Origin of the sequence: Bifidobacterium sp. (assembly GCF_022647885.1) — a bacterium.
GTDB lineage: Bacteria > Actinomycetota > Actinomycetes > Actinomycetales > Bifidobacteriaceae > Bombiscardovia.
Genome location: NZ_JALCLM010000001.1, coordinates 576,715 through 807,400, shown reverse-complemented (window position 1 = coordinate 807,400; position 230,686 = coordinate 576,715). Strand labels below are relative to the sequence as shown.

Sequence of the window (230,686 nt, the reverse complement as noted above, 5' to 3'; positions counted from 1 at the left end):
ACATCGATTTACTATTATCTGGAACATCCAGACGTCGAACATTATCTGCCGCAATGGGGCGCATCGGCTTTCTACCGATTTCAATACTCTGGCCAGGCGATACACGGATTTCCTCGGCACCGCTGACTTTGACGATCCATTGCTGCGACGGTCGCTGCTCACCACTCACTGCTGTCGTCCTCCCTGAAAGATGTCCAAGACTCCACACTACCTGTCATTGTGTCATGAAAACTCTTGATTGTGAGGGATATGGGCGGCATTCTCCCATAATCATTGAATTCTTGACCCTAGTTTCACCGTATTACCGCTGAGAACGGCTTCGCTAGCCGTGAAATAGCTGCTGTATGGCAAATTTGAAGGATTTCGAGACTGAAAACATACCTAAGTTGCATTTGTGTAGGGATTTGTCTGGTGATACTGCATCTCTCAGCGGCAAGAACGGCATGATTCCGCCATTCTACAAATCAGATACACCATGATCTCGTGAAGAATCCCTACACAAACGACAAACATCGACATATATTGACATCGTCAGCTCTCAAACTGTGCATATGAATGCCAAAACCCCGCATACATTCACCATTCGCAAGGAAGAGTGAGTATATGCGGGGTTTAGAGTAGTTGAAACTACTTGAGTTCGACAGTTGCGCCGGCTTCTTCGAGAGCAGCCTTAGCCTTGTCGGCATCTTCCTTCTTGGCCTTCTCAAGAACAGCCTTAGGAGCTGCATCAACGAGACCCTTGGCCTCAGCAAGACCGAGGTTGGTCAGGGCGCGGACGGCCTTGATTACCTGGATCTTCTTGTCACCGACGGAAGACAGGATGACATCGAACTCATCCTTCTCTTCTTCAACGGCAGCAGCAGCGCCAGGAGCAGCGGCGACAGCAGCTACAGGAGCAGCAGCTTCGACGTCAAATTCGTCCTCAAACTTCTTGACGAAGTCAGAGAGCTCAACCAGGGTCATTTCCTTGAACGCATCAAGGAGTTCATCAGCAGAGAGCTTAGCCATTATGGCTTCCTTTCATTCATACGATTACTCACCTTGCGGTGTGTAATCGCCACATCTTATTGTCGTTACCAGCGAGACGGCCAAACCTACGGCATACACCGTGGGAATTATCAGGCAGCCTGCTCTTGCTTCTCGCGCAGTGCATCGATTGTGCGAACAGCCTTGGTAGGCAGTGCGACGAATGCGAATGCGGCTTTGGCCATCGTGCCCTTGAGCGCGCCAGCCATCTTGGAAAGCAGAACCTCGCGGGATTCAAGATCCGCAAGCTTGGTTACACCCTCAGCGTCATAGATGGTTCCATCTGCGAAACCGCCCTTGACGACGAGCTGTTTGTTTGCCTTGTTGAAGTCACGCAGCGTTTTTGCGGCCTGGACGTAATCGCCCTTAACGAAGGTGATGGCGGTGGGTCCGGCGAGTAATTCGTCGAGTCCGTCTACACCAGCCTCCTTGGCTGCAATGCGCGCAAGCGTGTTCTTCGCCACGGCATAGGAAGTATCGCGGCCTAGTTTGTCACGCAGGTCTGCGATCTGCGGGACACTGAGCCCGCGGTACTCGGTGAGCAGGATTGCATCGGCTTCGCGGAATTTACCCGTAAGCTCTGCAACCACCTCTTCCTTTTCGGGCCTTTTCATGGCGTTCCTTCCTAAAACGGCCGTCAATCAGATTCAATACATACTTATATGATTTGCACGAAGTTAATAAGCACTCGTCGAGGCAATAAAAAAGCCCCGCACGCAAGCGGAGCATCAATCTCTGTTCGTTTTGTGCTTTCGCACCACGAACGCCCTAAGGGCAATTAATCTCAACCTGCGATGGCTTGGCGAACCAAACTTCGTGAACCAAAAAAGTTCCGACCAACGGTCTGTGGTTTACAGGTGGCGACTATACACGCTATATCGCACTTGCGCAAACTCTGTGATTTGTCGTCACACTCGAGTGTGCGATATGCGATGTTTGGCGTCAAACAGTCAAAGTCCCTCATCTGCATATGCACACTCTGAAAATCATGAAATCAGTAGTCTAGAGCTTAGAGCTGAGCGAGAATACGTATAACTAGGCGTGCTGCAGTATTGGCATATTCGCTAATGTCGAATTCCTTGAACACCTCGTAATCAGTATCAGCATTGTCACTGAGTGCTCGAATAACTAAAGCAGGAACGTGATTACGCGCTGCCACATGAGCCACTGCTGCACCCTCCATCTCTACGGCGTCGGCACCTGTCTCACGAATTACTTGTTGTGTTTTTTCAACAGTATCTACGAAATAGTCACCGGAGGCGATAATTCCTACGATGTGCTTGATGTCCATCTGTGAGAGCGCGTGGTCCGCCACATCGAGCAAATGCTCATCCGAGTGGAATTCTTCCGTTTGAGGAGCGAATTGCCCTATAAGACGCATATCAGAATCTAAGTATCGCAGCGTCCCACCTAATACCACATCATTGATGTGCAGTGCTGGATTCAAATTACCTGCGATACCAGAGAATATGAGCGCATCAGGGGCATACACATCAATCAAATGCTGCGAGGTTGCTGCTGCATTCACCGTACCCATACCGCCGACCGTCGCCACAACTCTTACGCTACTTCCATCATCTTTCCGTAAAGTCCCGCTCACTACGTCAAGGCTAGCTTGACTAGAGCGCGCCATATGTTCCACCCCGTCAAGTGAGTGTGCAATGAGCTCGACTTCTTCATCCAAAGCTCCGATAATCGCCACTGTTGGCATGGAATCATCGGAATACTGCTCGTCGGTCATAGGATTGCCTTTCAATATTTGTGCCCTAGTACAGGAACACTAACTGTGCTAATTGGCATGTTAAGGGTCAATATTTCTCTGGTATGTATGCTTATGTGCACAGTGTTCATCACGTATCTACACGGTAGCTATCTACACCATGTTTATCTACACCATGCCCAGCAAAGTTCGAGCTTTAGTTCCACCTGCGAGTGCTGACTGCATTCGCCAGTTCATGCAGCAGAAGTTCGGTATCGGACCAAGAAATACAACGATCCGTGATGGATTTGCCATATACCAATTGCTTTAATGGTGCCGCAGGTTGATTGCCACCTTCGATGAAACTTTCCATCATCAAGCCGGTTATTCCTTCTTCCCCTGCGGCGATTCTCGAAGCGATGTTGCGCACCACTTGAATTTGGCGCAATTCATCTTTCCCAGAATTCCCGTGTGAAGCGTCAATGACTAGACCATGCGCTGCTGCAGACTTCTCGGGCAATTCTTGCCGCACACTCTGCATAGCGGATTTGACCGAGTCCTGATCATAATTCGGCCCTTGTGAAGAGCCTCGCAACACCACATGGCAATCAGGATTGCCCAAGGTTTCAACAGCGGCAGCCCGTCCCTCGTGATCTATACCGAAGAAGGTGTGCTGCTGTGCTGCTGTGAAACAGCCGTCTACTGCGGCTTTAACACTGCCGTCAGTAGCATTCTTGAACCCCACTGGCATAGATAATCCGCTGGCAAGCTGTCGATGAATTTGACTCTCAGTATTGCGAGCGCCAATCGCACCCCAAGTAATTGCATCAGATATAAATTGTGGTGAGGTCGGTTCCAGAAATTCAGTGGCTGCAGGCAAACCTGTGCTCAATACATCGAGGAGAATTTTTCGCGCTAGCAACAAGCCTTTTCGAATATGGTGGCTACCGTCAATATCAGGATCATTAATCAGACCCTTCCAACCAACAGTAGTCCGCGGTTTTTCGAAATACACACGCATAATTATCAGTAATTCACCCTCCAACTCACGCTTGAGTTGGGCCAATCTTTGAGCATAATCTAATGCAGCTCGGGGATCGTGTACCGAGCACGGCCCGACAATAACCAATAGACGGTCATCTTGGCCATACAAACACGCACGTAACTCATCACGCGAATACGCCACAACGTCACGCGACGAAGCCGTCAAAGGCAAATCACTGAGCACACGAGCTGGGGTAGGTAAGGGGTCAAGCTCCAACACACGACGATTCACGATGGGGTCAATGCCAACTTCATCCTCCCAACGCGCGACACCATCTATTGACAGAGGGTTCTCCCCTGCTGCTATGGCTTTACGCACAGCATCACGCTGTTCAGATTCATCTTTGGCTTGATTGGCGTCCATCAGCTCCTCCGTTTCTCGTCCTATAGTACCCATGCGGATATAGTGCGATCTTTCACCATGACATACAAGCAACAGAGAACTCTACGCATACCATCTTAGGGATAGGAGCATTCTTTAAGCCCTTCATCGCGCGCATATGTGGAATCTCAGGCCTGCCCTAGCGGATATTAGTACGACGGGTGTGCATGGCATCAGCCAATGTGTGTAACAGTTCCTCTGTGCGATCCCATGGAATACACGGATCAGTCACCGATTTACCATATACCAATTGCTCTAAAGGAGCTGGTGGCTGATTTCCTGACTCGATGAAACTCTCCATCATAATGCCTGAAATTCCAGTCTCTCCTGCTGCCAATCTCGCCGCTATCTGCTCAACAACCTCAGCTTCGACCATCTCGTCTTTCCCGGAGTTACCGTGTGCAGCATCAATAATCAAACCATGCAAGCTCGGGCCACTTGCCTGAGAATGTGCCAGAGCCTCAATCGCATCGCGTACTGATGCCGCATCATAATTTGGCCCATGCGATGAACCACGCAAAATCAGATGGCAATCCGGATTACCTCGTGTCTCGGCAGCGATAACGTGTCCATCTAAGTTAATAGACAAAAAGTGATGCTCAGAAGCCGCCGCAAAGCACGAATCGGCCGCAGCCTTGATATTACCGTCAGTAGAGTTTTTGAATCCAACGGGCATAGATAATCCGCTCGCTAATTCACGATGCACCTGACTTTCGGTGTTGCGAGCGCCAATAGCTCCCCAACTAACCGCATCAGAAAGGTATTGCGGGGTAATCGGGTCGAGCCATTCGGTTGCCGCTGGGACTCCTGCTGTCAGTACATCGAGCAAAGTTCTGCGCGCAAGCCACATTCCCTTGCGTATGTCGTACGTTCCATCCAGATCAGGATCGTTGATGAGGCCTTTCCAACCGACTGTGGTACGAGGTTTCTCAAAATAAACCCGCATAACTATGACCAAACGATCTGAAAGTTTGTTGGCAATTGCAGCCAAGCGTTGAGCATAGTCTTTTGCTGCTTTGGGATCATGTATTGAACATGGGCCCACAACGACCAGTAAACGATCATCTTGACCGTTGAGCACATCGCGTACAGCTTGACGCGATTTCAACACTAGATTCGCCTGCTGGACGCCCAGAGGTAGTTCTTTAATAAATGAACGAGGAGCAGGAATTGGGTCGAGCTGTCGGATGTTCACATCGACCGTCTCGGGGAACACCGCTTCATCGCCCAAACGACGACGTTTCATATCTTCCGAACTGTCGGGCCCACGCAGCTCCGCCATTACATCTCCTCATAGAGCGAATCATTATCCTCAGTGTTTCGGCCTCAACCTTTCGAGTTTACGGTCGACATACTGCGACTCCCCACAATAGCGGATACTGTACAGATGCGAATCCACTCCGTCCATAACCGTGTTGGTAGATATGAGTTCCACATGCCTTTTTATGTCGAAATCTAGATATCGATGAATTCCACAACGCTAATGATTACTACACCGCCCTTAACAACGAGCTATTATTTCAACGTTGTTAAGGGCGGTGCACTCAACACAGTGCTCTCAACACAGTGCTCGGAGAATCTACATAGAATCTCCGAGCACTCATATGCTCAATGCGATATACAGTGAGCGGCATTGCTTATCAGACAGTGCTTATGCAAGAGCACCCATGGGATCCCATGCAGGGAGCTTGATAGCTGGCTCTTGCAAGGCTTTGAGATATTCTTCTGGGAGCATTGACTTTGGTATAGCAACCTCATAAACAAACTCGCTGAACCAAGGATCATCCATGGTGAAATATCCCTTGTCAGCTATCTTGCATCCCCAAGAGTTCTCGACACGCCAACGACGAGTGCTGGTGCCATCTTCTGCAACATCCACTCCGACAAAAGCCATAGCATGGTTCATTGCTGAATCAGCAAAGCGCACACGTTGCTCTTTATCTAGATCGAAGTCAACGTCATACACGCGACCATATTCAAACAAATCGGTCGCCCAAGCGCCATTCTTGCGATCCATCATCGGATGGCAGTCAGCTCCGAACCACACCGGAATGCCCTCTTCGCTGAGAATCTTGCGCGCACAATCCTTCATGAATTGGCCAGGAACATTCAGATATTCGGTTGGTGAGCCACCAACAACATTACCTAAATGCTCAATGCCGATTTTATGTCCCTTTGGATGCTCAGCACGAGGATCATCAACTAGGCAAACATAGTCTTCAAGACCTGCGTTCACATACTTATGCCAGAACTCCTGTGGCGTAATCTCACCATCTCTGTGGAACTCGCCATCAGCATCAGTCCACTCCCAGTCAAAGCTGGTGGGAGGAGTGCCAAGATGAATGGTCAGCATACGATGGCCAGCTTCAACGGTATCTTTGATGATCTGTTCTATATCTGCGCCATCAGCATACATGTGTGCAACTGCCTGATGCAGCAGCGCTCTAAGCTGATGATTCATTTCAGTAGTATTTTTTGACGAGGCAGTTTCAGGGAACAAATCCTTTGGCACTGCACCGTACTTGGTATAAACGTTCATGGCCATCGTCCACTGACCACCATCACCCATAACGTCCTGCAACAGATGCTGAATCAGCCGTGAATCGCTGGCCTCTCCCTGACGAATTAATGCGGCAACATCCTGTACGAAATAATTGACGCGCTCCAACTTGTCAAAATACATCGCATAGTTCTGGGAAAACTCAAACTCTTTGAGATTCAGCGCACGCTTAGCAATAAAACGAGCAACATTCAGCGAGCTGAACAGCCAGCAGCGGCCAGAGCGCTCCTGAGAGGTTACTTCACCATTGTCAACCGTTACCGAGAATCTGCGCTGCAACAGTCGCGAACGATCATAGTTACGTGATACTTCATCTATGCCCGCAGCAGTTACTGCATTCATTGCCACTCTATTGGCTGATTTCGATGCGAATTGTGCATCCAACTCGGTCAACGTCTCTTGATCTAGAGCCTTGAGAGTATCTGTCATGTTGTGATAATCCTTCATCTACACATTGTCTGTTGACAGATGGTGTTTACACTGCTTGCTTACACAGTGTTCCTCCACGCTGTCTACCAACACACTGTACCTACCCATTACTTATCTGCTCAATGTTGATCTACACATTGCCTATCTACACATTGCCTATCTACACATTGCCTATCTACACATTGCTCAGATAATCCGTGTGCAATCCTATAACAATGAATCGCCGCTCCCTGTTACAGGACGGCGATTCATGGAGTTTCCATTTTTACAACAAACTACATCAAGAGCACCTATTGAGGTCAACAAGCGCTTTAGAGCAGGTACGAAGTCATCGAGACTCGGATTCCTGCTGTTCTTCGTCAGGAACTGTGTTCACTACGGGCACATCAGGTCCTTCTTGTTGATTACCATCTTCAGACTCCTTAACGGGAGTGTCTGAATCTGTATCAAGTGCGAAAGATCCAAAGGACTTTGTGAAAATGGAGCGGAGCTCGTCAACGCGAGCAGTAATGGTCGCTTCACGCTGTTGCAACTTAGTAATCCTAGCGTTGAGCCCTTCAAGCTCCTCCTGAGCAGCTGTTCGGCGCTCTTCGACTAGAGATTGTGCCTTTTTCTCTGCTGCATGCAGCATATCAGTCGATTCATGCTCAGCCTGAGCGCGCTTCTGTGCAGCATACGCATCTGCCTCTTCACGCGCAGCTTTGGCTTGTCCAAGTAAATCCTCAGTCTCAGCTGCTGTCTGTACTCTGCGTTCTTCAAGATGCTTGAGCAACTCATTGACCTTTGCCGTTGCCTCGTCCTGCTGGGCAGAAATATCCGCACGAATCTGCTGAACCTCAGCAGAAACTTTAGACATGGTATCTGCCCGTGTCACTACAGCTTCGTCAACGATTTGTTGAGCCTTCGTCCTCGCGTCATCAGTAATTTCACTGGCCTTACGCTTGGCATCGGTTAAGGTCTTTGAGACTTGTTCACGCACGTCACCTAAACGCTTATTAGCTTCTGCAAGAGCCTGCTGGATCTGGTCGTTAGCTTCACCCTTGAGCCGAGTAATCTCAGCATCAGCTTGCTGACGCTGCTCAGCAATTTTGCGTGCTGACGCTGCTTGAGCCACAGAAATCTCATGCTCTTGAGAAGCCTTTTGAGCAGACAGACGCTTACTGTGCTCTTCACGCGAATTCTGGAGTTCCAAGTCCAGCGCCTGACGCTGCTCTGCGACTGTTTTAGACGCACTAGCCTTCTGCTGTTCAGCCTGTTGCTGTGCTGCTGTGGTGATAGTTTTCGCCTGATCCTGAGCATTGCTAATGATGGATTTGGCCTTTGCCTGAGTTTCGTCCATCAAGCGACGCGAATCAATCTTGGCATTGTTAACGAGAGTGTCTGCTTCTTCTTGTGCGGAGCGGCGAGTTGTTGAAGCATCTTGCTTGGCTCTGTTCAGCAGCTCGGTGCTGGTCTGCTCAGCTGAAGCCAACAACTGCTGTGCATTTGCACCAAGCGACGCAAAAGAGTCCTTAGATCCTTTGGTTTTACGAGCCTTCTCTTCTTGCAACTCAGCTTCCAATTTGAGTACTCGCTCGTCATACGCACGAATTTGCTCTCTCAGCCGTGCAATATTTTCACGCGTACCTGCAAGTGCGGCATCTACCCGTTCCTTGTCATATCCGCGCAATGCAATCGGAAAATTGTCCGCCATATTTACTCCTGTTCACCATCACTGTGCTTGCGCTAATCGCCCATTAATCAGCGTGCTTGCATGTCTGAACTGTAGCTCAAAAGCTCTAGAAAAAACCTGAATGATTTCTATCCGACACATTCTCAGCGCAACACGCCGTGCACTGTCAGGTCATGATTACACATGGGCTCTGCAACATCTCATACCAGCAAGATATCAGAGGATGTGGGCTGCTTAAAATAACGGACACTTCTTTTGATCACTGCCTGGCCTGCTGCAATTTGTTGTTGCAGTGGCAAACCATATTCATGACTAGCTGATTCGTTCACTAAAGGGAAACTGACAAAGCCTGAAAGCACATGCTGCTGTTGTGAAGTCCAGTTCAAGAGGTTATAGAACAAACTGTTACATACGTACGTTCCTGCATCTGAACTCAGGGTAGCTGGGATGCCGTGAGCACTGAAATCTGTAAGAATTGAACGCAACGGTAGTCTCGTCCAATATGCTGCTGGGCCATCAGCTCTGATGGGAATCAATTCTCCGGTTTTTCCATCTTGCTCAGCGTTTGAAGCATCACGCTGATTAGTAGCGCAACGTTCAAGTGCGATGCCTCGAGCTGCATGTTTCAAACCAGTTGCGATGACAATATCGGGGTGCACACGATTGAGCACTGTTTTCAGTTGTGGCCAAGCTTGCGAGAAACTCACCGGCAGCATCACTGCGGTGATATTGACTTCAACACCATCTAGCGCATCATCATCACCAGAGTGTGGCACCAAACCCTGCTGCTCAATAGCTTTGGGCACCTCATATGAAGGGTTGACCTCAACATCCTCATATCGGTCAAACCCGGAAACCACGACGTTGAACTTCTCCATGCCCCAAGTCTATATCGAATCCCTCAATTCGGCTCGCATCATGACATCTGTGAGGCTTTGCTTGCCTTCAGCATTGAGCACACACGCTTGTGTAGGGATTTATGAAGCAAAGGAATGTATATAGTAATCAGAAAGGTTGAAATTCCGCCAATATCAGAGAACAGTGATACGCAGTACCGACGGAAAACCCTACACAAAACTGTGTTCGCTCTATGCAACCGATCTTAAAGAGGCGTGGAAGCGTCTCCAAAGGCATTGGCCAACATACGATGCACACTTTCCTTGGCTTTTGCGCGTTTACGCGACTCAGCTATGTGCACTGCGCGGGGCACATCACTAGGACGCGTAATTTTGATATTGCTTTCATCGCCAGCAACAATTGCCACGCTCACATCAGGTAAATACTCCACCACTGCACGGGTATCATCACTTGGATGAAAGTCTGGATCTTCTCGGGCCAACTCATAAGCCTCACAAATGGTGTGGAATCTGAAACACTGAGGAGTCTGAGCACAAAAAGTATTTGTACGTTCAGGGACAGCACGTATTGTTTTATGCCCTCCTTGCTGTTCCCCGCTGTCTTCAGTGAGCAACACTGTGTCAGTAGATTGAACTGCAAGAGTAGCCGCATCGAAGCAATCTAATGTTGCAATGCATGCAGTAATGGCATCCGAGCTCACAAATGGTCTCGCGGCATCATGAATCAGGATCTTCGCTTCACTAGGGATTCCAGCATCGGCCAGTGCGCGCAAAGCAGCTGCAGTGCTATCTGAACGTTCTGCACCACCTGAAATCACCATGCGCAGCTTGCCACACTTCGAGAGAGCAGACTCTGCACTCTCTCGAACCGTTGGGTTCACAACAGCCACGATATCTGTTACTTGAGTATGACTGTCAAATGTCTCGAGTGACCAAGCAATCATCGCCTTGCCATCAATTTCCAACAGTTGTTTTGGTGTTTCAGCGTCAAAACGTTTCCCCAAGCCTGCCGCTAGCACCACTGCAACCACCGGCACTGTTGCCGGTGTCTTGATGGATTCATCCTGATGATTCTGCGAAATTGGCTGTTGAGAACCTTCCCTGCCAACTGTATCGGATTCATACGCGTTATTGACTACCACATTGCTCATAGGCATTAGAGTAAAAAACTCAGAACGCCGAGGAAGCCCATCAACACTCATCTGCACTGAACTTGCATGTGTTGAAGCTTCGTTTGTGTAGGGATTTGCATCAATATCATGATACAAAGATGCGAGAAATGGCGAAATTCCGCCCCTTTTGAAACATGCATACTTGCGATTACATACGAAATCCCTACACAAACGAAATCAAGTGCGCATAATCAGCGCCAACATGCGTCCTTCATGCTCTTTGTGGTGCAATGCCGATGCGCGATGTGAAAACCACAAGGGATTTTCGAGTGTGCACAGGCTATGTTTCATTTGAGCAAGGCGTTCGTCCAGTTGTTCCCCACCATCTGCATCACATATCGTTCGCAATTCTTCATCAGCGTTCAGATATTGAGTTGCGGCATCCACACGAGGCTGTGATGAGACAATATTGTTCACACCCGATCGCTGCAGCTCTTGTAGCGCTGCACCAGCGATATCAACGCCTGGGCCGCCAAAGCGCGTAATTGTCCTAGTACCTGGGAAGTGCTTCTCGAAATCTGTGGCAATCTCATCACCAACTTCATAACAGTCTCCGCAAATACAAGGGCCACACGTGGCGACAATCCTCTGACGATCAGCTCCTCGAGCCACCATCAAATCCACAGTTTCTCCGATAATTCCGCGGAGCAAACCCATCCGACCACAATGTGCTGCAGCGATCACACCAGTGGCTGGATCAGCTAGCAACACTGGTAAACAGTCTGCAGCAAACATGCCTATCGCCAGCTGTTGGCTCAAAGAAACCTGACCATCAGCTGCTATCGCAAAGACCTGTACATCTTGCGCCACATTATCTGCGTGTGCTTGCGACTGTGAAGAAGCAGTAGATCCACTAGCGTCAAAGCCATAGGGGGTATTGCGAGTCCAAACTTTATCAATATCAATGGCTGTACCGGAATGCACCTGACTGATAATGGATAACTCGCGCCCGAGCTCTTGGGATAGGGCTGTACGATTCGCTACCACATCTAGCAAATCATCGCCACCTTTGCCGCCAAGATTCAACGAAGCAAAATCACCATGAGAACTACCACCCAAACGGGTGGTATACACCACCGAGACACCAGGAGCTAAGGCAATCGGGATCGTTACAGGAACCGGTGATCCATCGTTGTAATGGCTCGGTACCAAACTTTCGTCGAGTATCTCAGCATTCGTAGAATCATCTGGGGATATAGCCGCGTTGGCTGCGTTGGCAACATTGACTCCACCGTCTACTGCCCGATCAGGAACATCAACCACCCAAGGCTCAATGGTGATACCTTCAGCGAGCATCTCATGACAAGCTTCAACACCCAACTCTTCACTTACCGGAACAGTAAGATTGCTCAGCACACGTACCTGGTAACCAAGTTTATTGGCATCTAATGCTGTTTCTTTAACGCAGTGCGATAAAGCAATACCCACCACATCCACGTCGCTGATCTGCCGCGATTGTAAGGCAGATGCTAAAGTGCGATGTTGCTGCCAAGCTTGTGTAACTTGTTCTCGGGTGGGCACATCAAGATCCTCAGCTAGTTCCACACCTTCAAAACCAGAGTATGCGGCTGCATATTGGCCTTTTTTGAAGTGGTGTTGAATATCTAGAGCCGCGATAGCTGGGTGCAGCTGTGCATGTGAGCTTCCTGCCAAACCGTGAGATGGCCAAGTATCAACAAAATCAGGTGTTGATGAAAAATGGTCACCTGGCTCTATATGCCAATCCTGTGTTGTTGCTATGAAGTCGTAACAACCACCTTTCGCAGTAACATAGTCAGCGATCCGTTGGGCTGTGTCATTGCCTCCTTCAACTGCCAGCTCACCACCTTCACAGAATGTGGGCTGTACATCGACAATTATCAGTGCTCGGGAAAGATTCGAGGTCATCATTCCTCCTGCTTATACCTGTTATCTGCATATCTCTATGAACTGTAAGTATGCCGCCGTATCAGTATGAATTGCGCTACTACTGAGTAACGCAATTGCTAAGAACAGCTCTGCTGTGGATGACTCGCGGAGCGGTCCACTAGCCCAACATTGTCAATTCTTCAGTGCTGAGTTGAAGTTCGCCAGCGTGCAACGAATCAAGTATTGTTGCCGGACGATGTGCTCCTGGAATAACAAATACGTGCCTACCTTTGCTCAATTCCCAAGCGAGCACTACTTGTTGATAACTGACACTACGTTGCTGAGCTACCTGCTTAAATGGGTCGAAGAGCGTCTCATCCTTGGATTTACGAAATCCTCCTAGAGGACTCCAGCAGACAAAGGCAAGACCTTTCTCGGCCGTGTATGACAATGTATCTTCCGTCTGTCGATACACCGGAGAATATTGATTCTGCACAGCTACCAGATCATCGCCCAGAATTTCCAAAGCAATATCTATCTGATCGATACTCGCATTGGAAATACCTACCGAACGAGCGATACCTTCGTCGACGAGTTGCTTCATCGCTCCAATGGAGTCAGCATATGGCACTTTAGGATCAGGACGGTGAAAATATAACAAGTCGATACTAGGCACGCCTAGTGCCTGAGCAGATTGCTTGCCTCGCCGAATAAGATTGGCCGGACTACCATCAACATCCCATGTTGGCCGGCCATCGGTGAAATTCCTAAAATGGCCAACTTTGGTTGCTACAAGAACCTCATCGCTGGGACCACTCCATGATTCCAGTGCTTGACGCACCAACTTCTCACCAGTCTGTTCCTCACCGCCTGACTCGTAATACGCCCACGCGGTATCAATATGGCGGCACCCTGCATCAAGAGCAGCATGAATAGTTTCAACCGCCTGCTCCAAATCCGGTTTGCCCTCTATGGTCAGCGGCATTTCTCCCAAACCTACAGCCGTGGTGCTATGTTGTCCAAGATTTCTGGTGAGCAGCGACATCAGCATTCCTTTCGACATGACGATTACCTGTCAACAATAACGGTGAACCTAGTGCTTGCATACTCCTATGCAGTCGCTCGGCGCAAACCCTGCGCATATGACTAGCTGTGTTGTTGACCTTATATTGTCAAGAGTCTTAACACCGTGCTTGCATCAACTCTGCTTCAGATTTGAGCTATAACGCTTCACAACAGTAGTGGAAAGAACACCCTCAGGATACACGTCAACACTGTTGATCATCTACCGCCGAAGGAGCCACCGCCAGAACCTCCACCACCACCTGCGAAGCCTCCACCTCCGAAGGAACCTCCGGAAGACGAGGACGGCGCAGCCGCTTGGATCGTTGAATGGATGGATGAGAAACTTGAAGTCAACTGACTACCTATATCACCGAAACCTGCACCAATATTAGGGGTTTGTGTAGCTCCTGGAACGCCAGCCGAGGTGTTCATTCTCGCGCCCATTCCATAGCCATATGCAGCACCTGCAAATGCCCACGGTCTATAAGTCCAATACAATAACGATCCCGAAGCATGCTCATCCAACCATTGCGGATCACTGAGTTGTGGATATGCAAGCGCAAGCTGTTTCAACGCCTGATTGCTGATACCAAATGCTGCTGCATAGACCAAATAACGATCCCAGAGTACTAAATCGTTCACTCCTCGGTCTTGGAAAGCGCTGAAATCAAGCAGATAGCGCCGTAATCCATGGACTTGACCAGCGTAGTGCTGTCCTTTTTGGGTTAGGACTGTAAATTTGCCATATGTTAAAGCGAAAATCGAAGTTGTTAGTAGCACGAATCCAACAATCAACCCCACGGCTAGGCCGGAGCCCGAAGAACTGAGTGCAGCAACAACCAGCGCTACAACTGCAAGAATCACACCTAATGTGCCCCATCCCGAGGAACTGCCTCGTATAGCCGTGGCTTTCAACACGGCAAATTCTCTAGCTACAGCACTGGTGAATCGTTCCTGTTCCTTATATCCTGATTCCCATTTTTTGAAGTTTTGCTGCATCTGCTTGAGATCAAACACTGGCGTCTGCAAACGGCTCGCGGCAACTTCTAAAATATGTAGAGCCGCATCCTCTGAAGCGCTCAAATGTAAAGATTCACGATTCTCAGTGCATACAGGGCGAATGACTATTGTCGAAGTTGAGTTGAATGCTTTCTGCGAACGTTGATCTTGATTAGCTAGCATCCCAGAGATATTTACAGGAGAGGTTTGGAGTAAATCAACGCCATAGTATGACGAGACTGGACCAGGATAGATGGAAATTGCCTGCTTTGATGCCAAAGAGAGCACACTTGAAGCCATTTGTCTCGATGACTGATTGGTACTGGCTCCTTCTAGGAAATCGTTGAGTTCTGCTGCCGCAGCTGGACTCATCTCTGGCGGATCACGCCAGTACTCAACATCGCCGCTATATCGTGATTCGCCATATGTTGAAAAAGCAGAACGTATTGCTTTATAACTCACCAATACAGCGAGTATGGCGGCGACGATCCAAGCAGCAATAGCTAATCGTGCTTTCAACCGCGCACTATCACGAGCTTTGCTTTCTTGCTGAGTTTCGTCATCCATAATGCGCTGCTTCGCATTCGTATTACTACTCCGCACCACCTGATCACTCGCTGAGGAATCAAACATAGCCACCACATCAAGGTGTTGTCCAGGATTCACATTGTGTGCGGTAAGTTTTAGAGTTCCGTCATCTGCTCGCGAGGTTTCGGAGACGCCTGAATAGTGCAACCAAGCCCATGAGTTGGTGCTGGTGATTCCTTCAGGGAAGCGAAGAGAGGCAGTCACAGTTTCGATGGGCACCTGGTTACTAGCTCCAAATGGTTCCCACTGGAAATTAGTAACATCTGGGTGCGCTGTGCTCACACCATGGAAAGTCATCGAAATCTCAAACACCACGCTGTCGGCCTGATTGGTCTGAGGAATATTCCAACCAATCTCAACCGGATACTTGCCAGTGCTGCTTGTTGTGTCAGCTTGGTACTCACTGGGATTATCTGCGTCACTCACATTGGCGACATACCAATGACCTGCTTGCTCCTGATCCCAATTCGCAGTACTTTGCACTTGGCTAGGAGGTATGGGACTACCTTGCGTATACGTTTGATCATCGCTGATGTTTCGTACCGATATATCAGAGATTGAGGTCAGATTATCTGGGTTGATGGTGTATTGCTGATACAGCTGACGCCAGGGCTTCGTATCGCCCTCATCATCCTCGCGGTGGGCGAGTCTGATGTTAATACGTTGCTTAATCCGCAGATCGCCATTCTTAAGAACTTGTGTGTCGTAGTGTAAGGAGTTATAGCTCAAGTCCGCGGTACTGACACCGCCGGCACTTATTCCTATCGCTACCAGCGACAACACTGCTGCCACGATTATGGCAATCAGCATACAGCCAATAAACCTGCCAGTTTTCCATGACAAAGCGCGTGTAGATTTCTTCTGCACACTCTGAGTGTCTGAATCTTGCGTTGTTGGCATCCCACAATCCCTCGTTATATCGTTATCCCATCAGGCATTTATTCAACAGCCTGTTTCCCTATCGGATAATTTTGCTAGCAGATAGTGAAGTCTCTCAATTCCCCAACCAAGCTGCTTAACAGCCTTATTATCGACGCTGCTCATCATCTCGATGACAAGATATTTATGAGCAGCGCGGCGACTCACAACTAGACTCCTACGGTTTCTATAGGGTTGAATTACTTCGAGAAATTCACTTGTGGAACCACACGATCCTGCTCAACAGCCTCAAAGAATTGAGCTTCTGTAAAGTGGAAGAGACCTGCAATGATGTTGCTGGGCACGCTTTGAATCTTGGTGTTGAACTTCTGCACAACGTCGTTATAAAACTGACGAGCGTAAGCGATTTTTTGTTCCAACTGATTCAGCTGCTTCTGTAAATCCATGAAGTTCTGATTAGCTTGCAGCTGTGGATAAGCTTCGGCAGTCGCCTGCAGATTAACTAACGCATTGCTCAATTGACCTTCAGCTTCAGCGCGCTGTGCTGGTGTGCCACTTTGCGCGGTCTGTACTGCATGCGCTCGAGCTTCAGTGACTTTCTGGAAAACTTCCGACTCGTGACTTGCATAGCCTTTAACGGTCTGTACAAGGTTAGGTACCAAATCAGCTCGCTGTTTGAGCTGAACATCAATCTGCGACCAGCCATTTGCAACGCGGTTGCGCAAATCTACGAGTGAGTTATAGGCTCCTACGCCCCAAAGCACCAGTAGGACAATCAGAACCACAATGACGATGAGTGTAATGGTTAATCCGTTCATGGCACCATTGTCTCACAGCACATTCAGCTTGGCAGCTTTGCCAGAAATGCGAAAGTGTGCAAGTCCGCACATAACGCGCCAAAAATATCGGCGGTAACGTGCGGAATTGCACACTTTCAGGAACTATCTCCGCGTGAGGTATTCAACCTCACGGTTCAGCTCAGTCCTTGTCGAAAGGATCGAAATCATGACGCACGCGACGGCGAGGACGCTCACTACGCTCTTCGCGATCTGCACGATACTCGTCATAGTGCTCATCTGCTGCATAATGAACATTCTCACGACGACCACGGTAGCCACCGCGATCTGAACCACGACGGTCATCACGATCACGTGAGCCACGACGGTCGTCACGATCGCTGTGCTCGCTGCGATCAGAACGGTCGTTACGATCTCGGCGGTCGTAGCCATCGGAACGATCAAAATCACGATCGTCACGGCGACGACGAGGACGCTCATCGCGGCCACGGTCATCGTAACGGCTTGAACGCTCATTACGGCCCGAGCGGTGTTCGTCACGTCCGCGTCCACCACGGCGATCATCACGACGGTCGTCACGACGATCATCACGGTCACGTAAGCCACGACCTGAAGCATGTGAGCTTTCTTGATCTTCGAAACCTGGAATAGCCAAGGAAATCTTGCCACGGTCGTCTACGCCCTGAACGACTACCTCAACCGCGTCGCCTTCCTTGAGCACATCTTCAACAGCATCCACGCGCTCACCGTTGGTGAGATTGCGAATCTGCGAAATATGCAGCAAACCATCGGTACCTGGAGTCAAGTTGACAAAAGCTCCGAAGCTTGTGGTCTTAACAACCTTGCCGTTATAGTTTTCTCCTGCTGCAGGAACATGCGGATTGGCTATCTGGTCAATGATTTCCTTAGCCTTTGCAGCAGCTTCGCCACCCTCAGAAGAGATGAAGACAGTGCCGTCATCCTCGATGCTGACATCTGCACCGGTATCTTCTTGAATTTGGTTAATCATCTTGCCCTTGGGCCCAATGACCTCGCCAATCTTGTCAACAGGAACATTGGTGGTGATGATGCGTGGAGCTGTTGAATTCATTTCCGCTGGCTCATTAATGCACTCGTCAATAACCTCGAGGATTGTGGTGCGAGCTTCCTTTGCTTGCTGCAGTGCAGCTGCAAGGATATCGGCAGGAATGCCATCAAGCTTGGTGTCAAGCTGCAAAGCAGTGATGAATTCAGAAGTACCTGCAACTTTGAAGTCCATGTCGCCGAAAGCATCTTCAGCACCAAGAATATCGGTAAGAGTCTTGAAAATGTGTTGACCGTCGACGTCACCTGAAACCAGGCCCATGGCAATACCGGCCACAGGAGCCTTCAGCGGCACGCCTGAAGCGAGTAGTGACAAAGTTGAAGCGCAGACAGAACCCATTGATGTGGAACCGTTCGAGCCAATAGCTTCTGAGACCTGACGAATAGCGTATGGGAATTCTTCGCGGCTAGGAAGCACTGGGACTAGAGCGCGCTCAGCAAGAGCTCCGTGACCAATTTCACGACGCTTCGGTGAACCAACGCGACCAGTCTCGCCAGTTGAATATGGAGGCATTTCGTAATTGTGCATATAACGCTTAGAGGTCGGACCGGAAAGCGCGTCAATCTGCTGCTCCATTTTCAGCATATTGAGAGTAGTAATACCCAGAATTTGGGTTTCACCACGCTGGAAGAGTGCAGAACCGTGAACACGAGGAACGATATCTACCTCGGCGGAAAGCGTACGAATATCGCGAAGTCCGCGACCATCGATGCGGTAATCCTGCGTCAGGATGCGACGACGAACAATCTGACGCTGCAGTTCCTTGAAGGCATTGCCGATTTCCTTTTCCTTCTCAGCATCATCCATATCGGTGAACTCTGAAGCAAGGCTTTCCTTGACACTCTTCTTGATTTCGCTGATGCGCTCTTGGCGGGGCAACTTCTCTGCCATGGAAAGGGCCTCATCGAGATCACCGTGAGCAATCTGTTCAATGCGGTTGTACAAGTCTTCGGTGAACTCGGGGAAGAGCTGGAAATCCTTGGTGTCTTTAGCTGCTTTGGACTTCAGTTCATCCTGAGCCTCACAAATAACCTTGATGAACGGCTTAGCAGCCTCAAGGCCCTGAGCAACAACATCTTCATCAGGCTTGATCTGACCTTCGTCATAAATCAAGGTCCAAGCGTTCTTGCCAGCACCAGCTTCAATCATAGCGATGGCGACATCTCCGCCTTCGACTACACGACCAGCTACAACAATTTCGAATACTGCGCGCTCACGCTCGCTCCAACGTGGGAAAGCAACCCACTGGCCATCGATAAGTGCGAGACGGACGCCAGACACAGGACCGCTGAATGGCAAACCAGAAATCAGTGTGGATGCTGATGCGGCATTCAAAGCCACCATGTCGTATGAATCTTCAGGATCCAAAGCGAGAATAGTCTCTACAACCTGAACCTCGTTGCGCAGTGTGTGCGGGAACAGAGGACGAAGCGGGCGGTCAATAATGCGGCACGCCAGAATGGCCTCAGTAGAAGGACGTCCTTCACGACGGAAGAACGACCCTGGAATCTTTCCTGCGGCATACATCTTCTCTTCCACATCGACAGTCAGCGGGAAGAAGTCGTAATTCGCCTTCGGGCTGGACCCTGCTGTAGTGGTAGACAACACCATGGAATCATCATCGAGATACGCGGCAACTGCCCCATCCGCTTGCTGGGCGAGACGACCCGTCTCGAAGCGCAAAGTGCGCGTGCCAAATGAACCATTGTCAATAACGGCCTCAACGGCCTTGATTTCGGGACCCTCCACGGGTTCCTCCTTCTATAACTGTTCAATCATCTGTTCCATCGTTTATGAACCCCATGCTCATAAACTGCTCTTGCAACGAGCGGAATAACTGTCTACCACTCAACGGGCATATTCACCGAATGTGCCCGACATGCTGGACGCGGCATACCTGGCCGCGTAATCCTCGCCGGAGATTCCTCGTGAATCTGTTGTAATTCGTCGTTGGCCGTCATGACCTGTATTCACCTGTCTGAATGCCAGCATGCAAAAGCGCCCGAGCACAAGGCCCGGGCGGAAGAATTCAATTATCGGCGCAAGCCGAGACGCTCAATCAGGGAGCGGTAACGTTCGATGTCAACACGCTTGAGGTAATCAAGCAGACGACGACGATCGCCAACCATGAGCAGCAGACCACGACGTGAATGGTGATCGTGCTTGTGCTCCTTGAGATGCTCAGTGAGATCCGTGATGCGCTTGCTAATCAGTGCAACCTGAACCTCGGGAGAACCCGTGTCGCCTTCATGCGTCGCATACTTGGTGACGATCTCTTGTTTTTCTTCAGTCGTAAGTGCCACGACTCCTCCTTATTATCTGCTGCGCGGTGCCACGACCTTATGCCGAAACGCTCTGTATCCGCGGGCGGAAACACGCCACCCGCCAGTATACACATAACCCCTCACCATATTTCCAGCCAATGTGATTCTTCAGATTTTGGCATGTGTGGGCACAAGTGAGTGTGCACACTGCGGCATTACACGCTACAAACCACAACCTCGGTACAAGGACATGCACACATTGAATACTTATATAGAGAAATGCACGCCGTCACACGACGGTTAATAAGCCGCCAAAGAGAACGATAATCAAGGCAAGGACCTCGATAATGGCGAATAAAGACATAGCTGCCCAACTTCTGGTAAGTACATTGAGTGGTGAATCTTTTTTCACCAAGACCAATATCGCAACAAAGAGCACAGCAAACACCACTACACCTAAACCTGCAGCGATAATACCGAGATTCGCAGCGTTTGCTAGATAGGCTTTACTGCCGAAGACTACATACGTGCTATACCAGAACGACATTTTTAATAGGCACAGGCCTGCAATGAATTGTTCTGCAGCAACGCTGAGTAACAAGACAATTCGCCATGCCCAAGAGCGTGCCTCAATAATGCACATAGCTATGCTCACAATGGCCACAAAAGCCGCTGTCCAAGAAATGAACGCAATACCTCGCGGCTCGAATACATCAAGATAGCTCACCAGACTATGTGTATGGCGCACCGCCAGTGTACGGCCGATGCCATATGGAGCAGTAATGGCAATCAGCAAAGCAGCAATAAAGAACGCCCAACCGAGTGGTTTGGAACGTTTACGCTCAATATCCGCAAGAGAAAGCTTGCGATCGGTCATGTGTTCAGTCGATGAAGAATAATCGTTGTCTACAACGTTGTTGCTCTCATTCGTGCCGTCTTCGATATGCTTTGAGGTAGTACTCAAGCTGGCACCCTCCTGCTGCATCATATCTTCTCACCAACTTGGTCGTTCGTAACCTTACACATGTCACATTCGCAGATAGGTTATCACGAAAGCATGCAGATAGTGCGATAGATTACTAGAGCACAGCTACGGTAAAAGTGTTACCTCACCCTTTCTCACCACAACAACAGCAAAGCTCCCGATCTCACAGGAGTTCGGGAGCCAATTACTCATCGTTAGCCTCGCACATTGGGCTTATATCAGTATGTGAATGGCTGCAAATCAAAAATACCAATCACTAACGTCGCTATAAGCGCCAATATTGAGATGATGATGCCTACGACTGAGAAGATATATGTTGCTCTGTTTCGATCCTCTCCCTTTTCAGGAATCAGCAAACCAACGACAGACATAACCAATCCGACTGTTCCAAAAGGACTGAGATATTTGTTGTATTGCCAAACAACTACAAACAAACCGATAACCGCCAAGATGAAACCAGCTATAGCAAAGCCTTTAGCTGCACTGCTCTTAGCTTTCTCATATTGTCCTGGCATTGCAACTGGCTGAGCCGGTGCCGGCATCTGGGCATACATAGGTCGTGGTGCATACCCATACGTAGGTGCTGCGCCATGGTTGCCATTGCCTGGGTTGATGTTGCCAGGATTGGCACCATTTTGGTTAGTGCCGTTCGGATTAACGCCAGACTGTGGTCCATTGGGGCGGTACCCCGAAGCATTAGCATTGTTGTGATTGGTCCCTGTGACCGTATCCCCCGCATTGTTCTGAGGAACAGGCGTTTGCCCTTCAGTCATCTTGCACCTCTCTTATCTTGACTCGTTCCTGCCGGCACTTCAATCCATCACACAGCGAGTAGCAGGCAGGCTTGGTGTCTTCCATCGTAGCGGAAGGCACTCGTGAATACTGGACAATCTCCGTTCACCACTGAGTAAGTAAAAGCACAGAAGGCACTCAGCTTATCCTCAAGAATGACCGTTAGGGTCTGATAAAACGCAAGGAGGCGTGTACACATGAATACTCGAATAGCCCGCAGCAATGCTCCTCGCGGCAAAGACTCAGTACTGAATTGTTCACCGCCAGGCAGCGCAACAACAATCCGCTCCCTACACCACCATGCTCAACGCAATCACGCGGATTCAACCGAGGAATTAACAGTAGTGTCACCATTGGCATGTCACCACACGCACCACAACAATGATTATGCCAAGAACGATACTGACAACGACAATACGGACTGGGGGAAAGTCTTGAGCGGTTTCAGCTCATAAACATCACCTACATGCAATAGCTACTCTATTTGTGTCGCGGTTATTGAGGGAACAATCGTGCATGCACATACTCCTCTGCATGGTGCTGTCCTCCACAGTGCTGTCCTCCACAGTGCCTGGAGCTATATCATCAGTGAAATTTCAGCGAGTCATGTCATAGTGGTGTCGCTATGACGATTGCCAAATCATCATAAATTCGTCAGTATTGATTTGCAGCGATTCTGCTGTCAAGGAGCACATGTGTCAACACCATTCCTATCATCCGTAGGCAACGGCATATCAACAATCTTCAGTGATATATGGAGTTCTTCAACCACTGCGCTTGAAGGACCTGATTCACGGATGATACTGAGCTCGGTGCTCATCAGTTTGATGCTGGTATTAATAAGGCCAGTGTGGCGTATCGCCAGAAACGCTATCACTATTGCACACGAGGGCGGCCACGCCGTTGCTGCGCTACTCACCGGCAGAAAACTTTCAGGTATCCAACTCCATTCCGATACCTCTGGTGTAACCGTCAGCTATGGAAAAACTCACGGTTTTGGCTACTGGCTCACCTGCTTCGCTGGGTACTTAGCGCCCGCACTGTGGGGATTGGGATGCGCTGCACTAGTCGCGGCAGGCTACGCGACGGGGGCACTATGGTTATTTGTCATTCTGTTGGTCCTCATGCTCACCCGTATCAATAACGGATATGGCGCTGTTAGTGTTGTTGTCTCACTTCTTATAGTTATAGGGGTGTCTTGGTGGGGTTCAGCGAATCTACGCCTCTTTGCGGCCACAATTCTTGCAGCATTCTTGCTACTCGGTTCAATACGTCCCCTGATAGAACTACAGGTGCAACGATCACAAGGACGAGCTCAACAATCAGACGCAGATCAACTAGCACAACTCACACATATCTCTGCATTAGTGTGGATTCTCCTGTGGCTACTGATTGCTATGTTCTCACTCTGGTACTCCGCTCAATGGGTGACTGAGTCAGCAGGCGGAATTCACGCCGTATTCTCCCTGCAAACACTGCAATCAGTGCTGAGTAATTGGCAACGGTAGAGTTTAAGCGTTGCTGTGAAACAGCAGGGTGCAGCATTCTACACAGCGTCTAACACTCATCCTCTAGCACTCCCTGTGAGGGCCATGAGACATTGCCCTCACTGTCACCATTCATAACTCACTATCGAACAATTATTTACTATTGCCTCGGCGAAGAGGAAGTGTCGCACACCGGAATCCACCAGGGAACTTGGTCACCTCAGAGAAATCGAGTGGGACCGGCTCAACATGATGGGCGCGCAAAGCATCTGCCAAACGAGTTGCTCGAGAATCGATGATTATACGGTCAGGAGCAAGAGCAACGGTGTTAACCATCAACGCTCTGGCTTCACTATCGTCAGCCTCAATGAGATCAAAACGTGATGCAATCAGGCTACGTGAATAAGGGGTTAATGATGCCGAATGGATATACCCAAGTTTTGGCCCGACCATCGTGAACTTCGTATCCAAGTGCACTACTCCCCTACCGGAAAATTCAATCGGGACTATCTCCCTATCAACACCGGCATGGGCAAAACATTCTCTGAGCGCGCTGATTCCTTTAAGGTTTGTAGCCTCACTGAGCCCTACAAATACCACGTCATCGGTGACCATAACATCACCGCCCTCGATATGACCGAAGCTAATTTTTTCCACTTGAGAAAATTGCGAAAGGTACGGTTCTAGAGCCCGCTGCTCTTTTTGTCTAATGGGATCGCGGGAACGTGACAGAAAAATGGTGTTATCTACAGCAAAAGCGATGTCTCTTGGATAGAGCTGAATATCAACATCAGGCTGCGAGGAGAGTGTATGAACTTGAACCCCGGCATCTATTAAAGTTTGAACAAGTTGCTCGTGCTGACGTCGAGCAATATGGTGGTCAGGCACGCGTACAGTGTTATTTTCTACATATCGCAAACTTGCAAAATCGGGGTAGCGTATTGAACCCCAGATAAGGTTCCACCAATTAAAGGTCTTATACGGACCGACGATAACCTCGTGAAGTTCGGCTATGTCGTTCGGATTTGAAATCTGAATCATTATGCTTCCTTACTGTCCTTGGCATCGCTGTTGGTATCGTCACAACGCCTATATCACTTTCGTCGTTACCGGTAGTGTCACCATTGATGAAAGTCTCTAGATGGCAAATACATACAGGAGTGACAATGCTATGTTTATATTGGCCACTTGTTCAATATAAACATAGCATTGTTTCACGTCAACTATTGGCGTTTGATTCGGGGCGCATGCTCGCTATGCTTAACTTCCATGAGTAAGATTGTGAACCACAGCGAACGCCGAATCGAAATCGCTGATGCTTGTCTTAGAGTGGTATCAAGAGCAGGACTATCAGGGGCAACCACACGAGAAATTGCCAAGGAAGCGGGAGTATCCCACGGAGTTATCGCCCATTATTTCAACGGGAAAAATGATATCCTCCGTGCAGCCCTACAACGCTCGTACCAACAACTTGCTGCACGCATTGACACTAATCTCAGCGGGCTTTCAGGCACCCAAGCGCTGCGTCGCGCGGTATATGACGCTCTGCCAATTGACCAAGAAGACAAAATCGGCGAACAAATCGAATTAGCATTTTGGGCATATGCATTGGGTAATGCCGAATTAGCAGAAGAGCGGTGGCGTTCATATAGCGAATGGCGTCGAGCTCTCGAACTACTGATTCGAAGCGCACAAGCACAAGAACACATCAGCGAACCTGAGCCTTCATTGGTTGCTGAAACTATTATCTGCACACTCGACGGACTCGGTGCACAAGTAGCGCTGTACCCTGATCGAATAACAGCAGAACGTATGTACGCCATTATGGATGCCACCCTGGCGGGTTTCGGCTTCGTTACGAACGTCAACACATGAAGTAAATTCCCATCTCAGGCGTAGCATATCTTCGAATTTATGATTTATATTGACCATATGGCCAATATAAACTGTGACACAACCTCACTGTCCTCAAGTCCTATGCAGGCAATCTCTGACGCTGTCACCATTGATGAGACATCTTCAAAACCCACTATTGGTCGCGGATATTATCCGGCACTTATCGCAGCTAGTACCAGCATGTGGGCAATTCTCTTAGGGCCCGTGCTGAGCACCATCCCTAACCAGGTCAACACTCTTGCACCTCACAACAAAGTTGCCGCTTTAGCCATGGTGACCGGCATTGCCGGAGTGGTTGGCATCATCACCAATCCACTTATTGGACATCTTAGTGACATCACAAACACTCGTCTGGGCAGACGAATTCCCTGGCTACTGGGAGGATTAGTAGTCATTTTCCCAGTATCGCTCTTGATTGGTCACTCCCGTTCAATCGGCGAATTAGCTTGTTGGTGGGGACTGTTGCAGATTGGCGCAAATATGCTCATGGCGCCTACCTCGGCAACTATTCCTGATGTCGTCCCAGAGCATCGTCGAGGCATGGCATCTGCCTGCTTGGGCATTGCTGCAGCGGCCGCGCCCGTACTCGGAACTGGTATACAAACGCTACTATCATCTCCACATCTGGTGTATTCCTTCTTGGGAAGTCTGACAGTACTAGCAGAGATAATCTTTATATTTACATTAAGACACGATCGCGGGCACGAACCAACAGCTCCCAAAGTACGACGTGGCATACAGTGGCAACAACTCTTGCCTCACAGCACTGACTTCTGGCTAGTGTGTGGACACAGATTCCTATTTGGCCTCGGCCAAAATATGGCATTAGCATATCTGTTCTTTTACCTGCAAGATATCATCCACTATGCAACGGTGCATCCTGGTCAGTCCACAGACGACGGAGTGCTGATACTCACTGCAATATATGCCCCCTGCGTCATGGTCGCCGCACTCATCTCAGGGTCTATAACGGATCACACACAGCGCTTCAAATGGTGCCTCACCATAGCAACACTAACCTTCGCACTTGGAGCAGTCTTAGGTGCCATTACCGGTAGTTGGTCGGGAGTAATTGTGCTGGCTGTACTCACTGGCGTTGGATATGGTGTTTATGCATCAACCAGTATGTCCATGGCAGTTCATTTACTTCCAGATGATAATCGCCGCGCACGAGATCTTAGCCTCATTAATGTCGCCGACCTCAGTTCGATTGCGCTAGGCCCAGTTGTTGCAGCAATTGGAATCGCAGCATCCGGCTACTCGTCAGTATTTATTGCTGCCGGAATATTAGTCCTCATTAGCGGAGCACTTGTCCTACGTACTAGGAGCGCTCATTAGCTTATTAGTGCATTAGCGCATTCGGTTAGGATCTCATAAGGTTTGAATCTCAGCGTCACAGCGGTTAATCCGACAGAGTTTATCGTTGAGAATAATCACATACTATCGTTGGCATTCCAACGTTTCTGAACTCCGTGAGTGGAGCGGGCGACGGGAATCGAACCCGCGTAATCAGTTTGGAAGACTGATTACAATGTCAACTCAGAACTACTCTATCTTAACACGAACTTTTCAAGTGGGGACTAAGTGGGGACTATCGCCAATCATCTCCACTTCCGATCAAGCGCTCGCAGCACACGTATAGGTGCGCCGTATTTGATGGTGCGTATATCGTCCTTGACTTCGCGATGCTGGGCCTCGAGGAGCTTACGTTCTCCCCTGCTGAGATCAGGGTCTGCCAATGCGTCGAGGATGGCGTCTTTGCGTTTCTCGAGGAGTGTGCGGGTGCGCTGGTTGCGTTCCTGGTCGGTGTTGCCATGCTGCTCAGCCTGTACCTTTGGACGGGTGGTCACATCGTCGTAATCATCGAAATCGGGCATATTCCAGATGCTAGTGAATCACGTTCCGTTCTGCTGTCGTCCTAAAACAGTTTGGGCTTCAACGTGGCAATGGGCGAACATACATAGACATACTTGTGTACCCCGTTTGTGCTGTTCGCCAGCTCTAGCATAAACTGCTCTGAAAATATGAACAGGCCAGAACGATAAGAGAGCTATCATATATCTGTTGTTCACTGAGAAGCGATGAAGGGTTTCAGATGGAAGCAACCGATTGTAGATGTTGTAAACATGGTCCAGTGAATTACAGATGGGCCGGTGAAGATATAGAACGACAGGACGGGGAAACACTTTCTCGCGCTATTGCAAGGTGGTTTGCTTCGAAGTGTGCAAATTCAGAACTTGGCTGGGGTAACCTCGACTTCAACCGCTTTGACAAGTACAAGCAGCGTACTGAAGCGTACATAGAAGAAAAAATCAATCGCATCGAGCAGGGGAAACTTACTCCTGGGAGCGAAATAGTAGTATCTGAGAGTGCGCGCAAACTGGGAATTGTAATGTTTGAATTCAAGTGGGAACGCAATGAATTTCAGCTAAAGCAGAATAAAACAGAGCATATTAGACACTATGATGCAGAGCCTGAAGAGCTTGCGGGATATGTATTCGGACTGCATATGCATCTGAAGGATGTCCGAATCGAAGACGATGTTGTTGTGAATCAAAAGCAGGACCATGAAATGGCCGTCGCAATAAAATTCCACCGACAACACGAAAATGATGGCTGGACTGAGTGATATAGTCGAACCACCAGTAATATTACAAATAGTTATATAAAAATAGCGGGAGAAGAGCATGACTAGCGAAGCCGGATACGACTATCGTGAATTGGCATATGATCTCTACAAAGAGGGTAACGACCTCCTCAACAAACTGGTAGAGATTCGCACATCTCGAAACATGACACAAGAGCAGCTGGCTGATGATATGAACGTCTCTCAAGCTTACATATCCAAAATAGAAAATGGGCAGGCGCAGCTTGTGACGCTCCTGACGAACTACGCTTTGGAAGTCGGTGCACGGATACGATATACAGTCGAGCCTGCACAACAGCATCCAAGTGGTTTACGCGCAATTCATGAAAGCTCACAAGATTCCCAATTCCCTTATTGCGTAACGAAGCCGGATGGAAGCATGTCTATGTCTACCGGATTAATACATATAGGTTATGAAATTGACCAGGAAGATGCAGATTCAAAGATTCAACCTATGATTCAGAATGGCTTGATCTCTGATACCAGTTCTGATATGACTGAACTTACATTTAGCCGCAGTGCTGCACTGGAAAGTATTCTTGATTAAGGATTTCAATGGTACAGATTAACAGGCTGGTTAAGTTGTCTGAGCAGAGCGGATATACTCAGAACTTCACTCCTAATAAAGTGCAAGAAGGAGATTTTTCTCTAAACGTTAAGGTCAACAAAGTGAATAACCAAGACTGGCCTCTTTCTCTCGAGATTAGTCTTTCACTAAATACTCCTAGCGAAAATAACAAGGAAGTTCCAATATTTATCTGTAAAATTTCATATGCTGTGTGGCTGGATGAAAAAGTTGATACGACTTCTTCGAATTTTAAAGAAGTATTGGGAACGGTACAGATTCTATCTTGGCCGTATAGCAGAATGACGATCCTTAACACACTTCAGTCTTATGGTTTACCCAAACTTACGCTCCCATTGGGAGTTAGGGAACCACCACAGGAGCCACAGCAGCCTCATACAAATTAAGAGACGCCTATTCGCACTCTAAAATGAAATTAATATTTTCCCCTATTCAATGTCAAGCGTCGTATTGAAGACATATCAGTGAGTTTACGCTCTGAAACGCAAAAAGCCCCGCCCTCGGCATGATGCCGTGAGCGGGGCTGAGTGTAAACATGTACGAATTCGTACAGATTAAATGTTGACCAACAGGTCTCTACTCAGGCTGTGGTGCTCGCCTGGGTAGCGTCCAATGCCTTCTCGGCAACGGTTACATGCGCGATGCCTTCTTCCACTATTGCCGGTTGCGGAGCGGCAGTGACGCTGACTGGTGTGGTGTCGAGATCAACGTAAGCTTTGGCGATGATCGCATACACGGTCTGTGCCACGCCCATGATGGCTGCGATGATGACTGCCGCACTGGTTGGGCTGGTGAATCCTCCGGTCAGCCAGATGGCGGCCACGGAGACCACCGCGCTCAGAGCGAGGGAGAACGGCAGTCTCCATTCCGAGGTGATGTATCGCTTGACGAGCTGGACGATGACGCTGGAGGTCACACCTCCGGCGATGATGGTGGCGAGTTGAATCGCTGATGCTGTATCCATGAAGATGCTCCTTAGAATTTGCCTGTGTTGAGTCTGGTTTGCAATGTTTTGACGGTCGCGTGTCCGAAATGGCCGTCAGCGGTCACACCGATATGACGTTGGATAGCTTTGATAGTGGTAGGTCCGAGTAGCCCATCCTGTTTCAAGCCCAATTTTTTCTGGACGGCTTTAATGAGCTGGCTGCCAGTACCACCGTAGGTAACAGATTCCAACCCAACTCGGGTATAGCCTCGCGGTACGTATTGGCCGGAAACTACACCGTCAGTGGTGGTGCCCATGATCTTCTGCCAGAGTCCGATAGTACCTGAACCTGCTGCACCGTCAACTGCAATCCGTGATGTGGAATGGGTGCCTGTTAAAGATGCTTGAGTAGCTGGGCCAGCATAACCGTCTACCTGCAGTCCGTGTTTCGACTGGTAGTCACGCACTGCTGCTTTGGTACCTGGCCCGTAATAGTCATCTACAGCGAGTGTGTATCCCTTGGCGTTAAGGAGTCGTTGTGTTTGAGCGACTGAATATCCTAGGTATGTGCCGTGTGGAACTGTGCTCACGGTCGTAACAGTGACCGGCACAGTGGTTGTTGTGGTGCCGTTGCCGAATGCTCCTGAACGGGCGAGATTCGTGTCTAGGGAACCGTTATAGCCGGATACCCGTCCGACCGAGGTGTACTGGTGAATCAACCATTTATCCCAGTACGCCACAGAAGGTGAACCATGATAGGCACCATTATTTGAACCGTAGTTCGCTACCCACAGTTTCACGCCTGACGCGGCTACACTGGACCAGTTGTAGGCTCTAGTCACTGAGGAGCTCATATACACGTACACATTCGCAGTAGCACCAAGACGTGCGCGTACTTGTTGTACCCATGCCATGACCTTGGCTGGGCTCACGAATCGGGATTCCTCAGCGTCATACACCAGCGGATCACCGGCCTGGTAACCCACCAGACTGTTGACGAAACTATTCGCTGCAGCAGTCGGATTCGCATACCCGTTGTAGTAATAATGACCGAGCTGTTTACCTGCTGCTCGTACGGCTTGAGCATTACGTGCGTACATGGGGTCGGTGTAGTAGTAGCCAATATCCGAGCCGCCCGCTTTGACGATGACGAATGAGCCGAGCGCACTAATATTGATGGACCCTTGCCAGCGACTAATATCATGGCCCACTGTGTCTGCTGATGCTAACGGGGTTAACCCCATGCACAGGATTGCTGACACGAAACCCGCAGTAAGCAGTCGTTTCATGTTCCTTGGTTCAGGTTTACGTTCATGAGGGCTGCGATGTTTCCGGCTCATTTGGCCTCCTTACTAGTAGCAGCAACGGCAGTGTTTGCTCCGCTCCCGCTCTGTATAGTGGTTTCCCCATCCAGGGTGATAGTCACGGTGATAGTAGAATCGGCAGTACCGTTCTGGGCCGCCACCGTGAGCTTCTGGCCAGTAATCAACTCGTAGGATTCCGTGAACGGGAGAACAACATTCGGGTTACTGTCCGTTTGCGCTGTGCTATCTCCTACGGTTTGATCACCATCGCTCGGAGTCGCAGAAGCCCCTTCCAACCCTTCAGATCCTTGAGTGGGATGTAATCCTGTATCAGGATCGATAATGCTGACCGTCACATCAGTAGCCGTCCCAGTACCCTCAACCCTGACCGTCGCCGTATGCGTCTTGACTTTTTGACTAGACGACGGTAATGGCTTCGTAGTATCCGGTACGGGCGTGCTGGTGCCGCACGCGGCAAACGAGCCGAGCATGACCAGCACGGCCAACACTCCCAGTAATCGTTTATACATAGTTATCTCCTTAAATTGGGCATAAAAAAACCTCCGAATATTCGGAGGTTTGAATAATTGAGTATGAGGTTATGGGCGGTTATGGGTGTAATCCCAGTCGTCAGCGGCGACGCGTTGCGCGTAGTTGTCCTCGAGCTGGCTCAGGCGTTTATGCCCGACACCATTCCCGCCGAGGCGAATGTATTCCTCGCCGCTCTCGATCGCCGACTGGTGACTGTTCTGGTCATACGGGTGAGCGAACAGGCATTGCCGCAACTGCGTCAATCTGAACTCACGGAGCTCACGGTCAATATGCTCCATATGCGCAAAATCACGGTTGAGCTTCTCCCCCATACCAGTGATGGTCGGTGAGGCAGAGAGAGCCGACTCCAACTCCGAGGCGAGATCGCCCCTACGAACCACTGCATGATCACGCGCCAGCCACCGGTCGGCCAACCTGCCCGCGAACGCCATAAAACCGCTACTACTCAAAGCCGTCACCAATATCCACGCCCAGACAGGCATCGAATCAGGCATCACGCCTCCTAATATGTATAAACTGTGAGAGTAAGCTGAACGACATGAGAGAGCAAGGTCAGGCAAAACCACGAAACAGCAGCATCGAACTATTGCGTATACTGGCCATGTTCGGCATAGTCTTCCATCATTTCGTTTGGTTCAACGCGTTGGATATCGATAGTCGGCCTTGGTCGTTCAACCGTGTCCTTCTGGAGTTCGTAGCTAATCCCATGGGGAAAGTAGGCGCCGCACTGTTTTTTCTGATAAGCGCCTGGTTCCTGTGCGAGGCCGGTCTGGGTGTCCGCGATTGCCTTAAGCGCATATGGTTGATGGAGCGGGAGGTGCTGTTCTGGTCGTTTACGCTTGTCATCCTCTCAGTGCTGTTCCGCTTACCGGGTTCTTCGATGAAACTGGTCCTCAAATCGATGCTGCCGACGCTGACGGGTGCATGGTGGTATGTGACGGCCTATGCCATGTTCCTCGTGCTGGCGCCGTTCCTGCTCGTCGGGCTCAAAGCGCTCGGGCAGCGTCAGCACCAGATGCTGTGCATCATGACGATCGTATTGTGGGCCGTCTTGGCCGGGGTGGTCCCGTCGATCAGCCTCGGCATGAGCCTCAACTTCGTTCCGTTCTGCTTCATATTTGTCCTGGTCTCCTATTGGCGTTGGCATGGACGTCCGGCGAGCCGTCGGGAAGGTCTCATCGCTTTCCTCACCGGTTTCCTGCTGACCGTCGCCATGGGTCTCGGAGCCTCGTTGCTGCAAACGACCACAGGCCTTGGGCCCGCAATAGTCGCGGTCACCAAGGGGGAAATGTGGTATCTTCGTGACCTCCTCATGGCGTTCGGTCTGTTCATTTGGTTTGAACGGTCGCACTTCTCCAATCGGGCGATCGATTTTCTCGCCCGTTCGGCGTTCGCCATATACCTGATCACCGAATTCCCGACCATCCGCACGCTCTTGTGGACCAAGCTGTTTGATATGACCCCGTACTGGACTTCTCCATGGCTGTTCATATCCGCGGCGGCCGGGATTGCGCTCTTATCCGGCGCATGCGTATTGGCCGACCTCGCCCGGCGTGGATTGTTCGCTCTGACCGTGGACCGTCATCGCGGTGCGTGGTTCGATCGGATTTGGGACTCTGCCGTCACTTTGTGGGTATCGCATGAATCATCAATCACTAGCGTTCATTAGTAACGAAATTTTAAAATTTACTACTTCTATGAAATACAGAACGCCTCTACTCGTCAGCAGAAGAGACGTTTTTACAGACTGATCTCGATCTTCTACACCTGAGATCAAAGCACAGAAAATGCGGGTAAAATTATCGGCTGAACCTCCAATGTGATGGAATCTCCCTTTCTGAGGGAATAACTTTGTCGCACGGTGGTACCGTCAGTAATGCACGCAAAAGTCATATCAAGCCGGTAGAACAGGTCGATTGTATTATCAGCGTTATTGACTGCATACAATGCGGCACATCCTACATACTGTTGGTTGACCATCGGAGTGACTGGGTAGTGAGAAACGATATCAATTAACAATCTATAGTATGTGGCAGGGATTGTGCACAGCTTCACTTCAATTTTTTTGCTCCCAATCCAATCTGATTCGTCTGCAACATTAATTGTTTGCGTACCGGTAAACATAAGTAGATTCTCGCCGATCCGATTTAGAGAATAGTATCGTGTGGGAGTATTCACAACGTACTTCGGATCGTCAGCAAGCTGAAACTTCAAAGGTAATGATATGTTCGAACCAGCTGCAGATGCAGTGCCACCGTTATAAAGCGATTCGATATTCGAAGCAATGAATCTGTGTCCCATCTCATTCGGATGCAGATTATCTTGCTGCGCCATACTGTCAGTACCTACCAACCAAGTCATTGCGCCCTTCGCTACAAAATCAGCACCATTCTGTGCTGCAGCACGGCAAATCATCTCGTTAACACCAGTCTTCTGTATGACCGTCTGGTCATTATACTTATTACAAACAAGACACGGCACGACCATAAGTTTTGCCACTGGAAACTCCATACGGATCACTCCGAAATCCTTGGAAGCTTCTAAAGTGATGTCATTTGTGCTCACATCGTTGATACCGCCACTTACTATCACTAGTCCAACCCGATCATTATCGAACGAAGTATCATCTATTGCCTGATCGATCTGATTGGCGAATGGTATTTTATTTAAATATCCAGTGCCTGACACCGCATAATTTTTTTCAGTCAGCCCCATTTCCGAACAGAATAGACTTGTCCATCGTTTCGTTGGCTCGACATTTAATCCGACTGCAATAGAGTCACCAATTACCACGCAAACATCATTTGTAACAAAATCTACTGCATCCACGCGTTCCCGCAGGTTCTTGATCGCTGTTAAATCCGACGCTGTCGCATTTAGCGCAGATCTTGTTTTCGCATCGACATCGGTAATATATTCAGCAACTGCTTCGTCAGTAGGCAAAGCGTTCACACCTGGCAAGCCTTGCCTTCCATGATTGCCTATCAGCCCCGCGTTTACGCAATCGATGATCTGATCCACCATAATTGTCTCCTAAAAATCGTTTTGTTAGTCTGTCAGATACCAATAGCCCCATGCGAGCGTGCTAACCACATTCGCAGGACTCGTTACCACGCATTTCCACTGGCCGGTACTTCGACCATGCCACACGGCGGCAGTAAGCGTGTCAGAAGACATGTCAGTCACTGCATACCCGTCGTTCGTCATGTCGCATTGACCGCTCCACCACAGCACGCCAGACATCGAGCGCAGTTCAACAAAGCCCGACCATCCGGTTAGATTCACTGGTATCAGTTTGCCCGCAGCATCATACGTTTGGCAGATAGCTCCCAGCCGATGTGAGTCGCCGCGGATTAGTCTTATGTCCTGGCGTGCAACTTTGTAGCCATTAACGTTCATTTAATGGCCTCCATTTTTATTAACACTAACGAGTCCTTGTTGTATTGTGTGATCGTCGTCGTAAACACCTGACATGTTGGGTGCCTTTCTATGCGATACTCATGATGGACAAGCTCATTGAGACTCCACTTACTGGGCTCGCATCAGCAGTTGTTGATTTACCACGTAGCACCACTGGCTGATCTGTAGTGATGGTCGCGCCGGCAGTGCCGCCGAAACTGTCACCATTAGCGGTAACGCCAGGAAAACTGGCTACCCTGGTACCGCCCACCAAGCATTCCAATAATGGCAATCCATCTCCTGGTTTCACGGCTGTAACTGTGATGGTCACTTGTGCTCGTGTTTTCCCGTTCGACGTGTCACGTTTAGCAGTCAACGAGATCAGATTCGTCCAACCAGAACCGAGCGAGCCTCCTGCTGAAGTTCCTGGCACAGTACTAATAGTGGGAGTAACTCGTTTAATCTCATCTTGTGCATCCTCGAGTTTCTTCTGCTGCGACTGTAATTCTTGTTGCGCGACCTGTAACTGTTGCTGATTTTGTGACAGTTGAGCAGTCAAACTCGTAGTTAACCGTTGTTGAGTGGCTAACTCTTTGGTTAACGCATCCAATTTGATAGTGGTCTGAGGGATTTCTGAACCAGATGCACTATTCGCCTGATTCTTCTCCTGATTACGCACTCGTTCGGCTCGTAATGAATCTTTCGTCCAATCCGCACGCCCAGGAGCATATTTACGTACCCCTAATGGTTCAACAGGATTCAGGTCAGGAGGATCAGGAACATTAATATCAGGGATCAACGGTTGCATTTGCGTGGCTATCAGCGTATGACCCGCCTCGTTAGGATGCACGCCGTCTGACTGCACATCATCCACATGGTTAAACAGCCAATCCCACATGTCCACAACACTGTCCGCACTCACCGTTCGAGCAGCAGCAGACAAGCCTAAATAAAACGGCTCAAATGTAGTATTGAAATCATCCTGTTTAACACCTTGCGGACCAATCATGACCACGATTTTCGCATTCGTGTACCGTTTACGTAGCGTCGTGGTAATCGTAAACAATTGACTAGCTGTATCACCAACATCACCACCGAGTATGGCATCGTTATACCCTGCAGCGATACACACTAACCCCACGGCATCCGACATCACGCTAGTATCTGCAGCAGCAACCGTCAGCTGCGAGAGCACACTCCCACCCCCAACGGTGTATCCTGCTCCCTCCACCGCATACACATGTGGAGTCAACGAGAGCGCAGCAGCCAACAATTGCGGCCACCGATTCGATTCAACAGCCACACCAGTACCAGCCGGACTACCATCACCAAACATCAACATATGCGTATCTGTCATCAGCCACGCTCCCTCGCCTGAACAGTCAACCAATCCGAATCCGAAGACCCATCAACATCAGTGATTTTGAGCTGTAACATCATGTCACCCAGGAAATCGTCCTCAACCCACACATCCGCATAATCACCAGGACGAACAGGAAACTCTTCACCAACCTCAAGCGAAAACGTTTCATCCGGATACGCACCATACGCAACACCAGCCTGCGCATAAGCTCTCAACGTTGCTAACTCTGTCGCCGTGGTATGCGTCGTATCAGCCGACTGAATCAACAGGGGAAGCACACTCGAATTATCAGTGACACGAGCCATGACGGTCTTATCACCATGCTTGCCACCAATCACATACACCTGGTTCGTCATACCCGAACCACTACCAACAACAGTTTTTAACTTCACCCGCTGTCCAGGAACATCCGCATGCCAAGCGCCAAAATCAGTATCTTCCAACCACGAGTGGTCAATAATCTCAGCTTCATGACCAACAATGTTTGAACCACTACGCAAATCAAACGTGAGCGTACCATCAGATTTCAGCCTAGGATCGAAACGTATCTCGTTACCATCAGCCAACTTCGCTAACTCATCCAAACGGTCAGACACTTTCGCCACGTCATAACCGTTATACGTACGTGTACGCGAACCACCCTGAACACTAGGCAGCGTAATCGGCAGCGCTCCCCATTTCATCGCCTCCGCGACCAAACCACGAGCAATATCGGAATAACTCCCAGTCAACGTCAACACCCACGCGCCAGCAGGATGCTCCTCATCCACCAGCACATCACCATCAACCCAACCCGACTCCAACGTGTGATTCAACACCAAACGAGTAGACGTTAAACTCCAACCACCACCACACGTTAACTGCAATTTGCGCGACTGATGATCCCACGTGTAATCCGTCAATGGGCCAGCATGCTTCACCACATCAACCCCAGACACCAGGTCAAACCGGTGCGCAGCAATAATCACACCCCACAATTTCAACAACTCACGCAAACCCCGTGGAATACGCAACACCTCACGCGAATAATCCACATCCAGTTGCAAACTCCCAGTCTCAGAAATCGAATCCGACCAAGAAGCCTTCGAATACGGCAAACGAAACATCGGATCACCCAACGGGCCAAACACATCAACAACCAACGGTTCCAACATGACTACCTCCAAGCGGATGGAATAAACAAAGGATTATGATTTTCATATGAAAGCTTCAGAACTGCTGCAACGAATCAACGGATGTGACGTCAAAGGCTGCCAGGAAAAGGCACGCCGCGTATTCAGACCTGCAGGGAAACAACCGTTCCAGGTTTGCGAATTCCACTATCTCGAACTGAAAACAGAGAACGCGTTCATGACCGATAATCAAGGCCGGATCGTCGTCGGAGACGAAGTACCGCCACTGCTCAAAGCAATGAGCATCAAGATCAGCTCCGCAGCGCCGATAGTCAACATGACCCTCACGAAACCGGACGGCAAGGAACAGACCGTACAATTTCGCGTTCCAGCGGAAGACGAGGACAAGTGGCTACGCTTCCTCGATTTCCCCTTCGCAGATGAAGAGCCTGCCGTCGGTTGACAATCCAACCCCGATGCCGTCGTCACTGGCTGGAATCCTGCAGAACGCCCGCGTATAAGGGCAGTTCATAATGTCTTCGCAGCTCTCGTCATGCTTCAGAAACAGTCCGGCTTTCGTCATTTCAATCATGTGAGCCATGAGTCACCTCCACGCAGGGCTAACAGTCAATATCAACGAACCATTACCAGACCAAGAAACAGGAACTGCACTCACACCAGGAGGAATCTTGAACGCCTGACCAGAAACCACACCAGAACTGGGAATCATGTCGCGTAAATCAAGATCAAGCCCATTAGCATTGCCTGTCCACTGAACAGTTCGAGAACCCAACATCAACAACATTGCAGACACCGAACCATTCACACGAACACTCGGATACACAGCAACCCTGCCCGCATTCTCAACACGCACCACCGAACCCGACGACACAAACGACACCGCAGGCCCATACTTCAACGGATCAGGACAATAGAAAATGATGGTGAAATACACTCGGTCACGACTCCACCAAATGGACGGTTCGAAATCATCAGCGATAAAACCGGAGAGTGTTTTCACTCCGCTCTCATCCTCTACACGCAACCTGAGGGTTTTGGTCATTAACGCGCTCAACCGTTCCAGCACGTTCGCTGTTTCAACACTCGTTCGACATAGCGCGCCGCATTTCAGGGTTATGGTGCGCCCCCCCTGCGTGAGTCGTGACGGCCAGTACTGTCCGTCCATTTGGGGAATGTCAACAGGAGTTTCCCGGATCCCCGGAGAACCATACAATCCGTCAATCCCGCCCGCCACAATCCAAAACCCGGTGTAATCCGGGTACATGCCGTTAGCGAACGGGATGACATCATCGTCGGAAACAATACTGATTCTCATCACATGCCTCCCGTAGATACCAGAGCATCTCTCATTGCCTGATCCGTTTTGACCTTGACTTTCGCCGCCAACACATCAAGGCTCTGGGGGAACGGGCTGCTAATGGTCTGGTGGAGTTCCACACGCACTGGCCTCTGGGACTTCCCCACCGGTACGCTCTCCGGCAACGGTGTCGCCTGATACTGCTGCACCAGCCCGCCGGTTGCATAGCGTTGGTAATTCAACTGGTCGAACAATCCCACGCCATAATGATCGACCGCGGATGCTCGAATGACATACTCTCCATTGGATAAGCGTGCGGGTATCGAATCTGATGTGGCAGTACCCGGGCCGGAAATATAACCACCGGAAGCTTTGACCAGGGTTCCACCATTGCCACCAACTGCTACATGCAAGCCTTGGGTATTCCCAGTTGTGACATAGTTCATGGTTACCCGTACTGTTTTGTCATTGATTTGCAGCAAATCGTTCTTGATAACCCCGATTTTTGCCTGGGCATCGCTGATGTCACCATTGATTTTTACTATCTTCAACGCCGGCACATTGTTGACGGACTGGGTGAGTCGGTTCACGGCATCCTTGGTGAGACCGGACTGGTCAGCCAGTGCGTTTGCCTCGGTTGTGCCCATGCCCATTCTCACGGCGAAATCAACGAATCGGTTCCTGGCATTATCAATGGTCGGCAGGATCTGGTCTACACTCTGTCCGTTACGGGCCTGCGCCTCAGCCGCATCCAACGCTGATTTAGCCACGTCGTTCAACGCTGACTGATTCGCACGGCCCTTCTCCGTGTTGAGATCCAAGGTTTTACCGTTATCGCTTATTGCCTTATCAGCATTATCGAAGGAATCATGCAATGCAATAGTGGCATCTGAAGCATCGAGTGAGAAACCGTAGTAGGTTTTCAGTGCATCCAACGCCTCTCCCAAGGCTGATGCCTGATCGTCAATGCCCTTGCTGGAGGCCCCGAAGGATTCCGCGAGGATATCGTTCGCATCGGCTGCTTCTGATGTAGCATCCGTGTTGGTGGCGGTCGCATCGGTGAGCCCAGCCGTCGCCAAGGTGTTGTTCACCTTTTCGGCAGTGGCTTGCTTGTCTGCCTCGGCTTGCTCCTTCATGGCCTCCTTGGAACCGGAAACAGCTTTGGTCTGCTGCTCCAAATGCGCACGCAACTCATCCGTTACGGTTCCGGCACCGCCATGTTTGTTGATGTAATCATCCAACTCTTGGTTGAACGAGGCTATTGCGGTTTTATCACCCATCGCCGCGTCAACGAAGGTCTTCTGACTGACACCAGCCTTATCCAGCGCCTGGGCGAGGCTATCGGCTCCCGTGCGTGTCTTCTGGAACCAACCCCAATCAGTGTCGTTCCCACTCTGCAGATTCTGTGTGAGTTTCTGAACCGCGGTCTGACCAGATTTGAGCGCACTGGTCATATTGTCCGTGCGCGTTTTCGCATCAGCAGTCTTCTGCGACCAGATGGCAAGAGCTGCTCCAGCGGCAGCGAACGCTACCCCCCAAGGCCCGCCCATCATGGACATGAGTCCGGAACCGACGCTTTTGAAACCATTGGAAATAGCCTTCCCACGGCTCATGGTCGTGCCGAACAATTCCATTTGCCTAGTCGGGCTTTGAAATGCCGTGGCCATAGTTTGCGCCCCGGTACTCAACCCACTCCACAACCCCTGCAACCGTTGCATGGGGTCAAGCGCGAGTCCCATACTCCGCCCAAACCCACTGGAAGAAGTGGAAAGATTTCCGAACATCTTATGAAGTCCAGCGGTTGCACCAGCCGCAACACCCAGCAGAACTACGGTCTGCTGGATATGCGGGTCTAACGTACTGAAAGCAGTAACAAGATCGGTCGCACCATGCACCATCGTACGTAACGGGCCGTTCGCGCCACCGCCAATCTTGATGAGCATTGTTTCAATGGAGCCGGTGAACTGTTCGATGTCACCCTTGAGGTTGTTGGTACGTGCGGCAGCCTGCTCGGAAGCATAACCAGAGTCCGAAACAGTTTTTGTCCACTTATCAATCCCACTAGCACCCTCTTTGTAAAGGACGCCAGCAGACCGCACCGCGTCAGTGCCGAAAATGGTAGCCATCGCTTGCTGACGTTGCTGATCAGTCAGCCCCGCCATCTTAGTCTGCAACTGTCCTGCAAGGCCGGAGAGACCAATGAAATTACCCTGCGAGTCCCAAGCGCTGATTCCTAGATCGTCAAGTGCCTGTTGAGCTTTCTTGCTCGGATTAGCAAGGGCAATCAGCATGGATTTAAGCGAGGTACCGGCATCGGAGCCGATCATGCCCGCGTTCGCGAACGCGGCGAGCGTGCCCGTGGTCTCCTGCATGCTCACATCATACTGATTCGCCACCAAGCCAGCTTGCGAAAGAGCATTGCCTAAATCACTGGCTGAGCCTTGAGCATTTCCTGCACCTGCTGCGAGCGCGTCCGCTACCTTTGTGGCGTCCGTGCCTTTGAGGTTGAATTGTGCGAGTGTGGATGCCATGAGTTCAGCGGCGTCACTGACAGCCATGCCGTCCGATGCCGCGAGATCGAGTGCTCCGTTGAGCCCGCCGTTGAGAATGTTGGCGGTGCTCATACCTGCTTTGGCTAGCTCGTTAATTGCGTCAGCGGATTCTGTAGCGCTGTATATTGTGCGTTGCCCCGCGTCTAGTGCGGCGTCACGCAGCTTGCTCATTTCGCTAGCGCTGGCTTTGGTGTTTGCCTGTACGGTGCTCATGGATGCGTCGAAGTCCATGAAGCTCTTCACTGCTGCCACGCCCACAGCTGCGGAGAGCGCTCCTACCGCGATGCCTGCGGTCATGAAACCGCTTTTGAGCTTGTCCGAGGTGCTGCGCGGTTTCTCCATCGATGTTGCGAGTTTTTCGGATTGCGCGCCCGCCGCCTGCATCTTGGTCGTGTAGTTCGACGTATCCGCCATGAGGCGGATGATGATGTTCTCATTAAGCGCCAAGACGCACCTCTATTCGGTTGTTGTGACGAGTTTCGTGGTCTGGGAGTTTGGAGCGATCACGTCGCCCGACTCGGCGAACGCGCGCATGCTTTTCTCACGCATCTCACCGACGAAACATGTGGTGACATCGCTGCGTTTGAAAACGCTTCGCACCTGGTGTTCGTCATGGCAGAAATCGATGTCCATGCCGCATACTGGGCAGACGTGCGCGTTCTCGTAGGTTTGCAGGGCTAGCATCCACTCGCGTTCTGTGGAGTCCCATTCCACCGAATCGTCAGGTGTCGGCTCCCATCCGAGAAACCGCTTGTAGCTCACGCCGAGGCTCTTCGCGCATCTGAGCTCCGAGAGGATTTGCGGGTTATCTGCCAGCAGGTCAGCTAGAGACGGTCCCGCAATTCTTTTGGGACCGAGGCCACAGGAGTGTTCAACGTCTGAATTTGCACCATCAGCTCCTGCGCCTGCGAGTCTGTCAACGATTCGAGCAGTTCATGCAACTCATCGTTCGTCAAAGCCACGTCCTGCACGCCGTCATGCGGGAGCTTCCAGCGCACCCCGTCCAGCATGCCGGGGATCGCATCCATAATCAGAGCGGGCCAATCCTTGACGACCACATTGCCCTTAGCGGATGAGTGTTTTACGACCAAGAGGTTCCATGCACTGGAATTCAACCCGTGCAAAACGAAGATCAGCGTGGATTCATCCACCTGTTTCATGATTTTACGGGTCTTGGTTTTCTGCGCCTGCACGGTCTTGGCGGGCTTGTTCGCCTCTTGCAGCTGGTTGAGAACGTTGAACGCTTCGATCAAGTCCCTCAGCACATTCACATCGGTGATGACCTCCACCTTCGCGGTGGGTTTGGTAATGGTGATAGTCAATTTGTCGCTCCTAAAGATATGCGGCCGCTACCAGAGGAAGAAGTAAAAAGCTTGCCTGAATGCGGGAGCGACCCAGCGCACACAGGCAAGGGAATCAAAGGTCAGGCTCCGGCAGAAACCGTGGCGGTCTCATCCTGCGAGCTGGGGTCCGCCGAATAGCTGATGGTGCTCATCTGACGTGCGTTCGCAGCATGGGCTACAGGGGTCTTGATGCCGATGGTGACCGCGTACACGGATACGATGTCGCCAGCGGCGAAGGGTTCCTTGTTGTCCCTGCCGCGACGGCGCACGATATATCCCTTCATCCCCTTGGTGAGTTTCTCGACCGCCACATTCTCCTCATCTGAGATGTTGGTGTTGTCGATCACCTGCAGGGAGCCGTCCGTGTATTTCTCCTGGCCTGGAATCTGGCCGACAGCAGGTGATGCCTCGCGGTCATCATCGGCGAAATCCTGCGAGTGGGTGATTTTGAAACCGTCGGCTACCAGGTAATCCGACAACGCCACCAGTGGGGTTGTGAGTTCGGCCACGGTGGGTGTGGTGATGTCGGCGATAGTCGGCACGAACACGGTGAGGAACTTGCCATCTTCGAGGGATGCCTTGGGCAATGCCATGTGTTACTCCTTAATTTGGGTATGAAAAAAGCCCTGGCGTGATACCAAGGCTTGAAATTGTTGATTGTGTTGTGTCAGGCGGGCCATCCGGTGCGCCAGGTGAGCACGCGCATCAGGAACGGTACGGAGGTGTCCGGGTCGATGAGTTCGGACGCATACACCCCTGAGTCGATGTCAGGGACCAGAGACCCCACACCGCCGCCGGGCGAGGCCCCATCCAGCGCTGAGGTCAGCTTGTCGCAGATGACGCCGATGCTGGTCTCCGACGTACTCACCACGCGCACGTCCAGCGTGGCGAGATGATTCGTGGTCGCCAGCCCCTCGGTATGCTCACGCCCGTTCTCCGAGAGGCTGACCACAATCCATGGGGGTTTCTTCCCCGTGGCTATGCCATCCATATACACGGTCCATCCTGTGAGCGCGGGGATAAGCGAGATAATTGCGGCACGGGCTTGGGAGTACGAGGTCATAGGCCTTCAGCCGCCTTGCGCACGTAATCGGCGGCTGTCGGAAGCTCGTCCTCACCATGCCCGTAGAACTTGTGCGTGCCACCGCCGCGTTCGGTGCCGAAGAAGGCGATGTTGGCGAGATTGCCGGCACCTTCCTTGCGGGGTCCGATGTCAGCCTCGATGCGCGTGCTCTCGGCTTTCATCTCATAGGCGATGGGAATGCGGCGGATGGCCTTGTTGGATGACCCCTGCACATCCTCTTGGATCGCTTCCTTGATGTTCTGCGCGCCCTTCTTCACCGCCGCCGCGACCAAAGCCTGCTTCTTCAACGGGGCCGCCGCGAGCTTTTGAGCGAGCGCGTTCACTTGGGATACGTCAATCATGGCCATGTCAATCTCCTTCCGGCATCTCCTGGACGTTCCACCGTCTGGCAGTGGCATGCGATTTCTCAGATTGCAGATTTACTAGCCGAAATTTCCTGCCTATCAGGTCGGGATCGTCCGAGGCGGTGCATACCGCCACGTCCTTCTCCTTGAGTCCGGTGAGAGATGCGGGGAAATGCAGGTACAGGCTCCATACGGGCACGTTGCCGCCCACGTTGCTGCTGTCACCGGACGCGGTGACCACCTGGGAGGCGATGCCCCCCGAGGTCTGCACCTTGCCGATGGTCTCGGCCACCGGCAGCACTTCCGGCGTATCCACCCCCGTATCAGGGTCGGTGACCGTTTTGCCGGTGTATCTCTGGATGCTGAAGCGATCGGTCATGAGCCGATCAGCCTGTTCACGAAGTCGCGGCAACGCAGTCTGCACCATGCTCAGCACATCCATGATGACCTCCTAATAGCCGTAGGGGTATGAGGGCAAGGGGAAGGCGTCCGGTTGAGCCTGCGCGATGACACTGAACGCCGTGGTGGAAGCGCTTTTCAACAGTATGGACCACTCGGAGTCGAGTATGACGATCTCACCAGTAGATCGTGAGTTATCCACGGTTTGCTGGAAGTTGCCGTCATCGATCTGTGTCATCATGGATCGCATACCATCGGGGTTCCGCGCTTTACGTTCCACTGCCGAAACTTCCACGTCGTTCACAGACGCCTTGTAATCAGCATCGGCAGCAGCCCAATTATCCAATTCGGTCACTCGGGCACGGATATTGCGCTCAGCCCTGTTGAGCCACCGTTGAATCTGTTTCCCCCGTGCGCTTTCTTCGACGATATCTTCGCCTAATTCATCGGCAACATCGGAGATCGTCGCGTATTTGGCCACCTGTGAATCGTCAGGCATGGCTACCTCACTTTTTCGCTGTGGCTGTTGACTTTGGCTTTGCTGGCTTGTCTTCCGTAATCTCGTATCCATGACGTTGGAAGTACGAGATGTCGGAATCGCAGGTGCCGATACCGTTGTGGAAATCAACACCTGCGACGTCACCGGTGAAGCCCTTGACCGGGGTCTTCACTGTCCAGCTCATTGCACCTTCACCCCGCGAAGGACGGCTGCTGCCTTGGTGGCCTTCAGCGCGACGGCGATGGGGCCAAGTTCGACCTCGCCCTTCTTCACCGCATCGGCGGTGGTGAAGTCCGGGAGCCATGTCTGTACAAGCTGACCGCCAGAAACGGAGACGCCATGGAAGCCGTCAAGTCCGACACGGTATGCGTACACGTCCGACGTACCGGTAGTGGAGTCCACTGGAATGATCGGATCGTTGGTGCCTGCCTTAGCACCTGCATCCACGAGCAGAATGTTGCCGTAGGTCTCACGGGTGATAGGGCGGCCGTTCGCGCCGAGGAGATCCTCGATGGGATCCTTCACATACTGGCTGGTGCGACGTGCTGCCGCACGAATCTTCGCCAACGCCTTCGCATTGCCAACGAGAACTGTTGGGTCACCGTCGAGCAGACTCAAGAACGAATCAAGTGAATCAAGGATCTTGAACCCATTGTCGGAAACGTCTGTCCAGTCAGGCATGGAAGTTGCATCCTCGGTGCTTGAACCGGTCAGCGCCTTGTCCAGACCATCGAACGCGTTCGCATCAGTGGCGGTGTCACCGTTGATGATAGTGTCCTGGAACAAGGTGGTTGCAGCCTTGACCTTCTGGGTGATGTTCAAGGCGATGGAGCCGGAAGCCTCCGGTCCAAGGTTTGCGAGCACGCGGTCAACTTCGAAGCTGCCACCGAGAACCGCCAGATCGACGGAAAACTTCTGCGTGGTGACTTCCTGCGGGGTGTACTCGCTGTTGATCGCACGGAAAGCGGCGGTCGGCTGGGTTGCGAGACGGCGGTATGAGTAGGTGAGCGTCGCACCGCCGCCAGCGGGATTCACCACATCGTCGAAGATGAGGGAGTCGAGGATTTCCGAGTTCTTGCGGAACTCGTCGATGACCATCGGGTCATAGTCTTCCAACGCATTGTTTTTGGCTTCCGCCAGTGTTACTGCCATGTTTACCCTCCTTAAGGGTTATTTCAGATGTCCAGCAATCGCCGCAGACAGTGACGCAGGCTTTGGCTTGCCGCCTCTGCCCTGGCTCTTGTCGGGCTTGGGAATGTTCGGCTTGGTTTGCTGAATCAACGGGAGAAGTTCATCTGCATCAGCGAGCATGGCATCCTTGTCCGCACCATGAAGTCGTGCGGCGAGCTTCAAGGGGATACCTTTCTCCGCCGCAACCTCATATTGCAAGGCCTTTCGAGCGTTCTCGGAATTGGATTTCTCCAATGCCTGCAACCGTTCGGCTTCCTTCTCGGATTCGGTCTTGTCTTTGTCCTTGAACGCTTGGATCTGAGCCTCGTATTCGGCAAGCTTGGCTTTCGCGGCCTTGTTCGCCTCACGTTCGGCCTTCAAAGCCCTAAGACCGTTCTCGCCAAGTTTCTCGGACTCGACGCCCTGCTGTTCTGCGTGGTTTTCATCCGGCTTTGGTTCAGGATCGCCCTGACCGCTGTCTGTTCCGCTGCCTTCGCCGCCATCAGCGACGATCATGCGAACATGCCGAAGAAAGTTCCAACGTGTATGCATAGTTTCTCCTTGTTGATTGCGCCACATCGCATGGCAAAAGCCACTCGCATCGCACGAGCGGTAAAAATTAGATAAGAGAGGCTGTTTACAGCCACCCGTAATTGTCGAGCAGTCTCATCGCTTTGGCATGGTCACTGCCTGCGATCTGGTAGATGCTTTCAGGCATCAATCTGGGCCGGTCCGCTCGCCAGTATTTCGACCCGTATTTCACATGCCCTTTGACATATCCGGCCTGTTTCATACGGGAATACGCCCAGCCTCGCTTCGTGGTTCCATCAGACGTGTATTTGATGGTTCTGCCGTACAACTGCGCGGGCCGCACACTGCCGCTCCTGCGGTAAGCGTTCACCAGTTGGTTGAGGTCCGCTCCGTCTTTCCACGCTTGGGCGTTGGCTTGAGACCCCAGGGTCTTTGCCAGGTCTTGCGAACTCAGCGAGTTCAGATAGTCCGTGGCATTCGCATAATGCTTGGCCAGAGAACGTTCATCAGTGCTCCACGCCGCCACGCAATCGCAATGCGGATGCCGTTCGAACGCTTTCCTGCCTGAGGGCATCCCCGCGAGAATCGCACAACGTCCGCAGGACGGGGGTGTCAGCATGCGCACATAATGTGCGGCGAAACTGTGAGACTTCGCAGACAGCAGCGAAGATGCCCGCGCCGTATCCGCGAGGATCGTGCGAGATCGGAGCGCCAGACTGTTCTCTATTATGGTGAGCGCCATGTTCGTCGATACGCCGTCTGCTATCGACTGTTTGCCGAGCAGAACACTGCTCCACAGGTTATCGAAAGTGTTCTGCCCGTTACCGGCCCACCCGACCAGCTGAGTGGTGTTGACGGTGAATTCCGGGGAGTCAAGGTTGCGGCTTCCCAGGCTTCGCATCACGTCGGGCGTGGTTTCCGCCATGTAGTCGGCCACGTCCCGTTGCGCTGAATCCAGTGCGGATAGCATGGGCGCATAGGCATCCGCGTAAGCCTGGTCGAAGTCATCGGACCGGTTTTGCCGCCAGGCTTGTATGACTTGCATCACTGCCCTGTTGCTGACCGTCCGCAGGTGTTTGCCCTGTATTACCGCCAGCTTGGGCATTTCCTGTCCCGCCATCGTCTGCATTCGTGGCCTCCGGTTTCAACAGGCTTTCCCATTGAGCTGCATCGGTTTCATCGAATCGCTGCCGTTCCAGATCTTTGCGGGCCTGAGACCAGCCCATCTCGTCCCAAGCACCCTCACGGCTGAGAATCCCTGATGCTACGAGTTTCTGTATGGCATCAGCCTTCTGCGAGAACGTGGGGGTGTTCGGATCGTCCCAATCGGTGCGGATACGATTGCCATCAAGCCACTCGCCTTTGCCGAACCGGTATGCCAGTGCCATCACGTCTGCCCAACAGTCTCCATCGGTCATGTTCTTCAACTCGACGTTCTTCACCAACCGCACCTCATCGGCACGAATCGCACCCTCGGCTGCCGGGTTGGCTGTATTCTGCCCGAAATATCGCATAGGCAGACCGGTCACGGAGCTCACCTGCTCAGCAAGCATGTCAATCACCGTCTTGAAGTTCGTAAGCTCAGAAGCCTGGAACTGACCGAATTTTGCAGTTTGACTCTGTGTCACGGTCATCGCCGTGTAATACGCCTGCCATGAAGCCGCCATCTTGCCGGTCTCTGCATCGATGAAGTCATCCTTGTTCACGCCTGTGGCCCACTTACCGGGCACTGCGTGGGTTTCCATCGCAACCTGCAAATCCATGAGCGCTCGAGCAGCCATGTCCGTGGGCTTGAGCACATCCTTCATCTCCGATTCGCCCACAAAGTTGCCAACCCGAGGCCGATTCAGGAACTGCACGACCGGGACACGATGCAAACCGTGATCATCGCGATCACTGATTGCCCATTGCCATCCCTTGACACGCTCCAGGTAAATAGTCGAATCAGGTAGGTACAGCGTCGCTTCGGTGGGTGCGGCACGTTGCAGCGGATCATAGTAGATTCTGAGCGCAGCAGTGATCCTGCGTGTGCGAGGGTCGATTTCTGCAATCATGGACCGCGACGATTCAACCGTGATTAGAGGGTGCTCTTTATCGTCCTCATTGGTTCCCACAGAAACGAAGCCATGCCCTTGCACGCGCGTTTCGAGGTGGTTCAGCACACTCTGGGAATCCATGTTGTTCGATTCCCACACCTCGGAAAGGTAATTATTGGAATCGGGATCATCAGGAAGGCTGAAAGAGCGTACACGCTGGCGTTGCACTACGGTATCCACCGTCACCCGAGGCCAATTCAATGGGAATTCGAACACGCGAAGCTCGGGAGGAACGGCGAGCCCTATCGTCTGGATACGCTGCTCGCCGCGATAGTAGTGATCGAGATCCTCGTGGATCTTACGTAAACGCTGCAAGCGAGTGTACAGGTGACGCACCATTGCGGATTCATCCGAAGACAACTCCATTACTGCCGCCATAGGATCCTCCTAACGTATTCGTTTGTCCGAGTAAGAAAACTTTGCTGCTATTCATTCCCCAACCAAGTGCGCGCATGTCACATGCGGCCTCGTGGGCAAGAATGTCAGCCATAGAAATATCAATCTTCTGATTCTCAGAAGGTTTACCAAGCACAAACCGGTCACCGGGTTTAGCCACCATTCGAGCCGCCATCATGTGTAGTTTGGCGGTCAAATCTGGACTATGGGATGTGGTCTTATCTGCTGTATCCTCACGGAAACGGACGAGAGCGTTATACATGCGACCAGGCTGGTTGGTAGGCCATTGCACGACCACATCCTCCCCATAACGTTCGCTCCATGCGTCCACCTGCGTCTCCCAAGGGTGCGGATCGCAGTAGAATCTCTGCACTTTGTAGTGGTCGAACAGCTCGGAAACGCAAGCATCCACCTCGCTGCGAGGAATACGGCCTTCCCACTCCTTCGGATTCCAGAACGCGGGCCGTTTCGCAGGCCCATACGTCGGCGTCCACCGGTAGCCATCCACGCTCTCCGCGCGAAGCGCCGTCCAATCACCGGACTGCGAGCCATCGAAGCCCAGACAAATCTCAACGCCGGACGACGGCGGCACGCGGTCGCTCGCGGTCGCGTCATACAACGCCTCGGGCATGTAGGAGCCGAGGCCCTGCACCAGCTCGCAGCCGAAAAACCTTCGCGCCTGCGCCGGATCGCGCTGAAGCAGCTCCGAACAGGTCTTCTCGATCTGATCGATATTCACCCACGGGCTGCCGTCGTACACGAATTCGAGAATCTTGCGCCGGTCGGCGTCATCCATGAAATCCAGTTCCGGATCATGCCTAGGGAAGTACTTCATGATGTCGTCCGAGCGCGACTCGTAGGTGGCCTGCCCGAACGTGGCGTCCATGGGGTCCCACGGGTTCGTCAGCTCGAGCATCCGCCCGTCCATGCCGGAGACGCCGCGAAGCACCGTGTCGGCGACCTCGAACATTCCCGAACGCTTCGTGTACACGCCCGACTCGTCCAGCAATGCGAAGTTCACCGGGTTGCCCAGCTTCGACTTCGCCGAAGACGTCACCGGGTCGATGCGCCCCCCGTTCGGCAGCCGGATGAACCCCTCGCGCACCGCCATCAGGTCATCCAGATTCCCGTTGCGTATCATCGTCTGCAACGGCCTGTACACGTTCGCCGTCTGCTCCTCAGAATTCGCGAACAATTGGACGAGCGCGGTGCGCCTCGGCATGCCCATCGGCTCGCCCGCGCGATACTCGTACTCGAAGCCGCACGAGCAGCCCCAATCCTCGCACCGGAACGTCTCACCGCCCTTCGCATACCCGGCGAACACGCACGGGCCAACCGCCTCGAAACACACCACGGCAGCGCCGAACGGCGACTTGCCGAGCTTCTGCCCGCCCACGATCTGCCCGCGCCGCCATTTGAAAGCCGCCGCCTGCGCCGGACGCGACGCATTGAACGCCACATCCGGCTTCACGCGGTAGAAGTCAATCGCATTCCTCGCCTGCCATCCCGTCATGACGAACGGCGCATTGAGATCGAAGCCAGCAGGCACCACGCAGTGCGCGGCAACCCAGTCGATCAGCAGGAAGCCCAGCGAGGAAATCATCACAGCTCCAAATCAGCATACCGGTCGCGCGACGACGGAAACGCCACGATCTTCGAATCAGCCTTGCGCCCCTTCGGACGCTTCGGCTTCGCCGCATCGTCCAGAATTGTCCAGCCATTGATACGCAGCCCTTGAGGGGTAAGGCCCACAGTATCCGCGAATCGACACAACGCCGTCCGGTCAGCGGCCTTAGCCTCGCCGGACTCGCAAAGCACATACTGCCGCACATACTGCGCCAACGTCACCTGCAAGTACGCATATTTAGGACGCGACCACGCGAAGCCTTGAGGAAGACGCCACAACGTGTCCCATACCTGCTTCTCGCGGTCATTCCACGCATCGCTGCCGGAGTCGTCATGCTCCTTGTGCGTTCCCTCTTCATCCTTCCAGACGTCCCAAACCACGTATTTCGGCAAGGGGAACTTCGGATGATTCCGCTTATATCCGCTCGCAGGCAAGGCGAACAAGCCCTGCGCCCTCGACTGAAAACGCTCCGACGAAGGGTCAGGCATGCGACCGCCCGCAGGCCGAGGGCTACCAACAGGCATCACGCACCCCACAATCTACACAGCGATATCCAGAAGAGAACGCTGCGGGTTTAATATCTTGTCACCTTTGGACACATTGCAACGCAAATGCGCCAATTGAACATTCTTGCGAGTATGCATACCGCCTTTTGACAACGGAACGATATGGTCAAGGCTCGCGGACATCGGGTCGGGATAGGCAAGGTCTTCATCTACCTTCAGGCCACAGATACCGCAATGCCACTTATCGCGCTCGTAGATATCCAAGTTAGTGAAATCTTCGACAGGTCCATTCGAATTCTTGCGTGCCCGGCGCTTCTCGTAGTTCTTGCGCCTCCGCTCGTCCCAAGGATCCCGCAATTTTCCTTCAGCGCGAAGAAGACGCTTGTAATGCATATTGCACATGCCACGCGCACGAACGTGACGGCAGCATCCGCCCTCGGAGCAAATCTTCGTCTTGCTGTCTTTGCCATTATGCTTTTCCATGCACCAGGAAGAGCAATATTTCTGCTTGGTGGTATTCTTCGCAATGAACTCGATTCCGCATTCAGGGCAAACCTTTGTACTGGAGTCCCTTCTAGCCTTCGCTCTCGCAGAGCGCCTAGCAGTACATTCGTCTATCCGGCATTTTCTAGAGCAAAACTTCTGATGACTGCAACTCAAGGTTGTAAACTCAACGCCACAAAAAGCGCAAACACGAATAATTGAAACTTTCCTGATCGGCTTGTAATGCTTGGCGTTATATGCCTTCATATACGAAATCTGATGCTTTTTATTGCACGGTTTACATCTTTTACAATACCATTCAGAAATAATCTGACAACCACAATCAATACAGATAGACTTAACCATATCAACTCCCTTACTGAGTTGGTCAAGCCCCCGGAAGCGCCAACTTCGCGGGGGCATTCACTTACCCTCCATCATACTGGAAAAATTACGAAAACCTCGGAAAACTCAAATCCCTAGTTATGATTTTCTTGCGAGCCAGCTCACCAGCGGTCTTTCACCCCACCTTGAGGGACCCTCCCCCGGGGGTGTGTCGGGACCGTTCGAATCGGTTCAGGTTTGACGAAACGTTTTGTTTTAGTCGTTTGTCTTTACGTCTGATCTCGTTGTCGCTGTCATTTCCATCGCTCGCGCATGCGGATGCTGTTGGCTTGCCCTGCGCTCCTGTTGCAGTGTGCGTGTTCGGGTCCGGTCCATCGGGTGCGGTCGTCACTGTGCCCCAAGTCCCAAGCTTGATTCGGTTTGACAATCTGTCCGCATCGTTTGCACACGGGATGCGCGCCCTGGGCTAGTAGGTGTTGCCACCGGGTCCGCTCCATCTGGTGCGCCCTGCCGTATCCGCGACGTGCGGCACTGCCCCGCTTCCGCTCATGCGCAACTGTATGTTGCTTGCAATATCGAGTGCCAAACGGAACAAGCTGCGGGCAGTTCACCCACGCACATCTACGCATAGGCATGGGGTATCACCTATGCCATGCGGGGATGTTCCCTGCATGGTTGGGGTAGAGGGGTTCATGTGTGTCTTCGATCTGATATGTAGGCAGGTATTCGACATGTGCCGACCCCTCGCAGCGACTGCGGCAAAGAGACGGTATCCGCACCTGCGTGAAGTACGACACCAGTCTTTTCGTGGCATCGTCTATGATTTGTCGGCCTTCGCCGTCAAGGGCGACAACATACCCGTAGAGGTACTCACCATCGGTGAACACCGTGTTGCCGCGCTCGAAGTCGAGGGAAGGTTCGTAACTACTGCTCACCGCTTTGAAGAATGACTCGCGTTCAGAACCATAGAGTTCCACTCGTTGTACCTTCACGGTCAAGGGAGACGAGACGCGCTGCACATTCCAAGGCCATTGCAGTTTGGCGGTTGCCTTTCCTCTTGTCAACATGTCTTCCACCACCCGTTTCGGTTATGCGTTCGTTCGGAAATGTGAATGCCCTGCTCTCGTCTGCCTTGTTGGGCTCTGAATGTTGTGGCGAGGCAGGGCAAGTGTTTATTCTTCGATGGTGAAGCAGTCTGCACCCATGCTGAATAGTCCGACGGTGACGTATGGTGCTTGGGCTGGTGGTGATACCCAGCTGATGCGTCCGTTGCCGCCGCTGTTGATTTCCTCGAGTGGTGTGGTGTCGCATACGAAGGCGAATGGTGTGCCGTATGGCAGGACGGGTTCGAGGGCTTTGCGGATCTTCTCGCGGAAGGCTTCGGCTTCCTCTTCGCTCATCGTGTGCCTCCGTGTGAAGTGTGGTGCCCGGTGGTGAAAGGTGTAAATGCCACCAGGCAAGTATGTGTGGTTTCCACTTGGGCACTTGGGAATTCTCGGCTTTCGCCTGCTCCCATTCGGGAACCCAGTGCGTGTCCCTATCACGCAGAAACCACAAGAATATGTAGGCAGAGGCTTGGACGCTGCTTTCGGAGTAATCCATTTGAGCTTGCCTGACCTCTGGTGAGGATTATGGTGGTGCCCACCAATGGTGGGCAGTCGCATAGCGATCAACCTATACGGGATGCACTCGGATCCATTGACCTTGCATCCATCGTTCCTCTGGCGGGAGTCGAACCCGCTCTCTTAAGTTCATGGAGTTGCCGTCTCGATCAGAGGATGCTCATGAACCTAGATCCGTGAGCCCATGGGTTGCAATGGCGAACCACCGCATCCCTACGTGTTGCCGCCCGCTATTTGACGGCAAGAATGTGTTTAGCGGTAGTGAGGTTCGCTATTATCCCTAACTGGCGAATCGATTGAGTGCGCAGGTAGATACGTGTAGTAGCGGATTCCTGAATAGGTTTCTGTTGCTGTGAAGGTCACGTGATGTTCCCAAATTGGGTTCCCTACGTGATCTAGCTCGTTGGTTGGGGTGCCTTGTATCCATTCGCCTTCATGGTAAAAGTGCAAGGAGTTGTCATCGATGTGGATGGTTTCTGGGATGCCATCTACTGCTATGTCATGCACGCGAATCTGGACATCAATCATGTTTCACGACCTTTGATAGCACTCGTAACGCGGAGGGCCCGGTGTTCCCGAGCCCCACATATGAAAATAATCAATCTAGATAACTTTACGTCCACAGTTTGTGAATGCAAATAACGTCCACAGTTAGCGGGTGACCGCCGCCCACACGTCCCAGAGCAGGAATACCGGTTTACCGTCTTGAGTGCTGACGCTGTTGATGATGCCGCGTCGTTTCCATTCGCTGATGGTCTGCCTGCGTACTGTGATTCCGCAGTTTTTCAACAGTTTGCTGAGTGCTGCTGCAGTGCCTTGTGCGTCGGATATGGCTAACTTGAATATTCGTTGTTCTTGGACTGATGGGATGTTGATGGTTTGTCCGCAGTTGCATGGTTGCCAGCCTACGGCTAGGTCGTCTTCGCTGCTCCATACGTCGTCTCCACAGTAGGGGCATTGTCCGATGAGGATGCGGCTTTGTGGTGGCTCCAATTGTCGGTCGAGGCGTCTGCTGGCGATGGTGGCGAGGGTGTGGATGCTGGCCGCGTCCCTGCGTTGCATCAATGCTGGCGTGCGTGATGCTGCGCCTTTCAACAGGCTTTCGGCGGGGAGTTTCCGGTATGGGAGCGTGAGCACGCCGGCGAGGGTGACGGCGTATTTTTCGATGCTTTGCTGCAACTGCCATGCTCCCGCGTTCAAGGGGATCGGGGCGACTGTGCGTGCCCCGTGGCCTTGTTCACGCGCCATGACGGTAGCTTTCTTCGCGGCGACAATACGCAGGTCGGGCAGGCGCGCGGCCAGGTGACGCAAAGTGTGCGCCAGCTCGCTCGTGCAATTGCCGCACACCCTGCCTCCGCTGGTTTCCGCGCCGCATACTTGGCAGCCGACGATAACGCTTACCATGTTGGCCCCTTGTCTGCGAGTGATTGCCTCAATCCGTTGATGACGTTCTGGTTGTAGCCGAATTCGCGGCGAATCCGTTCATCGTCGGCTCCTTCGCGGATGAGTTGGATCGCGTGCTCGTACTGTTTCTCACGACTCATCTGTTTTCTCGCTTTCGTAGGGGTTGACTGGTATTTGGTCTGGGTGACGTATAGCGAACGCGTATCCAGCGTCACTGCCTTCCTCCCACGCTGCGGCTTTCACTTGGTTAATGAATCGTTGCCAGCGGAGTTCGCTCATGCCCCAGCTAACATCCTCGCCACGCTGGTACGCGGTTTTCACTTCACTCTCGGTTGGCGTGAACGTACCTAAAACCATTTCTTTCGTGGTCTGAGCGTCTTGGGAACGGTAATGGCTATCCTTATCGGTCTTGATGTCTACCGGGCCGCTCTGAGGGCTGATATAGCGTTCAGTCATGTTGTTTCTCCTAAAACGTCGTGTAGGTTCATGTGGTCGATGCGTCCTGCGAAGTGGTGGCCGATGTGTTTGCGGGGTTTGCATTCTGGTGGTTCGAGTATGTGTCCGCGTGACTGTTCGGCGGCTTGCGCCACGGCTTGCAGGAACGAGATGCCTTGGTTGACGAGTTTTGGTACTTGCTGTGCTGCTAGCCATAACGCGTCACCGTCCAATCCCACGTCGATGAGCGCGGTGTCGATCTCGTTCTTAGTGAGTTTCGCGGCGGGACGGTTGGCTTTCACTAGGTCGGCAATATCGCCTGGTTGGATCATGCCGAAATCGTGGTGCGTGCCGAACCATCGCGCCACCGCAGCCAGACACTCCTTGAGGGTCGGGTCGCATGCGTCGTTGATGATCTGGGCGAACAGGATCGCGTCGTCCTTCGTGGCGCTGCGATGGTCGATGTGCTTGACGGCGGTCATCAGATCCCAGGCATCAATCGGTGAGAGCAAGACGACCACCTCCCCTCTGCTCCGATTCAAGTTCGGCACGGATGCGCCGATCCTCGTCCCATTCGGCCTGAGCCTTCTGCGCCTTCGTGACATAGCCGTTGAAGCGTGGCGACTCCGGTTCGTTGCCCCATGCGCCTGCGTTGAGCCATGACGCCGGATACTTCGTGTAGCGTTCCTCGCGGTTGGGATCGTCGCGGTATCGTCGGGCTCCATCGCACAGTTCCTCGAAGGTTGTCTGCTTCAATGCCTTCACGAACGCTTTGCGTGCGTTCTTCGGATCCTTCTTCTTCGGATAGATCGCATACCATTGGTCGAACATGTCGCTCTCGGTTTTTGTCGTTTCGCGACGGTTAATGGTTGTAGGTTGTAGGTTATGGTTAATGGTTAAAGGATGTGGATACTCTGGCGATACGGTATCCGATACCCTATCGGATACCCTATTTTCAATCAGTTCGATAGGGTTTATTTCCGGCTCTGAAAACAGGTTCTCCACCTTGCTGAAACCACTCCAATCGGGACGGTCCTCATGCAGTCTCTTGACCTCGTGGACGATGACGCCACGGAGTTTGGGAGACACCACGGCGGCGTAATTGTTCGCCACCGCGACCGCGACCTTTGGGCTTTTCAACGTCTCATCGTTACGCAGGAACGAACGAATCAGCACCTCCTCCGTGTCCTCGTCCGTCACGATATACAGGCCGTCCTCAAGCTCCCTGCTTGCCTCCGTTACCCGACGTGCCGACTGCCCCTTGGACAGAGCAGCCAGACGCTTGGGACGCCAGTCAGCCACCCCACACAGACTCAACGTGGGATGCGTGAGCAACTTGAAATATAACGCCTGAGCCTGCTCCGAAAGACCAATGAAATCACTGTCCCCCCAAATCTGAACCGCCACCTTCGCGTACTGTCGAGTCATCACCACCACCTCCTTTCATCCATACGATCCAATGTGTCCCGGTCTGCTTGGGTTGCTTGTTGCCGAACAACGGAGCTGCATCAGTGCAGGCCAGGATGCGACTCAACGGGATCTGCGTCTCGTTCCACTTGAAGATCAGCACCCCGTAAGGCATCAGCACCCGGAAGCATTCGAGGAACATGCGCCGCAAATCGTCCTGCCATGTCTCCCTGTCAAGCGCCCGTATTTTTTAGCCATGTACGAGGTGGCACCCACGTTCTCCAAATGCGGCGGGTCCAGCACCACCATGCGGAACGAAGCATCAGGGAACGGCAGTTCCCGGTAGTCCATCAACTGGTCGGGTTTCACATCGAAGCGACGCCCATCACACAACTCCCACGACTCGTCACGCACATCACCGAACAGCACACGGTCATCACGTTTGTCGAACCAGAACATGCGCCCACCGGACGCCGGATCAAGCACCGGCTGCAATGCCACCATCACCGCCTCCTTTCCAATGCTTGTATTGCGCCCTGTACCGCGTATGAAGGGCGAGCCAGCCGACATGTTCCCAACTGCTGTAGCAGCAGTCGATGCAGGCTGATCCGTGCCATTTCTCACGCCACCACTGGCCGCAGTCAGGGCAGCGGGCCACGTGCCCGCCAAGCTTTGAAGCACGAGGCAGGGAACACTGCTGAATAGCATGCTCACTCATCGGTGGCTCCTTCTCCTATGTCGTAGTGGTGTCGTGCGGTCATAATCTGCCAAAGCATCTCCGAAGATTGTCGCTTTCTATACGACTGGTCCTCACCCATTCCCAGAAATGCACTAATAAGCGCAGTCCGTGGCTTGTTTGGCACCAAAACCCCATTGACTCCCCTAGGCAGCATTATCTTCTGATGAAGCTCTTCGGCGAATTCCCTGGTGGTCACCAAATAATTCAAATCCCCATAGAACGTGAGACCATTACCGCTTTTGAAATCAGCCATGCACGACTTAACCTCGTAAAACTCGAATCTCCCAAGCTCCACACTCGCCGGTTCAACCACATAATTCGGCGTGAAAGGCTTGAACCCCACGAAATCAACCCTCCGATTCCTAGGGGTACCCTTGTCAAAATTCACCTCTGGAGCCCAGAACATTCCACTGCTACGCAACCGCTTCTCCACCAAAGCAGACAGCATCTCAGTCGTCTCTCGTCTATTACTCATGAGACACCGGCTTATAACGATCGGGATACCCCACACCAAGCTTGTTGCACAACGCTTCCCAATCAGACTCAGTAGCGAGATCGTCCGGATCGAGATACTCTTCGTAGCTGATGGACCAACCGTGCCCATGACGGAGCCAAGCAAGGACAGTCTCATTCGGACATTCATCCTCAAACCCGCCCAGATCGAACGGATCAAGGTAAGGAACTCGCTGCACCCGAACATCAGTGAATTCCATACCGAACAGGCCCGCGGCATCAGCTTTCGCTTCTCCAGCCGACCTGTAACTGCCGCAGTAGTAGATTCCCTCACCGTTATCAACCTCAAATGCCTTCAAATCACTCATCGACTTCTCCCTCCTGTTCCTTGACCTCCTTGTACCAACTGCAGCATTCAGCCTTCTTCTCTTCGCAATCGGCACATACGAAATGACCGCAGTATTCGCAATCGAAACGAACATCACCGGTCCTATGACAGATGGAGCATTGATAATCCTCGGGGATACCAAACACTTCGGCCCGCGTGGATGACGGCTTGGTGGTGGAGTATGAAACGATGATGTTCCGCGTGAATTCAATGACGCGGCCGCATTCATCGCATTCAGTCCAGCCGTTCTCGTCATTCGGACTGCACTCCCAAGATTCACCAAACACGTTGCCGCAATACGGGCAAACAATCTCATCGGTATATTCATGATCAATATCACTCATCGACGCTCACCGCCTTACGTGCAGCAGCAAGAGCGATACGAGCGTATTCTCGATACTTCTTCTGAAGTGAGTTTTTTGCTTCATCCCAATGCGGCATTCTCTCTATGTGTCCACCGCGATTTCGGTCTTCCTCGCACATTGCTACGGCCGCCGCCTCAATCTCCGCTTCAGTAGGCTCACGCTGGGCCTGCCATTCAGCACCATCAATGAACGCAGATTGCATATATCCACGAACAGCAAAACGCGGATACGACAGGTCTATGTACACCTCGTCACGTGGCCAGCGACGTTCTGCTTCCTGTTCAGTAATACTCATTGCTGCTCCTTGCGATGTTTTGCGATCATTGGGAATAATCCGAGGCTCAATTCGTTATTAATTCTTCGAAATTCTGCCTGGCGGCGGGCATAATCAGTAATTGTGTTAGCCGAACAGACTTTGTCTCGATAAGATTCGCTATACAAAGCATCAACAACAAGCTTCTGCTCATCCTCGGTAAGCGTGAGTGCTTCCGCGCGTATCTGAGCATCATGAGCAGCCAGCCAACGGTCAAAATTCTCTTCGTTCCGCGCGATCGCCTCAACAGGGATCTCCGTATATAACCCCAGCCTTCCTTGCACGAAAGCGTCATTAATGTTCTGCGTCGAAAGCAGATGTTCCTGTGTCATGATTCTTGTTCCGTTCCTAGTGTGATGCCGTGGTTCAAGATGAGTGCCAGGCTTTTGAGACTGAGTGAAATGAATCCCGATCGTTCTAACGGTCCGAAATTCATCGTGTTGTTCAGAAAGAGATCCTGTGGTGCTTCCCGTCGCATCATATGGATCACTTCTGGTGTCGTGTAGGCGAGCTGCTGTCCTAAAGTGTCGATGCTCCTAATACCGATGCCCGGCACTTTCTGCACCACGAAGTAGAAGGGGGCATCCAGATTCCCCGCCTCTACCGCCGCCTCGCGCAGATGCTGTTTGTAGGCTTTCGCCGCAGTGTTCTTACACTCAATACAGACCTTCTTCCCCATGAAGCACACGTTCGCAATATCGCCCATATCCTTGCTGCCGTGGAGTCTGGGACGCATGATGCGTTCATCCTGCAACGCCCAAGCCAGATAGTCACGCACCGCGGTCTCGAACCTCGTGCCCGCCGTCTTCGCGCTCTTCCTGTTCCTGCTCATGCCTGCTCCCAGTACTCGTCGAGATAATGATTCACGCCACTCATGCACTGATGCTGAGCGTTGAGATCGTCCCCGCAGTACGGGCAATGCTTCGACTCGGGAGGCGTCTCAGCCGGATACACGTACGCGCTAAAACTCAGGGTCGCCATTATTGCCTCCCCAAGGGTCGGATTGCGCCTGCGAAGTGCGCGGCTGGGCTTGTGGTGACCCGTATTGCGGTTGCTGTCCGGTGCCTGTCTGCTGTCTGGGGATGATGGTCACGTCATTGCGGTCCAGGGGGATGAACACGATGTCCGCGCTCATGTCCAGGTTCGTTTTGCCCTGGTACTCGTCGGACGTGACCAGACCGTACGCACCCACCCGATCACCTTTGTGCAGGCTGTTGAGCACGTGCTCCGCCTGGAACGTGTCCCACACCGTGACCCGATACCACAGCACCGGCGCATCCTGCCACTGGCCCTGCTTCTTGACTCTCGGTGTGACACCGATACTGATACGTGCTATCTGCTTGCCATTGACCTGCTGGAATTCGGGGTCTCGCCCCAGATTGCCGATCACCAGGCTTGGAATACCATTAAGCATTGTTCATTCTCTTTCTACGATTCACATACGGGTTATTGCCCTTGACCGGGCGAGGCTTACGGTTTTTGCACGGGTATTTGTCGCCCATCGCGTGAGGACAGCGATCCTGGCCGACATCCGGGTGATGACAGAATTCACATTCATGCACCGCACCATGCAGCAAAGGAACATCCACGGTCATAGCTCCACCTGCCTAGCAGCAACCCACACACCTATCAATGACAGTGGGAACAAGACGATCCAGGGCATGAGCCCCACACCGGAAGCAGCGGCGCATGCCAGCCAGACGAAACTCAGGAACGCCATAGCGCTGGAAACGATCAGCAGCAGGAACATGAGCGTGAACCAGACCGTGTTGATAGTGGTATCACTCATGGCGTGCCCCCAATGCCTGCTGAGTGCGGGAGACGACTAGTTCAGGTGCTGAGAGCAACTGTTCGGCTTCCACCATCGTCAGTTCGCTGGTGCTGGTGATGTCCCTGCCGGTCAACGCGTGGAACGCTACTCGTGCCGACTCTGTGTCGGTGACACCGCCCTGTTCCATGAGCTCGGCAACATGCTTGCAGTCCTCTTTCGACGGGGACGGCTCCAAGGGAGCACTCTGCACGGGTTCCGTGTCCGGTTCGACGTGAGCGTGCACGTCGTCAGGGATATCCTGCAACTCGTCGGGCGTGTAACCGGCACCGTAGAGCGCTTCAGGGCATGCTTCACGAGCCACCGCGGTAATGGCACGCCAGGTGAGCATCGTCATGGGCTGCTTCTGATAGTTCTGATTGCCCGCCAATCCCATGCTTTTCGCCCACGCTAGGTCACGGGTCACGCTGATCGGATAATCAGGATCATCAGAACGGAGCACTGTCGCGGTGACGCTCTGACTGGCCGAATCCTTCTGGATGCGTAGCTTGTGGCCAGCACGACGCACCTGCGAGGCGATCAGCTCCGCACTCATCGTCGGTTTGCCCTTAATAACTGAGATGCGGTACAGGCTCTCCGCCGGTGATAATCCCATCGACGCGCCAAACCCTACGGCCACAAGAATGTTCGCGGGCTTACCCCGATACGAGTCGGGGATAATGTCGGACGCTTCGGCGAGTTTTGCCCACTGCATCTGCGACTGCAAACCAGACTGGCTTTGCGTGGCTAGATCCTGTCCCATTCCGACACCTCCTTCTTCTTACTGCCACTGTCGATACCAAGCAGTGCGCCCGCCTGACGTTGCGCGGTCAGGTCATTCATGACCTCGTTCCACGCTTTGACCTTCGATGTGGCCACCGAGTCGGCCCTGCCGCCCGACAGCTCCACACCATCGGGCTGTTCGCCAAGATGATCGCGCACCAGTTTCTCGATCGCATCCGGTTTCGTAATGAACTCCACCGGATACAACACCTCCTCCACGCTCGACTCCTCACCATTACGTGCAAGCCACTGGCCAAACGCAACCGGATCCTTCACCCGCCATTTCGCTTCACCGCCACGCTTATAACTCACCACGCCCAACGCCGTAGTCAGATGCTCCTTCGGGTCCAAGTGGTCGGTCAGATAGCCACGCAACGCACTCTCCGAATCCTTCAATTGGTGCAGCATCGCCGTCACCAACGCCAACTGTTGCGCAGCCTCGATGGGGGTGATCTCACCCGCCTCAATTAACTCCGCCACACTCGTGCTCTCACTCATTTCAATGTCCTTCCAAAGTTTTCAATCAACCCGTTCTCATGTGCTTGCAGCGTGGGAATCACCAGGTCATCCAGTAACGCGTCAACCTCGTCCGCGTCATACAAGTCCGCACCAAACAATCCGAACCGTTTCACCGTCCGCAACCTGTGAATACGCACCTCACTGCTCGTGATCAACGACATGAGACACCTCCCACCGGCGAATCAACTGCAACGTGCGCGGATCCAAACGCTCAAAATCAAGAGGCAAACTGTGATCAGTCAATCCACTCACCCCCAGCACTCTCAGGAGCACGCCTAGCCCAGGCACGCACATCCTCAGCGGCAGCCTTCGCCAGCTGAGTATCGAAAAATTTGATAGGAAACTGGCGCGTCCGATACGCGGCCGACACGTTCTTATAAGGGATGTTCAACACGTAATGGGCCTGCAACGCAGTCCAATACTCACGATCCTTCAACGGGACAGGGTTCTTCTCAGCCATGCTCACGCCGCCTTCCCGATGCTGTTGTTGAGGATTGCCCAGATTTGTTCGAACAGCGGGCGGTCGAACTCCGTGTATGCGTACACTTTGCGAATCTGCCCTGAACCCGTGGTGATATCGGCGCGGCCTGGCTCCACGCCACGACGGGTCTTGTAGAGCTTTTTCAACTGTTTGCCGAACATGCCGGACCTGTGCTTGAGCTCTCTACTGTTCAACCCGCGTTCGCGTAGGAAGTCCTGCACGTACAAGGGGCGCTTCAATGGGTCGATCTCCGGCACCTCTCCTGTTTCACGGCCTAGGATGATGCGTGCCTTCGCCTCCAGGAAATCAGGGTGGATCAGACCCTCGGCTGCTTTCAACAGTTCGATGTTTTGCATGCGGCGCAAGTGCTGGGCGTTCAACAGGTGCTCGTTTATGGCCACACCGGTGTTGAAATACCTGTCCAAAGCGTCCGCAGCCTCACGCTGATAGGAAACCACCACATCCTTGGCGGCCTCGTTCTTCAAACGGTTCGTGTCGATGGTGGCCAGCCACATCGTGAACGTACGACGATCAATCATCGTCATGTCACGTTGCCTACCGTCTGCACCAACTGTTCGTGTGACACGAACAGTTGCCCAAGGTTGTCGTTGCAGTCTCTCGAACTGCCCAGTGAAAGAGACTCCGAGGTTTTCGCAGAGAGGCTTCAAAGCGACGAGAACCGTGTCCCCGTCTTTCTGCGCTTCGATCACCTGCCCGTTGAATGGAATCTGCGATATGCTGTTAGTACTCATAGTTATTTTTTCTTTCTGTGATGAGCCCCGGTGCAACGGGGCTCTATTTATTTGTGGAAGTAGATACCGTGCGGGTTAGGAGTTCCGCACGGCCCCTCCTAAAGTGGTTGCTAGCCGCGCATTACCAGTACGTGACCTCACAATTAGGAGAAGAATCATGAGTGCTTTAGACCCGCAGTCTTTTAACCAGGGACTGGAATTTTCGGAAGACCTTGCCAAAAACATCGGCGAATACGGTAAAGCGTTGAAAGCATGTCTCGATGTGATCATCAAGATAAAGGAACTGTTCGGCAAGAAGAAAACCAGCAGCGAGCAGACGGAAACCCCACTTGAGGCGTCCGGGGTGTCGACGTCTTCTCACAGTGTCGCTGGCAACAGCACAACCGAAACGGGAAATAACGAGACATCCACGAATACTCTTGAGTCGAGGATCTCTGACTGCGAGAATGCGATCTATGAGATAGCCAATGTGCTCGAGGAGATCACCAAAACGCTCAGCATGCACACCGATGCCGGAGGCGAGATCACCAAGACCATTTCTCAACAGACCAACCTCAGTGGACAGAGCGTCAAACAGCTCGGTGATGTCTCGAGAATCATCATCGATCAGGACCAACGAATCAAGAGTTTGGAGTCTCGACTGAATACCAAGTAGTTGCCCTCGTTGACGTTGCAATTCCAGTTGGCAGGCATTCAGTGCGATGAGTTGCAAGTGTAAACGTTCGACTATTGTTGCTGATCCGTTCACTCTGTTCATACCGCCCTTCTTTCTCGTTCCTTGAGGACTCTGCTCAACTCGTCCGGGTTGTTCGGATGTATTTCAAATGGGATTGAGTGCACCTTGGTTGGTGATTGCTGAAGAATCTGTTTAATTGCGCGCAATTCGCGTATCAGTCTCGGCTGCCCTTGAACGAGAACCAAGCCGATAACGGCGAGCCCCATTAGTTGAAAAGAAACCCCACTCATGACTGCTCCTCACTGTTGAGGATGCGATCCACGAGCAACAAAATCAGTAGTACTGGCGCACCAACTATCCAGGCAAACGCCACGATATTCACCAGCACATGCACACTCACCGTCTGAGAAAGCATCCAAATCAACGCCAACACCCACAACAACGCATGCACCGACAGTGCCACACTCAACAGCACATACTTCAAAACATGACGATTAATGTTCCTCATGATTCCTGCCCCTTGCTGGTTTTCATCAGTGCGACAATGAGAGCACCCAACCAAAGAAGGGAGGTAAGAAAATGGCGTGGAAAATTCACTTCAACGGACAAGAATTCGGGCCGCTTAGCGACGCTGATACCGAGAACATCAAGGACAGCATCGTGACGGCCGCGAGGGACGGAGAAGTAGTCGTGTTCGGCTCTGTTCTGCACGACACCCAAATCGACGGAATATGGACCACAGGTGCTCCGATTAGTTTTGAACACCTCACAGAAGACTGACGATTCCCCATCTTTCCCCTGCGCTCGCACCGTGGGGGTTTTCTTCTGTCTGCTCATGCCGTCAGCTCCTGAGACGAAACGGGTTGGGGTGCCAACAAAGGGTTGGGTGATATTTTCATTGCGTCCGCTATTGCATAGATCTCAGCAACAGTGAATGAGCTGTAAGCTCTGAGCTTCGAGTTCAATGTTGAATACGGCATCCCGGTTTTTTCGCACAGAAACTTTTTCTTAATTCCTGATTGGTCGATAGCAGAGTTGACCGCCTGAGCGATCTCATGGTCAATATCTGTGTTGGTCATATTCATAACAGTATTGGTCATAACGCTATTTGTCAACTTGAAAAGTTATGGGTTTTGCTAACAATGTTGTTTATATCTGTAGTATGATGGCGTTATGGCTAATAACATACAGAAACGATCAGAGCGGTTTGCTCAACTCTTCGGAGCAGAATTAAAAGGCACCATCGCCTCTCATGGGTATTCGCAAGGACAAGTGGCGGACGAGCTCGGGCACGCTCGCTCCACGATGTCAAAATGGCTGAACGCGAAGCCTCCCATAGACGTAGCAGTCGCAAGAAAGATATGCGATTACATCGGTGCCGATATATCTGATGTCACAAACTCCGCGAACAAACGCCTTCATGATGAGCTCGGTCCCTGGCCTCCGATCACCGTGAACCCCGATGCTCTGAGCGAAGAAGAGAAGAAGCGCCTGATAATGGAGAAGGTACGCAGAGGCGACATGAGCCTCGCGGCGAACTACGATCCAGACAAGGAAGCGGAGAGGGATTACTACCCAGATGCCGGAGCGTGATTTTCACATCGACTGCTCAATGACCTATGGCGACATGCGACGCTACGCGGAAGCGTTGGATGTCGCCATCAGCAGCGAGCTGCTTCCCGCTGGCGTCAAGGGCATCTACGACGAGAACCTCAGAATGATCATCATCGACCGTTCACTCGATTACACGCAGAAACGATGCACACTGGTGCACGAACTATTCCACTGGTCGTACTTCGACAACTCCTGCGACCCAGTGTTGCACGCGAAAGCAGAGAAACGGACGCGACGGCTCACCGCCGAACTCCTGGTGCCAACCAAAAGATTCGAATGCGTGGACCCCGAATACGAAGGTGACGCAGCATTGATCGCCAACGACATGAACGTAACCATGCAGGTGCTCAAAGACTACAAGGATCTTGTCCTTGACCGCCGGCAATATGCTTGAGCATTTTTGTGTGCGCCGTCGTTTTCGTGAGAAAACGATGCTGTCATAGTTATGTATAACGTTATGTATTAGTTATGTATACATGCGCCACTTAATAAGTAGTCTAATGGTCATAATATAAACTGTTTCCACGCCACACTATTTAGTGTTACACTGATACTATATTAAGTGTCACGTTATGAGAAGTCCCCGCTTCTCGGCAAAGAAAACACGGGGAATTCGAGGATAATACCTCACTAGCGATTATACGCCATGTGAGGGGGAAGTGTGGACTTCGTGGGATTCAGAAACACAACGATAGCCATAAAGAAAGCAGGCGATGGTGGCACGCTCAAGCTGCGCAAGGATGATGTCTTCGGCATCGACAGCTTCGCCACGCTCGTGCTGCTCTACATGGCAGCAAAAACATATGACTATCCCAAAGACGAGAATCAAAACCCTTCGATACCTGCCAGATACTACGACCAAGGCTGGAAGACAATAGCCGAAGGTCTCGGACTCTTATATGCATCGGTAAACAAAAACACCACTGATTCTGAAGAAGCAGCCTTGATAAAGAAACGTAAGGCAACCGCGAAGAACCGTATAAGCAGGGCATGGACATTCCTAGCAAAGAAGAATCTCCTCATCCAGTTGAAACCGCCATCCCTTGGTGAGAACGCGGGCTACGTGCTCCTACTCGGCGACGACGAGGAGAATGCCGAAGTCATCGAAAACGCCAAGGAAATCATCCAATAACCAGAACCATCGAGGATCGAGGAATCATGAAGTTTGGTATGCGGACGCCGAGTCTGAAACGATCGTTAAAAGCCATGACCACGTCGAAGTGGAAACGCCAGGCGAAGAAGGCCATCATCCCGGGATACGGGAGGAAAGGCGCGGGATGGGTGAAGAACCCGCGCAAAGCCGCATACAACAAGGTCTACAGGAAAACCAGCTTCAGCTTCTGGGACCTATTCAAGTAAACACCCAGCCCCGATTCCGCGGGGCTTTCTTTATTTAGTGGGCTCGACGGTCAGCGCGGTTTTACCGGTGATGTCGGCCAGCGCCTTGGTGTTCCAATGGGTGTAGTTGGCGGTGGTCGCTATGTCAACATGGCCCATGATGCTTTTGCGCGCATCCTCGGACGCTCCGGCTATGGCGAGCTGTGTGGCGAAATAATGCCGTGCGCTGCGTATCGTCACCTGCGGCAATCCCGCTGATTCCAACGCCCGGTACCAGCGGCGTCGTTCGACCGTGTTGGTTAATGGTTGTCCCTTGCGCGTGAAGATCAGATCGCCCTTCTTAAGGTCACGGTCGGAAGCCCACGCGGAGAGGTCATCCCAGAGGGCTTTGCTGACGGGCACGATGCGCTCGCCCTTCTTCGATTTCGGCGGCACCATCCATATTCCCCCGGCGACCGGTTCCGCCTTGAGCCATGAGGGTATGACCGCGCCCTTCGCATAGCGCTGCAGCTCGTGGCACACGTGGATCGCTGGCGTGCCATCGACCTGCACCAGGTCGGCCGAGGTCAGGGCGAACCGCTCCCCCTGTCTCATGCCGGTCTCGAAAGCGAGCCGCCACATGAGGCCCCACATCGCGTCATCCTCGGCACTGTCCGGCCACTTGTTCTGCCCGCGCCTGCGTTTCACCTCACCAGAACCACTTGAAGCGGCCTGTATGAGCTTCACCGGCTGCCCGGCATCAAGTATCACAGTCGGGTTCGCCTCGACCCTGGGCGGGTCGCAATGGTCGCACACATTCGATTCCAAGAGTCCCTCACCAATGGCGTCATCAAGAGCGTTGCTCAGACGACGATACGCATTGAGCGCGGTCTTGCTGCTGCGGGTCGAGGTGATGTCCTTCTCCAGTTTGCGCACATGCGCCGCAGTGAGATCACCAATGCGGACGGCCCCAATACTGTTCATGATGTTCCGGCAGTCCGAACGGTACGACTCCCAAACTCTAGGCTTGACGTTGGGGCGTTTGAATTCCTCGAGCCACCGATCCAGCCAATCCGCCAGTTTCGGTGTTTTCACGGAGGGCAACACACCTGTGGCTATGAGCCGGTCTCGTTCCTTCTCATATTTTGCCTTCGCCACGGCGGCTGTTTTACTGGTGAAGCGTTTATGTCGTCGTTTTCCTGTTGCTGGGTCTGGTGGTAGTTCGAGTTGGTAAATGGTGTATCCGCGTGTGTCGGTGGTGACGCTTCCTGATCCTTTAGTTCGTCTTCGGTCTTTTTTCCTGACCATGATCTGCCTCCGTGCCCTACCATTTTAGTGGGGACTATAGTGGGGACTATGGGAGCCGAATGTGGCGCAATGTGACGCAAAAGGCGCGTTTTTGGCGTTTAGTCACCCTGATTGTTCTATATGGATTATAGCGGTTCATCGTTGAAATTCCGCCGTTTCTGAACTCCGTCAGTGGAGCGGGCGACGGGAATCGAACCCGCGTAATCAGTTTGGAAGACTGAGGCTCTACCATTGAGCTACGCCCGCAAGCGTGTTGTTTCTAAACAACCTGAGTCATTATACACAACGCAGCGACCAAGCGCAGACTCCGTGCCGTTTTCTGTATACAGCAGTCATACACTCCGCGCAGTTACTCCGCACATCACCCCTTGCGCAATAACTCTGACACATAAGCGGTATCACTCAAACGTGCTCATCCGCTATGCATGGATTTATTGGAGAACTAAGTGTGCTGCAAGCAATACCATCACAATGCCTATAGTGGTGTCAAGCGCAATCCAAGCAATCCGATTATTGAACAGTCGCGCCATCTTACTGGAGACAAAACCCAGCAACAAGAACCACACCACACTGCACAGCATCGCCCCCGTAGCGAAAGACCACCTCATATCAGTCCCGTAAGTTGCAGCAATACTACCAAGCAACACAATCGAATCAAGGTACACGCTTGGATTAAGGAATGTGAATCCAAGACACGACAATATGCTTTTTTTCAACGAAGTCTGGGCTGGTTTAACCATCGCCGGAGGTGCTATTTCAGATGATGTAGTGCCAAGATTGGCACTGTTGCTATTGTCGGAGCGTTGGTTTGGCCATTCTTCCGATATATGGCGTTGCATTCTCATAGCTCGAAATTGGATCCAGGCTCTTCTAAAACCGAATATGCCATATAACAAGAGCACTACTGCCCCAGCCCACGTCAATCCTTTGATGACTAAAGGATGACTTTGCACCACCTGTCCCATACCTTGAGTTCCCAGAGTAATCATCAGCAGGTCAGCAGCGATACAAATTGCCAAAATCTGTGGCACATGTGATCGAGCAATGCCCTGACGAATGATGAAAGTATTCTGCGCGCCTACAGCCACGATGAGACCTGCCTGGCTGAGAAAACCAGAGAGCAGTATGGGAAGGAAAATCGAGTTCATACTTGGAGATTAGCTGTACTAATGAAGTAAGTCCAAGTAATTATATTTATAATATATTAGAATTTCTTATATGAGAGAATATCCTGGAACGCCTCGAATTGACAGGTCAGCCGCTTCGCAGAAGCTAACCGACGTTAGCGATACCGCTTCGCAGCTACAGACGCATGACTTATCGGCAAACATCAGAGCTATACCACTCGATCAATTACTCGCTTTGCAAAGTATCGTAGAGGAGGGCAGTTTTGACGCTGCAGCTGACACACTGCACATTTCACAATCAGCAATCAGTCAGCGTATCAAATCGTTGGAATCGCAGGTCGGCCACATCGTTATACAACGCAGCAAACCTGTGCAAGCAACAGCCATGGGGCAATTTCTACTTCGTCTAGCCAGACAAATCACTTTGGCACAAGAAGAGGCCGCCCAACGTATTGACAGCGAGCAACGCAACAGCACAGTAAACATTCGTATCGTTGTTAATGCTGACTCATTAGAGGGGTGGGTATTACCTGCTCTGGCACCGATAGCAAAGCAATCTATAGCGCTGGATATCAAACGTCAAGATGAACATATCTCTACACGAATGCTGCGCTCAGGCGAAGCTATGGCTGCTATCACGGCCGAGGAAACACCCGTCCAAGGTTGCACCATGACCAAACTCGGGTCCATGGCCTATTTCGCTGCCGCCACACCAGAATTTGCAGCCCGATGGTTCCCAAATGGACTCAGCAAGGAATCACTGGAAAATGCTCCATTGGTGCAATACGACCGCGATGACCAGTTGCAATATCACTTTATTCGCAGAATCACTCGAGCCAAAGTACATCCGCCCATGCATTTCGTCCCGACATCGATAGGCTATAACGATGCCGTCTCATTAGGCTTCGGATGGGGTCTCATCCCCTCCACAAGCTACGCCACATATCCGAAAAACACTTTGGTCCAGCTGTCACCACAAGAGCCCTTATTACTCCCTCTATTCTGGCAACAGTGGAAACTCTCATCTCCTGCTCTTGACACGGTGGCAGAGGCAATCATCCGTGCCAGCAGTAATGCCTTAGTTCAAGATTGATCTTTTATGCACAGAGTTAGACGATAACTGCGATAATAGTAGAGATATCTCGAGCAATATTCAGAAAAAAACTCCACTATTATCGCAGTTATCAACGTAATGAGTTCACTATGAACCCAGATAATCAGATTCCTCTGTCGGGCTCGAAGGAACTGCACGCCCATGAGTGACGATGCCTAAACCAGCGAGATATGCTTCTCTACCTGCTTGCACGGCATGTTTAAATGCACGAGCCATTACTGGAATGTTCTGAGCACTAGCAATCGCCGTGTAGGCCATTATGGCGTCCGCTCCCATTTCCATAGCCTCTGCAGCTTGGCTAGGACGTCCTATCCCTGCGTCAATAATTACCGGAACCTTAGCATTGTCAATAATGACTTCTATTAGATCACGTGTCCCCAAGCCCTTATTTGAGCCGATTAATGAGCCCAAAGGCATCACGCAAGCTGCACCAGCATTCTCAAGCTGTTTGGCAGCCAGAGGATCAGGCATCATATATGGCATAACAACGAAACCTTCATTCGCCAATTGTTCCGTAGCCTTGATTGTCTCCGTATTATCTGGCAACAAATATTTCGTCTCATGCTCGATCTCGACTTTGATAAAATCAGTGCCGCAGACTTCTCGAGCAAGTCTGGCAATACGCACAGCCTCTTGCGCATTACGTGCCCCTGAAGTGTTGGGAAGCATAGTAACTCCATCAGGAATGAAATCGAGAAGATTATTCTCAGGCGTTCTGCACCTACGCAACGCCATGGTGACAATCTGTGTTCCTGCATTTTCAATGGCCGCTTTTATGAGCGATACATCATATCGACCAGAGCCAAGGATGAATCGACTAGTGAATTGGTGCCCACCAAGAACTAGCGGATCGCTTCCTCCTGTCGCTAAGTTGTCAAAGGCATGTTCACCAGGAACTGGTAACAGAGCAACATTGTGCGCTGTGCCGATTAATTCATCGAGCTCTTGAGCACTCAGCGTCTGCACATTCTCAGCAGGCGAAGATCCACCAGACTGTTGTGCAATATCTATCGGGTCTATCGGGTTACTACCACTCATCATCGTACTTTCTTTGTATTGACAAATTCAATTGCACTTAAGAATTCAAATACCGATCACTGCATCATTCAGGCAACATTTTGACCAAGGATAAGTCGGGTAATCATATTGGCCTCGTGACATGCAACAACGCCAACTCGAGGAGCCATAAGCCCCTCTCCTGGCACAGGGGCAGTCACGCCGTCGCCACAGAAATAGAAATGCTCCGAGATACGTTTAGTTTCGATGGTGTTTGAACTTCCAAACCCCGCCATTCCAGAGGCAGTCAGCAGTTGAGCATGAGGCAGATATTCGAGAACCGCATTCACTAAAATACTTTTGTTCTCGGGCACATCAAAAGCTTCCGCGATAATCTCATCGTCCGCAAATAATGAAGCTACATTCTGCTCATTGACTGCTACAGAATCAATACGAACCTCAACATAGGGGTTAATTTGAGCAAGGTTCGATCTCAGTGCCTCAGTTTTCAGCTGCCCAAGATCTTTGAGGAAGTACTGTTGCCGATTGAGATTCGACATATCTACACGATCAAAGTCCACCAGGTGTAAATGACCGACTCCTATGCGTGTTAACGCTACAGCTATGGTCGAGCCTAAGCCTCCCAGACCAGCAATAGCAACATGGGCGGCATCTAGCTGACGTTGTACCTGTTGAGTGTGACGCTCAAATAGAGCGTTCTGAAGCTCTTGTTTACTCACCAAACTTTTTGGATCACCACAGCGATTAAATGCTGCGCGACGAGCCTCGATCTGTTCGGTGCTAGCTGATATAGATTGTTCTTGAGAAATCATCACTCAGCCTCCCTGAACGAAAGTTACGATTTCGACGGTATCGTCATCACTCAGCATCGTTTCAGCGTGCTTGCGCAACGGTATGATGCCACCGTTGACTTCAACCTGCCACTCGTTGAGCCTGTAAGCCTCGCTCTTTGAGCAAGTCAGACACACTAAGCGCAACGCTTCGCGCGTATTGCTCCCCATTAATAATCACTGCACAATCCCCCTTGTTGCCACAAGTTGCGCATCCAGTACGCACGAGTACCCCCCCAACATCCATGGGACGAATCTCGCGACACCATCATTCGTTGGTGCACTACTGCATACGCAACATTGAGTTATCGGGAACGGAATCCCATACAGCAATACCGCCACACCATTGAGGGGAATGACAATACCTTGCCCATGCTTCTTCATCAGGGTGGGTACTTCTTATCACCTACAACGGGTGACGGGAATAAAGAGTCAACGTCATTTGACGTTAGATAACCATTTCCTTACGGCGGCATTACCCGCATCAAGTTCTCGGTCGAAGTCTAGGACTTCCTCTCAGCCTTTTCAGGCTCCCGTTCGATTACGATTATGATATTCGCCTCAACCATCGACATTCTTGTATGTTCAGATTCTCAATGACATCAACACTGAGATAGCAATGTCTTGCTACTTGGCATGATGTAAGCATGACAGCAGCACACGAATCTGGTATCGATATCCCCGAGGGCAGCGCTCCACAGCGCAAAACCGTTGAGCATCAGCGCGCTCAGAACTACACGGTTATTGAGCGTTATCTTCACTCAGGTCATGGCGAAGCGCTACTACAACGACATAAGCTCTTTTGCGAAGATGGTATTTCAGGCTTGTGGACTTCTGACAGCGGCTCCCCAGTCTTTGCGCAGGGCCGTGACAGTATCGCACAATACGATATCTGGTCTGCAGAGCACTTCCCTGACTGGCAATGGCACAACATCCGTATATGGCAAACTGACGATATTAACCAGCTGTGGGCTGAGTGCGACGGCGAAGGTACCCTCATACTCCCCAGCCATCCACCCGTGCATTACCGGAATCATTTCATTTATTCCTTCGAAATGCGTAACGGTCAGATTCTGCGCGAGCGTGAATTCATGAATCCGATTACTGAGATGAAAGCCCTAGGTATGCAAACACCAACCATAGATCTGGGTGACTTTCCAGAAACTCATTAATTCCGCTTACACGCCACTCGAAAGAAGAACAGCAGCGATGACATCAACCACAACAATCAGCGCCATAGATTTTGCCGGTTATACTATCCCGCGCTTAGGCCTCGGATGTATGGCTCTGTCTATTGAAGGTCGCCCAGCGTATTCCACAGCTGTTGCTACCATCCATAGTGCACTCGACGCTGGGGTGCGTTACCTTGACACGGCATGGTCATACTACCTACCGCGATACTCGCCTCAATCTCACAACAACGCCTCAAGATTGGAACAATCTGACTATGGAGAACGCTTGGTCCATGAGGCAGTAACAACTTGGGATGGCCCACAACAAGATGTGCTGATAGCAAGCAAAATCGGATGGTCTCGCACCGTAGATCAATATGGAACATATGGATGGCAGGCTGACGCACGGCCAGAGACCATTATTGCTCAAGCAAAAGAATCAGCACAGCGATTAGGGGTTGAAAGCTTGGGACTGCTGTACTCACATTGCGATGACCCCAATGTGCCTTACGAAGATCAGATGGGAGCTTTCCGTCAGCTAGTTGATGAGGGGGTTGCTCGCACTATTGGAATCTCTAGGGTTGATAACCACAATATCGACGTTGCACATCACATTCTTGGCAAAGCTTTGGTAGCCGTGCAGAATCAGTTCTCACCCTCATACCCAGATCCGCTGCACACCATGGACCATTGCAAGGCCTTAAACCTAGCTTTTGTGTGCTGGTCACCGCTGGGAGGATTTCTTGATCCTGTTGATGCAGGCGCTTATGATGCTTTCAAAAAAGTAGCCCAACGACGCGGCATCTCCTATCAACGAGTAGTACTCGCTTGGGAATTATCTCGCTGCGAGACACTTATCACCATTCCCAGTGCCCGTAATCCACATGAAATTCAAGACTCGTTCGCAGCCACACAATTGCTACTCACTGAGGAAGAATTGTCGCAACTGCCGTAATGCTGGTGTCTATATGAGATGACAGCTGCTCTCATTCAACAGGTGGTAAAGCACATATGGCTACTGCGGACGCCACAGTCCCGTCATGGCTGAGCGAGAGATGCCATGTAATCTCATCATGTTGTGTATCTGCTTCGCGTCTACTGGCGCGTCCTACAGATTCACGCAAACACTGTTCTACAGCTACGGCAAGCACCACATGTGGTCGTCCACGCGAATCATCAAGTATTTCAATTTGAGCCCACGGGATAGATTCCACTGAATATGGAGATGGTCTATTCCCCAGCGCTTCTTCCCATGCCTTGATCACTGCTTCTTTACCTGCCCAGCGTGCTGCGAGGTGCACATTCTCACCATCGCCTTTGAGCTGAGCTCGTATCTCACTCTGCCTACGCTCTCGCACTGAAAACAACGATTTGAAAGTGGAACCTGGCATGTTGAGTTGCTCAACAAAGGCAGGCACATCCACCACATCGTGCCCAAGGCCAAGAACTGCCCCTACTGCCGCATGTTCAATCACCATATCTTCATTCTCTCGCTCTTTACCCGAATATACATACTGCGCAGAAGCACTAAACAGCACGCCATGGAGTCATTATTCAGCTCCAATCAGACGTAGCGATTATTGTGTAGGGATTCCAAAGTGCAAATCACTGCACATGGCTCAACAATGGCGGAATAACAACAACCGGTTTATTCAAAGTGTCAAGATAACGCAAAAATCCCTACACAAACGAATTCGCCCCCTTTGTCAAAGCAAAAACTGTGCATTTGGACACGCGCAGCAGACCAACAATCGATGTCTAGCGTGCCCAAATGCACAGTTTCAACGAGAACTCATGAGATCAGCGCTCGTAGTATCCACTCTCACCGAGACGAGCTGCTGGATTAAGCAGCATAGCCTTCTCAACCTCGTGACCGTCATAGCCATGACCATCTTCATGGAAGCGACGGTTATCAATTGGCGTATACAGTTCAGCGCGGCCCATCATGCCTTCGATGAAGTGACGCTGACCTGCTGCCAAACGAGCATTAGCCTTCTCACGCCATTCCTCCAAAGCCTTCTTACCAGCCGTATTTGCCACAGCAGCTTCAAACGCACCCGGGTTAACGATTGCACCGAAGCCAGAGACATGACCGAAGCCCAGTGAAGTTACCAAACCTGCCTTGACTGTGCCAACAGGCAAAGGCTTGGTCAGCCATACCATATGGTCATCATGGCGAAGTTTAGGATCAACACAATCTAGAGAAGCATTCGCTGGGACTACACCTGACTTGAAGAGCTGAGTCAAACCATTGATCTGGAAGATGCAAGCACCACCCTTGGCATGACCAGTCAAACTCTTCTGTGAAATCACATACAAGGGATTACCATCTGCACGGCCAATAGCATGGGCCAAGGTGTTGTGCAGCTCAGATTCGTTCGGATCATTGGCATTAGTTGACGTGTCATGCTTGGATACCACACCGATTTCATCTGGAGAAACACCCAAGACATCAAGGTCGTGAACCAGCTTAGAATCCTTGCCGCCGAGTCCGGCCGCAAGCGCGCCCAGACCTGGTGCTGGAATCGAAGTGTGTCCACCATCCGCAAAGGAATGGATGTATCCAACGACACCGGCCACTGGCAATCCCATTCGCAATGCAATGTCACCGCGTGTTACCAGAATCGTGCCGCCGCCCTGTGATTCAAGGAATCCGCCACGTCGACGATCGTTAGCTCTCGAGAAGAAGCGAGGACTGATACCTTTTGCAGACATCTCAGCAGAATTGGCAGTGGCATTCATGTTGCCGAAACCAATCACTGATTCCACACCAATGTCATCAATCGCACCAGTGACTACGAAGTCAGCCTTACCCAGAGCAATCTTATCGACACCCTCTTCAAGGGAGACGGCTGCTGTGGCGCAAGCCGATACTGGCTGAATCATGCTGCCATAACCGCCGATGTAGGACTGCATCACGTGTGCAGCGACCACGTTTGGTAGCGCTTCTTGCAGGATATCGGTCGGTACTTCCTTATTCAGGTAGCGATCCAGATACAGCTTACGCATCGAGGACATACCACCGAAACCGGTACCCTGTGTGCTGGCCACCATCGAGGGGTGCACGGCTTGCAAAATCTCGACTGGTGAGAAACCAGCTGAGATATATGCATCCACGGCTGTGACGATATTCCACAGAGCAATCTCATCAACTGCGCCAACCATAGAAGCAGGGATACCCCACTTCAACGGGTCAAAGCCCTTCGGGAACTGTCCGCCAACTGTTCTACTCATCGTCGCACGACGAGGTACGCGCACTACTGAACCTTGATGTCGGGTAACTATCCACTCTCCTGATTCTTCATCAGGTCGGATAGAAGTATGAGAATCATCCAACTTCACATACTCTCTAGCAACGTCTTCTGTTGGTACTGAGAACTCAACATCGTGGTCGAGGAATACGTCAGCCGTTTCCTCATCAGTATTATCTTTGTAGTCGTTGCCCATACCTTCGTCGAATGGGCGAATACCAGAACGAGCCACAACTTCATCGTGATATCGCTCAGCAATATCTTCTTCAGGGACCAGATTGCCCTCGACGTCATACCAGCCAGCCTTCGGACTATCCTGCCAAACGAGTAGACCCATATTCCAAGCGAGCTCGAGCACACCTGCAGCTGTGAGTTCAACTTGGCCGTCAGAGTGGATACCTAACTCAGCTTCAAAACGTGTACGTCCTGAACCCCAAGGACCAAGCTCACCTACCGACACAATGACAATCTCATCCTCTGGTTTGGCACTCACGCGCTTCCACTCAGAAAGATTGACATGTGGCTGGCTAGGTACATGAGGAGTAGGCAAGGCCTTAATCACGGCTGCAGCAGAGCCTGTGTCTGCACGACTTCCCTCATTTGCGCTGTTAGCAGCTTGCTCCGTTTCATTTCTAGCAGCATCAGCCATTGCTTCTGCTCGAAGCGCCTTGATATCGATAGGCGAATCACCAAGCCCACCAGTCAGATCAACATCGAGAGGCGCACTAATAGCCTTAATCCGAGCATCCACCGTGCACAGTGCGAGCAACTCGGTCGAGATTTTCTCTGTCGAGTAAGTCTTAAGACCGTGACGTTCAACAACTTCCACTAGAGGATCATTGCCACCCATCAGTCCAGTGCCGCGAACCCATCCAATTCTAGGATGTGCAAAGGTGACACGATCGGACCAGTTCTTTTCTGCACGAGCGCGGTTGACAATGGCGTCGAAGGCAGATTTGACCTCACCATAAGCTCCATCTCCGCCGAAAATACCGCGATTCGGAGAACCAGGTAGCACCACGTGCATCTTATGCTGAACATCAATACTTGATCCGAGAGCCGCAAAACCTCCGATTGCACGTTCCACACCCCAGAGCATCAACCTAGCCTGAGACTCAAACAGTTCACCTGAATCAGCCAAAGTACCGTGCACAGGAGGAGCAGCGAACGGGAAGAAGAGACTTGGCTCGTAAGCAGGCTTAAGAATCGTAGTAGTCGCGCCTGTTGTTTTCTTCTGTTCATTACCAACCCAAGACACCAAGGCATCCACGTCACGATAGCTGGAAAGATTGGCCGGAACCAGCCAGAGTTTTGCCCCACCAACTGCGTGTTCGCGATAAGTGCGCTTGGCCCATTCAACGATGGAAGGCTTGAAACTGTGCGAAGTTGCCACGACTGTGGCGCCTCCTGCAAGCAAACCAGCCACAACTTGAGCTGCTATGGAATTAGGCGCAACACCAGTAACAACTGCCACGTCTTTGGCAAAACGCGATGCCGTAGCATCCTGCAAGGTAGACTGACCTGCCTCTTGCGCTATACGCATGAAGGTCTGCGCCAGTTCATCGTCACCAGACTTACGAGACTTGGTGGCATACCATGCAGCCTGCTCTTGCACTTGTTGGCCTGCACCAAGGAAGCTCAATGACATCAGTGCCTTGTCGCGGGTGTAGAAGATACGAGCAAGATCTTCTCTTGCTGTGGCCCATCGATCGTCAAACAGTATCGCCTTGCGATCGTCAAATCGAGGAGCAACCTGTTGAGGCCAATCGGCACCAAGCTCAGCCTGTACAGCTTCGACAACGGCTGCACTCTCATCCTCTTCCTGTTCAGGAAGAGCTTCCTGAACGCCAAGTTGGTTGAGAACAAAGCGAGCAGTTGAGGCCAGTACACCCTTCGAACCAGTCACTTGTTGCGCGAAGGCATCGAGAGCTGCTGAATCCACAACTGCACCGCCTGCGGCACCACCAGCACTGGGCAGCCCAACGCTCACTGAATGTGCCTGAGCTACTTTCTGAACCGCCTGATCGATGAGATCATTTGCTGCGGCTGCTGTAGAAACTGGATCAGATGCAAGTGTGGCTAAATCTCCACCTCGAGAGGATGCACCTTCCCGAGTGTCTAGTAGCAAGGCAGCAACAGTGAAGTATGACCAACCGGCACCAAGTTGCCACGTATCGGTAACTCGCTTTTCGATTTGTTGTAGTTTCACACCGGCAGCGCCAAACAGCGCACGGAGACGGTCGCGCACAATATCAGCTAAGACCGGGCCGAAAGGCTTGTAATTCGGAGCAACCTTGTTAACTAGAGCATTCAAGGCTGCAATATCAGCCTCGGCAGCTCCATCAACGCTAGCGACTCCCAACTCGGAACTGATATCCATCAGCAGCTGATTACGACGTGACGATACACCGTTGGTCAGAGTGTCGGTGGTGTCATGCTCTCCTATTTGATCCAAACGTACTTTCGCGGAATATGCCAACAATGTTGCAATCGCATCGGAAGCTTTGAACGGAATGTCAGCAGGGCGTTCACCACTTGTTGCAACTGGCACAGCCGCAGGAGCTGGGGCGGATGTGCTTGTTGCTGCAGCAGGTGCACTTGGTGCTGTTTGCACAGTTTGTGTAGCAGCTGCAGCTTGTGCAGGTGCTGAATCTTCGACAACATCGTCATCGAAGTCCTGTGCCAGTGAATCGGAGTCAGTCATATAGACACGGCCCTCATCACGTCCAACGTTATAGACCGTTACGTGACGTCCAGAGAATTCGGGAAGAGCCAAAGTTTTGGCACCTAAATTAGCTAAAGTCGGAGCATTCCCTAGACCAACTTCAACATATTCTTCGACACCAAGACCTCCCTGTGTGCTGGATGCAAAGAGCAGCGCTTGAGTCTCAATCCAGCGTACAGGAGAAGCAAACTGCCAAGACAGCAGCTCTGTCAATAACAGACGACCGAGCTTCTGGTCATCAGCGGCATACTCATTCCATACCGCATCGTCATCAAGGGCACGTTGGATGCGTTCGGATGGCACTACTTCGAGGATTCTACGTGCAAAATCCTTCGTCATCGCGAATGGCACCGCCACCAAATTAGGAATGTACCTACCTACAAGACGGTTGTAATCGATATATTGCGGCAGCAGCGCATCGAGCTTGTCGCGGAATTCAGGCACACCCTTGCGCAACAGCGTTGAGTGGAATGGCACATCAATGCCTGGCACCATCATAAACGGTGGTTTTCCGCCGTACTCCTTGGCACGATGGGCAGCATCAGCTTGCAAATATTTCAGACCTGCAATAGTACCGGCAATAGCATATTGCTGACCGGCAAGATTGTAATTCACAATCTCGAGGAATTCACCTGAAGCATCGGAGACGCTCTTGATGTAATCCTTAATGCCGTCATCACCTAAACCGAACTGGTTCGGACGCAAAGCTCCCATACGATAGTTAGAACGGCCACGCTCATCACGCTCAATAAGGTGATGCATGGTGGAGCCACGGTGGAATACTAACTCCAGCTCCGTTTCCAAAGGAATAATACCTGCGAAAGAGCTCAACGCATTGTATTCACCAAGGGAGTGCCCCGCGAAGTATGCAGGCCAAATATCCGAGCCAACTTCACTCAGGCGGGCAGTCTGAGCGAAAGCAACTGTTGCTAATGCAACCTGAGTAAACTGCGTCAGATTGAGCAGTCCTTCAGGATGGCGATACGTCACACCATTTGCTGTGAGTTCCTTCGGGTTATCACGCACAACAGCGAGTATTGAGAACCCGAGCTTCTCACGGGTCAGCGCATCCGCGCGTTCCCATGTTTCACGAGCAGCTGCAGATTTCGCACGCTCATCCAGCACCATGCCTTGCTTCTGAATACCCTGTCCTGGGTACACAAAAGCAGACCTAGGCGCCAAAGCAATTGCCGTTCCTCGAGATACCAGCTGACCGTCAATACGGCTGGTTACTTCGAGCACCAAACCGCCGTGATTTACTTTGCCTACACGTTCAACCGAAATCTCGACTTGATCGTCCAACTGCACCATGCCGTACATGTTGTACGTCCAGCCAGCGATTTCATAATGTGTGCCGGAATCATCAAAAGCCTGTGCGATATGTTGTGCTGTTGCAGAGAGCCACATTCCATGCACCAAAGGCGCACTCAGACCAGATACGCCAGCGCCACGCTTCGACGTGTGAATCGGGTTGAAATCGCCAGATGTTCTAGCAAAAGCTGTCATGTCATGAGGTGCAGTGACCTTGACGCGACGCAGCAGACGACGAGGCGTACCTAAGGTCTCTTCCTCAATACCACCGTAATCAGGTGCTTCAGGAGGCAAGGCGTCGCTGTAAGCGCGTCCACGAATAGCGAAACGTTCGACTTCTTGAGCGAGCACTGTACCGTCAGCAGCACTGTGCGTGACATGAATCGTCACAACACGACCGGACGCTGATTCTAGATAGTCCTCAGCCCAGCTGGTTAAGGTAATTTGTTCGCCAACATGCTGCAGTAATTCATTCTCAGTGACACTCAAGCGGATGAGGTGGTCGAGATGCACTGCATTGAGCAGACCCTCAATAACAGGGAAACCATCGACATATACCGAACCTAGTGCTGCATAGATAGCAGGCCACGCAGGTCCGACCAGAGCGTCGGGTGCAATACGTGAAGGCACTAGTCCAGCAGTGAGCGCGCCACCCGTGGCTGCTTCATGGTCGAAACCAAGATTCGCAGAGAAAGTATATGATCCATGAGCTTTACCAAATGGATAAGTTTGAGTGTCCTCAACCATATCAATTTGGGGCATCTGAGTCAGTACATCACCGGTGATAGAAGTGTTACCAATACCTGCCGTAGCTGCCAACATCGCATAAACGTGTTCAGGAAGTCGATTACGGTCAACTACTGGGAACAACCCTGCTTGCGAGCCGTCAACCACTAGCGGAATCACAATGTGGCGCACTGCATGCTTGCTCACACCATGATCGGGGTCATTGTCCCAATAAGTATCGAGATGCAGATCAAGGTCAAACAGTTCTCCTGACTCATCTTCACCAATCTTAGTGATCTGGTAGAAAGGATCCCCATCTGCTGTGCCAAAGGCTGGATTTGCCATCAAATGGCCCACCCACGAAATGTGTGGGCTCTGACGAATAAATTCTTCCGCAGTTGCAGCACTAGAGAGCTCAGAAAACGCAGTTGTGGTATGTGCGGTTGAAGCGTCAGTAAGCTCCTGACGAGATGCGTTGTTGTCGCGTACACGTTCCAACGCTGCTTGCTCGAATCGACCGAGAATACTCGCAACAGGCTCATCAACCGTGGTGATACCACCGACGGAAATTGGACCTGGAATAATTCGTACTGAATCGGCAGAATAGCGAGGATCTTCAGACTGCCAGAGCTGATCCTGTCCCCACCAACGCAACAAATCATTGTCAATAACTGGCACGAACGGCATCGGCTTAGGATATTCGCGGACCAGAGTTGGGAACCAAGCGACATCAGTAGGTGTAATCAGCAGATGTGCAATCTGCGGATAGGTTTTCTCCAAGCGATCCAAAGCTTGATTTGGTTCACTGACATCAGCACGGTCAGCAAAAAGCGAAGTAAATTCGCCGCTTTCTTGGTCGCATACACGAGCTTCAATGCGATGGAGTAAGTGCAAGAAGCGGTCTACGTATGTACCATCGGCCCACGGATAAGCAAGCTCAGCAAAACGCTGTGCCCACTGCAAGTAGGTCATGCTCTCCAAGTCACCGAAGTACGGTTTCGCCGTCTTGCTCAGCGCTTCAATAACCTCATCACGTCGAGTGTCGATTTCCTCTGGATGCTTCATCATACGAACCAACAAACGACCGCATTGCGCAGAAGCGTTTTCGAGCTCATAAATATCTGCGTGAAGATGACTTAGTCCGGAAGTCACGCCTCCCACTGAGCGTCCACTCGGCACCCACTTCTCGCCCAAAGGCGCGAATGGATCAGCATCAGGAGTGTTGTCGCTGATTCCTGGCGTATCCACCAGCATCTGCTTGACCTGTGGGCTAGTGTGAGCTTCTTTAGCTGTCATCGCTGCGGTACCAACCAACACGCCATCAACAGGCATATTTGGTAAGCCGTAGCACTGTGACCAGTCACCGGAAATATAATCAGCGGCACGCTCAGGGGTTCCTATACCTCCACCGACTACCAGTACGAGGTTTTCGCAAGAACGCATCTCGGCATAGGTGCTGACTAACAAATCATCCAAGGATTCCCAAGAGTGGTGACCTCCCGCAGCTCCACCTTCAACTTCGATAAGAATTTTGGTAGGTGCTACTGCCTTGGCGATTCGTACAACCTGACGAATTTGATCGATCGTACCTGGTTTAAAGGAAACATAGGGGAAACCATCTGCCTGCAAAGAAGCGATAAGTTCCTTGGCTTCATCGAGTTCAGGAATTCCTGCAGAAATCACCACACCATCAATTGGCGTTCCCGAGGAACGTTTCTTAGGAACAATACGCTGGGTACCGAATTGAAGATTCCACAGGTAACGGTCCATGAACATGGCATTGAACTGCACCGTGCGACCCTCATCAAGCTCCTGTTCAAGGCGCTCAACGTGCTGGTCAAAAACTTCTGCAGTCACCTGACCGCCACCGGCAAGCTCAGCCCAATATCCTGCGTTTGCTGCGGCAGCAACAATTTCTGGTTCCACGGTGGTAGGGGTCATACCTGCAAGCAGTACTGGTGCTTTACCTGTAAGCTCGCTAAACCTCGTGCGAATCTTGTCACCGGCAGGAGTATCAATCACACTAGGAGTGAAGCGCTTCCAATCCTGTGTACGAGATGGTTCGCCTTCCAGCGTGGACAGCTTTGCACGGTCTGCAGTGGATGACGCTTCGATAATTCCTACTCCACTACCCTGCACCAATGCGCCCACAAGCTTGCCCAAAGTAACACCAGGGCCCATATCAACGATCCACAACTGCGTTGGGTCGCTGTCATCAAGCAACTGCTTGATTTGCCCAACCCAATCCACATCGTTGAGTAATACTTCGGAAGCCAACAGACGCGCACGCTGCGAATCCAAACCACACGACGTTGCCCATGTCACTGTTTGCTCCACTGCATCGCGCATTAATGGCGAATGGAACGGCAGTGTTACCTCAAGGTATTCCAGGACTGGTGCGAATACTGCCCCACCGCGAATTTTCTCTTCACGCAGCTTAGCTTGGCGACGATGTTCCTTATCAACTTCAACCCAGAAAGCTGCGAGATCCTCTGGATAACCCGACAACACATGATGACTTGGCGCGTTCCTCACTGCAATAGAGATTGGTCCTCTCGGGTCGCTGACGCGCGCAATAAGTTGGTCAACCTGGGCACGGTTCGCACCCTTTACCGAGAGCATTGGTGTTGCTCCACCCTGTGTGATAATCCCAAGCTGTCTGCTCTGACGTGTACCGGCAGCGCCAATCAATGTAGCTACAGCAAGAATTTCATCAATTCCAGCAGCGGCTTTTGAGAAGGAACCTGCTGCAGTTATTTCTTGAACCATATGTGCTGCAAGGACGCCCTGTGAATGGCCAAGTACAGCCTTTGGTTTGACTGTAGCGATATCGTAACCAAGGTTTGCTGCATCGAGCAAGGCACCAAGCTGTGAAAGCGCAATGCCAGGCACGCTTACCGTTGCTGCTGCAGCGGCACCCAAGGTTGCAGGATTCGGGGTAAAGCCAAATAAATCACTTGGCTTTCCTGTGGTTGCCAAAAGATCAGCTGCAACCGGTGAGAGCAAGCGTGAAGCAGCATCGACATGACCTTTCAGTGACGCTTCAATCGTTGGGTCTGATATCAGTTCCGAGATCGCCACAGTCCATGGCGTGGATTGCCCAGCGAAAACTAGGGCATGTGGCTCGGAAGCCAGGCGGTTCAGGAAAAAGGTGCTACTCATAATGTTCCTTTTGCTATTCGGTTGCTCTTGCGAGAAGTTCTTGTTATCTACTGTGTTGAATGCGGATGGTGAAGACAAAGATGTGGTGATGGTATTACTCACAAAGGCTGATTTCCGTGATGTTTATCGGTACGTGTAATCCGACGTTTACTGGCAAGCATTGTCAAAGACTCTTCAATAACTTCTCGGGTCTGTTCTGGATCAATCATCGCGTCAATCTCACCCATTTCGAGAGAGAGATTCGCATTAACAGTACTTGCCTCATACTCTGCAGCAAGCTTGTTTCGCAGAGCATCGACATCTTGACCTGCTTCTTTGGCTTTTTGCATATCCTTGCGATGAATGATATTGACTGCTCCAGTTGCGCCGAGCACAGCAATCTGCGAAGTCGGCCAAGCAAAATTCATGTCTGCCCCAATCGCCTTGGAACCCATAACGATGTATGCGCCTCCAAAAGCTTTTCTCAAAATCACGGTGACCATGGGCACCTGAGCATTGGCGTATGCATAAATTACTTTGGCTCCGCGTCGAATGATTCCTGCGTGCTCCTGATCGCTTCCAGGCTTATACCCTGGAACATCAACCAGAGTGACCACAGGAAGGTTGAAGGCATCGCATAGTCTGACAAAACGTGCGACTTTTTCGGAGGCGTCGACGTCAAGAATGCCTGCGCTCACAGCGGGCTGATTAGCGACGATGCCGACAGGCTTTCCAGCGATGCAAGCAAAACCTACAACGGCCGATTGCGCGAACAACTCATGGACTTGTACGAATTCGCCATAATCTACAATGCCACGAATAACGTCTAACACATCATATGGTTGACGGTCATTCTCTGGAACAATGGTCTTCAACCGTTTCGCTGCTTCTCGTTCTGCATGACCCGACGCATATGCATATGTTGGGGCCTGCTGATCACTGCTAGAAGGCAAGTATGCCAGCACACTTCTGGCATAGTCAATCGCATCAGCCTCATCCTCACCGAGATAATGAGCGACACCGGATTTAGTGCTATGCACATATCCCCCGCCAAGTTCGTCCATACTAATGGTCTCTCCAGTAGCGGCTTTCACTACATCAGGTCCAGTGACGAACATATTGGAGTTCTCTTTAGTCATCACAATGAGATCAGTCAGTGCAGGGCAATATACGGCACCACCAGCACAAGGGCCTAAAATAATGGAAATCTGTGGAATGAAACCGCTGGCCTCACAAGTTTTACGGAAGATTCGACCATATTGTGTCAGCGCAGCCACGCCTTCTTGAATGCGAGCGCCGCCCGAATCAATAAGAGAGACGACAGGGACCTTCATATCCAAAGCCATATCCATCAAATGACAGATTTTGATGCCTTCGGCTGTACCGAGCGTTCCACCACGAACCGAGAAATCCTGCGCATATACACCCACTTTGCGGCCATATATTTCACCGAAACCTGTAATAACAGCCGATCCGGCCTTCCCCTTGGCAATATCGCCTCCTGCGAAGCGGCCTATTTCTTGGAAGGTATCAGTATCGAATAGCAGATCTAGGCGTTCACGAGCAGTATGCTTTCCTTTCGCGTGTTGCCTGGTGCGAGCATGCTCTTCTGCACCTCGAGCCAACTCAGCAGCCCTAATAATGGCTTCGCGTACAGGTTGCTTATTAACGTTCTCAGGTGTCTCGTCTGCCGCTGAGTTTCGTTGTGGAGCGATAGAAACTGAGAGGTCTGCTGGCTTCGAATTCGCCATATCGATGATATCGGTCATGCTTTCGCCTCCTGCTCATTGTCAGCGTCGTCGTTGCTCGGTGATGAATCATGGTCCGTTTCGGATGCTTCCTGTGTTGGATTCTTCTTCGAAGCAGCAACGTCTAATTTGACTAGAGTTTCACCGGGATCGACGCCATCGGCAACAGAAATCATGACGTCACTGACCACACCAGCGCAAGGTGCGTATACGTAATTTTCCATCTTCATGGATTCAAGTACAACCAGCAAATCACCTTTTTCCACATCTTGGCCTTCAGCGACATTGATGCGCGTAACCACTGCCTGCATTGTGGCAACGATGATTCCAGAACGACCGGAATCAACGTGTGAAGTTTGTTTAGCAACATCATGCAAACCATGTCCTCGTAATGGCTGAGTTGGCCTTCGCGCACCTCTCAGCGTTCCTGCGCCGGATCCCATACCAGCGAACATCGTTTGCGGAACAGCCAATTTCACTCGTTTATCGTCTACTTCAATGGTGAAGGTTTCTACGGTATCTTTACTACGGCTGTCTGCTTCCCCACTAACTGAAGCTGGCTGCCCTGTAGTGGTAGTTTTGGGCTCAACATTGAGGTAGTTACGTTCCAACCATTTGGTTGACACGTCAAAACTATGATCTTCTGCTGTGAATTCCGGATTGGTGAATATTTTTTGGAAGAGGCTCGCAGGAGTAGGTACGCCTTCAATACTCATCTCTCTGAGAGCACGGCGAACTCTCGCCACTGCCGCAAGACGATTCTGAGCGGTGATAATTACCTTACCCATCATTGAGTCATCTTTAGGCGAGACCGTATCTCCAACTTCAACACCTGAATCCACACGGATACCAGGACCAGTGGGCCATTGGATACCTTCCAGTGTGCCCGCACTAGGAGTGAGATTAGTGGCAGGATCCTCACTGGTGATACGCAACTCGAAACTGTGCCCGCGCGGAGCAGGAGCAGATGTCAGGATTCCACCGTCGGCAATGGTTAACTGTTCACGAACCAAATCCAGTCCACACACTTCTTCACTGACTGTGTGCTCAACCTGAAGTCGTGGGTTAACCTCCATGAAGTAGACCTTGTTTGCTGGTGTCACTAGGAACTCACAGGTACCAAGCCCCTCGTATCCCACTGTGTCAAACAGTCTGTGTGAGAAACCCTCGAGTTGTGCGATGGTATCTTTCGGCAAGAATGGGGCCGGTGCCTCTTCAACCAGCTTCTGATTTCTACGCTGCACTGAGCAATCACGAGTCGAATACACAGTGAAGTTACCATGTGAATCTCGACCGGATTGTGTTTCGACATGTCGAGCGCGATCGACGAATTTCTCGATGAAGTAGTCACCCAGATCACCGCCCTGCAAGGCATCGTGATTCATGTAAAAGGCACGCAACTCATCATCATTACGAATTAAAGTGATACCGCGACCACCACCGCCATCGGCCTTCTTCATCATCACTGGGTATCCACTGGTATTAGCAAAATCCAACAGGGTACGCATATCGCTGACGGGCTCAGCTATACCCGGAACTACAGGTACCTTCGCTCGTTCAGCCACCTTGCAAGCCGTAATTTTATCGCCTAAATCATCCAACACTTGTGGGCTCGGACCAACCCAAGCAATACCAGCATCTTTCACCTTGGCAGCGAATGAGGAAAATTCCGATAGAAAACCGTATCCTGGATGCAGAGCATCGGCCCCCGCACGATTGGCAACCTCGACAATCAGATCCTCATTGAGGTAGGTCTGGATGTTAGTATCTCCAGGCAACAAATAGGCTTCATCAGCCATCTGAGTGTATGGCGCATTGCGATCCTGCTCAGCATAGACTGCAACAGTGGCGATACCCATCTCCTGTGCAGTACGCACCACGCGCAACGCTATTTCTCCTCGATTGGCAATCAGCAGCTTCTTCATACAATCCTTTCCGAATTCCGCTTGTTGTAACAACCCAACTTGTGTCCACCGTGTGATATCGCTGAGTATCGGCTAATGACGACACTCTCGAATTAAGCGCTCATCTCATCAATGTCATCCAGGTAACACCCCAACGTCACCCGTGGTTACCGTGCGCTCAACACCGTCGTGGCATTGAATAACTAAAGACGCATCGTGCTCAATACGCAAAGCTCTGCCGACCACACTTTCTCCTGAAGCTAGGTTTGCTCGGACTTGACGACCAATGGTCCAGCTGTGTGCACGTACCTCGGTAAGCGCCTGTTCGGAGTAAGTATCAGGGTCAGCATAAAAGCTCGTAAGCCGCTCACGTAGATTGACACTGATGGCGGCAGCAAGTCGATCTCGGAATTCTTCATAGCTCGGCAGCGGTCCATATTCCAGCTGCAAAGAAGTTGCAAGGTCAATGGGTGAATCCGACTGAGACATGAACATATTGATACCAACACCGAAAATAACCGCTGAACTATCTTCATTAACCGGCACCAGTTCGCTGAGAATTCCGCCAAGCTTACGTCCATTAACAAAAATGTCATTGGGCCACTTCAAAGCTAAGACTGATTGTTCTCGAAGAGCTGTGGCACCACACGCAGTCAATACTGATTTCAAACCCTCATACACACACAAGCCAGCAATCATAGTTAGCCAGCCAGCATGCTGAGCTTGTAGCATCCTTTGTGGAACAGGCAACACCCAGGAAGCCATAAAAGACTCGCCTGGTTTGTTCGACCATTTGCGCCCCAAACGTCCTCGGCATTGTGTCTGCACATCAGAAGTTGCCACACTAACTGGAAGGGTATTGAGCTCTTGGGACTGCACCGTTGATTGCTCAGACATCGGACTATCTTGGTTAAACAACTCTTGGTTAAACAGCTCTCTTACCAAGGTGTATGCATCGTGATGATTGCCTAGCATCAGTGCTCTAGATAGCAATGAATTCGTCGAATCTACGCTATCCATGACCTTGATCGACGACACTGCTGCTGCAGTACGTGGCGCAGCAGCAGCCGAAATTTGATCATGGTAAGACATAGATTCAAAGGTATCAAGCACAGAATCCACGCAACAGTCAGCAGTATACAAATCCGGCATCGTCATTTTGTACAATCCCACAAAAAGCATCTCACGACCAACTTCTAGGATTGGGGCGATCGCTTACAAGTACCCTTGCAAGCTCGTCAACTCACAGAAAGCCAGCATTCATGACTGCTCATCGTTTCGACAACCGAGATCTCGCTCGAATAGCCATGTTTACCGCCATTCTTGCGGTATTCAGCTTTATTCGCATACCTGTTGGCCCCGTGCCTGTGACCATGCAAACACTTGCTGTGATGCTTGCTGGAACTGTTCTCGGACCATGGCTCGGAGCATTGTCGGTGTTACTGCTACTAGCTTTAGTATTGATTGGACTTCCTCTGTTAGGCGGTAACGGAGGCTTTGCAGTTTTCGTGGGTCCAACTGCAGGGTACTTGCTCGGCTTCGTCATAGGTGCATTAATAGTTGGGCTCATTGCTCATTCCGGTCATCATATGACCTGGTGGAAGACTGCCATAGCCTGCATCTGCGGAGGCATGCTGATCCCTTATATTTGTGGAGTACCTGTCACAGCTGTAATACTCGGACAAAGCCTGTCTAACACTGCGTGGAGCGTACTCGCCTTTGTCCCGGGCGATCTCGCAAAAATAGTTCTCGCCACATTAATCACTAGCGCACTGTGGAAAGCTTATCCAGCAGCATTCCCCGCTTCGCTGCGTGAACACCGGATTCAGCAAGCGTAAAAGTGTTGCCACAACAAGCACTATCAGTTTCACCTGCAGCAACGGAGAAATGATGAATTCAGTTGAAATCTCGTTTACCGACGTCAACTTTTGTATTGACGGCAACACCATTATTCATGATGTAAGTTGCCTGTTGCAGGTCCAACGACTAGCTGTGTTGGGTACTAACGGCTCAGGAAAATCAACGTTTCTCAGACTGCTTGATGGGCTCGAAAAAGCTAGCTCAGGAACAATCTCGATTATGGGTATGAATCCTGATCGCGATGGGAAACAACTACATAAACGTGTTGGCTTTGTTTTCACGAATCCGGACACGCAAATCATCATGCCTACGGTCCATGAGGATGTCGCCTTTTCATTGCGGGGCATGAAACTCAGCAAACAAGATGTCGAACAGCGAGTAAACGATTGTCTGGAATCGTTTGGATTGTCGTCGCACTCATCAACGCCAGCGCATAGCCTTTCGGGAGGGCAAAAACAAATGCTCGCTCTAGCCGCGGTGCTGGTTCGAGGTCCGGAACTCGTCATCGCCGATGAGCCAACTACGATGTTGGATCTTCCAAACGCACGTCTTATTGGAGATTACCTTGTCGAGTATTTGCAACGCCCAGTAATCATTGCCACCCACGATCTGGAGCTCGCATCTCGCTGTGATTATGCGCTACGCTTTGCCGATGGTCAGCTCGTTGAGCAAGGCTCACCAGAACTGGTCATCGAACATTACCGGCAGGATTGTTCGCAACGCTACAGCAAGCTCTCACCGCCTTCACTGAGGTTCGCTCAATGATTACTTCCCTATACCGTCCAGGAGATAGTCTGCTTCATCGCTGTCCAGCACTTTGGAAGCTGCTGGTGCTCATGGTGAGCGGCATATGCCTAGCACTCCCCTTCGCACGTTGGTGGTTCCTTGCCGCAATCACAACCTTATGCATTTCAGCGTTCATTGTTGGTAAGTTCGGTTTGAGTGAGCTCTGTCGCCAACTGTGGAGTGCGCGGTGGATTCTCGCATTTACTGTTATTGCCCAAGTACTATTCCAACCATGGGAACGTATGGCAGCAAACACCATACGCGTTCTTGACGTAGTATTGCTTGCCTCATTGATAACCTTAAGCACGCCTGTATCAGCCTTGTTGGATGGAGTGTTATCTCTGCTTAAACCGTTTTCGTTTCTGGGCGTGAACACAGACGGCATTGCTCTAGTAATCTCATTAGCACTGAGTGCGATTCCTCTAGTAAGCAGCAATATGCGAGCCGTCAAAGAGGCGCACATCGCGCGTGGTGGGCATGGTGGCGTAATGGCCTGGGCTGTGCCCTTACTGGTCATCAGTCTCAAACAAGCTGATGAACTTGCTGAAGCTATGGATGCCCGAGGGAATTAGATGAGCTAAACTCCCACTCTCAAGATGCTCGTCTCATATAAGATTCATATTCCATAGTCAATAGGAACAAGGAACCTTCCATGACCAGATTGTACTGGTGCTTAGGCAGTAGAATCAGATTCGATGATCAAGACAGCACGAGCAACAACCGCCGAAACTCAGATTGAGACAGCCATCAGCAAGCCAGGTAGGAAACACTTACAACACGTATCTGGTTGGGGCATAATCCGCTGGACAGTTGTAGTGATAGTTTGCGCATGGATTGCATTGTGCACAGCAGTTGGTCCTATATACCGTGCTGATGCGTCATTGACTAATTTTTCATGGCACAATGGGCTGTTGTTTGCGTTCAGTTTCTCTCTATGCTTTGCAGCAATCCTTGTGCTATATCAGTGGTCTCAACATTTTGGCAGTCGACGCAGTAGCATCTTGGGATCACCGTTCACAGTAATTTCTCAACACTTCGCTAGTTATATGGCGAAGCATACGAAGCTCAAGACCGTCGCTGAACGTTGCATCACAGTGATCATCCGTTGCACCGACCGATGGTGGAAAATAGCCATTATTCTGTTGATTGGTTGGCTGTGGGCCTATGTCACACTGCTCGTAGCGTTTGGGGCTGACGTGCGGTCACAAATCAACGAATTCAACCTTTGGTGGGCGAATATTCAAGGGATTCAACTCCCTTATAAACAGGGCTTCACACCGATGGATGTGTATCCTACAGCACACTATTTATGGCCCGACCACCCCACATATCTGACGAACCAACACAATATTGTGTTGACGATGGTATATGGAAGCATCGTTGCTCTGATGCGTGCTCTCACTGCTTCGGATGATGCTGGTTTGGTTGTGCTTGCGGGTACACAATACGTATTCGCCGCATTTTGCTTTTCTGCAACCGCCCATCGTATATTCACTTGTGGCAACCCCTATCAGCGACAGGAATATGCTGGCAAGAGTGACGTTTCTCATCACCACCGCAGTATGCAACCCGCTCCGGCAGGTGTGCTCCCACGAGTACTAGTTGTGGTTTTCCTGCTCTGCTGCCCGCTCGTGGTGTTCAGCACCATCTCGATTACTAAATCACCGCTATTCGCTTTTGCTTTCGTATGGTGGCTCGGCATTTGGTACCAACTGCAGCAGATGAAACGTCAAGGCTGCCGCAACCGCATTCCCCGACGACTTACTGTCGCGATGATTATCTCAACAATCGTCATGCTGATTTCAGTAAAATATGCTCTGTACATCGTCGCTTTCCAACTGGTCGTGTGTCTCATCGCTGACCGAAAACGTTGGAAATTTACTGTGACTGCTTTGGCACTACCACTCATTATTTTCCAAATAGCGATTACAACATTGGTTAGTACCGGAACAATCATCACCGGTGATCCAATAGAAAGCAAAGGTGTGCAACTTCAACAAATTGCACGCGTTGCGCAGCGCAACCCACAAGGGATTCCAGAGGATGCACGCAAAGCACTAGAACCAATTTTGGATCTCTCTGCTATGGGACAACAATATTTTCCAAATGATGCTGATCGTGTGAAATCTTCGGGAACCATCGAGAAAGTAACCACATATAAATGGCGCACAGTTAGCGCCGAAGATATGAAAGCTTTCAACAGCGCTTGGCTAGAAATAGGATTACGTAATCCGGTGCTGTACCTCGACGCTTTCCTCGCGAAATCTTATGGATATTTCGACGTGAACGATCCACCATATGTTTCCATGGGGTATTACGTCAATAATCACTATGTGCAAGAGAGCACCACCTGGATTAAGTATTGGTTGCACGACTGGCGTAACAATGTGGCTCAACATGCCACTAACTGGGGCAATACGCCCATTTTAGGTTGGGTCACCCACGGTAATTTCTGGGTAGTACTCACTCTGCTGCTAATGTGCACACAGCTACTTCTCAAACGTTGGGACTCACTCGCTTATCAATTCCCGCTGATATTAATTATGGGAGTTATGACCATAGCGCCAGCAAATAATTTCGAAAGACATATGTTGCCAATCGCATTTTCTTTCTTGTTTATCGCAATTGCTTTCTACCAAGAAACTTGCTTAAGAACAAAGCAAGTCGTAGACACAGCACGCAAGGATAAGCTAGGTATATGAGTCGCAGCAAATCATCTAAGTCAAAGGAACGTTCTAGCGCAGGAACGTTGGCGAAAGTTGCCCATGACGCTGTGGCACTGTTTAACCCTGAATTGCGTCGCTCGGCAGAAGGCAAGGACGACGCGCACAACGATCATAATGCCGTCGCTGACAAGTCCGACAAGGCTGACAAGGCCAACAAGCAAACTAGCTCGCATTCTTCAAGCGAACATTCAAATACCAAACGACGTCGAAGCAAACGGAATACTGAATCAGCAGAGCGAAGTACTGCAAGTACAGAAACCGTCGAATCTGAACTCGACAAAGTCGTGTCTCTGAGCGACACACAACAAGTTGCTGAGAAGATGAGCTTACAAACTCAGCATCATTCATCAGTGTCGTTACCTGATGGGGTTCAACAGGCAGTAGACAAAGCTTTGCAGCACCTTGACCGCGATTTGGCGTGGCATAGCAATCTCAGCGAGCAGGATAAGCAACTGCTCAACCTCATTATTGAAACAGCCGTTGCAGATTTTCTTGCGTGGATGAAGGAATATCGGCATAGCGCAGATGCCTCACAAGGTCCACGACCTTCGACCGATCACATTTTTTTTGTTGCTCCTCTGGAATTCACCAAAGCTATTAGTCTGAAGCAGGCTCTTGAAGTCACCAGACTTATTGTGGATATTCTCGAGCGCAACATTTCAGGCTTCAGCGATCCCGAAAATGAGCAGGAAATTCGTAATGGCATGTTGTATTATGCGCGAGAAGTCGCATTCTCAGCAGCATCCGTCTATGCAACCTCCGCAGAGGCTCGCGGAGACTGGGATACACGCATTGAAACTCTGACCATCGAGGATCTTATTGACAATGTGACTGATCACCATGTCACCTCACGCATGGGAATGCTCGGTTGGACCAGTGACTACCACTGTTTCGCAGTAGTTGGCAAACTAGCCGATGGCAGAGAGTTGGAGTCAGGCTTAGTCCAGAGACGTATCCGCGGCACAATTCGCGCTCAAGGTGGAGAGTGCCTACTGTCTAACCATGACGGTCTGCTGGTCATATTGGTTGATCCGCGAGCTAAAGGTTCACCAGAAGAATTTTTAGAACCACTAATACGATATTTTGACGATGGCCCACTCTGTCTTGGACCTTTGCGGCATCAAGTTGCAGGAGCCGCAGATACTATTCGAGCTGCCTTAATCACCTATCAAACTGCCCCTGCTATGTCTGTGTTAAGTGAAGCAACTGGAATTCCACGACCACTTCGCGCTGATGATGTATTACCCGAACGTGCACTGTTCGGCGATGTGACAGCTCGGCAGGAACTATATACGTCTGTATATGCAAGTCTGCGAGGAGACGATCCAGAAAATTCTTTGCTAAAAACTCTGAGCACTTTTTTACTCTCTGGAAGTTCCTTGGAGATAACCGCCCGAGAGTTGAACGTCCATCCTAATACGGTGCGTTATCGCTTAAAACGTTCAATTGAAATCACCGGTTGGGATCCTATGAATCCGCGCGAAGCTTATGTACTGCTGACCGCAGTAAAGATTGGTTTGATTGAAGATTCACACGAATAGCTGCACTGTTCACCCTTAGCAGGATGTGTAGTTGAGCGATCGTGGGCAGATATTGCCATACAAGGTCTGCCAATATAGTAAGGGCCCAGACGAAATATCGTCTGGGTCCTTACTATATTTCAGCGTTTCGATACTAGCCGAGAATTGAAGGATCGAGAGGAACTCCTGGTCCCATCGTTGAAGTGATGGTCGCCTTGGTAATGTAGCGGCCCTTCACCGTGCTTGGCTTGAGACGCTTAACTTCGTCGGCTACGGCCTTGAAGTTTTCGTCCAAAGAACTCTCCTCGAAAGAGAGCTTGCCGATGAGGAAGCTCAAGTTACCGTGCTTATCAACGCGGAACTCAATCTTTCCACCCTTGATTTCAGTCACAGCCTTCGCAACATCCATAGTGACGGTACCAGTCTTAGGGTTTGGCATCAGACCACGAGGTCCGAGCACACGACCCAAACGACCGACCTTACCCATCATGTCAGGTGTTGCAACCACTGCGTCAAAATCAGTGTAACCAGCAGCAACCTTGGCAATGAGATCGTCATCTCCAACCTCATCAGCACCAGCTTCGAGAGCTGCTGTTGCCTGAGGTCCACGAGCGAAAACCACTACGCGAGCGGTCTTGCCTGTTCCGTGAGGAAGGTTGACGGTACCACGTACGAGCTGGTCAGCCTTACGAGGATCAACATTAAGGCGATATACAGCCTCAACGGTCTCATCAAAGCCACGCTTTGGCAGACCCTTGAGCAGTGCAATTGCCTCATTTGCCGTGTACAGGTTGTTGCGATCGACCTTCTCGGCCGCCTCGCGATATTTCTTGGAACGCTTTGCCATCTGCTTCTCCTATTCAGCAGTCGCGGTGCGGGCAAGCGTTTGCCCTTCCGCTCATTACGAATAAATTCAGTCGGTTACGGTGATTCCCATCGAGCGGGCTGAGCCCTCGATGATCTTCATTCCGGCTTCTACGTCGCGCGCAGACAAATCAGGCATCTTGATCTCTGCGATCTCTCTGACCTGTGCCTTGGTAACGGAACCGACCTTAGTGGTCAGCGGATTTCCCGCGCCCTTGGAAACGCCTGCAGCTTTACGAAGCAAATCAGCTGCTGGAGGAGTCTTGAGGATAAAGGTGAAGGAACGATCTTCAAAAACGGTGATCTCAACAGGCACAACCTGGCCCATCTTGTCCTTCGTGGCATCGTTGTATGCCTTGCAGAAGTCCATGATGTTTACGCCATGTGAACCCAAAGCAGGACCCAGTGGCGGGGCCGGATTGGCCTTACCTGCCTGAATCTCGAGCTTGATCAGCGCTGAGACTTTCTTCTTAGGAGCCATATTCTGGTTCTTCTTTCTGTGAAGCGGTGCGAACGGAAGCGCTGCTTCCTCCCGCAACTGATAGTTCTTCTGCGACGGCGAAAACTCCGCCAGTCACAAGCTTTCTTATTATGCCAAATACGCGAGACAAGGCACACCGGCACCATCGCCGTGTCTACACAATACCTATCGCCGTCGTTTGTGTAGGGAATTTCAATTAGCCCTCGTATACGGGCAAGCTCAGAATGGCGGAATATCAAGCTTCCTAAATACGCAGTAGTAGGGGTTATCTCAATAATCCCTACACAAACGCAAGTCGCACCTACAACGCACGCCAAAGGAAGGTGTACTTCAAGTACATCGACTGCTGCATACGACGGACAACGCACCTCGGAAGGTGTTTAAGAGAGTTTCTCTACTTGCTCGAAGCCTAACTCCACTGGCGTATCCCTGCCAAAAATTGACACGAGAACTGTGAGCTTCTGAGTTTGTGCTTCAACGTCGGAAACCACGGCTGGCATAGTAGCAAATGGGCCGTCGATAACGGTGACCTGATCGCCAATGACAAAGGAAACCTCAACTTGACGCTTCTTCGCCGCAGCAGGCTTATCCCCTGCCTCTTTGAGTGCTTCGGAAGCAATCATAGGAGCCATCATCTGAACGACTTCTTTACGGCTAAGAGGAGCCGGCTCTTTGGACGGACCAACAAAACCGGTGACACCTTCTGTTTCACGAACAATGCGTCGGGCATCTTCGTCAGGCCACATGCGAATTAACACATATCCTGGGACACGCACGCGGGTAACGATCTTTTTACCCTTGTCAGTGTGCTTTTCGACTTCTTCCATCGGAATTTCAACCTGAAATATCTTGTCTTCAAGACCGAAAGAGGCAACACGGGAATCGACGTTTGCCTTGACACGCTTCTCATAACCAGAGTATGTGTGCAGAACGTACCATTTACCTTCGAGGGTGCGTAATTGCTTAGAAAAAGCTTTTACTGCAACCTGTCCTGCGTCTTCAGCTTCATCAGAAGCCTCATCATCTGCCGAATCTTCAGATGTCTCGCCCTCGGATTGTGCAGAGGATGATGCATCTTCATCACTCTCACTGAGAGATGCCTCGCTTGAAGCAGAATCACTGAGCTCACCTAATGCATCTTGATCTGGTGTCGGTTCCTCAGACAGCGCTAACCCCGCTTCAACCTGTGTGGCATCATTAAGTTCTTCATCAGCGACTGGCGCAGCGTTTTCTACATCTGTTGTATCTACCTCTACGCTGCCTACAACTGCATCATCAACAGCTGCACTATCGACAGCCGAGCCGTCAATATCGGCGCTGTCTACAGCCGTATCGTCTACATTCTGATCATCAGTCATTATCTAAATCCCTTTGCACAAATCGCATATCATCCGAACAGCCACAGGACTAGCTTGCCTAATCCAAAGTCCATGCCGGTAACAAATAACATCAGCAGAACCACAAAGATGAACACAGCGACAGACCAGAGCAGCAGCTCTTTACGGGTCGGAGTAACCACCTTACGAAGCTCATCAATAATCTGCTTAATGAACAGACCGATGCGCATAAAGAAGTTCGGCTTGAGTGACTTATCATCGGACCCAGTTGCCTTCGCCATATCTGTCCTTTGCTTGCTGGTGGCCAATCCATTGGCAGGGAAGGCGGGACTCGAACCCACAACCTACGGTTTTGGAGACCGTTGCGCTACCAATTGCGCCACTTCCCTAGGAGAACTTTGCCCATGTTACTCGCATCTCACGAAATCGGCTTCACAACTCTGGGCAAAACCGCCAAGTGAACAGTCTAGCGTGACAGAGTGAATTCGTCCACTCAGTCGCATACGCGAGTTGTATATTGCTCTCACTATGGACGATTGCTCTATAAAATACGAGCATCTACTGGCAACACCCACGGGCACAACACGCCATAGCTCAGCACTACACCGCTAAACAATGGCCTAACCAACTCAAACTGATTATTGCTGAGCGAGCACCCAATCATGCATCCGCTGCATTCCCTTTGCCAAATCCTCATCAGCCAAGGCATAGGAGAAACGCAGGTATCCTGGAGCGCCGAATGCTTCACCGGGCACTGCAGCAATATGTGCTTCAGTAAGCAGTAGCGCCGCTAACTCAGCAGATGACGTAGCGACGCTCCCTTGTGGACCCAGTGGCTTATTCAGTAAGGCTTCAACGTTAGGGAATGCATAGAACGCCCCTTGCGGAACGGGACATGACACCCCTGGAATGGCGTTCAATGCCGATGAAATTGCTTTTCTACGAATATCAAAAGCTTCTCGCATATGAGCTACTTCATCCAAAGGACCTGCAACTGCGCAGAGTGCCGCGCGCTGGGAAACATTGGATACGTTCGACGTCATATGACCTTGTAGCTTCGAAGCCGCTTTAGCAAGCTCGTGTGGAGCAACCATCCAGCCAACTCGCCAGCCGGTCATTGCATAAGTCTTGGCAACACCGTTTAACACAATGAGCTGCTCACGGATTGCTGGGAGTAATGCACCCACATATGAGGTATGCACCCCGTCATAGGTTAAATGTTCATATATTTCATCGGAAATCACCCACAGGTGATTCTCAAGCGCCCATTGACCGACCTCTCGCACCAATTCTTCGCTCCATACAGCACCTGTCGGGTTAGAAGGTGAATTGAGAATAATAGCCTTAGTACGGTTGGTGCGTGCCCGTTCCAACTGTTCCACAGTAGGCACGAATCCTTGCTCGTGGCCAGAGAATACTTCGACTGGATTCCCTCCGGCCAACTTCACTACTTCTGGGTAACTAGTCCAGAACGGCGCTGGAATAATGACTTCATCGCCATCGTTGAGGAGAATCTGAAATACTTCGTACACGGCTTGTTTGCCGCCATTAGTAACAACAACTTGATCAGCATCAACCTGATATCCCGAATCACGCAGGGTTTTAGTAGCGATTGCTTCTCGTAGTTCCGGTAACCCAGCAGTCGGTGTATACCGATGATTTTTCGGATCGAGACATGCTGCAGCTGCAACATTCACAATATTTTGAGGAGTTGGGAAATTCGGTTCGCCTGCGCCAAAACCAATCACATCAACCCCAGATGCCTTCATTGCTTTTGCCTTCGAATCGACGGCCAAAGTAGCGCTAGGGGAAACAATGTTGATACGGTCACTAAGGTTTTGCCATGATGCCATGCTCATGGCTAACACTCTAACGCCAGCATGGGAAAACAGCCTCAGCGTGTTCGATACATCGCATAAGAGTGTTACACCAACTACACCAATACCAAATCATCCCTGTGTACCAATGGATGGGCATACACATCACCTAATGCTTTACGCAATTGTGAGCTGTTAGCACCGAGCATCTGCGGTATTTCCTCTGAGTCGAATCCCGACAATCCTTTAGCGAGATGGTCTCCCTGCTCGTTGCTAATCCACACCGGATCACCTGCAGAAAACTCTCCATCCACACCGACTACACCTGCGGCAAGGAGGCTGGCACGGCCAGCCTGAATCGCCTGTGCAGCTCCCTCATCAACTATGAGGTCCCCTCGTGGTGCTGCAGCGAAGGCAATCCATAGTCGCCTTGATGAACCACGTCGCTTTACGGGAGCAAATACTGTGCCGACTGGATCGCCTGACATGGCAGGACCAGCATTATCTGCACACGTTAATACGGCAGGGATACCAGATGCTGTCGCCACGTGGACTGCTTCGAGCTTAGTAATCATGCCACCAGTGCCCACATGCGAGCCCGAGCCGCCAACTTCTATGTTGTCAAGCGCACTGAGCACATCAGGAACATAAGATATGTGCTGAGCATCCGCACGAGAGGGTGGCGCAGTGTACAGCCCATCTACATCTGTGAGGAGTACCAGAGCATCTGCACGAACAATATTGGCTACCAATGCGGAAAGTCTATCGTTGTCACCAAAGCGAATCTCATTGCTCGCAAGCGCATCATTCTCGTTGACAATCGGCACTACTGACAACTCAAGCAAACGTTCCAAGGTGCGTTGAGCATTGCGGTATTGCGCTGCTCGTATAGTGTCTTGCGCAGTAATTAATATCTGTCCGACGCGAATCCCGAAGCGACCGAAAGCAGCCTCATAGTGCGCCATGAGCAACCCCTGTCCCACAGAAGCTGCTGCCTGTTGAGTAGCCACGTCACTTGGTCGAGAATCGAAGCCCAATGGACCAAAGCCTGCAGCGATAGCACCTGAAGAAACTAGTACTATACGAGCGCCCATCGCTGACATCTGAGATAAAGCTCCGACCAACTTGCTGAGACGTTGCACATCCAGATGTCCGCTTGATGTAGTCAACGAGCTAGAACCAACCTTAACCACCACGGTACGAGCCTGAGCTATGCGCGAACGCACCTGCTGCTGTGATGGTGTTGACATGACGCATCCCTTCCTAAATACACCAATCTTTCAATACTTGGCTAAGTATTGCTGTCAGTTGAGTCAGTCTTCAGTGTTCCCCGACTCTGACTCTGACTCTTCCTGATTGGCATCTTCTGGTGTATGTGAGACTCGTTTAAGACCGAAGTGCTTGCCTTCTGGATCGTCAACCACAGTTGGATCGGCCCAATGCCCTGCTTTACGCTCAACCATCATCGCATCGCGAACTGCTTGTCGGGCATCCATCATCTCGTGATATTGCTCACGACGCTCAGTATTGCTACGTCTGCGTGCTCGTCCATCTTGATCAAGCAAACGCAGATCTTTGCCGCGTGAAACCATTGGCTCACCATCCAGCATCTCCGCGCCCGCAATAATAGTGGGATCCCAATCAAACTCAACAGCATTCTTACCGCGTCCGATATGTACTTCGTCTCCTGGATGAGCGCCAGCTCGACGCAAAGCATCCTCGACTCCCAGCTTCGCTAGACGGTCGCCAAGATATCCGACAGCCTCATCATTGTCGAAGTTAGTCTGCATCACCCAACGCTCTGGTTTCGTGCCTGTGACGATGAACCAGTGATTGCCATTGCGATCCTGTTCACGTTCCACCGAAAACTCTGAAGCAAAACCACTTTCGTCATTCCGACGTCGTGGACGCCCAGTCTCAAGTGGCCGAATAACCACACGCTCTTGATCCTGTTCACTTTCTTGCTCAGCAAGCTTGAAACGCAGCTGCGAAACCAACTCAGCCAAAGCATAACGGAGTTCTTTAAGTCCTTCATGTGAAGCTGTTGAGACTTCAAATACACGCAAACCTAGCGACTCAAATTCTGGGCGAACAAATTCAGCCAATTCCTTGGCCTCGGGAATATCACATTTGTTCAGCACCACAATACGTGGACGCTCAGCAATAGGGATAACTCCTAGTGGCAAATCCAACGCTTCGGCGTAAGCAGCCAATTCCTGCTCCAACGCATGGTAATCAGCTATGGGGTCACGATCTGGCTCAAGCGTGGCACAGTCGATCACATGCGCAATAATTTCGGTACGCTCAATGTGCCTGAGGAATTCGAGCCCTAGACCCTTACCTTGTGAAGCGCCAGGAATCAGCCCAGGCACATCAGCTATGGTGAAACGTCCATCGCCTGCTTCGACTACGCCGAGATTAGGTACCAAAGTGGTAAAAGGATAATCTGCGATTTTAGGTTTCGCAGAGCTCATGGCAGCGATCAAACTCGATTTTCCGGCACTCGGGAAGCCTACTAGTGCGACATCCGCAATAGATTTGAGTTCAAGTAGTACGTCACGTTCCTCCCCTGGCTCGCCAAGCAGAGCAAATCCAGGAGCTCTTCTGGTGCGATTTGCTAAAGCTCTATTGCCAAGGCCACCATTGCCACCATGTGCTGCTATGAATTGCTCGCCGGGGTGTCGCAAATCAACCAATGGTTTTGCAGCTTTATCACCCTTGCCACGTTTCGCTTCCTGAGCATCAAAAATGACAGTCCCAACCGGCACTGGTAGTAATACATCTTCCCCTTTACTACCATCTTTATCTCCGCCAAGTCCCATCGTGCCAGAATCTGCTGAACGATGAGGTAAGAAACGGTAGTCCAACAGGCTTGTGGCATTAGAGTCAGCGACGAATATTATGGAACCACCGTCGCCACCGTTACCGCCGTCGGGACCTGCTAGGGGCTTGTATTTTTCACGACGAATCGAGGATGCGCCATTACCACCGTCGCCACCACGAACATGGACCGTCACCCGGTCAACAAATGCACTCATATTTATGTACCTTACTGAAACAATGCGTGACAGTTATGAGAAGTGTGCCGTTCCTCACGCAAAGCGTGTTCTTTCAGCGTGTCGCGTCTGACTTTGCACACTTACGACTATCTGAGAAACAAACAAGCCGCGTCCTTTGCGGGCGCGGCTTGCCAAGCTAAAACTGTGATTCAGGCGGAAACGACATCCACAACCTTGCGGTCGCGACGTACGCCGAATTGCACGCTACCATCAGTCAAAGCAAAAAGTGTGTGGTCTTTGCCGATGCCGACATTCTGACCTGGGTGGAAGTTGGTTCCACGCTGACGCACGATGATGTTGCCGGCCACAACAGACTCGCCGCCGAACTTCTTCACACCGAGGTACTGAGCATTTGAATCGCGACCGTTACGAGAAGCGGAAGCGCCCTTCTTATGTGCCATGTCTGTTCCTTTCCGGAAAGTCTGTTATCAGGCAATCGCCGTGATCTTGACGACTGTCAGCTTCTGGCGATGACCCTGCTTACGAGCAACACCAGTCTTGTTCTTAAACTTTTGAATGTGAATCTTGGGACCCTTGGCCTCATCATCCACAACCTCTGCCTTGACTGAAATCTTGGCGAGATCTTTCGCGGCAACCGTCACCTTGGCACCGTCAACTACCAGCGCGACCGGGAATTCGACGGTCTCACCGTTCTTGTTGTCGAGACGATTGACGCTGATAACGTCCCCGACCTCAACCTTTTCCTGATGGCCACCGGCCTTCACAATCGCGTACATAGCCCTACCTTGCCTGTGTTCTTAAAGCTGCTTCTTGGTCTAGCATCCTGACATGATGAAAGACATGGCTAGACACCGACTATCCAACATACACGCATGCATAGAATTTCGTCAAGTCCATGCATATTCGGTGAGCCTAAATCCACTCACTGTGAGAAAGCTGCTTCACCTGGATAGTTGTGTTGGAGCAGCAATCTCATAAACTCGTCTGACTACGGTTCAGTCGGTATCCTCTGATGCTGACTGAACGGTGGCTGCACCAGCGGCAGCAGCAATCTTCGCTAACTTGGCCTTAACATCGGGGGATGAACCCTTTGGTGCTGCGCTCTCCTTCGGCTGTGCATGATGCTTAGGCACAGATTTAACGAAGGGATCACCACCCTTAACTGCATAAGGATCGTCATATGACGCTGAAATCGTCGGTTCATCATGAAGAATGAAACCACGTCCCTTACATGTTGGGCATTCCTCTGAGAAAGCTTCAACCAGCCCTTGCCCAACGCGCTTACGAGTCATCTGTACTAACCCCAGAGAGGTCACTTCAGCAACTTGATGCTTCGTTCGATCTCTGGCAAGACATTCCACCAAACGCCGCAACACCAGATCGCGGTTGGCTTGCATCACCATATCAACATAATCGATCATGACCATGCCACCGATGTCTCTCAACCTGAGTTGTCGAGCGATTTCCTCTGAGGCTTCGAGATTGCAACGTGTAACTGTTTCCTCTAGCGATTTACCCTTACCAATAAAGCGACCTGTGTTGACATCAATTGTGGTCATAGCCTCAGTACGATCAATCACCAAAGAGCCTCCGCTTGGCAGATATACCTGGCGTTCCATGCCCTTGCGTAGCTGCCCGTCAATTTGCCAGCGGTCAAACACGTCTGAACCCTCGTGATCGGCAGGATCCCATTTGTTGAGCTTTTGCCGTAGATCAGGAGCCATTGAATCTAGATATTCACTGATACGCTCGTAGACTTGCTCACCTTCGACAATCAACTCGTTAAAATCATCGTTGAAGATGTCACGCACCACGCGGATTGCTACATCAGGTTCACCCTTAAGAAGTTTGGGTTTCTTATGATGCTTCGCCGAATCGCGCTTCTTCTCAACGTTTTCCCACTGCCGAACGAGATTCTCAAGATCCTTGGTAATGGCTTCCTCACTGGCGTGATCTGCTGCCGTGCGAATAATCACACCCATATCTTTCGGCGCGATCTTGGTGACGATGCCTTTAAGGCGAGAACGCTCATGCTCAGACAACTTTCGGCTAACACCAGTCATTCCACCGGATGGCACCAATACCAGAAAACGCCCAGCCAGAGTTACCTGAGAAGTCAGTCGCGCACCTTTATGACCGATGGGGTCTTTGGTGACTTGGACCAGCACAGGATCCCCTGACTTGAATGCGAGTTCGATACGCCTAGGTTGGCCATCAAGTCTGGCACTATCCCAGTTCACCTCTCCGGCGTACAACACACCGTTACGTGCTTGACCAATATCTACGAATGCTGCTTCCATACTTGGCAGCACATTCTGCACGCGACCGAGATAGATGTTGCCTACTGTGGCCACTTCTTGGATATCAGAAACGTAGTGCTCCACCAGAATGTCATCTTCAACAACGGAAATCTGTGTGTGCTGTTCTTTTTCACGCACTACCATGATGCGATTGACGTTTTCGCGACGTGCTAAGAAATCCTGCTCAATAAGTTGCGTCTGACGCGAACGATCTCTGCGGTTATCCCGACGACGCTGTCTCTTCGCTTCTAGTCGAGTGGATCCTTCGATGTTGGTAATTTCATCAATGTATTGCTGTTTACGCGAACGCTTAGAACTGCTTTGCTCAGAGACTTCTTCTTCCGAAGCCTTCGCCCCTCCACGACGACGACGGCGACGACGAGTTACTGTCGAATCATTGTCATCATCATCGTTCTCTCGAATGATTGAGCGATGTCTTCTGCCCTCAGCATGCTCCTCTTCCGGCTCTGAGTCTTCAACTCGCTCACGGCGGTTGGTTGATTCTTCGGAATCTGATATCCGTGAGCGTGATCGCCGAGAGCTCTTCATGCTCTGAACGTCATCATCTATCGGATCATAGGGAATTTCATCGAATTCGAGGTCGTCTTCAATCTGTCCGACCTCAGCAGCAGCACGACGTTCTAGTGCATTCATTCTGCGAGACCGACGTGAACGACCTGCGTGATCATCATCCGAACTCCGCGTGGAATCGGCATCTCGAGAATCATTCGAATCATGATTGCGTTGATTACCGTGCTCAATGAGTTCAATAACCGTTTCCTGACGACGCTGGTTCTTGCCGCGCTTGGTCGTTGAACGTCGAGAGTTGTCTTCATCACCAGACTCCTCGTCATGGCTGGTATTTGAAGGTTTCGACGTAACGGGCAGCACTGGTTCCTGGAACAGCAAGGAAGTCATAGGTTTGTTATGCAGGGGCTGCTGCGTTGTCGCCGGCGCTGCATGCGTGGTATCCACCTGCAAGAAGCGAATTGAATCTACAGCCTTGGCAGCCCGTTCACTACGCTCTTGCTTAACACTGGCGCGGCGCTGATCGTCTTCACCTGCTGTGCTGAGAGTACGAGTAGTCGTTTTCCGGCTCTTCACCTTAGGCTCTTCAAATTCGACGGTGTCATTAACAACAGGGGCAGTTATTGCGCTGGATTTAGCAGCTCGCTGGCGCGAATTTGTACCTGTTGCAGAGTGCTCACGACGATTGTTATGGCGACTAGGCGCAGACGAGACATTCTCAGATTGCTGTGACGCTGCGTCGACAATCTCCTGGTTGGACTGCCGTGCATGTGCAATATGCTCAGCATGCGAATCATGATTCGTCTCAGGAGTTTGGCTATTTTCAATTTTGACGGGCACGTCAGCGCCGGCAGCACCAGCGACTCGCACCACTCGACGTCCTGTGCGGCGTCGCTTGGGACTAGCTTCGTGTTGCTCAGCGCCGTCTGCATGGGAAACGCTCTGGTCAGCCCTTGAAATCTGCTCACCTACGAGCTGACTACTGCTTGTGGTTTCGACCTCAGTCTTACTCAGGCCGTTATTCTGTTCTGTGGGCACAATGCTCCTCGCGGCACGCTGCAACGTGTCGTCATCCTGGCCTCCGACATATTCTCACACCACGCTTTCACCGTGGCCGCGCATACACGCAACATCTTCAGGCTACAAAAAGTCATCTAAGGCGAAAGCGGACACCATCGTTTGCAAACGCTCATTGCGGCTCATGCAAGGGGATCGACGCGATCGCTAGTGGCGGCTTTGCAGTTCCGCCGTCTCCTAGTATGTCACACTCCTGACCCGATTGTGTACAGTCAGTTAGCGCAACGTAACCATTGTTCGAGAATATCAGCCATGAGCATCAGATCAGACTCTGGAATCTGCTCATCATGTTTGTGCGCTAGCAATGGATCTCCTGCTCCGAAATTCACTGCTGGAACGCCTAACTGGGAGAATCGCGCGACATCGGTCCAGCCTAATTTTGCCTGTGGTTGGTGTCCCGTTCGTTCAAACACCAACTGAGCTAAAGATTGCGTTAGCTCTGCATCCATACCGGGCCGAGCTGCTGGCGATTCATCCTTCATTTCAATGTCAAAACCTTTGAATACACCACCTATGGCCGTAGCTGCCCCCGCCTCAAGCGCAATACCTGAATGTTCGCCAAACATCAAACTTTTAGCTTCTTCAAGTGTTTTATTGGGTGCGAAGCGATAATTGACATGCACTCGACACTCATCAGGAATCACGTTGCTTCCTTTGCCGCCAGAAATCAATGTGGCATTCAAACCTTCGACATAATCCAGACCGTCAACATTTACGGTTGCAGGAGCATACGCATTGAGACGGTTAAGTATATCTGCTGCTTTATGAATAGCGTTCTCGCCCATCCAAGCGCGCGCTGAATGTGCGGCGATACCGTGAGTGATTACATCAAAACGGATTGTGCCGTTGCAACCTCCCTCAATCGCGCATGAGGTTGGCTCCCCTATGATGGCGAAATCGCCCTGAATCCAATCAGCATGAGATTCAGCAACTTTTCTGAGGCCGTTAAACTGAGCAGCTACTTCCTCGTGGTCATAGAACACATATGTCAGGTCGTAGGCAGATTCGTTTAGTGTGGCCGCCAGATACAGTAACACGGCATCTGAAGCCTTCATATCCGTAGCTCCTCTGCCCCACATCACACGTTCGTCAGGATGTGCTTGCGCAATCTCATCACGTATCAGCGGATCGCCAGCTTCAAGCCACTTAGGGGGAAAATTGTTTATGACAGGCACAGTATCGATATGGCCCGCCAACAGTACCCGTGATTCACGTTGCCAATGAGTAGAGGCCACTACGGTATCGCCATGCCGTCTGACCTGCAAATGAGATTGTTTGGAAAGAAAATCTTCTACGGCATCGGCAAGTGCATGCTCCTGGTCACTGACTGAGTAACAATCCATGATTTGTGTGAACAGTGATGCTAATGCTTGTTGCCGTGGTGCACGAGAGTCAATGTCGAATATCGCCCCACTACCTTTAACATCTGTGTGGTTTACAGAGTTGTCTGGTGAAACTGCTGCTTCTGAGGTATTCGCTTCGGGTTGCATGCGACTATCTTAACTGTGTATGCGCCACTGCGGGTGCTGGTTTTCCAAACGCCCATCTGCTGAGATATGCAACCATCTGTTGGCTAGCTGTGGCAGTATGGATATCAGCAATACACCACCGGAAGAGTCATAATGCCACGTTTGATTAGTGCCATGGAGGGCTTCGGTGTCATCGGAGTTGTCATGCTTGCGGGTTATATCGCTGCGCGATATCGCATAGGCGGGCCTACAGCGCAAATGGTGCTCAACAGGTTCAGCTTCTTCATTTCTAGCCCGTGCCTGATGTTCGCAATACTCTCCAAACAACCAATACGAGATATCTTTCACCCAAGCATTGTGGTTGCTTTTGCCTCCGCAATGGCTGTTGGAGTGCTATTCCTGATACTCAATTCCTTGTTTTTCCACATGAAGGCCGCTGACGCCATTATTGGTTCGTTGAACTCTCTGTATTTGAACTCCAATAACATCGGCTTGCCAGTAGCGACCTATATTTTGGGTAACCCTGCCCTAGTAGCACCAATCCTCGTCATGCAACAGGCGTTGTTTACGCCGATTGGTCTGACAGCTTTAGACGTCACCACCACCGGCAGATTCTCGCTGAAAGAGGTACTGAAACAACCGCTGCATCAGCCGCTGCTCCTCGGCTCAATCGGCGGAATCATCGTATCAGCGATTGCCTCACAAACAGGGCAGTTCATCGTGCCAGACGTATTATTCAAACCCGTCAGCATGATTGGTGACTCTGCAGTTCCGATGATTCTTATGGCCTTTGGTATGTCATTACGTGGCAGCACACCGCTACGTAAGGGCACAAACCGTCGCGCTACGGCAACTGTGGTGATGCTTAAGAACGTCATCATGCCAATTGTCGCGTTCCTCATTGCATACTTTGTACTCGGATTTAGAGGAACTGAACTCTACGGATGCGTCGTACTCGCAGCTTTGCCTACCGGTCAGAACGTCTACAACTATGCAGCCCGATATAACGTCGGTCTCACCTTTGCGAGAGATGGCATACTGTTGAGTACCATCACCTCACCCATCATCATTGCTTTCATCGCAGCAACTCTGACCTGAGCAAAGATTACGTGCCGCACGACACTGCTTTCGCAACCACATTCACGAATTCAAACGCACGTATTCAGCTCTTAATCGTCGCTTCGGGCACCCACTAGAGAAATGCTTGCCGAGACTCGGTTAGCTGCCGCTACACCTACACCAACCAATACAAAGCACAGAATAATGCCCGCCAAGAACGCCACAAGAGTCCAAGGTTGAGCCATAGCTGAGCCAAAAATAGGCAGCATCAGCACCATGCTGCTACCGGCAGAAACTGCCACTACCACTCTGAGCGGAGTCATGACCTCAATGCGGCGAGCCGAGGACATAGTCTGTCTGTCCGCACCTTCCAACATCAACATCCGATACTGCTCTGACTGATCATAAACGTTCCCCGCCTGCATCACTCCACACGAAACAGCTGCTAATACCGCAGAAAAGACAAGAGTGACAATTCCACCTGTTCCGATGTCTTTCAATAGCATCGCATCTTGCGCTGAGGCCTGCTGCACTGACGATCCTATATACGCGCAGATTGAGGTAATCCCCGATATAAATACTGCGAGTGCGATACCTGAGACATTTCTCCATGCACGTTTCGGATTATCCAAAATCCGTCGCATTGCCAGTAATGTAGCTACGTTACGTGGCCGTCGAACTTTCATTCTTGCACGCATCGCAATCACCCATGGTCCTATAAGATTAATTAAGGCGAAGCACAGAGCAATCACAGCGAAGAATATTGCGATAGCAACCGCTTGTGAGAAATATTTCGACAATGGCGTTTTCATCAAGGCAACTGCGCCAATCATCACTCCCAAGAAGACCAGCAGACGCCATTTTCGTAACGCTGGTGGAGTCACGCGAGCGCTCACTCCCAAGGGTGTCACTACCACTCTCATCAATGCCGATAATGCAGAAATTAAGGCCAAACTGGTCATTGCCACGGCAACAATCAGCAATATCGTAGGGCCTACCCACAGTTCTTGAAAACTGAACAAACTGTTTTGAAATGGAATCAGCATTATGGCAGGAATTAATGCGACGTACCCAACCATACCGAGTACTGATCCGAGTAAAGCTTGCCCTGCTGCCTCAAGAGCAGTCAGTCGAGAAACCTGTCCAGATGTTGCTCCTGCCAACCGTAACGCAGACAGACGTGCATCCCTGCGCGCGGCGGCGAGTCGTGCAGCTGACGCTGACAGTGAAGCGAAAGGTATGAGCAACAGCATGCTGGCAAATAAAGAGAGCACAACATAGATGAAGTATTCTCCGCCTTGTGCTGACTGATTAGAGAAAGCATCGACAATCCTGTGCGAGGTCGAGGCTCTCCAAACGAATGCATGGACTCCCCCAAGAACCGTCAAAAATAATGCACTAGCGACTGCAAATGCGATCACTGCCAGCACTGAAGTGGCGCTAAAGTTGCGATTTCTGCCTCGATGAAAGAGTTTCCACAATGCGACGCTACTCATACTTCACGCCCCTGCGCTGTGCCATGCATATCTGCACTATGGTGATTCACCAGCAGTCCGTCGCTCATGGTGATTGTTCTGCTGCAAAAAGCCGCCACACTAGGATCATGTGTCACTACGATCAGTGATGCACCGTTTTGTTTACACGCTTGAGTAAGTATGGTCATCACACCAGCACCCGTTTTGCGGTCTAACGCACCTGTTGGCTCATCTGCGAAAACAACACTCGGTCGGATGCATAGTGCGCGCGCAATGGCGATACGCTGCATTTGGCCACCACTCATTTCTCCAGGTCTGCGTTGTGCTAACTCTCCAATACCCAAAGCATCAAGCCAAGAAAACGCCATACTGATCGCCTGCTTATATTCCATCCCTCCAAGCATTACCGGCAAAGCGATGTTTTCCAATGCAGGTAGTTCCGGCAGCAACTGTCCTGATTGAAAAACAAAACCGAATTGCGATCGACGCAGCTTAGTACGTTCGCTCTCACTTAGTCGACCTAAATCAGTGCCCTCGAAATACACATTTCCTGAAGTCGGTTTGACTATTCCAGCCAGCACATGCAGCAAAGTGGATTTCCCCGATCCACTGGGCCCCATCACCGCCAAAGATTCGCCCTCACCTAAGGTCATCGAAACGTGGCTTAATGCCAGTTGATGAGGTGTGGCTGACAACAACTTCTGAGTGTTGCGTTCCTGGAAGTAATCCATCACCACATCCTGCGCCTGGAGCACAGGACGCTGGGCACCCTTGCCAATCTGTTGTTCATCAGGAGCATTGCTAGCGTTGGTATCTTGAAAAACTCTAATATCACCTTCGGCGGCGGCTTCGAATTCACTGGTTCTTGTTTGCATACCAATCATGCTATGAGCAATCGTTCGCGCCAAACATCATGTGTAAGAACGATATGTGGCTGATGTTCTAGCCCCGATTATCATCCTCGGGAATGAGAATGTGTAAAAGATAACTGCTCTAAGAAGGCAGCTTTTGAGTGAAAAATCGCTAAAAGAGCTGCCTTCTTAGAGCAGTTATCTATGTATTACGCAGAAGCTATGCGTGGTGGGTAGGGTACTGAGCCTCAAGCTCGTGTAAACGCTGCTCAAACTCTGGCCAATCACGCTGCAATGGAGAAATCAACTTATATTCCCCTATCTTGCTTATTGGCACCCATTGCACCGACATACTCTCATCGTCATTGGCCTGCGGATTCACCTGATGGCCTGGCTTCTCAAATGCAAATACGGTGGCGTATCCCCAAGGCCCATGATCCTCACGGTAAGAACCGACTACTTGTATATCTTCAGGGCGAATATTTGCCTCTTCAAAACTTTCACGCAATGCACCTTCGAGAGGACTCTCTCCATCTGCGGTAGCTCCCCCAGGAGCACCCCATGTTCCACCTTCAGCACTCCACAACGCTCTGTGCTGCAGCAAAATATCCGTAATTTTGCCGCTGTGCTCATCTCGCCTCGCCAGAAGAACTCCTGAAGCTCCATTAAGACCCCAATGACGATGCCCACAAGCACAATCAACCCAACCATCGCCTGGCTGATGCACGTTTTCGCTGGGTGCGTTGGGATTATCCGGATTAACTCCTCGCTTCTGTTCACGCGATAGATTCCATAATTCAGTCCAGTGAATGCCCAAGGACTCCACAAGACCGCGCAATGTAGGAATGCTCAGCCCTATAACACCACTGGGGTCACCTTGGATATTGTCAATGAATGCGGAGCCAAATCCTTCAAGGGTGAATGATCCTGCTACTTCCAGCGGTTCCTTCGTAGCAATATAGTCCTCGATATCCTGATCGCTGAAGTCGCCAAAGCTCACTTGAGCGTGGCTGACGGCGTGTAGCTCACGACCGGATGCGACATCGATCAGGCAGTGTCCAGTCCACAGAGTGCCGGTGTTCTTACGCATCGAGCGCAAGCGCTCTCGGGCATTCTCTTTGCTGTGGGGTTTGCCATACACCACACCGTCAAGCGTAAACATCGAATCACAACCGATGACCAAAGGACCTAAAGTCGCTGAGGTCAACCCTTGATGAGCATTAATAGCATCTTGGATAGGAGTAACTTTGGCGATACTTCCATAACCGTCTTGGAGTGGTAGTGAGATTCGCAAATCGCCTTGAGCTTCACGCGCCGTTTGAGCAACTTCAGCGAAGGACTGTGCGACGGCTAGTGCCTTGGCTCGGGCTAATGTCGCTACACGATCCTCAGCAGGCATACTTTGAGGATCAATCCCACGTTCTTCAGCTGTTTGGGCGAGAGCGGCAGGTTCATCCACATGTGATTCACGTATGGTCGGACATATACCTGCGCTGTACAAAAGATCCCTGCGTGGCCTCGATTTTGAAGCCAGAATTAACGGCATTGCCATGCCTATCCTCTCCACCCAATGTGTTCATTCGCGTTGCTATGCCCAAGATAGTCATAGACAAAGCTGCCTAAAATCAGCACCTGCTCTATAGTGACTGTTCTACCTGCACTCCAGCAAGGTCTATTGCCAGAGGCAGAAGTCTCCAATGTCCTGATTCCAGTTGTGATGAGCTCAACGAGCGTAACTCGTCTTCAATGTCGGTGCTATGCAACACCAGCACACATGGTCCAGCGCCAGAAATTGTGGCGGCTAGCCCCTTACTCCGTAAGATTCTCAATAACTGTGCTGATTCAGGCATCAGAGCACTTCTATACTGCTGATGCAGAGCATCTTGCGTGGCACAGAACAACAATTGGTTACGGTTCAAACCACTACCTTGTATAGCGGTTTGCCCCTGTGAATCACCATAAAATGCAGGACATAATGCAGCCGGAAGTAGCCCAACACGAGAAACGTTTGCAACTGCATCGTGATATGGCACTTGGCTTGGTAAGGCGTTGCGAGCGTCTTGGGTTGATAAAGCGAAATCTGGTACGAATACATATGCGCAGATATCTGTTGAAACTGGATATCTCACAGTATGGTAACCAGATGATGGCACAGCGCCACTGTGTGATTCGCTGCTGGACGATTCACCACTGAACGATTCACTGTCGGCATCAAGCTTCCACGAAAAAGTGAGACCTCCGTATACTGCGGGGGCAACGTTATCTGGATGACCTTCAACCGCAGCAGCAGCTGCAAACACATAGTCTCTGTCTATCTTGCCGTCGTGAGCGAAAGCATATGCAGCACTGATTCCAGCTACAATCGCCTCCGCACTTGAACCCATTCCTCTTGCCTGCGGTATGCGATTTCGTGCTTGAAGATGCAGTTGGCGTAGTGGCAGTCCCAGATCGCTGGCTGCCTCACGGAAAGATTTCACCACAAGGTGTGAAGCATCTCTGGGTAGAGTGTTTGCTCCCTCACCCTCGATATCAACATCAACTGCGTCGCTACCTAACTCGCCAAGCGTAAAGCTTAGAGTGTCATGGAAATCCAAAGCGAGTCCAACCGCATCAAAGCCTGAGCCTAGATTGGCAGTCGTCGCAGGCACATAGACGTGGATACTCTCCTGCATCATGTTCATCCTTGTATCAATCAGTCCAAAACGCGAAGTATTGAAGCATCACCAGTCACCGCGTCAAGCTTAGAGACTTCATCAACCACTTCACGCAATGTCACCTCGTCACACAAATGAGTTACCAGACGCAGCTGCTGAATCTCACCGCTGTAGCCCGGATCGTGCAAAGTTGGCTTAATGTCCTGATTAACTCCATTAATCGAAATCCCATGCTGTGAGAAAGCCTGAGCTATAGCAGCAAGCACTCCTGGTTTGTCGTGGATTAGGAAGCGCACAGCGAACGCCGCTTTTGAAGCGTCGAGAGGAGCTTTGGGCAACGTGGCATAAATAGGGATGGCCGGCCCTACTGAACCTTGTGCTATATGGCGCGCTTCGGTGACTACATCGCCGACAACTGCAGAGGCTGTTGGTGCACCGCCTGCGCCTCGCCCATAAAACATGAGGTCATCAGCGGCCTCAGCTTTGACGAACACCGCGTTAAAGCTTCCATGAACTGAGGCCAGAGGATGTTCTAGAGACATCAGAGCAGGATATACCCTTGCAGAAATACCCGCCTGAGATTGGTCGACAACAGCGAGGAGTTTAATAACTTTATCTTCAGCAGTTGCTGCCGCAATATCATCCGCTGTGATCTTAGTGATGCCCTCAACCGGAACATCCTCAATCCGCACATCAGTATGGAAAGCCAACAAAGCCATAATTGCAGCTTTCGCTGCCGCATCAAGACCTTCAATGTCTGCAGTAGGGTCGGCTTCAGCAAAGCCCTTGCGCTGCGCATCTTGTAACGCCTCATCAAAATCAAGGCCTTTAGTAGTCATTTCATCAAGAATGTAATTTGTGGTGCCGTTGACAATACCCATAACACTCAGCACACGATCACCCACCAAGGATTCGCGTAGAGGGCGCACAATAGGGATAGCACCTCCGACTGCTGCCTCGAAGTAGATATCCACACCGCGCTCAGCGGCTGCCTGATACAGCTCAGGCCCATGCTTCGCAAGCAGAGCCTTATTCGCGGTAACCACGCTGGCACCCGATTCTATAGCCTTCATCAGGAAGGTACGTGCCGGTTCAATACCGCCAATGAGTTCAATGACAATATCAGCTCGTGTAACCAGCTCAGCTGCATCCGTAGTCAGGAGTGACTTGTCAATCCACGGGTCGCTCACAGCGGCAGGATCAAGTACGGCGACACCAACGAGCTCCATAGGGCGACCAATACGATTTGCCAACTCTTCTTGCTGCTCAACGAGTAGACGTGCGGTCTGCGAGCCGACGGTTCCTGCTCCGAGCAAAGCGACTCGGATAGGGGCATTGTTGTTCTCAGACAATCGTCTGTCCTTCCTATAGGCGTTTGTGGTGCTCAAACCCCATCATCCTACGTCAGCTTGACTAACGAAACATGATGGAGCTCATTCCATCTTCTACTGTGGTTCCGAACATCCACTGAAAATTAGTTGCTTGAACTCTGATGTGAAGCCATATCGACATCAAGATCTAGTAAATCTGTAATACTCTGGCGACGAAGCATCAGATGAGCATCTTCGGATGAAACGGCTGCAACAGCAGGAATGGGGACTTGGTTGTAATTGCTAGCCATGGTACGTCCATAAGCACCGGTAACAGGTATAGCAAGCAAATCACCACGATGTATGTCTGCGGGCAACTCGATATCTTGCACTAAGATATCTCCCGATTCGCAGTGTAAACCCACTACTCTTGCGGCAATATGTTCCTCTGCACCGCGTCTGTTGACCAGTTCAGCAGTGTATTGAGCACCATAGAGTGCCGGCCTGATATTGTCGCTCATGCCGCCATCAACTGAGACATAGGTACGCGTAATACCGTTGGGCAGATGAATAGGCTTGACTGTACCGACTTGATAAACGGTGACGCCGCAAGGGGCAATAATCCACCTGCCAGGTTCGAAGGACAGAACAGGCATGGGCAAACCCAGCCGATGATTTATTGCGTCCACAGCCGCAGACATATGTGCAAATGTATGCTCAATATCCATAGATTCGTCGTCGTCGGTATACGCCACTGAATAGCCACCACCAAGATCAGTTTCAGGTAGCAGGAATCCATCAGTTGCCCAGAAGGTTTTACGTAGCACCATCAGACGCCGTGCAGATTCGATGAAGGCATTAGCATCGTGGATTTGTGAACCAATATGGGCATGGACCCCTATGAGCTCCAACTCCGGTTGACGCGACAGTATGTCTTTGAGTACCTCAATTGCTGGCCCATCTGCCACAGCTGTCATAGCGGACGCTACTTGAGGATCGTCATCAGGGCGTTTGCCTGAAGGCACATACAGAGATGAGAGCTGTTGCATATCAGGATGCGTGTGAGTTGGTTCAGACGAATTTAGACCACTAGGTACCTGAACGCTTTGCTCAATAGCCTCAAAAAGATGTGTATCTGCGCCAACAGGGAGCAAAGGAACACCGAATTTCTGGTCCTCGTGAGCAGTGGATATGAATTCATGTCCTCCGGCATGTACTCCGACAGTGACTCTGAGCATCACTTTTGCTGTTTTGCCTACAGAACGAGCAATGGCAGCTATTCGCTCTGGTTCATCAGGAGAATCCACCACAATTTTTGCAAAGCCCTGCTCTATGGCAAGACGAATCTCGGCATCAGATTTATTGTTGCCATGCAACACTAGCCTACGACCTGGTGCTCCAGCCGCGAGCGCAATGCGCATCTCGCCCATGCTGCAGGTATCTACCAGCATGCCTTGAGCAAGAACTAAGCGGACAACCTCTTTGCTCAAGAATGCTTTGCCTGCGTAGCTGACATGAGTATTGGTGTATGGGAATGCTTCTCGCACTGCTGTGGTGAAGCGACGTGCTCTATCCACCAATTCCTGTGTGTCTACCACATATACAGGCGTGCCAAAACGTGCAGCCAAGTCTGTGACACTGTTGCCATGCAGCTGCAAACAACCTTCACTATCTCGTTGCGCGCTGTCTGGCCAAATTGCTGACATCGGAGTGGATTGCTGATCTGTGGTACTGGCTGTCGCTTCGCTCATACTTCACATCTTATCCGGAGCGCTCACACCCAACAGATCCAGACCACCAGCGATAACACGCTGGACCGCATCGTTGAGTTTAAGACGGGCAGCCGCTCGTGGAGCTTCAGGGTTTTTAGCAATTGACACAACAGACCGTTGATCCTGCTCGAGGCGATTCTCGGGATCTGTGAGATCCATAGGAACCACGCGCTCCGCGTTATACCACTTGTGATATGCAGAAGCGAGATCTTCAAGGTAGTGAGCAATTCTGTGGGGGGCGCGATGATCGCCAGCCATCTGCAGCACATTAGGATATTGCGCAAGGGCAGCAAGCACCTCACCATCAGCGGGAGTATCCAACAGAGCCAAATTAGCATCCGCGATATTGATACCAGCCAGTTGTGCATTGCGATCCACATTGCATGAACGCGCGTGGGCATATTGTACGTAATACACAGGATTCTCGTTGGTGTGAGAGGCTAACAAATTTAAGTCGATATCAACGCTCTGGTGATAATCAGTACGCGCCAATGAATACCTTGAAGCATCCACACCTATAGCCTCTAAGAGATCATCAATGGTAACGACATTACCTGCACGCTTACTCATACGCACAGCTTTGCCGTCCTTCATAACATTGACCATCTGACCAATCAAAATTTGCATATTAACTTCTGGCTTATCACCGAAGGCAGCGCAAACAGCCATCATTCTGCCAATGTATCCGTGATGATCTGCACCAAGCATGTAAATTGCCACATCACAAGGGTGGTCTGAGCGACGGCGCTTATTAAGGTAATACGCAATATCACCCGCTATATAGGCTGCATGACCATCTGATTTAATAATCACACGGTCTTTGTCGTCGCCATATTTGGTCGATGCGAACCACGTGGCTCCGTCCTTCTCAAAGATGTCTCCTTGATCTTTCAACTCGGCTATTGCTCGCTCAACCTCACCTGATTCATACAGGCTGTTTTCGTGGAACCACACATCGAAATCAACCCTGAACTCTTTCATCGAGTCTTGAATCTCGGCGAACATCATCGGCACTGCGCGTTTTCTGAACTCCTCGCGCTGTTCACTTGCACCTTCATCACCATTGTCATCTCGTACCCGAGGCAGAGCGAGAGCATCAACGCCGTCAGCTGCAGCCTCATTGATTACCCGAGTGGCAATCTCGTCGATATACCCGCCTTTGTAACCGTCTGCGGGCACATCTTCATGATGAGCTGCCGCAACCAGAGACTTAGCGAAACGGTCAATTTGCTCGCCGTGATCATTGAAATAGTATTCACGAACCACCTGCGCACCATTGGCTTGTAATATGCGGGCCATTGAGTCTCCAACAGCAGCCCAACGCGTTCCACCAATGTGGATAGGTCCCGTCGGATTTGCTGAAACGAATTCAAGGTTCAGTGTATGACCACTGAGATGATCGTTATGTCCATAAGTACTCCCCTGCTCAAGCACCGTATCAACCACAGCCGCAGCGGACGCTGAATCCAACACAATATTGATGAATCCAGGTCCAGCAACTTCTACGGAAGAGATACCATTCGAGGATTCAAGCTCGCTAGCAAGAGCAGCTGCAAGTTCACGGGGTGCTACACCAGCCTTTTTGGCTAGTTGCATCGCCACATTGGTGGCCCAATCGCCATGAGAGCGATCTTTGGGGCGGACCACTCCTATGGATGTTGCCAAAGGAATTTGTTCCTGCGTTAAGGTACCGGCCTTACCGGTTTCTAACAGGTGGTTAATACTGTGTGCAATCAAATCAGCTAATGCTTCAGGGCTCATTCTCACAAGTCTAATGTTTGCCAAGACAGAGTTCTCTCGCTTCAACGAATTCCGGAGTTTTTAGTGAATCTCAGCGGATGCTTTAGAAAGCTTGTTCGTCGAGATTACTCATCACAGACCACACCAGAGCATTCATCGCATATTCAGTGGTTTCTGCTAACTCAACATGTTCACCATCGAGTAGCCATTGCAGCTGTAAACCGTCCATCACCGCAAGTATCGCCGAAGATGCCTTATCAGCCTTAGCCATATCGATGGTGGCTTTACGCTCCTTTGCCATGTCGATAAGAGCTTGGGTAATTTCCTCACGGAGATTGGTGTATCTGTTAAGAAAATAATCATGTCCAGCATTGTGGTCAGTAATGGATTCTGAAGACAAGGTAACAAAGGTACGGGTAATGCCTGGTCGTGAAGCGTTACGCCTCGCCGTTTCAATCAGATGACGAAATAGAGCTGCTCCGCTAGGAATATGATGTTCTTCAAGATTTTCGACTTCACTAGTGTCCCTATATTGCAACACTGCGAGTAACAATCCTCGTTTAGACCCGAAGTGATGCAGTATGCCTGCTCTAGTCATCCCCACCCGATCGGCAATCTCTTCAAGAGTGCCATTTGACGTGCCTTTAAGCCCAAATACTTCTGAGGCAGCCTTGAGTATCTCACGACGCTTCTGAGATGTTTCAGGTCTATGCTTCGTGGATTTTCTGACGTGCTGTTCGTCTGCCATTGTCGCTCCAAACCTAGTTGCGATCACCATGACTGATCGGCATTATATGTATCATAACCATCACTCGATTACTGGCTGTTTTCTCACTGTTTTCGTACTAATTTTGTTGTCGTGCCGTCCCCAACATCTTCAATCCAAGGGATACAGCACCTACTACAGCTATCACTGTTGCCAAGCGGCTTCACAATCGTGTCAGCACGCGGCTCGACTATTGAGCCTGGGCATGCTGATTAAATACTCGTAGCAATAACCAGCTCTGTAAATATGCAGTCAAACTGAATGCAAACAACACCCATAGCAATAGCAATCTCGGGGCAAATAGCGGAATCACCACTACAAACACCAGCATCAATACAAACGCCAGTGCGGTAACGAGTACATGCTGCATTGACAGCGACAACGCTGATCGAATTATTGCCTGAACCGACATATCAAAACGTCCAGCAATGGGGAATATCAGCATCGCAGCAAGTATCAGTACGGCGATAATTACACAAATCGGTATCAGCACGACAACGCTGCCATGAGTAACATTCGATATCAGCCAATACACCAGCACCATCGCAGCACCAGCGCTAACAACAATCATCCACAGCACTGTACCTTTACGCAGATTCTCACGGAATGCCTTCCAGAATCTGGAGTAGACACGAACCGCGCCCTCGCTACGTATTTGGAAAACGACCTCATACAGTGAAGCGACACTTGCCCCAATGGTTATTATCGGCAGACACCCAATAATAACGAGGAGGTTTAATTCGAGGAGCTCGACCATAACATTCAGCGCACCATAAACTTTGCCGTCTATCGAAAAGAACTCTTTCATCACTCCCCCTTCGACCAGGTTGAAGTGTGTGCCACAATCGTGAGTGCAGCTTGAGATGGTAATTTGTATACCACATTGAGCTCAGCGTCACGTATGCCGATATTACGATCCTCATGCCCGTCATTGAAAAGCACAAATGCAGTTGTGCCATCGGGATTGTCGCAAACAAGACTTCGAACCCCTTTGTTTTGGCTGCTGTCGATTCGTACAGCACCTTTTGCTATGGCTGAACTAAAATGTGCAAGACCATAGTAATCAAGGGTGTATTCGACTGCTGTGCTCTTGGATATTTTTAGTAAGCCTCGGCATGTGCTTCGTCCAAAACCAGGAACTGTAGGACCATTGTGGTGATCTAAAGCGATATTCCATAAGATGAGCGAACGCGAGCAATTGCGCAATATCTCAATACCTGTACGCATGAGATTACTGAAGGCAGGTCTAAAAGCAGGTATCCATTCCCCTCCCGAGCCTTCTGTGAAATAGCTTGGGAAGTCTTGGTATCGCTGCGCTACTTCGCTTTGTCGCTCCGCCTCACCGCCATACCAATGCCATGCGATTCCATCAAACGCATCATGAGCATGTGTGAGAAGATATTCAGGATATTCAGGATGATCCCAGTTATGATCGTAGCCATATATTTCAGGAGACAGTCCAGATCGTTCCAGAGCAGGACGCAAATAGCTCACCACAAACTCCAGCTCCTCACGAGCAGATACAAGCATCCCCGGGTAATGCGGCGGTTCAAACAGTGGTTCATTCTGCACAGTCAGCGCGTGGACTTGTACACCTTCGCGTTCATAAGCCTGAATAAATTTAACGAAATACTCAGCATATGCTGAGTACCAACGTTTCATCAGCGAACCGGTAATCATTGTTCCGCTGTCTTTCATCCATCCTGGCGCACTCCATGGTGAGGCAATAAGCTGTACCTCAGGATTGATCTGCATCGCCATTTTTGTCAATGGCAAGATATCGGCGAGATCATGCTTGATTGAAAAATGCTTCAGCGTTGCGTCGCTCTCACCGCTGGGCATATCGTCGTAGCTGTACACCCATCTGGAATAGTCGCAAGCCCCCATGGGATTTCGCAATAGTGATAGACCGATACCCCGCTGTCGATCGAAAAGACGTTGCATGACTTGCTGCCGTACCGAGGTATCAAGACTGTTGATTAGGGATGCTGATGAATCCGTAAAGGAAGCACCAAAACCCATAATGCTTTGAAAACGCTTGGTGTGATCAACGTCGAGCACAACATCTGGCACAGTATCTTTATCTGCGCATGTATCCACTGTCTGTAACATATGCGTGGCGTCTGTGGTTAACCACGCTTTTACCAATTCTGATTGTGCATCTGTTGCTTCAATAGTATTGAGACCAGTGATACTCACTATTGCGTCCCTCCGTTACACTCCCGCTGACACTGCACTGTGGCAGCCACTGATGATATGCCTGCATCATGGCATTCACTCAGTGGCTGATATCACAGTGTGTCAGTGCGATGTTAGTCCGCTAGCTTCTTGACATTAGCCTTAATCTTCTGGCTTCGTATCGAGTTGACCTGCTCGATATTATTATCCTTCTGGAACTGCTTGTACTTCTTGAGGATGCTGTCAAAATCAGATTGGCTTCCAGCACGAATCATACTGACCATGGTTGTTGACCAGTTTGTTTGAATTGCAGAAAGTGAACGAGCTTCTGCACTACCAGTGTCTGGCGCGATATTCTCAATTTTGAACTGTGGCGTTAAATATTGCTGTCCCCAATCCTGCATCTGCCAGATTGCATCAACGTAGGATGCTTTGTTCAGCGCTTTGTACCGATCATGACCGAAGAGCACAAATTCACCCATACGGTATTCCTTTTGCCACTTCTCAGTCTCGTTAAGTCGCACCTGATTGGCCTGTTCTGTCCAAGCAACGGTACCATCAGAATTTTTGGTATATGTCTGGCCTTCGATACCGAAATTCGTGAGCATCTGGCCATAATCACTTAAGAGATATTCGAATGCTTGAATGGCTTTAGCAGGATTCTTGGTCTGCTTAGTGATGTAGTTAATTGACCATCCACTGAGGCCTGACTGGCTAAGCGTAGGCTTGCGACCTTCAGTGCTACTAATAGCGTCAACTGCTTGATAGGCAGAGTTAGGATTTTTTGAAGCAAAGGTCTGCAGCTGCGTTCCAGTGGAGACGAAGTTCTGCATCATGATCGCACCATATTGCCCAGTTGACACCTTCTCCTTGAAGGTATCTGCATCATCAGCGAAACTGTCATCAGAAACGTTTCCGGCAGCATGTACTTCGCGGAAAGCCTCTAACCATTTGACATAGTCCGCATCAAGATCTCGATCGTAATACCCATCACTCTTGGTAGTAATAGGTACACCTAACATGTCTTGAACCGTAGATTGCAAAGAACTGTTGTTATCGGTGAAATCGTTGAAACCAAAGGGAGTGAGATTCGGGAACTTCTCTTTAATTGCCTGCATACCCTTCACGAAACCTTCCGGCGTGGTGAAGTCCTGTTTGCCAATGGCGCTCAATACATCCTTTCTGACAATGAAGGCACTCGTCGGGTGAATCATGCCTGACTTGTAGTCAGCGGATGTGTTGGAATACGAAGGATAGCCATACACTTTGCCGTCTTTAAGCCTGTACCAGTCCAGCGTTTCCTTCTTAGCTACCTTTGAAAAGTACGGATCATATTTTTTCGCCAACTGTTCCAGAGGTAATGCCCACTGATTGGCTGTTTGAGCTACTTTTGAAGTTGAATCAAAAGTGGTGATGATGTCCGGTAACTTTCCACTGGCAAAGTATGTATTGAGTTTGGTGTCATCACCAGTAACGAAGGTAATATCCAGATTAAGATCCTTCTTGATTTGTGCGGTAATCAAATCTTTGCCGAACGATTTGTTCCACCAGTCAGCGTTGACATACCAGGTAAGGGTGTTGTCCTTACTCTTATCACTTTTCCACGCTGGAGTACTCGCCGATACTTTATACGTTGGGTCAGGAAGCGAGGCCGTCGCATCTTTGGCATCTCCTGATCCGCAAGCTGCGAGTGCAGTCAACGACAGTACTGCAGAAACAGCAGCCGCCACAACTTTCCCAGCCTTGTTAATACTTCTCATATTATGAGCTCCTTTGCTCTATTGTTCATTCCCCTAGGCATTGCCAAACTGCTTACCCACATCGACTACTCGTGTTGAAATCTTGAGAACAGCAATTACTCATTTCTTAGCTGTTCCCAGCACCCCCTTCCGCTGCCGCTGAACAACATGGTTCAGCCTTTCACCGCACCAAGCATGGTCCCGCCGACGAAATACCGTTGAACGAATGGGTAGAGCACCAAAATTGGTGCAATGGTAATCATGATGGTCGCCAGTCGCACACCTCTCGAGGTGGTGTCGAGCACTATCTGACCAACATTGCCCATATCTGATGCAGCTTGCGAGCGCACAATGATGTCGTAGAGTCTCATCTGCAAGGGATAGAGATTCTCATTGGTGATATACAACTTGGTGGTCATAAAGTCATTCCACTGAGCAACGCCGTGGAAGAGCGCGATAGTTGCCAATGCAGGCTTCGACAACGGCAGAATCACTGAGCGGAAGATTCTCCATTCACTCGCACCATCGATTTTGGCTGATTCTTCAAGTGAGGCTGGAACCTGTCTGAAGAAGTTCATCAGGATAATCACGTCGTAGTAGCTAAAGAGTGCCGGAATGATATATACCCAGAAGGAATCCAACAATCCGAGTGACTTAATCAACAGATAAGTCGGAATCATACCGCCGCTGAAAAACATCGTGATGATACCCATTGCTGAATATAATTTGCGTCCCTTGAGGTATGCCTTGCTTAGCGGGTACGCGAAAATTGCGCAGAATAAGGTGTGGGCCACCACACCGATCGCAGTTTTCAAGACCGAGATTAACAACGCGCGCCACAACTGGTTATCTTGAAGCACCGAGCGATAGTTATCCAAAGACAATGCCTTTGGCCAAAACACGAAACCACCCTCACTGAGTGATTGGGTTGATGCAAAGGAAGAAATCACGATATTCCATACGGGAATCACAATAATCAGAGTAAATATCACCAAGAGCACAGTGTTCACGACGTTAAATGTCATCGATCCGTGTCGCAGCGATTTCCCTGCATGCATGGCCTGCGGATTATCCAATTGAACTTTAGTCGTTCGTTTCATTGCTTCCTCCTACAGAACCGACTGATTGTCATTAATCTTCTTGCTCACCACATTGGTGATAACGAGAAGAACAACCGAAACGATAGAAACACCCAACCCGACTGCTGTTGCATATGAGAAGTCTCCCTGAGTAAGACCTATTCGATAGACATAGGAGTTGATGACTTCTGATTTCGGTTGGTTCTGTGTATTCATCAAAATCAAGGTCTGATCGAGGTTTGAGCCAAACAGTGCTGAGATTGAAAGCACCATATTTAAAGTAATCATCGTTCCCAACTCAGGAATGGTGATATGCCATATACGTCGAATCTTTGAAGCTCCGTCCATCTCGGCCGCTTCATATAGGGATGGATCGATACCAGCCATAACTGCTAAGTACAGAATCGTTCCCCAGCCTGCTTCTTTCCATACATCTGATAGCGCCGCTATACCCCAGTATTTATCTGCGTCGAGTAAATAATTTGAAGAAGCATTAACACCCACAAAGTTCAAGATTTCATTGAGCAAGCCATTTGTTGATAACCAATTGATAAGCATGCCGCCAAGAATGATCCATGAGAAGAAATGAGGCAGATAGGTCAGTGTTTGCACAATGCGCTTGAACGGGCCCCATGGAACTTCATAAATCATCACCGCCAGTATTATTGGCAACACAAATCCCAGCGAAAGTTTGATTGCACTAATCCCAAGCGTGTTCCACACCGAATCCCAAAAATACTTATCGCTGAGAATAATACGGAAATTCTCCCAGCCAACCCACGGCGCTCCTGAGATCGTGTCCACAACGGTATAGTTCTTGAAAGCCAAAACAAGGCCATAAATCGGGATGAAATTGAAGATAATCATGAACACGATGCCTGGTGCGATCATTGCTTGCAACTGCCACTGATAGATGAACTGACTCCACCATTGACGAACTCGCGCCACTACACCAGCTTTACGATGCTTGGCATGCGGAGTGTCCTGTGCTGAGGCCTGCATGCATACCCCCTTCTGTAATGCTCTCCGGCAGTTTTCTGATGTCATCGGACACACACCGCGCTTCACTGCGGCAATATGCGTATCCTGTGCGACGGAGAACATGTATCAGCGGCTATGAGCTGCCGGCTACCGGTTCTTCGCTCGTCTATCCAATATCGTGGTCACGAACATGTTGAAAAGCTTTCATTCTTGATGCACCGACACCTCAGGCGGCATATCAAAACTGTTAACTTCGCATGTGGACTGTAATCGGAACGTCATCGTTCTGCTCTGTACGACCATAAATATACTGACTGGTCAGTTACAAGTCAAATCTCCTTATGGTCTCTGAATATTTTCCTTTAATTTCAACAGTTTATTGAGAATATACTGGCGTTTCGCGTGCTAATAAATTTGATTTTTTACTAACTCATGAGTAATCTAAATGCTGTCTGTATACGTATTGATAACCACAACTGGCGACGGAGACGGGCATGACTCGCATGGTCGCGGGTCATGAAACAATCACGTTATGCAATACAGGTGCAAGAGGCTCGCACCGTAAGACACACGCGTAACAGCGCAAACACACGCTCCAGGAAAGCACAGGGATAGCTATGACCGACCACGGTACAACAACACCTCAGTACCTTGATTCCCAAGCCAATATCGAGGTAAGAATCAGTGATCTGCTTTCACGCATGACCGTTGAAGAAAAGGTTGGACAGCTAATGCAGCTGGACGCCCAGCACGACTTAGCACACAACATACTCAACACCCATGTTGGCTCTATCCTCCATGCTTCGCCGCAAAACCTAGTTGAAGCAGCGGCATTGGTCAAGCAAACACGTCTACAGATACCACTCATCGTGGGGGAAGACTGCATTCATGGCTATTCATTCTGGCCAGGAGCGACTATATTCCCTACCCAACTCACCATGGCTGCATCATGGAACACCGAACTTCTTGAACGTGCAGCACGGATAACAGCTATTGAGGCCTCAGCGACCGGCGTACATTGGACCTTCTCCCCCGTACTGTGCATTGCCCGCGACCTACGATGGGGTCGAGTTGATGAAACATTTGGAGAAGACCCATTACTTATTGGCACGTTGGCCTCAGCAATGGTTCGTGGATATCAAGGCAACGGTCTAGATGACCCAAGCAGTATTTTGGCGACAGCCAAGCACTTCGCCGCTTACTCCGAAACACAAGGGGGAAGAGACGCTTCAGAGGCAGATATATCACACCGCAAGATGCGCTCTTGGTTCCTGCCTCCTTTTGAACGCGTTGCCAAAGCGGGTTGTAGTACTTTCATGCTGGGATATCAGAGCACTGATGGTATCCCCATCACTCTCAACAGGTGGCTACTCAACGACGTTCTCAGAGGAGAATGGGGCTACCAAGGCATGCTGGTTACCGATTGGGACAACGTCGGTCGAATGGTGTGGGAACAGAATATCCAGCCGGATTATATGCATGCGGCAGCAGCCGCAATCAAGGCCGGAAACGACATGATTATGAGCACTGCTGGATTCTACGAAGGTGCTCTCCAAGCCCTTAAACAAGGCATGATTGATGAATCTGAATTGGATGCTCCTGTTAGCCGCATCTTGCGTCTGAAATTCAAGCTTGGATTGTTTGAAAATCCTCGCATCCCTGATCAAGCTAGAATCACCAGAGATATTGGTACACCAGAGCACACTGCGGTAAATCTCGAAGCCGCACGAGCTTCACTCGTACTATTACGCAACAATGGCGCCTTGCCACTTATCCCGCAGCAACCCGAATCTCACACTCTCAATACTCCCACTACGGGGGCGAAAATCGATGAAAAACTACCACCGAAAACCATTGCTCTTGTAGGACCGCTGGCAGATGATCCAAACAATCAGCTTGGGGACTGGGCAGGAGGTTCTGGTCAAGTCGGTTGGATACATGAAGAGCCTCGTGAGACAGTGGTTACAGCACTTGACGGTTTACGCCAAGAAGTTCCAGATGATTGGAAGATACTGTATAGCAAAGGTGCTGATGTCTTAACCCTAGAAACTGACCCTGCGGGTGCATACTTCCCAGACGGGCAGCCAAGACCCCCTATTCAACAGGCCTGTCCACCAGATCCTGCGATGATTGACGAGGCAGTGGCGGCCAGTCAACAGGCAGATATCACTATCGCCGTGGTTGGCGATGTCATAGAACTTGTTGGAGAAGGAAGATCCACTGCCACACTAGAACTTTTTGGAGCTCAGAACGCTCTGTTAGAAGCTGTCAGTGCATCATGTAAACAACAGGGCAAGCCGCTGGTCATCGTGCTTATGGCTTCAAAGCCATTGATTCTGCCTCCCTGCTCAAAGGATGCAGCAGCAATCATCTGGGCAGGAAATCCTGGAATGCAGGGTGGTCGCGCACTAGCAGAACTGTTATTGGGAAACATTGAACCACAGGGCAGACTCCCCATATCATTTGCTAGGCACAGTGGACAACAACCGACCTACTACAATCAAATTCGTGGCCAACATGGCCTTCGCTATGCAGATCTTACACAAGAACCCGCATATTGTTTCGGTGAAGGCTTGTCATATTCAAAGGTTGAATATAGTGAGGCGCAACTAAGCGTCTTAGATGCCAATGGCAACATAGACGCGAGCCGCTCGCTTGATGATATTCATATCGATGACACCCTACGAGCTCAGGTACTGCTGCACAACACCGGCGAGCGTACAGCTTTCGAGACCGTACAACTCTATATCCATGATGTGGTGACTTCAGTCAGCTGGGCTGAAAAAGAACTCAAGGGTTTTACGCGCATCGCAGTGAATCCTGGAGAGCAGGTGCTGGCATTCATCGACCTCAACGTGTCAGATTGCACACTGGTTGATGCACAAGAACATCGTGTGGTCGAAAACGGCGATTTTGACATCCTCATTGGGTCATCATCGAAGAATTCAGACTGTCAAATGCTCAAATTCACGGTACGGTAACCCTAATATTCCAGTTGTGTAGTGATTTTCGCAGAAGCAGTTATTTTTTCTTAAGTAATTCCGCCATTTTCTGCGGCTGCTAGTCCTGGTACTTAAGAAAATCACTACACAAACGGATATAGCTAGTACTTGACTACTCGTTATCTACAGCGATGGCATCAATCTCAACAAGAGCACCCTTAGGGATCATGTTATTGCCAAAAGCTACACGTGCAGGTTTCACCGAGGCAATAAATACTTTCGCATATTCCTCATTTACCGCTGCAAAATCATCAACATCTTTTAGATAGATTGTGGCGCGCACGATATTTTCCATACCGCTACCGGCGGCATCGAGAATATTCTTGATATTCTTCAAGGCTTGAGTTGCCTGCTCGGCTGCAGACTTTCCAGCAAGTTCACCCGTTTGCGGATCTATACCAAGTTGACCTGAAACAAATACGAATCCATTCGCTTTTACAGCCTGGCTGTACGCTCCTAAAGCGGTTGGGGCATACGCGGTCGCGACTTCCTGAATGGTTGTGCTCATTGCAACTCCTCGGTTGAAAGTGATCTGCTGGATATGAAACTCAAGATACCGCCGTTTACACAGACCATCAAACCTGCATCATGCGATGCAGGTTTGATGTCATTGCTTAGCGCCTACGTAACGGCCGATAGTCCCAATCCTATCGCTGCAACGAGTAATTGAACATTGATTGTCTTATCCTACAGATCGCAACATCACCTCTTGGATAGCAGCCATAACCGAATCTGGAAGGTACGACCAACGTAAATCACCAGTTCGGCGTGGCCCACGATTCAAAGATTTCAACCCAGATAGGCATTGGACTCCTTCCGTCTCCACCATGGTCAAAACTTTCTCCTTGGTCAGATATGGCATTTGTGCGTCAAAAAGAATATCGAATACTTCGTCACGCACATGCTGCGAGCGCATATTGACACTATTGTGCTCAGTGTTTGAGAATGAGATTTCAACGTGTGATGATTGCTGCACTTGTTGAATACTTACACACACACTCGAAGTGGCATCATCATATGACAGATCACATGGAATCTCAGTCCCGTCCACCCAAACGCGAGCTCCTGTTTGCTCAACACCGCGTAGGATGATTTTCCAATCGCGGTAATTCGGTAAATATTGCAAGTTCTTGGTGCCTGGCAGGATGTTTAGCCTCGCCTCGTCGACAAGCCAATCGAAGGATATGGTGGTCTCAACAAGTCCAGCTTGTTCAGCAGCCGTATCGAAATCAGAGGAATCTGGGAATTTACCGGCATCTTCACGTAACACAAACTTTCCACTATCACCAGGGAACACCACCAATTCCAAACTTTCTGGATTCGATATATCGTTAATGCTCTGCACCCCCTCTTCGCATTTGGAGCTGACACTCTGCATCGGCACAATACTTCCCGCCTTAGCAAACACTGGAATACCCTCCAAAGGACGCCAGACCTGAATAGTACGACCGCTACTACTACTGGATACATACCGTCTGCCATCAAAGAAATCGAAATATTCTCCTTGCGGTAGCCACACGTCTGCATGACTTAATCGTGATTCCGTATCGATAGGCTCGGTGATAGGTGCCACAAGCAGCTGCGTACCAAAATAGAACTGATTTGGCACGTCATACGATTCTTCATTGTCAGGATGCTGCCAATACATCGGTTCAACCAGCGGTGCGCCTTCGTATGCAGCGCGCCAATTCATCGTATATAGGTAGGGAATCAAACGATGTCTGAGTTTGAGCGCTTCATCCATAACCGATCTCACCTCGGCATGGAAATTCCACGGTTCTTTGGTATTAAATGATGAGGCAGAAGAATGCAAACGATTGATCGGACTAAAGGTACCAAGCTGATACCAGCGTGCTTCAAGCTCCTCATCCCGTGAGCCAAACATATGCCCGCCAATATCGTGGCTCCACCATCCATAGCCAATATTGCTCGCTGTGGATGTGAAATAAGGCTGGAATTTCAACGAATCCCAAGAAACCAGAGTGTCCCCTGAGAAACCAATCGGATACCGTTGAGAGCCAGGCCCAGCATAGCGAGAAAATGTGAGTGGCCAACGACCGTCGCGCCCGGAATCAAGATAGTGCAGATGGTTGAGCATCCACAGCGGATCCAAACCTCGCATGCGAGTCACACCGCCCTGCTGCCAATCTAACCACCAGAAATCTACCCCTTGGTGCTCCAAGTCATGATGGAGGTCAAAATACGTTTGCACAAAGCGAGGGCGAGTCAAATCAAAATCTACTGTTTGACCTGTGCTTGCATCCATTCCTAGGCTGTTCGCCGCTTTCTCGTAGCCATCCTCAAAGGCTCGAATACCGTCTCTTGGATGCACATTTAACGTTACTTTCATTCCACGTTGATGCAGAGAAGACAAGAAACGTTCAGGGTCTGGGAACAATTCACGATTCCATGTATATCCAGTCCAACCTGAGCCATATTGAGGATCCACATCGACAATATGCCAATCCATATCTATAACTGCAGTAGTAAACGGCAGCCCCTCCTTGACAAAGCGATCCATCAGAGCAGAGTATTCAGAAGCGTCATACTTATAGAAGCGGCTCCACCAATTGCCGAACACAAAACGCGGCAGCAGTGGGGTATGCCCTGTTAACTGATAAAAAGCCTGTATGGCTTCACTATATCGATGCCCGAAACCGAAAAAATACAAGTCTTGCTGCTGGTGAGCTCTTGGGAAAATCCAGGAACCATACGGGTTGTCTTCGCCCCCCACCTGTTTCGCTGGAGCCAGCACATTCGACGCTGAGTCATCAATAACAGCCCAACCATCTTTGGAGCACAAACCATCTTCTAGCGGTATTGCACCGTCTGCTTCATCCAAAGTGCGTGCAGTACCCTTGAGATTATTTCGAGGCTGCTCGCCATAGTGCCAAGTGTTGAATTGTGAATCAACTCCCTTGACCACGACACTCAAACCTTCTTTTGAGAATGGCTTGCCGTCATAAATCACATGCAGTGATTCAGTGTCGATGATAGTCAAATCGCCATGCTGTACAACGTGAAATTGCGGCGTCGCATCGAATGATCTATTCAGCACAATCTGTGTTGGCAGATCCTCAAAAATCCCCTCGTCAGACCATTCGAATCGCAATAATGACTCGGTGATGACGCCAATGCGCCAATGCTCGCCCTGAACAATTGCATCGGGGTTCATGCCAGCCTTTGTGCTGGGTGTGAAAGCCATTACGGCTTGGGATTCCTTCATACTCGTATCGTTCCTTTTGAATGGAGTTTCGTCATAATTCGACGGAATATCACTTTCCGCTACCGGAAGCTATACCTGCTATGAATTGCTTCTGGAAGATCATGTAAACAATGATCACCGGAATAATGGCTATAGATGTTGCTGCGAATAGCCCACCGTAGTCTGTGCCATATTGACCATTGAACATTTTCAACCCTACGGAGAGTAACTGTTTCTTATCGTCCGTAATCATCAAGAATGGCCAAAGGTAATCCTCCCAGTTCCACAAGAAGGTGAAAATAGCTAAGGCTGCAATGGTGTTGTGGCTTATTGGCAAGATGATGCGGTGGAAAATGCGTGAATCACTGGCACCATCCAACTTCGCTGCCTCGATGAGTTCATCTGAAATTCCGCCAATTGACTGCTTGAAAAGAAAGACACCAAAACCGCTTACTAGACCTGGCACAATGAGTGATTTATATGAGTCGAGCCACCCAAAATCTACCATCATCTCGTACTGAGGAATAATGGTGACAGCCCACGGGATCATCATGGTGCTCAGCACCACACCGAATAATACGTTGCGTCCGCGGAAGTGCATCTTGGAAAATACGTATCCCAACACAGCACTGGTATAGATAATAATGACCGTTTTCACAGTCGCCACGAAGAGTGAATTAGCAAATAAGCGCAGGAAGTCAAATTTTTGTTGGATGCCTGAGTAATTAGATAGTGTCGTAGGCGTAGGGAATATGGAACCGGTGATTTTGACAATATCGCTATTAGTTGCGAAGGATGAGATAAGCATCCATAAGAACGGGACGATGGTGATGAATGCCAAGGCAAACAACAGGATCGTCAGCAAAACTGAGGCTGCTTTTTTCATGATTGCTCCATATCTCCGGAAGCTCTGAACATCAGTATGGTCAGCACTCCGGTGATGGCGAATAGGATAACGCTCATAGCCGAGGCTGTACCGAAATCATATTTTTGGAATGCCTGATCGAAAATCAAATAGCTAATGGTGTAAGTCTGAGTGCCGGGTCCACCTTCAGTCATAACAAGAATCTGAACATAGGCCTGCACATACGTGATGAGCGAAGTAATCACGATAAACAGCGTCGTAGGTTTGAGCAAGGGAAGAGTAATACGCCAGAAAGTCTGCCATGAATTAGCGCCATCAATCTGTGCAGCCTCATAAACATCTCTGGGCAGGTTCATCAGCCCAGCAAGATACAGCACAGTGGCATAGCCAAAATCTTTCCAAATGGTCATGATAATAATTGCAGGCAATGCCCAATGAGAATCATTCAACCAATTGATATCTAGACCAGTGACCTTATTAATCATCCCAAATTGGGGATCGAACATCCACATCCACACAAAGGAAACCGCCACCAATGGGGTGATTGTTGGCATGTAAAAGAGTCCGCGCAGCGAATCTTTGGCTTTCACCAATCGAGAGCTCAACAGGAGTGCCAGTCCCAAACCTAGAATGATCCTGAACACAATCGAAAACACCGAAAAATATGCGGTATTCCACAGTGATTTCCAAAAGAGACCATCACTCAACACTGATTTGAAATTGTCCAAACCTACCCAGTTATACGTACCTACCAGCGGGTTCCATTCATGAAGACTTCCCGCGAAAGCCTTGTAGATTGGATAGACCATAAAGATACTGAAATATACGATTAATGCAGTGACTGCGATATTGCGCATATTAAAGATACGCTGCAATATAGTGTCATTCCCGTCCTTGATCCGACGCCGCTTCCCACGAACGCCAGGATCAACCTTTGATGCTGTCATTTCCGCCCATTTCCACACACTCGATTTCCTGCAATGTCACGACTTGTTTCAGGGTCTGCGCCTCCAATAGATACGCCTTCAACAGATATCCAGCTCCTCTTGAAGGCGCAGACCTTACTCACGTATTTCAGACTGCTGCTTATTGCTTTGCTGCCGCCTCGTCATAGAAGGCATACTTGCTCTCCAAGGATGTGAAACTGCCACTCTTCATATCCTTTTCGATCTGAGCTTGTGCGTCGCTCACAGCTTTCGAAATCGATGTTCCATTCTGGAACACATTTTGGAAGGCTTGCTTTGGACTGGTCTCCATAGTTGAAGGTGCCGGGCCTGGCCAGATAAGCCGGTCAATACGTGGCTTAATGGCAGCCATCACTGGATTGGACAAGATTGTTGCATCATCTTGCATGCTTTTCTTAGCTGGGAAGGAGTTCAACGCCTTAACTGCATAACGCTGATAGTCATCGTTGGCCAACATATACTTGATGAAATCCTGCGCAACCTTCTGTTGTTCTTCGCTTTGGTTCTTATTGATACCAGCAGTCGATTCACCGTTGTACCGGTCATAAGCGAACGGGGTTTCTTCGGTGAATGTCGGCGTAGGGAATACGCCATAATCTACGTCAGGATACTTTTCCTTCATGGTCCCTTCCATCCAACCCCAGCGATAGACCATAGCAGTTTGAGCATTGCCAAAACTCTGAGTGGCATCGTCACCAAAATTGGTTGCCCCAACTTTATCTTTGTCGTATAGGTCCTTCAAGAATTGAAGGTTCTCTTTGGTCACGGCATTGTCATAGTTGCCTTTGGTACCAGCCTTGTTGAACATCAATTCGCCCTTTTGATAGTTCAACCCCTGCCATAGTGCATCGTAAGTGCTGTCACCGTTGATATTGAAGCCTGCTTGCACCATCTTTGAACCATTGAATTTTGTAAGCTTCTTCGCCACAGCCACCAGCTGATCCCAGGTCTTGGGAATATCGCTGTCACTTAAGCCTGCTTCCTTCCACATGGTTTTGTTGTAATAAATATTGCCTGTGTTGATAACCGAATCGATGTATGCCACCTTGCCATCAACTTCATGGGTGTTGACGTTGGTGTAGTCAGCTTCCAAATCTTTAATCGGAATGTCATAGTTGGCGAGATATGGACGCAGCAGTGCATCTTGCGAGTTGTGAACATTGAACAACGCTGGGCCATTCTTACCCTTGAGTGCTAGTGGAAGCTTCGTCCAATAATCATCCCAAGTGACCGTAACCACGTTAATCTTGACATTCGGATAAATCTTCTCATAATCCTTAATCAAAGAGAACACAGGATCCGTGCTCTTATCACCCCATGTCCAGTAATCCACACTTATCGGCTTGCCATCATTGACTAAATGATTTGGATCGTATGTGACATTCTGTCCGAGAACTTTCAAGCCTTTATCGGTTTTTGTATCCGTAACCCCAGAGGATGTACCGGAACCTCCACCACAAGCTGCCAATGAAATAATGCTAAGCGTTGCAATGCATGCAGCGACACAGCGTTTTAGATTCATTTTCCCCTCACTTCGTTGTAAGTATTGAAGAACAACATAACTGTACAACTCTTGAGTTTGACTTGTCAAAATATTAATTGATGTAATTATTTACATTTTATGCAAAGCTTTGCAGTACGATATTCCTGTATTCATATTGAGGTCTTATGCTCGGTTCTGCGCCTTGTGGGATGGTTACATAGCAGCCTTCGTGAAGCAACGTGAATTCTTCAACTCGAAGGATAGGATTACTACAGCTTGTAGATAAGGAGATAGCGATGAGAGCCAGTATCAGTGACGTCGCGAAAAAATCAGGTGTTTCGGTAGCAACAGTATCGCGCTCCTTTACTCGACCAGAACTAGTTTCGCAGATCACCAGAGCGAAAGTGCTTAAAGCTGCGGAATCTCTCAATTTTGCGGTGTCCCGCGCACCCGGGACATTGAAATCAGGCCAATCGCTAAGAATCGCACTACTCATCGGCAGTGCCGATATTGAGTGGTTCACCGCTGGAATTATGTCTGGTCTCAATGCAGTACTGCGCAAAGAGGGATACGATCTTGTGCTCTATCCAATAGATAGCCTCGAAACACGTAAGGATTTTTTTACAGATCTCCCTCTACGCCGCAATGCAGATGCCGTCATAGTGTCTTCATTCGATATTCTGCCGGAAGAAGTTGCCAGACTAAAAACGATGAACATTCCCATTGTTGGTATTAATGTCTCTTCGCCATCAGGATTTAGTGCATCTGTGAGCATCGATGACAACACCGGCATTGGGCTGGCGGTCCGGCATCTATATACACTCGGTCACACCAATATTATGTATATTCTCGAGTCCTTCGGCTCCTCATTGAGTTTCAGTTCACAACACCGCGTAACCGGATTCATAAAAGCTTGTCAGGATCTTGGAATACAACACCGAGTGTTGCAGGTCGACGACGGCGACACTTGTATCAATGTTGCGATGACTGCGTTATTGGAACAGCAGCGCAAACCAACAGCATTATGCTTCCATCAAGATTCACTTGCTGTGCCTTTCCTATATCAGATGAGAAAGTATGGAATGGGTGTTCCATCTGACATATCAATTACAGGCTTTGATGACAGCACGTTCGCTGAGGAAGTCGGGTTAACCACAGTCCGTCAAGACCCAAAAGCTTTGGGAACCATTACTGCGGGGAAAACTTTGGCGCTAATTCGCGGGGAGCACATAGACAAAGCTCACGAAACTATCCCTGTCGAGCTGATGCTCAGACACACCACAGCACAGGCATAACACCGAGAGGCAATTACCAGCTATCGAGGAAAGCCCAATATTACAGCCTTAAGGATAGATAACTATGTGGGCTTAATGGGATTCGAACCCACGACCTTCTGCTCCGGAGGCAGACGCTCTATCCACTGAGCTACAAGCCCGTGCGCCAAACGCGCAACCCGACCATACTATGCCATTGCCCCGTCATTTGCACAAAGTAGCTAGCCAAAGAAGCTGATCTAACCCCATAGCTGCCAAGAATCATCAACCATGAACAGCGGCGGTGGTTCACACATCACCGCCAAACCCTACAATGGTGGCATGAGAGACGATCTGAGCGACTTCGAATACGAACGGCGATTCTTCTGCCATACTTTCCCTGCAGAGTTGGATGATGGAGATGCGCCGATTCTCATCGTTCAGAGCTATTACGTTCATCAAGATAATTTTGCACTCCGCGTGCGCTTACAAGCCCATAATGTGCGAGCAAACATGGATGAGCACACCGAAGCATTATCAACGCTCAAAAAATACCGCGACGCTTTCACGGATGCTTTTGTTACGGTGAAAGGTCCCGCTATTGGTGGCACTCGTTATGAGGCTGAGCGAGATATCGACCCTGATGTGGCCGTTGAGCTTGTGCTGAGAGGAGGCTCGCCAATTGTTAAAAACCGTTATAGTGCATGGCTCGGCGAAGACGGTTGGGATATCGATGTATTTGGAGCTCACAATGCCCCGCTGATTGTTGCGGAAGCAGAGCGCCGTGGACCAGTCACGGATTTAGTCATACCTGATTTCTGCGTCACCGAGATTACCGACGATATTCGTTTTTCCAACGACGGTCTTGCACAACGTCCCTACACTGAGTGGCGCGACAGTTACGAATACGAATTACTCGCTAACGGCCCACATTTTCTTGAAGGTTTTGGCACTAATCGCAGAGAACAGCACTAACGATACACAGTATTGAGTACGGCAAAGCTGCGCTATGTTGTGCGAGAAATACACCACATAGCGTGATTGTCACAAATCTTGGTCTTTCACCAGAATTTACAATACATATTGGCAATAAACGAGTCATCTACTTGGATATGACTGTACGTTGTTGGCACGATCACACCCAAGCACCATCATCAGTACATCAATGTCGCCAGCTGCTGTCTAGCAGATTTTAAGCGTGGATCTGTAGCTTCAGGGATCAAAAAGAATTCCAACAGACGTTGACGTACTACCTCCATCTGATCTCTATGTCCTGCTACATATTCAAGAAGTCTTCCAAAGGCATCACCAATCTGACCGCCTATCATATCAATATCAGCAACGGCTAGCTGTGCTTCAACATCGTCCGGATGCTCAGCTGCCTCTTGCCTCACAACACGTACATCAAGTGCAGCAGAGCGGGCAAGCAGCAGCGCCTTGACCCTCTCTCTAGCGGCTAACGTATCGGTAGGATCATCCTTAAGCACCTGCTCGTAAGCTGCTGCAGCACCTGCGAAATCCCCTTCTTCTGCGAGACGATGAGCTTGTTCATGCGCAGCAGGTAGCGCAGGCTCATTCGCAGCAGCTTCAGTGTCTTCGTCGGATTGCTGAATGTCTTGATAAGGAGCGCTTCCAGAAACTCCTGACTGTTGTGCCAAAGTAATCACTTGCGGTATCAGTTCATCGCTAAGCTGCTTGAGTTCCTCTTCTGAAGGCATGCCCTGCAACACTGGCATCGGCCTGCCACCAATTAGCGCAAACAACGCAGGAGCACCTTGGACGCGAAAAGCCTGTGCAATTTCAGGCTCAGTAGCAATATCAATTCGTGCGAGCTGAACTTTACCCTCTTGAGCATTAACCACGTCGCCCAGTGTTTGTGCCAGGGGGAATAACCGTTTATCCGTTGGAACCCAAAGCAACAGCAAAATTGGAAAAGTTGCGGAAGTCTGCATCAGCGCTTGGAAACCCGCTGAGCTGCTATCAATGACATACCCACCAGCAGCCGGGGCCCCACCTACTTCCCCTGGTTGGGCCTTCGCTTGATGTTTCAGCGATTCCAAATCGACTGCGCCTGCCAGAGATACCCCTGGTTGAAACTGCTGATTATTCGTTGCCATATAACCCTCCCGCATGCTTATGCACTTATGCTACGCATTCCTTAGCACCTTGTCTGTTAAAAAATGCCTCTGCTATACCCAACTGTACTGATCTGTACGGTAATAATCCCTTGGCAAAGAAGCTTCACTGAGCCTCAACGGTGATAGGCTGACGCTCTGCTCCAACAGCCTGAATCTTGGCATCGGAACCTGCTGATGGAATATACATCGCAATAACATTCACATAGCTGGCTTTAATAGTGCTAGTTGCCTTGGTGCTGCCAAATAGAGCTTTTTCTGCATCCGAAGCCGGAAGAGACTCACGTCCTTCACCAGCGGCTCTAGTCCAAACTGAGTTGATCTGAGCAACCACCAAATCACCACCGTCAGAAGAACGCATCACTTTGATGCCGTCGGCTTGAACGCTGAATGTCTGCTGTTGAGTACCGTTATTCGCAGCCATGCCCTCCTGCACAGTTTCAGTTAACTTGGCAAGATCTTGCCGGAAGTAATCAGCAGCGAACTGGTCAATATACTTGCTCGAGCTTCCGTTCTGCAACACGTCTGCGTAATGCTGCACTGCTTGTTCGGGCGTAGCTTCCAAACCGCTATCATCGGTCTGACCCATTTGAGAACCAATACTGGGCACTTGGAATTTAGGTAGCTGTGCCCCAGGGAAGAGTCGTGCAACACCCCACAACTTAAAGTTTTCCTGCGCGGAATTCTGATCGAGTACCAACAATCTTTTGGACTGCTGATCATCAGTCGTCGTGGTAATAGTAAACACTGAGCGAGGCCAGCCACTATCGGTTGGTATTACCGTTTGCATAATATCGCTAGGAATAGTGGTCTTTGCATCCAAAGTGCCCGTTGCCTTGGCAACTTTCAACTCGCTGGTTCTGATCTGAAGCTGCGGACCTGTAACCCTCGATTCCAATCCAGAGGAATCTTTTGCCGCATTTGCTTTATTCAAAACATCGAGAATCTTTTCCCGAATTTCTTTCTCTTGCTTCTGCGTAAGATCGGGGGCTTGTGAAGATGAAGTTGAGGTGGCAACTTGAGGGACTTGCCCTTCGCATGCTGCCAACGAGAAGGCCAAAGAGGAAGCTAGTACTGCGCAGCATATTGTTTTCATACTGTTGCTGATATTCATTGATCATCCTCCTCAGCTTGCCGTTCTGCTGCATCTGCATGGGTATCACTATTGTTCGCAGATGCTTCTGCCTGTGGTTCTACTCCGCTCGGAACAGCATCTTCTGCTGAGAGTCGAGCAAAGAACGAAGCCAGATCGTCGTTACTGATAACCGTGGTGTTATCTGTTGCAGAATCCGTTTGAGCGGTGTGTGCACGAAGTGCTCGGCGTGAAGTGCGATCATCGCGTTGTGTGCGACGACCAGTATGCTCAGCACGCCCATGGGTACTCGCGTCACCATCGTTGTGCTGGTCCCCTTCAACCTGCTCCACGCTTTCAACAGCCGTAGAAACCGATGGCAAGTGACGACGGCTATGAGCGTGCTGTTGGTCAGCGACCATATTTCTTGATCCTGCATCAATAATTTTTGGAGTCCCTAATGTTTCGCTGGCTTCGCTTGGCTCCACTTCAACACTCTGAGTATCTGGCGTTCTCTGCCTGCGATGCCTGGTGTCTTTCGGCTTTGGTGTAACTGCAGACCGTATGCTGCGCCCTATTGGTGAAAGCGTACCGGTGAAGGCTTGGAGCACGGTAATCTCAGGCTCCTTCTCCTCACGTTCTTCAACTTGACGTTTGCGTCTACGCTCCGGTTCCATTGCAAATACCGAAGCGGTTATCACGGCAAGAACAGCGAGCAAACCACCGGAGAAGTACAGCGGCATAGCAAAATTAGGTAAGTCAGTTCGCACCCAACTCATAGTCAGCTGCTGTGTTCCTTGCGATTGAGCATCTCGGGTAGAGCTGGCATCAGTGTCTGCTATCAACACGGTATTTGCGCTGGAATTGGTAATCCTCATACTTACCGAACCAGTAGCGCATTCGGTTCTAGTCCACATATCGGAATCCTGGAAGGCAACCGCATTTTCAGAGGATCCATCAGCCCCAGCGGAGCTCGTTCGTTTCGCTAATGTGCTCCAACTGTCAAGACCAGTGATACGAGCGTAACTACTTCCAGCCAACCAGCCAGAAACATCCTGCGCATAACCGAGTGCCATACAGACCATTGCCTGAGCATTAGACGTTCTCAAGGTCACATTCACGCTGTTGTCCACAAGGTTTAATACGCCAGGGTCTGTAGTTATATAGCGAGATGACACTTGTGTATTCGCAGAAATATTGCTGCTTGGCTTCCATACGGTTGCATTCATAATCCCCAACACAATGCATGCAACAGCCAGCAGTCCGAGCACAGGGGTAACTACGCCCCTCATCAGCCTGCTGCGACGCGAAGGTGCTCCCCGTGTAGAGTCTTCGATCTTTTCTTGTGCTTTTCCATCCATAACACCGCTATTCTACAGGTTCCCCAATCCCTTGGCTGAATATCAAAATCAGGACAAGGCATTAGAGTTAGCCAGTATGCGACATACACTTAGTAAACACAAGCTCGGCAAAGTACTCTCAGTGTGTTGTGCACTGACAATGAGCCTTGGTCTGGCGGCATGTGGGAGTAGTTCTAGCACCGCCTCGGACAGCTCTTCTGCAAGCAGTTCCTCCACTTCCTCCACTAGTTCCAGTGTCAAGCTCTCGAAGATGACAGGTGTGAGTGCCAAAGGTGAACTTGGCAAGAAGCCCACAGTAACTTTCTCCAAACCTTTTGATGTCCAAAACAACACCTATTCCATACTGCAAGAGGGCAATGGCGAAACTCTTGAAGATGGTGACCGTGTCTGCGCACAAAGCATCGCTATCAGCGCAGTCAATGGTTCTGAACTTGATTCCACTTGGACAAAAAATACGCCAGATTGCTCAATGGTGTTGAGCACCAGCTCAATGAACGCCGCGTATTACAACCTACTTAAAGGGCAAAAAATCAATACCACGATTGCCTTCGGTATCAAAGACACTTCTACTAGCACGGCGACCACTTCTTCCAATGCCACCACATATCTGATGGTTATGACCCTCGTTTCCAAAACAAAAGCGCTCACGCGGGCTGAGGGTACTACGGTAAAAGATATTCCATCCAATCTACCTAAGATTACGCTGGACAAAACGGGTAAGCCTTCTCTGAATATGAATGGGTACAAACCAGGCAGTGACCTTGTGGTCCAGACTCTTATAAAAGGCAATGGCGCAAAAGTTACTGATTCACAAACCGTTAGCGCGAACTACACCGGATGGTTGGCCAGCACTGGCAAGCAATTCGATTCTTCTTGGGACAACGGTACAGCGACAGACTTCAGCCTCAGCCAAGTCATATCTGGTTGGAAAAAGGGACTTGCGGGTCAAACTGTTGGTTCCCAAGTGCTGTTAATCATCCCGCCAAGTTTGGGGTATGGTACCGAAGCGCAATCCAGCATACCTGCGAATTCAACCTTGGTATTCGTGGTAGATATTCTGGCCGCGTACTAATCTCCCAGCACCAGCTGCGCACATACAACAAGTGTGCACACCCACAAGAAACATTGATGACTCAACGTTTAATTGTGGGTGTGCACACTTGTTGTATTTCTGGCTAATAGCCAGAACGATTCCTCTTATAACGTTTAAGCGTTGATAAACTCGGCAACCTTGTTAATCATGTCTGGACGAAAACCAGTCCAAGTGTCTTCACCAGCAACCACAACAGGTGCTTGGCGGTAACCGGCTGCACGGAACTCTTCGAGGGCTGCAGCATCTTGCGTCAAATCGACAATGTCATACTCCACACCCAGCTTATTGAACTGACGCTTGGTAGCATCGCACTGCGGGCAATGTGGCTTCGCAAAGACGGTTATCGACATCGTGATCACTCCCAAAAAACATTCGTGTAATTCTCGTGTTCTTGGAGATTACACTCGTGTAGTCTGAAAACCAAACCACTGCTTATTGTGGCGTGTTGAGCCTATCACCACTATATCTAGTGTCAGGGCCCAAATTCCTTGATATTTCAAGCAATTCCTACACCTGCATTCCTCAGCACCAATATCTGCCTCAACACAGATGTGATAAAGGCAACATTTCTCAGAATGTTCCACCCTCCACGGTTGTGTAGGGATTGCTAAGTAGCTAGACGGAAAATAGCTTACAGGAATGTTGCAATTCCAACCCTCCCAGCTAAGCCGCTCGCTGTGATAGTTGCGATAACACAGAAGATCCCTACACAAACGAATCTGCATCAGAAAATGCACGATTCTGTGCTGACTTCTATGCTGAAATCGCCAGAATTAGCGCCCAGTGAGAGCAATAAGATTAAAAAAGGGTCAGTTCGTCGCTGTGTTTGCCCTTCATATCCTCATAGTCAAGAATTAAACAGGAGAATCCTCTGTCCTCAGCCAGAGTTTTAGCCTGAGCTGTAATGGTTTGGGCAGCGAACACTCCGCGAACAGGTGATAGTAGTGGGTCTCGATTCAGCAACTCACAATAACGGGTCAATTGTTCCACCCCATCAATACCACCGTGTCTTTTGATTTCCACGGCCACGTGCTTCCCCTCAGCATCGACTGCCATGATATCCACTGGCCCGATTGCCGTCGGAAATTCTCGTCGTATTAGCGTCATTCCTGGTCCTAGACGCTCTATCTGCTGTGCTAGGAACCGTTGCAAATGATCTTCTACACCATCTTTTATCAACCCAGGATCAGCGCCAAGCTCGAAATATTCGTCACTAGCTATACTCATCAAACTCACCGTGAGTACATCATCAGATTTCGTGGCAGCCACCCGAATAATCTTCTCCGGTAAAGGCTCGAGTGCCGGTTCAGCATCCACCATGCTGTTCACCGCGTTGGTTGAGACATCATCTTCTGCACTCACGGTATCAAGAGAGTTTGTCTGCTCCTCGTTATTCGGTGAATATTCTCGCAGGGTACAAGGTGCAACCATCCAGTTGAGTGGTTTATATGAACCAAGTTCCGAAAAGATAAGACAACTTGAGTCCTCTTTGATAAGGAGAACTCGTCTGGCGAGAGGCAGTGATGCATTCAGACGCCCCGAATACACAGCAGTACAGTCAGCAACGATTATGCGCATACGTGACACCATAGCGCGGGGTCTGTCTTTGCTACAACTAGGACCATGCGAGGAGCCACGGAGATATACACAATGACGGGTGTTGAAACACCATAATATTCGCCAAATATGGCAATTATGGTGTTTCAACACCCGTCATCACATCTCGTGAGTTCTATGGCTGGTAGAAACTACAGAACTCTCAATACTTGTTAGGCTTGCTGACCACTCTTAAGCTGCGATCCACGTTCTACAGCGACCGTCAACTTATTTGAATCGAAAGCGATAAAACCATCGTTGACTTGGAAAACGTGTTGTGTACCTTCGGCTTCCGTCACAGTAACAACGCCTTCTCGAATAACGGTCAACACTGGTTCATGGTCAGGAAGTATGCCCATACCACCCTCAGAGGCTGGTATGGTCACGGATCTCGCAGTCCCTGACCATACTGGACGATCGGAGGCTACGATGTTTACCTGCATCGTGGACTTCTCTTCGCCGGCCATTATGCGTTATATTCCTTCTGCATATCGTGCCATTTCTTCTCTAGATCGTCGATTCCGCCGATTCCAGTGAAGGCCTGTTCTGGGACATCGTCATATACACCGTCGCAAATACGCGTAAATGCTTCGATGGTCTCGTCAGCAGCAACATATGAACCAGGACGACCGGTGAACTTTTCAGCCACATAGAAGTTCTGACCGAGGAACTGTTCAATACGACGGGCACGGTTGACAGTAGTTTTATCTTCTTCAGACAACTCGTCAATACCGATCAATGCGATGATGTCTTGAAGCTCCTTGTTGCGCTGCAGAATCGCTTTGACACGGTTCGCGCAGTCATAATGAGCTTGGCCAACATACCTAGGATCAAGAATTCGCGAGTTAGATGACAACGGGTCTACAGCTGGGTAAATACCCTTTGATGCAATATCTCGAGAAAGCTCAGTCGTAGCGTCCAAATGGGCGAAGGTCGTCGCGGGGGCAGGATCGGTGTAATCGTCAGCGGGCACATAAATAGCCTGAAGCGAGGTAATCGAATGTCCTCGTGTGGAGGTGATGCGCTCCTGAAGAGCACCCATCTCATCAGCAAGGTTGGGCTGATAACCCACTGCAGAAGGCATACGCCCAAGCAATGTGGAAACCTCAGAACCTGCCTGTGTGAATCGGAAGATATTGTCGATAAAGAGCAACACATCCTGATTCTGCACGTCGCGGAAGTACTCCGCCATCGTCAGTGCAGTCAGCGGCACGCGAAGTCGAGTCCCCGGGGGCTCATCCATCTGTCCGAAGACCAAGGCGGTCTTCTCGAGCACGCCAGCCTCGGCCATTTCGCCGATCAAATCATTACCCTCACGGGTGCGCTCACCAACGCCTGCGAACACAGATACACCACCGTGATTCTGTGCCACACGTTGAATCATTTCCTGAATCAACACGGTTTTGCCAACTCCGGCGCCACCGAACAGACCAATCTTGCCACCCTGCACATATGGGGTCAGCAAATCGATAACCTTGATGCCCGTTTCGAACATCTGGGTTTTGGACTCCAACTGATCGAATGCCGGTGGATTCCTGTGGATTGGCCAACGCTCGGAAACGGTGATCTGCTCATCATCCTTGGCGTTAAGTATGTGACCTGCAACGTCAAAAACGTGGCCTTTGGTCACATCTCCGACTGGAACCTCAATTGGCCCGCCCGTATTGGTGACAAGAGCACCACGGATTAAGCCATCAGTAGGCTTCAAAGCCACAGCTCTGACAATCGAGTCACCCAGATGCTGCTCCACCTCAAGGGTGATTTCATGCAGGGTTTCACCTTCGGTATTTCCTACCGAATTGATCTTGACAGTCAAGGCGTTGTAGATGTCCGGCAGATGACCCACCGGGAACTCAATGTCGATGACGGAGCCCTGGACGCGTGTAATACGACCCTGAGTCGGTTCTGCAACCTCGTCAGGTGCCGCTGTGGTCTGAGTGCTTTGCTCTTCAACCATTGGCGTTCCTACCCTTCCTCTTTGTTCAACGCATCAGCGCTGCCGATAATTTCGGTAAGTTCCTGAGTTATCGAAGACTGACGCGAAGCGTTCAGCTTGCGTGTTAAATCGTCGATGAGATTTCGTGCATTGTCCGTAGCTGTGTGCATAGCATTTTGTCGACTTGCTGTCTCTGAAGCAGCAGCAGTCAACAGACATTCGTGAATTCTTGACTGAATGTACTTCGGCAGAATCGCGTCGAGTACTTCATCAACACCAGGCTCAAAAGCGTAGAGAGGAGCGGCTTTATCGTTCTTCTCTTGTGGTATCGGTTTGTTGTCGACGTGAATTTCCTTCGGTGTGTGAACCAACTCCACCGGAAGCATTCTCAGTACACGAACTTTCTGTGTCACCATGTTTTCAAACTCGGTGAACACCACGTACAGCTCAGCTACACCACCCTTGGCGGCAGGCGTCATGTAGGCATCCAGCAAAGCCTTGGAGATTTCCTCCGCAACTTCTACGCCTGGCTGATCGCTGTCACCTTCCCAAGTACCTGCAATATCACGATTGCGATACTTGTAATAGGAAACGCCTCTGCGCCCATAAACATACAGTTCAGGCTGTTTACCGGACTTATCAAGACCTGCAAGCAAACCTTCCGTTTCGCGGATAATCGATGAGGTGTAGGCGCCTGCCATACCTCTATCGGCTGTCAAAGCGAGAACCGCGACTCTGTCGTTGTCCTCTTTCTTTTCCACGATTGGATGAGTGATATGTGTGTGAGCAACCAGAGACTGAACTGCATCGAAAATCGCATCAGTATACGGCTTCGCATCCAAAGCCACGTTACGGGCTCTGGAAATATGCGAGGACGCGATCATCTCCTGCGCGTTGAAGATCTTCTCCAGCGACGCAGTTGAGGCGATCCTTGACTTGAATGCGAGTTGGGAGCCCATAGCTTACTTCGCCCCCGCAACGATCTGTTCCTGCTCGATAGGAGCTGGACCCGCTTCCTTGTTCTTCTTCGCACCTTCGAGCGTAGTACCGGACTTGGTAACAAATGTTCCGCGGAACTCAGTTACTGCAGCGTCCAAAGCCTGCTCGGTGTCACTAGTGAAGTCTTCAGTATCGCGAATCGTCTTGAGGATGGTGGTGTTGTGGTCGAGATAGTCCATAAGACCCTTCTCGAATGGCAACACATCCTTGATATCCAAGTCGTCGATTTTGCCGTGCGTACCAATCCATACTGAAACGACTTCCTGCTCCATTGGATATGGCGTGAACTGCGGCTGCTTGAGCAACTCAGTCAGACGTGCTCCTCGTGTCAACTGTGCCTTTGATGCTGCATCCAAATCTGACGCGAACATAGCGAAGGATTCCAGCGAGCGGTACTGAGCCAAAGAAATCTTCAGCGTACCCGAAACCTTTTTCAAAGCCTTAGTCTGTGCGGCACCACCGACTCGAGACACCGAAATACCGACATCCACTGCAGGACGCTGATTGGCGTTAAACAAGTCGGACTGAAGGAAGATCTGTCCATCAGTGATGGAAATAACGTTGGTCGGGATGTATGCAGATACATCGTTGGCCTTCGTCTCGATAATCGGCAAACCGGTCATCGAACCGCCACCCAATCCGTCAGAAAGCTTTGCGCAACGCTCCAGAAGACGGGAATGCAAGTAGAACACATCACCTGGGTATGCTTCGCGCCCCGGCGGACGACGCAGCAGTAAGGAAATTGATCGATACGCTTCTGCCTGCTTGCTTAAATCATCAAACACAATCAGAACATGCTTGCCGTTGTACATCCAGTGCTGACCAATAGCCGAGCCGGTGTACGGTGCGATGTACTTAAAACCTGCTGAATCAGAAGCTGGAGAAGCCACGATTGTGGTGTATTCCATAGCTCCGGCATCTTCTAGTGACGCACGAACAGAGGCAATAGTCGAACCTTTTTGCCCAATAGCAACATAGATGCAACGCACTTGTTTCTTGGGATCGCCTGACTCCCAATTTTGCTTTTGATTGATTATGGTATCGATCGCAAGTGCTGTCTTACCAGTCTGGCGATCACCAATGATGAGCTGACGCTGTCCACGACCGATTGGGGTCATAGCATCAATAGCCTTGATTCCAGTTGACATAGGTTCATCGACCGGATGACGGTGCATCACATCAGGAGCCTGAGCTTCCAAAATGCGTCGACCTTCACTCTTGATATCCCCAAGTCCGTCAATTGGTGCGCCAAGAGGGTTAACCGTGCGACCCAAATAACCATCACCGACTGGAACAGAAAGCACCTCACCTGTTCGTTTTACTTCTTGGCCTTCTTCGATACCTGCAAAATCACCGAGGATAACCACACCGATTTCGCGAGCATCAAGGTTGAATGCCAATCCAAGAGTGCCATTTTCAAAAGTCAGCAACTCATTGGCCATGCATCCAGGCAGCCCCTCCACATGCGCAATGCCGTCGCCTGCAGTCCGCACATACCCGACCTCCTGGGTGGGTGTCTCGGACGGCTCGTACGACTCGACGAAATCATCGAGCGCCTTGCGTATCGTGGCAGGATCAATGGTAAGTTCCGCCATGATCACTCCTTTTTCTTGTACTGTTGATAAGTCTTTCGCACGCACATCATGCGCTTACCCCAACTTTGCGACGCAACTGTTGTAGCTGAGCTACAACCGTGTTGTCATGCACTTCAGCTCCAAACTGGATTCGTAAACCTCCAAGAACCTTGGGGTCTACAACTGAGTTGATATGCACCGGCCTGCCAAGTTTTGCAGAATACGCCGAAATAATGCCGCTAAACTGATCGCGAGTAAGTGGGACAGCTGAAACAACCGTAACCACTTGCTCTCCCATATGACGTGAAATCTCATTGATTAGCCACGAGAGTGTCGAGAGGAATCTACGATTACGCAAATCCCTAGTCGCATGCTCAGCGAGAACTATAGTTAGTGGATTAAGACGTTGACCTGCAAGCAATTGCTTAAGGAACTTGATCCTAGTATCTGCACTTACTTGTGTATCCGAAAGACGCGAACGTACCTGCGGCATATTCAGGAAGGCGGAATGAATCTTCGCCAACTCAATCGCTACAGTCGCAGTTACCGATTTCACATCTGCGTAATAGAGCGTGGCGTCAACTGCAAGATCCTCAACTGCATTGGCAATGTGGTCCACCTTGCTCCAACCGCGTTGAGCGAGATCTTCAAGAATCTCTCTGGTCAGGGGCAAAGCTCCTGAAGCATCCAGAAGCTGATCGACCAAAGCCTTCTTGTCCTTCGCAGGACGTGAAGGATCAGTAAGCGCTCGTTCCAGACGCGGATTTAAGTCCAGCAAGTTGGCGAAATCAAACAATTCGCTTGACACGACACCGGCCTGCACGTTTGCTTCGCGCAGTGCTGGTGCAAACTTCTCCCGGGCGCACCGGTCGGAGTTCAGCGATGTCTCTCCGCGCATGTCACCTCCTCTTGCAATGTGTGACGAACCTGAATCTGTTCGTCAGCGCTCTTTCTTTCCGTCATTGAGTTGCTCAATCATCGAATCAATCATCGATTTCTGCACGTCTTCGCTTTCAAGCTTCGACCCGAGAATCTTGCCAGCAAGCGCAGTGGCCAAAGCACCAACTTCACCACGAAGGCTGACTAGAGCTTGCTGCTGCTGGGACTCAATCGAACGCTGAGCATTCGCAGTAATCTGCGTGGCATCGGTTTCGGCGCGACTACGGGCGTCAGCGATAATGTGCGAGGCTTCAGCCCTGGCATCATCTCGAATTTTCGAAGCTGCGACACGGGCCTCACTAAGTCGGTCCTCATACTTCTTCTTCGCAACCTCAGCTTCTTGCTGAGCCTTGTCTGCCTTGGCCATACCACCTTCGATTTTGGCGGCACGTTCATCGAAAATCGCCTGGAACTTGGGCAGGAAGAACTTGTAGAAGAACACTGCAATAATCACTAGGATTAACAACGACCATACGATGTCGTATGTCTTTGGCAGGAACAGATTAATTCCGCCTTCTGCTGCTATCGTCACTTCGTTACCCTCCTTTCACCTATCCAATTGCTGACCATACGTCTGTCGTTTAGCTGAAAAGGAAGCCGCAGACAATGCCGAGCAGTGCGAGGAACTCAATAAGACCCACGCCAATCCACATCAGTGTCTGCAAACGGCCACCGAGCTCAGGCTGACGAGCGGTACCTTCAATGGTTTTGCCAATAACAATACCTAGACCAATTCCTGGTCCAATTGCTGCAAGACCGTAGCCAACAGCACTCAGGTTGCCAGCGACCTGTGCAAGAGTAACCATATCCATAGTTGATTCCTTTCTGGTGGTTTATTCGAACTCGATACGTCGAAAAACCGGTGACTGCCCGAAGTCTAGTCGTTCTCCGGGTAGCTGAGGTTGATATATACAGTGGAAAGAATTGAGAAAATGAATGCCTGTAGGCAAGCGATGAACATTTCAAACAGTGTCATAGCGAAGCCAGCGACAAACATCAGACCTCCGAGCGGCACCATCGCTTTGTTTGCAACCTCAAAGAGGAAGAATTGCGTGGTGGCCAAGCACAATGCGAGCACGATGTGCCCTGCCATCATGTTGGCGAAGAGTCGGATAGTAAGTGACAGTGGCCGAATAATAAGAATCTCCAAGAGATTCATAGGTGCTACAAGAATCAGCACCGGTGCCGGCACACCTTCAGGAATTAATTCTTCTTTGAGATAGGTGCCAAGACCCTTCTCGCGAATAGCCGCACCCCAGTATTGGCAAAATGTCCAAATAGCGAACACCAAGGGCATCGTAATGGTTGCTGTAGCTGCAATGTTCAATCCTGATATCTCACCACAAAGATTGAATACCGCGATCGACAGGAACACCGTGGTGATCATCGGCACGTAGCGTTTACCGCGCAACTCCCCCATGACCTCATATACGATGTTGTTTTTCACGAAGTCCAAAACCCATTCAACGGCTGATTGCCATCTACCGGGGATAAGCTTCGCACGCGAAGCCGTGATACCAAGGACAAGCAATAACACCACAGTTGCAATAATGCGTACCAGAATGATGCGATTGATCGCGAAAGGAGTTCCTTGAAAGAGGATCTCTGGAGGAAGGAAGTCTTGGATAGTCGGATAATCCGGCTCATTCGACGCGGCTACCAGCGTTTGTGCACTGTACAAACCCGTCATCTAACGCCTCCTGCTTTTCCCGACCAGCATTAAATATAACGCCAGTAATCGATGACTTTGTGACGCGAAGGTTTCTTCACATCACCCATCAAGCAGTCCGCCAGCACCTTCGGGAAGCAAATCCCGTAGACGCGGACATTCTGCTCCGAATGGCTAGTGAATGGTCTACTTGCGAATGTGGACATGACCCCGAATCCCTTGAGCTGCAAGGCTTTTGCGGCGTTTTGCGCCTCTTTCTGCCTTAAAGCTTGGAATCATGCCGTTTCGTTCGTACCCCGCACGTTCTGAATCACACCATACCCGTCTTTTGCGAATATGGCGTATCCATCTTGCCGCGGACTACCAGGTTGGTGGCGAATTGAACGATCTGTACCTAAACGTTTATTGGCTCTGAGCTCTGGAACCTCTCGTAAATCGTACGGTGTGGTTTGATATACCCAGTTCAGCCAGTTACGCCACAGTAGGTTGGCATGAGCTCTCCATGCAAAGAGAGGCTCCTGTGTTGGATCGTCATGCGGATAATAATTTTTAGGGAAGGGCACATTGGTCATGCCTTTGCTCATATCTCGCGCATATTCATTGGCAAGCGTGTATTTCCCGTATTCCCAGTGCCCCAGCGCAAATATCTCAGAAAAATCTCGAGTCGCAATCAGACCAGGACCTGACTCCTCTCCCCAAGTAAGCACTTGCAGATCAGGGTTAGCAGCAATATCGTCCTCGTCCATTGAAGCAAGACGAGAATGAGGTTGAAGCGTGATTTCATCAAAACCGTTAGTAATAAAGCAGTATTCGTCTTGCAAATATTGGGGGAACACACCAAAGATTTTCTTGTCAAGAACATGTTTGCGCACACCATAGCGGTAGTTCAAAGCACCCATGGCACCCCAGCACAGGTATAGCGTGGAAAAAGCGTGAGACGACGCCCAATCGAGGATTTCTTTGAACTCATCCCAATAATCCACATCGTCAAAAGCTAGATGTTCGACCGGCGCGCCAGTCACTACAAAACCATCGTAGTAATTGTTTTTTACTTCGCTCAAGGGTTCATAGAACTTCAGTAGATGGTCACGACTGGTGTGTGTGGCCTCGTGACTAGCTATTTTCATAAAATCAACCTCGACTTGTAGAGGTGATTTAGAAATCAACCGCAATAATTCAGTCTCTGTTTCAATCTTTTTCGGCATGAGGTTCAATATCAGCAGTCTCAGCGGGCGTAAATCCTGTTGTTCGGCTTCTGGGCGCTCCAAAGCAAAGATTCTCTCCGAGTCGAGAATCGCCCGTGCTGGCAAACCACTGGGAATATTGATAGGCATACTCACCATTATTGCAAGCTTCGCTGTGAGGTACAGGCCTCTCGCTATTAGCTGTGTTTATGAGCTGCTGCAGATATGAGTAATAGCTCGATTTGAGAAGAAGGTTCAAGTCTAGGAGTGGCTGGCATTGGGCGCGAGAAATCAAGTAGAGAGGTGAAATGAATCCGGATAGGAGAAAACCCTAACAGTTAGAAATATGCGCTGACATTCTTGTAGGAGCTTCTTAATCGCGCACTATGCTGAGCACAAAACTGAGCACAGATCATTTGTTCCTGTACCACTTATATGTAGGAGTCTTATGTATCTTCAGCTTTTTCTATCTGTGCGAAAACTCATATGACTATTGCAACAATCTGCAAAGAATTACATATCTTGCTGATTGTTTCCAGCACGACTCCTCTTCCTCTACCAGCAAAGTGCGCCACACCGGTTTGACATTCTCAGCTTCACCCCTAAAGTAGATAGAGCTGTCGCAAGGCAGCCGACGCGGGGTGGAGCAGTTCGGTAGCTCGCTGGGCTCATAACCCAGAGGTCTCAGGTTCAAATCCTGACCCCGCTACTGGTTAAGGCTGAGGCTCTATGGAGTCTCAGCCTTTTTTAGATTATAGGTAATCAGAGATGCTTGTTATTGGGCCCGGCTCTTCTTACGCTCGTATGCTCTGGTATAAATTCGTTCAGTGGCAATACACACTCAGTCAGAGGACAACAGAAGCTCGAGAACTTCTTCGATGCGCAGAGTCTCCATATTTAATATTTAATATTTAATATAGTTATGAGATCACCACTTCTCGGATTCTTTTCCGTTGACTCCCAAACGATCATCTCCGCGATCGACTCAGATTAAAACACAGGCACACCATATGTCCCTCGTGTTTGAGCAGCCAGTTGTAATAGTCATCAATATCTCTGCCCGCCATATTTATGTATAGCTTTGCCCGAGACGATACCGCAAGGTTCCTAAATCATTCAACAAGGCACATGAGACTGCGATAACACCTCCGTTGAACACCTTGTTAACAACCCTTTTGCCAATAAGCAATGGTTAAACGTTTATCATTGCCCAGAAGGGACTCTATGAAATGAGGCATCTAGTTGCTCAATCAGCAGCTCGAAACTCTCATCGATTGAATTAGGCAGTGCAAAGCCTCCATCAAGTTCCAGCGACACAAAGCCATGTAATACTGACCTGGCAAATCGAATGTGACTGATGTCTTGCTCATTGATGCCATAGCTATGAAGCGCCGCGACCACGACCGCAATCACTTCATTGGCTGCTTCTTTCCAAGGCTCATAATCGCGTGATTGCTGAGTCAGCTGATAACAACCAGGACGCGTACTGGCAAATGATCGATATGAATTGCACAGAGCAACAAGCGCTTGTTTTCCATACAGGCCTCGTATAGCTAGGTTGATGCGTGCAGCTAAATCACTAGTCGCCTGCGTCGCGACCAGGTTTAGTAGGTCAGAGCTTCCTTTCACGTGCTTATACAAGCTCGGAGGCGCAACATGAAAATCAGATGCGAGCCGCGCCAAAGTAAGGTGCTCAATCCCTTCAGCATCGATTATCTCGCTCGCTCTTTCAACAATGACCGTTGTGTTAAGACCTGCGCGTGGCATTTGACAATCCTTTGAGAAATCCGACGATTCGTGGAGACACTATCTCAGGGGACTCCAGCATCGGGGCATGACCAGCTCCTGGGACCAACAGTATCTGACTATTCAGTTTTTCTGCGGCCCACCGTGCTTCATCGCTGGGACTTTTCCAATCAGGGTCCGCAGTACCCATGACAATCAGTGAAGGTGAGTTAATCCGTGAGAACCAAGGCTCAACAACACTATGATCGGTTTTCGTAGTGCGCGTAAACGCCCTCCAATATCTTGACCTAGTAAGCAGCCTAGTGGCATGAGCCGCGCGTACCTTAGCTTCATCCCCGAGCCCAGGCCAGAGTTTGCTCGAATATGCTTGCCAAACATACGGGCCCCATGGGCGGGCAAGCGCGCAGCTCGATGCCACCCTCGAGATAGCTCCATCACCACGTAAAAATGGCGTAACGAGAACCATTCCTGCAATTGCGTCAGGTCTTTTTCCTGCAGCGATAACCGCAGCTGCTGCGCTCATCGACGCACCAACTACATAAGCATGTCCATCACCATATTGGTCTATTACGGCAAGCAAATCATTAGCGGTAGCTTCGTCTCCGTACTTCGGAAAATCAGCATCACTATCGCCATGTCCACGCAGATCAATCTGTGCAACGCGAAATCCATGCGCAGTCAAATATTGAGCTAGTGGATCGAATGCATCACGCGTGTCTCCCATCGCTGGTGAGCATACGACAAGCGGCCCACTGCCGTGAATTTCCACAGCGAGAGATCTGTTATTCATTGACATAAAGCTAATAGTCATAGCTTATAAGATACGGATATTAGCTTTTGCTGTCAAGCTCGAATTTTCTCGTGTAAGTCAGCATTCATACACACGAAATTGCGTCAAAAGAATCGCCGTTGACGTTTACTGCCACAACAAAAATGAGTAAAAAAATCAACATGTCTTAACAGTGATATTATATTAACGAGGTTAACGTAGTACGGACAATGGAGACGTCATGAATCTAACCGAATACATCACAGGCATCCAACACGTTGGTATTCCAACCACCAAACTGGATGAAACAATTGCTTATTACCAAACTTTGGGGTTCGAGGTAGCCGGCAAATTCCCCAATGGCAGCAGCACATGTGCATTTCTGAGATTTGGGAATCTTACTCTTGAAGTTTGGACAGTGGATTCGACGCCCAATGCAGCAGGCGCAATTAACCATTTTGCATTAAATACCACCGATATCGACAAGGCATTTGAAGCTGCCAAAGAATTGAATCTCAACTTTGTCGAAGGTTCAATCCAACACATTCCTTCATTCTGGGATAATGGCATTGCCTACTTCAACGTGCTTGGGCCAAACGGAGAAACTATCGAGTTCTGCCAGATTCTGTAATGTATCGAGATTCTGTAGTTCACCGTTATTAGAGCATCATCAAGACACCGAAAACTTTGGGGGAAGTAGTGTCAACAAAACAACGCTGGGTAGAGCAGTCAGACGGCTATCTCAACCGCACACCAATTCTGCAATTCGTCCTCGTCTCAATACTATTTGCCATTTGGGCAGTTTCATCGAGTCTTAATGACATACTGATCACTCAGTTCAAAGCCGTCTTTGACCTCAGCGATCTAGCAACTGCATTCGTGCAGAGCGCCTTCTACGGTGGTTATTTCATCATTGCTATTCCTGCTTCTTTGTTTATCAAGAAAACTAGTTACAAAGCAGGCATCATCGCTGGTCTGTCACTGTTTGCACTCGGATGCTTGATGTTCTTCCCAGCATCCCAATTCGCGACCTACGGCATATTCCTCTTCGCCATTTTCATTGAGGCAATAGGTTTAAGTTTCTTGGAAACATCAGGTGACACTTATGCCACTCTGCTTGGCCCGAAACGTTTAGGAACCTTACGACTCAATATTTCACAGACCATGAACGCTCTCGGCCTGATCGTTGGCATACTGCTAGGCAAATATCTCGTTTTCCAAGATACAAATCTGAAAACTGAAATGTCTGGTCTGTCACAGGCCGCAGCCAAAGCTTACGGAACCGCGCAGCTGAGTAGAACGCTATCACCGTACAAGTATGTACTAATTGCACTTGGTGTGCTCATCATCCTGTTCGTAGTCACCAAATTCCCAACCGGACGGCCAAAAACTACCGAAGGCAAAGTTGCCTCAGCAAGCTTGAAAGAAACCCTCATCTATCTAGCAAAGAACAACAGATATAAACGAGGTATCCTTACACAGTTCATCTATATTGGTGCGCAAACGGGCATATGGTCATTCACGATGCGACTCGCACTGAATATGTTCCCATCCTTCAGCGACCGTGATGCCTCGAACTTCATGTTGTGGAGTTATGGATTCTTCTTTGTTGGCCGTTTCTTCGGCAGCTATTTACTATCCAAGTTCAGGGAAACACGAGTGCTGGCAACATACCTAGTTTTAGGTACCCTGATGCTGCTTGGAACGGTGTTCATTCATAACATTATTGCCGTGTGGCTCGCAGTTGGAGTTAGCTTCTTCCTCGGACCTGGCTGGCCAACAATCTATTCGCGCACTTTGGAAACAGTCAAAGATAGGCGCTACACCGAAACTGCAGGAGCGATTATCGTGATGGCCATTGTGGGTGGTGCAGTTTTGCCAGCTCTTCAGGGGGCACTGTCAGATGCAAGCTCAATGCAATTCTCCTTCATTCTTCCCGCGATTGAATTACTAGCGGTCTCTTGGTACTTCTGGACAGAAATGAAGCACGATACCTTAACCCCGCAGCAGAAAAAAGAAGCTGCGTTGGCAAAGTAGTAGACAATCCGACAAGTACTGTTACTAGATGCAGCGAATGCCGCAAACCTAGAGTTTCTCACTCAAGGCTTGCGGCATTCGTTGTTCTCAGTCACTACACTGCCCTATTCTTCTTCGTCGCAATTAATGAAGCATGATTGCCAGTAAAGTCTATTCCAACAACGGTGAGATACTCCATCGAGCTTTGTCGGTTGCTGTGGGATGCTGAATTATTACCAGTAACCTGACACACTTAGCTGTTTGTACCATTCGCGATATTACAAGTTGTGAGTTACACAATGAAGGAGAACAATTGAGAATCGCCTTATGCCAACTCGGTAGTTCCACCACAAATCTGAACCACAATATTGAGATGGTGATACGAGCTGCCAATCAGTGCAAGAGCAAGAATTGCGATGTGCTGGTCTTCCCCGAAGCCACGCAATTAGCATTTGGAGGTGATCTTCAAGAGGCCTGCGCACAATCGACAGCCTTTGTACACGGATTGCAACAGGCCGCACTAATCTCCCACGCTGTAGTTATAGCGGGAGGATTCCGACCGGCTGACGGCAATGATGCGCGCGTAAAGAACACCCTGTTTTTTGTTAATGAACATGGACTTGTGCACTGCTATGACAAGATTCATGGCTTCAATGCTCTCGGCTATAGGGAAATCGACACAATACAACCAGGGACTACTGTGCCAAAACCATACATGGGTATTGGTTGTGCGATTTGCTATGATTTGCGTTTCCCTTCAATGTTCTGCACACAAGCGCGAAATGGTGCAGATATTATTGTGGTTGCTGCATCATGGGCCGATGGTGATTTGAAGGCTGAACAGTGGGAAACACTCAGCAGAGCCCGCGCTTTAGATTCGTGTTGCTTTATCGTCGCAGTAGGACAGCCTGATCCTTCAACAATAGGGAATACGGTTCCCAGCAATCAGCCGAGTGGCATAGGGAGCAGTCTGGTTTGGGCGCCGGACGGTAAGTGTTTATCGCGTCTGGGACGCGGCAACGCCATAGAGCTTGTAGACATACCCACATCAGATATCACACGATACCGCTCAATTTTTAGAGTTCTTGAGAACGAAGTTCCTGGAATTGATCTGTGACAATCCGCATAAAGCGTCAACACCATGGGGAGCAGTAGCGTCACACTCCACCCCATGGCGGGTCACCGATTACTCACTTGCTAGATCTCACACAGTCGCTCGTTGGTTGACAATATATCCAACTGTTGCCATAACTACGCACACCACAGCAAGTACTGCAGCTATCGCCCAATAGCCTTTAGGCGCGAAAAAGCTTATGAACGCTGTACTCTGCCATATAAACACGGCAAGAAGTCCCAAAAGAACCACCACAGTGGCAATAATGGCAATAGTCAGAATTTTTGCACCAAAAGAACGCAATACCGTGCCATAAGTCGCTCCTATGAGGAGGGCTATCAGCGACAAAATAAACATCGTAACGAACGCGATAGCATAATTGCCTGATCCCAACACTGTCACATCAAACGCGTGAACCCCGAACCACCAGTGATTGGTCAATTGTTCCAATGCAAGTCCAAACATGGTAAATACTCCAATAGTTGCGGAAGTAGTAAGGAATCCAAGCATTGTTCCGAGCCAGAAATCTCGACGGGTTGATCCAAAGGCTAAAGCTGCATTAAATTGCCGATTGACACACAATGCACCAGCAACAATCAGGAAAGCGGGAAAGCAAATGATACCCCCCATATTCCCACTCGCATTATCACTTTGCATACCCGCTGGTAGTGGCAGCCCTGCTTTAATTCCTAACAGCAATACGATAATGGCACTGATCACCCAATACAGAGTGAGTATCTCAATAGGTATCAGCAAAGAATACTGTTTTTCAGTCAGATATTGCCCAAGAATCGCAAGAATATTATGACGCTTACGTTGTCCATCGCGATCGTAGTGGCGCACTGAGGCAAATGTATTAGTCATCGTGATCCTCCTAATAATTCTTGTGCGTCATGCTGCACATTGTTCTCCGTTTCAACCGCGCCAACCGCCGAAACCAGCTCCTGTAACGTTGCATGCCGCAATTCGGCCATACTGACAGCTTGAAGTATGTGACGGCGATCTTCGTCTAACTGCCCTCGAAATACCATTGAACTTACTGCCCCCATTGTGGAGGTAGACAGAATTTCCATCTCTCTGAGATGGTGTTCTGCAAGCTCTGTTGGCCCCGTAAATACCCAAGAGTTAGTGGTAGCCTCGTCGACATCAGCAGCTTCGACCACACAACCGTGATGCAGGATTGTCACCTTTTCCAACAGATTCGCGCACTCATCAATCAGGTGGCTCGACATCAGAAATGTTCGCGGATTTTCTGCCTGCGTCACTGCTAATTCCTCATATAGCACCCCACGCGCCGTCGCATCCATACCGAGATACGGTTCATCCAAAAAGGTGTATGGCGCACCAGAAGAAAGTGCAATGGTCACTGCCAGAGCAGAACGCTGCCCTCGAGATAGCTTGCCCGCTCTGACAGTCAAAGGAAGGTCAAGTCTGCGTACCAACCTTTGGCAGAGCAACACATCCCAATCGGGGTAGAAGCGCTGCGCCGAGCGAAGAATCATACCAGCGGTATAGACATCATGCCATCGCTGATTCTCATGAACAAAGCAGGTTGTAGAGAGGATATTGGCATTTTCAGCTGGATTTTGCCCGTCTATATACACATTGCCTGATGAAGCAAAGCTGTGGTTACAAATAATTGACATCAACGTTGTCTTCCCTGCACCATTGCGTCCCAGAAGACCATGAATTCTCCCTGGTTCAAAATTCACTGTGACATGCTGCAAGGCTGTTTGCTTATCAAAACGTTTAGTCAAGTCATAGACCATTATTCCACGAGCATCCGTGCTGTTGTCGTCCTTAGTCATGATGATTCCTCTCCTGTGTCACGATAGCGGTGGGATTGGTTTGTACAATCGCATCCCGTTCGCGAATAGTCGCAATAAGATCTTCAAGGGAAATGCCCAACAGTCTTGAATCCTGAATAAGTGGATCAATCAGAGTGCTATTGAGCTCCTGAATACGCTCAGCTCGCAATATGGCAACTGCGTCTGTGGTAGCAAACGTGCCTATGCCTCTACGTTTTTCAAGAACCCCCCTGTCTGTTAACTCGCTCAATGCTCGCCCAGCAGTGATTGGATTGATTTTGAAGAATGCTGCCAACTCTGTGGTTGAGGGAACCTGGCTCCCAGCAGGGTATGTCCCCGTTAATATCCCGTTGGCAATAATTCGGGCGACAGCCATAAATATCGGCTCTGAGATATCCGAAAATGCTTCCACAGCACCTCCATTCACGATTCTTATAATACTTATATGGTTATATACTTAGGTAGTTAACCATATAGATATAGTGATGTCAATTTTCTCGGGATTAAAGCTTGAGAATTCAGGATTTTCACTGTTTATTACAGTGCAGAACCATCAGATAGATATTCGCTTTGAACTTCGGCAATTCGTCGCAATCACTATTCCCTTCCAGCCCTTCAATGACTTACACTCGATGAGCTCATAAGCCTCCGCCTGCATCCCAAGCGTTAACCGAAACGAAACGGGCAGATATGAACGCGAAATGTTCAATGTGGAGGATGACTCTCACATCGTGGGGATGAGAACACACAACAGCTTCGTTATGCAGAGCTTTTGCTCAGGCATAAATCATTGCACCAAGCCGGATTCGATATCAATTGATTCGCCACGACGTGCGAGGGAATAACACTGATTCGGGGAAACAATACATCAGCGCGATATCTCGCAAAACACAGCGGGCACATAGCATTCGCTTCAACTTCAGCGACTTTTGCTTGGCATAGATCAATAGGAGGCATCGACATGACAGCGTCACTCAGCGAAATTGACGATTTTAGCATCGAAGATTTCACCAAAGCATACAGTGAAGGGACTCTGTCACCCGTTGAAGTGTTACGTCATAAAAGTGAACTTATGGATGAAGCAGAGCCAGTACTTCACGCCATGGCGAAACGCTACGACAGGGACGACTCAACTATTCAAGTTGCTCGAGATTCAGAGTCACGTTGGCACCGCGGAGAAGCTATAAGTGATTTGGATGGCGTCCCACTGACCATCAAAGAAAATGTCAATGTTGTGGGCGAAGTCACCACTTGGGGTTCGAAAGCCTTCGCTGACTCCCAGCCTGCAACACTCAACTCCCCTGTTTATGATCTGCTCAACGCCACCGGATGTATTACTTTAGGCAAAACAGCAATGCCAGAATGGGGCATGCTGTCATCGGGCGTTTCAACAGACCACCCAACTACCTGCAATGCCTGGAATGCCGACTGGAATCCAGGAGGCTCAAGCGCAGGTGCTGGAACTGCTTCAGCCGCAGGCTATTCTCCAGTCAATTTTGGCAGCGACATCGGCGGATCTGTGCGGCTACCAGCAAGTTGGAATGGTGCAGTTGGCCTCAAACCAACATTTGGTCGTATCCCCGTTGACCCACCGTACTACGGCCGTTCAATCGGTGTGATGGGACGCAGATTCGATGACATCAGCACCACCCTGTCTCTAACGTCAGCACCAGATTGGCGCGACCCATACAGCTTGCCACTCGCCAACAAGGGCTGGCTCAGTACCGAGCGCAATCTCAACAACATCCGCATCGGCCTATTACTTGATGCTGGGGCGGGAGCACCAGTCACCGCTGAAGTTCGTCAAGCTGTGAGCGATGCCGCAACACTGTTCGAACAAGCCGGTGCACAGGTAGAAATATTGTCACCTTTTGTTGGCAACAGTATTGATCTTATCGATATGTTTTGGCGAGCAGTTCATTACAAGGATTATGTCAATCTCCCTGAGAGCAGCAAAGCGCTGATGCTTCCCTTCATATCTCAATGGTGTCTGGCCGGATCAGATATCACCAGCGCAGAAGCCGTCAGAGGTAGCGACGAACAATTAGCTTTGGCTAAACGCACCCTTACCGCCACAAAAGATGTCGACTTCATTATCTCTCCCGTATCCCCCGATGCAACCTACCCAGTCGATTGGCCAATGCCCAGCAATGATGTCGAACATGCTATGGCGCACATTGCATTCTGTTTGCCCTACAACATGTCAGGTCAACCAGCAGCAAGCTTGAATTGCGGTTTTACTGCCGATGGCAGGCCAATCGGACTACAAATTGCCGGGCAACGATTTGACGAAGCCGGAGTGATTTGGATGAGCAAACTGTTCGAAGACATTAAACCTGCTTCAGCAACGATCACCTCATGGCCTCGTATATGGGAGCACTCAAACAATTAACTTGCTGCATATCAATAGCAACAACAGCATCAACGACATCCGCACAACAACACTTCCCAAGAACTATCTACCCATGACCACCTCTACCCAAAGACTTCTACCCAGAGACTTCTACCCAGAGACCAAAGCGATTTCGCTCAACAATACCGAAATCGGACACAACCACTGAAGGGGACACTATGAAACAACACAGGAAAGGCATCGGACGCATTGTCGCTGCCACTCTTGCTGCAGCAAGTTTGCTATTCACGGCTGCTTGTGCAGGAGGCACCGGTTCATCCAGTTCTTCCTCAACCTCAACCGACCTTAAAGTAGGGTTGACTGCGTCGCCCGCCAACCTAGACATGACGCAAACTTCCGGTGCTGCTATTCCGCAAGCACTGATGTACAACGTCTATGAAGGCCTCGTAAAGCTCAAAGACGACGGCAAGACCATAGAACCTCTTCTGGCAAAAAGCTGGACAGTGAGCGACGACGGCCTAACGTACACCTTCAAATTGCAGTCAGGAGTGAAATTCTCTAACGGTGACAGTTTCGACTCCAGTACGGTGAAATATAACCTGGAACGCTTGAGCACATGGAAAGCCAACACCCCCACTAACCTCTCTGCTATCGACCACGTAAATACACCTTCATCAGACGAAGCACAAGTGGTGCTGAAATCACCGGATCGCAATGTGCTGTTCTGGCTCACAGGCCCACTAGGTGCGATGTTCGATCCCAACGCAGTAGATTCTCTGAAAACTGAAGCTATAGGAACTGGTCCTTTCACTGTTAAGAGCTATGCAGTAGGAAGCAAACTATCCTTGGCTCAAAACAGTACATATTGGGGAACAAAACCAAGCCTGAAAACTGTAGAACTGATGTATTACACCGATACCACATCCTGTTCGAATGCACTACTCAGCGGTGATATCGACACCATTTATAACTTCACCGCATACGATCAGCTTGATCAATTCAAAAATAATGACAATTACCGAATTGATGTCGGTAACGCCCAAGGCATTCTGGTATTAGCTATGAATTCCAAAAAAGCTCCATTTGATAACGCTGATCTTCGACAAGCTGTGATGTATGCAGTTGATAGAAGCAAAGTCGTAGACACAGTCCTCAACGGTTATGGCAACGTGTTATCTTCACCCTCAATCCCGACTGATGCTTGGTATAAGAAATCCAACGCATACGCCTATAACCAGTCAAAAGCGAAGGAGCTGGTGAAGTCATCTGGAGTTAGTAACCCGACGATTACTTTCACAGTGCCAAGCCTCAGCTACGCACAATCCATCTCTCAGGTAGTGAAGACACAACTCGAAGCTGTAGGTTTCACCGTCAACCTTGAAACACAGGAATTCCCAGCCGTGTGGCTTCAAAACACCTTGACGGATAAAAACTACGATATGACAGCGATTCTGCACGTCGAGCCACGAAATGTTGTCAACTATGGTAATTCAGACTACTACTGGAATTACTCAAATGGCACAGTTCAGGAAGCCTTTGCCAACGCCAAGAAGAGTGGCAGCGACGAAGAATTCAATACCTTCATGAACCAAGCCATCACACAAATTCAGAAGGATGCTCCAGCTGATTGGCTGTACAACCCGAAGCTTCTCGTTGTCACCAAGAACGATGTCAGTGGCATCAATAAGAACGATGTCGGCATCGCACTCGATCTCAGTGGAGTAAAACGCTCCTGAGCATGAACTGAAATAATCTCTCCCCCAAGTAGGTGCGCATCCGCGTGGGTGCGCACCTCTTTATATATCCCACCTGTCAAGCAACTGCATGCTGTTCGCACGCCATACGCTTGAGCACACTTGCATCAACACAAGGAATCTCCATGCAACATATAGATATCACCGCGGTTGGCGGTTTCTCATTCGCCAATTACACCGACATTCAGGGAGCCACTGGTGCTACCATCTTTCTATTCGACGAACTCAGCCCCACCGGTGTATCCATTCGTGGCGGAGGCCCAGCTAGCAGAGAAACTCCTTTACTTGCTCCTGTCGCCTCTTCGACAGGAATACATGCCCTAGTACTCTCAGGAGGCTCAGCATACGGTCTCGATGCCGCAGGCGGAGTCATGCGTTATTTAGAGGAACACGGTCAAGGCTTGCACATTCGTCAGGCATGCGTGCCTTTGGTTTGCCAATCATGTCTGTTTGACCTACCTGTAGGTGACCAATACGCTCGCCCTAATGCTCAGCAGGCTTACGAGGCGTGCGCACACACCAGTCGTGAGAACTTTCTCAACGGCAATATCGGAGCTGGAACCGGATGCTCGGTCGGTAAGTATCACGGCATGGAACACGCCATGAAGGGTGGTCTCGGATCCTACGCTGTGCAAGTAGGCAATGTCGCTATTGGTGCCGTCGTAGCTGTTAATGCCATGGGTGATGTATTCGAAGCTGGCTCAGGTAAAGAGCTTGCTGGCATGCTCGATGATGCCAATACCACATTTGAATCATCGTTTGAGAGCATGGTTGAGGATATGGAATCTGAGCGTCACGCACCAGAAGGTAACACCACAATAGGTGCTGTTTTTACCAACGTGCAGCTCGACAAATCCGCACTTAGCAAAGTCGCAGCAATGGCTCATAACGGATACGCACGTACCATACGACCAGTTCATACCAGCGTAGATGGCGACTCTATTTACGCCGTTTCCACCGGAAACATCTCAGCCAATGCAGATAGTGTAGGCACACTGGCCGCGTATGTGATGGAAAAGGCTGTGGAAACTGCAGTGCTCAGCGCTGAAGCAGCCTACGGCTTACCATCGGCATCTAATTTTCAAGGATAACGTCGACCACACATTTTCAAACTGGCCGACCACGGAATATTGAGCTGCACGTGTACCTCGTGCAGCACAATAATGAATACACAATGATTAATACACACAACAACCACAGCGTCAATTGCTATAGACGGTAATAGCACCCATTGCTATCAGTCATACCGAGAGTCAGACAGCAACAGAGTGTAGTGGTGAGCAATACGCTTCTCACCACTACCATCATTTATTCCTTTGTACCGATGCTGGGCATCGCAGCTAGCAGAGTCTTGGTGTAAGTATGCAGCGGATTCTTATATATTTCTTCACTAGGACCGCACTCCACTATCTCGCCTTTTCTCATCACAGCTACCACATCGCATTGGTTACGAACTACATGCAAACCATGAGAGACAAATACCAAGGTGAAGGAATGCGATTGCGACAAGTCAGCCAATAGATTCAATACCTGTGCCCTCACAGAAACATCAAGCGCAGAGACCGCTTCATCTGCAATCAGTATTTGTGGCTTGGTAATCAAAGCTCTAGCAATAGCTATACGTTGACGTTGACCACCAGAAAACTGATGCGGGTAGCGTTGGGCAGATGCCGCATCAAGACCGACGGATTCAAGCATACTTTCCGATCTTGCAATACGCTCTTTCTTTGATGTGTTTACCAATGGTTCTGAAATAATTTGCCATATGCGCATCCTGGGATCCAGAGAGCCCATAGGGTCTTGGAACACTACTTGTACTTTTTGATGTACCCAAGCATTCGCTCTCATACTCTGCTCAACAATTTCTGTTCCGAATACTTTAATTGATCCTGAAGTGGCTTGGTCTAGAGCTGAAATCATACGAAGCGTCGTCGATTTTCCGCAACCTGATTCCCCTACAATGCCGAACTTCTCACCTTTATGAACGTCAAAAGAAATTCCATTTACTGCCGTAAATGTTGTTGTTGAACCGAGGCTTCTAGTTTTATAACTTTTGAACAGCTCACTGACTTCAATAGCTTCCTCATGAGGATGTGAGAGATTTGATTCACGACGATTAAATACCAAAGTACCGTGAGGCTCCTCGGGGAGAACGTCATGAGGAGCAGCAGCAAATGATGACACCTGTGGGTGGTCTATAACCATTGCCTCGTCCTGCACTAGGTAATCTTCTGAGTTCTCACTGTTCGCAGATTGGGCACCTACTTGACCCTGTTTATGCTCTCGAAACTCAAGGTCGGATAAGGTTACTAGACGGTTGTTGTGCTTATTTTTTTCCAGTTTGGATGCTGCTAATAATGCTTTGGTGTATGGGTGTTGAGGACGGGCAAACACTTCATCTAGATTGCCGCGTTCTATTATCCGCCCATGTCTCATGATGGCGACCGAATCGCACAGGCCTGCCACTACACCCAGATCGTGAGTGATGAACAATAATGAAGAACCAGACGATTGAACTTGCTGAGACATCAATTGTGTTACTTGTTGTTGCACAGTGACATCAAGCGCTGTGGTGGGCTCGTCAGCTAATAATAATTGTGGAGCATTAATCATTGCCATAGCAAGCATCACACGCTGTCTCTGCCCTCCTGACAATTGGAAAGGATACGAATCAGCTACCCTTTTCACCTCACCAAGTCCAACGCTCTGCAGCATATCGTTTACTGTGGTATCTCGTTGATTTTTCGATAGTTTTGAGTGGTGAATTTGAACTACTTCGCCAACTTGTTTACCAACTTTCATCAATGGATTCAACGCTGTCATAGGCTCCTGGAATACCATAGACATCGTTGAACCACGTAGTGTTCTCAGCTCTTCATCCATACTGGCAATCACGTCGACACCAGCAGAAGGCAACATGATACTTCCCCGTGCGGTTAATCCTGATGGGAGCAGACCCATCGCAGCTAAACACGTCAAAGATTTACCAGAACCAGATTCGCCGATAAGCCCTAATCTTTCCCCTGCTGCAACAGTGATGTCTATTCCATGAATGATCTCTTTATCTCCGGAAGACACCGTTAGACCTGAAATCTCCAGCACGTTATTTGAGCTTGCGGCTGCCCTTGGCTGAGCTCCTGCAGAACTTAATACTTTTGCTGCTGTGTTATTCGTCATGACTGTTCCTCCAAACGCGGATCAAGGAAGTCCCTCAATCCGTCTCCAAGCAGATTGAATGCCAAAACTGTCCAAGCGATAGCAATTCCTGGAATCAACACCAATAACCAATTTGAGTAAATAACTGCTGAGGAATCTCTTAAGAGTCGTCCCCATGACGCTTGAGGTGCGGGAGTGCCAAGGCCAAGATATGACAATCCAGCTTCAGCTAATACAGCGACGGCGAAGTTGACTGAGAGTTGGACGATGATAGTTCCACGAATGTTGGGTAACACATGTCTGCAGGCGATGAACATATTGCCGCGTCCTGCTGCACGCGACGCCATGACGTATTCACGTCCCATGATTTGTTTCGTCACGCTCCGTGTTACACGAGCAAAAGCTGGAGAAGCACCTAAACCGAGTGCTAAAGCAGCGGTCACTGAACTCTGTCCGAAGGCCGCTGTGAACACAATAGCCAACAGCAACGGTGGAAATGCCTGCATAACATCATTCCATCTCATCAGCCAACGCCCCATACCACTGGCTGACATACCGCAGAGGATTCCATAAGGGACTCCGATGATTGCAGCAACCACTACAGCAATACAACCAACGGTGAGTGTGGTTCGTGATCCGGCCATAATCACGGACATCACATCGTATCCCAGGCGATCAGTCCCGAGCCAATGTTGGGCGCTCGGACGCAGCAGTTTGGAATCCACCACATTCATCGCATCGTATGGAGTCCACAATAGAGATATCAAAGCCATAGCAACTATCAGCAGCAACATGCACCCGCCAATGACCATGCTTGAATTCATATTGCGGGTAGCGGCTTTCAGTTGGCCACGCTCGCGAGGTTTCTTGATGTCAGCATTTGCACTCATTACGCTCATCGTTCTCCTCCAAATCTTGGATCCACCGCAGCGGACAGCAGGTCAACCACAAGATTGACGAATAGGACCATGACCACTAGCACCATGACGATTGCCTGTACTTCGGGCAAATCTCTATTTTCAACTGAGGAAACCAACAAACTCCCCAAACCGCGTATCTCGAAAACGCGCTCGACAACCACTGCGCCGATAAGTATCGATGCCGTTTCAACACCCGCAATATTCATAATCGGCACCAAAGCATTGCGAATGCCATGTTTACGTAAAGCCTGCGGAAAACTTAAGCCTTTCGCCCGAGCAGTTCTCATGAAATCCTCAGTAGTTACTTCCAGCACTGCGGACCTCACATAACGGCTGAGAATCGCGCCTTGTACTAGGCCTAAAGAAAGTGCAGGTAAAGCAACGTGACGAAAGAATTGCACCGGATCATCGGGCGAAGACCACCCTGTCGCTGGGAACATACCCAGGCCAACAGCAAAAATGATTACTAAAATTAACCCAGCTAAGAATGCTGGAACCGAGACACCTATTTGGCTAACCACACTCAACACTGTTCCTAGTGCACGATCCCGATAAACTGCCGCCAGCGTGCCAAAAATAAAAGCAATCAGTAGCGCAATAATCATGGCGATAACGACTAGTAGCAAGGTGACTTGAAGTCCCTGTATCACATCTGATGCGATGCTTACTCCAGAGTTGGCAGAGATTCCCATATCTCCTCGAATCATTCCTCCCGCCCAGGAGAAGTATCGCAGATACATAGGTCGATCCAGACCAAGCTCATGACGCATCTGTTCCAAGGCTTGTGGCGATGCCTCCGTGCCCAACTTTATAGCTGCGGCATCTCCAGGAAGCGCGGACAGTAGCAGAAATACCGCCACTGATGCCACCGCAACAGTAACTAGGAATACCCCGATTCGAGTTAAAACTTTTTTCATACCAGCCCCTTAAGCAATCCCACCTGACTTACAGACGCCCAACACTTCGCACTCAAGCAGATTCTTATGGTCACGATTGAACATTTCGTGCACATAACTTTGCGTTACCAAGCAGTTACCGAGATGGAATAATCGCTTTCGGAATAAGCAACAGTACTGGTACTGAATACACCATGACTTCGTGGTGATATTTCGCGATGTTGGAATAATGCCAATGATGTGTGGTGGAATAGTCAGATATAGGATTCCCAAGAGATTTGCTGTGCGCAGAAAACCGTTCGCAGCAGCAACAATAAGGGACAAGACTTACTAGCGCTGATGATATTTTGTAGTGCTCTGAATGAAATTTCCGGAAAGGTGCGTGAATCGCCAGTATGGATAGCATGAATGTCGATACATCTGAGGACGACAACAGTTATGAAGACAACCGTGCACTGGAAACCATACTCACTGCATTGCAAGATTCCGGTAAAGCTGTCACCTCCGATGCTATTAAAACAACGTTGATTGAATTGTTGGAGCGACAATCTCTGCAAACGAATCAGCGGATGCCGACTGTACGCTTGCTGTCATCTCGTCTAGATGTGAGCTATGGCATGATTTCGAGCATCTACCATCAACTCGCAGTTGCCGGATATTTGATGATGCGAGGTCGCAGAGGAACCTATGTGTTGTCTCGCAACGATGATTGGACGAATCTCAGGCATTCCTCATCCGATACCGCCGATCACACCATTCTTCACGACTTATCCCTTGGTACGCCTGATATATCGTTGCTCCCAGGGATTAATCGCTTCCTGATTATGCAAGGTCAACGCACTGCATATATCGGTTCATATGACGAATCATCGATTCTCTCGCCACTTGCAGATCTCTTCCGTTCAACTTGGCCTTATCCGGTCCAAGCACTCACCGTGGTTTCAGGAGCCATGGACGGTATCGAACGAGTCTTGCGTATTTGCAAAGCCAACGGCAGTGTAATCCTGCTGGAGAATCCGACCTACCCTCCCATTATCCATCTGGTTCGCCAGTGTGGCGCTACTGCTATCGGTATAGATATGGACGACTTGGGCATATCACCACATTCCCTGCAACAAGCAATCGACAACTGTAGGCGTCATCACCAACGAGTAAGCGCAATCATTACTCAACCAAGGGCACAAAATCCAACAGGGATAACCACTACCCCTGAAAGAATCCAGTTGCTTGCCAATATATTGAATAACAGTTATGCATCCATCCCTCAAGATGAGCGCCCTCTGATTATCGAAGACGACCACAGTGGCAGCATCTCAACAGCTATGGCAATGAGTATGGGAACATACTTGCCAGAACGTACGGTTCGAATACAGAGTTTCTCTAAAACACATGGACCCGATCTGCGTCTAGCTGCGTTATCAGGGCCCAATCCTATCGTCGAGATGCTGATTCGCGAGCGCAAACTCGGGGTTGGTTGGGTCAGCAAACTACTTCAGGAACTGCTCTATATGATGCTTGCAGACTCTAAAACAAATGCACAAATTCTTCGAGCTCGTAAAGAGTACGAGTATCGAAGGTCGGTTCTGAAAAGTTTGCTGCTTGAATCCAATATCAGCATCAGTGCTGGCGACGGCCTTAATGTGTGGATGGCTGTGCGCAGCGAAGAACAAGCCATCAACTTCTTACTCTCAAAAGGCATCAAGGTCAGAAGAGGATCAGATTTCAACGTGCAAGCTACTTTCCCTGATTATTCAGATCACAGGGTAGCACCGGAGCACATCCGCATAACCATCGCTGGTATCAAAGCTGAGCAAATATCGGACATCGTTCCACTTCTCAAACAAGCGGCAGAAAAACAATAATTGCTTCAACAGGACAGTTTAAACGCCACCCACTTTGGCTAGTGTTGTCCTGTTGAAACAGTTATCGCAGTTGGTAATCTCTACGGATATCAACATCGCTCATATAATCTGGCAAAACTCGATAATCTCTCGGTTTGGGCCATAAATATTGAAGTAACGGATACCGTTGTCCCAGAAGGATGGAATTGATTGCACCTCGCTGTCTTTGAAATCCAACCCAAGCTCTTGTGCGTTGGCGAAAGCCGCATCAATGTCGGTGCAATCCAGAGCCATATGATTCCATGCACCGTCAGACATGGCAGATTGCTCAACTTCCCATGTCTCTATGGTGATATGTCCATAACGGAGAAAAGCACAACGCGCATCGCCGTTCTTGAATATTCCTGCTAGCTCAAAACCTATGGTTTTGGTGTAAAAATCTATGGTCCCGTCGAGATCTGTTGTCGGCAGACCCACATGTTGAACGTCGCTGGTATACGTGGTCATCGTATTCATCATGTTCCTCCTGTATGTGGTGCTCACTGGTAAAGCAGGCATATCATCATCGAGCAAGTTATGCACACGTCGATGGAATAACTGCCACCGTAATGGTTGCTTGTCCCAGTTGCCATTGATTTACTGAGCAAGTTTAACGACAGCTTTTGAAACTCCTGTGATCGCTCCATCGAGGAAATCCTGAACTTGCTCAAGTGCAAATTCACGACTAATCAATGTGTCTACATCCACTTTGCCACTCGATAAGAGCGCAATGGCATCGCAGAAGGTCAAAGGGTTGATAAATGAGCCTTGTATGGTCAACTGTTTCTTATAAATATCGTAGGTATTCATTTCGAACACTGCCTCTTGAGGACCAACACCAAACATCAGCACTTGGGCTCCCTTATTTGCAGCAGCGATAGCCTGTGCTTGGGTCGATGGTAGGCCTACTGCTTCGACGATAATATCGTATGCCTCTTGAGGAATACTTTCACGCATGGTGTTGAAGGTATGCACCACGTTGAAGCGTTCCGCATTGAGTTTGAGCTTTTCGTCAACGATGCCCGCCAAGTCGACCTGATGCACACCGTAGGCTTGAAGAACTTGAACGAAGAGCTGTCCCATAAAGCCATCGCCAATGACCAAGGCCTTTTGGTACGGATGGAGTTTCAATAGATCGACTGCGTGGACTGCGCACGAAACTGGTTCTACTGCAGCTGCTGATTTCAACGAAACATTATCTGGCAAGGGATACACCACACTTGCTGGAGCGCTGAACTGCTCTGCTAAACCACCATCTCGTGTAACTCCAACTGCACTGAGATTATCGCATAACTCCGGTCTCTGAGTCAGACAGAACTCGCACTGACCACAATAAATATTCGGGTCAACGGCTACCCTATCCCCCGGTTTTACTCGTGTTACCTGTTCTCCAACAGCTGCCACAACACCTGAGTTCTCGTGACCAAGCACAATGGGTGGGACTGCAGCTGCTGATCCTGGACGGCCAGCATACAAATCATGATCAGTACCGCATACCCCCGCAAAAGCAGTATTAATCAGTACGTCATGTGGGCCTATCTCAGGTGTTGGAAGATCTTCTATCGCAAATTGTTGCGTTCCGGTAAGCACTAAGGCTTTCATACCAAATCCTTTCGATACGGGAATCTCAATCAGCAGTAACATCCTTGTAGTGCATCAGAGAAACTGAGCCAGCCCCATCGCTGGTTCTCTCAAGTGAAGAATAGTCCACTGCGAGGGCTGAAACAACTACACAGTTGGATGTATGAGCGTGTCCAACTCACTCGTATTTTGGACACGCTTAGTGCTGGTGAATCGATACATATCTGCAAGCGCTATGAGCTCGCTAGAGTCGCTAGTTTTAGCGTGTACGAGACTGCTGTTTCTTATTCTGATCTTTCTCCATCGGCTCTATGTCATGGACATCCATACCGGGGAGTTTGCCCCAAGAATACAAGGTCATCATCGTTGCAAATATGGGGATTGAAACACCGAACGCAATCATCAGTCCTGGCCACTGGTAATAAGCGAACGCTACTACCAGTAGAAGGACCACAATAATGACAGAACACAACGGTCTGACGATAATTAACGTGAGAGAGGTACGCACCATCCACCAAGCGCCTTCGTTAAAGTTAGAGCGGACACCCCAACTCACTAATACAAAAAGCGCATAGAAAATATTGACAACTAGCAGCACACCAGACACGGCAAAGCCTTGAGTGCCGAGGTTGTTGTGCTGAACAAACCAATATTCCCAGAGCAGTAAGAACCATACAGCGAATTGTGGCCATCCGAAGAGGTTAGCGGATCGTAATTCCGATTTCCACGCACGATGAAATACTGACCATGTTTGGCGTACGGTCCAGGAGCGATCCTCGACGGAGAGCGTCCACGCTCGGTAAGTGGTATATGATGCAGCTAACGAGGGGAAAAATCCTCCTAGCACAAGACCCATTACGGTATGAACGATGAATGCAATATTGACCATCACCACCATCATGATGATGCGTGCAAAAAATTCATATCCGACCGCGAATCGCTTCATAACCTTCACCCTGTCTTAAGCCATTGTTGCATCGTCGATGTCAACATCCAATGCCACTGCTTCCGCACAGCCCACGCATACCCTGAGATTCTTAGCTACGAAGCAATACCTCTTCTAGAGCAGCAATAACACTTTCCGGAAGATATTGGGTTTGTGCTTGGCCCTTGTCATCCTTCGACTCATACGACATGGTGCGTAATGCTGTAAGCGCTCTGATACCACTGCCTTCTAGAGCCCAGTTTGCACCTTCCTTCAATGAGTACGCTATCTGAGCGTCATTGCAAATATTGAACAAATCATTATCAATTGGATTCTCAGCAAGGTGGAGACCTTGAGGGAAGCTGAGCACAATATCGCGATCAGTTTCTGTAACGCCTACTTGCACTTTCAGACTTAGGGTGTCTGGGTCGTAAGACGTGTGCTCACTGTGCACTCCGTCAACGAGCACTGTACTTCTGGCAACACCTCTGAATACGACTGTCCACGTTCGTTGTTTCGGCACGATACCTTCATCACCGCGAACATGTGAAATAGTGAGCGTACTAGAGTGCGAGTCAAAGATAATTGACGTATCAGCAGTATGCATACGCGAAATATCTCCGCCAGGAGCATACTGACCATCATCTTCACGTAGTGTAAAGCTGCCATCCGCTCCTGGGAACACCAATACGTCCATAGCTGCTGGGTTCTCGGTGCTGTTGCTCGTGCAATCGCTTTGCATCGGCACAATCCCGCCTGCCTTAGCGAATAGTGGTAGTGTTTCGATACCTCGCCAAGCATAGAAATTCATACCTGACTTCGCATCGCTGTGATAGCGCCTTCCGCTAAAGAAATCAAACCACTCACCCTGCGGCAACCAGACCTTCGCTTTTGCACGCATGGACGCCTTATCCATTGCCTCAGTAATTGGTGCTGCAATAAGTTCAGATCCGAAGAAATATTCATTCGGCACGTTGTACGCCTCTCCCATTTCGGGATACTGCCAATACATCGGCTCTATGAGTTCCTTACCCTCTGCGGCATTACGCCAATTCATCGTATACAGGTATGGCAATAAGGCTTGACGAAGGCGCAACACATCCACCATTGCCGAACGCACGGGTTCATGGAAGTTCCACGGCTCCTTGCCATTAAATGGCGACGCACTGGAATGAAGACGATTAATTGGGCTGAAGACACCAAGCTGATACCAGCGAGCCTCTAACTCTTCATCACGAATGCCCGACACATGGCCACCAATATCATGGCTCCACCAACCATAACCGATGTTAGATGCGGTAGCAGTGAAATACGGTTGGAATCGTAACGAGCTCCAACTGACAATCGTATCTCCTGAGAAACCTACCGGATAGCGATGGGAACCCGGGCCAGCATAACGTGAGAAGGTCAGCGGCCAGCGGCCTTCACGTGCGGAATCCAAATAGTGCAAATGGTTGAGCATCCACAATGGATCCAGTCCAACTTGTTTGGTGACTCCACCTTGCTGCCAATCAATCCACCAGAAGTCGACGCCCTGATCCTCAAGATCGTGGTGCATGTCGAAATATGCGTCAACAAACTTAGGATTGGTCAAATCGAATTCAACAGCTTCTCCACTGTCGGGATTAATCCCCAGCGTCTTGGCCATTTTTTGATACGCGTCCTCAAATGCACGCACACCATCGCGAGGATGGACATTTAAGGTGATATGCAAACCGCGCTCATGGAGTTGCTCAAGAAAATGCTTCGGGTTAGGGAACAACTCTGTGTTCCAAGAATACCCCGTCCACCCAGAACCATATGAGGGATCAAGCTCAGTTAAGTGCCAATCCATATCGATTACTGAAGTCGTAAAAGGAAGTCCTTCACGATCAAAACGATCCATCAAATCAATATATTCATCAGCACTATATCGGTAGTATCGGCTCCACCAATTACCAAGAGCGAATCTAGGCAACAGCGGTGTAGGCCCCGTTAATTGATAAAAGTCTTGAACTGCCTCTGCATAACGATGTCCGTAGCCGAAGAAATACAAATCAATTTCACTGTGTGAACGCGACTGAACTGCCACACCACCTACGCCATCTGTGAGGCTCCCATCTGCAGCATTGGCGTTCTCCACCAGCACGTTTGAAGCCGAATCATCAATAATCGCCCAGCCGTCAGGAGAATTCAGGCCAACACCAAGTTCTGTTGTACCGTCAACCCCATCTAGGGTGCGCGCAGTACCGTGAAGATTTGCGTGCTGGTCATCGCCATAATGCCAAGTGTCGCAGAATCCATTCATGCCCTTGACATGAATTTGCAGCCCCTCTTTAGTAAAAGGCTTTCGGTCATACATCAGATGAATCGTCGGTGTATCAACCACCAAGTATCCATCCTCTTCATACTGACGAATATGAATCTGTGTGGCTTCCTTGAAATTCCTATTCAGGGTCATCTGTGTGCAGTGATCCTCGAAAATTCCTGATTCTGACCATTCCACACGAACCAAAGAATCGGTGATAAAGGCGATTCTCCATCGGTCACCCTGCATAACATATTCCTGACGCATCAGTGGGTTTGCACCTTCCGGAAAAGCCTTACGGGGGTTCTGCGTAGCAGAAGAAACACTCATGGGATTAGATTCACTTTCTGGTTGGTATGGACTTATAGGTTCAGGGGAGCAACAGCCTGAGGATTGGCATTCACAGGAAGGCTCTTCAGACTGTTGCTTTCCTCAACGAAGGTGTCAGCCCTTGACGGCACCAATCATGACGCCCTTGTTGAAGTACTTCTGAAGGAATGGATAAATAATCAGCAACGGCAAACTGGAAACGATAATAATGCCGAACTTAATCTGATCAGCAAAATTCTGAGCTTGCGATGCGGATAGACCAGCATTGCTACTGCCTTGGTTGGTTTGATTGGTGAGCAGAATCATCTGCAGCACATTCTGAAGAGGATATTTATCCTGATCTCTGATGTAAATCAAACCAGTGAAGTAATCATTCCAATGCCCCACAAAGCAATACAAACCGATAACAGCAAGTATGGCACTAGAAAGCGGCAACACAATTTTGAAGAAGAAGCCGAAATACGATACACCGTCTACTCGCGCAGAATCACGTAATTCTTCAGGGATAGAACTTTCAAAGAATGATCGAGCAATAATCATGTTATACACGCTGAACGCACTGGGAAGAATAAATACCCACATGCTATTCAGCAATCCCAGCTGTTTCATCAAGAGGTAGTTAGGAATTAAACCACCGCTAAAGAACATGGTAAAAGTGAACAGGAACATGATAATACGTCTTGGCTTAAATTCTCTTCGAGACAATGCATAGGCGGCAGGAATGGTGACCAGCAGATTTACAGCGGTACCAAGAACGCTGTAGACGATGGTGTTGCGGTAACCAATCCAAATTCTGGTATCAGTAAGTATCTTGGCATAGCCGGTCAGGCCAATACCTTTAGGCCATAACAGAACTTCACCTAAGGACACTGCCCCTGGGTCCGAGAATGATGCAATGACGATAAACCACAGAGGGTAAATAATGGCGACGAGAATCACCACAATGATCAGAGCAATCACGCCATCGACGACCCAATCAGAGACTGTCTTGTCTTGACGTGAGTGCTTATTCCAGGTTCCTTTATCGCCCTTATTGGTTTCAGACAAAGTCGCCAATGCGGTTGACTTAGCTTGTTGAGAGATTGACATAATCGCTGCTTTCCTAGAAGATGCTCGTGTCACTGGTGCGCTTGGCTATGAAGTTAGCCATGATGAGGAAGAAGAAGTTCACCACCGAATTAAACAGGCCTATTGCTGTCGAATATGAGAATTGACTGTTGAGCAGACCTATTCGGTAAGTAAATGTCGATATAACCTCTGATGCATTGATATTCAAGGTATTTTGCATCAGCCAAACCTTCTCGAAGCCAACACCAAGAACAGAACCCATATTGAGAATGAGCATGACACCAACGGTTGGCATGATAGTCGGAATATCAACGTAACGAATCAGCTGCAAACGACCGGCACCATCAATTCTCGCTGCCTCATACAATGCCAGATCCACGGATGAAAGGGCTGCAAGGTAGATAATGCAGTTCCAGCCTGCATGCTGCCAGACTTCTGAAATCCAGTAAATAGGTGTGAAGGCGTTCGGATCTCCCATGATGCTGGTTCTACCTAAGAAACGACCCAACAGACCGGTTCCTGGAGCGAGGAAGATTTGGATGATAGAAACCATGACCACAGTAGAGATGAAGTGTGGCATATAGGTAATCGTTTGGACGAAACCTTTGATCTTTGAGTTGCCTATCTGATTAATAAGTAAGGCGAGAAAGATTGGTGCAATAAATCCCATCACCAAGGTCCACAAGCTGATTCTAAAAGTGTTGCCGATAATTTGCGAAAACATCGGATCAACAAAGAACTGGTGGAAGTATTTCCACCCAACCCATTTTCCTCCGGTAAGCCCTTTGGTGAAATCAAACTCTCTGAATGCTAGTTGCACACCGTACATTGGTATATAGGCAAACAGTACAACGAAGAAAATTGCTGGAATGGTAAACACCCACAACTGCCAGTACAGACGGAAGTGTCCTGTAAACCTCATCCACAACGAAGGGCGAGCGTGCGAATCACGCCGCGTCGGTATCGCTGCAGAACTACTTGTATTATTGTCCATCGGATTCTCTCCAATCCTAGATTTCATAAACGAATGCGGACCAAGGGGCTAACTCTCCGCCAGCAACTTCTTTGTTGAGGATTTCAACACTTTCATTGGAAAGCAGTACCTTCTGCGGATCGAGACCAGAGGCCAAAATCAGGTACGTTTGCTCAGGAAGGGGAACAGTATGCGAAGAGGTATTGATAACTACTAGCGCACTGTCGTTACCCAAGGATCGCTTGAAGGCGTAGACGTGTTCGTCATCAATATCCAGAGCTTCAAAGGAGCCAGCCGCAATCAAATCGCTGGTATGTCTCAATTCGATGAGTTGTCTATAGAAAGCAAAGACCGAATCTGAATCTTGCAACTCTTCGTTGGCGTTGATTGAAGCCTTATTATCATTTACGGGCAGCCACGGAGCTTTCAAAGACTGAGTTGAAGTAAAGCCCCCGTAACGGCTATCATCCCATTGCATTGGTGTGCGTGAGTTGTCTCTACTGACTTTTGCTAAGGACTCCAACATCGAATCAGCACTCTGCACTTGAGCTTCATCAACTCTCTGATGGAATGCATTAATCGATTCAAGATCCTGATACTGATCCAATGAGGTGAACCCTGCATTGGTCATACCAAGTTCTTCGCCTTGATACACGTATGGCGTCCCTTTATGCATATGCAAGAGGAGGCCTAAAGCCTTTGCCGATTTAATTCGCAACTCTGGCGTAGAAGTATCTCCCCAACGCGAGAGAGCACGAGGTTGATCATGATTATTGAAATACAGGCTGGCCCATCCACGAGATGCAACCGCTTCCTGCTGTTCAATCATCGCGCGCTTGAGCTTCGGGAGCTCCAACGCTTCCATATCCCATTTGACATCACCCTGATCGACTCCAACATGATCAAAAAGGAAGAGCATATCCAGCTCGCTATTGGCTGGATCGGTGATGTGTTCATTGCGACGTGGAGAAATACCTTGCCCCTCACCAACTGTGAGGTAAGCATCTCGTCCTTCGAAAACTTCATGGCGCATTTCTTTAAGGAACTCATCGAGACGTGGACCGTCCATACTAAAGGGCCACGGACTTGAGTAACCTTCCTCGCCTGGTGCTTCATCAGCTATGAGGCTATGGCTCTCACCTGGCAACTTACCATTGTGGTCAATGCGTTTGGAAATCAGTGTGATGACATCCATACGGAAACCATCAATGCCCCGATCGAGCCACCAATTCATCATGTCATATACGGCATGTCGCACAGCCGGGTTTTCCCAGTTCAAATCAGGTTGTTTTTTCGAGAAGGTATGGAGGTAGTATTCGCCCCGTTCTTCGTCGTACTGCCAAGCCGAACCACCGAAGGTGCCTCCCCACAGATTTGGTTCCGCGCCTGGAGTGCCAGGGATTGAACCTTCGCGCGCTGGACGCCACCAGTACCAATCGTTAAACTCGGGGTCTTTGCGTCGTGACGCTTGGAACCATGCATGTTCGTCAGAAGTGTGGTTTACTACGAGATCCATGACAATCTTGATGCCATATTCATGAGCTTTGGCTATGAGTGTGTCCATATCCGCGAGCGTGCCAAACATCGGATCTATATCGCGATAGTCAGCAATGTCATATCCATTGTCATCCTGTGGAGAGCGGTATACAGGACTGAGCCAGATAGCATCAATCCCTAGCTCAGCAAGGTAACCCAAGCGGGAAGTAATACCGTTCAAATCACCGTAGCCATCATTATTACTATCTTGAAATGATCTCGGGTAAATCTGATATACCACCGCATTGGCCCACCAAGGATTAATGGCCGCACCATTGGTATGAATCTCATCAGGCACGTGATGACGCTGCCTAGTAGTCATAGTCTCGCTTCATTCTTTGTTACGCATGAGGGCATGCGAGTTAATCACGACGTCAGTGATCCGACCGGAGCGCACTCATATCTGGCGCTACCGGTCGGATGAGCATTACAGCTCAGTCACTGAGGTTTATTCATTGAAATTGTTAAGGTTCACGCCGAGCTTGTTCATACGCTTGACGTAAGTGTCGTAGATCTTTTGCTCAGTGGCGACATTGTCTTGGAGCTTGTTCTGCTTAAGCTTCGCGACATACTCGTCCCATTCGTTATCCACGCCACCCTTGGTGACCCATTGAGCGAACTTGCTCATTGCGTACTGGTTGATACCAGTGTTATTGGCGCTCATTGCATCGTTCTGCTCTTTAGTTGCTGGCATGTTTTGATACAGAATGTCCTTATTGAAGTTGACATTCTTGTAGTCATTGTCATATACCTTGTCAACCGTCTTGACCTCACTATGAATCTGAGGCAGCTCGAGCTTCATGTCGCTGTTGATCCAACCAGGTGCTGCATCACCCAAAGCTTGATAGAACATCCAATCAGCTTCCTCATGACCAGCAGGAGCGTTCAATACCTTGTAATGGTTAGTGCCGAGCTTCTTGACTGCAGTACCGAAGGCGCCATAACGAGCCTGAACTGACATATCTGCAGAGTAGAACGCATCAACGAACTTCAACGCAGCTTCCTTGTTCTTCACACTCGATGAAATAACAGCGCTGTCAACCTTGTAAGCCAAATCATCACCGTTGTATGACCAGACTGGATCTTCCTTCTGATCTGCGCTCTGCTTGAGAGAAGGAATAGTGACATATTGATCAGCGTTTTCCTGTCCGAAGGTACCGGACGGAGTCCACATCCATTCGAAACCAACTGTTGCAGTCTTGCCATTGCCCTTTGCTGTGCTGGTGAACTTAGACCAATCGTGAGTAAATGCTTCTGGAGATACCACGCCGTCAGCCCAGAGTTGATGCATGAACTGAATCAACGTCTTATACCTTGAATCAGTGAGATAGTTCTTGACCTTGCCATTGTCTACGTACATGCCCAAAGGACCGTTAGGAACAACGATTCCCATGCTGGAAAGCAACACATTCGGCTGGAAAAGCCAGAATCCATCGGTTCCTGGAGTGTAGAAGTCCATAGGGATTTCGTCTGCTTTGCCGTTACCGTTTGGATCTTGGGTCTTAAAGGCTTTAAGCACAGTTGCCAACTCATCCCAGGTGGTAGGCACCTTAAGACCTAACTTGTCCAGCCACTGTTTGTTGATGAACATGTGGTTGCTGGTACGTGCCGTAACAGGTCGTGCCACAACAGGAGTTCCGTAAATCTTACCGTCATATGTGGTGGAAACCACCTCTGAATATGGGTCTTCCTTGAACATCTTGGAGACGTTTGGCATACTCTTTAATTCAGGTTTCAGGTTCATGAACAGGCTGCCATAGTCGCTCATATCTCCCGATCCATATCCACCGATAGTCACATCTGCAACTTCACCGGCAGCTAGGGATGTCTTCTTCTGCTGGTCCCATGAAGCACTTCCCGTGTTGGTCCAGTTAATATAGCAATCACAGGCAGTTTCTAGACCTTTTGTCCAACCCATTTTTTGCATTTTTTCTGCACGAGCATCCAAAATTACCTGAACGTTAATAACGGGCTTGCCGTCTTTTGTGGTTGCAGAATCATTACCACTTCCACAAGCTGAAAGTGCCAGTGCGCTGATACATGCCATCGCACCTACCTTCCAAACCACACTCTTTTTCACCATGCGAAGTCTCCTCCTTGACCTTCAACTGTGTGCAACACCCTCGTTGCCGCCTATCGATCCTTCGCTCTCAAGGCAATTTAGAGTGTAAGACAATAGAATTTCTTTCGCAAGTTTTCAAGCATTTTTCATCAGGAAATAGCCGTTGTACTATTTGTGGGGCAGAATGAGTGCAACTAGTTATCTTGAACGGAGCACTGTATCGTGGCAAAAACACTCGCAGACATAGCAGCCAAGGCAGGAGTCAGCCAAGCAACGGTCTCCCGCGTGATGAACGCCAAGCCAGGTGTGTCAGACGATCTTCGCGACACGGTTATGGATGCCATAAGCGCTCTCGGCATGCCTCTTGAAAGGATGCAACGCAACGGGGCACGACTTGTCGCTATCTTTACGCCCGACCTATCCAATCCGATTTTTCCTAAATATTTGACGGCGCTTACCACTCTTCTAGCACAACAAGGGTTCCTCGTGCTTACCTGCACATGCACACCAACAGGTACCTCAGAAGAGGGTTATCTCAGCATGCTCCAGAATCAACCAATTGCTGCCGCAATATTTTTATGCGGTAAATATGACACCAAAGGCGCACCGCTGTCCGTATACCGCACACTCAGCGAGCACAATATCCCCGCAGCATTTCTCAATGGCGCAGCACGGGACATGGATGGGCTTTTTGCTGGCACCGATGATGCCAAGGCTATGGCTATGGCCCTGCGCCACCTTCGCGATTTGGGGCATCGACACATCGGACTGCTGCTTGGTGATGTGAACCATTACCCGTCAATTGCCAAATACGAAACAGCTATGAAGTTCTTTGCAGATGAAGGCATCAAGCACCAGAAGAATTTGACTGCCTGGACTACTTATGGGGTGGAATCAGGGCAAATGGCGGCAAACTCATTACTGGAAAATGGCGCCACTGCAATAGCCTGTGCAAGTGATCAACTAGCACTTGGAGCGCTAAAAGCATCCAAAGCACTCGGTTTAAGTATTCCTAACGATATTTCAGTTACCGGCTACGATGACTCATCCGCTATGAAGTACATGTCACCGTCCTTAACGACCGTGCGACAGCCAGTCAATCAGATTTGCCGCGCTACAGTAAATGGCCTTATGGCGATGATGGAAAACAAGAAAATTGCTACCCGCCGCGACGAACTCCTCTTCGAACCTGAGCTCATCGTCCGCGAATCTACAGGCCGCTGTACCAGCAAATAGTTCGCTCAGCGCCTACACCAGTAGTTGATTTTGTGGCATTACTGTGCCCGACACTAGGTAATTTTCTGAAAACTTGCGCAACAGATTCAATTCATTACACTTAATCTCATGCCTCGCGACGATGCGACTAAGGCATAATCATCAACGGGGATAAGTAGAAGAATAGAAGGAGTCTCGATGCACGCCCATTGGGGGAAAACATCACGTCACGGTTCTAGTCTGCGGCAATCTGCTGTGGCTTTGACTGCTATTGGCGCAGCAATAATGATGCTAGGCAGTTCTGTCGTTACAGCGACAGCTGCCGAAACGACTACCGAATCAACAACTCAATCACAGACAGACAAGACGAATGTACAGGTCGCAAACACTGAAAGTTTGCACACCTGGTGGCATAGCAATGCTGAGAAATCAACAACAAGCATCGACAACGGTGTTGTAAGGGAATCGCCGTACTACTCAACAAGTGTCGCAAGCACATCCGATCCAGGGAATTTCTATAACTCATTCACCTATATGAGTCTGCCACGCAGCGGTAACGGCAAATTAGGATACACCGAGCAAGATGGTGCTGAATTCTCATCTGCAGCGCAGATGTCAATGTCTTGGTCAACGTTTGAATATTCCGCAGATGCTTATGTCGATGTGAAACTTGACACCGAGCAGACCATCACCTCAGCAGATCAGGTAAGCATTCGACCGACTAGCGACAAATTCGACAAAACATTTATCGGCAACAACACCGTGCGCATCCATGTCCCGTACAGCAGTGCAGGATACCGTTTCTCAGTAGAATTCGCTCCTCAATTAGTGACCTCTTACAACGATAATTCAGGCGGATCAGGCGCACTGACTACTGATTCCACTAGCGGTCAGGCTGTGAGCACAGAACCACGCAATGCCATGCTGGTTTTTGCTCAACCAATGCTCAAAGGCACTGAAGCGACTGAGCATATTCCAGATAGCACAGCAGCAAACGTCAAGCATGTGACTCAGAGTGATGTCAGCGGACTCAACACCATCGACCCCAGTATTGATACCTTGTACTTTGATACTGGAACATATTGGATGGGATCAACGTATAGAGCTGAACTTCCCGCGAATATTAAATGGGTCTATCTGGCACCAGGAGCCTACGTGAAAGGTGCATTTAAATTCCTGTCAACAGCTTCAAGTTTCAAAGTCACAGGGTATGGTGTGCTTTCTGGTGAGCAATATGTTTATGAAGCGGATACTGAAAACGGATACCAACATCGCGACCCAAACAAATCTGATTGCCACAGCTCATGTGTAAAAATGTTGCAATTCCAATCCACCGGATCTGCTCAAACACTTGATTTGCAAGGAGTGACTGTCGCCTCTCCCCCGTATCACACTTTCGTGATGTACGGCAATGAAGACGGCCCCTTCGCGATGACGGTCAACAACTACCAACAGATTGGTGGCTGGTACTGGCAAACCGACGGATTAGAGATGTATAGAGGGAGCACTCTTCGCAATTCCTTCCTTCACTCCAACGACGATGTCATTAAGCTCTATCACTCGAACGTGAAGGTAGATAACACCGTAATCTGGAAGAACGAGAATGGACCAGTGTTCCAGTGGGGCTGGGGAGCACGCAATGTCGAAAATGTCTCCGTGTCTAACACTGACATCATCCATAACCGTATGTATTGGAACGACCAGAAATACAACACCTGCGTATTCAACTCCTCCTCCTCATATCTCGATATGGGAGCAACCAACATGGCTGACACCAATCAAACATATAAAAATCTGACATTTACCAACACCAACGTGGAAGGTATGGTCAACTGCGGCATCCGTCTGTTCGCCATGCAAAATACCCAAAAAATCACTATTGACGGTTTTCATGTGGATGCTTGGAACAAGCTCAATCAGAGCGCACAAGAGAGCTTGTTCAAGGCATTCACCAACGCTGACGGTAAACAGGTAGAAATCGGCAACCAAAGCACGGATCACCAGGGTCTACTACTGCACAATTACACCGTCGGGGGCACACCCATCATTAAAGCCGGCGACAACTGGTCATCCAACGAACTTGGCCGTTTGAATTTTGATGCTAACCTATGGGACAACTGGGATGCCACTGCTGACGACCAGGCTTCCGGTGATGCACCAACTTTGGAGATTTCTGGCATAAGCGACGGTGAAACTGCAGCAAAGCGCGATTTACCGATTTCAGGGAAAAGCAATGCAACAAGTGTGCGTATTGCGGTGAATAACGGTGACAACGTGGAAGTGCCTGTGCACAACGGCGCTTTCAGCACTACCATCAATCTACCTGATGTGTCGAATACGGTGCGGGTCACCGCCGTAGGCAAGAACCAAGTAATGACCGTCAAGCGTTACAGTATCTATGCCTTCGGTACCCTTGTCGGCAATCTCAACGACCCCAAAGGCGACGACAATGGACCTGGCAGCTATGTCTATCCAAGTGACAGCGCATTCAACAAGGGAAGCTTCGATTTGCGCAACTTCTCCGTATACCGTGATGGAAACACCGTACGATTCGTAACCACCGTAGATGGTCAAATCACCAACGCTTGGGGCGGGAATGGCATGAGCACCCAACGGTTGAACATATACCTAGGAAACGCTTCGTCATCGAACGCTCGGTCTGTGGCACAGGCCACACCTGAGCTTCCTGGAACCAACACTTATACACAGGGAGCTTGGCAAAAGGCAATAGTCGCCGATGGACGAAATAACGGAGCCCGCTATGCGAGCGGAGTCTACAATCTAGGCGAAGAGCCTAGCAAGTCAGCAGACGTTAATCTCAGCATCGTTCAAGGTAACGCTATCGTGGCGTCAGTACCAACTACAGCACTCGATGGGGTGAAGTTGGAGCAGATAGCTTACCAAGTCTCGATTTTCAGCAGCGCTGAAGACTCAGAAGGCATAGGCAACGTGCGACCGGTGTTTAGCAAGGAATGCTGGGATGGATTGAATGCTTGCCCAACGTTTGTTCACCAATATCGTTTTGGTGGCGGACTCGGCGAGGTCACAGATACTGCTGCGCATGACAGTGTGACCACTGACAGCAATGCCATTGACATCATTTCAGGAACTCAAAGTCAGGCAGAGCTCATGAGTTTGAAGAAGGATCAAGTGATTCTACCCTTCCTATCCTTAAGCCAGGAAGATTCAAACAATCAAGGTGGCGAGACCCCCAAACCAACAGTTACACCTACACCTGGCACAAATGCTAGCCAAGCAACGAACAAACAGCAGGAAGCAGACAAGCAACAGCCCCTACACGGTGTTTTGGCACATACCGGTGTCAGTGCAGGATCGCTTATCGCAGTAGCTCTACTCTTACTTGTTGCCGGTGGTTTGTCGTTTAGCATCCATCAGAAGAAGAAGAATTAGTGCGAAGTTAATCTCATACAATTCGCTATACAAGTGCCCCGTGAATATTTCCACGGGGCACTCGTGTTATCTCATCGAGCACTGCCATCTACTTGATTGGCGTGGTGACTGCTGGCTATTAAAAGTGAACAATCCGTAAAACGCTTGGCGACAAATATGCAAATGCTCCATACAATGGTGGTATGACAGCACCACACCGCAGCGGGGCGCACACAGCTCAGCCCAAGACATCCGGCAAGTCACCCTCATCAAAGACCACCAATACGCGAAAAACCGCCCACAACACCAATAAGCAGGTCCGTAGCGATCACACAACACAGCTTTTTGGTCGTGTCAATATTCTCGACGTCACACCATGCCGTGAAAATGATTATTTCCCAGCGCGCGTGGAACTGGGAGAACCCCTAACTGTAAGTGCACAGGTGTTTATCGAGGGGCGTGCCAAAGTGGGGGCCACTGCCATATTGCGTAACCCCCAGGGCCGCGTTGTTCAACGTCGGCCTATGCAATGCATGAATGCAGGTCTTGATCGATGGTCTGCACAGTTGCAAGCAGGTAAACACAGCGCGGTGAATCCTTGGGAATCCGGCTTCACATCCATACGCCGACAACTAGGACTGTGGAGTATCACTATCGAGGGGTGGGAAGACCCTTATGCTCTCTGGCTGCATGATGCGACTATTAAGGTGCAGGTGAACGATGATATCGCTAATGTTTTAGATGAAGGAGCGGCGATACTGCGCCAGTGGGCCAATAGCGTTGATGCTGCACTGGGCGCCAGAGCCAAGAAACATTTGCTCAAAGCCTGTGAAACACTTTCGGACAATACTTTGGATATCACGCAGCGCTTCCAAGCAGCAGATACCCCAGAGATTCATAGACTGCACCTGAGCAATCCACTGCGAACTGGTATATCCTCAAGCCGACCAAAAACACTGCAAGTTCAACGACCAAAGTCGAGCTTTGCATCCTGGTATCAGTTTTTCCCTCGCTCAGAAGGAGCTTACCTTGATCCCAAAACTCATAACATCGTTCAAGGAACTCTGCAAACTGCAATAAGCGGTTTGGAACGTGCCCAGAAGGAAGGCTTCGACATTGTCTATCTGCCCCCCATTTTCCCAATTGGGCAGACTAATCGTAAAGGCCGCAACAATGCTCTTATCGCTGGCCCCAATGATCCAGGTTCACCATTTGGCATTGGCTCATCACAAGGAGGACACGACACTGTAGATCCTCAACTGGGGAATATGGATGATTTTCGGCAATTCTGTGACTCCGCTCATCGTCTAGGACTAGAAATTGCTTTGGACTTCGCATTGCAATGCTCACCGGATCATCCTTGGGTCAACGAACATCCAAACTGGTTCCGACATAAAGCTGACGGCAGCATAGCCTTCGCTGAGAATCCTCCGAAAAAATATCAAGATATTTACCCTATCGATTTTGATGAAGATATGCCTGGTATCGAACGAGAAGTCATCAGGATTCTTGAACTTTGGATTGAAGCAGGAGTTAGTATCTTCAGGATTGATAACCCGCACACCAAACCGGTACGTTTTTGGCAAGATGTAATTGCTGCCATCAATAAACGACACCCCGAAATATTATTCCTTGCTGAAGCATTCACCCGTCCTGGCATGATGCTGGCCCTGAGTTACGTAGGCTTCACACAATCCCACTGCTATTTCCCTTGGCGCAACACTAAAGAAGAGCTTGCTGAGTATCTCACACTTAGCAACAGCGATGTCGCCTATTATCAGCACAATTCCTTCTGGCCAACCACCCCTGACATACTCACTGATTATTTGCGCGACAATGGCATCGCTGGCCATGCAGTTCGTGCTGTGCTTGCTGCAATGGGATCAGCTAGCTGGGGAATTTATAACGGTTTCGAACTCATTGAGAACCGCCAGCGTCCAGGTTTCGAAGAACAAATCGACAATGAAAAATACGAAATCAAACTCCGCGATTGGGGAAATGCTGACCGCCTTGGCATCTCTGGATTACTGCGCACCCTTAACGACATTCGACGTCGACATCCGAGCTGCTACGGTTACCACAACCTCAGCATTCTCGGCACCGATGATCCATCAATTCTTGCTTTCGCCAGACATATTCCCGCCGATTTCACTGAGTCTAAAGAAGCAGACACCGTCATTGTTGTGGTAAATCTCGACGGTCATAATGCTCATGCTTCTGGCGTGCACTGGGACCCTGCTGATTTTGGCTTCACTAATGGTCAGAGCCTATATATGCATGATGAATTGAGTGGGCGCGACTTTAACTGGAATGGCAACGATTACGTTTCTTTGGCCCCATGGGCTGATGTGGCACATATCCTTTCGGTAAGCACAAGTCAGCAATAACCCTCAAGATACATCGATACATATTCGAACTCATACCCGTTCCCTTCTTGGACAGCGGGTATTGTGGTTCTAGTTAAGTATTAACTTATTCACGTCAAGGAGACGACATGGCTGAAACATTCGATGTGGTCGTTGAAATCCCAAGGGGTTCACGCAATAAATACGAAGTTGACCATGAAAGCGGCCGCATTAAGTTGGATCGTACCCTCTTCACTTCCATGGGTTATCCAGATGATTACGGTTACATCGAAGGCACTCTTGGTGAGGATGGCGATCCATTAGACGCTCTTGTAATGATTCCAAACTCGGTATTCCCAGGCTGCGTCATCGAATGTCGCGCAGTTGGCCTCTACCACATGGTCGATGAGGCTGGTGGGGACGATAAGGTTCTCTGTGTTCCCGCCGATGTTCGTTTCGACGATATCAAAGACGTGTCTGATGTGTCAGACTTCCATAAAGCTGAAATCAAACATTTCTTTGAGCAATACAAGGCACTGGAGCCAGGCAAAGAAGTTATGCCTGGTGACTTCTGGACAGACGCTGCAGCTGCCAAGACTGAAATCAAGAAGGCTATTGAGCGCTTAGCCGCCTCAGAGCAGTAGAATAATAGGATACGTCACACAGAATCCACGCAGTAAAATCCACGCAGTGGGGGTGCATAACAACGTCGTTATGCACCCCCACTGCCATTCTTCCTACAGGAATTCGCTACACCTTGCGTGAGGCTGAAATATACCTAGTCCACTCTTCCGAAGAATCTGAAAAGTTCAAATCTGCGATTAGAACACCAAAAAGTAGCATGCCAATGTAGCCATATAGACAGCTATTCCGCCAATCATTACCGGTAACATGGCGATACCCACTCGAGTGCGTGAATCTCCCCTGTTGTCTTCACGCCACCACGATGTAGCAGCCGCGCCCATGGATAGCAGTATGACCAACACCACCAAAATTACTAACACGATGCCAACAATATGCTTTAGCCCTTGCGCAGATTTGGCAATGGCAATCATCACTGGCAGAAAAGACCATCCAGCTGCTGATACACAAGCAATTCCTCCAAAAACTGCATGCGACAGCGATGTAATCAAATGCGAGCGCACCCGACGCATCATCTGAGTGATGAACCCAACAACCACTAGGACAGTGATCAATATTCCAAAAACAATAGCCCACGATGTCAAAGAAGTCTTTGCAGTACTACCCTCAGGCATATCAGCAACACGCGGTGCAGTGTATGCTGCAGCTACGAACGCACAGATACCTGTGACACCCGAAACTGCTCGCTCAACCAAGCTTGTTGTGGCAGTATCATCAAAGGGCCACCAGTACAGCATCACCCCAAGCAGTCCAACAGCCACCAACACAATCCAAATCAATACCACTGCAGTTGAAGACCACAATGACAGCAGTCCCGCTGAAACCACCAGTACCACGTATGCGGCAAGCTGAACAGCAACCACGCCTTTAGCTGTGCCTGATACTCGGTCAGCCGATTCTTGCACGTCTTTACCGCTCATAACCACATCCTTCGATCTCGCAAATGCCCTTGAAAGCCTCTTCTTCAGAGCCTGCCAAACTTCAATCTAGCGCGCAGTGTCCACAACTACTATTACAAAATAAAGCAATCACTTCTGCGACTGTACAATGAAACACAACATTGTCAGCAATCAGACTTTATCTCAAAGGGGAACCGGCGTGACCGACTTGACGTTGATGACGTTTGCGGGTGATCCCGCAACCGTGTTACCTTCGCTTGCGCTGCTTTCCCATCGCGTGCGCGTGTTACCGATGGATGCAGCGTCTCTGGTAAAAATGCCAGAAAATACAATCCTATTTTTGGACGCACGAGATGACTTGGCTACGGCCAAAACACTGTGCCGTCTCATTCATGCCTCAGGATTGTCTACACCGATTATGCTCGTGCTCACTGAGGGGGGCTTCACTGTAGTGAATTCACAGTGGGGAGTCAGTGATGTCGTGGTCTCTTCAGCTTCTCCTGCGGAAGTTGAGGCACGACTGCGATTAGTGTCCGAACGAGGCAATTCAATTACCGATTCCACTACCCCATCCAGTACTGCGATTGAAGGGATTGATGGGCAAATCAGATCTGGAGATTTGCTTGTTGATACCAACGGATACACAGCCAGCCTTCATGGCCGCCCAATTGATTTGGCATACAAAGAGTTCGAACTGTTGAAATACTTGGTTCAACATCCCAGCAGAGTATTCACTCGCGCTCAGCTTCTTCAAGAGGTATGGGGCTATGACTATTACGGCGGTACAAGAACCGTTGACGTGCATATCCGCCGTCTTCGCGCCAAGCTCGGTGGGGAGTACGAGCATCTTATTGGCACAGTCCGCAATGTTGGATATCGTTTTGACCCTCCAGAGGGTGATCTCCAAGAAGATGTAGCGAGAGCTCAGGCTATCGCTTCATTGCCTGATAACGATGTGCACAAGCAAGAATAGTGCCGCATGGTACGTTCCAGGACTCAGTGAGGTGAGCTATGGCTAGAGAAAGCAATACTCATCGACTGTCTCGAATGCATGAGGAATACGACAAGCTCTGTGTCTTGTACCCTGCTCCGCGTTGTGCTCTCGATTTCTCGACTCCGCTGCAACTGCTTGTGGCCACAGTACTCAGTGCACAGACCACAGATGTTCGCGTCAATCTGGTTACGCCTGAACTATTCGACACCTACCCTACTGCCAAATCTCTGAGTGAAGCCAACCCTTCCGAACTTGAAGATATCATTCATTCCACGGGGTTTTACCATGCCAAAGCTAAACACCTTATTGGTCTTGGCAATATCTTGGAAACTCAATTCAATGGGGTAGTTCCTAAAACGATGGATGAGCTTACCAGTTTGCCTGGGGTTGGCCGGAAAACAGCAAATGTAGTGTTAGGCAACGCTTTTAAGATCCCTGGGTTCCCTGTGGATACCCACGTCATCCGCCTTACTCGCAGATTGCGTTGGCGGCGAGACTGGAAAACGCCTCATCCTGATCCTGTACACATTGAGCATGAGATAACCTCATACTTTCCTCCCGAGACCTGGACTGATCTATCTCATCGGCTTATCCTTCATGGAAGAGCCATATGTCATGCACGAAAACCCGAATGTCAACGCTGTCCCCTAGCGAATACTTGCCCAAGCGCGGAAGTCATCTCGTCTGATTGAAGACATGCCCAGACTATAGACTCGTAAGTATGAAGAGAACAGAACAGGCTTCTTGGAAATCTGCCGTCATGTTCCTTGTTGCGCTTATTGCTTTGAGCGCGATCACTTGGGTCGGATGGTCACTACTCAATCATCGGAGCATCTTAGCTGGCAATCTTGTTGTTTCGGATGCAAACGTCAACGTAGGAACACTCACCGCTCCACAATCGCTGGATATACGCAGCGAACAGGGTAACGCTATCAATCAAGCTTTGCTTGGCAATGTATATCAGACTTTAGTTGGCAGTAGTGAAAAAAATGTTCCAGAAGCTGGTCTAGCTCGGTCTTGGGATCTTTCGAAGGATGGTTTGCACTACACTTTCCACCTCAACAGCAATATCCGCTTTAGCAACGGGCACACACTGGACGCACGAGATGTTGTCTGGTCGTTACAACAGACGATAACGAAAAAATATCAAGGGGCCGACGAGCTTTCTTTAATCAGTGCTGTTGATGAGGAGGATGCCCGCACCGTTCGTATTACTGTGGCATCGCCAGCACCGAACTTATTAGAGGCTCTCTCTACCAGAGCCGGGATTGTCTATGATCAAGAAGCTAAGATTAACTACTCCACGCAGGCTGTAGGCTCAGGCCCATATGAGGTATCTGATTGGAATAAGGATTCCAGCCTTAAGCTCTCTAAAAATACTAACTATTGGGCTTCCGCGCCTAAAACCGACAATATTACGCTGAAATATTATGCAGATGCCAAGCTATTGTCGCAAGCGTTGGAGTCAGGGGATGTGGATATAGCAACTCCGCTTGATGCGACTGGTTTGCAGGCAGCAAAAAGCAACGCTGCTCTTAGCGTTAGCACCGGATTAAGCCAAGAATCTGTAATTCTAGCTTTCAATACAGATACCAGTTCTGTACTTTCAGACCAACGACTCCGGCAAGCGATTCGATATCTCGTTAATGATTCCGAAATTGTTCAATCTCAACAAGGTCTTGGCGCCGCCATCGCTGGACCTTTCAGTCCTTTGGACACAGGTTACGAAGATCTCACAGGACTATTTCCCTTAGATATCAATAAGGGCGCAGCTCTTGCCGCTTATTTCCCTCCTTCATATTATTCGGGCAGCTTGCGCTTGGTCTATCCCGAATCTTACGGGGAACAGCTTGGGCAACTCATCAAAACAGAATTGGCCAAGGGCGGCATACCTGTAACCGCAACCATGGTGAATGATGCCACATGGCAACAGCAAGTTAAGTCACAACGTGCTTTTGATATGACGATACTCACCACATCGTCCGCAACTGATGCAGGTAGTTATGCTGACCCATCCAAATCCATCACCAAATTTGATAGCCCCAGCGCACAAGATCATTATCAGAAAGCTCAATCAGCAATCAACAATGATGAATATTCTCAGGAGCTCAAAGCCTACGCAAGAGCAGTGTCTGAAGGTTCACCAGCAGAATGGCTGTTTATGAAAGTGCCAGTGACGGCATACAGCAACAATCTTGCGGGAGTCCCTGTGAATAGGACTAGTGCTTACCTGCCCCTGTGGAATATCACTAAACAATAACGCCATCGTCCATCGTCGCCGTATATTGAGCACCTGCAGCATACTGAGTGAACAATAAGCGCCATATCGCAGTGGCAGAGCCTGCAATCACACATGTCACACTGGATTCATAAACTTGGTCGATATGAGCGAGAACACAGACAGCATACACGCCCAGCTGACAGCATTACCTGATCATGTAGGCGTGGACGGACTTGAAGATAAATGGTGCAAGCGATGGGAAGAGGAAGGCACATATAGTTTCCGCAACACTTCTCAACGTAGCGGCGTATATTCCATTGATACTCCTCCCCCAACAGTTTCTGGTCACTTGCATGTAGGCCATGTGTTCTCATATACGCACACTGATGTCATAGCCAGATTTAAACGAATGCAGGGCTTCGATGTGTTCTATCCGATGGGTTGGGATGACAACGGCCTGCCAACTGAACGACGCGTACAAAATTATTATGGCGTTCGAGTAGATACTTCACTAAAATACGATCCAGATTTCAAACCTCCTTTCGAGGGAACAGAAGGCAAGAAGCTCGAAGCGCGTGATCAAGTTCCAGTATCGCGACAAAACTTCATTGAGCTATGTGAACGCCTTACCTCGCAGGACGAAAAGCTCTTCGAAGCACTCTGGAAATCCCTTGGCCTCTCCGTTGACTGGAAACAGACTTACCACACCATCGGTGAGCATCCTCGCCGAGTTGCACAAAAGGCATTCCTGCGTAACTTGGCCAGAGGCGAAGCCTATCAGCAACAAGCCCCAGGCCTGTGGGACGTTACCTTCCAGACTGCTGTTGCTCAGGCTGAGCTAGAATCCCGCGAATATCCTGGCTTTTATCACAAGATCGCATTCCGTTTCGAAGACGGAACCCCTCTGTATATCGAAACGACTCGTCCCGAACTGCTTGCGGCTTGTGGCGCGTTGATTGCACATCCCGATGATGAACGCTACAAAGCACACTTCGGCGAAATGGTCTATTCCCCTCTCTTCCACGTAAAAGTGCCAATTCTTGCGCATCCGGCAGCTGAGATGGATAAAGGTGCTGGTATTGCCATGTGCTGTACTTTCGGAGACGTTACTGATGTGCAGTGGTGGCGTGATCTGCATCTTCCAACTCGTTCAATCATTCAACGCAACGGACGCATCATCATGGATGTGCCGGATTGGATTGAGGATGAAAATGGACGCTTAATCTTCGAGCAGACACAAGGTAAAACTGTATTCTCTGCACGAAAAATAATTGCAGATGCCCTTCGCGAGTCCGGCGATATGGACGGCGAGCCAATACCTACTAAGCGTATGACGAACTTCTACGAAAAGGGCGATAAACCCTTGGAAATCGTTACTTCTCGTCAATGGTATTTACGCAATGGCGGCACCGATACACAGTTGAACGCTGAATTGATTAATCGTGGTAAGGAACTGAACTTTCATCCAGACTTCATGCGTGTGCGCTACGACAACTGGGTGCATGGACTTAATGGCGACTGGTTGATTTCTCGACAACGTTTCTTTGGTGTTCCATTCCCATTGTGGTACGCCGTTGACAGCAACGGCAACACTGATTTCACTCGTGTTATTACACCCAATGAAGCCTCACTACCTATTGATCCTACGACGGATACACCCGAAGGATTTGACGAATCCCAACGCGACCAGCCAGATGGTTTCACCGCCGAGCGTGACATTATGGACACTTGGGCAACTAGTTCATTAACTCCGCAGATCGTCACACATTGGGCGGAAGAGGGCAAGGAAAACGAAGCCCTTCATGCAGCCACCTTCCCTATGGATTTGAGGCCGCAGGGGCAGGACATCATTCGTACCTGGCTCTTCAGCTCGGTAGCTCGTGCTCATCTGGAAAATCATTGCCTCCCTTGGGCTCATACAGCCCTTTCTGGTTGGATTCTTGACCCAGACCACAAGAAGATGAGCAAATCTAAGGGCAACGTGGTAGTGCCAAACGAACCCATTAGCAAATTTGGTGCAGATGCTGTGCGCTACTGGGCGGCCTCAGCAAGACTCGGCCTGGATGCCACCTATGACGAAGGACAGATGAAAATCGGTCGTCGTTTAGCCATCAAACTGCTTAACGCCACCAAATTCGCACTCGCAATCGGCCGCGAAGATGACAATCACCATGTTGCCACGTCTGCGACGGCTCAGTGGAATCTTGAGGATGTCAGTGAAACACTTGACCGCGCAGTCCTAGCTCGCTTAGCAAAAGTTATCACCGAAGCCACCAACAGTCTCAACGCCTACGAGCATTCCAAGGCTTTGGAAGTTATCGAAAGTTTCTTCTGGGACTTCTGCGATGATTATATTGAGTTAGCCAAGAACCGTGCATACGGCACTGCTGACGCCTCTGGAATCATCCCAAGCGAACACGCTATAACTTCTGCACGCACCACACTTGGGCTTGTCCTTGATGCTTTTGCGCGCCTCCTAGCACCATATCTGCCATTTGCCTGCGAGGAAATATGGGGATGGATGCACGCGGACTCATCATCCGTCCACCGTACAAGCTGGCCTGAAGCGGCAATCTATGCACAGGCTGCTCAAGGTGTAGACCCAGCAGTGTTGATGTGGGCTGGTCAGGCACTCGCAGAACTTCGCAAGATTAAATCAGAAGCGAAAGTGTCAATGAAAACCCCGATACTCAGCGCCACGCTGGCAGTTCCTGCTGAGGGGCTTGACGCCGTGCACAATACGCTTGCCGATATTGCAGAGGCAGGGCGGGTAAGTGGTGAGCTTCAGCTCGACACAGCCGTGAACGACAATACTGCGGATGTTGACAACAGTGAAACAACAATATCCGTCATTACGAGCGTGCTAGGTGAACCGCCAGCAAAGAAGCCCAAGCACTAAATTAGCAACATAATGCGCTGCTTCAATATAGATGATTGAAGCAGCGCATTATTTTTGCGGTGAGTTAGGCGAAAACGTCTAGGACTCCAGGATCCCCGCCAGCCTGAGCAATCCTTCTGTGCCGTTTTTTTGCTTCAGTGACAACAAATTCTCGATACATTTCTGCAATATTGGTATCAAGCCCTGCATCCTGCGCTATATGCCGGAGGCGTTCGATTTGCTGATGTTCTCGCTGATAGTCTGCTGGTTCGAAACCAGCACGCGCTTTTAGCACGCCGACTTGAGAAGTATATTTGAAACGCTCTGCTAGCAGTGACACAATCGCTGTGTCCACATTGTCAATAGATTGACGCAAAGCCTCTATTGCTTCCACACAATGAGCAACCTCTGGATTATTACTCTCGCTGTGCGAATCGATCGTTGTGGAAGCCTCGCTTGGCTCTTCTATTTGTTCATCTGGCCGAGGCCAGTTGCCTGCGTCGTCTACATCACTCATGGTTCCTAGAATACAACTAGGAGGCCCATCAAGTCCGGCGACGCAAGCATCACTACTTTCGATATTCGAAAATACCGAGTGAACTCTTACTTCACCTGCGGCATCGACGAGGTAATTGCAGCCAAGAAATCACGGTTGCTCGGAGTTTTTTTCAGACGGGGGACCAAAGTCTGATAAGCCTGCTCTGGTTCCATACCGCCGAATGCTCGACGCAGTCTATAGATCACTGCAAGCTCTTCTGGCGGTGTGATAAGTTCCTCGCGTCGTGTACCTGATGAGATGATATCGATGGCTGGGAAGAGACGCTTATCAGCAAGCTCGCGCGAAAGTCGCAGCTCCATGTTGCCAGTGCCCTTGAACTCTTCGAAAATAACCTCATCCATCTTCGAACCGGTTTCTACCAGTGCCGAAGAAATAATCGTGAGCGATCCACCATTTTCAATGTTACGAGCAGCTCCAAAGAATTTCTTTGGAGGATACAGAGCCTGAGCGTCAACACCACCCGAAAGAATACGCCCAGATGCCGGAGCAGCAATATTGTAGGCTCGAGCAAGACGAGTCATGGAATCAAGCAACACAACAACATCTTGTCCCAGCTCAACTAAACGCTTGGCACGCTCAATAGCCAATTCAGCCACCGTGGTGTGATCAGAGGCAGGGCGGTCGAAAGTTGAAGAAATAACTTCACCTTGTACGGTGCGCTCCATATCAGTAACTTCCTCAGGGCGTTCATCAACTAGAACAACCATCAGATGAACCTCAGGATTATTTGTAGAAATGGAATTCGCAATATTCTGCAAGGTGATAGTCTTACCGGCCTTTGGCGGCGATACGATAAGCCCACGCTGTCCTTTACCAATTGGCGAAATAATGTCAATCAAGCGTCCGGTAAGTTTATTAGGTTGCGTCTCCATGCGAAGGCGTTCTTGAGGATATAGCGGTGTGAGCTTATTAAAATGTGAACGATTCGAGGCATCTTCGATACTCATACCGTTTACAGAATCTATGGATTGCAACGGCACAAACTTCTGGCGCTGATTGCGTCGATCTCCCTCGCGCGGTGGTCTAATAGCACCGTGAACAGCATCGCCCTTGCGCAATGCATACTTACGGACTTGCCCCATTGATACATACACATCATTTGGACCAGGCAAATAACCTGAAGTCCTGATGAAAGCGTAGGAATCCAGAACATCTACAATGCCAGCTACAGGAACTAACTCCTCCTGCTGCGTCTCATCACGACGGTCATCTTCGCGGTTCTCGTAATCTGCTGAGCGATCACGTCTGTTGCGATTACGGCGTTCGCTATTACGCTCGTTACGGTCATTATTACGATCGTTATTGCGCTCTGAACTACGCTCGTTTCGATTATTGCGATTGTTGCCGCGTTCATTGCGATCTGAACGATCACGCCGACCTCGACGAACGGTCTCATGCTCCTCGACTGGAGCTTCTGTATCGGCCGTATGTTGCTGATTGCGTTCATTGCGATTGGGCAACACAGCAAGGATGTCATCGAGATCGCGAACTGGACTATGCTCAGCATTTTCAGTATGAGCACTTTGAGTTCGATTTCGTCTACGCCGTGGCAAAGTCAGAATTTCTTCGTCTTTATGAGAGCTTGGAGCTTGTTCTTGGTCGGATGAAGAGCGCTTGGATTTTGGTTTGTCACTTGAAGCATCATCAAAAAGACCTTGGACAGATGCACCACGCGCTGCCTGAGCATCTTGGGTATGCACTTCTTCAACAACGGTTTTATTTCGATTATCTCTGCGTGAACGAGACTGTTTTCCAATCGAAGAGGCCGGAGCTGATTCTTGTACGTCATTACTTACGGAATGCTGTTGTGTTGTTTCAGAATCAGCAGGATTCTGTGAGTTTGAGTTGACAGAAGAACGTACTGTCACCCCTGCAGGTGCTTCTCCACCAGAGCGTGCGGCTTCTATAGTCGCTACCAGTGCGGGCTTGCGCATCGTCGAAGTGCCTCGCAGACCGAGCTGCTTGGCAAGCTCCTTGAGCTCAGGCAGTTTCATATCAGTGAGTTTTTGGCTTGTTGCCACAGTAATAATGCCTTTCCTACCGCTTCGTCGACGCATAGTCTGACGTGGCTAGAGAATTATGGCGGAATATCCGCATATTGAAGTCCGATGCTGTCTCAGCATCAGGAACTTTGAACACTGTACAACGAGAGCACTCATCTTGCAAAACGAAACGCCAGAAACTCACCACAGCATCTCGTGCGTTGCATCGAAATGCATATGACGGCGGCCCAATCACCAAGCCCAAAGGCTGATGGTTGAACCGCCGTCATATGCTACCTCGGCACGCAACTTAACAATGCAGCGTGTAGAGCAGGTGTAAGACCACGCTATTTCTCTTCGTGGTAACTTTTCTCGGTATTGACATTCCACACATTCGTTTTCGATGTGCGACCAGTCCTGATATTGTCAACCGCTTCCATTGAAGTGGCCATTGAGTGATCCTGGTTGTTGTAATGATGTTGCCCGTTACGACCGACGCAATACAAATTACCAAAGGAATCAAGCCAGTCAACCAACTCTGGCATTCGAGCATATGTATCGAAGTACGCTGGGTATGCCTTTTGCACACGTTCACGGTGGGAATCCATCACATCCTGTGGCCCTGTAATGATGCCCATACGAGTCAGCTCATCTACTGCGAAAGCAGTGGCTTTTTCATCACTGAGATTCCAGAAGTCATCGCCCTCTTCACAGAAGTACTCAAGACCAATCCACACAGTCTCATCAACATTCTTAACCAGGTAAGGACTCCAGTTATTGAACACTTGCAAACGTCCCACCTTGAAACCAGGATCCTGAACATAAATCCAGCAATCTGGCACCACAGGAGGATTTCCAAGCGTAGGAATATCCGTGGTATTACTGATACTCAAGTTCTTAACCAAAAGTCCGACCGTCACAAAATCACGGTATGGCAGTCCGTTAGCAATTGTTGTCATGTCTTCAGGTGCAGATTGAGGCGAAGCATGTACAGCGTTGACCAAATCTTTGATAGGCATGGAAGAGATGACATCATCAGCCTGCAGACTGACCCGATTACCCTCAGCGTCAACATATACCACTGCTGACAAACGTCCGTCCTGTTGGTCAAGTTCCACCACTTTGGCATCAGTAATAACCTTGACTCCAACTTCACGACAATTTTCTTCAACTGTCTCCCAAAGTTGGCCAGGTCCGAGTTTCGGATACCAGAATTCCTCAATAAGGCTGGTTTCAACCTCATGTGCGTCGCGTTTCTTCGGTAGCATTTTTTGGACTGCATTCTTTAACACGCCCATAATGCTGAGACCCTTAACACGTTGCGCACCCCAATCAGCGCTAATCTCCTTAGGGGCACGTCCCCACAACTTCTCGGTATATCCCGCAAAAAACATCGAATACAACTTGCGCCCGAAACGGTTGATATAAAAATTCTCAAGATTATCTTCAGGAAGTTTATGAAATACCGACTTGAGGTAACTGAAACCAGCAACCATGGTCAGCCTAAAACCTAAAGCCTTCAAAGTATTCATCGAGAGAGAGATTGGGTAGTCAAAGAAATGATGATTCCAGTAAATTCTGGAAACACGGTGGCGCTTCAGCATCACCTTATCTGTAGTCTCCGGATCAGGACCACCTGGTTCAAGATCATGATGACGGTTGAGCTTCTTGTCGTCATAAGACGGTGCGCCTTGTAATGGAAGCACATTCTTCCACCAATCCATGATGCGATCGTCCTTGGAGAAGAAACGGTGACCACCAATATCCATACGGTTACCGTTATGTTTCACCGTTCTCGAGATGCCACCGAACTGCTGAGTAGCCTCGAGTACAGTCACATCATACTGATCACTACCGCCGTCTTTAGCAAGCTCCCACGCCGCGGTCAGACCTGCGGGGCCTCCGCCAATAATCACCACGGATTGTTTTTTCGTCAACTTAACCTCCTGAGCCCAAATAATCCTGTTTAGTCTATATGAACACCCCCACGTCACCGTTGGACATTCACTGATATGTCACACAATCTTGTAATGTTTGCCACTATCGTTCAGCAAAAGACCGCAAACACACGGATACTGTCATCGAAAAAACGCTTATTAGCCCATCGAATCAGGGATATCTATGTCTGTTTTCTGTACTTCTTCCACATTGACATCTTTAAATGTGACAATACGTACATTTTTAACAAAGCGACTTGGCCGGTACACATCCCAGACCCACGCATCAGTGAGCTGGACATCAAAATACACATCCTGTCCGGCACTGCGAACATTGAAATCAACCTTATTCGCTAAATAGAATCTGCGTTCAGTTTCTACTACATAAGTGAAGAGCTTGATGACATCTCTATACTCACGATACAGGGCCAACTCAGCATCGGTCTCGTAGTTGTCCAAATCCTCTGCACTCATTACTTCAGTCCTTCTGGGCTTCATCCGTACGACTACGGCTGCGTCCGATATTCCTCCACCAGGCCCTCTTTGAGGTTTTCCGACTACTTTGATTGTATGGCCACTCTGCTTGGTCGTCACTGTGATCGTCTGTTTGCGCGGCATCGTGCTCCCGTGACGTATCACTACCGGTCATTGAAGTACTTTCAATGGCCTGCAAAGACTGCTTGGGGAGGGACACCGGTGGTGCCTGCTGAATACGCTTTTCTACATGAGACGTGGAATCGCCAGTCCCAACCTTCTCAGAGTGTTGGTTCAGACGAAGAGCCATTGAGTGTTCCTTGGCGCTAAGTGCTTCACGCACGCCAGGATTATCTTCAATGACATGCATACCGAAAGCGTCAAGTGATTGGATTGGATCATATTCGTCAACCAGTGTATCCATCACAATGAGGTCTTGATACTTACCATTTTCAACATCCCAGAGAGCATCGCGTGAGCTGCCCTGCGGAACAAAACCAAGCGACTGATACACCGATGTTGAACGAGTATTTTTTTCAGGTACGCTCACCCAAATACGGTGTAAACCTAGACCTGCTGGTTCAGGGGCAAAGCCATAAGTCATCACTCGTGGCATTGCATCACGCGAATACCCTCGTCCGCGATAGTTCTTACCAAGAACTACCTGAATACGTGCAGAACGCGACCAACCATCAATATCAATAAGAAAAATCATACCGATGATAGCGTCGCTACCCTGAGCAGCAGTGACGGAGTCGTCTCCCGAATCCTCAGTACTGGCTAGCATTGCCCATGCGATAGTACGGCGTGATTCAGGATCGCCAACGCCTGATTCTCCAGCGGTTTGTCCCCAACTCCATGCAACTGAACGCTTTACCCAGGTATGCAGCACGGCTCGTTCCGCCTGTATACCTTTACCTGTTATGCCAGAAGCGTTATAGAATGCCTCCAACTGATCCATGTATGGAAGATCGTCGAGACCTGCCGGACGCAGGTGCACCATTTCCCCTTTGATTTCAGGAATGATGAGACGCTCCGGCAGCTCTCTACTCTGCTCCGGCTCTGGACTGTTGACCTCGTTGGCTCGTACCATATCCCGCCTTCGTAGTTGCTAGCCGCTTAGAACTTTTAGGTATGCACACCCTTGTTGGGATTACGCGCATACAGTGTACATCACAGTGAAGCGACTTTTTCCGAGACGATAGAACGTACCGCCTTGGCATCAGCCTGTCCATGGGTAGCTTTCATCACAGCTCCGATAATTGCTCCCATCGGCTTCATATTGCCTGACTTAAGTTTCTCGACGATATCAGGATTGTTTGCAAGTGCCTCGTCGACGGCTGTAAGCAATGCGCCGTCATCAGAAACCACCTGATAGCCATGCTTAGCTACAACCTCAGCTGGCGTACCTTCACCTGCAAGCACACCTGAAACAGTTTGTTTCGCCAATTTGTCGTTGAGCGTGCCTTTAGCAATCAGCGCCTCAACCTGAGCAACGTCCTCAGGTGTAATAGGCAATTCAACTAGACTTAGCTCCTGTGCATTAGCTTCTCGCGAAAGCTCACCCATCCACCACTTACGTGCACCAGCTGCTTTAGCCCCCGCTTTGACTGTTTCTTCAATGAGATCCAAGGCGTCAGCATTTACCACATCACGCATCTCTAAGTCAGAGAATCCCCATTCAGCTTTAAGCCGTGCACGACGCTCACGTGGCATCTCAGGTAACTGCTTGGCGAGTTCAGCGATGTGGTCGCTGGTGACATGCACCATCACCAAATCAGGATCAGGGAAATAACGGTAATCATCCGCATCGGACTTTATGCGTCCACCTGCAGTGCACTGCGAACCCTCATCCCAATGACGAGTCTCCTGAAGTATTTCGCCACCAGCTTCTAGAATCGCAGCTTGCCTACGAATTTCGTAAGCCATGGTCTTTTCGATGCCTTTGAAGGTGTTAACGTTCTTGGTTTCCGAACGAGTACCCAATGCATCTTCAGGATTATTGCGTAAAGAAACGTTGACATCTGCACGCATGTTCCCCTGCTCCATGCGAGCGTGAGAAATATTGAGTGCTTTCACGATATCTCGTATCGCGCGTACATAAGCGCCAGCAATTTCTGGTGCCCGCGAACCAGCACCCTCAACTGGCTTTGTCACAATCTCCACGAGTGGCACACCTGCACGGTTATAATCACACAGCGAATGGTCAGCACCTTCAATGCGCCCGTCAGCACCACCTAAGTGAGTATTTTTACCTGCGTCATCCTCAACATGGGCGCGTTCAATTTGTACGCGGAAGATTTCACCATCTTCAAGCTCGACATCGAGGTATCCATTGCCATTGAGCGGTTTATCATATTGAGAAATCTGATAATCGCGCGGCATATCAGGATAGAAATAGTTCTTACGTGCAAACTGGCTCCACTCAGCAATTTCACAGTGCAAAGCGAGGCCTAACTTAATGGCATAGTCGATAGCGGTCTTATTCACTACCGGCAGGCTTCCTGGCAGTCCTAGAGATACTGGTGTGAGCTGAGTATTGGGCTCACCACCGAATTCTATGTGCGCAGGGCAGAAGAGCTTGGTGTTGGTGCTCAACTCAACGTGGACCTCAAGACCGAAAACCGTATCGAACTTAGAGACGGCATCGGCGTACTTCATCAATTTATCAGCCATATCGAATGTAATCCTTCCGATGCTTACTTGTTTAGGCCATCAAGCCAAGGGGTGTTCATTGACTGCCAGATAGGACCATGGTGCTGTTCCAGCAGAGCCGCTTCCAGTGCTGCGGCCGGCTTATACAGTTTTTCGTCGTGCATCTGTGGAGCAAAGAACTGGAATCCAGCAGGCAAACCATCATCACTTAACCCAGCTGGAATAGACATGGCAGGCACACCTGCCAAATTGGCTGGAATTGTGGCGATATCTTCCAAATACATCGTCAGAGGATCATTCATTTTCTCGCCGAATTTGAATGCGGTGCTTGGGCTAGTAGGTGATACCAACACATCGACCTGCTCAAAAGCCTTCGCAAAGTCACGAATAATCAATGTGCGCACCTTCTGCGCTGACCCGTACCAAGCGTCATAGTAACCCGCGGAGAGTGCATACGTTCCCAGAATGATACGTCGTTTGACCTCGTCGCCGAAGCCCTGTTCTCTCGTTGCAGACATCATATTTGCAGCAGTTTGCGGTGTACCTTCCTTAGGCATCACGCGCAAGCCATAGCGCATACCATCGTAGCGAGCAAGGTTGCTCGAGACTTCCGAAGGCATAATGATGTAATACGCACCTAATGCATAAGAGAAATGCGGGCAAGAAATCTCAACTACTTCAGCACCCATAGCTTCTAGTGCAGCAACGCCCTCACGGAATCGTGCCTCTACGCCAGCTTGGAATCCCTCACCACTAATTTCCTTGACAAGACCTACGCGCATACCATGCAGGTCACGCTTCATTCCCTCGCGTGCAGCGTCTGCCAGTTTAGGTAATGGCTTAGGAATTGATGTGGAATCGCGCTCATCATATCCGCCAATGACTTCATGCAATAGTGCAGCATCAAGCACTGTGCGCGAGACTGGCCCAATCTGATCGAGCGATGAGGCCATGGCAATTGCACCAAACCGTGACACACCACCATATGTAGGCTTCACACCGACTGTGCCGGTTAAAGCGCCTGGCTGACGAATGGAGCCACCCGTGTCAGTGCCAAGTGCCAATGGAGCTTCGAAGGCGGCGACTGCTGAGGCTGAACCACCGCCCGAACCACCTGGGACACGTTCTGTATCCCAAGGATTATGTGTGGTCTGGTACGCGCTGTGCTCAGTTGAAGAACCCTGTGCAAACTCATCAAGATTTGTTTTACCAAGAATAGGCATGCCCGCTGCCTTGAGCTTACGCACAACAGTTGCGTCGTAAGGAGGCACCCACCCTTCAAGAATTTTGGAGGCCGCCGTGGTGGGAATCCCTTTGGTAACGATCATATCTTTGACAGCGATAGGTACACCGGCAAGTTCAGAAAGCCCTTCGACATCTCCTGCCTTACGACGAGCATCGAATGCATCAGCCTGATGCAAAGCTTCGTCGCCAGACACTTGCAGGAAGGCTTGTATGCTTGGTTCAGCAGCCGCAATTGCCTCTAGCTCAGCTTCTACCAGCTCTCGGCTCGATACTTCACCGTCTTTGATTTGCTGCGCCATCTGGGCAGCACTCATCGTAACGAGTTCACTGTGTTGTGTCATTACTTCCCTCACTCCTCACCCAGAATGCGTGGGGCTACAAACATACCGGCTTCAGTTGCCGGTGCACCACTCAGTGCCGCTTCCTGTGTCAATGGCTGTTCCGCCACGTCAGGGCGCAAGTAAGCTTCCAGAGGAACAGGATTCGCTGTAGGTGGCACATCCTCACCTGCAACTTCCTGAACTTTTGCGATTGACTCAGCGATCACGTTCAGCTCACCCTGGAGTCGGCTAATCTCATCATCGGTGAGGGCTATACGAGCCAGGTCTCCCAAATGCTCGATTTCTTCTCGTGTGAATGTTGGCATAGCCCTTACTATATGTGCCGTGTGTGACACCTAAACTTCGCTGTGTGAGGCAATTCGTACCTAAGAATTACTGAAATCCTTATAACTCTGACAATTAGTTAATATCACGATGTTTCACGAACAATGTTCCCAGTACATAAGACGCAGCTGACCAAACTGCCAACAGCAATAAGCTTTGCCACCAATTTGGATCGAAAGCGTTTGACGAACTAGTGGGTAATGACGTTCCTATCCCCGCGCCGACTGCGCCGTCCATCAATGAATTTGGAAGAGCTGCCGTAACGGTACCAATCCAATGGAAGCCATTACCGAGCTGCGCAATCACCGCTAGTATTTGGGGAACGATCATCATGAAAGCGATAAAGGTAAATACTGCACCCACAGTTGATCGGCATATTCCTGCAATGCCTAGCGCCATGACTGCAATAAGCGCAGAGGCAACTGGCGCGCCAAGAATGATAATCAATGGGACAAAACGCTGCGAATTTGGTAAGGGGGTAAGAGTTACCCCAAGGAAGAAGATATGCGCGACACCCCATGCCAGCAAAACTCCTAGCAAGGTTGAGAATGCGGTGAGCACTGAAATCGCAATGGCCTTAGCCGCCATCAACATGCCACGACGTGGATTAGCTGTGAGGGATGATTGAATTGACATATTGCCAAATTCAGAAGTCAAGGACATAATTGCAAGAATTCCTGCCGCCAACACTGCTGTGCTGACAAACGCTCCAACTGAGATCCAGAGGTTAGCCATTTCAATCGGCTTGGTGGTGCTGAGAATATTACCTTGTTCATCTATAGAATTCACCAGCTTGGTACTCCACGCTACCAGTAAGGTTCCCAGAGGTATCAGAGCAGCATTGATGATAAGTAGGATATAGCTCGACTTAAGACTCAGCAGTTTAACCAACTCTGCATGGATACTCCCACCAAAAGTCACGTGAATACGACGTGGTGAGAGCCTACTGCCCGAAACGTAGCCACCTTGTCCAGTTTCCTTCGATGTAGCGATATTCCTTGAACTCATCGTATGGCCTCCCCTGAAGACACCGTTTCAGCTCGCTGTATCGGAACCTGTTGCGCGGCATACTGCTCGTGCCCATGTGTGAGTTCCATATATGCCTGCTCAAGCGAGGAATGCTCAGCACACAATTCGTAAACCCTAATATTGGTCTGAGCGATAGCCTGTGCCAGCTGTTCAAGTGCTACGCCAGAAATATGAAACACCAGCGCACCCTGAGGATCCGTTGGGGCGGCAGGAATTTCTTCAATCTGCGCACCAGGTGTATTTTCAACAAGATTCCTCATCAACTCCACATCCGGAGTGGCAAGGCGTATAGCAGCACTCGAATGCTTTTGAATGAAAGCGTCAACTGCCATATTTTCTAATACTTGACCTTGGCCTATGATTACCAAGTTATCTGCAGTGAGGGCAACTTCACTCATCAGATGAGAGCTCAACAACACTGCTCTGCCCAAGCTGGCATAGTAACGGCACAGTTCTCTTACCCAGCGCACTCCCTCTGGGTCCAATCCGTTAATTGGCTCATCTAATACCAAGTTATGCGGGTCACCAAGCAGCGCGGAAGCTATAGAAAGCCGTTGACTCATACCCAAGGAGAATGCTCCCGCACGACGTTTTTTCACATTCGCGATACCAGTTATCTCAATAACCTCGTCCACTCGAGCCTTGGGGATGTTATTCGTTAGCGCCAAAGCATATAAGTGGGAATATGCAGATCGGCCTTTATGCGCCGACTTTGCATCCAGCACGGCACCGACCTCTGACATCGGAGAACGCATAGATGCAAAAGTCTGACCATCAATGAGAGCCTGCCCACTGTCTGCCTTGATCAACCCCAACGCCGTACGCATTGTAGTGGATTTGCCGGCACCATTTGGGCCAAGGAATCCAGTAACTTTGCCATCTGCAGCAACAAAGGAAACATTGTTAACTGCAACTCTACCTTTGAAGGTTTTGCTGAGATTCTGTATTTCTATCACTCTATGAATCTATCAGCTCATTCCAAGGCAAGGTTAAGTTGATAATCGTACTGCAGGAAATACCTCCTCGTTCAGGCCGGTATTTAGCCACTCATGCAGAACTCTGTAATAGTAAGTTCAATATAGTTTTTGGCGTGGCGTCAAGATGACGTGCATGCGTCGGCCATAGCATTATGTATCTATAGCGAAGCGCCAGCTATCAGCTATGTTGCATAATCCAGCAGTGCATGGCAACTGCCGCAGCTGCTCCTGCGTTGATTGAACGAACCGAACCAAACTGCGAAATGAATACCACGTCTTCAGCACAATCTAATGCTTTTTGCGACAAACCTGGCCCCTCTGCTCCAAAAAGCAATAGGCATCGTTTAGGAAAGACAAAATGCTCAATAGCGACTGCACCAGGCACATTGTCGATTGCTATGATGCTCGTTCGCTCGTGATCTCCACGCGCAGCATCGTCGGCCTCTACCTGATTCAGTAAATCTTGCATTGAGGGGTGCTGCTCAACATGCTGGTAGAGCTCCGTCATCAATGCACCTTTGCGATTCCATTTGTGAGGACCGACAATATGCACTTTTGCGGCAGCAAAAGCATTAGCTGTTCGCACAATCGAACCTATGTTGAAATCATGGGTCCAATTTTCAATCGCCACCTCAAACTGGTGACGTCCTTGTAAATCAAGATCATCTCGTATCGCTTCAACGCTCCAATAACGGAAACGGTCGAGGACATTTCGTCTATCCCCTTCGTCGAGTAGCTCTGTATCAAATCTCGCGTCATAGTTGGATGACGACGGGTCATCTGGACGTGCTTGGTCTGGATGTGTCTGCGACCATGGGCCAACACCTACTGTACGAAACACGGGTTCTCCTGAGGCCAACGAAGCTTGAGTGAACGCTGAGGGTTTGCTCACTCCCCCTCCTTAACATCCATATGCTTGAGCGGCGTGACCGTCGAAAATTCTTCTTCATCAAAAACACGCACAAAAGGTAAGGTGTGGTGTTCACCATCGAGCGGATTAATAGCTTCTATCCCTGCAGAGGAACACGATGATCCAACTAGAGCGGCTATACCAATAACCTGTGCACCCTCACGCTGCAATATGCCAAAATCAAGACTCAGCTCGTTGCCATTTCGCAAAGTGACTAAGGACGAAGTCTGAACGTATGATTTCTCACTGAGCCATGCATCCAATAACATCACTCTTTTCCCCCGAATTGAGGGACCTTTGATACTGGGGTAAACGAAATCCATAACAAAGGCGTCAAGGTTTTGTCCTCTAGAGGCCGCAGCCTGAAGCATGGAAATAGCCAGAGGAATTGATGCAGCTGTTAATGCTCCTACAGCGTCGAAATCATCGATGCCGAAACCTGACTCTTCAAGTGTATCCAGTAGAAGGTGTCCAGCTAGCTGCGAACCCTGATGGTCATACGTCACTGCTGAAAGCTCACTAAATGGCTTTGTTGAGACCTCTGGAATCAGCAGGCGTTTGAGCTGCTCTCGAGTATCAAGAGACTCTATATTTGCACTGACCTGCGTTTCACGTAAATCAGGAGACCCTGTTTGTCTGAATGATCCGGATTCTCTTTGAGATGCCATGACTACCAGAGTATAGCGGGGCACACCCATCACCATTGCTTATGGCATGCCCTGAACGCAATCAATCACTGCTTTCTGGACCAGTAGGTAGCGAATCACCAGCTACTGAGTCTTCAGGCTTAGAGTCGTCCTGAACTTCAGGGGAAGTGAGCTCACGAATATTCGCATGCTCAGAATCGATAAGATCAACTTCATCAATAATTTTTGACTGATCCAATTTTTGTAATTTACGTGCAGTGACCAGCACACGAGATTCTAATGAAGATGCGAATTGATTGTATGCTCCCACACTTTTGGTAATAGCCTTACCCAAAGCGTTCGCCCGTCCTCCAAGCACTACGAAACGTTCATAAAGTTCTTTGGAAAGGGTGAATAAAGTTTTTGCATCATCCGTCAAACTTTGTTGCTGCCAAGCATAAGCAACAGATTTGAGAACTGCCCACAAGGTCACAGGAGAAGTCAAGGCCACTTTTTGGGCGAAAGCGTCGTCCATCAGTGTGGGATCAGCTTCTAGTGCAGCTTGCAGCAGAGATTCATTAGGAATAAATGCCACCACAAAGTCTGGAGCTGTGTCAAATGCATTCCAATAGGCTTTGTCACCCAGTGTTTTGACATGTTCGCGTAAATCTTTGGCATGCGATTTAAGTAAAGCTGCACGCCGAAGTAGCTCATCTTGTGGAGCTGTCTCAGGTATATCGCAAGCCCTTTGATAATTGGCATAGGGAGCCTTCGCATCAATAGGAATTGTTTTACCACCAGGCAAATGCACAATCATATCGGGTCGCTGTATATGACCTTCTCTATCCGTGACCACCACCTGCGTATCAAAATCAACATGTTCAAGTAAGCCAGCCGATTCCACGATATTTTTGAGCTGTGCTTCTCCCCACGCGCCGCGGATTTTGTTATTACGCAGAGCCGAAGCCAAAGAACTAGTTTCCTTGTCGAGTCGCGTCTGCTGATCCCCCAGTCCTTTAAGCTGTTCGCCCAGCATACCCATCTCATGTTTACGGCCCTCTTCAATCTGAGCAACCTTCTGTTGCAAGGTCTCAAGATTCTTTTGTACCGGAGAAAGAGCACTCAAGACTTTGCTCTGCTCTTGCATTTGCGAGCGCTGCCGCTGTTCTCGCTGCTCTGCTTCATTTCTACTACGGTCTTTTTCCTGCTCCAAACGACGAATCTCAGACTGTTGCGCTTGCTCTAGTTGAGATTTCACATACTCCAGTTGTTGTTCCAAACCTTCAGAGCGCGTGGCATATTGCACTACTTTGCCATTTGCTGACTGTAATTCTTGACTCAAGGTCTCGCAGCGTTGCGATATGGCTGTATAGTCTTCCGCACTGTGCCCATCTGAGTCTTGTGCATGAGATGATTTTGCGAGCGAATATCTGCCAAACACATACCCGAGACCAGCTGCCAACAACACAGCCAAAAGGACGAGAAGCATAGCGAGAGGGGTAGAGGTATTGTCGAACATATGTTCTATGGAATCATTATCACTGGACCTCAGCAATATCATAAGAGAGCACAGTAAATACGTGGTCTCCGTGTACAAATACCTGTCAAGGTGTTGAACCATGAAGGCAATGAGATGATAAGAGTCGAAGGAGGACACTGATGGGATTCGATATCTTCATGCTTGGAGCCACGATCGTCGCAGCTGGCGCCTTAACATGGTTTGTGCTTTGGTATTTTTTCTCTCCGACCACCGACCTGGCATCTCAACCAGCGCCTAACGATCCAAGCAAGCAAAGTAGGTCCTTCAACTCGCCGAGTAGCGATGAGGCCTATGCAGCGCTATACGGAGACAGAACACATGAAGCGGCAAAACTTACACGACTGGTCGCAGTTGGCATAATTCTGACAGTAATCGTTTTTATTCTCGGGATTCTCTCGTTCTTTGGCACTGATAACAACGACAGTTGGTTACATGCCGCTTGGATACAAAGCCCCTGGCTACAGGCAATTCTGATTACGCCTGTAATGTTCTACTGCGGGCGGCCCATTCATCACATCGGCTTACATGCCATCGCACAACGTAGTCCAGATATCAATTCATTGATATCTATCGGCACGAGTGCGGCATATATATATAGCCTCGCTGTGTGCCTCGCTTCCGATCTCATGCCTGAAGGATCGCGCGAACCCTATTTTGAATCTGTCGGAGTCACTATCATTCTGGTGCTACTCGGACGATTAATGGAAACCAAGTCACGAGCGCTTTCAGATTCATCCGTGCAACATCTGGCGAGTTTACTTCCCAAAACTGCCCATGTACTACCTTCCACAAATGTGACTGATATTGACTGCTCTAGCGCCGCCAACCTGGGCGTAGATGTTAACAGCAGCGCGCTTCGTACCGGGAGCCTTGTGATTGTCAAAGCTGGTGAGGCTCTACCTGCAGACGGCAGAATTGTTAGCGGGGAAGCTCGTATTGACGAATCAATTATCACCGGTGAAGCCGAGGGCCGTTATAAAACTTCCGACGACCAAGTCTTCGCTGGCACAACGGCTCTTACCGGGACAATCATATTGCGCTGCACTAAGGTAGGTAGCCAAAGCACTCTTGGCAGCATTGTAGATGTTGCCACCCATGCTCAAGACAATGAAGCTCCTGTCCAGCGGCTAACAGACAGAATCTCTCAACTTGTTGTGCCCATAGTTATGCTCATTGCCATATGGACTTTTGCCATATGGATTGTCATTGGTCCCCAACCACGGCTGTCACACGCTGTAGTGACGACTATCAATGTGCTCATTATTGCTTGCCCTTGTGCACTAGCGCTGGTTACGCCACTATCTGTCAGCGCAAGCGTCAACTTAGGAGCATCAAACGGCATCCTATTAGCGTCAGCACGAGTATTGCAGCAAGGCACTCATATTCGCACATTGCTTATCGATCAAGCCGTTATTGGCAACTCCGAAGGGAATAACACTACGGCAAGCGCCGCACTCGCCGTTGAAACATTACGCGCTCACGATGTACGTACGGTGCTGTTGGGCAGTAGTGACACAGCATCATCCATTGAACAAGCGCGAGAACTCGGCATCGAAGAAGTCATTGCCGCAGTAAATCAGCGTGACAAAGAAGCCTGGGTCAAACGCTTTATCGCAGAATCCACACCAGGACATTTAGTGGCGCTTGCCAGCGATGGTATTGAAAACGCCGAAGCGCTTAATGCCGCAGATGTAGGTTTTGCCATTGGTTCAGGGATTGATGGCATGTTGCAATCAGCGGATATCACTGTGGTTAACGGTGATTTGCGTGGCATACCAAAGGCCATACAGCTGTGCGATATTACTGTGCGAAACATCAGAGAAAACTTCATATGGGCCATGGCCTTTAATCTGGCATCGATTCCGATTGCTGTTGGAGTGCTCTACCCCTTCACTGGCTGGCTACTTAATCCGGTTATTGCGGCTTTAGCTATGGCGTTATCTTCACTATGCGTCGTACTCAACGCACACAGATTGCGTCACCAAGTTATTCGCGTCACTGGTGGCTTAGGCACATCACACTCCACAACGAGAGAACCACGAATACTCTCACGCTCTTAAATCTTTACCGTGAATCCTTACGGTGAACTCTTACATCGTTACGCACCACGGTGCTAACTTACACGGTGCTAACTTACACAGTGCAAGCTAGCACCGTGGTGCGGAAGATGCGTATCACTATGCGCTAGATCCGAGAAATCCGAAAACCTAGCGCATAGCACAAGAAGATCAACGCTGAGATTCACTGTCTGGGGTATGGCCCTCAGCCTCTGGACGATCACCTATCTGGTGAATCGTAGCATCGTCAATCAGTGTGTCCGTTGGCCACACTGTGAGCTCCAAATGCTCTCCACCTGTTTGATCCACCAGCACTGTATCACCGTCATGGACTGACCCTGCTAGCAACATACGTGCCAATTGGTCACCAACTTCGGTTTGCACCAATCTGCGCAGAGGTCGCGCACCATAAGCAGGGTCATATCCTGCGTCAGCAAGCCACTCACGGGCCGCATCTGTGACGTCCAAACTGATGCGCCTGTCTGTCAGCCGCTTTGCTACCTGCGACACTTGAATATCCACGATACTTCCCAACTCATCGCGAGTCAGCGGGTCAAAGACCACCAGTTCATCAAGTCTATTTATGAACTCAGGCTTGAACTGTGCATGCACCGCATCCATTACTGCGCGATGCTTGGCCTCAGCATCCAAAGCGTCGTTGACGAGGAATTGTGAACCAAGATTCGAGGTCATAATCAGAATTGTGTTTCTGAAATCAACTGTTCTACCCTGACCATCGGTTAAGCGCCCATCGTCAAGCACCTGAAGCAATACATCAAAAACTTCCGAATTGGCTTTTTCAACTTCATCAAATAGCACTACGGAATATGGACGACGACGAACCGCTTCAGTCAGTTGTCCTCCTTCTTCATAGCCTATGTATCCAGGCGCTGCACCAATCAGACGAGAAACAGATGCTTTCTCCATGTACTCGCTCATATCAATGCGAACCATAGCTTTCTCATCGTCAAAGAGAAAGTCTGCGAGCGCTTTTGCTAACTCCGTTTTACCAACACCTGTTGGTCCTAAGAATATGAAAGAACCTGTAGGACGATCAGGATCGGAAATGCCTGCTCTGGAACGGCGGACTGCATCAGAGACCGCAGCAATCGCCTGGCGCTGACCAATAACACGCTTTGCAAGGAAATCCTCCATGTGCAGCAGTTTCTCGTTCTCGCCCTGCATAAGTCTGCCAACAGGGATGCCAGTCCAATCAGCAACAATCTCGGCTACCGAATCAGCATCAACATGATCAGGAACCATTGGCTCTTTTGCGGAGCCACCAGCGATATCAGCGCCATCTGGGGCCTGTCCTGTTTGACTTTCCTGAGCGTCAGCATCCTCTTCAGCTATAGCCAACTCTTTTTGAATGGTTGGAATTTCTCCGTAAAGAATCCTAGATGCCTTCTCTAGGTCACCTTCACGAGTGGCTTTATCCGCATCTACTCGCAGTGAGTCGAGCTGTGCACGCAAATCACCGACCTTGTTATGACCAGCTTTTTCTTCATCCCAACGAGCTTTAAGACCACTGAGTCTCTCACGGGTATCAGCAAGATCAGCCTGCAATTTCTCCAAACGTGCTCTCGACGAAGGGTCTTCGGCCTTTTTAAGCTGCATTTCCTCCATCTCAAAACGTGTAACCTTGCGTTGCAACTCGTCAATTTCCTCTGGCTGAGAATCGAGTTCCATCCGCAGATGTGCCGCTGCCTCATCAACTAAATCAATGGCTTTATCAGGAAGCTGACGCCCACTGATATAGCGATTTGACAGTGTTGCTGCAGCTACCAACGCATCGTCTCCGATAGTTACCTTATGGTGAGCCTCATAGCGCTGCTTGAGTCCACGCAAGATGGCTACTGTGTCCTCAACAGAGGGTTCACCAACGAAGACCTGCTGAAAACGACGTTCCAGCGCAGGATCCTTCTCAATATTTTCTCGGTACTCATCAAGCGTAGTGGCGCCGATCAACCTTAATTCGCCACGGGCAAGCATGGGCTTGAGCATATTACCCGCGTCCATCGATCCTTCAGCGGAGCCTGCGCCAACAATCGTGTGCAACTCATCGATGAAGGTAATAATCTGCCCGTCAGCGCTTTTAATTTCGTCCAGCACTGCCTTAAGTCGTTCTTCAAACTCGCCGCGATATTTGCTGCCTGCGACCATAGATGCCATATCAAGTGAAATCAACCGCTTGCCTTGCAACCCAACAGGAACATCGCCTGCAACAATACGCTCTGCGAGCCCTTCGACTACTGCGGTTTTACCAACACCAGGCTCACCAATAAGTACCGGATTATTTTTCGTGCGTCTGCTGAGAATTTGAATTACTCGACGTATCTCTTGGTCTCTTCCAATAACTGGATCAAGTTTGCCGTCCTTGGCTTGAGCGGTAAGATCTGTTGAATATTTCTCCAAGGACTTATATGTGCCCTCGGCATCAGCACTGGTCACTTTAGCCCCACCTCGAACTCCAGGAACTGCTTCGCGCAATGCCTTCGGGGTTAATCCATGCCTCTTGAGCAAATCGGCAACCTGCGATGGTCCAACTGCTAATGCAATTAGCAGATGCTCTGTGGAGACATACTCATCTCCCATATCTTGCATTTCTTTCTCAGCCTGCGCAATGGCTGTGCTGAGCTGTCGGCTCGCTTGTGGCTGTGTTGCAGTCGAACTGCTTGCACTTGGTAATGCAACAAGCGCATTACGCACTTCAGCACCAATACTGTGCGCGTCAGCTCCCGCAGCGGCTACCAAGCCAGGTACTGAGCCCTCTTGTTGACGCAGCAATGCATCCAACAAATGCAAAACATCTACCTGTGCATTGCCGGCCGCCGAAGCGCTCTGTATTGCATCCGAAATCGCCTCTTGCGACATCCTCGTAAATTTTTGTTCCATATCTCCTCCGTAACATTCAGTTGATGTCTTCGACGAACGTAGAGTCTGAAATTCTTGTGGGTAACACCCGCGAAGAACCCCTCGCTCTCAGCTGTTACGCTCTCAAATCACATTCCGTGAAGTCTGATATGCACAACACTTCAAGTTACGAGTATATTCCCAAACTTGAGTCTTATCCACTCAAGTTTGGGAATAGTTCTGCTTGGAGACACGCTTTGATGCTGTTTCCTCACTGAAACAACAACACTGCGCATACAGCATGGAGCCTTACCCAAATACGGTGGCTCACATGCCGATATGCACAGTTTTGGATAGATATCCCTGACTCAGGCAGACACCACTACATTGCGCAAACTACCAATACCACCTATATGGACTACGGCCTCATCGCGTGGAGCAAGAGAACCAGATGCGTGCGGAGTACCAGTCATAATCACATCACCAGGTAATAGCGTTGAAAAACTGGATATGAAGGCAATCTGCTCGGGAATTGAATGAATCAGATTGGCTGTATTACCCGAGGCTTCCGGCACGGTCTCACCGTTGAGGGAGAAAGAAATATCGGTATGAGCAAAGTCCAGCTCAGTCTCAATCCATGGGCCTAAAGGGCACGATGTATCAAAACCCTTGGAGCGAGTCCACATCGGATCCCCCTGCTGTAAATCACGCAAGGTGACATCATTAACGCATGTAAAACCTAAGACATAATCCATCGCTTTTTCTTCAGCTACATTTTTCGCGATGCGACCAATAACCACAGCGACTTCAGGCTCGTAACTCATCTGATGAGAATACGAAGGATACACAATCGGATCGTCAGGGCCAATAACAGCGGTTGACGGCTTAGAAAAAATCATCATGCGTTCCGGAGGCTCAGATATGTCAGACATACCGGATTCCGCCATGAATTGTGTATGGGCCTGATAATTTTTGGCTAGACCATAGACCTTTGAGGGAATTACTGGGGCCAATAGACGTATACCATCACCATCTAGTGCATAACGTTCACCGGTAGGTTTGACGGCTTGTGCAGACAGCGGGTACCCATCAAGAGCAATCAGGTAATCCTTATCGTCTGCATCATCATGCTGGACGAAGGCATATTGGGGACGGTCGTTAAACGAAAAGCGTGCGATTCTCATGACCCCTAGCATAATGCCGGACCCATACTGGTCAGTCCGATGGTCAAGATTCGAGTGTAATGAATTCGCTCATAACTGATATATGGCATCTTCAGATGCTTATCGAGAGACAAGGTGTCAATATGGAAGCACGGTTTCGGGTCATGTATACGCAGAATTGCAGAGCTGTTCATTGGACCGGCCAAGATCATATACCGCATGAAAGGAAGGACGAGGATGTCAGATTTAAGCTCACGAAAAGTTCTCATTGTGGTTCACGACTGGGGTATCGAGGAGACTGAGCTCACCAGGCCTCTCGGTGATTTGCGAGAAGCAGGGGTCCAAGTAACTCTTGCCGCCCCTACGCTCAACGATGTTGAAACACTTCAGCACGACCGATATCCCGGCGCTGCAGTAACTCCTGACGCTCTAATCTCAGATGTCGCAGCTGCAGATTTCGATCTACTCGTAGTGCCAGGAGGAACCTGCAACGTCGATCACCTCCGCATCAATCCCTCAGCGATTCAACTGGCGAAAGATTTTGCGCAATCAGGAAAAACTATTGCTGCAATATGTCACGGACCTTGGCTCTTGGTCAATGCAGGGGTACTTGGAGGCAAAACCCTCACCAGTTGCCGCTACATTAGCGCAGATGTTGAAAATGCTGGTGGCGTGCATGAGGACCGTGAAGTTGTTGTTGACAATGCGAGCGGATGGAAACTCATTACCTCGCGCAAACCGGATGATCTTGATGCCTTCGTGGGAGCTATCAAAGAGGCACTGTAACGCGTATCCTACTTCATTGCGTTAGCGTGCAATGATCTACATAAATATATGAGAGTGTGTATCTCCCCACATGACAAGCAGAAAAGCGTGCTCCACATGTTTCAGTATGCACACTCTCTATATCCGTACAACAACTTCGCTCAGATGAACGCGCGCTCACCAAAGATTGCAGTTCCTACCCGAACAATTGTGGAACCCTCTTCTATCGCGTAGACCATATCGTGAGTCATGCCCATTGAAAGCTCTTGGCACGATGCTGTTCCTGATTCACCGGATCCAACGATAGCGTCCCGAAGTCCCCGAAGATGTGCAAAACCAGTACGAATTCGCCCCTCATCATCGACATGTGCTCCAATGGTCATCAGTCCGCGCAACTCTATACCGTCCATTGCAGCCATTGCATACGCCAACTCCTGTGCAGCTTCAGGTGAGCAACCAGATTTTGACGCTTCACCTGACTCATTAACCTCAAGCAATACGCCGACAACACAGCCACGAGCCACTGCACGTCGAGAAATACGCTCTGCAAGCACCAAATTATCGACCGATTCAATGGTGGTTACATAGGGCAAGACTTTATTGATCTTGTTACTTTGCAGCTGCCCAATAAGATGAAAACCCATATCTTGAGATGATGAGCTGTCTGACGTCAGCGATGACGCTGATGCTTCACTGTGATTACTCACCGCAGCTGTATGAGCCTGGTGGGCGCCTAAAACCAGACCTTGCTGTGCACATAATTCTTGCAATCGCAAAGCTTTCACCTCAATTTCTTGAGGACGGTTTTCACCAATCAGACGAACACCCGCATCGATTGCAGCCATAATTTCGCCGACATCGCGAGTTTTAGTTGCTGCTAACAACCGTATATCGTCGACATTCCTATCGCTCCTCTGCGCAGCTGCCGCAAGCCCATCCATCACACGATGCACACCGTCGCGAATCTCCAAACCTCGCGCAGAGTCCAATTGCTCATTCGCAAGATCCTTATGCTGCATATACGCGACCATAGTTACCCATTCCTCCAACTCGTGCTGCACGGCATCTGCGTACCCAACGACACCTGTAAACGCCCATGTTAGTATCCCTCCAATACGTCAGACGTCTATACCCCAGGCATTGCTAAGTTTGCGATCCTGTTGGTGATTGCGAAGGTATGAAAATGAGAAGGCTTCAAGCAAATCCTTGGCACGGGTCGGCTTATAGGACGTCGTTAAGCCCAACAAGTGCGCACATAGTCCAATGACCTCACTCGGTCTACGACCTGCATTCCTCAACTCTTGCATATCCAGAGAAGCAAAACGTTTCGCCATTCTTCGTCCATCAGCACCGTCGATTAGCGGAAGATGCGCCGCAATGACTTCGCGAGCAGGGGTTGCCGGACTTGAAAACTCCTGAAGATTCACACCCTCACAATGCTCTCGTATCCAGAGCTGAATCGCCGTTGAACGGAGTAGATCACGTCCACGAACAATAGTGTTAACACCCATTTGCCAATCATCCACTGCGGTAGCGAACTGATAGGCATATACGCCATCCGAACGTCTAATAATCACATCACCCAGTTGTTTGGATAGCGAAAAACGCTGTGCTCCAAAAATCTTGTCAGCAAATATGACTACATCTTGAGTATCCGAAGGCGACATAGGTACAGCTATGCGCCATGAATGACGCGCACCAGATACCAGTCGGCGTTGTCGCTCAGCATTATCTAGATGCCGGCATGTCCCCGGGTACACCGAGAAACCATCGCCTTCATTCGGTGCTGAAGCCGCTCGTATATCTGCACGCGAACAGAAACACGGATAGATCAGAGGCTCGCCGGAAAGTAATGTTTGCTGTTGAAAATACTGGAATACCGCATCATACAAGTTCAAACGCTGTGATTGATATACGACAGTATTATCCCAGTGCAGCCCTAGCCAATCTAAATCTTCCATAATCCACGAGTCGGCATCTGGCACCACACGATATGTGTCAATATCCTCAATACGCAAGCTGAGTGTTCCGTTGACTGCTCGCACATCGAGCCACGCCGCCAGCGCAGCATACACATTTCCAATATGCATACGTCCTGTCGGAGAAGGAGCCAAACGGCCAACACGGCGCTGTAACTTACTCTCATCAATTGATTTCACGATATCCACAGTATTTCACGATATCCACAGTTCTGAATCAAGCGGCCATTCATTAGGCGAACATCCTCGCAACGATATGGACTGTTGCTGCATAACAGGTGCAGGGCCACCACTGACGCTGCACGTAGCCTCATTATCAAGATGCCCAAGGCGATGACCAACCTCATGATTAATAACTAGCTTGCGGTACCGTTCTACGGTTCCACCAGCATTCAACCAATCACTTGTAGCTGAATTCCAGCGATCTAGATTAATAATGACTTCATCGTTGACTCGGCAACTGTAGTCCTCACTACAACCGTCAGAGAAAGATTTCATCGTACTTGCTTCCGCCATAATCAAGGTCATATCGCACTGCGTACTTGAATCCGCAGAAGAACTCGACGATGATTCGTGAGCAATATACTCAAAAGTCGCACCTGCTCTTGGCCACCCTTGCGTTGAGTTCAATATCGAAAACACTGCATTTTCAAAGACTTGCGTGTCGCCAACATTACCTTTTCCTGAGACGCAATAGCGATATTGATGGAGTGTTTTACCGCTAGCCTGTGCGGTTTTCAACGCTTGCGCTGCAATATTGTCACGCTGTTGTTGGGTTAATACACTAGAACTTCCTGACGATGATTGCGTCGCACTTGCTGAAGACTCTTCCGTTTGTGTAGGAGTCGAACTCTGTGAAGCAGCACTTGTTGAAACAGCAGACTGCGCACGCGTGGATGCAGCTCTATGTCGATTGGATATGCCAGTAAATGCCGAAACAGCCACAATGAGGATAAGTACACACAGCAGTGCAGAAACTACGACAACAAAAGTTTTGCGTGCACGATAAATCTTGCGAATACGCGATACTCGGGTAGCGCTATCAACTGACTTATCCTGTGTGACCCGCTCTCGGGCTTTTGGATGAAGTGCATAGATCATTGCCTTGCACGAGATAATGCAGCGTTTGACTACTTTGCTGATAGCCGCAATACAAGAACGAGTTACACGCCTGCATTCTTCGAGGAATGGTCGCATCATTCACGCACCTTCAGCCGCCAAATATTTCAATACATACAATTCAGGACGCGCACTAAGCCGCAATAGCTTTATGCGCGTCCTGAAAACATACTTGTAGCATACTCAGCTGCGATAATGCACCAAGCTGCAGAGAATGCTATAGCGACATACCATCATGCAAAAATCGCGTGGAATAGCCATGCGCCAATGATTGCGCCAGCAATTGGCGCCACCACAGGAATCCACGCTTCTTTCCATCGAGAAGAGCCTTTATGAGAAATCGGCAGAATCTGGTGCAGCACACGTGGCACTAAATCTCGAGCTGGGTTAAGCCCAGGTCCTGTAGGACCACCCAAGGATGTCACCAAGCCCCAAACGATGAAACCAACAACCAAAGAAGCTACAGCGGGATCCTTCTGTCCCCATGGTAACGACAGGCTGCACAATGCACCGAGTACCAAAATCAATGTGCCAAAGAACTCATTGAGAAAGTAATTGGAACGGGAACCAGCAGCATCAGTGGTGGAAAAACTGGCAAAAATCGCATCAGCTGAATCCGTATCCCGATAGTGTGGGTAATACGTTACATAGACGATGAGCTGACCGACTGCTGCACCTATAATCTGAGCAACTATATACGGAGCAACTTCACTCCATGGGAATAAGCCATTAGCAGCGAGCGCAATCGTCATTGCCGGATTGATCTGTGCGCCCGAAACTGCGCCGAACATCATAACGGGAAACATCACACCGAAACCATATCCCATAGCAATGGTGAGCCATCCCGAATGATGACCCTTCGTTGCTTTGAGTTCCACATTGGCGACGGCTCCATTGCCGAATACCATAAGTAGAGCTGTTCCGATACATTCTGCAGCGAGCCTGGTTATCAGTGGGTAATCCACGAGGGTTCCTTAAATTGTTTTCTCACGGTAACTTTTTCAAACGAATCGGATCCTGCATCGATGCACTACTCACTGAAGATACAGTTCACCCATAGTATTTGGAAAAATTGTTTGAACGCCATAAGGACCCGCCCTAGGACGGATCCTTATTTTGTGTGCCCCCGCGGGGGCTCGAACCCCGGACACGCTGATTAAGAGTCAGCTGCTCTAGCCAACTGAGCTACAGGGGCAGTGGCACACACTTGAGCCGAGGAACAACAGTACTCATTTTTTCAAAATGCGCAACTTGTGCCGTGTCCTCGGCTTAGCTTTGCCCTAATTCTCGTCAAAATCACACTATTTTTGGCATAGGAGTAGTCAACGATGAAGTCAGATTCACCTGTACTAAATCAGCGCCAGCGTGCACTTCAACCTTCTTCAAGGTCACCGTACGATCCTGTTCCGCAGCACTGTCATCATCAGTCATTGTGGCAGGTGATTTAACTGCAACAACTGCCATATCTTCAAGTGTTTTCCCTAGCGAAGTGCACAGCTCATGCGCTGTTTGCAACGACTGCTCAAACCCATCACGAAGTATTACTCGCTCCTCTGGCACACCGTAGGCGCTACGAATAATCCATTTCACATCTGCTAGAGTATCCATTCCTCGGTGACTTTCCAGCGATTCTTTTGTCGCAGTATCACCGCTGGTATGGATAGCCTCAATAAAGTCATCCAGTTGATCAGCAAGCGCATCTCCACCATCACGGAAGAGATTACCAACGATGGGTTTGCGGAAGCCAAGATCGGCAGCTTGCTCACGCAGCTGAGGGACTTGATCATCCTCACCCTCCCAAAGATTAATCAGAGGGAAGGCAGATAGTCCCAGTCCCTCAAGACGGTTGATATGGAATGGGTAGCGCCAGCGAAGCTTAGGATCATCGCGCCATGTTGTTGCTCTAGTCACCACCACAGCAGCAGCAGGCCATTGAGCACCGAATTCACGAGCAGCGATGTCAAGCCATTTTTGTGCACCTGCATCTGTACCATAACCAGCTTCGACAATCACCACGTCATGTCGCGCACACGCTAATTCCACAGATACCAAGCTCGGAATACCGATAGAGACATTCGCGAACGGACCGCAGTGAACATACACAGGCGAGCCTTGCTTCGTTTCGGTCAGTGCAGGCTTAACAGCATCAGCAAGGATGTTGGTGATGCGCCATAAATCAATGAAATCTCCGAATACAACAGGCTTACCATCGAGAGTGCCAGCAACCATCGCAGACACTCGCTGCGCGATCTCCTCCATACTGCGTGAAAGCACCACGATTTGCATGAGCTCACATGTTGGCGTGAGCACCATTCGCTCTGGAATATCACCTTTGCCACGATCTACTGAGATCTGTCGTAATGAACGTGAAGGAGTTTCAGACACCCGAGGCACCAAAATCGTGTCAAGACGACCATCATCAATAGCTTTTTCCGCGAAAGCCACTAGCAAGTTCTGTGCAGCGGCAATTGCAGCCATCTCGCCGCACAGACCCCAATCAATCAATTCGGGATGCGTTAATGAAGCCTTGCCACCTCCGGATGCGCCACCTTTTGAGCCTGCTGCGGTAATGCCCATACTTGGCTGTCTCAGCACAGCTGCCGCATCAACACCACGCTCGCGAAGAGCGTCAATCAGCGCGATAGTTGTTGTGGTCTTGCCCTCACCCCGTGAAGCTTTAAGAGGAGTGTCTGCAGTTACTAGCACCACTTTGCCGTGTTTTCTTGGCTCCTGGGGATGCTCATCCAGATACTTCATATACGCGAAGGCATCAATCTTCTTGACCTGTCCGTATTGGGTGACGTAGCTCTCGTAGGTGCTCATGAGGTCCTCTCTGATTGTTGAAAGTCTTGGACTTAGATAGCTGTGCAGTGATGTGGCAACTCGAGCAATTGAGTTGCCACGCGAGTTAATTATCGGACATGCGGAAGCTATTGTGCATATCCATGCTCACGGTGTATAACACAGCGCTGAGCAGAGCATCAGTCTCTTTCTTCAGACGCTGCGTGAGCGCAGTATTAGATGCTTCTAGAATCTCATGAACTTCACTATTAGCCGTGGATGTATCGGAGGATCCAAGTCGTGCAACTTGCTCATCTGCAGCGGCGACAATACGGTAACCTTCGGCACCGGTTTTTTGTCTGTAGCTTTCTACAGCATTTGCAGTGCTGGCATATGAGTGATCGCACAGCGCCGCGATAATCCTATTGGCCCAGTAGAAGTTTTCTGTTGTCACTCGGTCAGTTGTGCCCTCAAGATATTCAGGAGTGTGCTCCACATTGGCGAAGAACGGTACCAAAGTATTAAAGGCGTTAGAACCATAAGCAATCCATTGCAGAGAACGGCACGATTCTGGGCGATCAGGGCGAATTTGCATCACCGCCAGCTGGCTGTTGCGGTTGATACCAATTGGGCGAAACATGCCGCGCGTCTTCTCGTCACCCTGATTGCCGTAGGGATCGTATTGAGTGCCTTGATAGTGCGATGCCAATACATAACGAATATCTTCTATAGTAATTTTGCGCTCAGGCTGGCGTCCCCAAGGAATATCATCCGACATCGGCGTGTGAACAGCATCGGGGCCGTCCCATACTTCATCATAAGGATTCAAGTATCGCTGCATATACCAAGCCCGCGGCGTGTTATACACATGATCCGAATCTGAATGCGACCCAAAAGCATCGCGAGGATTGAAGAGTGACTCGTGCTCAACAGCTACATCAAGGTGATTGCTTTCGATAAATTCGCGCAAATCTTCGGAGCATAGATGAGACTCCTGCTCACCGAAAGCGTCCTCTATATCGAATTCATCAATACCTAGCTGGTTCGGCATAGTCACATATGCTTCGTCTGGAACTCTTTTGGCAATCCAGTGATGGCCCCCTACTGTTTCCAGCCACCAGATTTCATCGACATCGCTGAACGCTATGCCATTCATCTCGTATGTACCATAGCGTTCAAGCAAAGCACCGAGCTTAAGCACGCCGTCTCTAGCAGAATGAATGTAGGGCAGGACTAGGGTGACCATATCTTCTTCACCGATACCTCCCGCGGTTTCGGCTTGATAATCTGCTTCGCCTTCCCTACCGCGAGCGGCCACATATTCAACCAGCGGGTCAGCGCCGAGCACACGCTCATTACTGGTAATTGTCTCTGTGGCGCTCATAGCCACATTTTCAGCATTAACTCCAGCCTCAGCCCAGACACCTTGTTTTTGAACTGCATCAGACATCGCGGTGTAGCGCAAAGGCTTTTGCTTCGCGTACTCAAGATCTAAATCAATGCTTAAGTGACTGATGACGCTGGTATATTTGCGTGGCTGATCTTCAGGACGCACCACCACAAAACGCTTTGCAGTGAATTCTCCATCACTTGAATCTTCATTGCGGGCGATAATCGTAGACCCGTCATAGCTGACATTTTTGCCTACCAGAATTGTGGTGCAGGGCATGCGTGGCTTCCTTTCGACAACGACTCACGCTTTCTCTGCATACTGTAGCGCTCAGCTATGCCAAAAGTGGTGTCAGACCCCGCGTATTACGCTCTACTTGACAAGAGCACAGTGGCACTTACACGATAAGCGTCTGCTTCGCGCAAAGCGCGCTGCAGACCATTGAGCCAAAAACCTCTACGTAATCCCTCAAGCTTGTGAGTACCCGCCCATACACGCAACAGATAATCGTGCGCATGATCTGGCGGTTGCGGTCCGTTGTAATTCATAATGATCTCTGGGTCGCTGTTACCAACAAAAGGCGATGCAGCTGAAGTACGTCCTTGTATTGCTGAAGGGGCAATTGTTCGCTGAGTGCGTGAAAAATCGGCAGGAATAGACACCGTAGCTGATTTGTGTCCAATCTCAGATATCAACGCGTTGGCTACAGCCCAATGAATCCATTGGAAGCCACACACCGGAATCGAATCTGGATCCACCAATTCCCAATGCAGCACTGTACAGTCTTGAGGAATATCCTCAAGCCTAAAGGGGAACGAGACTACCGGCACACCATCTATACGCCCTGATGCATCCGCATACTTGCCATATTGATCTGGTATCTGCGTGAAATCAGTGGAAATTCTCATATCTCCAGTATGCCATTATCTGGATTGAAGAGAACTGCACCACAAAATCAGCATGTATGAGCACACAGCGCACTGTTGCTGTCCTGATGATGCAGCTATCTCATAACGCACTGTTTTTAGACGACTAGAGCCGAGAAGAGAGCTTCAAAGACCAATTGCGGTGCTACATTGCCAGCCATACGGCGGCGGGCGGTGGCAATATGCTCCAAACGAGCGATTGCCTGTGCACGATTGAGTCGCACCGAGAGCTCAGTAATTGCTGTGCGGTTCTCCAAATTGATAATGCCTACAGCATCTTCGGCATTATTCTGCAACACACAAACATCTCGATACACACTGGCGATAGAGTTCAACGCTCGATCCAGCACATCGCGCGAGCGACGTGTCACTCTTCGCCGCACATCGTCTTTGGCGCTAATTGCGTGGTATGCGGAACGTAAATTTGACGGCATACGCTCGTTGTGATCCAAACCGTTTATGTTGCGAAATGAATGTTGCTCTGCCTCAATCTGTGCTGTGATATCGTCTTGCGCTTGTTCTCGCGCACTTGCAATAAGCCCCTCGGCTAGCATCACTGCGTCTGAGGTTCTCGACATATTGAGCACCCCAACCACTAGCGAATCGCGGTCGGCCATTACCCGCTCATTTGTGGCGTACAAACGAGCGATACCGATATGCCCTTCGGCCAGACGTGCCGCTCGTGCTGAAACATGTGGATCTGCATCTGTATGTTGTTTAAGAAATTCCGCAACTGCGGCAGTAGGGGGAACTGCGAGATTCACGATTCTGGTACGAGAACGAATCGTAGGCAGCACGTCTTGTGGGCTCGGTGCGCACAATAACCATATGGTGTGCTCAGCTGGTTCCTCAATCTCCTTAAGCAACACATTAGTGGTGCGTTCCATCATTCGATCAACATCTTCGATAATGATGATTCTCCACGGAGCAGTGCTGGGCATCTGTTCGGATGTAGCAATCAGGTCACGTACTTGATCGATACCAATAGTCACTTTATCGGTGGCGAGTATGGTCACATCCGGATGCGTTCCTGCTAGAACTTGCTGAGTTACCTTAGTCGGTTGCGACTCTAAGCCGTGATCTGGGCTCTCCATTGCTGCAGCGAATGCTCGGGCAACATTAGACCTTCCTGATCCAGGAGGTCCGCAAATCAACCACGACTGTGCAAGAGCATGTTGACGGGCATCCTGTGCTGACGAAAACTGAGAGGCCTGAGAAATCCGTGACAGTAAATCCACCACAGGTTGTTGACCAACGATGGCATCCCAGACGCTCATCAGAGCCCTTCCTCTGCATGTTCGCAAGAGCGGAGTTCCTGTAACAACTTATCGAAATCGTGTTGAATGGTCTGCCACACATCATCAACTGTCTGATTTGCATCCAATACTAGAAAACGTTCAGGCTCAGCCTCAGCCAGTTTCAAAAACTCTTGGCGAGTACGTTGCTGAAAAGCATCGCCCTCCACTTCGAGCCTATCAAGCTGATGTTGCAAACGAGCATGGGAGAGTGCAGGGTCCATATCTAAGAGATACGTCCTTCTGGGCATTAAACCACCGGTCGCCCAAGCACTTAAAGCTCTCACATCATCAATCGTTAATTCGCGACCACCAGCTTGATATGCCAAAGAGGAGTCAACATAGCGGTCACTAATCACTAACTCGTCACGATCTAACGCGGGTCGAATCATCTGAGAAACATGCTGCGCACGGTCAGCAGCATAGAGCAAAGCCTCCGTCCGCGGGCTGAGGTCCTCGCTCTCGTCAACGACATCCGAGCCTCCAGCAACGGCAAATGATGGGAATGCAGCAATGCCATGCAATACCAATTCGCGAATCGCCAGACCTACAGGAGTTCCACCAGGCTCCCTTGTCAGCAAAGGGTGTTGGCCTTGCGACAAGGCATACGCTCGTAGACGGTTCACCTGTGTGGTCTTACCTACGCCGTCAACACCTTCAAAGGATATAAACAAACCCGCCATAGCCTCTCACCCACGCTTACTAACAGTCGCTGTATCACCCTTTGCAGAGGCTGATCTCGCCTTAGACTTTGCTGATGATTTGGCTTTGGTAGAGGTCTTTGCAGTAGTTCTGCTTGTTGACTTGCTTGAAGTTTTAGTCGCTCTCGCAGTTTTACTTGTTTTCCTACTTGATGCTGTCGTAGAACTCTTCTTACGAGTACTGCGCCCTTTCCTCTTCACTGGTCCTGCAGCACGTTTCTCTGCTAATAAGCGGAACGCTTCTGCAACTTCTATGGACTCGGGAGAATATTGTTTCGGCAGAGTACGGTTAGTTTCTCCATCGGTGATGTACGCGCCATAGAATCCATCTTTGATGGTAACATTCTTGCCATTCTCAGGATCTGGGCCCAATTCACGCAACGGCGGCTTCGCGGCACCTCGTGCTCTACGACCGTACTTAGGCTGAGCAAAGAGTTCCTTAGCCTTGTCGATATCGACGGTGAAAATCTCATCCTCACTGGCGAGGGAACGGGTATCTGTGCCTCCACCCTCAGCAGTTTTAGTCAGATAAGGACCGTATCGTCCGTTGTTAGCAGTCACCACTGATGGCGTTGTTTTACCACTTTCAGCATCTTGCTCATCAAGAGTTCCGACGGTTCGCGGAAGTTCCAAGAGACGAAGGGCATCTTCGAGAGTCAAGGTTTCTGGATCCATGGTTTTGAATAATGAAGCCATTTTGGGCTTGTCAGGCGTACTTTTCTTGGCACGCTTCTTTGGTTTATCCGCAGCAGTGCTCTGTTCGGATTCCTTGGCTGGATCTTGAGCTTGAACGAGCGCGACATATGGGCCAAAGCGCCCTTTGCGCACCTCAACGCTTCCACCGGTTTTGGGATCTTTGCCCAATTCACGAGGACCTCCGGCATTATTGGCTATCAACTCATGACCGGCTGCAACTGTCAACTCGTCTGGTGCAATGGTATCGGGAATCGATGCACGTTTCGGGTTGCCGTCATCATCAAGTTCAACAGTATCCTCGAGGTATGGGCCATAGCGGCCAACCCTGACCTGAAGACCACCACCAATTTCGATAGTATTAATCGCTCTGGCATCAATTTCCCCGAGCTGTGCGACCTGTTGCTGTAGCCCCTCACGGGCCTCGTCAGTGCTGTGTGCCGACTCTTCTCCACCACCGAAATAGAAACGGGTAAGCCAGTCCTGCCCGCTCTCCTTGCCGTGGGCGATCATATCCAGACCATTTTCCATCTGGGCAGTGAACTGATAATCAACGTATTTCGGGAATTTACTTTCTAGAAGTTTAATGACAGAGAACGCCAGCCACGAAGGAATCAGTGCGCGCCCTCGTTCATAAACATATCCACGGTCAATAATTGTCGAAATAATGCTTGCGTATGTGGAAGGTCGGCCAATTTCCCTAGCTTCCAAAGTTTTTACCAGCGTGGCCTCGGTGTATCGGGCCGGTGGTTGGGTCTCGTGACCATCTGCTTGCAAGTCGGTGGCGTGGAGCAGATCGCCCTTAACCATGACTGGCAACGACGTATTGCTGTCATCTGCAGATTGAGAATCAGCATCCTTCTTGTTCTTCTTCTCAGTCTGAACCGCATGGCGACCTTCGCCCAATGCTTTCAAGAAACCAGGAAACTCGATAACTGTGCCAGAAGCTTGAAATATTGCAGTACCATGGCTTTCACTCTCTGCCGCGATTTTGACCGTGGCCGTGGAACCAGTGGCATCAGCCATTTGAGAAGCCAAGGTTCTACGCCAAATCAGCGTGTACAACTTCAACTGATCTGGGGGAAGTCCCGCGAGTTCATCGGGGGATCTGAAGTGCGATCCCGCAGGACGAATGCACTCGTGTGCTTCTTGTGCTCCTGCTGTCTTGGTGGTGTATTGCTTCGGTTTATCAGAAAGATAATTCTTGCCGAAACGTTCTTGTACGCTTTCACGAGCTGCAGCTATAGCTTCTTGAGACAAGGTAACCGAATCAGTACGCATATAGGTGATATAGCCATTCTCATATAGCCCTTGCGCAGCGCGCATGGTTGAACGAGAACTCATCGCTAGCCTATTACCTGCAGTCTGTTGCAACGTTGAAGTGGTGAATGGTGGCTGCGGGCGGCGTCGGTAGGGTTTAGTATCCATCCCCTGCACCATGAAATCTTTGTCTTTGAGCTGATTAACCAACGCTTCAGCTTCGTCCTGACCAAGGCGCACCGCGGCATCGCTAATGGCAGCTGAGGTGGGTTTACCAGCTTCGTCGAAATCCTTCGAAACTGCTAAACGTTTACCATCAATCTGCACAAGTCGGGCATCAAATCCTTGAGAACCTGCCTCTTCACCATCTTTGTTATTGGTGTTCAGAGAAGCTACTACATCCCAATAGGAGGTGCGAACAAAAGCCATACGCTCGCGTTCTCGCTCGACAATCAGTCGAGTTGCAACCGATTGGACGCGGCCAGCACTCAGACCTGGACCAACTTTGCGCCACAGCACAGGAGAAAGTTCATAACCATACAGGCGATCTAGCACGCGACGCGTTTCTTGAGCGTCAACCATATTGCCGTCTACATCGCGGGTCTGATTCAACGAAGCACGAATCGCTTCAGGTGTTATTTCATGGAATACCATGCGCCGAACAGGTACTTTTGGCTTTAAGGTCTGCACCAAATGCCAAGCTATCGCCTCGCCCTCGCGATCCTCATCAGTTGCTAGGAAGAGTTCATCAGCTGATTTGAGTGCACTTTTTAGCTCAGCGACTGTTTTTTTCTTATCACCATCAACTATGTAGTAGGGGGTGAAGCCGTCCTGCACATCAACCCCGAATTTACCGAACTGCGCTTTTTTCGCAGCTGGTACCTGTGAGGGCTGCGCTAAATCACGGATATGTCCGACGGATGCCATAACGGTATAGCCGTCGCCGAGGTATCCGCCTATTTTCTTCGCTTTAGTGGGGGATTCCACAATGACGAGCTTTGAGCCGGTTGCCATCGACATCTCCTTATCATCTGTCGTCTTATCGCAGGTAATCATACCCACGCGACGTGTA

General features: G+C 49.9%; 218 protein-coding genes, 5 tRNA genes, 1 pseudogene and 1 riboswitch (1 of these 225 cut by a window edge). Of the genes and pseudogenes, 48 read left to right on the top strand and 176 right to left on the bottom strand.

Going from position 1 to position 230,686, the window contains the following annotated elements; genetic code table 11:
• On the bottom strand, positions 1-169 hold the 5' portion of the coding sequence (locus LKI20_RS03445; protein WP_291769930.1) for an FHA domain-containing protein. The gene continues 1,409 nt to the left of window position 1, outside the view; only the first 169 of its 1,578 coding nucleotides appear in the window; it begins with the start codon at positions 167-169; its stop codon lies beyond the left edge, outside the window.
• Between the two features lie 175 nt (positions 170-344).
• On the opposite strand from LKI20_RS03445, the gene LKI20_RS03440 reads away from it, so the two are divergent.
• Positions 345-479, top strand: coding sequence for a hypothetical protein (locus LKI20_RS03440; RefSeq protein WP_291769927.1), 135 nt, complete (start codon positions 345-347; stop codon positions 477-479).
• Between the two features lie 148 nt (positions 480-627).
• Here the strand turns inward: LKI20_RS03440 and rplL are convergent, their stop codons facing one another.
• The 18 genes and pseudogenes from rplL to LKI20_RS03350 form a co-directional block, all read right to left on the bottom strand.
• The gene (gene rplL, locus LKI20_RS03435; protein WP_291769924.1) at positions 628-1,008 is read right to left on the bottom strand and encodes a 50S ribosomal protein L7/L12; all 381 of its coding nucleotides are present in this window, start codon (positions 1,006-1,008) and stop codon (positions 628-630) included.
• A 110-nt stretch (positions 1,009-1,118) separates the two neighbouring features.
• Positions 1,119-1,640, bottom strand: coding sequence for a 50S ribosomal protein L10 (gene rplJ, locus LKI20_RS03430; protein WP_291769921.1), 522 nt, complete (start codon positions 1,638-1,640; stop codon positions 1,119-1,121).
• Positions 1,641-2,035: 395 nt separating this feature from the next.
• Entirely contained in the window at positions 2,036-2,737 is a 702-nt protein-coding gene (mtnN, locus tag LKI20_RS03425; protein WP_291773338.1) for a 5'-methylthioadenosine/S-adenosylhomocysteine nucleosidase, read from the bottom strand.
• 205 nt (positions 2,738-2,942) lie between these two features.
• On the bottom strand, positions 2,943-4,133 hold the full coding sequence (locus LKI20_RS03420) for a 3-deoxy-7-phosphoheptulonate synthase (protein ID WP_291769918.1): 1,191 nt from the start codon (positions 4,131-4,133) through the stop codon (positions 2,943-2,945).
• 157 nt (positions 4,134-4,290) lie between these two features.
• On the bottom strand, positions 4,291-5,433 hold the full coding sequence (locus LKI20_RS03415; protein ID WP_291769915.1) for a 3-deoxy-7-phosphoheptulonate synthase: 1,143 nt from the start codon (positions 5,431-5,433) through the stop codon (positions 4,291-4,293).
• 369 nt (positions 5,434-5,802) lie between these two features.
• Positions 5,803-7,140, bottom strand: a complete 1,338-nt coding sequence (locus tag LKI20_RS03410) for a C1 family peptidase (protein WP_291769911.1) — start codon at positions 7,138-7,140, stop codon at positions 5,803-5,805.
• Positions 7,141-7,468: 328 nt separating this feature from the next.
• Positions 7,469-8,833: a DivIVA domain-containing protein gene (locus tag LKI20_RS03405; RefSeq protein ID WP_291769908.1), complete on the bottom strand. Its 1,365-nt coding sequence runs from the start codon at positions 8,831-8,833 to the stop codon at positions 7,469-7,471.
• A 179-nt stretch (positions 8,834-9,012) separates the two neighbouring features.
• Positions 9,013-9,690, bottom strand: a complete 678-nt coding sequence (locus LKI20_RS03400) for a pyroglutamyl-peptidase I (RefSeq protein ID WP_291769905.1) — start codon at positions 9,688-9,690, stop codon at positions 9,013-9,015.
• A gap of 224 nt (positions 9,691-9,914) precedes the next feature.
• Positions 9,915-10,820 carry an IspD/TarI family cytidylyltransferase gene (locus LKI20_RS03395; RefSeq protein WP_434734932.1) on the bottom strand — a complete coding sequence of 302 codons (906 nt, stop codon included), beginning with the start codon at positions 10,818-10,820 and terminating at the stop codon, positions 9,915-9,917.
• A 198-nt stretch (positions 10,821-11,018) separates the two neighbouring features.
• Positions 11,019-12,038, bottom strand: a complete 1,020-nt coding sequence (locus LKI20_RS03390) for a polyphenol oxidase family protein (RefSeq protein WP_434734931.1) — start codon at positions 12,036-12,038, stop codon at positions 11,019-11,021.
• A gap of 75 nt (positions 12,039-12,113) precedes the next feature.
• A pseudogene (locus tag LKI20_RS03385) lies at positions 12,114-12,728 on the bottom strand (isochorismatase family protein); the annotation flags it as partial.
• 139 nt (positions 12,729-12,867) lie between these two features.
• Positions 12,868-13,734 (bottom strand): aldo/keto reductase, encoded by an 867-nt coding sequence (locus LKI20_RS03380; protein WP_291769900.1) that lies wholly within the window; start codon positions 13,732-13,734, stop codon positions 12,868-12,870.
• 236 nt (positions 13,735-13,970) lie between these two features.
• Positions 13,971-16,241, bottom strand: coding sequence for a DUF2207 domain-containing protein (locus LKI20_RS03375; protein WP_291769897.1), 2,271 nt, complete (start codon positions 16,239-16,241; stop codon positions 13,971-13,973).
• Positions 16,242-16,459: 218 nt separating this feature from the next.
• Entirely contained in the window at positions 16,460-17,038 is a 579-nt protein-coding gene (locus LKI20_RS03370) for a LemA family protein (RefSeq protein ID WP_291769895.1), read from the bottom strand.
• Positions 17,039-17,198: 160 nt separating this feature from the next.
• Positions 17,199-19,850, bottom strand: coding sequence for a polyribonucleotide nucleotidyltransferase (locus tag LKI20_RS03365; RefSeq protein ID WP_291769892.1), 2,652 nt, complete (start codon positions 19,848-19,850; stop codon positions 17,199-17,201).
• 284 nt (positions 19,851-20,134) lie between these two features.
• Entirely contained in the window at positions 20,135-20,404 is a 270-nt protein-coding gene (rpsO, locus tag LKI20_RS03360; RefSeq protein WP_291769889.1) for a 30S ribosomal protein S15, read from the bottom strand.
• A 250-nt stretch (positions 20,405-20,654) separates the two neighbouring features.
• Positions 20,655-21,353 carry a hypothetical protein gene (locus tag LKI20_RS03355; protein WP_434734902.1) on the bottom strand — a complete coding sequence of 233 codons (699 nt, stop codon included), beginning with the start codon at positions 21,351-21,353 and terminating at the stop codon, positions 20,655-20,657.
• A gap of 215 nt (positions 21,354-21,568) precedes the next feature.
• A complete protein-coding gene (locus LKI20_RS03350) occupies positions 21,569-22,123 on the bottom strand; it encodes a hypothetical protein (RefSeq protein WP_291769883.1) in 555 nt (184 codons plus the stop codon).
• A gap of 216 nt (positions 22,124-22,339) precedes the next feature.
• On the opposite strand from LKI20_RS03350, the gene LKI20_RS03345 reads away from it, so the two are divergent.
• Together LKI20_RS03345 and LKI20_RS03340 are read left to right on the top strand one after the other, a co-directional pair.
• The gene (locus LKI20_RS03345; protein ID WP_291769879.1) at positions 22,340-22,597 is read left to right on the top strand and encodes a hypothetical protein; all 258 of its coding nucleotides are present in this window, start codon (positions 22,340-22,342) and stop codon (positions 22,595-22,597) included.
• A 240-nt stretch (positions 22,598-22,837) separates the two neighbouring features.
• On the top strand, positions 22,838-23,650 hold the full coding sequence (locus LKI20_RS03340) for a M50 family metallopeptidase (RefSeq protein WP_291769876.1): 813 nt from the start codon (positions 22,838-22,840) through the stop codon (positions 23,648-23,650).
• A gap of 132 nt (positions 23,651-23,782) precedes the next feature.
• On the opposite strand, the gene LKI20_RS03335 is transcribed toward LKI20_RS03340, so the two are convergent.
• Positions 23,783-24,670, bottom strand: a complete 888-nt coding sequence (locus tag LKI20_RS03335) for a dimethylarginine dimethylaminohydrolase family protein (RefSeq protein ID WP_291769874.1) — start codon at positions 24,668-24,670, stop codon at positions 23,783-23,785.
• A 228-nt stretch (positions 24,671-24,898) separates the two neighbouring features.
• On the opposite strand from LKI20_RS03335, the gene LKI20_RS03330 reads away from it, so the two are divergent.
• Both LKI20_RS03330 and LKI20_RS03325 read left to right on the top strand, forming a co-directional pair.
• Positions 24,899-25,504, top strand: coding sequence for a TetR/AcrR family transcriptional regulator (locus tag LKI20_RS03330; protein ID WP_291769871.1), 606 nt, complete (start codon positions 24,899-24,901; stop codon positions 25,502-25,504).
• Positions 25,505-25,561: 57 nt separating this feature from the next.
• Positions 25,562-26,863 (top strand): MFS transporter, encoded by a 1,302-nt coding sequence (locus LKI20_RS03325; protein ID WP_291769868.1) that lies wholly within the window; start codon positions 25,562-25,564, stop codon positions 26,861-26,863.
• 263 nt (positions 26,864-27,126) lie between these two features.
• Here the strand turns inward: LKI20_RS03325 and LKI20_RS03320 are convergent, their stop codons facing one another.
• Positions 27,127-27,402, bottom strand: a complete 276-nt coding sequence (locus LKI20_RS03320; RefSeq protein WP_291769865.1) for a hypothetical protein — start codon at positions 27,400-27,402, stop codon at positions 27,127-27,129.
• A 218-nt stretch (positions 27,403-27,620) separates the two neighbouring features.
• Here LKI20_RS03320 and LKI20_RS03315 point away from each other — a divergent pair, with 218 nt between their 5' ends.
• The 3 genes from LKI20_RS03315 to LKI20_RS03305 are packed head-to-tail and all read left to right on the top strand — an operon-like array spanning position 27,621 to position 29,144.
• A complete protein-coding gene (locus tag LKI20_RS03315) occupies positions 27,621-28,154 on the top strand; it encodes a hypothetical protein (RefSeq protein WP_291769863.1) in 534 nt (177 codons plus the stop codon).
• A gap of 58 nt (positions 28,155-28,212) precedes the next feature.
• Positions 28,213-28,719, top strand: coding sequence for a helix-turn-helix transcriptional regulator (locus LKI20_RS03310; RefSeq protein WP_291769860.1), 507 nt, complete (start codon positions 28,213-28,215; stop codon positions 28,717-28,719).
• Positions 28,720-28,727: 8 nt separating this feature from the next.
• Entirely contained in the window at positions 28,728-29,144 is a 417-nt protein-coding gene (locus LKI20_RS03305; RefSeq protein WP_291769857.1) for a protein-export chaperone SecB, read from the top strand.
• Positions 29,145-29,338: 194 nt separating this feature from the next.
• Here the strand turns inward: LKI20_RS03305 and LKI20_RS03300 are convergent, their stop codons facing one another.
• From LKI20_RS03300 to LKI20_RS03285, 4 genes are all read right to left on the bottom strand, one after another.
• Positions 29,339-29,722, bottom strand: a complete 384-nt coding sequence (locus LKI20_RS03300; protein WP_291769854.1) for a hypothetical protein — start codon at positions 29,720-29,722, stop codon at positions 29,339-29,341.
• 11 nt (positions 29,723-29,733) lie between these two features.
• Positions 29,734-31,023, bottom strand: coding sequence for a peptidoglycan-binding protein (locus LKI20_RS03295; protein WP_291769850.1), 1,290 nt, complete (start codon positions 31,021-31,023; stop codon positions 29,734-29,736).
• A complete protein-coding gene (locus tag LKI20_RS03290; RefSeq protein WP_291769847.1) occupies positions 31,020-31,517 on the bottom strand; it encodes a hypothetical protein in 498 nt (165 codons plus the stop codon). The genes LKI20_RS03295 and LKI20_RS03290 overlap by 4 nt, the downstream gene beginning before the upstream one ends.
• Positions 31,518-31,586: 69 nt before the next feature.
• Positions 31,587-32,033 carry a hypothetical protein gene (locus LKI20_RS03285; RefSeq protein WP_291769843.1) on the bottom strand — a complete coding sequence of 149 codons (447 nt, stop codon included), beginning with the start codon at positions 32,031-32,033 and terminating at the stop codon, positions 31,587-31,589.
• A 44-nt stretch (positions 32,034-32,077) separates the two neighbouring features.
• Between LKI20_RS03285 and LKI20_RS03280 the strand changes: the two genes are divergently transcribed.
• Positions 32,078-33,208 carry an acyltransferase family protein gene (locus LKI20_RS03280; protein WP_291769840.1) on the top strand — a complete coding sequence of 377 codons (1,131 nt, stop codon included), beginning with the start codon at positions 32,078-32,080 and terminating at the stop codon, positions 33,206-33,208.
• A gap of 104 nt (positions 33,209-33,312) precedes the next feature.
• On the opposite strand, the gene LKI20_RS03275 is transcribed toward LKI20_RS03280, so the two are convergent.
• The 4 genes from LKI20_RS03275 to LKI20_RS03260 all read right to left on the bottom strand — a co-directional run bounded on the left by LKI20_RS03275 (position 33,313) and on the right by LKI20_RS03260 (position 37,455).
• Complete coding sequence (locus LKI20_RS03275) at positions 33,313-34,563, bottom strand: SGNH/GDSL hydrolase family protein (protein ID WP_291769837.1); 1,251 nt, start codon at positions 34,561-34,563, stop codon at positions 33,313-33,315.
• Between the two features lie 24 nt (positions 34,564-34,587).
• Positions 34,588-34,938: a hypothetical protein gene (locus LKI20_RS03270; protein ID WP_291769834.1), complete on the bottom strand. Its 351-nt coding sequence runs from the start codon at positions 34,936-34,938 to the stop codon at positions 34,588-34,590.
• An 88-nt stretch (positions 34,939-35,026) separates the two neighbouring features.
• The gene (locus LKI20_RS03265) at positions 35,027-36,295 is read right to left on the bottom strand and encodes an SGNH/GDSL hydrolase family protein (RefSeq protein WP_291769832.1); all 1,269 of its coding nucleotides are present in this window, start codon (positions 36,293-36,295) and stop codon (positions 35,027-35,029) included.
• Positions 36,295-37,455 (bottom strand): hypothetical protein, encoded by a 1,161-nt coding sequence (locus LKI20_RS03260; RefSeq protein ID WP_291769829.1) that lies wholly within the window; start codon positions 37,453-37,455, stop codon positions 36,295-36,297. The genes LKI20_RS03265 and LKI20_RS03260 overlap by 1 nt, the downstream gene beginning before the upstream one ends.
• 46 nt (positions 37,456-37,501) lie before the next feature.
• Between LKI20_RS03260 and LKI20_RS03255 the strand changes: the two genes are divergently transcribed.
• Positions 37,502-37,876, top strand: coding sequence for a hypothetical protein (locus LKI20_RS03255; RefSeq protein WP_291769826.1), 375 nt, complete (start codon positions 37,502-37,504; stop codon positions 37,874-37,876).
• A 141-nt stretch (positions 37,877-38,017) separates the two neighbouring features.
• Here LKI20_RS03255 and LKI20_RS03250 read toward each other — a convergent pair whose 3' ends face one another.
• From LKI20_RS03250 to LKI20_RS03160, 19 genes are all read right to left on the bottom strand, one after another.
• Positions 38,018-38,749: a hypothetical protein gene (locus LKI20_RS03250; protein ID WP_291769823.1), complete on the bottom strand. Its 732-nt coding sequence runs from the start codon at positions 38,747-38,749 to the stop codon at positions 38,018-38,020.
• Entirely contained in the window at positions 38,749-41,730 is a 2,982-nt protein-coding gene (locus LKI20_RS03245; RefSeq protein WP_291769820.1) for a phage tail tape measure protein, read from the bottom strand. Before LKI20_RS03245 ends, LKI20_RS03250 begins: the two co-directional genes overlap by 1 nt.
• 9 nt (positions 41,731-41,739) lie before the next feature.
• Complete coding sequence (locus LKI20_RS03240; RefSeq protein ID WP_291769817.1) at positions 41,740-42,045, bottom strand: hypothetical protein; 306 nt, start codon at positions 42,043-42,045, stop codon at positions 41,740-41,742.
• 62 nt (positions 42,046-42,107) lie between these two features.
• Complete coding sequence (locus LKI20_RS03235; RefSeq protein ID WP_291769814.1) at positions 42,108-42,605, bottom strand: hypothetical protein; 498 nt, start codon at positions 42,603-42,605, stop codon at positions 42,108-42,110.
• 101 nt (positions 42,606-42,706) lie between these two features.
• Positions 42,707-43,219 (bottom strand): hypothetical protein, encoded by a 513-nt coding sequence (locus LKI20_RS03230; protein WP_291769811.1) that lies wholly within the window; start codon positions 43,217-43,219, stop codon positions 42,707-42,709.
• Positions 43,220-43,293: 74 nt separating this feature from the next.
• Positions 43,294-43,617: a hypothetical protein gene (locus tag LKI20_RS03225; protein WP_291769808.1), complete on the bottom strand. Its 324-nt coding sequence runs from the start codon at positions 43,615-43,617 to the stop codon at positions 43,294-43,296.
• Positions 43,618-43,685: 68 nt separating this feature from the next.
• Positions 43,686-44,057: a hypothetical protein gene (locus LKI20_RS03220; RefSeq protein WP_291769805.1), complete on the bottom strand. Its 372-nt coding sequence runs from the start codon at positions 44,055-44,057 to the stop codon at positions 43,686-43,688.
• Between the two features lies 1 nt (position 44,058).
• Entirely contained in the window at positions 44,059-44,496 is a 438-nt protein-coding gene (locus LKI20_RS03215) for a DUF6093 family protein (protein WP_291769802.1), read from the bottom strand.
• Between the two features lie 9 nt (positions 44,497-44,505).
• Positions 44,506-44,952: a Gp19/Gp15/Gp42 family protein gene (locus tag LKI20_RS03210; RefSeq protein ID WP_291769799.1), complete on the bottom strand. Its 447-nt coding sequence runs from the start codon at positions 44,950-44,952 to the stop codon at positions 44,506-44,508.
• A 7-nt stretch (positions 44,953-44,959) separates the two neighbouring features.
• On the bottom strand, positions 44,960-45,136 hold the full coding sequence (locus LKI20_RS03205) for a hypothetical protein (RefSeq protein WP_291769796.1): 177 nt from the start codon (positions 45,134-45,136) through the stop codon (positions 44,960-44,962).
• A complete protein-coding gene (locus LKI20_RS03200; RefSeq protein WP_291769793.1) occupies positions 45,133-46,104 on the bottom strand; it encodes a major capsid protein in 972 nt (323 codons plus the stop codon). The genes LKI20_RS03205 and LKI20_RS03200 overlap by 4 nt, the downstream gene beginning before the upstream one ends.
• 18 nt (positions 46,105-46,122) lie before the next feature.
• Positions 46,123-46,674, bottom strand: a complete 552-nt coding sequence (locus LKI20_RS03195) for a hypothetical protein (protein ID WP_291769790.1) — start codon at positions 46,672-46,674, stop codon at positions 46,123-46,125.
• A gap of 85 nt (positions 46,675-46,759) precedes the next feature.
• Complete coding sequence (locus tag LKI20_RS03190) at positions 46,760-47,698, bottom strand: hypothetical protein (RefSeq protein WP_291769787.1); 939 nt, start codon at positions 47,696-47,698, stop codon at positions 46,760-46,762.
• Positions 47,658-49,127 carry a phage portal protein gene (locus LKI20_RS03185; RefSeq protein ID WP_291769784.1) on the bottom strand — a complete coding sequence of 490 codons (1,470 nt, stop codon included), beginning with the start codon at positions 49,125-49,127 and terminating at the stop codon, positions 47,658-47,660. The genes LKI20_RS03190 and LKI20_RS03185 overlap by 41 nt, the downstream gene beginning before the upstream one ends.
• On the bottom strand, positions 49,096-50,748 hold the full coding sequence (locus tag LKI20_RS03180; RefSeq protein ID WP_291769781.1) for a hypothetical protein: 1,653 nt from the start codon (positions 50,746-50,748) through the stop codon (positions 49,096-49,098). The genes LKI20_RS03185 and LKI20_RS03180 overlap by 32 nt, the downstream gene beginning before the upstream one ends.
• Positions 50,748-51,260 carry a hypothetical protein gene (locus LKI20_RS03175; RefSeq protein ID WP_291769778.1) on the bottom strand — a complete coding sequence of 171 codons (513 nt, stop codon included), beginning with the start codon at positions 51,258-51,260 and terminating at the stop codon, positions 50,748-50,750. Before LKI20_RS03175 ends, LKI20_RS03180 begins: the two co-directional genes overlap by 1 nt.
• Before the next feature lie 51 nt (positions 51,261-51,311).
• Positions 51,312-51,761, bottom strand: a complete 450-nt coding sequence (locus tag LKI20_RS03170) for an HNH endonuclease (RefSeq protein ID WP_291769775.1) — start codon at positions 51,759-51,761, stop codon at positions 51,312-51,314.
• A gap of 986 nt (positions 51,762-52,747) precedes the next feature.
• Positions 52,748-53,173: a hypothetical protein gene (locus tag LKI20_RS03165; protein WP_291769772.1), complete on the bottom strand. Its 426-nt coding sequence runs from the start codon at positions 53,171-53,173 to the stop codon at positions 52,748-52,750.
• A gap of 105 nt (positions 53,174-53,278) precedes the next feature.
• Complete coding sequence (locus tag LKI20_RS03160; RefSeq protein ID WP_291769769.1) at positions 53,279-53,506, bottom strand: hypothetical protein; 228 nt, start codon at positions 53,504-53,506, stop codon at positions 53,279-53,281.
• Between the two features lie 231 nt (positions 53,507-53,737).
• Between LKI20_RS03160 and LKI20_RS03155 the strand changes: the two genes are divergently transcribed.
• Positions 53,738-53,908 (top strand): hypothetical protein, encoded by a 171-nt coding sequence (locus LKI20_RS03155; RefSeq protein ID WP_291769766.1) that lies wholly within the window; start codon positions 53,738-53,740, stop codon positions 53,906-53,908.
• 72 nt (positions 53,909-53,980) lie between these two features.
• Here the strand turns inward: LKI20_RS03155 and LKI20_RS03150 are convergent, their stop codons facing one another.
• From LKI20_RS03150 to LKI20_RS03015, 28 genes are all read right to left on the bottom strand, one after another.
• The gene (locus LKI20_RS03150) at positions 53,981-54,256 is read right to left on the bottom strand and encodes a hypothetical protein (RefSeq protein ID WP_291769763.1); all 276 of its coding nucleotides are present in this window, start codon (positions 54,254-54,256) and stop codon (positions 53,981-53,983) included.
• 123 nt (positions 54,257-54,379) lie between these two features.
• A complete protein-coding gene (locus LKI20_RS03145) occupies positions 54,380-55,132 on the bottom strand; it encodes a hypothetical protein (RefSeq protein ID WP_291769760.1) in 753 nt (250 codons plus the stop codon).
• Positions 55,126-55,272, bottom strand: coding sequence for a hypothetical protein (locus tag LKI20_RS03140; protein ID WP_291769758.1), 147 nt, complete (start codon positions 55,270-55,272; stop codon positions 55,126-55,128). Before LKI20_RS03140 ends, LKI20_RS03145 begins: the two co-directional genes overlap by 7 nt.
• The gene (locus LKI20_RS03135) at positions 55,262-55,588 is read right to left on the bottom strand and encodes a hypothetical protein (protein WP_291769755.1); all 327 of its coding nucleotides are present in this window, start codon (positions 55,586-55,588) and stop codon (positions 55,262-55,264) included. Before LKI20_RS03135 ends, LKI20_RS03140 begins: the two co-directional genes overlap by 11 nt.
• Positions 55,585-56,049 (bottom strand): hypothetical protein, encoded by a 465-nt coding sequence (locus LKI20_RS03130; protein ID WP_291769752.1) that lies wholly within the window; start codon positions 56,047-56,049, stop codon positions 55,585-55,587. Before LKI20_RS03130 ends, LKI20_RS03135 begins: the two co-directional genes overlap by 4 nt.
• A gap of 13 nt (positions 56,050-56,062) precedes the next feature.
• Positions 56,063-56,998 carry a hypothetical protein gene (locus tag LKI20_RS03125; protein WP_291769749.1) on the bottom strand — a complete coding sequence of 312 codons (936 nt, stop codon included), beginning with the start codon at positions 56,996-56,998 and terminating at the stop codon, positions 56,063-56,065.
• 150 nt (positions 56,999-57,148) lie between these two features.
• Complete coding sequence (locus tag LKI20_RS03120) at positions 57,149-57,478, bottom strand: hypothetical protein (protein WP_291769747.1); 330 nt, start codon at positions 57,476-57,478, stop codon at positions 57,149-57,151.
• On the bottom strand, positions 57,453-57,692 hold the full coding sequence (locus LKI20_RS03115; RefSeq protein ID WP_291769744.1) for a hypothetical protein: 240 nt from the start codon (positions 57,690-57,692) through the stop codon (positions 57,453-57,455). Before LKI20_RS03115 ends, LKI20_RS03120 begins: the two co-directional genes overlap by 26 nt.
• On the bottom strand, positions 57,685-58,188 hold the full coding sequence (locus LKI20_RS03110; protein WP_291769742.1) for a hypothetical protein: 504 nt from the start codon (positions 58,186-58,188) through the stop codon (positions 57,685-57,687). Before LKI20_RS03110 ends, LKI20_RS03115 begins: the two co-directional genes overlap by 8 nt.
• Positions 58,181-58,534 (bottom strand): hypothetical protein, encoded by a 354-nt coding sequence (locus tag LKI20_RS03105; protein ID WP_291769739.1) that lies wholly within the window; start codon positions 58,532-58,534, stop codon positions 58,181-58,183. Before LKI20_RS03105 ends, LKI20_RS03110 begins: the two co-directional genes overlap by 8 nt.
• Complete coding sequence (locus LKI20_RS03100; RefSeq protein ID WP_291769736.1) at positions 58,527-58,898, bottom strand: hypothetical protein; 372 nt, start codon at positions 58,896-58,898, stop codon at positions 58,527-58,529. Before LKI20_RS03100 ends, LKI20_RS03105 begins: the two co-directional genes overlap by 8 nt.
• Positions 58,891-59,214, bottom strand: a complete 324-nt coding sequence (locus LKI20_RS03095) for a hypothetical protein (RefSeq protein ID WP_291769733.1) — start codon at positions 59,212-59,214, stop codon at positions 58,891-58,893. The genes LKI20_RS03100 and LKI20_RS03095 overlap by 8 nt, the downstream gene beginning before the upstream one ends.
• Complete coding sequence (locus LKI20_RS03090) at positions 59,211-59,564, bottom strand: hypothetical protein (RefSeq protein ID WP_291769730.1); 354 nt, start codon at positions 59,562-59,564, stop codon at positions 59,211-59,213. The genes LKI20_RS03095 and LKI20_RS03090 overlap by 4 nt, the downstream gene beginning before the upstream one ends.
• Entirely contained in the window at positions 59,561-60,064 is a 504-nt protein-coding gene (locus LKI20_RS03085) for a hypothetical protein (RefSeq protein WP_291769727.1), read from the bottom strand. Before LKI20_RS03085 ends, LKI20_RS03090 begins: the two co-directional genes overlap by 4 nt.
• Complete coding sequence (locus tag LKI20_RS03080) at positions 60,061-60,213, bottom strand: hypothetical protein (protein WP_291769724.1); 153 nt, start codon at positions 60,211-60,213, stop codon at positions 60,061-60,063. Before LKI20_RS03080 ends, LKI20_RS03085 begins: the two co-directional genes overlap by 4 nt.
• Positions 60,194-60,646 carry a single-stranded DNA-binding protein gene (locus tag LKI20_RS03075; protein ID WP_291769721.1) on the bottom strand — a complete coding sequence of 151 codons (453 nt, stop codon included), beginning with the start codon at positions 60,644-60,646 and terminating at the stop codon, positions 60,194-60,196. The genes LKI20_RS03080 and LKI20_RS03075 overlap by 20 nt, the downstream gene beginning before the upstream one ends.
• Positions 60,639-60,827, bottom strand: a complete 189-nt coding sequence (locus tag LKI20_RS03070) for a hypothetical protein (protein ID WP_291769718.1) — start codon at positions 60,825-60,827, stop codon at positions 60,639-60,641. The genes LKI20_RS03075 and LKI20_RS03070 overlap by 8 nt, the downstream gene beginning before the upstream one ends.
• Positions 60,824-61,021 (bottom strand): hypothetical protein, encoded by a 198-nt coding sequence (locus tag LKI20_RS03065; protein WP_291769716.1) that lies wholly within the window; start codon positions 61,019-61,021, stop codon positions 60,824-60,826. Before LKI20_RS03065 ends, LKI20_RS03070 begins: the two co-directional genes overlap by 4 nt.
• Positions 61,014-61,802, bottom strand: coding sequence for a hypothetical protein (locus LKI20_RS03060; RefSeq protein WP_291769713.1), 789 nt, complete (start codon positions 61,800-61,802; stop codon positions 61,014-61,016). The genes LKI20_RS03065 and LKI20_RS03060 overlap by 8 nt, the downstream gene beginning before the upstream one ends.
• Positions 61,787-62,320 carry a hypothetical protein gene (locus LKI20_RS03055; protein WP_291769710.1) on the bottom strand — a complete coding sequence of 178 codons (534 nt, stop codon included), beginning with the start codon at positions 62,318-62,320 and terminating at the stop codon, positions 61,787-61,789. The genes LKI20_RS03060 and LKI20_RS03055 overlap by 16 nt, the downstream gene beginning before the upstream one ends.
• Positions 62,317-62,502, bottom strand: coding sequence for a hypothetical protein (locus LKI20_RS03050; protein WP_291769708.1), 186 nt, complete (start codon positions 62,500-62,502; stop codon positions 62,317-62,319). Before LKI20_RS03050 ends, LKI20_RS03055 begins: the two co-directional genes overlap by 4 nt.
• A 74-nt stretch (positions 62,503-62,576) precedes the next feature.
• Positions 62,577-62,801 carry a hypothetical protein gene (locus LKI20_RS03045; protein WP_291769705.1) on the bottom strand — a complete coding sequence of 75 codons (225 nt, stop codon included), beginning with the start codon at positions 62,799-62,801 and terminating at the stop codon, positions 62,577-62,579.
• 2 nt (positions 62,802-62,803) lie between these two features.
• Entirely contained in the window at positions 62,804-63,574 is a 771-nt protein-coding gene (locus tag LKI20_RS03040; protein WP_291769702.1) for a phage antirepressor N-terminal domain-containing protein, read from the bottom strand.
• A 166-nt stretch (positions 63,575-63,740) separates the two neighbouring features.
• Entirely contained in the window at positions 63,741-64,331 is a 591-nt protein-coding gene (locus LKI20_RS03035; protein ID WP_291769699.1) for a hypothetical protein, read from the bottom strand.
• Positions 64,328-64,540 (bottom strand): hypothetical protein, encoded by a 213-nt coding sequence (locus LKI20_RS03030; RefSeq protein WP_291769696.1) that lies wholly within the window; start codon positions 64,538-64,540, stop codon positions 64,328-64,330. Before LKI20_RS03030 ends, LKI20_RS03035 begins: the two co-directional genes overlap by 4 nt.
• Positions 64,537-64,758 carry a hypothetical protein gene (locus LKI20_RS03025; RefSeq protein WP_291769694.1) on the bottom strand — a complete coding sequence of 74 codons (222 nt, stop codon included), beginning with the start codon at positions 64,756-64,758 and terminating at the stop codon, positions 64,537-64,539. Before LKI20_RS03025 ends, LKI20_RS03030 begins: the two co-directional genes overlap by 4 nt.
• Positions 64,755-65,087, bottom strand: a complete 333-nt coding sequence (locus LKI20_RS03020) for a hypothetical protein (RefSeq protein ID WP_291769692.1) — start codon at positions 65,085-65,087, stop codon at positions 64,755-64,757. The genes LKI20_RS03025 and LKI20_RS03020 overlap by 4 nt, the downstream gene beginning before the upstream one ends.
• A complete protein-coding gene (locus LKI20_RS03015; RefSeq protein ID WP_291769689.1) occupies positions 65,084-65,350 on the bottom strand; it encodes a helix-turn-helix domain-containing protein in 267 nt (88 codons plus the stop codon). The genes LKI20_RS03020 and LKI20_RS03015 overlap by 4 nt, the downstream gene beginning before the upstream one ends.
• Before the next feature lie 73 nt (positions 65,351-65,423).
• Here LKI20_RS03015 and LKI20_RS03010 point away from each other — a divergent pair, with 73 nt between their 5' ends.
• The 4 genes from LKI20_RS03010 (at position 65,424) to LKI20_RS02995 (ending at position 67,223) form a co-directional block, all read left to right on the top strand.
• On the top strand, positions 65,424-65,843 hold the full coding sequence (locus tag LKI20_RS03010; protein ID WP_291769687.1) for a helix-turn-helix domain-containing protein: 420 nt from the start codon (positions 65,424-65,426) through the stop codon (positions 65,841-65,843).
• Positions 65,830-66,258, top strand: coding sequence for an ImmA/IrrE family metallo-endopeptidase (locus LKI20_RS03005; RefSeq protein WP_291769685.1), 429 nt, complete (start codon positions 65,830-65,832; stop codon positions 66,256-66,258). The genes LKI20_RS03010 and LKI20_RS03005 overlap by 14 nt, the downstream gene beginning before the upstream one ends.
• A 276-nt stretch (positions 66,259-66,534) precedes the next feature.
• Positions 66,535-66,996 (top strand): hypothetical protein, encoded by a 462-nt coding sequence (locus LKI20_RS03000; RefSeq protein ID WP_291769682.1) that lies wholly within the window; start codon positions 66,535-66,537, stop codon positions 66,994-66,996.
• Between the two features lie 26 nt (positions 66,997-67,022).
• Positions 67,023-67,223, top strand: a complete 201-nt coding sequence (locus LKI20_RS02995; protein ID WP_291769679.1) for a hypothetical protein — start codon at positions 67,023-67,025, stop codon at positions 67,221-67,223.
• A 30-nt stretch (positions 67,224-67,253) separates the two neighbouring features.
• Here LKI20_RS02995 and LKI20_RS02990 read toward each other — a convergent pair whose 3' ends face one another.
• The 3 genes from LKI20_RS02990 to LKI20_RS02980 all read right to left on the bottom strand — a co-directional run bounded on the left by LKI20_RS02990 (position 67,254) and on the right by LKI20_RS02980 (position 69,637).
• Complete coding sequence (locus LKI20_RS02990) at positions 67,254-68,489, bottom strand: tyrosine-type recombinase/integrase (protein ID WP_291769676.1); 1,236 nt, start codon at positions 68,487-68,489, stop codon at positions 67,254-67,256.
• 172 nt (positions 68,490-68,661) lie between these two features.
• Positions 68,662-68,735, bottom strand: a tRNA-Gly gene (locus LKI20_RS02985).
• 185 nt (positions 68,736-68,920) lie between these two features.
• Entirely contained in the window at positions 68,921-69,637 is a 717-nt protein-coding gene (locus LKI20_RS02980; RefSeq protein ID WP_291769673.1) for a LysE/ArgO family amino acid transporter, read from the bottom strand.
• A gap of 70 nt (positions 69,638-69,707) precedes the next feature.
• Here LKI20_RS02980 and LKI20_RS02975 point away from each other — a divergent pair, with 70 nt between their 5' ends.
• Complete coding sequence (locus tag LKI20_RS02975) at positions 69,708-70,709, top strand: LysR family transcriptional regulator ArgP (protein WP_291769671.1); 1,002 nt, start codon at positions 69,708-69,710, stop codon at positions 70,707-70,709.
• Between the two features lie 108 nt (positions 70,710-70,817).
• On the opposite strand, the gene LKI20_RS02970 is transcribed toward LKI20_RS02975, so the two are convergent.
• The 3 genes from LKI20_RS02970 to thiS all read right to left on the bottom strand — a co-directional run bounded on the left by LKI20_RS02970 (position 70,818) and on the right by thiS (position 72,748).
• Positions 70,818-71,771, bottom strand: coding sequence for a thiazole synthase (locus LKI20_RS02970; RefSeq protein WP_291769668.1), 954 nt, complete (start codon positions 71,769-71,771; stop codon positions 70,818-70,820).
• Positions 71,772-71,836: 65 nt separating this feature from the next.
• Entirely contained in the window at positions 71,837-72,559 is a 723-nt protein-coding gene (gene thiF / locus LKI20_RS02965) for a sulfur carrier protein ThiS adenylyltransferase ThiF (RefSeq protein WP_291769665.1), read from the bottom strand.
• A gap of 3 nt (positions 72,560-72,562) precedes the next feature.
• On the bottom strand, positions 72,563-72,748 hold the full coding sequence (gene thiS / locus LKI20_RS02960; protein WP_291769662.1) for a sulfur carrier protein ThiS: 186 nt from the start codon (positions 72,746-72,748) through the stop codon (positions 72,563-72,565).
• A gap of 272 nt (positions 72,749-73,020) precedes the next feature.
• Positions 73,021-73,124, bottom strand: a riboswitch (TPP riboswitch).
• A 100-nt stretch (positions 73,125-73,224) separates the two neighbouring features.
• Between thiS and LKI20_RS02955 the strand changes: the two genes are divergently transcribed.
• A complete protein-coding gene (locus tag LKI20_RS02955; RefSeq protein WP_291769659.1) occupies positions 73,225-73,749 on the top strand; it encodes a PhzA/PhzB family protein in 525 nt (174 codons plus the stop codon).
• Positions 73,750-73,786: 37 nt separating this feature from the next.
• A complete protein-coding gene (locus tag LKI20_RS02950; protein ID WP_291769656.1) occupies positions 73,787-74,704 on the top strand; it encodes an aldo/keto reductase in 918 nt (305 codons plus the stop codon).
• 31 nt (positions 74,705-74,735) lie between these two features.
• Here LKI20_RS02950 and LKI20_RS02945 read toward each other — a convergent pair whose 3' ends face one another.
• The 5 genes from LKI20_RS02945 to LKI20_RS02925 form a co-directional block, all read right to left on the bottom strand.
• Complete coding sequence (locus tag LKI20_RS02945) at positions 74,736-75,227, bottom strand: holo-ACP synthase (RefSeq protein WP_291769654.1); 492 nt, start codon at positions 75,225-75,227, stop codon at positions 74,736-74,738.
• Between the two features lie 322 nt (positions 75,228-75,549).
• A complete protein-coding gene (locus LKI20_RS02940; protein WP_291769651.1) occupies positions 75,550-84,924 on the bottom strand; it encodes a type I polyketide synthase in 9,375 nt (3,124 codons plus the stop codon).
• Between the two features lie 98 nt (positions 84,925-85,022).
• Complete coding sequence (locus LKI20_RS02935; RefSeq protein ID WP_291769648.1) at positions 85,023-86,672, bottom strand: acyl-CoA carboxylase subunit beta; 1,650 nt, start codon at positions 86,670-86,672, stop codon at positions 85,023-85,025.
• On the bottom strand, positions 86,669-88,576 hold the full coding sequence (locus LKI20_RS02930; RefSeq protein ID WP_291769645.1) for a biotin carboxylase N-terminal domain-containing protein: 1,908 nt from the start codon (positions 88,574-88,576) through the stop codon (positions 86,669-86,671). The genes LKI20_RS02935 and LKI20_RS02930 overlap by 4 nt, the downstream gene beginning before the upstream one ends.
• A 114-nt stretch (positions 88,577-88,690) precedes the next feature.
• Positions 88,691-89,728, bottom strand: coding sequence for a biotin--[acetyl-CoA-carboxylase] ligase (locus LKI20_RS02925; protein WP_291769642.1), 1,038 nt, complete (start codon positions 89,726-89,728; stop codon positions 88,691-88,693).
• 89 nt (positions 89,729-89,817) lie between these two features.
• On the opposite strand from LKI20_RS02925, the gene LKI20_RS02920 reads away from it, so the two are divergent.
• The 5 genes from LKI20_RS02920 (at position 89,818) to LKI20_RS02900 (ending at position 95,468) form a co-directional block, all read left to right on the top strand.
• Complete coding sequence (locus LKI20_RS02920; protein ID WP_291769639.1) at positions 89,818-90,393, top strand: biotin transporter BioY; 576 nt, start codon at positions 89,818-89,820, stop codon at positions 90,391-90,393.
• Positions 90,394-90,442: 49 nt separating this feature from the next.
• Positions 90,443-91,180, top strand: coding sequence for an energy-coupling factor ABC transporter ATP-binding protein (locus tag LKI20_RS02915; RefSeq protein ID WP_291769636.1), 738 nt, complete (start codon positions 90,443-90,445; stop codon positions 91,178-91,180).
• Positions 91,177-91,773 (top strand): energy-coupling factor transporter transmembrane component T family protein, encoded by a 597-nt coding sequence (locus LKI20_RS02910; RefSeq protein ID WP_291769633.1) that lies wholly within the window; start codon positions 91,177-91,179, stop codon positions 91,771-91,773. Before LKI20_RS02915 ends, LKI20_RS02910 begins: the two co-directional genes overlap by 4 nt.
• 123 nt (positions 91,774-91,896) lie before the next feature.
• Complete coding sequence (locus LKI20_RS02905) at positions 91,897-93,903, top strand: DUF6020 family protein (protein ID WP_291769631.1); 2,007 nt, start codon at positions 91,897-91,899, stop codon at positions 93,901-93,903.
• On the top strand, positions 93,900-95,468 hold the full coding sequence (locus tag LKI20_RS02900; RefSeq protein WP_291769628.1) for a PucR family transcriptional regulator: 1,569 nt from the start codon (positions 93,900-93,902) through the stop codon (positions 95,466-95,468). The genes LKI20_RS02905 and LKI20_RS02900 overlap by 4 nt, the downstream gene beginning before the upstream one ends.
• Before the next feature lie 133 nt (positions 95,469-95,601).
• Here LKI20_RS02900 and rplA read toward each other — a convergent pair whose 3' ends face one another.
• The 12 genes from rplA to dapE form a co-directional block, all read right to left on the bottom strand.
• Complete coding sequence (gene rplA, locus LKI20_RS02895; protein WP_291769625.1) at positions 95,602-96,294, bottom strand: 50S ribosomal protein L1; 693 nt, start codon at positions 96,292-96,294, stop codon at positions 95,602-95,604.
• A gap of 66 nt (positions 96,295-96,360) precedes the next feature.
• Entirely contained in the window at positions 96,361-96,792 is a 432-nt protein-coding gene (gene rplK, locus LKI20_RS02890) for a 50S ribosomal protein L11 (protein WP_034251398.1), read from the bottom strand.
• 380 nt (positions 96,793-97,172) lie between these two features.
• Complete coding sequence (gene nusG / locus LKI20_RS02885) at positions 97,173-98,150, bottom strand: transcription termination/antitermination protein NusG (RefSeq protein ID WP_291769620.1); 978 nt, start codon at positions 98,148-98,150, stop codon at positions 97,173-97,175.
• 29 nt (positions 98,151-98,179) lie between these two features.
• Entirely contained in the window at positions 98,180-98,410 is a 231-nt protein-coding gene (gene secE / locus LKI20_RS02880; RefSeq protein WP_291769617.1) for a preprotein translocase subunit SecE, read from the bottom strand.
• A 32-nt stretch (positions 98,411-98,442) separates the two neighbouring features.
• Positions 98,443-98,518 (bottom strand) — tRNA-Trp (locus LKI20_RS02875).
• Between the two features lie 249 nt (positions 98,519-98,767).
• On the bottom strand, positions 98,768-99,982 hold the full coding sequence (locus tag LKI20_RS02870; protein ID WP_291773334.1) for a pyridoxal phosphate-dependent aminotransferase: 1,215 nt from the start codon (positions 99,980-99,982) through the stop codon (positions 98,768-98,770).
• Positions 99,983-100,062: 80 nt separating this feature from the next.
• Entirely contained in the window at positions 100,063-101,196 is a 1,134-nt protein-coding gene (gene proB, locus LKI20_RS02865) for a glutamate 5-kinase (RefSeq protein WP_291769614.1), read from the bottom strand.
• Between the two features lie 63 nt (positions 101,197-101,259).
• Positions 101,260-102,984 (bottom strand): GTPase ObgE, encoded by a 1,725-nt coding sequence (gene obgE, locus LKI20_RS02860; RefSeq protein WP_291769611.1) that lies wholly within the window; start codon positions 102,982-102,984, stop codon positions 101,260-101,262.
• Between the two features lie 170 nt (positions 102,985-103,154).
• Positions 103,155-103,406, bottom strand: coding sequence for a 50S ribosomal protein L27 (gene rpmA / locus LKI20_RS02855; protein ID WP_291769608.1), 252 nt, complete (start codon positions 103,404-103,406; stop codon positions 103,155-103,157).
• Positions 103,407-103,433: 27 nt separating this feature from the next.
• On the bottom strand, positions 103,434-103,742 hold the full coding sequence (gene rplU / locus LKI20_RS02850; protein ID WP_291769605.1) for a 50S ribosomal protein L21: 309 nt from the start codon (positions 103,740-103,742) through the stop codon (positions 103,434-103,436).
• A gap of 219 nt (positions 103,743-103,961) precedes the next feature.
• Positions 103,962-106,832: an Rne/Rng family ribonuclease gene (locus LKI20_RS02845; protein WP_291769600.1), complete on the bottom strand. Its 2,871-nt coding sequence runs from the start codon at positions 106,830-106,832 to the stop codon at positions 103,962-103,964.
• A 251-nt stretch (positions 106,833-107,083) separates the two neighbouring features.
• Positions 107,084-108,361 carry a succinyl-diaminopimelate desuccinylase gene (gene dapE / locus LKI20_RS02840; protein ID WP_291769598.1) on the bottom strand — a complete coding sequence of 426 codons (1,278 nt, stop codon included), beginning with the start codon at positions 108,359-108,361 and terminating at the stop codon, positions 107,084-107,086.
• Positions 108,362-108,493: 132 nt separating this feature from the next.
• Between dapE and LKI20_RS02835 the strand changes: the two genes are divergently transcribed.
• Positions 108,494-109,438, top strand: coding sequence for an AEC family transporter (locus LKI20_RS02835; protein ID WP_291769595.1), 945 nt, complete (start codon positions 108,494-108,496; stop codon positions 109,436-109,438).
• 71 nt (positions 109,439-109,509) lie between these two features.
• On the opposite strand, the gene LKI20_RS02830 is transcribed toward LKI20_RS02835, so the two are convergent.
• The 13 genes from LKI20_RS02830 to LKI20_RS02770 all read right to left on the bottom strand — a co-directional run bounded on the left by LKI20_RS02830 (position 109,510) and on the right by LKI20_RS02770 (position 125,965).
• Positions 109,510-110,895: an ABC transporter permease gene (locus LKI20_RS02830; protein WP_291769592.1), complete on the bottom strand. Its 1,386-nt coding sequence runs from the start codon at positions 110,893-110,895 to the stop codon at positions 109,510-109,512.
• Positions 110,892-111,605: an ABC transporter ATP-binding protein gene (locus LKI20_RS02825; protein WP_291773332.1), complete on the bottom strand. Its 714-nt coding sequence runs from the start codon at positions 111,603-111,605 to the stop codon at positions 110,892-110,894. Before LKI20_RS02825 ends, LKI20_RS02830 begins: the two co-directional genes overlap by 4 nt.
• A gap of 340 nt (positions 111,606-111,945) precedes the next feature.
• Positions 111,946-113,277 (bottom strand): Maf family nucleotide pyrophosphatase, encoded by a 1,332-nt coding sequence (locus LKI20_RS02820; RefSeq protein ID WP_291769589.1) that lies wholly within the window; start codon positions 113,275-113,277, stop codon positions 111,946-111,948.
• 85 nt (positions 113,278-113,362) lie between these two features.
• Complete coding sequence (gene thrB, locus LKI20_RS02815) at positions 113,363-114,406, bottom strand: homoserine kinase (protein ID WP_291769585.1); 1,044 nt, start codon at positions 114,404-114,406, stop codon at positions 113,363-113,365.
• Between the two features lie 11 nt (positions 114,407-114,417).
• Positions 114,418-115,731 (bottom strand): homoserine dehydrogenase, encoded by a 1,314-nt coding sequence (locus LKI20_RS02810; RefSeq protein WP_291769582.1) that lies wholly within the window; start codon positions 115,729-115,731, stop codon positions 114,418-114,420.
• Between the two features lie 122 nt (positions 115,732-115,853).
• Positions 115,854-117,440, bottom strand: coding sequence for a diaminopimelate decarboxylase family protein (locus LKI20_RS02805; RefSeq protein WP_291769579.1), 1,587 nt, complete (start codon positions 117,438-117,440; stop codon positions 115,854-115,856).
• A 3-nt stretch (positions 117,441-117,443) separates the two neighbouring features.
• Positions 117,444-119,222 carry an arginine--tRNA ligase gene (gene argS / locus LKI20_RS02800; RefSeq protein ID WP_291773330.1) on the bottom strand — a complete coding sequence of 593 codons (1,779 nt, stop codon included), beginning with the start codon at positions 119,220-119,222 and terminating at the stop codon, positions 117,444-117,446.
• Between the two features lie 82 nt (positions 119,223-119,304).
• On the bottom strand, positions 119,305-119,949 hold the full coding sequence (locus tag LKI20_RS02795) for a TetR/AcrR family transcriptional regulator (protein ID WP_291769576.1): 645 nt from the start codon (positions 119,947-119,949) through the stop codon (positions 119,305-119,307).
• A gap of 208 nt (positions 119,950-120,157) precedes the next feature.
• On the bottom strand, positions 120,158-120,775 hold the full coding sequence (locus LKI20_RS02790) for a YesL family protein (RefSeq protein ID WP_291769573.1): 618 nt from the start codon (positions 120,773-120,775) through the stop codon (positions 120,158-120,160).
• The gene (locus tag LKI20_RS02785; RefSeq protein WP_291769570.1) at positions 120,775-122,166 is read right to left on the bottom strand and encodes a glycoside hydrolase family 30 protein; all 1,392 of its coding nucleotides are present in this window, start codon (positions 122,164-122,166) and stop codon (positions 120,775-120,777) included. The genes LKI20_RS02790 and LKI20_RS02785 overlap by 1 nt, the downstream gene beginning before the upstream one ends.
• Positions 122,167-122,279: 113 nt before the next feature.
• Entirely contained in the window at positions 122,280-123,905 is a 1,626-nt protein-coding gene (locus LKI20_RS02780) for a sugar ABC transporter substrate-binding protein (protein WP_291769567.1), read from the bottom strand.
• Positions 123,906-124,057: 152 nt separating this feature from the next.
• Positions 124,058-124,984, bottom strand: a complete 927-nt coding sequence (locus LKI20_RS02775) for a carbohydrate ABC transporter permease (protein ID WP_291769564.1) — start codon at positions 124,982-124,984, stop codon at positions 124,058-124,060.
• A 9-nt stretch (positions 124,985-124,993) separates the two neighbouring features.
• A complete protein-coding gene (locus LKI20_RS02770) occupies positions 124,994-125,965 on the bottom strand; it encodes an ABC transporter permease (RefSeq protein WP_291769561.1) in 972 nt (323 codons plus the stop codon).
• 596 nt (positions 125,966-126,561) lie between these two features.
• Between LKI20_RS02770 and LKI20_RS02765 the strand changes: the two genes are divergently transcribed.
• On the top strand, positions 126,562-128,925 hold the full coding sequence (locus tag LKI20_RS02765) for a glycoside hydrolase family 3 N-terminal domain-containing protein (protein ID WP_291769558.1): 2,364 nt from the start codon (positions 126,562-126,564) through the stop codon (positions 128,923-128,925).
• A 133-nt stretch (positions 128,926-129,058) separates the two neighbouring features.
• Here LKI20_RS02765 and LKI20_RS02760 read toward each other — a convergent pair whose 3' ends face one another.
• A complete protein-coding gene (locus LKI20_RS02760) occupies positions 129,059-129,454 on the bottom strand; it encodes a Rid family detoxifying hydrolase (RefSeq protein ID WP_291769555.1) in 396 nt (131 codons plus the stop codon).
• Between the two features lie 33 nt (positions 129,455-129,487).
• On the opposite strand from LKI20_RS02760, the gene LKI20_RS02755 reads away from it, so the two are divergent.
• Complete coding sequence (locus LKI20_RS02755) at positions 129,488-129,616, top strand: hypothetical protein (protein ID WP_291769552.1); 129 nt, start codon at positions 129,488-129,490, stop codon at positions 129,614-129,616.
• 12 nt (positions 129,617-129,628) lie between these two features.
• Here the strand turns inward: LKI20_RS02755 and LKI20_RS02750 are convergent, their stop codons facing one another.
• The 4 genes from LKI20_RS02750 to LKI20_RS02735 form a co-directional block, all read right to left on the bottom strand.
• A complete protein-coding gene (locus tag LKI20_RS02750; RefSeq protein ID WP_291769549.1) occupies positions 129,629-132,172 on the bottom strand; it encodes a glycoside hydrolase family 31 protein in 2,544 nt (847 codons plus the stop codon).
• A 49-nt stretch (positions 132,173-132,221) separates the two neighbouring features.
• Positions 132,222-133,037 (bottom strand): carbohydrate ABC transporter permease, encoded by an 816-nt coding sequence (locus LKI20_RS02745; protein WP_291769546.1) that lies wholly within the window; start codon positions 133,035-133,037, stop codon positions 132,222-132,224.
• Positions 133,034-133,873 carry a carbohydrate ABC transporter permease gene (locus LKI20_RS02740; RefSeq protein WP_291773328.1) on the bottom strand — a complete coding sequence of 280 codons (840 nt, stop codon included), beginning with the start codon at positions 133,871-133,873 and terminating at the stop codon, positions 133,034-133,036. Before LKI20_RS02740 ends, LKI20_RS02745 begins: the two co-directional genes overlap by 4 nt.
• A gap of 229 nt (positions 133,874-134,102) precedes the next feature.
• Positions 134,103-135,503, bottom strand: a complete 1,401-nt coding sequence (locus LKI20_RS02735) for an extracellular solute-binding protein (protein ID WP_291769542.1) — start codon at positions 135,501-135,503, stop codon at positions 134,103-134,105.
• Positions 135,504-135,760: 257 nt separating this feature from the next.
• Here LKI20_RS02735 and LKI20_RS02730 point away from each other — a divergent pair, with 257 nt between their 5' ends.
• Positions 135,761-136,759, top strand: a complete 999-nt coding sequence (locus LKI20_RS02730) for a LacI family DNA-binding transcriptional regulator (protein ID WP_291769539.1) — start codon at positions 135,761-135,763, stop codon at positions 136,757-136,759.
• A 67-nt stretch (positions 136,760-136,826) separates the two neighbouring features.
• Here the strand turns inward: LKI20_RS02730 and LKI20_RS02725 are convergent.
• Positions 136,827-136,899, bottom strand: a tRNA-Arg gene (locus LKI20_RS02725).
• A gap of 160 nt (positions 136,900-137,059) precedes the next feature.
• Between LKI20_RS02725 and LKI20_RS02720 the strand changes: the two genes are divergently transcribed.
• Complete coding sequence (locus LKI20_RS02720) at positions 137,060-137,692, top strand: hypothetical protein (RefSeq protein WP_291773326.1); 633 nt, start codon at positions 137,060-137,062, stop codon at positions 137,690-137,692.
• Between the two features lie 179 nt (positions 137,693-137,871).
• Here the strand turns inward: LKI20_RS02720 and LKI20_RS02715 are convergent, their stop codons facing one another.
• The 3 genes from LKI20_RS02715 to LKI20_RS02705 form a co-directional block, all read right to left on the bottom strand.
• Complete coding sequence (locus tag LKI20_RS02715) at positions 137,872-138,834, bottom strand: co-chaperone YbbN (protein ID WP_291769536.1); 963 nt, start codon at positions 138,832-138,834, stop codon at positions 137,872-137,874.
• Between the two features lie 124 nt (positions 138,835-138,958).
• A complete protein-coding gene (locus LKI20_RS02710) occupies positions 138,959-139,966 on the bottom strand; it encodes a hypothetical protein (RefSeq protein WP_434734901.1) in 1,008 nt (335 codons plus the stop codon).
• Positions 139,963-141,285 (bottom strand): hypothetical protein, encoded by a 1,323-nt coding sequence (locus LKI20_RS02705; RefSeq protein ID WP_291769533.1) that lies wholly within the window; start codon positions 141,283-141,285, stop codon positions 139,963-139,965. The genes LKI20_RS02710 and LKI20_RS02705 overlap by 4 nt, the downstream gene beginning before the upstream one ends.
• A 76-nt stretch (positions 141,286-141,361) precedes the next feature.
• Here LKI20_RS02705 and LKI20_RS02700 point away from each other — a divergent pair, with 76 nt between their 5' ends.
• On the top strand, positions 141,362-142,357 hold the full coding sequence (locus tag LKI20_RS02700; RefSeq protein WP_291769530.1) for an FKBP-type peptidyl-prolyl cis-trans isomerase: 996 nt from the start codon (positions 141,362-141,364) through the stop codon (positions 142,355-142,357).
• Positions 142,358-142,491: 134 nt separating this feature from the next.
• On the opposite strand, the gene LKI20_RS02695 is transcribed toward LKI20_RS02700, so the two are convergent.
• The 12 genes from LKI20_RS02695 to LKI20_RS02640 form a co-directional block, all read right to left on the bottom strand.
• On the bottom strand, positions 142,492-142,728 hold the full coding sequence (locus LKI20_RS02695) for a glutaredoxin family protein (RefSeq protein ID WP_291769527.1): 237 nt from the start codon (positions 142,726-142,728) through the stop codon (positions 142,492-142,494).
• Positions 142,729-143,176: 448 nt separating this feature from the next.
• Entirely contained in the window at positions 143,177-143,956 is a 780-nt protein-coding gene (nucS, locus tag LKI20_RS02690; protein ID WP_291769524.1) for an endonuclease NucS, read from the bottom strand.
• Positions 143,957-144,147: 191 nt separating this feature from the next.
• Positions 144,148-144,441: a F0F1 ATP synthase subunit epsilon gene (locus LKI20_RS02685; protein WP_291769521.1), complete on the bottom strand. Its 294-nt coding sequence runs from the start codon at positions 144,439-144,441 to the stop codon at positions 144,148-144,150.
• A complete protein-coding gene (atpD, locus tag LKI20_RS02680; RefSeq protein WP_291769518.1) occupies positions 144,441-145,931 on the bottom strand; it encodes a F0F1 ATP synthase subunit beta in 1,491 nt (496 codons plus the stop codon). The genes LKI20_RS02685 and atpD overlap by 1 nt, the downstream gene beginning before the upstream one ends.
• An 8-nt stretch (positions 145,932-145,939) precedes the next feature.
• Entirely contained in the window at positions 145,940-146,869 is a 930-nt protein-coding gene (locus tag LKI20_RS02675; RefSeq protein ID WP_291769515.1) for a F0F1 ATP synthase subunit gamma, read from the bottom strand.
• A gap of 3 nt (positions 146,870-146,872) precedes the next feature.
• On the bottom strand, positions 146,873-148,504 hold the full coding sequence (gene atpA, locus LKI20_RS02670) for a F0F1 ATP synthase subunit alpha (RefSeq protein WP_291769512.1): 1,632 nt from the start codon (positions 148,502-148,504) through the stop codon (positions 146,873-146,875).
• Between the two features lie 46 nt (positions 148,505-148,550).
• Positions 148,551-149,381 carry a F0F1 ATP synthase subunit delta gene (locus tag LKI20_RS02665; protein ID WP_291769510.1) on the bottom strand — a complete coding sequence of 277 codons (831 nt, stop codon included), beginning with the start codon at positions 149,379-149,381 and terminating at the stop codon, positions 148,551-148,553.
• A 42-nt stretch (positions 149,382-149,423) separates the two neighbouring features.
• Positions 149,424-149,954 (bottom strand): F0F1 ATP synthase subunit B, encoded by a 531-nt coding sequence (locus tag LKI20_RS02660; protein WP_291769507.1) that lies wholly within the window; start codon positions 149,952-149,954, stop codon positions 149,424-149,426.
• A 49-nt stretch (positions 149,955-150,003) separates the two neighbouring features.
• The gene (gene atpE / locus LKI20_RS02655) at positions 150,004-150,234 is read right to left on the bottom strand and encodes a F0F1 ATP synthase subunit C (RefSeq protein WP_033494620.1); all 231 of its coding nucleotides are present in this window, start codon (positions 150,232-150,234) and stop codon (positions 150,004-150,006) included.
• 65 nt (positions 150,235-150,299) lie between these two features.
• The gene (gene atpB / locus LKI20_RS02650; protein WP_291769499.1) at positions 150,300-151,112 is read right to left on the bottom strand and encodes a F0F1 ATP synthase subunit A; all 813 of its coding nucleotides are present in this window, start codon (positions 151,110-151,112) and stop codon (positions 150,300-150,302) included.
• 29 nt (positions 151,113-151,141) lie between these two features.
• Positions 151,142-151,297, bottom strand: a complete 156-nt coding sequence (locus tag LKI20_RS02645) for a hypothetical protein (RefSeq protein ID WP_291769496.1) — start codon at positions 151,295-151,297, stop codon at positions 151,142-151,144.
• 69 nt (positions 151,298-151,366) lie between these two features.
• Positions 151,367-152,425 carry a homoserine O-succinyltransferase gene (locus tag LKI20_RS02640; protein ID WP_291769494.1) on the bottom strand — a complete coding sequence of 353 codons (1,059 nt, stop codon included), beginning with the start codon at positions 152,423-152,425 and terminating at the stop codon, positions 151,367-151,369.
• Between the two features lie 485 nt (positions 152,426-152,910).
• Here LKI20_RS02640 and LKI20_RS02635 point away from each other — a divergent pair.
• A tRNA-Met gene (locus tag LKI20_RS02635) sits at positions 152,911-152,984 on the top strand.
• Positions 152,985-153,478: 494 nt separating this feature from the next.
• Here LKI20_RS02635 and LKI20_RS02630 read toward each other — a convergent pair.
• Positions 153,479-154,042 carry a TetR/AcrR family transcriptional regulator gene (locus tag LKI20_RS02630; RefSeq protein WP_291769491.1) on the bottom strand — a complete coding sequence of 188 codons (564 nt, stop codon included), beginning with the start codon at positions 154,040-154,042 and terminating at the stop codon, positions 153,479-153,481.
• On the bottom strand, positions 154,023-154,811 hold the full coding sequence (locus tag LKI20_RS02625; RefSeq protein WP_291769488.1) for an alpha/beta fold hydrolase: 789 nt from the start codon (positions 154,809-154,811) through the stop codon (positions 154,023-154,025). The genes LKI20_RS02630 and LKI20_RS02625 overlap by 20 nt, the downstream gene beginning before the upstream one ends.
• 220 nt (positions 154,812-155,031) lie before the next feature.
• On the opposite strand from LKI20_RS02625, the gene LKI20_RS02620 reads away from it, so the two are divergent.
• The 3 genes from LKI20_RS02620 (at position 155,032) to LKI20_RS02610 (ending at position 157,923) form a co-directional block, all read left to right on the top strand.
• Positions 155,032-155,421, top strand: coding sequence for a VOC family protein (locus tag LKI20_RS02620; RefSeq protein WP_291769485.1), 390 nt, complete (start codon positions 155,032-155,034; stop codon positions 155,419-155,421).
• 68 nt (positions 155,422-155,489) lie between these two features.
• Positions 155,490-156,827 (top strand): L-fucose:H+ symporter permease, encoded by a 1,338-nt coding sequence (gene fucP / locus LKI20_RS02615; RefSeq protein WP_291769482.1) that lies wholly within the window; start codon positions 155,490-155,492, stop codon positions 156,825-156,827.
• Between the two features lie 292 nt (positions 156,828-157,119).
• Positions 157,120-157,923, top strand: coding sequence for a nitrilase-related carbon-nitrogen hydrolase (locus LKI20_RS02610; protein ID WP_291769479.1), 804 nt, complete (start codon positions 157,120-157,122; stop codon positions 157,921-157,923).
• A gap of 87 nt (positions 157,924-158,010) precedes the next feature.
• Here LKI20_RS02610 and LKI20_RS02605 read toward each other — a convergent pair whose 3' ends face one another.
• From LKI20_RS02605 to LKI20_RS02595, 3 genes are read right to left on the bottom strand one after another with little or no spacing between them, the layout of a single operon-like run.
• Positions 158,011-158,784, bottom strand: coding sequence for a hypothetical protein (locus LKI20_RS02605; protein ID WP_291769476.1), 774 nt, complete (start codon positions 158,782-158,784; stop codon positions 158,011-158,013).
• A complete protein-coding gene (locus tag LKI20_RS02600) occupies positions 158,781-159,728 on the bottom strand; it encodes an ATP-binding cassette domain-containing protein (protein ID WP_291769473.1) in 948 nt (315 codons plus the stop codon). The genes LKI20_RS02605 and LKI20_RS02600 overlap by 4 nt, the downstream gene beginning before the upstream one ends.
• Positions 159,721-160,140 (bottom strand): GntR family transcriptional regulator, encoded by a 420-nt coding sequence (locus LKI20_RS02595; RefSeq protein WP_291769470.1) that lies wholly within the window; start codon positions 160,138-160,140, stop codon positions 159,721-159,723. Before LKI20_RS02595 ends, LKI20_RS02600 begins: the two co-directional genes overlap by 8 nt.
• Positions 160,141-160,213: 73 nt before the next feature.
• On the opposite strand from LKI20_RS02595, the gene LKI20_RS02590 reads away from it, so the two are divergent.
• From LKI20_RS02590 to LKI20_RS02575, 4 genes are all read left to right on the top strand, one after another.
• Positions 160,214-160,372, top strand: coding sequence for a hypothetical protein (locus tag LKI20_RS02590; RefSeq protein WP_291769467.1), 159 nt, complete (start codon positions 160,214-160,216; stop codon positions 160,370-160,372).
• 317 nt (positions 160,373-160,689) lie between these two features.
• The gene (locus LKI20_RS02585) at positions 160,690-162,120 is read left to right on the top strand and encodes an amidase (RefSeq protein ID WP_291769464.1); all 1,431 of its coding nucleotides are present in this window, start codon (positions 160,690-160,692) and stop codon (positions 162,118-162,120) included.
• Between the two features lie 179 nt (positions 162,121-162,299).
• Positions 162,300-163,817, top strand: a complete 1,518-nt coding sequence (locus LKI20_RS02580) for an ABC transporter substrate-binding protein (RefSeq protein WP_291769462.1) — start codon at positions 162,300-162,302, stop codon at positions 163,815-163,817.
• Between the two features lie 143 nt (positions 163,818-163,960).
• Positions 163,961-164,926: a P1 family peptidase gene (locus LKI20_RS02575; protein ID WP_291769459.1), complete on the top strand. Its 966-nt coding sequence runs from the start codon at positions 163,961-163,963 to the stop codon at positions 164,924-164,926.
• A 217-nt stretch (positions 164,927-165,143) separates the two neighbouring features.
• Here LKI20_RS02575 and LKI20_RS02570 read toward each other — a convergent pair whose 3' ends face one another.
• Genes LKI20_RS02570 through LKI20_RS02560 form a run of 3 tightly spaced genes read right to left on the bottom strand, consistent with a single transcriptional unit; the run spans position 165,144 to position 168,828 of the window.
• On the bottom strand, positions 165,144-167,012 hold the full coding sequence (locus LKI20_RS02570; protein ID WP_291769456.1) for a dipeptide ABC transporter ATP-binding protein: 1,869 nt from the start codon (positions 167,010-167,012) through the stop codon (positions 165,144-165,146).
• A complete protein-coding gene (locus LKI20_RS02565) occupies positions 167,009-167,890 on the bottom strand; it encodes an ABC transporter permease (protein ID WP_291769453.1) in 882 nt (293 codons plus the stop codon). Before LKI20_RS02565 ends, LKI20_RS02570 begins: the two co-directional genes overlap by 4 nt.
• Positions 167,887-168,828: an ABC transporter permease gene (locus tag LKI20_RS02560; protein ID WP_291769450.1), complete on the bottom strand. Its 942-nt coding sequence runs from the start codon at positions 168,826-168,828 to the stop codon at positions 167,887-167,889. The genes LKI20_RS02565 and LKI20_RS02560 overlap by 4 nt, the downstream gene beginning before the upstream one ends.
• Before the next feature lie 374 nt (positions 168,829-169,202).
• Between LKI20_RS02560 and LKI20_RS02555 the strand changes: the two genes are divergently transcribed.
• The gene (locus LKI20_RS02555) at positions 169,203-170,669 is read left to right on the top strand and encodes an aminotransferase class I/II-fold pyridoxal phosphate-dependent enzyme (RefSeq protein WP_291769448.1); all 1,467 of its coding nucleotides are present in this window, start codon (positions 169,203-169,205) and stop codon (positions 170,667-170,669) included.
• Positions 170,670-170,768: 99 nt separating this feature from the next.
• Here the strand turns inward: LKI20_RS02555 and LKI20_RS02550 are convergent, their stop codons facing one another.
• The 8 genes from LKI20_RS02550 to LKI20_RS02515 form a co-directional block, all read right to left on the bottom strand.
• A complete protein-coding gene (locus tag LKI20_RS02550; RefSeq protein ID WP_291769444.1) occupies positions 170,769-171,167 on the bottom strand; it encodes a VOC family protein in 399 nt (132 codons plus the stop codon).
• Between the two features lie 117 nt (positions 171,168-171,284).
• Entirely contained in the window at positions 171,285-172,289 is a 1,005-nt protein-coding gene (locus LKI20_RS02545) for a zinc-dependent alcohol dehydrogenase family protein (RefSeq protein ID WP_291769441.1), read from the bottom strand.
• Positions 172,290-172,527: 238 nt separating this feature from the next.
• On the bottom strand, positions 172,528-173,214 hold the full coding sequence (locus LKI20_RS02540; protein WP_291769438.1) for a YesL family protein: 687 nt from the start codon (positions 173,212-173,214) through the stop codon (positions 172,528-172,530).
• 91 nt (positions 173,215-173,305) lie between these two features.
• On the bottom strand, positions 173,306-175,810 hold the full coding sequence (locus LKI20_RS02535) for a TIM-barrel domain-containing protein (RefSeq protein WP_291769435.1): 2,505 nt from the start codon (positions 175,808-175,810) through the stop codon (positions 173,306-173,308).
• Between the two features lie 114 nt (positions 175,811-175,924).
• Positions 175,925-176,899, bottom strand: a complete 975-nt coding sequence (locus tag LKI20_RS02530; RefSeq protein ID WP_291769432.1) for a carbohydrate ABC transporter permease — start codon at positions 176,897-176,899, stop codon at positions 175,925-175,927.
• A 13-nt stretch (positions 176,900-176,912) separates the two neighbouring features.
• A complete protein-coding gene (locus LKI20_RS02525) occupies positions 176,913-177,800 on the bottom strand; it encodes an ABC transporter permease (protein WP_291773322.1) in 888 nt (295 codons plus the stop codon).
• An 88-nt stretch (positions 177,801-177,888) separates the two neighbouring features.
• A complete protein-coding gene (locus tag LKI20_RS02520; protein ID WP_291769428.1) occupies positions 177,889-179,709 on the bottom strand; it encodes a glycoside hydrolase family 13 protein in 1,821 nt (606 codons plus the stop codon).
• 126 nt (positions 179,710-179,835) lie between these two features.
• Entirely contained in the window at positions 179,836-181,470 is a 1,635-nt protein-coding gene (locus tag LKI20_RS02515; RefSeq protein WP_291769426.1) for an extracellular solute-binding protein, read from the bottom strand.
• A 201-nt stretch (positions 181,471-181,671) separates the two neighbouring features.
• Here LKI20_RS02515 and LKI20_RS02510 point away from each other — a divergent pair, with 201 nt between their 5' ends.
• The 4 genes from LKI20_RS02510 to LKI20_RS02495 all read left to right on the top strand — a co-directional run bounded on the left by LKI20_RS02510 (position 181,672) and on the right by LKI20_RS02495 (position 189,043).
• Positions 181,672-182,685, top strand: a complete 1,014-nt coding sequence (locus tag LKI20_RS02510) for a LacI family DNA-binding transcriptional regulator (protein WP_291769423.1) — start codon at positions 181,672-181,674, stop codon at positions 182,683-182,685.
• A 177-nt stretch (positions 182,686-182,862) separates the two neighbouring features.
• Positions 182,863-186,075, top strand: coding sequence for a glucodextranase DOMON-like domain-containing protein (locus LKI20_RS02505; RefSeq protein ID WP_291769420.1), 3,213 nt, complete (start codon positions 182,863-182,865; stop codon positions 186,073-186,075).
• A gap of 182 nt (positions 186,076-186,257) precedes the next feature.
• Entirely contained in the window at positions 186,258-188,441 is a 2,184-nt protein-coding gene (locus LKI20_RS02500; protein WP_291769417.1) for an alpha-1,4-glucan--maltose-1-phosphate maltosyltransferase, read from the top strand.
• 107 nt (positions 188,442-188,548) lie between these two features.
• The gene (locus LKI20_RS02495; protein WP_291769415.1) at positions 188,549-189,043 is read left to right on the top strand and encodes an inorganic diphosphatase; all 495 of its coding nucleotides are present in this window, start codon (positions 188,549-188,551) and stop codon (positions 189,041-189,043) included.
• Positions 189,044-189,220: 177 nt separating this feature from the next.
• On the opposite strand, the gene LKI20_RS02490 is transcribed toward LKI20_RS02495, so the two are convergent.
• Positions 189,221-189,961: a hypothetical protein gene (locus LKI20_RS02490; protein ID WP_291769412.1), complete on the bottom strand. Its 741-nt coding sequence runs from the start codon at positions 189,959-189,961 to the stop codon at positions 189,221-189,223.
• A 178-nt stretch (positions 189,962-190,139) separates the two neighbouring features.
• Between LKI20_RS02490 and LKI20_RS02485 the strand changes: the two genes are divergently transcribed.
• The 4 genes from LKI20_RS02485 to valS all read left to right on the top strand — a co-directional run bounded on the left by LKI20_RS02485 (position 190,140) and on the right by valS (position 196,054).
• Positions 190,140-190,913: a winged helix-turn-helix domain-containing protein gene (locus LKI20_RS02485; protein WP_291769410.1), complete on the top strand. Its 774-nt coding sequence runs from the start codon at positions 190,140-190,142 to the stop codon at positions 190,911-190,913.
• 38 nt (positions 190,914-190,951) lie between these two features.
• The gene (gene nth / locus LKI20_RS02480) at positions 190,952-191,626 is read left to right on the top strand and encodes an endonuclease III (RefSeq protein ID WP_291769408.1); all 675 of its coding nucleotides are present in this window, start codon (positions 190,952-190,954) and stop codon (positions 191,624-191,626) included.
• A 29-nt stretch (positions 191,627-191,655) separates the two neighbouring features.
• The gene (locus tag LKI20_RS02475) at positions 191,656-193,194 is read left to right on the top strand and encodes an ABC transporter substrate-binding protein (RefSeq protein ID WP_291769406.1); all 1,539 of its coding nucleotides are present in this window, start codon (positions 191,656-191,658) and stop codon (positions 193,192-193,194) included.
• Between the two features lie 124 nt (positions 193,195-193,318).
• Positions 193,319-196,054, top strand: a complete 2,736-nt coding sequence (gene valS / locus LKI20_RS02470; protein WP_291769404.1) for a valine--tRNA ligase — start codon at positions 193,319-193,321, stop codon at positions 196,052-196,054.
• A gap of 64 nt (positions 196,055-196,118) precedes the next feature.
• Here the strand turns inward: valS and LKI20_RS02465 are convergent, their stop codons facing one another.
• The 13 genes from LKI20_RS02465 to rmuC form a co-directional block, all read right to left on the bottom strand.
• Entirely contained in the window at positions 196,119-196,550 is a 432-nt protein-coding gene (locus LKI20_RS02465; protein ID WP_291769401.1) for a chorismate mutase, read from the bottom strand.
• Positions 196,551-196,636: 86 nt separating this feature from the next.
• Positions 196,637-198,613 (bottom strand): transcription termination factor Rho, encoded by a 1,977-nt coding sequence (rho, locus tag LKI20_RS02460; RefSeq protein WP_291769398.1) that lies wholly within the window; start codon positions 198,611-198,613, stop codon positions 196,637-196,639.
• Positions 198,614-198,921: 308 nt separating this feature from the next.
• A complete protein-coding gene (locus tag LKI20_RS02455) occupies positions 198,922-200,511 on the bottom strand; it encodes an NAD(P)/FAD-dependent oxidoreductase (protein WP_291769396.1) in 1,590 nt (529 codons plus the stop codon).
• 159 nt (positions 200,512-200,670) lie between these two features.
• Entirely contained in the window at positions 200,671-200,985 is a 315-nt protein-coding gene (locus LKI20_RS02450; RefSeq protein ID WP_291769393.1) for a DUF2469 domain-containing protein, read from the bottom strand.
• A gap of 4 nt (positions 200,986-200,989) precedes the next feature.
• Entirely contained in the window at positions 200,990-202,078 is a 1,089-nt protein-coding gene (locus LKI20_RS02445) for a GNAT family N-acetyltransferase (RefSeq protein WP_291769391.1), read from the bottom strand.
• A gap of 80 nt (positions 202,079-202,158) precedes the next feature.
• Positions 202,159-203,661, bottom strand: a complete 1,503-nt coding sequence (gatB, locus tag LKI20_RS02440; RefSeq protein WP_291769387.1) for an Asp-tRNA(Asn)/Glu-tRNA(Gln) amidotransferase subunit GatB — start codon at positions 203,659-203,661, stop codon at positions 202,159-202,161.
• Between the two features lie 23 nt (positions 203,662-203,684).
• A complete protein-coding gene (gene gatA / locus LKI20_RS02435; RefSeq protein ID WP_291769384.1) occupies positions 203,685-205,226 on the bottom strand; it encodes an Asp-tRNA(Asn)/Glu-tRNA(Gln) amidotransferase subunit GatA in 1,542 nt (513 codons plus the stop codon).
• 8 nt (positions 205,227-205,234) lie between these two features.
• Positions 205,235-205,531, bottom strand: coding sequence for an Asp-tRNA(Asn)/Glu-tRNA(Gln) amidotransferase subunit GatC (gene gatC / locus LKI20_RS02430; RefSeq protein WP_291769381.1), 297 nt, complete (start codon positions 205,529-205,531; stop codon positions 205,235-205,237).
• Between the two features lie 94 nt (positions 205,532-205,625).
• On the bottom strand, positions 205,626-206,558 hold the full coding sequence (locus LKI20_RS02425) for a hypothetical protein (RefSeq protein ID WP_291769379.1): 933 nt from the start codon (positions 206,556-206,558) through the stop codon (positions 205,626-205,628).
• The gene (locus tag LKI20_RS02420) at positions 206,555-207,535 is read right to left on the bottom strand and encodes an ATP-binding cassette domain-containing protein (protein WP_291769376.1); all 981 of its coding nucleotides are present in this window, start codon (positions 207,533-207,535) and stop codon (positions 206,555-206,557) included. The genes LKI20_RS02425 and LKI20_RS02420 overlap by 4 nt, the downstream gene beginning before the upstream one ends.
• A gap of 199 nt (positions 207,536-207,734) precedes the next feature.
• Positions 207,735-208,448, bottom strand: coding sequence for a TrmH family RNA methyltransferase (locus LKI20_RS02415; protein WP_291769373.1), 714 nt, complete (start codon positions 208,446-208,448; stop codon positions 207,735-207,737).
• Positions 208,445-209,134 carry an orotate phosphoribosyltransferase gene (locus LKI20_RS02410; protein ID WP_291769370.1) on the bottom strand — a complete coding sequence of 230 codons (690 nt, stop codon included), beginning with the start codon at positions 209,132-209,134 and terminating at the stop codon, positions 208,445-208,447. The genes LKI20_RS02415 and LKI20_RS02410 overlap by 4 nt, the downstream gene beginning before the upstream one ends.
• 61 nt (positions 209,135-209,195) lie before the next feature.
• Positions 209,196-210,611: a DNA recombination protein RmuC gene (gene rmuC / locus LKI20_RS02405; RefSeq protein ID WP_291769368.1), complete on the bottom strand. Its 1,416-nt coding sequence runs from the start codon at positions 210,609-210,611 to the stop codon at positions 209,196-209,198.
• A gap of 140 nt (positions 210,612-210,751) precedes the next feature.
• Here rmuC and LKI20_RS02400 point away from each other — a divergent pair, with 140 nt between their 5' ends.
• Complete coding sequence (locus LKI20_RS02400) at positions 210,752-212,692, top strand: HAD-IC family P-type ATPase (RefSeq protein ID WP_291769365.1); 1,941 nt, start codon at positions 210,752-210,754, stop codon at positions 212,690-212,692.
• 168 nt (positions 212,693-212,860) lie between these two features.
• Here the strand turns inward: LKI20_RS02400 and clpB are convergent, their stop codons facing one another.
• Positions 212,861-215,584, bottom strand: a complete 2,724-nt coding sequence (gene clpB / locus LKI20_RS02395) for an ATP-dependent chaperone ClpB (RefSeq protein WP_291769361.1) — start codon at positions 215,582-215,584, stop codon at positions 212,861-212,863.
• A 326-nt stretch (positions 215,585-215,910) separates the two neighbouring features.
• Positions 215,911-216,726, bottom strand: a complete 816-nt coding sequence (locus LKI20_RS02390; protein WP_291769358.1) for a fumarylacetoacetate hydrolase family protein — start codon at positions 216,724-216,726, stop codon at positions 215,911-215,913.
• 216 nt (positions 216,727-216,942) lie between these two features.
• On the opposite strand from LKI20_RS02390, the gene LKI20_RS02385 reads away from it, so the two are divergent.
• Positions 216,943-217,491, top strand: a complete 549-nt coding sequence (locus tag LKI20_RS02385) for a type 1 glutamine amidotransferase domain-containing protein (protein WP_291769355.1) — start codon at positions 216,943-216,945, stop codon at positions 217,489-217,491.
• Positions 217,492-217,631: 140 nt separating this feature from the next.
• Here the strand turns inward: LKI20_RS02385 and LKI20_RS02380 are convergent, their stop codons facing one another.
• The 11 genes from LKI20_RS02380 to topA all read right to left on the bottom strand — a co-directional run bounded on the left by LKI20_RS02380 (position 217,632) and on the right by topA (position 230,628).
• Positions 217,632-218,501: a YggS family pyridoxal phosphate-dependent enzyme gene (locus LKI20_RS02380; RefSeq protein WP_291769352.1), complete on the bottom strand. Its 870-nt coding sequence runs from the start codon at positions 218,499-218,501 to the stop codon at positions 217,632-217,634.
• Between the two features lie 87 nt (positions 218,502-218,588).
• Complete coding sequence (locus LKI20_RS02375; protein ID WP_291769349.1) at positions 218,589-219,638, bottom strand: glutamate--tRNA ligase family protein; 1,050 nt, start codon at positions 219,636-219,638, stop codon at positions 218,589-218,591.
• A 6-nt stretch (positions 219,639-219,644) separates the two neighbouring features.
• Positions 219,645-220,649 carry a DUF3152 domain-containing protein gene (locus LKI20_RS02370; RefSeq protein ID WP_291769346.1) on the bottom strand — a complete coding sequence of 335 codons (1,005 nt, stop codon included), beginning with the start codon at positions 220,647-220,649 and terminating at the stop codon, positions 219,645-219,647.
• A 152-nt stretch (positions 220,650-220,801) separates the two neighbouring features.
• A complete protein-coding gene (locus LKI20_RS02365) occupies positions 220,802-221,533 on the bottom strand; it encodes an MIP/aquaporin family protein (protein ID WP_291769343.1) in 732 nt (243 codons plus the stop codon).
• A gap of 156 nt (positions 221,534-221,689) precedes the next feature.
• Positions 221,690-221,763 (bottom strand) — tRNA-Lys (locus tag LKI20_RS02360).
• A 101-nt stretch (positions 221,764-221,864) separates the two neighbouring features.
• Entirely contained in the window at positions 221,865-223,391 is a 1,527-nt protein-coding gene (locus tag LKI20_RS02355; RefSeq protein ID WP_291769340.1) for a formate--tetrahydrofolate ligase, read from the bottom strand.
• A gap of 85 nt (positions 223,392-223,476) precedes the next feature.
• Positions 223,477-225,018, bottom strand: a complete 1,542-nt coding sequence (locus tag LKI20_RS02350; protein ID WP_291769337.1) for a C69 family dipeptidase — start codon at positions 225,016-225,018, stop codon at positions 223,477-223,479.
• Between the two features lie 86 nt (positions 225,019-225,104).
• Positions 225,105-225,647 carry a YbhB/YbcL family Raf kinase inhibitor-like protein gene (locus LKI20_RS02345; protein WP_291769333.1) on the bottom strand — a complete coding sequence of 181 codons (543 nt, stop codon included), beginning with the start codon at positions 225,645-225,647 and terminating at the stop codon, positions 225,105-225,107.
• A gap of 116 nt (positions 225,648-225,763) precedes the next feature.
• Positions 225,764-226,942, bottom strand: a complete 1,179-nt coding sequence (locus LKI20_RS02340) for a DNA polymerase III subunit delta' (RefSeq protein ID WP_291769329.1) — start codon at positions 226,940-226,942, stop codon at positions 225,764-225,766.
• Positions 226,942-227,643: a dTMP kinase gene (tmk, locus tag LKI20_RS02335; protein WP_291769325.1), complete on the bottom strand. Its 702-nt coding sequence runs from the start codon at positions 227,641-227,643 to the stop codon at positions 226,942-226,944. The genes LKI20_RS02340 and tmk overlap by 1 nt, the downstream gene beginning before the upstream one ends.
• 6 nt (positions 227,644-227,649) lie before the next feature.
• On the bottom strand, positions 227,650-230,628 hold the full coding sequence (topA, locus tag LKI20_RS02330; protein ID WP_291769319.1) for a type I DNA topoisomerase: 2,979 nt from the start codon (positions 230,626-230,628) through the stop codon (positions 227,650-227,652).
• Positions 230,629-230,686 lie beyond the last annotated feature (58 nt).

Excerpts from the sequence above, each read along its gene's own strand:
- LKI20_RS03145 (WP_291769760.1), bottom strand. The coding sequence starts at position 55,132 with ATGGTAAGCGTTATCGTCGGCTGCCAAGTATGCGGCGCGGAAACCAGC.
- atpD (WP_291769518.1), bottom strand. The coding sequence starts at position 145,931 with ATGGTTGAAGAGCAAAGCACTCAGACCACAGCGGCACCTGACGAGGTT.
- LKI20_RS03415 (WP_291769915.1), bottom strand. The coding sequence starts at position 5,433 with ATGGCGGAGCTGCGTGGGCCCGACAGTTCGGAAGATATGAAACGTCGT.
- LKI20_RS03130 (WP_291769752.1), bottom strand. The coding sequence starts at position 56,049 with ATGACCGCCGTCAAGCACATCGACCATCGCAGCGCCACGAAGGACGAC.
- LKI20_RS02930 (WP_291769645.1), bottom strand. The coding sequence starts at position 88,576 with ATGAAGAAGCTGCTGATTGCCAATCGAGGAGAAATAGCGTTGCGCGTG.
- LKI20_RS03165 (WP_291769772.1), bottom strand. The coding sequence starts at position 53,173 with ATGTTGACAAGAGGAAAGGCAACCGCCAAACTGCAATGGCCTTGGAAT.
- tmk (WP_291769325.1), bottom strand. The coding sequence starts at position 227,643 with ATGGCGGGTTTGTTTATATCCTTTGAAGGTGTTGACGGCGTAGGTAAG.
- LKI20_RS02945 (WP_291769654.1), bottom strand. The coding sequence starts at position 75,227 with ATGGTGATTGAACATGCGGCAGTAGGGGCAGTTCTTGGCCTTGGGCAC.
- LKI20_RS02645 (WP_291769496.1), bottom strand. The coding sequence starts at position 151,297 with ATGTCCACATTCGCAAGTAGACCATTCACTAGCCATTCGGAGCAGAAT.
- LKI20_RS03030 (WP_291769696.1), bottom strand. The coding sequence starts at position 64,540 with ATGAGTGGGGTTTCTTTTCAACTAATGGGGCTCGCCGTTATCGGCTTG.
- LKI20_RS03290 (WP_291769847.1), bottom strand. The coding sequence starts at position 31,517 with ATGTATAAACGATTACTGGGAGTGTTGGCCGTGCTGGTCATGCTCGGC.
- LKI20_RS02710 (WP_434734901.1), bottom strand. The coding sequence starts at position 139,966 with ATGAATATCAGCAACAGTATGAAAACAATATGCTGCGCAGTACTAGCT.
- argS (WP_291773330.1), bottom strand. The coding sequence starts at position 119,222 with ATGAGCCCTGAAGCATTAGCTGATTTGATTGCACACAGTATTAACCAC.
- LKI20_RS02775 (WP_291769564.1), bottom strand. The coding sequence starts at position 124,984 with ATGAAACGAACGACTAAAGTTCAATTGGATAATCCGCAGGCCATGCAT.
- LKI20_RS02915 (WP_291769636.1), top strand. The coding sequence starts at position 90,443 with ATGATGAATTCAGTTGAAATCTCGTTTACCGACGTCAACTTTTGTATT.
- LKI20_RS03015 (WP_291769689.1), bottom strand. The coding sequence starts at position 65,350 with ATGACCAATACTGTTATGAATATGACCAACACAGATATTGACCATGAG.
- LKI20_RS02830 (WP_291769592.1), bottom strand. The coding sequence starts at position 110,895 with ATGAGTAGCGTCGCATTGTGGAAACTCTTTCATCGAGGCAGAAATCGC.
- LKI20_RS02715 (WP_291769536.1), bottom strand. The coding sequence starts at position 138,834 with ATGGCAACGAATAATCAGCAGTTTCAACCAGGGGTATCTCTGGCAGGC.
- LKI20_RS02370 (WP_291769346.1), bottom strand. The coding sequence starts at position 220,649 with ATGATGCGACCATTCCTCGAAGAATGCAGGCGTGTAACTCGTTCTTGT.
- LKI20_RS02545 (WP_291769441.1), bottom strand. The coding sequence starts at position 172,289 with ATGAAAGCCTTAGTGCTTACCGGAACGCAACAATTTGCGATAGAAGAT.
- LKI20_RS02695 (WP_291769527.1), bottom strand. The coding sequence starts at position 142,728 with ATGTCGATAACCGTCTTTGCGAAGCCACATTGCCCGCAGTGCGATGCT.
- LKI20_RS02525 (WP_291773322.1), bottom strand. The coding sequence starts at position 177,800 with ATGAGGTTTACAGGACACTTCCGTCTGTACTGGCAGTTGTGGGTGTTT.
- rplL (WP_291769924.1), bottom strand. The coding sequence starts at position 1,008 with ATGGCTAAGCTCTCTGCTGATGAACTCCTTGATGCGTTCAAGGAAATG.
- LKI20_RS02520 (WP_291769428.1), bottom strand. The coding sequence starts at position 179,709 with ATGACTACTAGGCAGCGTCATCACGTGCCTGATGAGATTCATACCAAT.
- LKI20_RS03335 (WP_291769874.1), bottom strand. The coding sequence starts at position 24,670 with ATGATTCAGATTTCAAATCCGAACGACATAGCCGAACTTCACGAGGTT.
- rplK (WP_034251398.1), bottom strand. The coding sequence starts at position 96,792 with ATGGCTCCTAAGAAGAAAGTCTCAGCGCTGATCAAGCTCGAGATTCAG.
- LKI20_RS02340 (WP_291769329.1), bottom strand. The coding sequence starts at position 226,942 with ATGAGCGTCTGGGATGCCATCGTTGGTCAACAACCTGTGGTGGATTTA.
- LKI20_RS03080 (WP_291769724.1), bottom strand. The coding sequence starts at position 60,213 with ATGGCGACCCTGAGTTTTAGCGCGTACGTGTATCCGGCTGAGACGCCT.
- LKI20_RS02995 (WP_291769679.1), top strand. The coding sequence starts at position 67,023 with ATGAAGTTTGGTATGCGGACGCCGAGTCTGAAACGATCGTTAAAAGCC.
- LKI20_RS03285 (WP_291769843.1), bottom strand. The coding sequence starts at position 32,033 with ATGCCTGATTCGATGCCTGTCTGGGCGTGGATATTGGTGACGGCTTTG.
- LKI20_RS03310 (WP_291769860.1), top strand. The coding sequence starts at position 28,213 with ATGACTAGCGAAGCCGGATACGACTATCGTGAATTGGCATATGATCTC.
- LKI20_RS02735 (WP_291769542.1), bottom strand. The coding sequence starts at position 135,503 with ATGAATCTAAAACGCTGTGTCGCTGCATGCATTGCAACGCTTAGCATT.
- LKI20_RS02505 (WP_291769420.1), top strand. The coding sequence starts at position 182,863 with ATGCACGCCCATTGGGGGAAAACATCACGTCACGGTTCTAGTCTGCGG.
- LKI20_RS02870 (WP_291773334.1), bottom strand. The coding sequence starts at position 99,982 with ATGGCATCATGGCAAAACCTTAGTGACCGTATCAACATTGTTTCCCCT.
- LKI20_RS02750 (WP_291769549.1), bottom strand. The coding sequence starts at position 132,172 with ATGAAGGAATCCCAAGCCGTAATGGCTTTCACACCCAGCACAAAGGCT.
- LKI20_RS03035 (WP_291769699.1), bottom strand. The coding sequence starts at position 64,331 with ATGAACAGAGTGAACGGATCAGCAACAATAGTCGAACGTTTACACTTG.
- LKI20_RS03115 (WP_291769744.1), bottom strand. The coding sequence starts at position 57,692 with ATGAGTGAGCATGCTATTCAGCAGTGTTCCCTGCCTCGTGCTTCAAAG.
- LKI20_RS02500 (WP_291769417.1), top strand. The coding sequence starts at position 186,258 with ATGACAGCACCACACCGCAGCGGGGCGCACACAGCTCAGCCCAAGACA.
- LKI20_RS02835 (WP_291769595.1), top strand. The coding sequence starts at position 108,494 with ATGCCACGTTTGATTAGTGCCATGGAGGGCTTCGGTGTCATCGGAGTT.
- LKI20_RS03270 (WP_291769834.1), bottom strand. The coding sequence starts at position 34,938 with ATGAACGTTAATGGCTACAAAGTTGCACGCCAGGACATAAGACTAATC.
- LKI20_RS02755 (WP_291769552.1), top strand. The coding sequence starts at position 129,488 with ATGAAACTCAAGATACCGCCGTTTACACAGACCATCAAACCTGCATCA.
- nusG (WP_291769620.1), bottom strand. The coding sequence starts at position 98,150 with ATGACTGATGATCAGAATGTAGACGATACGGCTGTAGACAGCGCCGAT.
- LKI20_RS02380 (WP_291769352.1), bottom strand. The coding sequence starts at position 218,501 with ATGGTCGCGTATATGCAGCATAAGGATCTTGCGAATGAGCAATTGGAC.
- LKI20_RS02700 (WP_291769530.1), top strand. The coding sequence starts at position 141,362 with ATGCGACATACACTTAGTAAACACAAGCTCGGCAAAGTACTCTCAGTG.
- LKI20_RS02350 (WP_291769337.1), bottom strand. The coding sequence starts at position 225,018 with ATGCCCTGCACCACAATTCTGGTAGGCAAAAATGTCAGCTATGACGGG.
- nth (WP_291769408.1), top strand. The coding sequence starts at position 190,952 with ATGGCTAGAGAAAGCAATACTCATCGACTGTCTCGAATGCATGAGGAA.
- LKI20_RS03275 (WP_291769837.1), bottom strand. The coding sequence starts at position 34,563 with ATGGTGGATCAGATCATCGATTGCGTAAACGCGGGGCTGATAGGCAAT.
- LKI20_RS02990 (WP_291769676.1), bottom strand. The coding sequence starts at position 68,489 with ATGGTCAGGAAAAAAGACCGAAGACGAACTAAAGGATCAGGAAGCGTC.
- LKI20_RS02685 (WP_291769521.1), bottom strand. The coding sequence starts at position 144,441 with ATGGCCGGCGAAGAGAAGTCCACGATGCAGGTAAACATCGTAGCCTCC.
- LKI20_RS02910 (WP_291769633.1), top strand. The coding sequence starts at position 91,177 with ATGATTACTTCCCTATACCGTCCAGGAGATAGTCTGCTTCATCGCTGT.
- LKI20_RS03220 (WP_291769805.1), bottom strand. The coding sequence starts at position 44,057 with ATGGCCATGATTGACGTATCCCAAGTGAACGCGCTCGCTCAAAAGCTC.
- LKI20_RS03170 (WP_291769775.1), bottom strand. The coding sequence starts at position 51,761 with ATGGAAAAGCATAATGGCAAAGACAGCAAGACGAAGATTTGCTCCGAG.
- LKI20_RS03300 (WP_291769854.1), bottom strand. The coding sequence starts at position 29,722 with ATGGATACAGCATCAGCGATTCAACTCGCCACCATCATCGCCGGAGGT.
- LKI20_RS03440 (WP_291769927.1), top strand. The coding sequence starts at position 345 with ATGGCAAATTTGAAGGATTTCGAGACTGAAAACATACCTAAGTTGCAT.
- LKI20_RS03135 (WP_291769755.1), bottom strand. The coding sequence starts at position 55,588 with ATGACTGAACGCTATATCAGCCCTCAGAGCGGCCCGGTAGACATCAAG.
- LKI20_RS02940 (WP_291769651.1), bottom strand. The coding sequence starts at position 84,924 with ATGAGTAGCACCTTTTTCCTGAACCGCCTGGCTTCCGAGCCACATGCC.
- LKI20_RS03265 (WP_291769832.1), bottom strand. The coding sequence starts at position 36,295 with ATGACAGATACGCATATGTTGATGTTTGGTGATGGTAGTCCGGCTGGT.
- LKI20_RS03005 (WP_291769685.1), top strand. The coding sequence starts at position 65,830 with ATGCCGGAGCGTGATTTTCACATCGACTGCTCAATGACCTATGGCGAC.
- LKI20_RS03100 (WP_291769736.1), bottom strand. The coding sequence starts at position 58,898 with ATGAGTGATATTGATCATGAATATACCGATGAGATTGTTTGCCCGTAT.
- atpA (WP_291769512.1), bottom strand. The coding sequence starts at position 148,504 with ATGGCGGAACTTACCATTGATCCTGCCACGATACGCAAGGCGCTCGAT.
- LKI20_RS02900 (WP_291769628.1), top strand. The coding sequence starts at position 93,900 with ATGAGTCGCAGCAAATCATCTAAGTCAAAGGAACGTTCTAGCGCAGGA.
- LKI20_RS03110 (WP_291769742.1), bottom strand. The coding sequence starts at position 58,188 with ATGAGTAATAGACGAGAGACGACTGAGATGCTGTCTGCTTTGGTGGAG.
- LKI20_RS03205 (WP_291769796.1), bottom strand. The coding sequence starts at position 45,136 with ATGAGCTGGACAGTGAAGACCCCGGTCAAGGGCTTCACCGGTGACGTC.
- LKI20_RS03250 (WP_291769823.1), bottom strand. The coding sequence starts at position 38,749 with ATGAGAATCAGTATTGTTTCCGACGATGATGTCATCCCGTTCGCTAAC.
- LKI20_RS02565 (WP_291769453.1), bottom strand. The coding sequence starts at position 167,890 with ATGAGCGTAATGAGTGCAAATGCTGACATCAAGAAACCTCGCGAGCGT.
- proB (WP_291769614.1), bottom strand. The coding sequence starts at position 101,196 with ATGTCAACACCATCACAGCAGCAGGTGCGTTCGCGCATAGCTCAGGCT.
- LKI20_RS02780 (WP_291769567.1), bottom strand. The coding sequence starts at position 123,905 with ATGAGAAGTATTAACAAGGCTGGGAAAGTTGTGGCGGCTGCTGTTTCT.
- rpmA (WP_291769608.1), bottom strand. The coding sequence starts at position 103,406 with ATGGCACATAAGAAGGGCGCTTCCGCTTCTCGTAACGGTCGCGATTCA.
- LKI20_RS02600 (WP_291769473.1), bottom strand. The coding sequence starts at position 159,728 with ATGACTAAGGACGACAACAGCACGGATGCTCGTGGAATAATGGTCTAT.
- LKI20_RS03315 (WP_291769863.1), top strand. The coding sequence starts at position 27,621 with ATGGAAGCAACCGATTGTAGATGTTGTAAACATGGTCCAGTGAATTAC.
- LKI20_RS02955 (WP_291769659.1), top strand. The coding sequence starts at position 73,225 with ATGACAGCAGCACACGAATCTGGTATCGATATCCCCGAGGGCAGCGCT.
- LKI20_RS03010 (WP_291769687.1), top strand. The coding sequence starts at position 65,424 with ATGGCTAATAACATACAGAAACGATCAGAGCGGTTTGCTCAACTCTTC.
- LKI20_RS03405 (WP_291769908.1), bottom strand. The coding sequence starts at position 8,833 with ATGGCGGACAATTTTCCGATTGCATTGCGCGGATATGACAAGGAACGG.
- LKI20_RS02555 (WP_291769448.1), top strand. The coding sequence starts at position 169,203 with ATGGATAGCATGAATGTCGATACATCTGAGGACGACAACAGTTATGAA.
- LKI20_RS03200 (WP_291769793.1), bottom strand. The coding sequence starts at position 46,104 with ATGGCAGTAACACTGGCGGAAGCCAAAAACAATGCGTTGGAAGACTAT.
- LKI20_RS03305 (WP_291769857.1), top strand. The coding sequence starts at position 28,728 with ATGGTACAGATTAACAGGCTGGTTAAGTTGTCTGAGCAGAGCGGATAT.
- valS (WP_291769404.1), top strand. The coding sequence starts at position 193,319 with ATGAGCGAGAACACAGACAGCATACACGCCCAGCTGACAGCATTACCT.
- thiS (WP_291769662.1), bottom strand. The coding sequence starts at position 72,748 with ATGGGGAGCAATACGCGCGAAGCGTTGCGCTTAGTGTGTCTGACTTGC.
- LKI20_RS02425 (WP_291769379.1), bottom strand. The coding sequence starts at position 206,558 with ATGAGTTCAAGGAATATCGCTACATCGAAGGAAACTGGACAAGGTGGC.
- LKI20_RS03280 (WP_291769840.1), top strand. The coding sequence starts at position 32,078 with ATGAGAGAGCAAGGTCAGGCAAAACCACGAAACAGCAGCATCGAACTA.
- LKI20_RS03180 (WP_291769781.1), bottom strand. The coding sequence starts at position 50,748 with ATGATTTCCTCGCTGGGCTTCCTGCTGATCGACTGGGTTGCCGCGCAC.
- thiF (WP_291769665.1), bottom strand. The coding sequence starts at position 72,559 with ATGATTTCTCAAGAACAATCTATATCAGCTAGCACCGAACAGATCGAG.
- LKI20_RS02445 (WP_291769391.1), bottom strand. The coding sequence starts at position 202,078 with ATGGTACGAGCCAACGAGGTCAACAGTCCAGAGCCGGAGCAGAGTAGA.
- gatC (WP_291769381.1), bottom strand. The coding sequence starts at position 205,531 with ATGCCAACATTCACACGAGAAGAAATCGAGCATTTGGGAGACCTGGCT.
- LKI20_RS03295 (WP_291769850.1), bottom strand. The coding sequence starts at position 31,023 with ATGAGCCGGAAACATCGCAGCCCTCATGAACGTAAACCTGAACCAAGG.
- LKI20_RS03025 (WP_291769694.1), bottom strand. The coding sequence starts at position 64,758 with ATGAGGAACATTAATCGTCATGTTTTGAAGTATGTGCTGTTGAGTGTG.
- LKI20_RS03215 (WP_291769802.1), bottom strand. The coding sequence starts at position 44,496 with ATGGATGTGCTGAGCATGGTGCAGACTGCGTTGCCGCGACTTCGTGAA.
- LKI20_RS02530 (WP_291769432.1), bottom strand. The coding sequence starts at position 176,899 with ATGTCAATCTCTCAACAAGCTAAGTCAACCGCATTGGCGACTTTGTCT.
- LKI20_RS02630 (WP_291769491.1), bottom strand. The coding sequence starts at position 154,042 with ATGCCACGCGCAGGTCTTAACACAACGGTCATTGTTGAAAGAGCGAGC.
- dapE (WP_291769598.1), bottom strand. The coding sequence starts at position 108,361 with ATGCAACCCGAAGCGAATACCTCAGAAGCAGCAGTTTCACCAGACAAC.
- LKI20_RS03140 (WP_291769758.1), bottom strand. The coding sequence starts at position 55,272 with ATGAGTCGTGAGAAACAGTACGAGCACGCGATCCAACTCATCCGCGAA.
- thrB (WP_291769585.1), bottom strand. The coding sequence starts at position 114,406 with ATGAACATGATGCAGGAGAGTATCCACGTCTATGTGCCTGCGACGACT.
- LKI20_RS03150 (WP_291769763.1), bottom strand. The coding sequence starts at position 54,256 with ATGATTGATGTCCAGATTCGCGTGCATGACATAGCAGTAGATGGCATC.
- LKI20_RS03350 (WP_291769883.1), bottom strand. The coding sequence starts at position 22,123 with ATGACTGAAGGGCAAACGCCTGTTCCTCAGAACAATGCGGGGGATACG.
- LKI20_RS03375 (WP_291769897.1), bottom strand. The coding sequence starts at position 16,241 with ATGCCAACAACGCAAGATTCAGACACTCAGAGTGTGCAGAAGAAATCT.
- LKI20_RS02905 (WP_291769631.1), top strand. The coding sequence starts at position 91,897 with ATGATCAAGACAGCACGAGCAACAACCGCCGAAACTCAGATTGAGACA.
- LKI20_RS03380 (WP_291769900.1), bottom strand. The coding sequence starts at position 13,734 with ATGTCGCTGCTCACCAGAAATCTTGGACAACATAGCACCACGGCTGTA.
- LKI20_RS02515 (WP_291769426.1), bottom strand. The coding sequence starts at position 181,470 with ATGGTGAAAAAGAGTGTGGTTTGGAAGGTAGGTGCGATGGCATGTATC.
- topA (WP_291769319.1), bottom strand. The coding sequence starts at position 230,628 with ATGGCAACCGGCTCAAAGCTCGTCATTGTGGAATCCCCCACTAAAGCG.
- LKI20_RS03085 (WP_291769727.1), bottom strand. The coding sequence starts at position 60,064 with ATGAGCAGGAACAGGAAGAGCGCGAAGACGGCGGGCACGAGGTTCGAG.
- clpB (WP_291769361.1), bottom strand. The coding sequence starts at position 215,584 with ATGGAACAAAAATTTACGAGGATGTCGCAAGAGGCGATTTCGGATGCA.
- LKI20_RS02765 (WP_291769558.1), top strand. The coding sequence starts at position 126,562 with ATGACCGACCACGGTACAACAACACCTCAGTACCTTGATTCCCAAGCC.
- LKI20_RS02495 (WP_291769415.1), top strand. The coding sequence starts at position 188,549 with ATGGCTGAAACATTCGATGTGGTCGTTGAAATCCCAAGGGGTTCACGC.
- LKI20_RS02950 (WP_291769656.1), top strand. The coding sequence starts at position 73,787 with ATGACATCAACCACAACAATCAGCGCCATAGATTTTGCCGGTTATACT.
- LKI20_RS03070 (WP_291769718.1), bottom strand. The coding sequence starts at position 60,827 with ATGACCGTGGATGTTCCTTTGCTGCATGGTGCGGTGCATGAATGTGAA.
- gatA (WP_291769384.1), bottom strand. The coding sequence starts at position 205,226 with ATGACACAACACAGTGAACTCGTTACGATGAGTGCTGCCCAGATGGCG.
- LKI20_RS02590 (WP_291769467.1), top strand. The coding sequence starts at position 160,214 with ATGTCAATTTTCTCGGGATTAAAGCTTGAGAATTCAGGATTTTCACTG.
- LKI20_RS03330 (WP_291769871.1), top strand. The coding sequence starts at position 24,899 with ATGAGTAAGATTGTGAACCACAGCGAACGCCGAATCGAAATCGCTGAT.
- LKI20_RS02935 (WP_291769648.1), bottom strand. The coding sequence starts at position 86,672 with ATGACCGATATCATCGATATGGCGAATTCGAAGCCAGCAGACCTCTCA.
- rplJ (WP_291769921.1), bottom strand. The coding sequence starts at position 1,640 with ATGAAAAGGCCCGAAAAGGAAGAGGTGGTTGCAGAGCTTACGGGTAAA.
- LKI20_RS03095 (WP_291769733.1), bottom strand. The coding sequence starts at position 59,214 with ATGAGTATTACTGAACAGGAAGCAGAACGTCGCTGGCCACGTGACGAG.
- rplA (WP_291769625.1), bottom strand. The coding sequence starts at position 96,294 with ATGGCAAAGCGTTCCAAGAAATATCGCGAGGCGGCCGAGAAGGTCGAT.
- LKI20_RS03225 (WP_291769808.1), bottom strand. The coding sequence starts at position 43,617 with ATGGATGGCATAGCCACGGGGAAGAAACCCCCATGGATTGTGGTCAGC.
- LKI20_RS02585 (WP_291769464.1), top strand. The coding sequence starts at position 160,690 with ATGACAGCGTCACTCAGCGAAATTGACGATTTTAGCATCGAAGATTTC.
- LKI20_RS03410 (WP_291769911.1), bottom strand. The coding sequence starts at position 7,140 with ATGACAGATACTCTCAAGGCTCTAGATCAAGAGACGTTGACCGAGTTG.
- LKI20_RS03355 (WP_434734902.1), bottom strand. The coding sequence starts at position 21,353 with ATGATGCAGCAGGAGGGTGCCAGCTTGAGTACTACCTCAAAGCATATC.
- LKI20_RS02560 (WP_291769450.1), bottom strand. The coding sequence starts at position 168,828 with ATGAAAAAAGTTTTAACTCGAATCGGGGTATTCCTAGTTACTGTTGCG.
- LKI20_RS02620 (WP_291769485.1), top strand. The coding sequence starts at position 155,032 with ATGAATCTAACCGAATACATCACAGGCATCCAACACGTTGGTATTCCA.
- LKI20_RS03260 (WP_291769829.1), bottom strand. The coding sequence starts at position 37,455 with ATGTTGGAACCGTTGGTTGTTGATGTGTTTGGCCCGTTGGGTGATCCG.
- LKI20_RS02580 (WP_291769462.1), top strand. The coding sequence starts at position 162,300 with ATGAAACAACACAGGAAAGGCATCGGACGCATTGTCGCTGCCACTCTT.
- LKI20_RS03155 (WP_291769766.1), top strand. The coding sequence starts at position 53,738 with ATGGTGGTGCCCACCAATGGTGGGCAGTCGCATAGCGATCAACCTATA.
- LKI20_RS03175 (WP_291769778.1), bottom strand. The coding sequence starts at position 51,260 with ATGCCTGACCCTTCGTCGGAGCGTTTTCAGTCGAGGGCGCAGGGCTTG.
- LKI20_RS03185 (WP_291769784.1), bottom strand. The coding sequence starts at position 49,127 with ATGGCGGCAGTAATGGAGTTGTCTTCGGATGAATCCGCAATGGTGCGT.
- LKI20_RS03190 (WP_291769787.1), bottom strand. The coding sequence starts at position 47,698 with ATGCAAGTCATACAAGCCTGGCGGCAAAACCGGTCCGATGACTTCGAC.
- LKI20_RS02605 (WP_291769476.1), bottom strand. The coding sequence starts at position 158,784 with ATGACTAATACATTTGCCTCAGTGCGCCACTACGATCGCGATGGACAA.
- LKI20_RS02390 (WP_291769358.1), bottom strand. The coding sequence starts at position 216,726 with ATGAGAATCGCACGCTTTTCGTTTAACGACCGTCCCCAATATGCCTTC.
- LKI20_RS02825 (WP_291773332.1), bottom strand. The coding sequence starts at position 111,605 with ATGGATTACTTCCAGGAACGCAACACTCAGAAGTTGTTGTCAGCCACA.
- LKI20_RS03325 (WP_291769868.1), top strand. The coding sequence starts at position 25,562 with ATGGCCAATATAAACTGTGACACAACCTCACTGTCCTCAAGTCCTATG.
- atpB (WP_291769499.1), bottom strand. The coding sequence starts at position 151,112 with ATGACGGGTTTGTACAGTGCACAAACGCTGGTAGCCGCGTCGAATGAG.
- LKI20_RS02665 (WP_291769510.1), bottom strand. The coding sequence starts at position 149,381 with ATGCGCGGAGAGACATCGCTGAACTCCGACCGGTGCGCCCGGGAGAAG.
- rplU (WP_291769605.1), bottom strand. The coding sequence starts at position 103,742 with ATGTACGCGATTGTGAAGGCCGGTGGCCATCAGGAAAAGGTTGAGGTC.
- LKI20_RS02355 (WP_291769340.1), bottom strand. The coding sequence starts at position 223,391 with ATGAGCACCTACGAGAGCTACGTCACCCAATACGGACAGGTCAAGAAG.
- LKI20_RS02410 (WP_291769370.1), bottom strand. The coding sequence starts at position 209,134 with ATGGCATCTCAAAGAGAATCCGGATCATTCAGACAAACAGGGTCTCCT.
- rmuC (WP_291769368.1), bottom strand. The coding sequence starts at position 210,611 with ATGTTCGACAATACCTCTACCCCTCTCGCTATGCTTCTCGTCCTTTTG.
- LKI20_RS02570 (WP_291769456.1), bottom strand. The coding sequence starts at position 167,012 with ATGACGAATAACACAGCAGCAAAAGTATTAAGTTCTGCAGGAGCTCAG.
- LKI20_RS02475 (WP_291769406.1), top strand. The coding sequence starts at position 191,656 with ATGAAGAGAACAGAACAGGCTTCTTGGAAATCTGCCGTCATGTTCCTT.
- LKI20_RS02795 (WP_291769576.1), bottom strand. The coding sequence starts at position 119,949 with ATGGCAGACGAACAGCACGTCAGAAAATCCACGAAGCATAGACCTGAA.
- LKI20_RS02400 (WP_291769365.1), top strand. The coding sequence starts at position 210,752 with ATGGGATTCGATATCTTCATGCTTGGAGCCACGATCGTCGCAGCTGGC.
- LKI20_RS03210 (WP_291769799.1), bottom strand. The coding sequence starts at position 44,952 with ATGCCTGACGATTCACAGGTGGCCAAATACGCGACGATCTCCGATGTT.
- LKI20_RS02745 (WP_291769546.1), bottom strand. The coding sequence starts at position 133,037 with ATGAAAAAAGCAGCCTCAGTTTTGCTGACGATCCTGTTGTTTGCCTTG.
- LKI20_RS03400 (WP_291769905.1), bottom strand. The coding sequence starts at position 9,690 with ATGGAGAAGTTCAACGTCGTGGTTTCCGGGTTTGACCGATATGAGGAT.
- LKI20_RS02675 (WP_291769515.1), bottom strand. The coding sequence starts at position 146,869 with ATGGGCTCCCAACTCGCATTCAAGTCAAGGATCGCCTCAACTGCGTCG.
- LKI20_RS02345 (WP_291769333.1), bottom strand. The coding sequence starts at position 225,647 with ATGAGAATTTCCACTGATTTCACGCAGATACCAGATCAATATGGCAAG.
- gatB (WP_291769387.1), bottom strand. The coding sequence starts at position 203,661 with ATGGCTGATAAATTGATGAAGTACGCCGATGCCGTCTCTAAGTTCGAT.
- LKI20_RS02970 (WP_291769668.1), bottom strand. The coding sequence starts at position 71,771 with ATGATGAGTGGTAGTAACCCGATAGACCCGATAGATATTGCACAACAG.
- LKI20_RS02770 (WP_291769561.1), bottom strand. The coding sequence starts at position 125,965 with ATGCAGGCCTCAGCACAGGACACTCCGCATGCCAAGCATCGTAAAGCT.
- LKI20_RS02540 (WP_291769438.1), bottom strand. The coding sequence starts at position 173,214 with ATGAAGCGATTCGCGGTCGGATATGAATTTTTTGCACGCATCATCATG.
- LKI20_RS03370 (WP_291769895.1), bottom strand. The coding sequence starts at position 17,038 with ATGAACGGATTAACCATTACACTCATCGTCATTGTGGTTCTGATTGTC.
- LKI20_RS02575 (WP_291769459.1), top strand. The coding sequence starts at position 163,961 with ATGCAACATATAGATATCACCGCGGTTGGCGGTTTCTCATTCGCCAAT.
- LKI20_RS02640 (WP_291769494.1), bottom strand. The coding sequence starts at position 152,425 with ATGCCTATCAATATTCCCAGTGGTTTGCCAGCACGGGCGATTCTCGAC.
- LKI20_RS03020 (WP_291769692.1), bottom strand. The coding sequence starts at position 65,087 with ATGAGCAGACAGAAGAAAACCCCCACGGTGCGAGCGCAGGGGAAAGAT.
- LKI20_RS03420 (WP_291769918.1), bottom strand. The coding sequence starts at position 4,133 with ATGGACGCCAATCAAGCCAAAGATGAATCTGAACAGCGTGATGCTGTG.
- nucS (WP_291769524.1), bottom strand. The coding sequence starts at position 143,956 with ATGCGCATAATCGTTGCTGACTGTACTGCTGTGTATTCGGGGCGTCTG.
- LKI20_RS03230 (WP_291769811.1), bottom strand. The coding sequence starts at position 43,219 with ATGGCATTGCCCAAGGCATCCCTCGAAGATGGCAAGTTCCTCACCGTG.
- LKI20_RS02760 (WP_291769555.1), bottom strand. The coding sequence starts at position 129,454 with ATGAGCACAACCATTCAGGAAGTCGCGACCGCGTATGCCCCAACCGCT.
- LKI20_RS02920 (WP_291769639.1), top strand. The coding sequence starts at position 89,818 with ATGACTGCTCATCGTTTCGACAACCGAGATCTCGCTCGAATAGCCATG.
- LKI20_RS03320 (WP_291769865.1), bottom strand. The coding sequence starts at position 27,402 with ATGCCCGATTTCGATGATTACGACGATGTGACCACCCGTCCAAAGGTA.
- LKI20_RS02465 (WP_291769401.1), bottom strand. The coding sequence starts at position 196,550 with ATGAGTGATGTAGACGACGCAGGCAACTGGCCTCGGCCAGATGAACAA.
- LKI20_RS02805 (WP_291769579.1), bottom strand. The coding sequence starts at position 117,440 with ATGAGCGAAGCGACAGCCAGTACCACAGATCAGCAATCCACTCCGATG.
- LKI20_RS02975 (WP_291769671.1), top strand. The coding sequence starts at position 69,708 with ATGAGAGAATATCCTGGAACGCCTCGAATTGACAGGTCAGCCGCTTCG.
- obgE (WP_291769611.1), bottom strand. The coding sequence starts at position 102,984 with ATGAGTGCATTTGTTGACCGGGTGACGGTCCATGTTCGTGGTGGCGAC.
- LKI20_RS02730 (WP_291769539.1), top strand. The coding sequence starts at position 135,761 with ATGAGAGCCAGTATCAGTGACGTCGCGAAAAAATCAGGTGTTTCGGTA.
- LKI20_RS03045 (WP_291769705.1), bottom strand. The coding sequence starts at position 62,801 with ATGGCTGAGAAGAACCCTGTCCCGTTGAAGGATCGTGAGTATTGGACT.
- atpE (WP_033494620.1), bottom strand. The coding sequence starts at position 150,234 with ATGGATATGGTTACTCTTGCACAGGTCGCTGGCAACCTGAGTGCTGTT.
- LKI20_RS03040 (WP_291769702.1), bottom strand. The coding sequence starts at position 63,574 with ATGAGTACTAACAGCATATCGCAGATTCCATTCAACGGGCAGGTGATC.
- LKI20_RS03120 (WP_291769747.1), bottom strand. The coding sequence starts at position 57,478 with ATGGTGGCATTGCAGCCGGTGCTTGATCCGGCGTCCGGTGGGCGCATG.
- LKI20_RS03105 (WP_291769739.1), bottom strand. The coding sequence starts at position 58,534 with ATGAGTGATTTGAAGGCATTTGAGGTTGATAACGGTGAGGGAATCTAC.
- LKI20_RS02385 (WP_291769355.1), top strand. The coding sequence starts at position 216,943 with ATGTCAGATTTAAGCTCACGAAAAGTTCTCATTGTGGTTCACGACTGG.
- LKI20_RS02535 (WP_291769435.1), bottom strand. The coding sequence starts at position 175,810 with ATGAGTGTTTCTTCTGCTACGCAGAACCCCCGTAAGGCTTTTCCGGAA.
- LKI20_RS03160 (WP_291769769.1), bottom strand. The coding sequence starts at position 53,506 with ATGAGCGAAGAGGAAGCCGAAGCCTTCCGCGAGAAGATCCGCAAAGCC.
- LKI20_RS03050 (WP_291769708.1), bottom strand. The coding sequence starts at position 62,502 with ATGTCGTTGATCACGAGCAGTGAGGTGCGTATTCACAGGTTGCGGACG.
- LKI20_RS03075 (WP_291769721.1), bottom strand. The coding sequence starts at position 60,646 with ATGCTTAATGGTATTCCAAGCCTGGTGATCGGCAATCTGGGGCGAGAC.
- LKI20_RS02790 (WP_291769573.1), bottom strand. The coding sequence starts at position 120,775 with ATGAAAGAGTTCTTTTCGATAGACGGCAAAGTTTATGGTGCGCTGAAT.
- LKI20_RS02450 (WP_291769393.1), bottom strand. The coding sequence starts at position 200,985 with ATGAGTGCAGAGGATTTGGACAACTACGAGACCGATGCTGAGTTGGCC.
- LKI20_RS02705 (WP_291769533.1), bottom strand. The coding sequence starts at position 141,285 with ATGGATGGAAAAGCACAAGAAAAGATCGAAGACTCTACACGGGGAGCA.
- LKI20_RS02625 (WP_291769488.1), bottom strand. The coding sequence starts at position 154,811 with ATGAATAACAGATCTCTCGCTGTGGAAATTCACGGCAGTGGGCCGCTT.
- LKI20_RS02720 (WP_291773326.1), top strand. The coding sequence starts at position 137,060 with ATGAGAGACGATCTGAGCGACTTCGAATACGAACGGCGATTCTTCTGC.
- LKI20_RS02550 (WP_291769444.1), bottom strand. The coding sequence starts at position 171,167 with ATGATGAATACGATGACCACGTATACCAGCGACGTTCAACATGTGGGT.
- LKI20_RS03055 (WP_291769710.1), bottom strand. The coding sequence starts at position 62,320 with ATGAGTGAGAGCACGAGTGTGGCGGAGTTAATTGAGGCGGGTGAGATC.
- mtnN (WP_291773338.1), bottom strand. The coding sequence starts at position 2,737 with ATGCCAACAGTGGCGATTATCGGAGCTTTGGATGAAGAAGTCGAGCTC.
- LKI20_RS03345 (WP_291769879.1), top strand. The coding sequence starts at position 22,340 with ATGAATACTCGAATAGCCCGCAGCAATGCTCCTCGCGGCAAAGACTCA.
- LKI20_RS03060 (WP_291769713.1), bottom strand. The coding sequence starts at position 61,802 with ATGGGACAGGATCTAGCCACGCAAAGCCAGTCTGGTTTGCAGTCGCAG.
- secE (WP_291769617.1), bottom strand. The coding sequence starts at position 98,410 with ATGGCGAAGGCAACTGGGTCCGATGATAAGTCACTCAAGCCGAACTTC.
- LKI20_RS02740 (WP_291773328.1), bottom strand. The coding sequence starts at position 133,873 with ATGCGCAATATCGCAGTCACTGCATTAATCGTATATTTCAGTATCTTT.
- LKI20_RS03255 (WP_291769826.1), top strand. The coding sequence starts at position 37,502 with ATGAAAGCTTCAGAACTGCTGCAACGAATCAACGGATGTGACGTCAAA.
- LKI20_RS02980 (WP_291769673.1), bottom strand. The coding sequence starts at position 69,637 with ATGAACTCGATTTTCCTTCCCATACTGCTCTCTGGTTTTCTCAGCCAG.
- LKI20_RS02820 (WP_291769589.1), bottom strand. The coding sequence starts at position 113,277 with ATGGCAATGCCGTTAATTCTGGCTTCAAAATCGAGGCCACGCAGGGAT.
- LKI20_RS03395 (WP_434734932.1), bottom strand. The coding sequence starts at position 10,820 with ATGAGCAATGTGGTAGTCAATAACGCGTATGAATCCGATACAGTTGGC.
- LKI20_RS03090 (WP_291769730.1), bottom strand. The coding sequence starts at position 59,564 with ATGACACAGGAACATCTGCTTTCGACGCAGAACATTAATGACGCTTTC.
- LKI20_RS02490 (WP_291769412.1), bottom strand. The coding sequence starts at position 189,961 with ATGAGCGGTAAAGACGTGCAAGAATCGGCTGACCGAGTATCAGGCACA.
- LKI20_RS03065 (WP_291769716.1), bottom strand. The coding sequence starts at position 61,021 with ATGAGTGATACCACTATCAACACGGTCTGGTTCACGCTCATGTTCCTG.
- LKI20_RS03195 (WP_291769790.1), bottom strand. The coding sequence starts at position 46,674 with ATGCATACACGTTGGAACTTTCTTCGGCATGTTCGCATGATCGTCGCT.